The sequence below is a fragment of the Cryptosporangium arvum DSM 44712 genome (assembly GCF_000585375.1).
Taxonomy (GTDB): domain Bacteria; phylum Actinomycetota; class Actinomycetes; order Mycobacteriales; family Cryptosporangiaceae; genus Cryptosporangium; species Cryptosporangium arvum.
Genome location: NZ_KK073874.1, coordinates 8,374,397 through 8,605,082 on the forward strand (window position 1 = coordinate 8,374,397; position 230,686 = coordinate 8,605,082).

The following is a 230,686-nucleotide window of genomic DNA, read 5'->3' on the forward strand; positions in this document are numbered from 1 at the left end:
GCGGCGGCGACCCGGTCCAGGTGCACGGCGCCGACGACGCCGTAGAGCAGCCCGATGCCGAGCAGCGTGAACGTCGTCGCGACCACCGAGGTCACGAAGAACGTCACCGCCGCCTCCGCCGACGCCGGGCGGCGCACCAGCCCGACCAGGACGTACACCGGAAGCGTCAGCGTCTCCACGGCGACGAGCAGGGTCAGCAGGTCACGGGCCGAGGCGAGGACGACGAGCCCGGTCAGCGAGCACAGCAGCAGGAACACGTACTCCCCGGGCGGCACGACCGCTTCGCGCACGACCGGCACCGAGAGCCCGAGCACCACGAGCGCGAGTGCGCACCCGAGAACGGTGACGGCGACCGACGCCGAATCCACTGCGAACGAGCACGACGGCCCGACGGTCACCCCTCCTGGCAGCTCACCACCGGGCGTGCAGAACGTCCCCCGGTGCCCGGTTCCCACGGCGAGCGCGGCCACGATCGCGGCGACCGGCCCGAGCGCCCCGACCCCGAGCAACAGCAGCCGCGGCTTGCCGGGGGCGAGCGCCAGATCGACGAGCAGGGCCAGCACCGCCGCCGCCACCACCGCGTACACCGGGGCGAGCGCCGCATGGTCGACACTTTGGACGGTCATCGCCCGACCACCGCAACGAGTGCCTCGACCGGCGCCGCGGTGAGCGAGAGCAACAGGTCCGGCGCCAACCCGAACGCCAGCGCGAGCACGATCAGCGGAGTCCAGGCGACCGCCTCGGCGGCGTCCACGCCCCGGGCGTCGGCCACCACGGCCGACCCCGGCGGGCCCACCGTCGTGCGCCGGAGCAGGCGGAGGAAGTACGCGGCGGCCAGTGCGGCACCCAGCGCGGCCACGACGCCGAGCGCGGTGAAGAAGCCACCCCGATCCACGGCGGCGACGACCGCGAACGCCTCACCCCAGAAGCCGGCGAGCCCCGGCAGGCCGAGGCTGCCGACGGCCGCGAACCCGAGCAGGCCGGCGAGTAGCGGCGAGACGGTCGCGATGCCGCCCAGCCGGTCGAGGTCACCGGTTCCGTACCGGTCCTTCACCGCCCCGACCAGGAAGAACAACAAGCCGGTGAGGACGCCGTGCGCGACGTTGCCGAACAGCGCGGCCTGGATGCCCGGGACGCTCAACGTGGCGATCCCGAGCAGCACGAACCCCATGTGCCCCACCGACGAGTACGCGATCAGGCGCTTGAGCTCCACCGACGCGAGGCAGACGAGCCCGGCGACGACGATCGCCGCCACCGCGAGCGCACCCAGCACCGGGGCGAGCGCCCGCGCACCCTCCGGCGCGGCCGGCAACGCGACCCGGATCAGGCCGTACGTGCCCATCTTGAGCAGGACGGCAGCCAGGACCACCGAGCCGACCGTGGGTGCCTCGGTGTGGGCGTCGGGCAGCCAGCTGTGCAGCGGCCAGAGCGGGCTCTTCACCGCGAACGCGATCAGCAGGACGACGAACACCGCGATCTGACCGCGCTCGGACCACTCGGCCGGGGCCGCGGCCCACTCGAGCAGGTCGGCCGACCCCCGGCTGATCGTCGCCGCGATGACGCCGACCAGCAGCAGGACCGAGCCGAACAGTGTGTACAGCAGGAATTGACGCGCGGCGGCCCGCCGACCCGCCCCACCCCAGACCGCGATCACCGCGAACATGGGCAACAGCGTGACCTCGAAGAATACGAAGAATACGACTGCATCCAGCGCCATGAATACGCCGAATACACCGCATTCCAGGATGCTGAGCAGGGCCAGAAGTTTGCGCGGATTTCCCGGCTCTGGGGTGTGCCGGAGTGAATACAGAGCGCACAGCAGGAAAGTCAGGCCGGTCAGCGCGATCAGCGGCCAGGAAATGCCGTCCGCACCCAGGTGCAGGCGTACATCCAGGCTCGGTATCCAGGCGACGTCCACCACGTGCCACGGCCCGTCGGCCCGTCGGCCGCTCAGCAGCACCAGCGTCAGCGTGAACACGACCCCGCTGAGCGCCACCGCGAACCAGCACGCGGCCCGCTCGGCCCGCGCCGGCCAGAGCGCCAGCGCCACCGCGCCCAGCGCGGGCAGCACGAGTACCGCGATCAGCACGGCGTTCACCAGCGGCTCCCCAGCACCGCGAGTACCGCCAGCACCACTCCCCCGGCGAGCGTGGTGGTGACGTAGCCACCCAGGCCGCGGGCGTGCCCGCCGGCCAGCACCCGCCCGAGCACGAGCGCGCCCCGGCCGGTGCCCAGCACCGCGCCGCCGATCGCGCGGGCGTCGAATGCGCGCACCACGCCGGCCAGCACCGTCACCGGTCGCACCACGAGCGCCCGCTGGACGGCGTCCAGACCGAAGCCGGTCGCGTACAGATCGGCCCCGGGCATTGCCGGGTCTTTGCGACGCCACCGCCACCACGTCACGGCCGCGCCGAACAGTGTGAGAGCGGTGGCCCCGAGCGCCAGGACCGGGTGGAGCGTGAACCGGCCCGGCGACTCGAACTGGGCCAACTGGTCGCTGCTGACGTAACCGAACCAGCCCGCCCCCTCCTGGGGCACCGTCCAGAGCACGATCACCCCGCCCAGCGCCGCCGGCACCGCGAGCAGCACGACGGGCCAGCGCATCAGCGGAGGTGGGTCGTGCGGCGGAGCGCTGCCCTGGTACAGGCCGAAGAACGTGCGCAGCCACAGGCGCATCGCGTACGCGCCGGTCAGCGCGGTGGTGAGGAGACCGGCCACGAGCACGACACCACCCACCCAGGGCTCGACCCCGCCGTGCCCCGACGCGGCCTCCTCCGCCGCGCCGAGCACGCCCTCCTTCGTCCAGAAGCCGGAGAACGGCGGGACGCCGGTCAGCGCGGCCAACCCGACCGTCATCGACCAGAACGTGACCGGCATCGAGCGACGCAGGCCGCCCATCGAGCCCATCGAGTTCGACACCACCGCGTGGATCACCGCTCCGGCCGCCAGGAACAGCAGCGCCTTGAACGCCGCGTGCGTGAGCAGGTGGTGCAGCGCCGCGCCGGAGCTCCCGACGGCCAGCGCGCCCGTCATGTACGCGAGCTGGCTCACCGTCGACCAGGCCAGCACCCGCTTGAGGTCGTCCTGGGCCAGCGCGGCGAACGCGGCGAGCACCATCGTCACCGCCGCGACCACGCCCAGCACCGCGAGCGCGGCCGGTGCCGCCGTATACAGCGGGTACAGCCGGAACACGACGTAGACGCCGGCCGCGACCATCGTCGCCGCGTGGATCAGCGCGCTGATCGGCGTCGGGCCGGCCATCGCGTCGGGCAGCCAGGTGTGCAGCGGGAACTGGGCCGACTTGCCGGCCACCCCCGCCAGCAGGAGCAGGCACGCGGCGAGCAGCGGCCCGTGCCCGATGTCGTCCGCGCCGGCCAGCACGTCGACGATGCGGAACGACCCGACGTTCACGCCGAGGACGACGATGCCGAGCAGGAAGCCGACGTCACCGACCCGGGTGACCAGGAACGCCTTGACCGCGGCGCCGGGCGCTTCGGGCAGGCTCCGGTCGTGCCCGATCAGCAGGTACGAACACAGGCCCATCACCTCCCAGCCGACCAGCAGAAGGAACAGGTCGCCGCTGACCACCACGAGCAGCATCGCGGCGGTGAACAGCGACACCTGGGCGGCGTAGGGCCCGTACCGGTCGTCGTCGTGGAGGTAGGCGATCGAGTACACCTGCACCGCGAGCGCGACCAGGCAGACCATCACCGCGACCACCGCCGCCGCGATGTCGACCCGGACCGCGAGCTGCACCTGCAGCGGGCCGAAGTCGGCCAGCCGGGTGGCGGCGTCGACCGGCTGGCCCTGGTCGGGCAGGTAGTCGGCGTAGCGGCGCGGCATCGCGTCGTCGGCGGCCAGGCGCCACCAGAGGGCCAGCGCGGCGAGCAGGACGGCGCCGGCGGTGGTGACGCCGAGGGCGGCGGCCCAGCGGCGATCGGCCGGACGCAGCAGCAGGCCACCCAGCCCGGCGACGCCGGACAGCGCCGGCAGCGCCGCCGCGAGCACCACGTTCACGCTCACTCGCCGTCCTCCACCGGAGTGTCGACCCGATCGACCGCGACCGTCCGGCGCAGCCGGTAGAGCTGCAGGATCAACGCCAGGCCGACGCCGACCTCGGCGGCCGCGAGCACGATGACGAACAGCGCGAACACGGCACCGGAGCGCGGCACCCCGACCGTGGACACGTCGGCCGTGACCAGGACCAGGTTCACGGCGTTGAGCAGCAGCTCGACCGCCATCAGCAGCAGGATCAGGTTGCGCCGGACCAGCACCCCGTAGAGGCCGATGCCGAACAGGAGCGCCGCCAGCACGTACGGAACGACCGGATGCATCAGGCCCCCCTCGACGTCCGGACACGTGCCGACACCACGATCGCGCCGACCAGGGCGGCCAGCAGCAACACCGAGAGCAGCTCGAACGGCAACACCCACTGCCGGAAGATCTCGGCGCCCACCTGCTCGGCGGTGCCGGCCGGGACGTCGTCCAGCTCGATTGTGGACCAGCGGTAGGCGTGGACCAGCAGGATGGCCAGCGCGGCGGCGGAGCCGCCGCCGACCAGGAGCGCGGGCCAGCGGGCCCGGTCCAGGTCGGGGCTCGCCCCGATCGGCGCGCGGGTGAGCATCACCGCGAACAGCAGCAGCACGACGACCGCACCCACGTAGACGAGCATCTGCACCCACGCGACGAGCTCCGCGGTGAGCACCAGGTAGACGCCGGCCAGCCCGCCGAGCGCGACCACCAGCCACAGCCCGGCGCGAACCACGTGCGCGGTGGTGACCACCGCCAACGCGGCGCCGACCACGACGACGCCGAGCGCGGCAACGAGCCAGTCGGTCAAGGTCACGCGGGCATCCTGCCAGCCCCCACCGACAGGCGGGCGGTTAAAACTCCGGTCACTGCTCCTCGCGCAGTTCGGTGGCCTCGTCGCGGGCGGCGTCGGCGGCCCGCTGGGCGGCCAGCGCACGGTCGGCGGCAACGACCTCTTTGGCCGGTTCGCCGAGCGGGTCGTGCGCGGGGGGCGGCGGCACCGTCCACATCCACTCGCGGAGGCGATCGGACTCGTGCAGCAGGTCCTTGATGTCGTACTCGGAGAACTCGAACTCCGGGGACCAGTACAGCGCGTCGAACGGGCAGACCTCGATGCAGATCCCGCACCACATGCAGAGCGAGAAGTCGATCGCGAACCGGTCGAGCATGTTGCGCTGCCGGGACCGCGCCGCGCCGGGCGTCTCGACGGTCTCCTTGTGGCTGTCGATGTAGATGCACCAGTCGGGGCACTCCCGGGCGCAGAGCATGCACACCGTGCAGTTCTCCTCCAGCAGCGCGATCACACCGCGGCTGCGTGGCGGCAGGTCCGGTTTCACGTCGGGGTACTGATGGGTGTGCGCGCGCCGGGACAGCGTCCGCAGCGTCACCGCCAGCCCCTTGACCAATCCCGCACCCGGAACGCCCATGCGAGGCATGTTAGAGGTACGCCCCGGCTCCCCAGATACGCCACGGATCTTGATCGTCGTCGCGCACGAGCAGATAGAACGTCGAGGTCGGCTGCTGCGGGTCGTCGAGCCCCGGCCAGAAGCGGACGTGGAAGTTCAGCAGCAGGCGCACGGCGTGGTGATACGCGTTCAGCGCCGCGCCGTCCCACGGCCCCGCCCGGTAGGTCTCCTGCCGGACCACCCGCACGCCGGTGACGGCGGCCACGTCGTCGCTGTCGAGGCTCGGGAGCTGTCCGGGCGCCCACAGCGCGCGTTGGGCGGCGTGGTCGTTCGCTGCCACCGCCGCGAAGTATACGGTCACGACCTCGGCCGGCGGGGCACCGTCCGGCGGTAGCGCCACCGCGCCGCGCCTGACCGGGACGCCGACGTCCAGGTACAGCACCCCCAGGCCGAGGAGCACGATTGGGACCACGACGAGCGCCGCTACCCACCGCCATGCCTTCACCACGCCACGGTGGCACAGTCGGGCTAGGTCGCGACCCGGACCACCGCAGTGAGGACGAGCTGGGCCAGAGCCAGGGGCACCAGGACGAGCCAGCAGAAGCGCTGGAGCTGGTCCTCGCGCAGGCGTGGGAACGACACCCGCACCCAGATGACGACGAACGCGACCGCGAACACCTTGAGCAGCGTCCAGAGCCAGCCGAAGTGCGCGTCGTCGAACGGGCCGCGCCAGCCGCCGAGGAACAGCACGGTCGTCAGCCCGGAGATCACCACGATGCCCGCGTATTCGGCGAGCAGGAAGAACGCGAACCGCAGCCCGGTGTACTCGGTGAAGTAGCCGGCCACGAGCTCGGACTCGGCGATCGGCATGTCGAACGGCGGCCGGCGGATCTCGGCCAGACCGGCGACGAAGAACACGAACGCGGCCGGCGCCTGCCAGAGCAGCCACCAAGGGTTCCACGCGTCGACGATGCCCGGCAGGCTCAGCGTGCCCGCGGCCATCGCGACGCTCGCGGCCGACAGCACGAACGGCAGCTCGTAGCCGAGCAGCTGGGCGGCGCCGCGCACGCCGCCGAGCAGCGCGTATTTGTTCGCCGAGGCCCAGGCCGCCATCAGCACCCCGACCACACCGACGCCGACGATCGCGAGCACCAGGAACAGCCCGATCTCCAGCGGCTGCGCGACCAGCCCGTCGGGGCCGAGCGGCAGCACGAGGAAGACGAACAGGTACGGGAGCAGGCTGACGGCCGGCGCGAGCCGGAAGACCGGGCGATCGGCGTTCGCCGGCACGATCTCTTCTTTCTGGACGAACTTCACGCCGTCCGCGACGAGCTGCGCCCAGCCGTGGAAAGCACCGGCGTACATCGGGCCGAGCCGGCCCTGCATGTGGGCCATCGCCTTGTGCTCGAGCTGCCCGACGAGCAGCGGCAGCGTCAGGAACGCGGCGAGCGCTGCGACGACACGCAACAGCACTTCCAGCCAGGCCGGCATCACTCGCCCCCGCTCTCGGGCGTCGCGTCCGGCCTCGGACGGGCCGCCCGGGCGGCCCGGGCGGGACGTTCGCGGCGGGCCGGTTCGGGCGGCAGCTGGCCTTTCTCGGGGCCCCACTCGTTCGGGTCGGGGACACCGGGCGGCCGGGCGCGGCGACGGCTGGGCGCGCCGCTGTCGCTCTCCCCCGGCTCCTTCGCCCCGGGCCACGCCTTGGCCACCCGAGCCGCGAGCACGAAGTCCTTACGCAGCGGATGGCCCTCGAACTCGTCGGGGAGCAGCAGCTTTCCCGGGTTCGGATGACCGGTGAACGTGATGCCGAACATCTCCGCGGTCTCCCGCTCCGGCCACGAGGCCCCGGGGAACACGCCGGTGAGCGTGTCGAGCGTCGGCGCGTCCCGAGGCACGACCGTGCGCAGCAGGACGCCGTACCGCCCGCTCAGCGACCACAGGTGCACGGCGACCGCGAAGCCCGCATCACCCTCGTCGACGCCGCTCAGCCAGTCGAAGTACCGCAGGTCCAGCGAATCACGCGCGGTCCGCACCGACTCCACCCACGACGCCACCGGCACCGTGGCGCACGCCCGCGCGAACGCTCCCCCCGCCGACGGCGACACCTCGGCCGCCGCACCGAGCGCCTCGGCCAGCCTCGCCCCGACCTCCTCGACCGTCACGACGGCAGATCTTACGGCGACCTCCGTCCGGAAATGTTTTGGACCGACCGTTCCAGTTTGGTCTACGGTGGAGGCATGCCACGCCCGAAGGGCTTCGACCCCGCCGAGGCGCTCGACGCCGCGATGCAGGCGTTCTGCACCCGCGGTTACGAGGGGACCTCCGCCCAGGACCTGTGCGATTCCACCGGCCTGGGCCGCTCGAGCCTCTACAACACGTTCGACAGCAAGGACGCGCTCTACTCCCGGTGCCTCGACCGGTTCGCCGAGCTCCAGACCCTGGGCCAGACCGAGATCCTCGACGGCCCGGGCTCCGGCTACCAGCGCATCCGCACGCTCCTGCTGGCCACGGTGGACGACGAGGACCGCCCGGACGCCACCGGGTGCCTGATCACCCGCACCGCCGTGGAACGCGACGACGCGGTCGTCACCGAAACCGTCAGACGCCTGATGGACACGTTCGTCGCGCGGATCACCGGCACGATCGCCGAGGGCCAGGCCGACGGTTCGATCACCACCCGGCAGAGCGCCACGGCGCTGGCCCGGTTCGTCCACGGCGCGATCAGCGGTCTGCGTGTCCAGGGCCGGGCCGCCGCCCCGCGCGACCTGCTCACCGACGTCGTCGAGGTCACCTGCACCGCACTGCGCGCCTGAGGAGCATCCGTGCCCGTCGTCGTCTACGTACTGGGCCTGAGCATTTTCGGCCTCGGCACGACCGAGTTCATGATCGCCGGTCTGCTGCCGCTGATCGCCGACGATCTCGACGTGAGCGTCCCCGCCGTCGGCGGTCTGATCTCCGCGTTCGCGATCGGCATGGTGATCGGGGCGCCGGTGCTCACCGCCGCCAGCCTCCGCCTGCCCCGCAAGACGACGCTCGTCGCCGCGCTCAGCCTGTTCATCGCCGGGCAGGTGCTGGGTGCGCTGGCGCCGACCTACGCGCTGCTGATGGTCGCGCGGGTCGTCACGGCGCTCGCGACCGGCGCGTTCTGGGGCGTGGCCGCGGTGACGGCCGTCCGGGCGGCGGGCCCGGACCGCACCGCCCGCGCGCTCTCGGTCCTCCTCGGAGGGTTGACGGTGGCCAACGTGGTCGGCGTACCGGCCGGCACCTGGATCGGCCAGTGGCTGGGCTGGCGGGCCACGTTCTGGGCGGTGGCCGTGGTCGCGGTGGTGTCGCTGGCCGGGGTGGTGGCCGCCGTACCGCGCGACGCGCGAGAAACGAGCGTGCCGCGCCTGCGCGACGAGCTCCGGACGTTCCGCAGCGGCCGGCTCTGGGTCGCGCTGACGACGATCGTGCTCTACGGCGGGGCGATCTTCGGCATCTTCAGCTACGCGGCCCCGCTGATCACCGACGTCGCGGGGGCACGGGAGTCGCTGGTCCCGGCGATCCTGTTCCTGTTCGGACTGGGCGCGTTCGTCGGCAACGTCGTCGGCGGCCGGGTCGCCGACCGGGGAATCCTGCTCAACCAGCACATCTCGTTCACCGCGCTGCTGGTCACGATGATCGCGCTCGGCCTCGCCGCCGGGTCGGCGATCGCCGTCGTCGCGCTGCTGTTCACGATGGGTGTCACCGGCTACTCGGCGGCGGCCGCGCTCAACGGCCGGGTGTTCCGGCTGGCCGAAGAAGCGCCCACGCTGGCCAGCGCGGTGAACACGTCGGCGTTCAACGTGGGGAACACGATCGGGCCGTGGCTCGGTGGCGCCGCGATCAGCGCCGGTCTGGGTTTCCGGGCCCCGATCTGGGTCGGCGTGGCGCTCCTGCTCGGCGCGCTCACGCTCACGTTCGTCTCCCGCGCGATGGACGCCAGGCTCGTGGCGTCCGCCCGGAAAGAGCAGTTGCAGGCGGCTTAGGGGCGCACGAGCGGGGCGGTCAGCTCGCCCGCGCCCGGGCGGGCGCCGCCGCGCAGGGAGACGGTCTCGTCGGCGATCTTCTGCTGGAGCCGCAGGATCCCCTGCAGGAGCGCCTCCGGCCGCGGCGGGCAACCGGGCACGTAGACGTCGACCGGAATGATCTGGTCGACGCCCTTGGTGACGCTGTAGGAGTCCCAGTACGGCCCGCCGCAGTTCGCGCACGACCCGAACGAGATCACGTACTTCGGCTCCGGCATCTGGTCGTAGAGCCGCCGCACGGCCGGCGCCATCTTGTCGGTGACGGTGCCCGACACCACCATCAGGTCGGCCTGGCGCGGCCCGTTCGCGAACGGGATGACGCCGAACCGGATGAAGTCGTGGCGGGCCATCGACGTGGCGATGAACTCGATCGCGCAGCAGGCGAGCCCGAAGTTGAACACCCAGAGCGAGTACTTCCGACCCCAGTTCAGGACGAACTTGATCGGATCGGGCAGCGTTGGCCCCGCGCTCCGGTCCCGGTGGGCAGGCGTCGGCAGGTCGATGGCCACCCGCCGAGAGTACGACACGACCCGGCGGAGCCTTCGCTCGAACGTCCACTCCGTCGACGGCGTGCGCCCGGAGGCGGACGGCCTCCGGGCGCTGACGCGAGCTAGCGCGCCGTCCTCACCAGCGGTCGTGCACGTGCGGGCGGACGAGACGGTCGTAGACCTCGGCCACGGCGGTGTGCGCCTCGGCCGGGAGCGCCGGCAGTTCGCCCACCGCGGCGTTGCCGCGCGCCTGCTCGGGGTTCCGCGCGCCCGGGATCACGGTGCTGACCTGCGGCTGGTCGATGATCCACCGCAGCGCCAACTGGGCGGTGGTCCACCCCGAAGGGGCCACGCCGCGCAGTTCACGCACCGCGTCCAGCCCCACCTCGTAGGGGACGCCGGAGAACGTCTCGCCGACGTCGAACGCCGCGCCCTGCCGGTTGTAGTTGCGGTGGTCGTCGGCGCCGAACGTGGTGTGCTCGTCGTACTTGCCCGACAGCAGCCCGCTGGCCAGCGGCACCCGCGCGATGATGCCGACGCCCGCTTCGGCCGCCGCCGGAAGCACACGCTCCAGCGGCTTGAGCCGGAACGCGTTCAGGATGATCTGGACCGAGGCCACCCCCGGCCGCGCGATCGAGGTGAGGGCCTCGTCCACGGTCTCCACGCTGACGCCGTACGCGGCGATCGCCTTCTCGGCGACGAGCGTGTCGAGCACGTCGAACACCCGGTCGTCGGAGTAGACCGGCGTCGGCGGGCAGTGCAGCTGCACCAGGTCGAGCGTGTCGACGCCCAGGTTCTGCCGGGACCGGTCGATCCAGGCCCGCAGGTTCGCCTCGGTGTACTGCTCGGGCACGAACGGGTCGGCCCGGCGGCCGGCCTTCGTCGCCACCGTGATGCCCGGCACCGCGGCGCCGCTCTCGAGGTACGAGCGGATCAACCGCTCGCTGCGCCCGTCGCCGTAGACGTCGGCGGTGTCGAAGAACGTGACCCCCGCGTCGGCCGCGGCGGCGAGGACGCCTATCGCGTCCTGCTCGTCGACCTCACCCCAGTCGGCGCCCAGCTGCCAGCAGCCCAACCCGATCACGCTGACGTTCCGCCCGGTACGTCCCAGCTTTCGACTCTCCATACCAGTGAGCCTAGTCATGCCCCTAGCGCGCAACCGTCCAGGTAATGCACCATGCCTATCGATCAACTCGGCAATACCGGAATGGAGGGCACGTGGCGTTACTGGAGAGAGCGGCCCCGGCCGTCCGCTGGCGTCGCCCGACCTCCGTCGTGCTGTCGATCGTCGTGCTGCTCGCCGTGTGGTGGGCGCTGGCCGCCGCCGAGATCTGGGACCCGATCTTCCTGCCGTCACCAGGGCGCGTCGCCGACGCGTTCGTGTACTCGGTGAACTCGCACAACGGAACGCCCGGCTACCAGGGCTACTACCTGTGGGAACACCTCTGGGCCAGCCTCTGGCGCATCCTGCGCGGGCTGTTCTGGGCGATCGTGTTCGGCGTTCCGCTCGGCGTGGTGCTGGCGACCGTCGCGCCGATCCGCGCCGTGATCGAGCCGTACGTCGACTTCCTCCGGGCGCTGCCGCCGCTGGCGTACTTCAGCCTGCTCATCATCTGGTTCGGCATCGAGGACAGCTCGAAGGTCTGGCTGCTGTTCATCGCGTCGTTCCCGCCGATCACGCTCGCGACGCTGGCCGGGGTGCGCCGCATCCCCGGCGAGTACCTGGAGTCGGCGCGCTCGCTCGGTGCCGGCCGCCTGCAGCTGGTGCTGCACACCGTGTTGCCCTCCGCGGTCCCCGACGTGCTGACCGGCATCCGGATCGCGATGGGCTTCGCCTGGACGACGATCGTCGCCGCCGAGACGTCGAACGGCATCCCCGGCATCGGCGGCCTGGCCTGGGCCACGAAGAAAGAACTGCTCACCGACGTCGCGATCGTGTGCGTCATCACGATCGGCCTCACCGCCCTCGCTCTGGACGCGGTCCTCCGCCTCGTCGAGCGCGTTCTCGTGCCGTGGTCCGGCCGTCAGCCCTGAGAGGACACCCCGATGTTCAGACGCGTACTCGCCGCTGCGGCGGCCACCGCCCTGGTGCTCACCGCCGCCGCGTGCGGTGGGGACGACGACACCGCCGCCGCCGGAGGGAAGCCGGGCAAGATCGTCATCGGCTACCAGCAGATCCCGAACGGCGACTTGATCGTCAAGCACAACAAATGGCTCGAGCAGGCCTTCGGCGACGCCACCACGATCGAGTGGAAGCTCTTCGACTCCGGCGGCTCGGTCAACGAGGCCATCCAGGCCGGTTCGGTCGACCTGGGGCTCGTCGGCTCGAGCCCGGCGTCGCGCGGGATCTCGTCCGGTATCAAGTACCGGGTGCCGTGGATCTTCGACGTGATCGGCGAAGCCGAGGCGCTCGCCGTCAAGGGCGGCATCAGCGACGTCACCCAGCTCAAAGGCAAGACGATCGCGACACCGTTCGCGTCGACCGCGCACTACAGCCTGCTCGCCGCCCTCCAGAAGGCCGGCCTCGACGCCAAGTCGGTGAAGGTCATCGACTCCGAGCCGGACGCGATCCTGGCCGCGTGGAAGCGCGGGGACATCGACGGCGCCTACGTCTGGAACCCGGTGCTCGCCAAGCTGCTCGCCGACGGCGGCACCACGCTCGTGACCAGCGCGGAACTCGCCAAGGACGGCAAGACCACCTACGACCTCGCGGTCGTCACCGACGAGTTCGCCGAGAAGTACCCGGACGCGGTGAAGACCTGGGTCGCGCAGCAGGACAAGGCCGTCAAGCAGATCAAGGCCAGTCCCGACGATGCCGCCGCGGCCATCGCCGCCGAGCTCTCGATCACGCCGGCCGAGGCGAAGGCCCAGATGGACGACCTGATCTTCGTCGACGCCGCCGCTCAGGCCGGTGACGAATACCTGGGCCAGGGCCTGCCCGACAACCTCTTCGCCACCGCGAAGTTCAACCGGGACGTCGGCCAGATCACGACCGTCCGGGACGAGAAGACCTACGCCGACGCCGTGGACAGTTCCTTTGTCGAGTGACCCCCGGATCCGCCTGAGCGGCGTCGAGCACACCTTCGAGGGCCGCAGCGGCCCGGTCCGGGCGCTCGACCGCATCGACCTGACGATCCAGCCCGGCGAGTTCGTGTCGGTCGTCGGCGCGTCCGGGTGCGGCAAGACGACGCTGCTGCGGCTGATCGCCGGGTTCGTACGCCCGTCCACCGGCACCGTCGAGGTGGACGGGGAGTGCGGGGTGGTGTTCCAGCGGCCGAGCCTCTACCCCTGGCTCTCGGTCGCCGGGAACGTCGAGTTCGGCCTGAAGATGCGCCGGGTGCCGCGCAAGGAACGCCGGGAAACCGCCCGGCGTTACCTCGACCTGGTCGGGCTGGGCGAATTCGCCGACGCCGCTCCGTACGAGCTGTCCGGCGGCATGCAGCAGCGCTGTCAGATCGCCAGGGTGCTGGCCACCGAGCCGTCGACCGTGCTGATGGACGAACCGTTCGGCGCGCTCGACGCGCTCACCCGGGAGATGCTCCAGGCCGAGCTGCGCCGGATCGCGAAGGAACGCACGGTCCTGTTCGTCACGCACAGCGTCGAGGAAGCCGTGCTGCTCTCGACGCGCGTGCTCGTGCTGAGCCCGCGTCCGGGGAAGGTCGTGCTCGACCTGCCGGTCCGGACCGACCCGGACCAGGAGCTCGACGCGCTGCGCACCTCACCCGCGGTGCTGGCCGCGACCGAGGAGGTGCGCGGTCACGTCCAGCGCAGAACGCCCTTGCGCCAGGCGTAGAGCAGGCCGAGCGCCAGCAGCCCCACAAAAATGCCCATCTCGACGAGCGTCACGACGCCGAACCCTGGGCGGTCGAACACGACCGCCCAGGGGAAGAGAAACACGCTCTCCACCGCGAACAGCACGTACAGGTACGCGTAGACGTAGTACCGGATCTGAGCCTGGGCCCAGTCGCCGCCGACCGGGTCGACGCCGCACTCGTACGTGCTCAGCTTGGCGGCGCTGGGCCGTCGCGGCGCCAGCACCCGGTTCGCGCCGAACGAGACCGCGACGAACCCGATGCCGACGATCAGCAGCAGCCCGAGGCTGGCGTACTGGCCCAGGTACCCGTCCATCGGCTCAGATCACGGCCATCGCGGTGACCAGACCGATCGCGATGTTCGTGACGCCGAGCAGGACCGCGGCCGGCGAGACCGTCGGCTCGTGCACCAGCCGGCGCACGTCGATGCGCGCCAGGATGTTGAACACGAACGCGGCGACGACCTGCGAGACGATGCCGATCAGGCCGAACACCGCGGTCGAGATCAGACCTTCGACGAGCCGCCCGCCCGACGACCAGATCGCCGCGACGATGATCAGCGCGACGCTGAACACGCCGCACGCCGCGAGCACCGTCGCGTTGATGTTCCGCTCGTCCCGGATGATCACCGAGAGCCGGCCGGGCGTCGCCAGGTCGATCGCGTAGTAGCCGATGAGCAGCAGCACGAGCCCGAGAGCCGCGTACGCCACGATCGAGCCGGCTCCTCGACCGACCGCGTTCCAGTACGTGCTGTCGATCGCCATAACTACGTCGGTGGTCATGCTGCCTCTCACTTGATGATCCGGTGGGGAACGTACGAGGACGTGTCGTCGGTGATCAGGCCGGTCGTCTCGCGGATGCCCAGCCCCGCGGCCTCGTCCTCGACCACCCAGGCGCCCAGCACCGGGCGCTGGTCGTCGAACTCCGGCAACGGCCAGAACTCCTGGTAGACGAAGCCCTCGGCACCGTACTGCCCGTGGGTGGCCTGCGTGCCGGACGGCGTGACGATCTGCATGCTCGCGCCCTCACGCCCGAGCAGGGGCTTCTGAATGTAGTTGAGCAGCGGGCCCGGGGTGCGCAGATACGCGGGCAGCAGGTTGGGGTGGTTGGGGTACATCTCCCAGAGCACGGCCAGCAGCGCCTTGTTGGAGAGCAGCATCTTCCAGATCGGCTCGACCCAGGTCATCGTCGGCAGTGCGTCGACGACGTTCTTGCCGAACAGGTCGTCGACCGCCCACTCCCAGGGGTAGAGCTTGCAGATCGTGTTGATCTCCCGCTCTTCCAGGTCGACGAAACGCTTGCGCCCGTAGTGCCAGCCGATGTCCTCCACCGCGATCGAGATGCCGTCCAGGCCGGCCTGCTGCGCGGTCTCCTGGAGGTACGCGATCGTCATGACCTCTTCGCCGGACTCGTCCTCGTTGGTCCAGGTGAAGTGCACCGGGCCGGACGGCGCGCGGGCCGCGACCTTCCGCCAGCCCTCGACGAGGCTCTCGTGCAGCGAGTTCCACTGGTCGTCGTCGGGGTAGACGTCTTCTTTCCAGTACCACTGGATGATCGACGTCTCGACCAGGCTGGTGGGGGTGTCGGCGTTGTACTCCAGCATCTTCGCCGGGCCGGTGCCGTCGTAACGCAGGTCGAACCGGCCGAACAGGTGCGGGTCGCGGCGCTGCCAGGACGCCTCGATCGAGGGCACGACCCAGCCGGGGATGCCGAAGTCCGAGTACCGCTTGGTGCCGATCACGTGCTCGACGGCTTCCAGGCACATCTGGTGCAGCGTCTCGACGTCGGCCTCGATCGAGAGCACCTCGTCCATGGTGAACGTGTAGTGCACCGATTCGTCCCAGTAGGGACGCGTGAGGTGCTCCGGGTGGCTCGTGCGGTGGAACGCGAGGCCCTGCGTCTCGATCGTGTGCTCCCACCCCGGGCGCGGGGTGGACTTCTCTCGGCGCACGGCGTCAGCTTCCGCTGGAGGAGCGGCTACCGAACCCGCCGCGCTGGATCGTCTTGCCTTTGGTGGTGGTGATGTGGGCGTCCTTCGGCTTGACCGTGGTGCCCTTGTAGATGCGCGAGCCCCGGTGGGAGCCCCCGTAGTACCAGAAGTAGCCGCCGTGGCTGCCGTGGTAGCCGTCGTCGTCGCAGTAGTCGTCGTCGATGACCCGGTACGAGCCGTCGTTCTGGTAGCTGTTCCGGTCGACGCAGTACGCGGTGACGTCGTCGCTGCTGCCGCACGCGGCGACCGTCAGCGAGAGCGCACCGATCATGCCGATGCGGACCTTCGTCGACCTCATCCGGCGACCGGGGGGTTTCCGGGTCACGGTCGGGACCGGCCGGCTGGTGGGGATCTCGCGCGTGTCGTCTCGCTCGGTCGGGCCCGTGCCCACTGTCGGAACTCCATCCGTTTCACACGACCTGATCGGCGACCGAGTGTAAGCGCATGTAGCCAGTTCACACCCGTCTTGCGTCAACATCCGGACCCCGCGCCGCCGAGGTACTTCCGTCGGTACGGCTTCCACTGCACGGGGTTACTAAACTGACCCCCATTCCACCGGTCCGGAGGCCCCCTTGCCGGTCACCTTCCTCCTCAGCGCCGCCCCCGAGGACTCCGCCTGGGTCAGCCTGATCACCGACGTCCTCGACGAGCTCGGATACCGCTCGCAGCGCGTCACGAGCGTGGGCGAGCTGGCGCTGAACCCGGGCCTGGACGGAATCGGAGCCGCCGCCCCCGCGATTCTGGTACCGGTGCTCTCACCCGCGTTCTTCGCGGATCCACACACCCGGGACAGCTGGCCGGTGGCCGACGCGATGGCCGGTCGCGGCCGTCTCCGCCTGCTTCCGATGATGGTCACCCGGACGACGTTGCCGCCGCCGCTCCGTGACTACAAGTACGTCGACCTGACGATGCTCACTCCGTCGACGGCGCTCGAACCGCTGCGCGCGGCGCTGAGAGGGCTGGGTGACGACACGGCCGAGCCCGCGCGCCGAACCGGTCCCGTGCGGGTGGGGATCGTGCACGGCCGGATGGCGAATCGTCTCCGGTCGGCGATCCGCACCCTGCCCGAAGACCTGGTGCAGGTCGCGAGCGGGCATCCCGCGGGAGAGGTCGTGGTCGTGCCGCTCAGCCGCGACCTGGTCGCGTCCGGGTACCCGGGCTCCGCCGCGTTCGGCCGGGCCGCGGCGCGGCAGGCAGCGGGACTGACGATGATCGTCCCGGTCCTCTGCGAGCCGGTGGAGTGGGAGCACCTTCCGTTCACGCACGCGCCGGCGCTTCCGCGGGGCGGCAAGCCGTTGAGCCACTGGGACAGCCTCGACGACGGAATCCGGAGTGTCGTCGAGGGACTGCGGCTGATCTGTGAGGGGCTCCAGCGGAACCGGCAGTCGCTCCGGGCGTTCGACGGGCTTCTGGAGCAGGAGCGTGGGCCGGTCGAGTCGGCGGCGCCCGCCGGGCGGTACGGGTTGGACGAGGTGTTCAAGCGGAACGGCACCCCCACGTTGACGTTCGTGGAGCCGCCGGACTTCGCGCGGTTCGTCTCCGCGCTCCGGGCGCCCGGGCGGGGCATCGTGCTGGAGGGACCGTCCGGGATCGGCAAGACCACGCTCCTCCAGCGCGCGATCGAGAACCTGGACGCGAAGCGGCGTCCGCTCGTGCTCTCCGGCCGCCGCCGCGCCGACCGGCCGCGGATCGAGGAGCTCGCCGACGGCCACCACGGCACCGTCGCCGTGGACGACGTCCACCGCCTACCGGCGTCGCTGCGCGCCGACCTGGTCGACTACCTCAAGCTCCTCGCCGACGAGGAGTCCGAGCACAAGCTCGTGCTGATCGGCATCCCCGGCACCGGCGAGAGCCTGATCGAACTCGCCCACGACGTCGCCACCCGCGTCGACGTCTTCCGCCTCCCCGCCGTCCGCGACGCGACGATCGACGAGATGATCCGCAAGGGCGAGCAGGCGCTCAACGTCGAGTTCGCCCATCGCGCGCAGATCGCGCTCGCCGCCGCCGGGAGCCTGCTCACCGCGCAGATGCTGTGCTGGGAACTGGTCGCCGGCTACCGGATCGAACGCACGCGCGCGGTCCGCACGCCGATCGGCACCGACGTGGGGGCCGCCCTCACCGAGGTCCTGAGGGCCTGCGAGCTGAAGTACGGGCCGGCACTGCGGCGGTTCGCCGCGTTCGACGGGTCCACCGGCACCGGCTGCACGGAGCTGCTCGCCGCGCTCGGCGGCCGCGGACGGACCGGGGCGGACGGCGTCGTGCGGGTGGAGCGGAGCGACCGTTCGCTCTGGCCGGGCTTCGCCACGCTCGCCGACCGCTTCCCGCACGGCTTCGCCGACGACGAACCGGACGTCGCCAACCATCTGCACTACGAGCCGAACCCCGGCTACCTGACCGCCGAGGACCCCCAGCTGCTGTTCTACCTGCGGCGGCTGTCGGTCGAACGGCTCTACGAGACCGTGGGCAAGCGACGGCCGCGAGTGCGCGACCAGGTGTTCATCAGTTACAGCCACGCCGATCAGCCCTGGCTCGAACGGCTCGAGCGCCACCTCCGCCCGTTCGTCCGCGATCGCACGATCGACGTCTGGTCGGACCGGCGGATCGCGGCCGGGGACCGGTGGCGCGACGAGATCTCGACCGCGCTGGACCACGCCACGGTGGCGATCCTTCTGGTCAGCAGCTCGTTCCTCGCGTCCGAGTTCATCGCCGGGACCGAACTTCCGGCGCTGCTGAACTCGGCCGAAGCGGGTGGCTGCCGGATCATTCCGGTCATCGTCAACCCGTGCATGTACGAGTACGTCCCGGAACTGGCCGAATTCCAGGCGGTGAACACCGACGGGCGGCCACTCACCGGGATGAGCGAGCACGAGCAGGACGAGGTCCTCGTGCGTGTCGCGAAGCAACTGAAGGGTGCGTGAGCTGGCTCATCACGGTTTCGCGGCAACCGGGCGCCGCATGCGGACCCGGCTCGGCCGACGACGTACGCTTACGCCGCGTCAATCCCTACCGTTCGAGTCGGAGATCCGAATGACCCGCGCCTCTCGGGCACTTGCCCTGGTTCTTCTCGCCGCACTGGCCGCGGCCGGCTGCGCGCCGGCCGACGAGGACACGGAGACCACCGCGAGCGCCTCGACGTCGTCGGACGCCTGCGCCAAGGGCGCGCTGCCCACGCTCGCCTCGGGCACGCTGACGATCGGCACCGACAAGCCCGCCTACGAGCCCTGGTTCTCCGGCGACGACCCGACGAACGGCAAGGGCTACGAGTCCGCGACCGCCTACGCGGTGGCCGAGCAGCTCGGTTACCCGAAGGACAAGGTCAAGTGGGTGACGGTCCCGTTCAACAACGCGATCGCCCCGGGTAAGAAGACGTTCGACTTCGACGTGAACCAGGTGAGCATCTCCGACGAGCGGAAGAACGCCGTCGACTTCTCGTCCGGCTACTACGACGTCCGCCAGGCGATCATCGCGCTGAAGAGCTCGCCGGCGGCGAAGGCGACGTCGATCGCCGACCTCAAGAGCTACAAGATCGGCGCCCAGGTCGGCACCACCTCGCTCGACGTGATCCAGGACGTCATCAAGCCGACCGCCAAGCCGTCGATCTACCAGAAGAACGACCTGGCCAAGACCGCGCTGAAGAACGGCCAGGTCGACGCGATCGTCGTCGACCTGCCGACCGCGTTCTACATCACCGGGGCCGAGGTGACCGACGCGGCCGTCGTCGGCCAGTTCGAGAACACCGTCGGGACTCCGGAGCAGTTCGGTCTCGTGCTCGACAAGGGCTCGAAGCTGACGACCTGCGTCAGCGGCGCCGTCGACGTGCTCAAGAAGGACGGCAAGCTCGCGAGTATCGAGCAGGAGTGGCTCTCCAAGGCCACGAACGCGCCCGTACTTAAGTGACGTCCTACGTCAAGAGCGAGCGGCAACTCGCCCGGGAGCGCTACCGGCGGTCCCGGGCGTTCCGTTCGGCCGGTATCGCCGGGGCCAGCTCGCTGGTGGTCGTCGTCGCGCTCGTCGTCGGCATCGTCAGCTCACCCGGCTGGCAGCGCGTCCAGGACACGTTCTTCAGCTGGAAGGACGCCAAGGCCGCGTTCCCCGACGTGCTCGAGGGGCTGTGGCTCAACGTCCGCCTGCTGCTGTTCTGCGGCGTCGTCATCCTCGCGTTCGGGCTGCTCCTCGCCCTGCTGCGGACGCTGCGCGGGCCGGTGTTCTTCCCGCTGCGGGCGCTGGCGGGCGTCTACACCGACCTGTTCCGCGGCATGCCGGTCATCATCACGTTGCTGTTGATGATCTACGGCGTTCCGGCGCTGCGGCTGACCGGCGTCACGAACGATCCGATCTACCTCGGCGGCGCGGCGCTGGTGCTGACGTACTCGGCCTACGTCGCCGAGGTGTTCCGGGCCGGCATCGAGTCCGTGCATCCCTCGCAGCGGGCCGCGGCCCGGTCGCTCGGGCTGAACTGGCGGCAGACGATGCGGTTCGTCGTGTTGCCGCAGGCCGTGCGGCGGGTGGTTCCGCCGCTGCTCAACGACATGGTCTCACTGCAGAAGGACACCGGGCTGGTGTCGATCGCCGGCGCGGTGGACGCGGTGTACGCCGCGCAGATCTACACCGGCCAGACGTTCAACTACACCTCGTACGTGGTGGCCGGGTTGTTGTTCGTGGCGCTGACGATCCCGATGACGCGGTTCACCGACTGGGTGACCGCCCGGATGAACCGGCGCCAGTCGCAGGGAGGGACCGTATGACCTCGGTTCTGCGTGCCGAGAGCGTCCGGAAGGTGTTCGGGTCGCACGTCGTGCTCGACGACGTCGATCTGGACGTGCCCCAGCACACGGTGACGGTGCTGATCGGGGCGTCCGGATCGGGGAAGTCGACGCTGCTGCGCTGCGCCAACCTGCTGGAGACGATCGACGACGGAGCGATCTACCTGGACGACCGGGACATCACCGACCCGCGGGTCAACGCCGACCAGGTGCGGCAGCAGATCGGCGTGGTGTTCCAGGCCTACAACTTGTTCCCCCACCTGTCGGTGCTGGAGAACATCACGTTGGCGCCGCGCCGGGTGCACGGGGTGTCCCGGGCCGCCGCCGAGGACCGCGCGCGTGAGCTGCTCGATCGGCTCGGGTTGCTGGCCAAGGCCGACGACTACCCCGACCGGCTCTCCGGTGGGCAGCAGCAGCGGGTGGCGATCGTGCGCGCGCTGGCCACCGACCCGAAGCTCCTGCTACTCGACGAGATCACCGCGGCGCTCGACCCGGAACTGGTCGGCGAGGTGCTCGAGGTCGTGCGGTCGTTGAAGGACGACGGGATGACGATGGTGATCGCGACGCACGAGATGGGTTTCGCCCGCGAGGTCGCCGATCAGGTCTGCTTCCTCGCCGACGGCAAGGTCCACGAGCGCGGCACGTCCGCGGACATCTTCGGCTCACCGCGGGAGGAGCGCACCCAGCAGTTCCTCCGCCGGATCACCGAGGCGCACCGGCTCTGACCGATCAATCGCCGGTGATTCGCTCCTGCTTCAGCTGCGGCACCATCCGCGCGACGGTCTCGTAGTTCTTCGCGTCCGCAATGGTGAGCCAACTCTCGTCGACTTGACGACTGATGATGCGAACAAGCGCGCTCGTGTCGACGAGATAGTTCATCGGTCGAGCTCGCCGAGCCGATCGAAGTCGAACCCACCTTCATCGGCCACCTGCTGCAAGTCCGCCAAGGCGCGTTCGCGTCGCACCCGAGACTCTTCGACCGCGAGCCGCAGCGCGCTGTTCACCGTGTCTTTCTTGGTGGCGGTACCCAGCGCGGTCGTGGCCTCCGCGAGCAACTCTAAGCTGCCAGGTCAGCGCACGGACTTGATCGGCTGGACGGTCAGGGCCGCGATCAGCGCGGTCACCAGCGACAGCGCGTACAGCACCGGGTAGCCGAGGTCGTCGCGGCCGAAGAGCGAGAGGGCCGCCCCGCCCAGGGCGCCGGCGAAGACGTAGGGCAGGTTGTTCGCGATGTTGATCACGCCGAGGTCCTTGCCGCGGTCCTCGGCGCGCGGCAGCACCTGCGTGATCAGCGCCTGGTCGACGGCGGCGTAACAGCCGAACCCGATCCCGAGCAGCAGCGACCCGACGATCGCCGCCCACGTCGTCGGCGAGGCCAGGTAGAAGATCGCGGCGATCCCCTGCAGCACCGACGACACCACGACGAGCATCTTCCGGCGCCCGGTGCGGTCGGACCACCGCCCGCCCAGGATCGCCGCCACCACCGCACCCGCGGTGTAGAGCACCACCAGGTACAGCGTCCACTCGTCGGGGTCGACGCCGATCCGGTCACGCAGGTAGAACCACAGGTAGACCTGCGCCAGCGCGTTCGACAGCTGGATGAAGAACCGCCCGGTCCAGGCCCAGGCGAAGTCCGCGTGACGCAGCGGCGTCAGCGTTCCCGCGAGGATCGCCCGGAACGAGGTCGTGGGCCGCTCCGACACCTGAAGCGGCACCCCGCGGGTGAACAACGCGAACGGCAACACCATGAAGACGGTGAACACCGCGAGCGCGAGGTACGCCGAGACCACGCCGGCGAAGACCGTGCTGACCAGCGCGATCCCGATCAGCGGCCCGGCCGCCGACGCGATGCCCCACAGCGACGACGCCCGGGCCCGCTCGGTCACCGGTACCTCGTCGGGCAGCGCCGCCGTCAGCGCCGCGCTTATCGACGACAGCCCGACCTGCACCAGCGCCCAGATCACCACCATCCCGGCGACGGTGTGCTGGTAGCCCTGCGCGACCAACCCCACGATCGTCACGACGGCGCCGAGCAGCACCCAGATCTGCCGTCGCCCGCGGGCCGCCAGCGTGCGATCGGAGTATGCCCCGACCAGCACGTTCACCACGATCGTGACCAGCGCGGCCACCAGCGTGACGACGCTGACCACGGTCTCTTTGTGGTCGGGCGAGATCGACTCGGCCTGGCGCGGCAGCACCACCTGCGCCGCCGCGAACATCACCATGAAGAACGCGAAATGGCCGAGCGTCCAGGACGTCAGCCAGCGACCGCCGGGCGACCGGGTCGGCTCGTCCAGCGCCGAGGGACGAGCGACCTGATCAGGGGAGCCAACGGCCATTGACCGTCCTCATTCAGCCGGGCGGAACGCGAGTGCGACTCATATTCGGAGCACCGATCGGTCGTGTCAGCCGAATCCCAGAATTGACCTACTGAAACACCGCCAGCGCCTCGGACACCGCAACGTACCGCTCATAGCGTTCGTCCAGGTTTCGCCCGGGTTCGTGTCGCCGCACGACTCGCACGCACGCGTCCACGGCCTCCCCCAGATCGGCGTAGACGCCGACGCCGACACCGGCGAGCATCGCCGCGCCGCGCGCACCGGCCTCGGTCGCGTCGGTGACCTCCACCGGCAGCCCCAGCGCGTCCGCGAGCAGTTGCGACCACTCCGTGCTCCGCGCGCCGCCCCCGCACAACCGCGCCGCTCCCACCAGCGGGAACGACGATCCCAGCGCGGAGACGTGCCACCGGTGGTTGAGCACGACACCCTCGAGAACGGCGCGGAACACGTCGGCGCGGGAGTGCCAGCCCCGCAGCCCGACCAGCCCGGCCCCGGACGACGGCACCGGCGCCCCGTACAGGAACGGCAGGTAGAACGGGTCGTCGGCCTGCGGCACCAGCGCACCGCCGTCCCGGGCCGAGGCCTCCGCGATCGCCTCCCCGTACGTGGTCGAGAACTGCCGGACCGCCCACTCCAGGTTCGACGCCCCGCTCGGCGACGTCGACATGTGCAGCCACCGCGGTGACCCGCGATCGGGGAAGAACGTGCGTGCCTGCCAGCGGGCGTCGGCCACCGGGGCGTTGCCGACGACCTGGTTGATGCTGAACGTGCCGAGCACCAGGCTCAGCGCGCCGGTACCGACCGCGCCGATGCCGAGCGCGTTGGCGTCGACGTCGTGGCAGCCGGTCACCACCGGCGTGCCGATCCGCAGCCCGGTACGGGCCGAAGCCTCCGCCGTCACCCCTCCGACGACGGCGGAGGAGGCACGCATCGGCGGCAACAGTCGAGCGAACTCGTCCAGCCCGTACAACTCCAGTGCGGCGGTGGACCACTCCTGCGTCCACAGGTCGGTCGCGAACGCGCTCCCGTCGGTCGGGTCGGTGGCGATCTCGCCCACCAGCCGCAGCCGCAGCCAGTCCTTGCAGTACAGCAGCGCGTCCGCCGCTTCGAGCGACGCCGGTTCGTGTTCGCGTAGCCAGGCGAGCAGCCCGGCCGGGTTCCAGGGCCACGGCACCTGGCCGGTCAGCTCCAGCGCGTCGTCGCCGGCGGCCGCACGCAGCTGCGTGGCCTCGGCGACCGCGCGCGAATCCGTCGCGAGGATCGCCGGGCGCACCGGCCTCCCGGCGGCGTCGACGAGGTGCGCGCCGTCGTTGTGTCCGGCCAGTCCCACCGCGAGCACCGCGGTCGGGTCGACGTCGGCGGCCTGCAACGCCCGGTGCACCGCGTCGGCGGCCACGTCCCAGGCCGCGTCCATGTCCCGCTCCTGCCAGTGCGGGTGCGGCGAGGAGATCGCGGTGGCGCCCTGCGCGACCGCGATCTCCTTTCCCGAGAGGTCGAACAGCGCCGCCTTGATGACGGTCTGCCCGGCGTCGATTCCGAGGAGCACTACGGGATTACCTCGATCTTGCGGCCCTTTCCGGCCGCGAACTGATCCAGGGCGGCCGCGTAGGAGTCCAGCGGCAGGCGGTCGGAGATGAAGACGTCCGGGTCGAGCACTCCGGAGGCGAACAGCTCGGCGGCGCGCTCGAAGCTGTGCAGCACGGCCATCGAACCGGTGATCGTGATCTCCTGGTTGTAGATCTTGTACGGCTCGATCGTCGCGCGGGCGGCGTAGTCGGACACCCCGAACTGCAGGAACGTCCCGCCCTTGCCCACTCGGCCGAGGCCGTCCTGGATCGCCTTGGCGTTGCCGGTCGCGTCGATGACCAGCTCCCAGCCGCGCGGGCGGTCGAACTCGTCCGGGGTCGCGGCCGTTCCGGTGACGCCGAGCAGCGTCGCGGTCTTGAGCCGCTCCGGGTTGAGGTCGACGATCTCGACGCTGGCCGCGCCGACCCGCTTCGCCAGCTGCAGCATCATCAGGCCCATCGTGCCCGACCCGTAAATCAGGATGTGGGCGCCGAGCTGCGACTTCAGCACGTCGTACCCGCGGACCGCGCAGGACAGCGGCTCGATCAGCGCCGCGTCCTCGGTGCGGATGTGATCGGGCAGCTTCACGCAGTTGGCCACCGGCGCCACCGCGTACTCGGCCGCGCCGCCGGCCGTGGTGACGCCGATCGCCGCCCACCGCTCGCACATGTTGTTCTTGCCGAGCCGGCAGTAGTGGCACTCGTGGCAGTACAGCGACGGGTCCACCGCGACCCGGTCACCCACGGCCAGCTCGGTGACTTCCGAGCCGATCTCGACGATCACCCCCGCGAACTCGTGCCCGGGAACGACCGGCAGCGTCGGCGCGAACTCACCCTGCAGGATGTGCAGATCGGTCCCGCACAGACCACAGGCGGCGACGTCGACGACGACCTCACGTGGGCCGGGTGTCGGGTCGTCGACGGTCGTCACCTCGACTGCACCGACTCCGGTGATGACGGCGGCTTTCATGGAGCATCTCCCCGAAGAGTTATTTGACGGCGCCGAGCGAAAGACCCTGGACCAGCTTGTCCTGGGCGGCGAACCCGGCGGCCAGCACCGGCAGCGAGATCACGGTCGCGGCCGCGCAGACCTTGGCCAGGAACAGGCCCTGGCTGGTGACGAAGCTGGTCAGGAACACCGGAGCGGTCTGAGCCACGACGCCGGTGAGGACACGGGCGAACAGCATCTCGTTCCAGCTGAAGATGAAGCAGATCAGCGCGGTGGCGGCGATTCCCGGCATGGCGACCGGCACGATCACCCGCCGGAGCACGGTGATGAGCCCGGCGCCGTCGATCGCGGCGGCTTCCAGGATCTCGATCGGAACCTCGGCCAGGAACGAACGCATCATCCATACCGCGATCGGTAAATTCATCGAGGTGTAAAGGATGACGAGCGTCCAGACGTTGTCGAGCATCCCGGCCTGCTGCGCGATCAGGTAGATCGGGAGCAGACCGGCGACGGCCGGCAGCATCTTCGTCGACAGGAAGAAGAACAGAACGTCGGTCCACTTCCGCACCGGCCGGATCGCCAGCGCGTAGGCCGCCGGGATCGAGAGCGCCAGCACGATGAGCGTCGAGAGGATCGACGCGGTCGCCGAGTTGATGAGCGGCGGCCACGGGGACGCGCCGCTGGTGGCGCCGAAGAACTCCCGGAAGCCCTGGAGCGTCAGTTCGGCGGCGATCGACGGCGGGTTCGTGGCGGCGTCGGACTCGCTGTGGAACGCGGTGAGCACCATCCAGGCCACCGGCAGGAAGAACGTGATCCCGATGATCCAGGCCAGCAGCCCCAGCAGCGGAGCAGCCTTGCTGCGGCGCGGTCCCGCTTTGGTCGCCGTGCTCATGACCGGCCCTCCTCTTCCTTGAACAGGGACGACACGACGCGCAGCGCGAAGGTGGCGATCGCGATCGTTCCGATGACCACGACCACGCCCGCCGCGGACGCTCGTCCGTAGTCGTGGGCCTGGTAGAAGGTCTGGTAGATCGTGTACGGCAGGTTCGCCGTGCCCAGGCCGCCCGAGGTCAGCGTGAACACCGCGTCGAAGTTCTGGACGATGTAGATCGAGCCGAGCAGCGCGCCCAGCTCCAGATACCGGCGCATGTGCGGCAGCGTCAGGTGGGTGAACGTCTGCCACGCGGTGGCGCCGTCGACCTTGGCGGCCTCGAGCGCGTCCAGCGGCTGGCTCTGCAGGCCGGCCAGGAGGATCAGCATCATGAACGGCGTCCACTGCCACACCAGGGAGGCGATGACCGCCCAGAGCGGTGCCTCGGTGATCCAGTCCGGCTGCGGCGCGTCGTCGCCGAACAGCCAGGTGAGGACGCCGTTGAACAGGCCGTACTCCGGGTTGAACAGGGCGTGCTTCCAGAGAAGCGCGGCGGCGACCGGCACCACCAGGAACGGCGCGATCATCAGCGTCCGCACCGCGCCGCGGCCGCGGAACGACCGGTTGAGCAGCAGCGCGATGCACAGCCCGAGCACGAGGCTGATCAGCACGACCGCGACGGTCAGGAGGATCGTCGTGACGACCGAGTCGCGCAGGGTCGCGTCGGTGAAGACGTCGACGTAGTTGCCGACGCCGGCGAACCCGCGCTGGTCGGGGTAGAGCGAGTTCCAGTCCATGAACGAGATCACCAGCGTGGCCACGAACGGCAGCTGGGTGACGATGATCAGGAAGACCAGCGCGGGCAGGAGCGGCGCCCGGCGCGCCCAGTCCCCGGTGCGACGGATCGCGGTGGGCGTGCGCTCGGACCCGGCCGGAGCCGGCTTCTCTTCAGTAGCGATGGCGGTCATCAAGTAACCCCCTTCAGGGCGCCATCTTCGAGAGCCGGGCGCGCGATGACCGCGCGCCCGGCCGGGGGGCTTACTTGTACTTGTCGGCGACCTTCTGGGCCAGGTCCTGGCCCTTGTCGAGGGCCTCCTTGACCGTCTGCCTACCGGCGATCGCGGCGCTCACTTCCTGCGAGACCTGCGTTCCGAGGTCGGTGAACTCCGGGATCCCGACGAACTGGATGCCGGGCGCCGGCCGCGGCTGCAGACCGGGGTTCTCCGGGTCGGCATTGGTGATCGCCTGGTCCGTGACCTTGTAGAACGAGGCCGCGGCCTGCTGGTACTTCGGGTTGTCGTAGAGCGACTGACGCTTGCCCGAGGGCACCTTCGCCCAGCCGAGCTTGGTACCGACCAGCTCCTCGTACTTCTGGCTGGACGCCCAGGAGATGAACTTCCAGGCGTTGTCCTGGCGCTTGCTGGCCTTCTGGATCGCCCAGGCCCAGGTGTAGAGCCAGCCGGAGCTCTTGGTCTTGACGACCGGAGCCTCGACGTAGGCCAGCTTGCCCTTGACCGGCGAGTCGTCGGCCTCGAGCGAGCCGGCGGCCGAGGTGGCGTCGTACCACATCGCGGTCTTGCTCTGCTGCATGTTGTTCAGGCACTCGGTGAAGCCGGCCTGCGGGGCACCGGACTCGCCGTGCGACTTCACCAGGTTCACGTAGAACTCGGTGGCCTGCTGGAACTCCGGCGCGTTGACCTTCGGCGTCCAGTCCTTCTCGAACCAGGTGCCGCCGAACGTGTTCACGACGGTGGTCAGCGGGGCGAACACCTCACCCCAGCCGGGCAGACCGCGCAGGCAGATGCCGCGCATGCCGGGCTGGGCGTTGTCGACCTTCGCGGCCAGGTCGGCGACCTGCTGCCAGGTCGGCTTCTCCGGCATCTTCAGGCCCTTGGCCTCGAAGACGTCCTTGCGGTACATCAGGAACGACGACTCACCGTAGAACGGCTCGGCGTAGAGCTTGCCGTCCTCCGCGGTCAGCGACTTCGTCATCGAGCCGAGGACGTCGTCCTGCTTGAACGCGGTGTCCTTGGAGACGTAGTCGTCGAGCGGGGCGAGCCACTGGTTCTTCGCGTACGACGGCACCTCGAAGTTCGAGATCGTCGCGACGTCGTACTGACCGGCCTGGCTGGAGAACTCCTGGCTGATCTTGTCCCGGACGTCGTTCTCCGGCAGCACCGTGTAGTTGACCTTGATGCCGGTCTCTTTGGTGAAGTTGTCCGCGGTCAGCTTCTGGATGTCGAGCATCTGCGGGTTGTTGACCATCAGGACGTTGACCGTGTTGCTGTCACTCGACGTGCCACCGCCGCCGGCGCCGCTACAGGCGGACAGCGCCATCGACGCGAGGACAACAGCCGATACCGAAGCAACTACTCTGCGTAATGGCAATGCGCCTACGCGAGTCACGAGCGCCTCCGCTGGTGCAATAGGGGGTTGAGTACTACCTGGGAATTACAGGGAGTCAGGGCCCGGTTGCGGGAACCCCGAGATCGTGGATCTGTACCCGCTGCGGGTCCGCCGTCGCCGCGACGTCACCCGCCGTGGACGCCAGGAGGCACGCGGCGGTGCCCCACGCGACCGCGGTCCGGAGTCTCAGCGCCGGATCGGGTCCGCCGGCGAGCCAGCCCGCCAGGAGCGCGTCGCCGGCACCGGCCGTGTTCACCGGGGTCACCGGTGGGGCCGCGCCGTGCAGTGCGTTCTCGGCGTCCACCCAGACCGCGCCGTCCGGCCCGAGGCTGACCAGTACGCCACCGCCGATGTCGGCGGCCAGCGAGTGGGCGGCGTCGAGCGCGGCCCGGACGAGCGGCCGCCCGCCGGGCGGGAACGCGCGGCCGGTGAGCTCGGCGAGCTCCTCGACGTTCGGCGCGAGCAGGTCGGGCCCCTCCTCGGCCGCGGCGACCAGGGCCGCGCCGGACGCGTCCACCGCGGTCTGCGCCCCGGACCGGCGGCCCGCTTCGACGATGCGGCCGATCAGCTCCGCCGGGGTTCCCGGGGGGAGCGAGCCGCAGCAGACGACCCAGTCGGCGCCGAGCGCGAGGTTCTCGACGGCGGCGACGAGCGCGTCGGCGTCCGCGGGGGTGAGCGGATGGCCGGGCGCGTTGACCTTCGTGGTGCGGCCCGGTTCGAGCAGCGTCACGTTGGTGCGGACCGGGGTTCCGGTCGGGACGATCCGGTGGGTGAGCCCCTCGGCGTCGAGCAGCGTGTCGAGCTGCGCGCCTTCCGGCCCACCAGCTGGAAGCACGACGCCCGTGCGGACGCCGGCCGCCAACAGCGTCCGGGCGACGTTGACGCCCTTGCCGCTGGCTTCGAGCGTGTCGGTGTCGGCGCGGTTGAGTTCGCCGAACCGGATACCCGCCAGCGCGTAGGTGCGATCCAGGCTGGGGTTGGGCGTGACCGTGAGGATCATGCGCGGATCACCTGCGGCCCCAGCACGGAGTAGCGCTGCGCCTCCACCGCCGACAGCCCAGTGTCGGTGACGATCGTCTCGAAGTCCGCGACCGAGGCGAAGCGGCTGAAGCTGTTCACACCGAACTTCGTGTGGACGCCGGCGAAGACGCGGCGCCGGGACGCCCGGACGACCTGGGCCTTGACGTTCGCGACCGCGGGGTCGGGGGTGGTGAGGCCGTACCGGCGCGAGATGCCGTTGGCCCCGAGGTACGCCAGGTCGATGACGAACCCGGAGAGCATCTGGGTGGCCCAGTGGTCGACGGTCGCCAGCGTGCGGCCGCGAACCCGGCCGCCGAGCAGGTAGACGGTCGTCTCCGGCTTCGTCGCGAGGTGGCTGGCGACCGGGATGCTGGCCGTGATGACGGTGAGCGGACGCCCCGGCGGTAACGCCTCCGCGACCAGTTGCGGGCCGAAGCCCTCGTCGATGAACACGGTCTCGGCGTCGCCGAGGAGTTCGACGGCCGCCGCGGCGATCCGCCGCTTCTCGGGCACCCGCAGCGTCGCGCGGTTGGCGAGGTTGGTCTCGAAGCCCGCGCTCTCCACCGGGTAGGCGCCGCCGTGGGTGCGGCGGACGAGGCCGTGCTGCTCCAGCAGGCGCAGGTCGCGACGGACCGTCTCGGGCGCGACCGCCAGATCCGCGGCGATGTCGCTGACGTCGACCCGGCCGTCGCTCCGGGCACGGGCGAGGATGCGGTGTTGGCGTTCCTCAGCACGCATCCTCGGCCTCCTCCGGCACCGCCTGAGTCGCCGTCGACTCTGGCCTGTGACCTGTTTAACACCTCCATTTAATGGCTCCAACAGGTTGTGTGGGCGGAATGCCGCCCGTTCCTGCCCGGATAACAGGATGGTCTCTGTGCTGGCCGGACCGCGAGCAAGCGCTCTCAGGCGCGGGAGCGCTTGCCCGAGTCGTACGTTTGTGATGCCCGTATGACGCCCGTCCGACTAAAACGGGCACCAGGTCGCCCGGGCACGATCACTCCGCGGTGATCGTTCCGCTCGCCGGTCGCACCGTCGACGTGGGAGCCATTCCGACACCGGGTGACATTTCTCCGGGACCCTCCGCGAGTCCTTGCCGTAAGGTTTTCGGCAAGCACGTCAGGACGGTCGGTGTGATGGCGGTAACAAGGCTCTCGGCGCCGAACCGGAAGCCGAGAAGACTGACATACCGACGTAGCATCGGGAACAAAGTCCGGCAACAAGCCGCGCCGCTCCCCGAGGTGTGGCAGAGGAGGACAGCCGAGTGAGCAAGCAGGTCCAGCGGTTGGACCGTGTGGTGATCCGGTTTGCCGGTGATTCCGGTGATGGGATGCAGTTGACCGGTGATCGGTTCACGTCGGAGACCGCGTCGTTCGGGAATGATTTGTCGACGTTGCCGAATTTCCCGGCGGAGATCCGGGCGCCGCAGGGCACGTTGCCGGGGGTTTCGTCGTTCCAGGTGCATTTCGCCGATCACGACATCATGACGCCGGGGGATCGCCCGGATGTGCTGGTGGCGATGAACCCGGCGGCGTTGAAGGCGAACCTGGCGGATCTGCCGCGGGGCGCGACGGTCATCGTGGACACCCATGACTTCACCAAGCGGGCGTTGGCGAAGGTGGGGTACGGGGCGTCGCCGTTGGAGGACGGGTCGCTGGAGGCCTATCACGTGCATTCGCTCGGGTTGACCGAGTTGACGTTGCAGGCGGTGGACGGGCTCGGGCTCTCGCGTAAAGACGCCGGGCGGGCGAAGAACATGTTCGCGCTGGGGTTGGTGTCGTGGTTGTATTCGCGGCCGATCGAGGCGACGGTGGGGTTCCTGGAGAAGAAGTTCGCCACCAAGCCGCAGGTGGCGGCGGCGAACGTGGCGGCGTTGAAGGCGGGCTGGAACTACGGGGAGACCACGGAGGATTTCTCGGTCACCTATGAGGTGAAACCGGCGCCGATGCCCTCGGGTACTTACCGCAACATTTCCGGGAACCTGGCGTTGGCCTACGGGCTGCTGGCCGCCGGGCAGCGCGCCGGTCTGCCGTTGTTCCTGGGCGCGTATCCGATCACGCCGGCCTCGGACGTGCTGCACGAGTTGTCGAAGCACAAACGGTTCGGGGTGCGGGCGTTCCAGGCCGAGGACGAGATCGCCGCGATCGGCGCCGCCCTCGGCGCGTCCTTCGGCGGCGCGCTGGGCATCACGACCTCCTCGGGGCCGGGGATCGCGTTGAAGTCCGAGACCATCGGGTTGGCGGTGTCGCTGGAACTGCCGCTGGTGGTGGTCGACATTCAACGCGGTGGCCCGTCGACCGGGTTGCCGACCAAGACCGAGCAGTCGGATCTGTTGCAGGCCATGTTCGGGCGCAACGGCGAAGCCCCGGTACCGATCGTGGCGCCGCGCTCCCCGAACGATTGTTTCGACGCCGCGATCGAAGCGGCGCGCATCGCGGTCACCTACCGCACCCCGGTGTTCCTGCTCTCCGACGGGTATCTGGCCAACGGCTCCGAGCCGTGGCAGGTCCCGGCCGTGGACACCCTGCCGGATCTGCGGACCGAGTTCGCGTCGGAGAAAAACCATGGGGAGGAGTTCTGGCCGTATCTGCGGGACCCCGACACCCTGGCCCGGCCGTGGGCCATCCCCGGTACTCCCGGCCTGGAACACCGCATCGGCGGCATCGAGAAAGCCGACGGGTCGGGCAACATCTCCTACGACCCGGCCAACCACGACCTGATGGTGCGCACCCGCCAAGCCAAAATCGACGGCATCGCCCGGTCCATCCCCGCGTTGGAGGTCGACGACCCCTCCGGCGACGCCGACGTGCTGGTGCTGGGCTGGGGCTCCACCTACGGCCCCATCGGCGCCGCCGCCCGCCGGGTGCGCCGCGCCGGAATGAAAATCGCCCAGGCGCACCTGCGGCACCTCAACCCGTTCCCGGACAACCTCGGCGAGGTCCTCCACCGCTACCAGCGTGTGGTCGTGCCCGAGATGAACCTCGGCCAACTCGCCCTGCTCCTCCGCGCGAAATACCTGGTCGACGTCGTCTCCTACAACCAGGTCCGCGGCCTACCCTTCCGCGCCGAAGAACTCGAAGAAGTCCTCACCAACGTCATCACGCAGGCCGCCGGCACCACCGACACGGCCGATGAGATTGGGATCACCCGATGACCGAGCCGCAGCTTCCCTCCGAGCCGCAGCTTCCCTCCGAGCCGCAGCTTCCCTCCGAGCGGCAGCTTCCCTCCGAGCGGCAGCTTCCCTCCGAGCGGCAGGTGGACGAAGGCCGTGCCCCCGAGGCGCTGCAGCCCCCCGACCGCCGCAGCCCCGTCGCCGACTCCGCCGGCAGCCCCGCTGCTTCGAGCCCCGCCGCCGTGGGTGGCCCCGCTGCGCGGGGTGCCGCGGGCGGTGGCGCCGGGCGCGCCAAGGCCGGCACGGTGGCGCTGGACTTCCCGAGCATGCGGCTGGTGCCCAAGACCGACACCCCGCAGAAAGCCGGCGACTTCAAAACCGACCAAGAAGTCCGCTGGTGCCCCGGCTGCGGCGACTACGCCATCCTCGCCGCCGTCCAATCCTTCATGCCCCAACTCGGACTCAAACGCGAAAACATCGTGTTCGTCTCCGGAATCGGCTGCTCCAGCCGCTTCCCCTACTACATGAACACCTACGGGATGCACTCCATCCACGGACGCGCCCCCGCCATCGCCACCGGCCTGTCCACCAGCCGCCCCGACCTCTCCGTCTGGGTCGTCACCGGCGACGGCGACGCCCTCTCCATCGGCGGCAACCACCTCATCCACGCCCTGCGCCGCAACGTCAACCTCAAAATCCTGCTGTTCAACAACCGCATCTACGGGCTGACCAAAGGCCAGTACTCCCCCACCTCCGAAGTCGGCAAAATCACCAAATCCACCCCCATGGGATCCCTGGACCACCCCTTCAACCCCGTGTCCCTGGCCCTCGGCGCCGAAGCATCATTCGTCGGCCGGGCCATCGACTCCGACCGCAAACAACTCACCAGCGTGCTGCACGCCGCCGCCCAGCACGAAGGCTCCGCCCTGGTCGAGATCTACCAGAACTGCAACATCTTCAACGACGGCGCCTTCGAACTCCTCAAAGACAACGCCACCAAAGACGACTGGACCATCCGCCTCGAACACGGCCAGCCGCTGCGCTTCGGCAAAGACAACGAGAAAGGCGTCGTCCGCGACACCCACGGCAACTTCGAGATCGTCGACGTGACCCCCGACAACGAGAACACCCTCGTCGTCCACGACGCCCACATCGACAACCCCGCCTACGCCTTCGCGCTCTCCCGCATCTCCACCCAGGACCTGCGCTACACCCCCGTCGGCGTGTTCCGCTCGGTCAAACGCCCCACCTACGACGCCGAAATGGCGGCCCAACTCGACACCGCCCAAGCCCGCGGCGGCGCCGACCTCCAGCAGTTGCTCCACGGCAACGACACCTGGACAGTGGCTTGACCCACACGATCGGGCGGTCGCCGGAGCGGCCGCCCGATCGGCGTTGCCGCAGGTGACCGAACAGCGACGCGGACTGCTCTTCGGAGTAGCCGCCTATGGGGCGTGGGGCATCTTCCCGCTCTACTTCCAGCTGCTGAAGCCGGCGGGCGCGCTGGAGATCCTCGCCCACCGCATCATCTGGTCGCTCGTCACCGTCGGCGTCCTCATCGTCGTGCTGCGTCGCTGGCGCTGGTTCCGCACCGCGGGCGTGCGGACGATCGGCCTGCTGACGCTCAGCGCGGCGCTGATCGCGGCGAACTGGTACACGTACATCTACGGCGTCAACTCGTCCCGGGTCGTCGAGACCGCGCTCGGGTACTTCATCAACCCGCTGATCTCGGTGTTGCTCGGCGTCGCCGTGCTGCACGAGCGGCTCCGCCGGATGCAGTGGGTGGCGCTGGCGATCGGCGCGGTCGCGGTCGTGGTGCTCACCGTCGACTACGGACGACCTCCGTGGATCGCGATCACGCTCGCGTTCAGCTTCGGGCTGTACGGGCTGATCAAGAAGATCGTCGGTGCACCGGCCGTCGAAGGGCTGGCGACCGAATCGCTCGTGCTCCTGCTGCCCGCGCTCGGATACGTCACGTGGCTGACCTGGCAGGGCGACGCGGAGTTCGGGCACGTGTCCGCCGGGCACACCACGCTCATGGTGTTGTCCGGGGCGCTGACGGCCGCTCCGCTGCTGGCGTTCGCGGCGGCGGCGAACCTGGTGTCGCTCACGACCGTCGGGCTGCTCCAGTACCTGACGCCGACCCTGCAGTTCCTGCTCGGCGTCACGGTCCTTGGCGAGCACATGCCGTTGGCCCGCTGGGCGGGCTTCGCCCTGGTCTGGGTTGCACTGATCGTGTTCAGCGCGGAGACACTCGCCACCGCACACAAGGCGTCAGCGCGACGACGGGCCTCCGCGGCGAACGTCTAGGCCACCGTCTCGGCCATCACCAGCTCCAGGTTGAGGGCGGCCGCCACCGCCACTCCCTGCGCGGCCGCGGTGATCACCTGGGCCTGGAGGTCGGTGACGTTGCCGGCCAGCCACAGCCCGGGCACCGTTGTCGCACCGGTCGGCTCGGCCGGATAGGTCATTCCCACCGCCTCGCCCATCGGATGCGCCACCGGCTTCAGCCCCAGTTCATCGAGCACCGGCGACGAGGCCACCATCCGCGGGCCCACGACGATCGCGTCGCACCCGACCGACCGCCCGTCGGCCAGCCGCACGCCGCGCAGCCGGTCGTCGTGGACCTCCAGCCGGTCGACGACGCCCGCGACCACCGCGATCCCGCGCCCGGCGAGCAGCGCCGCCTGCTCGGGCGCCGGAGCCTCGGTGGTGTGCGTCAGCAGGACCAGGTCGTCGGTCCACTGCCGGAACAGGATCGCCTGGTGCACGCCCATCGGACCGCTGGCCAGCACCGCGATGCGCCGCCCGCGGATCTCCCAGCCGTGGCAGTACGGGCAGTGCACCACGTCCCGGCCGAACCGCTCACGCACTCCGGCGACGTCGGGCAGCTCGTCGGTGAGGCCGGTCGTGACCAGCAGACGCCGCGCCTCGACCACGTCCCCGTCGGCGAGCGTGACCTGGAACCCGTCCCCGCTGGTGCGTGCCGCCACGGCGCGGCCGGGCCGTACGGAACCGCCGTACCGGGTCAGCTCGTCGCGCCCGGCGGCGAGCAGGTCGGCGGGGCTCACGGCATCCCGGCTCAGGAAGTTGTGGACACCGTCCGCCGCAGCGTTGCGCGGGTGGCCGTCGTCGATCACGACCACCGAGCGCAGGGCCCGGGCGAGCGTGGTCGCCGCACTCAGACCCGCCGGCCCACCGCCGATCACCGCGACGTCGACTCGTCCATTGTGAAGCTGTGTCATGTAACCGATAGTGAGCGTGCTCTCGAGCGCCTTGCCAAGAATCTTGCGGATCGGGAAGGTGCAGAGGGTGAATGCGAACCCGGAGCCGGAGGTCGGCGCACGGCTACGGAGCCTGCGGCGGAAACGGCAGCTCACCCTCGCCCGGCTCGCCGAGCTGACCGGTATCGCCGAGAGCACCCTGTCCCGCCTGGAGAACGGCCGTCTCCAGCCGACCCTGGCGCAGTTGCTGCCGCTGGCCAGGGTGCACGGCCTCGGGCTGGACGAGCTGATCGGGCTGCACCGGCCGCGAGTCGAAGGGGTGATCCACCGCCACGGCGCGACGTTCGTGCCTCTCAGTCACCAGCGAGGCGGTATCCGCGCCTACAAGATGTTCTCCCCCGCCCGGGAGACGCTCGTCGAGCCCGATCCGCGGACCCACGATGGTTTCGCCTGGGTGCACGTTCTCACCGGCCGGTTGCGGTTCGTCCTGGGCAACCGGGACCTCGTTCTGACCGCGGGTGAGTCCGCCGAGTACGACACCAGCCTTCCGCACTGGATGGGGCACGCCGATCACGATCCCGTCGAGGCGCTGCTCCTGTTCGGCCCCCAGGGCGAGCGGACCCGTCTGCGCGCCCGCACCCGCGACCTGACTCCGCCACCCCCGTGACCGTGTCTTCCGACTAGGTGTTCTGTCCCGTGAGGTTGGTGACGCGGGTCGCGGGTGGTAGACCGCCGAGGGCGGTGTGGCCGCGGTGGTGATTGTAGAAGTGCAGCCAGGGCGCGAATGCGCCCTGGCGTTCTGCTTCTGACCGGTAGGGGCGGGCGTAGGCCCATTCCTCGGCCAGGGTGCGGTGGAATCGTTCGACTTTGCCGTTGGTTTGGGGCCGGTAGGGCCGGGTCCGTTTGTGGGCGATCCCGGCGTGGGTGAGGGTGTCGGCCCAGAGGCGGGACTTGTAGCAGGAGCCGTTGTCGGTCAGGACCCGGGCGACGGTGATCCCGCAGGAGGTGAAGTAGGCCAGGGCGCGGGTCCAGAAGCCGGTCGCGGTCTCTTTGCGTTCGTCGGTCAGGATTTCGGTGTAGGCCAGCCGGGAGTGGTCGTCGATCGCGGTGTGCAGATAGGCATAGCCGATCACCGGATGGCAGTTCTTGCGGGCGCCGGTGGTGGCCCGTTTGTTGCGGCTGCCGGCGGAGCGGCCGCGGGTGCGGTGGCCGCCGCCGTCGGGGATCCGGCCGAGTTTCTTGACGTCGACGTGGATCAGGTCGCCGGGCGCGTCGCGTTCGTAACGGCGGACCCGGACGCCGGTGGCGCGGTCGAGGTGAGCCAGACGCGGCAGCCGGTAGCGGGTCAGCACGCGGTGGACCGTGGCGGGGTTCAGGCCGAGACGGGCGGCGATGCGTGCTGGTCCGAGGCGTTTGGTGACCCGGATCTTCACGATCTTTCGTTCGGTCTGCCGGGCGGTGCGGGCCGGGGATCGGTACGGACGGCTGGACCGGTCGGTCATACCGTCCGCACCGTGCCGGCGGTAGCGGCCGGCCCAGCGCGCGGCTGTGGTGGGCGAGACCTGGAACCGGTCGGCGGCTCGCCGCAACGACCAGCGGTCATCGACGACGCAGCGGGCCAGCCGCAGGCGTCCGAGTTCGGTCAGCGGGGCATTACGGTGGGGCACTGGAGGACCTCCGTGGACCGACAGGCTGTGTGTGCTTGGCAGCTACACACCCGCCCGGAGGTCCTCCGCCACGTCAACCCCACCGTCACCAACGTCCGTGGACAGAACAACTAGGCCGTGTCCTGTGAATCTCGCTCGCCGCGAGGCACCGCTCAGGCGTCGTCAGGCAAGGCGGAGGACCATCCGGATACCGCTGTGTATCCGGATGGTCCGACAACGCGGCCTGGCGGCGCCTGAGCGGAGCCGCAGCCGAGCACGGATTCGCAGGACACGGCCTAGCGAGTGTCCTGTAAGTCATCGGAGCCAGAGCACGATCGCGGTGAGGACGAGTTCTGACTGGTAGTAGGCCATGCGTTTCGCGTAGCGGGTGGCCAGGTCGCGGAACTGTTTGAGCCGGTTGAAGCAGCGTTCGACGACGTTGCGCTGCTTGTAGCGGACCCGGTCGAAGGCCGGGGGCCGGCCACCGGCTCTGCCTTTGGCCTCCCGCCGGGCGGTCTGGTCTGATCGTTCGGGGCAGGTGAATCGGATTCTGCGGGTCCGCAGAGCAGCCCGGGTCGAGTCGTGGGAGTAGGCCTTGTCGGCGATCACCCCGTCCGGTCGGGTGCGGGGCCGTCCCGGTCCGATCCGGGCGACCCGGATCCCGTCGAGCAACGGCAGCAACTGCGGATTGTCACCAGCCTGACCGCCGGTGAGCAGGATCCGCATCGGCAGCCCGCGTCCGTCAACGGCGAGGTGGATCTTGGTGCTCAGCCCGCCGCGGGACCGTCCGAGTCCTTCGCCCTCCACGGCGAACGCTTCGACGTCGATCCCGCGGCCGGTCTCGGTTCCGCAGCCCCCTTTTGCGGGCTCCGGCCGCGTGCTGATGGGCCCGGACCACGGAGGAGTCGAGGCTGATGATCCATTCGATGTCGCCGACCGAGTCGTCTTTGACGATGACGTGATCGAGGATCCTCTGCCAGGTGCCATCAGCGGTCCACAGCCGCAGCCGCTCATGAGGGTCTTCCACGGCCCATAGCGTTCGGGCAGGTCACGCCACGGGGCGCCGGTCCGGCAGCTTCCACAGAATGGCGTTGATGACCTGCCGATGATCACGCCACCGTCGACCCCGACCGGAAGTCGGCAACAACGCCTCGATCTCAGCCCACGCCCGATCGGTTAACTCTCCGCGACCTACCACGCCACACGAATACCAGAAGTCACAGCTCAACCACTCACAGGACACGCGCTAGGCCACCGCGTCGGCGTGCAGGGCTCGCTCGCGCTCGGTCTGGCCGGCGACCAGCGGGCCGACGTCGAGGATGAGCGCGACCTCGCCGTTGCCGAGGATCGTCGCGCCGCTGATGTACTTCGCCCGGGCGAAGAGGGGGCCGAGCGGCTTGATCACGGTCTGGAACTCCCCCATCAGCGCGTCGACGACCAGCCCGGTGCGCTGACCGGACTGCTCGACCACGACGACGCTCTGCCGGCGTGCCGGCTGCCCGTCGATCTCGAACATCGACCGCAACCGGATGAACGGCAGCACTTCCCCACGCAGGTCCATGACGTTGCGGCCCGCCTCGGCGGCCGGCAGCTCGACGCACTCGGTGACTCGGTCCAGCGGCACGATGAAGAACCGCGACCCGACCCCGACCAGGAACCCGTCGATGATCGCGAGCGTCAGCGGTAGCCGGAGCCGCATCGTGGTGCCGACACCGACCTCGGTCTCTACCTCGATCGTGCCGCGCAGCGCGGTGACGTTCTTCCGCACGACGTCCATGCCGACGCCCCGGCCGGACAGGTTCGACACCGCCGCCGCCGTGGAGAACCCCGGCTCGAAGATCATCTCGTAGATCTCGGCGTCGGTGAGCACGGCACCCGGTTCGACCAGGCCCCGCTCGATCGCCCGCTCCAGGATGCGGTCCCGGTCGAGCCCTTTGCCGTCGTCGGCCACCTCGATCACGATGTTGCCGGCGTCGTGGAAGGCGTTGAGGCGTAGCGTCCCGCGGGCGGGTTTGCCCCGTCGGAGACGCTCGGCCGGCGACTCGATGCCGTGGTCGAGCGAGTTGCGGACCAGGTGGACGAGCGGGTCGCCGATGCGTTCGACGAGCGCCTTGTCGACCTCCGCGTCACCGCCGGTCACGACCAGGCCGACTTCCTTGCCCAACTCGTGGCTCACGTCCCGGACGACCCGCTCGAACCGGCGGAACGTCGTCCCGATCGGCACCATCCGCAGCGACAGCGCGCTGTCGCGGACCTCCTCGACCAGGCGCATGACCTCACTCTGCGCTTCCGCCATCCCCGCGCGGTCGTTGCCGTCGGTCAGGCAGACGACGCCGGCGCTGGCCTGGGCGATCACGAGTTCGCCGACCAGGTCGATGAGCCGGTCCAGCCGGGCGGCGTCCACCCGGAGCGTCTGGGTGTCCTGCTGGGCGCGGGTCTCGCCGCTGCGGCGCTGCTTGCGGAGGGCGGCGTCCACGACCTGGCGGGGGACGATGTTCAGCTCGACGAGGATCTCGCCGAGCGGCACCATCGTGTTGCTGCCCCGGGAACGCTCCTGCTGGAGGTTCATCGCGTCGGTGATCTCGCGTTCGGTCGCGGCACCGCTGCGGATCAGGATGTCGCCGATCCGATCGCTCTCCGGCAGCGTCCCGATGAGCCGCACGTACGACTCGACCTGGGCGTCGCCGGGCGTGATCCGGATGTCGCTGTCCTCGCGGACGAACTCGAAGACGTTCTCGATGTCGGCCTTGGGCACCGAGGTCTCGTAGTCGACCTCGAACCCGAGGTAACAGGTCTCCGGGTCCATCTCGTCGAGCGTCGGCAGGCCGTCGGCGACGACGCTCAGGTCCGTGATCGTGCCGACCGTGGACAGGTAGCGGATGAACGCGAGCGGGTCCATGCCGTTGCGGAGGCTGTCGGGGCCGAAGCTCAGGCTGAGGTGCCAGGCCTTCTCCTCGTCGGCCACCGGTTCCGGCTCCGGAGCCGACGCCGCCGCCTCGGGAGCGTTCCCGGGCGGGCTCGAGCTTCCGGGGAGAAACGGCTCGAGGCGGCTGAGCAGCACCGCTCCGGTGCTCAGTTCCTCCGGCGTCGCGTCGGCCCGGCCGTGCGCGATCGCCTCGACCAGGTTCAGGATGTGGTCGCCGCACGGGAGCAGGGCGCTGACCAGGTCGGGGGTGACCGACAGTTCACCCTGCCGCACCAGGTCGAGCAGCGTCTCGATGACGTGCGTGAACTGCACCATGTGGTCCAGGCCGAACAGGCCGGACGACCCCTTGAGCGTGTGGATCGCCCGGAACAGCGCGTTGACGCTCTCGGCCTCGACCGGCGTCTCCTCCAGGCGCAGGATGCCGTCCTCGACGTCCTGCACGAGCTCCCGCGCCTCGGTGATGAAGATGTCCAGGGATTCGTCTTCGAAGCTCATCGCAGCTCCGCGCTCAATCGGGTGAAGTCCAGCAGGTCACGGACGACCGGGCTCGGGTCGGTGAGCACCACGCCTTCGCGCCGGGCGGCCAGCAGCAACTGCAGGCCGGCGGTGTCGACGTCGGACACCGCGGACAGGTCGAGCTCCAGACCGGTCCCGGCTTTCCGGTACGGCACGAGCCGTTCCCGGGTCTCCGCGGCGGTGACGATCGTCAGTTCGTCACCCAGTTCGAGCCGGGTCATGGCGCGATCAGCTTCTGTACCGCCGCGAGCATCTGCGGCGGCTGGAACGGCTTGGTGACCCAGGCCTTGGCCCCCGCGGCCTGCGCGGCCTTCTTCTTGTCCTCCTGCGATTCGGTGGTCAGCATGATCACCGGTGTGAACTTGTACGCCGCGAGCTTCTTGACCTCCTGGACGAACGTAATGCCGTCCATGTTGGGCATGTTCACGTCGGAGATGATCAGGTGGACGCGCTGACCGGTCAGCTTGGCCAGCGCGTCCTTGCCGTCGACGCCGGCGATCACGTCGTACCCGGCGCCCTTCAGCGCGATCGTGACCACCTGCCGCACCGAAGCCGAGTCGTCGACTATCAGGATCGTCTTTGCCATGGCCTGTGCCTCCTGGAGCTGCGCCCCGTCAGAAGAACGTGATCTCGGATTCGCGCTGCACGACCGCACCGCCCGACTCGTGGGCCAGCCGCTCCTCCACCATCGTGTAGTCGGCGGCGAGGGCGTCGAGCAGGCGTTGGGCGTCCAGCGGCAGCGGCTCACCGGACTCCGTGGTCGGGACGTCGGCGACGACCGTCGGTAGCTGGGCGATGTTGTCACGCAGGTGTTCGAGCACCTGGCAGAGCCGATCCTGGAACTGGAGCTCGACGAGGGACGACGCGATCTGCCCACGGATGCCGACGGCCGCGGACTCGAGTTCGCCCGACGACTGCTGGAACCCGGTGACGACCGACTGCAGGTCCTCAAGCACCTCGTTGACGTCGCCGTTGGCCTGGTTGACGGCGAGATCCTCCCGCTCGGCGCCCTCCTGGGCGTTCGTGATCACCGAGTCGATCGCGGCGCCGATGCCGGCGACCTTGTCGGTGATGCGGCTGCTGGTGTTGAGCGACCGCTCGGCCAGGTGACGCACCTCGAGCGCGACGACCTCGAACGCGGCGCCGGCCTCGCCGACCCGCACGGCCTCGATCGCGGCGTTGAGCGCCAGCAGGTGGGTCTGGGACGCGATCGCGGTGACCTCGGCCGCCATCTGCTTGAGCTCGCCGGTCAGGTCGTTGAGCGTGCGGAGTTCCTCCAGCGCCTGCCGCTTCATCGCCACCGCGTTGTCGAGCGTGCTGACGACGTCGCCGAGCCGCTCCCGGCTGCGGTCGAACACGGCCGCGGAGTCACCGTGCAACACCCCGGCGGACGAGTCGAGCACCGTGTCGAGGTTGTCGACGATGCCCGCGAACTGTTCGGTGACACCGCTGATCGCGGTCTCCATCTGCGCGCGGGACGTGTCCACCTGGGCCGACCAGACCGGGGCCACCGCACCGGCGAAGTCGACGACGCTGCGGTGGAACTCGTTGGCGGTGGTAGTGGTGGCGGGTGTCTGCCGCGCGTCGAGCCGCTTTCCCACGACGACGCCGACGCCCAGCCCGACCAGGAGCGCCGCCAGCGCGATCAACCACTCAGCCATGTTTGTGGATCACCTCCGGGATCGCGGACAGCGGTGCCTCCCGGTCGGCCGCGCCCAGCAGCACCGCCTCGTGCGGCATGCCGTACACCAGGCTGGTTGCCTCGTCCTGCGCCACCGTGTGTGCTCCGGCGTGGCGCATCTCGAGCAGGCCGCGGGCGCCGTCGTCGCCCATTCCGGTCATGATGATGCCGAGCGCGTTGCGTCCGGCGGCCTTGGCCACCGACCGGAACAGCACGTCGACCGAGGGCCGGTGCCGGTTGACCAGCGGCCCGTCGAACACCCGGACGCGGTACTGCGCGCCGTCCCTGCGTAGCTCCATGTGCCGCCCGCCGGGAGCGACGAGCGCCCGCCCGGTCACCACGCGGTCCCCGTCGACGGCCTCGGTCACCTCGACGTCGCAGAGGCCGTTCAGGCGGGCCGAGAACGCGGCCGTGAACTTCTCCGGCATGTGCTGCACGATCACGATCCCCGGGCAGGTCACGCGGAGAGCGGTGAGCACCACCTCGAGCGCCTGCGTACCGCCGGTGGACGTGCCGATCGCCACGATCCGGTCCGTGGTCGTCGCGAGCGCGCCGGCCGGCGCCGACGGCGCTCCCACGGCGACCGGCTGGCGCACCGCACCACGGACGTTGCTCGCGGCCGCCGCACGCACCGCCGAGACGATGTCGCCACCCTCGTCCTGGATGAATTGCTTGAGCCCGGTCGTCGGCTTCGGGATCACGCTCACCGCACCGGCCGCGAGCGCGTCCATCGTCGTCTCCGCGCCACGGGTGGTCATCGTCGAGCAGATCACGACCGGCGTCGGACGCGTGGCCATGATCTTCTTGAGGAACGTGATGCCGTCCATCCGGGGCATCTCGAGATCCAGCACGACGACGTCGGGCCAGATCTTGTTCATCCGTTCCCAGGCGAAGATCGGGTCGGACGCGGCGCCGATGACGTCGATCTCGCCGCTGCCGGCCAGCCGCGCGGTCAGCGCCTGACGCACGACGGCCGAGTCGTCGACGATGAACACACCGATCCGGGGCTTGCTCATGCCATCGCCTGGTCGCCGACGGTGTGGGTCGAGTGCTTCATCCACACGCCGCCGTCGGTGAGGTCGAACAGGACGTGGCGCGCGCCGGTGCCGCCCAGGTGGGTCGCGGTGACCTCGAAGCCGTGGCGCTCGAGCAACTCCAGGCCGATGTCGATGTTCTGCCGGGGGATGTCCACCGCGCGGCTGCCCGGGAACTGGTTACCGCCGCCGAACATCTTGACCTGGTACTCGTGCGGCAACGTGTTGGTGCGGCGGAGCTCGCGCAGGAACAGCTCGATCGCCTCGTCGGCGTATCGGCCGGACAGCTCGTGCGGACCGGACGGACGCCGCCGCCGGGGGTTCATGTAGTGGCACATGCCGCCGATGCGCAGCCGCGGGTGCCACAGCGAGATCGAGACGCACGACCCGAGCAGCGTCCGGATCCTCGCGCCGTCGGACGCGAAGCAGAAGTCACCCGGGTTGAGGGTCACGTCATCCGCTCTAAACATCGGCGGGACGTCGGTAAATCGAGGGTTCGACCAGCTGCAGCCGGGACGTGACGCCCTTGAGCGTCTCGGACAGGCTGACGATCAGATGTCCGCCCGGCTGGAGCATCGTCTCCAGCCGCTCCAGCAGCGCGATCTTCGTCTCGACTCCGAAGTAGATCATCACGTTGCGCAGGAAGATCACGTCGAAGCGCCCCAGGCCCTCCAGGTTGTCCATGAGGTTGGCGCGCACGAACGTCACCCGGGCCCGCAGGTCGGGGGCGATCGCCAGCTGACCGGTGTACTCCTCCCGGCCCTTGCGGCAGTACTTACGCAGCAGCGGAAGCGGGATCCGCTCGGCGGCCGCGATCGGGTAGAGGCCCCGCTGCGCGCTGGCTACGACACGCGCCGACACGTCGGTGCCCACGACCTCCCACGGTGCGTTCGGCAGCGCGTCGGCCAGCACCATCGACGCGGTGTACGCCTCCTCGCCGCTGGAACTGGCCGCGCTCCACAGCCGGAACGGCCGGTTGGCCGGGTGCGCGGGCAGCACCTCCTCGCGCAGGAAGTCGAAGTGGCGCGGCTCGCGGAAGAAGAACGTCTCGTTCGTGGTGAGCAGGTCGATGGCCTGGTGGAGCTCCGGCTCCTCGGGGCGGGCGAGCAGGTCGAGGTACTCCCGGTACGAGGTGAGGCCGAGCTGGCGCAGCCGCTTGTCGAGCCGGCCCATGACCAGCGTCTCCTTGCCCGGTGACAGGCGGATGCCGGTACGGCGCAGCAGCAGGTCGCTGATCTCCGCGAACTCCGCGTGGGTGATCGGCTTCGGGTGGTGGGTGGTCACCGTCATGACGCTTCGGCCACCGCGTTCTGCAGGTTCACCATGTCGGCGATCGAAAGCACCCGGCTGACGTCGAGCACGATGACGAAGTCGTCGCCGGCGCCGTCGTCCCGCTTGGCCATGCCGCTGATGTAGTCGGCCCGGATGCCCGCGCCGAACGCGGGCGCCGGCTCGATCTCGTCGTCGGCGAGCCGGACGACCTTGTTGACGACGTCGACGAGCACACCGATGTCCTGGGTGGACCCGGTGACGCCCTCCTCGTCGGTGACCGTCGGTGTCGGGATCCGCACGATGATGATGCAGGTCCGGCGCGCGATCGCAGTCACCCCGCGTCCGAAGCGGATCGCCAGGTCGATGACCGGCACGACCCGCCCACGCAGGTTGATCACGCCGCGGATGAAGTCCGGCATCATCGGCACCGGCGTGAGCTGCCGGTGCTCGAGGATCTCGGTGACGTTGAAGATGTTCAGCGCGTACATCTCACCGTTGAGCGTGAACCTCAGGTAGCGGTCGGACCCGGCGGCGCTCGCGCCGGGCCGAGGTTCGGTCTGCGTGCTGCTCACCGCTACCTCCGCTCAGAACCGGTCGAATTTGCTGTCGTCGACGTCGGACGGCCCCGACCCGACCGGCAACGCGCCCGCGGGAGTGAGCCGGGCGCTGCCGGTGGTCCGTTTCGGGGTGCCGTAGGTGCCGCCGCCGTAGCTGACCGCCGGTGGGCGACGGCGTACGTTCGACGTCTGGAAGAAGCCCATGACCTCCTGCAGCTGCGAGGTCTGGGCCGACATCTGCTGCGCGGTCGCGGCCAGCTCCTCGCTGGAGGACGCGTTCGTCTGGGTGATCTTGCTGATCTGGCCCATCGCGGTGTCGATCTGGCGGATGCCGGAGGTCTGCTCGCTGCTGGCCGCGGCGATCTCTTGGACGAGGTCCGACGTCCGGGTGATGCCGGGCAGGATCTCCTGGAGCAGCTGGCCGGCGCGCTCGGCCGTGTGCACGCTGCCGGCCGCCAGCTCGCTGATCTCGGCCGCCGCGACCTGGCTGCGCTCGGCGAGCTTCCCCACTTCGGTCGCGACGACCGCGAAGCCCTTGCCGTGTTCACCGGCGCGGGCGGCTTCGATCGTCGCGTTGAGCGCCAGCATGTTCGTCTGGAACGCGATGTCGTCGATGATCGAGATCTTGCTGGCGATCTGCTTCATCGCGTCGACGGTCTGCAGCACCGCGCTGCCGCCCTCGGTCGCGTCGGCGGCGGCCTTGGTCGCGATGCCCTCGGTGACCCCGGCGTTCTCGCTGTTCTGGGAGATGCCCGCGCCCATCTGCTGGATGCTCGCGGTGGTCTCCTCGACGCTCGCGGCCTGCTCGGTGGCGGCCTGCGACAGCGACTGCGACGCGCCGCTGATCTGGCTGGACGCGCTGTTGAGCTGGTCGGTGGACTCGATGACGGTGCCGACGGTGTCGGAGAGCTTCTCCAGCGCCGTGTTGAGCGCACCGCCCATCTGCCCGACCTCGTCCCGGCTGTCGACCGCCAACCGCTGGTCGAGGCGCCCGTCGGCCAGACCGTCGAGCACGCGGACGGTCTCGCGCAGCGGGCGGGCGATCGACCGCGTGATCAGCTGCACGACGAGGAACGTGGCGAACAGCGCGACGACGATCAGCCCGATCGTCAGGATCCGGGCCTGGGAGTACGCGTCGGCGGAGGCGTCGAGCTTGGCCTTGGCGTCGGCGTCCTGCAGCGCGCCGAGCTGGTTCAGCGCCGAGATGAGCGTGTTCGCCAGCGGGGTCGTCGTCGCCTTCCGGTAGGCGAGGAACTCGGTGTACCGGTTCGCCACGGCGAGCGGGATGGCCCGATCGGTGAGCGCCTTCTGGTAGGCCTGCCACGCGGAGACGAAGGCCGCCCGCTCGTCGGCTCCGCTCCCGACCTCGGTCTCCGCGAACGCGGCCCAGGCGACATTGACCTCGTTGATCGTCTTCTCGGTCGTGGCCTTCTGCTCCTGGGTGTCCGCGGGCGTCTGGGCCAGGGCCAGGTTCAGGACGTCCCGGCGCACGTCGGCGACCTTCGAGTCGACCGTGTTGATCAGCTGGATGTTGTGCAGGTTCTTGTCGTAGAGCGACTTCAACCGGTCCTGGGTGCTGCCGAGTTGAACCAACCCGTACAGACCGACGGTCAGGAGCAACACGCACACGAGGGCCGCGAGGGACCGCAGTTTCCATGCCACCGGAAGGTGCCGGAATGCGAAACCGCCCGTGCGGCGCGCTTCGACAGACGTCTCGGCCATTGATGAGCTCCTCGGTCGTGATCACGCGTCGCATCCCCCCATCGGCTCGGGTGTCAATCGTCTGAGTCGTTCGGAGCGGTTCGGGAGTAATAACGTTGTCTTGTATCAGTAACGCTGTTACTGTCGACCGCATGGACACCTGGACCGTGCTCGACGGCACCGCCACCGCCACCCTTCGCGCCGCGGTCGACGACGCCGGCACACTGCGCGCCGACCCCGCCCAGGACGTGTTCGGCTGGCACCGCTCGGCTCCCGGCTGGTGCCGGGGGGACGCGTGCATTCCGAGCTTCCGCGCCGCCGGTTTCGAGACCGGTGACGGGCTCGACGTCGTTGCGTTCGCGGACCCGGCCGGGCTCGTGGTGGCCGTCGATCCGGAGGCACGGGCGCTGGCCACCGCACCGAACGGGGTGGCTCGCGGACAGGCGCTGACGGGCGCGTCCGCACCCGAGCTCACGCTCCCGACGGTCACCGGGGAGCGGGTGGCGCTGTCCTCGTTCCGGGGCCGGAAGGTCGCGCTCGTGTTCTGGGCGTCCTGGTGCGGGTGCCGGTACGACCTCGGCGCCTGGCAGGAACGGCACGCGGAGCTGGCGCCGTCCGGGTTCAGCGTCGTGACGATCGCGCTCGACACCGAGGTGGCGAGCGCGGCACCGTGGCACGCCGAGGCCGGGACGACCCACCCGGCGCTGGTGGACGTCGACGGGGCGGCGGCCGACGCGTTCGCCGTCGTCAACGTGCCGACGGCGGTGTGGCTGGACGAGGAGGGCCGGATCGTGCGGCCGCAGGACTCGCAGACCGCGACCGACACGTTCCGCGACTGGAACGGGCTGAGCGCGGACGCGTCCGGGGCGGCGCTGCGCCGCTGGGTGCGCGACGACGACGCCGGCCTGACTCCGGAGCAGGTCCGGGAGCACATGCGGCTGCCGTCACCGGCCGACCAGCTCGCCCGCGCGGAGACCCGGCTGGCCGGGTGGCTCGCCGCCAACGGGCACGCGGACGCGGCCGAGCGTCACTTCGCCCTCGCCGCCCAAGCGGCGCCGCACAACGTCGCGTTGCGCCGGGGTGCGATGCCGCAGCGGGGCCTGGACCCGTTCGGGGACGAGTACTTCCGGCTGGCGGCCTCACTGGCCGAGGCCGGTGTCCCCCTCCACCGACCCCTACCCTGATCGTGATGACCACGGAAACGCCGTACCGGCGGGCGCAGGCGGCCGGGCAGGAGGCGCTGCGTCGCACGGTGCTGGACGCCGCGAGCGCACTGCTCGTGGCCGAAGGGCCGCAGGCGTTGACCATGCGCCGGGTCTCCGGCGAGATCGGCTGCTCGACGACGGTGCTGTACACGATGTTCGGCGGAAAGGACGGCCTGGCCGAGGCGCTGTACCGGGAAGGGTTCGCCCGCCTCCGGCGCCGGTTGGCCGAGGCCGTCGAGGCCGCCGGCGACGACCCCGCGGATCGGCTCGCCGCCACCGGCCGGGCCTACCGGGAGAACGCGCTGGCCGAACGCGCCTACTACGGCGTGATGTTCGGCCAGGCGATCCCGGGCTTCACGCCGTCACCCGAGGCCGTCGCGGAGTCGAAACGTGCTTTCGACGTGCTCGCCGACGCGGTGACGGTCCTCCGCGAGCGAACGGGCGCGCCCGAACTCGCGCTCGTCGACGCGACCGACCTGCTCTGGGCCACCGCGCACGGCGTCGTCAGTTTCGAACTGGCCGGGCACTACGCCGACGAGGCGACCGCGGCGGCCACCTACGGCGCCGCGCTCACCGCGGTGAGCGCCCATCTCGGATTGCGGTGAGCCGGCGGACCTATCGGTCCACTTTCTCCGAACGACCCGATCGTTTCGCGTCCGGGCCTACCGTGTTCTGCGAAGGATGCCATCCACGGGAGGCGCATTGCGCGCGGGATCGGTGATGCGCCCAAGTTCGGAAAGCACCGGGCGCTCGGAGTTAGGGCGGCGCGGACGACGTCGCCGTCAGGTGACGATCGCGATCGTCGCCGTCGTGGTGCTGCTCGGCGGGATCGCCGTCGTCCTGGTCCGGACGCTCGGCGACGAGCCGACGCGGCCGGTCGAAGCCGCGTCGAAGCGGTACGGGTTCGCCACCGACGACGGCGCGGCCTGGGCGCCCGAGGCCGGGCAGCTCACGATGACCGAGCAGGGCCGGTCGCACCGGATCGGGATCAGTTTCCGGTTCCGGACGGCCGACGCGATCGAGCGACTGGACGGCCACGGCCTGGAGCTGCGGCTCACGGTTCGGACGGTCGGGCCGTGCGGGGCCGCGAAACGGTGGACCGGCGCGGACTCCCCGACGCGCAGCACCGGCCTGCCCGACGACACCCAGCCCTACCTGGCGATCGGCGAGGGACAGACCTGCACCGAGACGCTGGTGCGGATCGGCGCCCTGCGCCCGGAGCACTTCTCCCCCGGCCGCGACTACACGGTGACCGCGAAGCTCCCGGCCGGTCCGGCGGCGGCGAGCGGCGCGACGCTGGCGATCGCCCGGCGCGACCGCGTGGAGTGCGACACCTCCGCCGAGGGCGTGGCCCCGGCCAACTGCGCGGTCGGCACGGTCGCGTCCGGCGGCGAGAACGTCGAGGAACTGGTGAGCGCCGACCGCGGCTGGGCGTTCAGCGGCTCCGGCTGCCGTCGCTGGTACGCCGACGCCACGACGAGCTTCCCGTGCCTGCCCGACCAGGGCGCACGCATCATGACGCTCGGCGACAGCATCACCTCGGGCGCGATCGGCGACCACACCTGGCGGTACTGGGCCTGGCGGAAGCTCGACCCGGCGTCCCGGCCGACCTGGGTGGGGAGCAAGACCGAGACCTGGACCGGCGACTACGCGGTCCCGCACACCCAGTGGGGCAGCCGGCACGACTCGCAGGCCGGCGTCGCCGCGTCGACGGTCGTCGGCTGGGTGCCCGACCTGATGCGCTCGGAGCGGCCCGACCTCGTCCTGATCGACCTCGGCACGAACGACACATTGTCGATCCAGGGCTCCACCGCCGCCGACGCCGCGGCCAGCCTCGACCGGATCGTCGCCGAGGTGCAGGAGGCCAACCCGCGCGCCCAGATCCTGCTGGGACAGCCCGACGGGCACCGCGAGGTGGCGCCGAGCGTGATGGCGGAGCTCGCGGTGCGCCTGGCCGGCGTGGCCCAGGCCCGCACGACGAGCGACTCGCTGGTCAGCGTCGTCGACCTGCGCTCGGGCTGGAACCGCGAACTGCACACCTGGGACGGGACGCACCCGACGCAGGCCGGCGAGTTCTTCATCGCGAGCCGGTTCGTCAACCAGCTGGCGCACTCATACGCGTACGGCCGGGAGTTCGGCTCGATCCCCGGGCCGCCGGTGCCGGCGACGCCGAAGGACGTCAAGGCGCTGGCCCAGAACGGTGCGCTCCTGGTCGCCTGGCAGCGGGTTCCGCAGACCGCCGAGTACCGCATCTACCTGCGCGACTCCACCGCCGGCGGGGAGTTCGAGCTGGCCGGGCAGGGCTCGCGCGACCTGCAGTGGGGTCGTCAGGGGCTGATCCTGGGGCACCAGTACGACTACTACGTCACCGCGGTGTCGTCGGGGCGGGAGAGCCCGCCCTCCACCATCGGGTCGGTTCGGGCTGTGTGACCCAACACGTTGGTTAGCGCTTCAAACAATTCCGGTGTTCGCTGGGATCCGTGCCCGAACTGTCCCGTCGTCACCGACTCGCTGTCCTCGCGACGTGTTGCCTCGCCCTGTTCCTCGTGGGGCTGGACAACACGATCGTCAACGTCGCCCTGCCCTCGCTGGGCCGGGAGCTGGACGCACCGCTCTCCGGCCTGCAGTGGACCGTCGACGCCTACCTGGTGGTGCTCGCCTCGCTGCTGCTGCTCGCCGGCTCGATGGGTGACCGGTTCGGCCGTCGCCGGGTCTTCCAGACCGGCCTGGTGCTGTTCACGCTCGGCTCGCTGCTGTGCAGCCTGGCGCCGAGCCTCGGCTGGCTGATCGTGTTCCGAGGTCTGCAGGCGATCGGCGGGTCGATGCTCACACCGGTGGCGATGTCGATCATCACGAACACGTTCACCGACGCCCGCGAGCGCGCGCAGGCGATCGGCGCCTGGGGTTCGGTGGCGGGGATCAGCATGGCGCTCGGCCCGCTGGTGGGCGGGTTGCTCGTCGACACGATCGGCTGGCGGTCGATCTTCTGGATCAACGTGCCGGTGGGGCTGATCGGGGCACTGCTGACGCACCTGGTCGTGCCGGAGTCGAAAGCGGCCGTGGCCAGGCGGTTCGACCCGGTCGGCCAGGTGCTGGTCGTGCTGGCGCTGGCGTCGGCGACGTACGGGCTGATCGAGGGCCCGGCGACCGGGTGGGCGTCGCTGGAGATCCTCGGGCTGCTGTGCCTGGCCGCCGTCGCCGTCGCCGCCCTCGTCGTCTACGAGCGACGCCGGGAACAACCGCTCATCGACGTCCGGTTCTTCCGCAGCGTGCCGTTCGCCGGGGCGAGCGTGGTGGCCGTGCTGCACTTCGCCGCGCTGGCCGCGCTGCTGTTCCTGAACACGCTCTACCTGCAGCAGAACCGGGGCTACTCGGCGCTCGCGGCCGGCGCGCTGACGTTGCCGCTGGCACTCGCCGCCGTGGTGGCGTCACCGCTGGCCGGGCGGCTGGTCGGGCGGATCGGGGTGCGGGTGCCGATGATCCTGGCGGGGTCGGCGGTGCTGGTCGCCGGCGTGCTCCTCTCGTTCCTGAGCGGTTCGACGTCGCTGGTGCTCCTCGCGGTGGCCTATGCGGTGTTCGGCCTCGGGCACGGGCTGGTGAACACGCCGATCACGAACACCGCCGTCTCGTCGATGCCGAAAGCGCAGGCCGGGGTCGCCTCGGCGACGACGTCCGCGGCGCGCCAGATCGGCCAGGTGCTCGGCGTCGCCGTGGCCGGGACGCTGACCGCGGGGGCCGCCGCCCAGGACCCGGGGTTCGCCGAGGCGACCCACCCGGCCTGGTGGCTGGTCGCGGTGATCGGCGTGGTCGTGGCCGGCACCGGAGTGCTCACGACGACCCGGTGGGCGTCGCGGACGGCGGCGCCGGACGCTCCGGTCCCGGTTGCGGCCTGACGTGCACCACGTCGCCGGCGGCCACCGCGGTGGTGCCGACGACCAGACGGCCTTCGGCGTCGACGTCGGTGGCGACGCCTTCCAGCGTCTGCCCGGCCGGTAGCGAGACGCGGACCTCGCGCCCCAGCGTGTCGCAGTGCCCGCGGTAGGCGGCGCGCAGGTCCTCGTCCCCGGCCCGCCAGTCCGCGTACCGCGCGGCCAGTTCGTCGAGGATCGCGGCGAGGAGAACCTCGCGGTCGAGCACGGGGGCTCCGGCGAGCGCCAGCGACGTCGTGTCGGGGCGGTCGGGCGGTAGTTCGTCGGCGGTGAGCGTGACGTTGAGCCCGATGCCCAGCACCACGGCGTCCCCGGTGGCCTCCGCGAGGATGCCCGCCGCCTTCTTGCGGTCCGGCCCGACCAGCAGGTCGTTCGGCCATTTCAGGCGGGCGTCGACGCCGGGCAGGGCCGCGACGCACGCGACGCCGGCCAGCAGCGGCAGCCACCCCCACCGCTCCCGCGGGACCTCCATCGGCCGCAGCAGCACCGAGAACGTGAGCCCGGCGCCCGGCGGGGACGTCCAGGTGCGCCCGATCCGGCCGCGCCCGGCATCCTGCGCCTCGGCGACCAGCACCGTGCCCTCCGGAACCCCGCGGGCGGCGACCAGATCCGCGTTCGTCGATCCGGTGCGCTCGACGACCTGGACGTCGCGCCAGAACGGGTCCCGAATCCGTTCCCGCAACGTTGCACGATTCAGTGCGTTCCTACCGTTGTCCACACCACGCACCGTAAAGAGTGATCCACGCCTTACTTCACTCAACCACCGAAGAAACTGCTTTAGGCTCGCCAACGCGCCGCTGCGGAGGAGGGCAATCAACGATGACTCTCGAAGCCACCCAGTCGTCGGACCCGGTCGACGGTCCCGACATCCACACGACGGCCGGCAAACTCGCCGACCTCGAACGACGGGTGGACGAGGCGGTCCATTCCGGGTCCGCCCGGGCGGTCGAGAAGCAGCACGCCAAGGGGAAAAAAACCGCGCGCGAGCGGATCGACGCGCTCCTCGACGAGGGCTCTTTCGTCGAACTCGACGAGTTCGCCCGGCACCGCTCGACGCAATTCGGCCTGGAGAAGAATCGGCCCTACGGCGATGGCGTGATCACCGGCTACGGCACGATCGACGGCCGTCAGGTGTGCGTCTTCAGCCAGGACGTCACGGTGTACGGCGGCGCGCTCGGCGAGGTCTACGGCGAGAAGATCGTCAAGGTGCAGGATCTCGCGATGAAGATCGGCTGCCCGATCATCGGCATCAACGAGGGCGGCGGCGCACGCATCCAGGAAGGTGTCGTCTCGCTCGGCCTGTACGGCGAGATCTTCCAGCGGCACGTGCTGGCCTCCGGCGTCATCCCGCAGATCTCGCTGATCATGGGCGCGACCGCCGGCGGGCACGTCTACGGCCCGGCGCTCACCGACTTCGTGATCATGGTCGACCAGACCTCGCACATGTTCATCACCGGTCCCGACGTCATCAAGACCGTCACCGGCGAGGAGGTCTCGTTCGAGGACCTCGGCGGTGCGCGCACCCACAACACGAAGTCCGGCAACGCCCACCACATGGCCGCCGACGAGGACGACGCGCTCGAGTACGTCAAGACGCTGCTGTCGTACCTGCCGAGCAACAACCTCGACGAGGCGCCGCTGTACGAGAACGACGACGCGCCCGACGGCGATTTCCTGGACACGTTCATCCCGGACTCGGCGAACCAGCCGTACGACATGCACCGGGTGATCGAGGCGATCGTCGACGACTCCGAGTTCCTCGAGGTGCAGGCGCTGTTCGCACCGAACATCCTGGTCGGCTTCGGCCGGGTCGAGGGCCGCCCGGTCGGCATCGTCGCGAATCAGCCGATGCAGTTCGCGGGCACGCTCGACATCGACGCCTCCGAGAAGGCCGCACGCTTCGTGCGGTTCTGCGACGCGTTCAACGTCCCGGTGCTCACGCTCGTCGACGTGCCCGGGTTCCTGCCCGGCACCGGCCAGGAGTGGGACGGCATCATCCGGCGCGGCGCGAAGCTGATCTACGCCTACGCCGAGGCGACGGTCCCGAAGGTCACGCTGATCACCCGCAAGGCGTTCGGCGGCGCGTACGACGTCATGGGCTCAAAGCACCTGCGTGCCGATCTCAACCTGGCCTGGCCCACCGCCCAGATCGCGGTGATGGGCGCCCAGGGTGCGGCGAACATCGTCTACCGGCGGGAACTCACGTCGATCGACGATCCCGAGCAGCAGGCCGTCCGCCGCCAGGAGCTCATCGCGGAGTACGAGGACACGCTCTTCAACCCGTACATCGCGGCCGAACGGGGGTACGTCGACCAGATCATCCGGCCCTCGACGACCCGCGTCCAGATCGCGCGGGCACTGCGTATGCTGCGCGGGAAGCGGGAGACGCTGCCCCCGAAGAAGCACGGCAACATTCCGCTGTAACGCTGTGCGCGCAGAACTTGCCGCATGGTCGCTCCGCACCGGACGATGGGGACGTGATGACCACCCAGGACGACGAGCCGGTTATCCGGGTACTTCGAGGCGTGCCTACGGCTGAGGAACTCGCCGCGCTCGTCGGTGTACTCGCGGCCCGCTCGGCGGCGGCCGCCCCGGCGGCGCCGCGTCCACGTGAACTCTGGCGCCGGCAGGAAGCACGGATCGGTGCGCCGCTCGCCGCGGGTCCGGGGGCGTGGCGCGCCTCCGGGCTCCCGCGATGAGCCTTTCGATCCGACCACTCCGGCGGGACGACGTCGAAGGCTGCCTTCGCGTCATCGCCTCCTTGCCGCGGTTCTTCGCGGTCAGCGACGCCGCCGCGGCCTCGGCCGAGCCGCTCGACCTCGAGCCGGAGAAGGTTGGCGCGCACCGTCCCAAGGTCGGCGCCGTGCGGAGCGCGTCCAGGGTCACCGCCTCCCATCCGGTCCGCCCGAGCCGCGGCCGGCACGGGATACCCGACGAGGACGACGAGCCGGCGCCCGGCGGCCGGAGCATCGCCCAGGCCGCGCGGGACCTCGGCACGCAGGGTGGCCTGGTCGCGCTCGGCCCCGGCGGCGACGTGATCGCGTTCCTCACCTGGAAGCGGCACGGCGACAAGGCCGCCGAGATCACCTGGATGGCCGTCCACGCGGCACTGCGGCACCGCGGGGTGGGCACGACGCTGCTGACCCGCCTCGAGCGTCTGCTGGCCGCTCAGGGCTTCCAGAACATCTCGGCGATCACGTCGGCGTCGTCGCACACCTACGAACCCACCCGGCGGTTCTGGCGTGGGCAGGGCTACGCGCCCGTGCTGCAGCTCGAGGACCTGTGGGAGACCGACGTGGCGCTCGTGCTCACGAAATCGCTGACGCCGTGACCCGCCGCCTCGTGCTGGCGTCGCAGTCGCCGGCCCGGCTCGCGTTGCTGCGCGCCGCCGGGTTCGCGCCCGACGTCGTGGTGTCCGGTGTGGACGAGTCGGGCGCCACCGGCACGCCGGCCGAGATCTGTCTCTCGCTGGCCCGGCTCAAGTGCCGCGCCGTCGTGGCGTCGCTGGCCGCTCCGGACGCGGTGGTCGTCGGATGTGACTCCGTCCTGGAGATCGACGGCGTGGCCTACGGCAAGCCGAAGGACGCCGCGGACGCGATCGCGCGCTGGCAGTTGATGGCCGGGCGCACGGGTGTGCTGCGCACCGGCCACTGTGTCGTCGTCGACGGCCGGGAAGTGTCCGCGGTGGCCTCGACGACGGTGCGGTTCGCCACCCCGAGCGGTGACGAGATCGCGGCGTACGTCGCGTCCGGCGAGCCGCTGTACGTCGCGGGGGCGTTCACGATCGACGGGCGGGGCTCGATCTTCGTCGACGGCATCGACGGGGACCACACGAACGTCGTCGGGCTGTCCCTGCCGCTGTTCCGCCGCCTACTGGCCGATCTGGACCTCAGCGCGGTCGACTTCTGGGTCTGACGAGTCAGGTGGCGGTGCGGCGGACGACCAGTACGCCGCCGCCCGCGACGAGGAACAGAGCCGGTACGACCAGGAAGGCGCCGTGGGGGCCGACCTGGTCGGCCAGCGCGCCGAGCGCGAACGGGCCGCTGCCGACCGCCAGACCGGCCGCGTAGGACGCGTACCCGGCGGCGCGGTCGGGCTGGCCGTCCGACGCCTGCATCGCGAGATCCATCGACAGCGGGTAGGTGGGGCCGAGCCCGAAACCCAGGATCGCGAGGCCGACGATCGCGACGACCGGTGACGTCGTGATCCAGAACACGGCCCCGCCGATCAGGGCGACGCCCAGCGCCGGCAGGAGCAGCACGGGGCCCGGGGCGCGGGCGGCCGACACTGCGCCGACGATCCGCCCACCGCACATCCCGCCGACCACCGCCGTGACCGCGGCCGTGGCGAGCGCCGCCGTCGAGCCGGTGCGGTGCCGCAGCACATCGGACGCCCACAGGGTGGTCGCGAACTCGGCCGCGATGCAGCACAGCATGATCACCCACGTCACCCAGAACCGCCTCGGCAGGCCCGGACGCCCCCGGGAGGCGATCTCGTGGCCGGCGGCGGGCGCGCGGCTGACGTCGGAATGCTGATCGGTGCCGGTGGGCAGACGGGTGGCGGTCGCGCGGGCGAGCACGAGGATCGCGGCCGCCAGCACGCTCGCCACCAGCAGGGCGGGTCGCCAACCGAAACCCTGGTCGAGGGAGAAGCCGATCGCCAGCGGAGCCACCAGCCCCACGCCGCAGGCGATCGCGTTGCCCTCGGTGAGCGCGGCTCCGGAGAACGCGGGCCCGTGGATGCCCAGCAGCGTGGGCGCGATGCTGTTGACCAGGATCGCGCCGACCGTACCGATGCCGAGCGTCGTCGCGATCGTCACCACCGGCACCGACGGCACCGCCGTCAGGGCGACGATGCCGAGCGCCAGTGCGACGACCGTCGTCCACAGCGTTCTCGCGCGTCCGATCCGGCGCGTCAGGAACGGATACAGTGCGCCCGCGGCGAGGGCGCCGACGGCGAGCGCGGTGCCGTGCAGGCTCGCCACCGCGCGGCTGGTGCCCTGCTCGTCACGCAGCAGCGGCACCACCGGCCCGAAGCCGTAGATGAACCAGCCGTAGAACCCGAGGACCGCGTAGACGAGATAAGTAGCCCGGGTTCGCGTCACCGCATCCAGCCTACGGTGGTTCGGTGACGCACCGAAACGAGTGGATGCCGGCAGAGTTGTACGACTACACGATCGCGATCGGCCCACCGCCCGACGACGTGGCCCGCGATCTGATCGCCGAGACCGCCGATCGGTTCCCCGGTCCCGCCGGGATGCAGATCCCTCCGGAACAGGCCGGGTTCCTGACGTTGATCACGCAGCTGGTCGGCGCCCGGTCGGCCGTCGAGGTCGGCACGTTCACGGGCTTCTCGTCGCTGGCCATCGCCCGCGGCCTGCCCGCCGACGGGCGACTGCTGTGCCTCGACGTCAACGACGAGTGGACGTCGGTGGCCCAGCGGTACTGGGACCGGGCCGGGGTCGCCGACCGCATCGACCTCCGGATCGGCCCCGCGCTCGAGGCCCTGCGCGCGCTTCCCGCCGAGCCGACGATCGACCTGGTGTTCATCGACGCCGACAAGCCGAACTACCTCGCGTACTGGGAGGAGCTGGTGCCGCGCGTACGTCCGGGAGGGGTGTTGTTGATCGACAACGTGTTCTTTCACCTGTCGGTGCTGTCGGAGAATCCGACCCGACCAGGCGGTGCGGCGATTCGCGCGTTCAACGCCCACGTGCGCGACGATCCCCGAGTGACCCACGCCGTTCTGCCGCTCGGGGACGGGGTCACGATCGCCCGTCGCGTGTCTTCGGAGTAAGTGTCGGTGCGTGTCGATACCGTAACTACATGCGGATCGCGCTGGGGTTGGTAGCGGCAGTCGCCGTCACGGTGGTCACGGGCAGCAGCGTGCCGTCCGCGCCCAGACCGGTGGCTGCCGCCGAGGCCCCGGTGACCGCGGGGGCCACCGTGGAGACCCAGCCGGTGGAGCACTCCGGCGACGCCGCGGACGACCCCGCGTTCTGGTTCGACCCGAACGATTCGTCGCGCTCGATGATCGTCGGCACCGACAAGAAGGGCGCGCTGGAGACGTACGACCTGACCGGCAAGCGGCTCCAGCGCATCCCGAACGTGTTCCCGAACAACGTCGACGTGCGCGGCAACGTCGTGGTGGCCGCCGACGACGACACCGGCGAGGGTGTGCTGCGCATCTACCTGGTCGATCCCGCGACCAGGCGCCTGTCGTCGGCCGCGGTCGTACCCACCACCGTGACCGCGCACGGCGTCTGCCTGTACCGCTCCCCCAAGACCGACAAGCTCTACGCGTTCCCGAACGCTGTGTCCGGCCGGGTCGAGCAGTGGGAGCTGACCGTCCGGGGCTCGAAGGTGACCGCGAAGTCCGTCCGGTTGTTCAACCTCGGCCGGGCCGTGGAGGGCTGCGTCGCCGACGAGGCGTCCGGCGCGCTCTACATCGGCCAGGAGAAGGTCGGCATCTGGCGCTACGGCGCCGAGCCCGACGCCGGCCGCACCCGTACCCTCGTCGACGGCGCCCGTCCCGAACGCGACGGCCACATCCAGGCCGACGTCGAGGGGCTGGCCATCGCCGGTGACCGCCTGTACGCGTCGTCCCAGGGCAGCAGCGACTTCACCGTGTACGGCCGGATGGACAACAAGTACCTCGGCCGCTTCCGCGTAGCGAACAGCGGCGGCGTCGACGGGTGCCAGGACACCGACGGCATCGACGCCACGTCACGCCCCTTGGGCCCGGCGTTCCCGACCGGCATGTTCGTCTGCCAGGACGGTTACAACGTGGAGGGCTCGTCGGTGCAGCGCCAGAACTTCAAGTTCGTCCCGCTGGACCGAATTGTGGAGTCGATCGGGGAACAACCGATCCCGTTTCCGTAGGTCCGGGGGACGAGCTCGATAGGGACGTGTTAGTTGGCCCCTCGGCCACCCGCTACGATTTCGCTCGCTTCGATGCAGCCAGCGGCACGGTAGGTATCCAATCCAACCGCAGCTCGAAGAGTCTACTCTCCGGTCATGTAGAAAATCCGCGTAAATTGTGATATATAGGCCCAATGACGCGCGAGCCGCAGCCCAACCTTCACTCTGAGTTGATAATGATTGACGGGGCTGACCTAGAAAACCTCGACACCATGGCGGATTCAGCACTCAAAGACGCAATGGTGCGACTGGTCCGAGAAGCCAGCACTCCGGACCAGACCACGGCGTCTTTCAGCGCGAGCCTCTAGTAATGCCATCGCACACAGTGGGCATATCGGCCCACCCGCGAGATGGCTACTGGGGAGAACGACAAGAATGGCCGTTCGACCGAACGAGTATTGACGAATTGGCTAGTGAGAACTGGCGGCCGGTACCGATCAGCCAGTTCATCCTCAAGTTGACATCGCGCTGCAACCTGAACTGCGATTACTGCTACATATTTAATAAAGCCGATAAAGCGTGGCAAGATCGTCCACATCGGATGTCCGATGCCACAGTGGACGCGATCGGCGCGCGCATCGGACAGCACGCGGACGCACACGGCCTAAGTCGGGTGGAAGCCATCATCCACGGCGGCGAACCGATGCTCTACGGCCCCGACGCACTGCTCCATGCCCTCGACTCGATCGAACAGCACCTCCCGGCCGGCACCGAACTAGACGCCTCCGTACAAACAAACGGCGTCCTCCTCGACGGCACAGTTCTCGACACGCTGCTGGCACACGGCATCCGCGTCGGCGTCAGCATGGACGGCACCCGGACCGCCCACGATCGCCATCGGCGGTTCCCCGACGGACGGCCGAGCTTCGGCATCGTCGAACGCAACCTGCGCCGACTCGGTGAGCCGAAGTACCGGTCGATCTACGCCGGGCTGCTGTGCGTCGTCGACCTGGAGCAGGACCCGATCGCCACCTACCAGCAGCTCGCCGAGTTCTCACCTCCGCGCATCGATTTCCTCTTGCCTCACGGTGACTGGAACTCTCGTCCACCCGGCCGACCCGACGATGACACCACCCCGTACGCGGACTGGCTCAGCGCGATCTTCGATCGATGGTTCACGCAGCCGGGCCCGCGTCCGGGCATACGTCTGTTCGAGGAGATTCTGCAACTGCTCCTGGGCGGACACAGCCGGTCGGAGAACATCGGCCTGTCCCCGGTCGCCACGCTGGTGATCGAAACCGACGGTTCGATCCAGCAGATCGATTCTCTCCGCAACGCGTACCCCGGCGCCGCGGAGACCGGGATGCACGTCGGAACTCACCTGATCGACGACGCGCTTCGGCACCCCGGCGTCGTCGCCCGTCAGCTCGGGATCGACGCGCTGGCCGACGCGTGCCGCTCCTGCCGGTTCGGGCGCACGTGTGGAGGTGGCGCCTACCCGACCCGCTATCGGGCGGGCGCCGGCTTCCAGAACCGGTCCGTGTACTGCCCCGACCTGTTCGCTCTGATCGAGCACGTCCGGGGCGCAGTTGTCCACCAGCTCCGTGACCACCAGGAACAGAACTGAGATGGAGTATTTCCGAGTACCCGCAGTCGTCTTCGCCTCCCTGGCCGCCGGCGGCGCCGACGAAACCGGCGTGCTCCGCGAAGGACAACTCAGCAAACGACGTCTTCTGCTCCATACCGTGCGACGTAGCATCGAGACGTCCAGCCCGACGGTGGCCGAGGATGCGCGGCTCGCCGCCGGGTGGGCTCTGCTGGCCGATGCGCTGAAGGCCGCGCCGCACGAGGTCGACCGGCTCCTGCTGCACCCCGCGGTCGGGGACTGGGGGATGCACGCTCTCCGTCGGCTGCACGGCGGCGCCTCTCCGGCCGAGGTCGCCGACGACGCCGGTTACCTGAACGGCATCGTGGCCGCGGCGGTGCTGCGGGCCGGGACGACGGGCGAGATCCCGGTCCGGGTTCGTGCCGACGGCTCCGTTCCCCTCCCTGGGGCTGGGCTGTTCGAGGGGCTCGGACAGCGACGCTGGCTGACCGTCCACGTGGAGAACGGTGTCGCTCGACTCCGCGATGCGGACGAGACGACCTGGCGGCCGCTCCGCGACCTCCAGTCGGTCGCCGAGGGCCACCGCATCGGTGTGACGATCGATGATCTCGACCCCCACCGCATACCGGAGGAGCTGCCGATCGGCGGCCGACTGTCCGACGCGGCCGCGACGCATTGGCAGGCTTGTCTCGACGACGCGTGGAGCCTGCTGGTCCGGCGGCATCCGGATCGAGCGTTGTCGATCGCTCGGGACATCACCTGTCTCGCTCCACTGCTCGTCACTCCGGGCGAGCCGAGCGTCAGCGCGTCATCGGGCGACAGCGTCGGGGGCATCGCGCTCACCGAACCGCTGGACGGTCAACACATGGCCGAAGCGCTGGTCCACGAACACGCGCACAACAAGCTGTGGAGCCTGCTGAGCCATTTCCGGCTGGTGGAGCCGAGCGATGCGGTCTTCTACGCGCCATGGCGAACCGATCCCCGACCGGCGCCCGGCCTTCTCCAAGGTGCCTATGCCCACCTCAACCTCGTCGCCTACTGGGAGATCGAACGCTGGCAAGCAAGTGGCGACGCGGCCCGGCTCGCCCACTTCGAGTTCGCGCGGTGGCGAGACGCGGTCGACGTCGTCCTCGGTTCGCTGCTCGAGTCCGGGGCGCTGACCGAACTCGGCGTCGAGTTCGTGCGTGGCATGCGTCGTGCGCTGGAACCGCTGTTGCGCGCGCCGGTGCCGGCGCTTGCTCTCGAACTCGCCGAGGACGCACAGCGCGAGAATTGCATCGGATGGCGGCTCCGTAACCTCCACACCGACCCGGACGACCTGCGGGCGGTGGCCAGCGCGTGGCGGGAGCATCGTCCCTACCCGGCCGGCACCGTGCCGAGGGCGCGCCCCGTTCCTGGCTCCCGCGCGTCCTGGACCAGCGGGCGTCGACGACTGGCCCGCGAGCGTCTCCTCGGCAACCCCGCGGCGACCGTCGAGCACGCGGACGGTCTCCGCCCGGCGGATCTGGCCTATGCGGACGGCAAGCACGCCGACGCCGCGGAGCTGTACGCGCAGGCGGTCGTCCGATCAGCCGCACCGGTGGACGCGTGGACCGGCCTTGCGCTGGCTCACCACCAGTTGGGAACTCCGGTAGCGGCGACGCTCATCGCCCACCCGGAGCTCATCCGCGAACTCCACGACACGCTGAGGAGCGACGGGGTACCCGACCCGCACCGACTCGCGGAATGGGTGTCGGACGGCCTCACCGCGCCGCCCGTCCATCTGGGTTAGATCGGAGGGGGATCGATCACCGACGACACTCGTCCCCGGCGTTCGGCTGTTTCGACGTCGTAGTGGCCCGAGCCCAGGATACGCGCGAACCCGGTCATCGCTTCGCGGCGAAGCGCCTCACCGCTCGCCCGATCGCCGTCGGCGATGCGATCCAGCCCCAGATTGAGCTCGGCGCCGAGCGTATGGGGATGTTCCGGGCCCAACACTGCGCGCAGCTGCGGAGTGGTCGCCTCTCCGAGCGCGCGAGCCTCCTCCACCTGGCCCAGTTCGGCCAGCGCCGTCGCCAGGTTCGCCGCGCAGACCAGCGTGTAGTGGTGACCGGAACCGAGCGAGACCTCGAGGCCGGCACGCGCTTCCTCGAGGTAACGACGAGCCTCTTCGTACCCGTCCCGGGCGAGCTGCACGACCGCGAGATTGATCGTGGCGGCTTGCGCGAACGGATGCGTAGACTGCCACACGTTTCCGTACCGGGCGACCGTGTCGTTCAGAAGGTCGACGGCTTCGCCCAGGTAGTCCCCGCCCGGTAGCCGGAGCGAGCCCGCGAGCCGGAGTGCGTTGCCCAAGCTGATCCCGGCCGCGAGCGCGTCCGGGTGGTCACCACCGAGAATCGAGCTCTGGAACCGCTGGTAGGCGTCACGAGCCTGCTTGAGCGCCGGTTCGACTTCGCCGGCCAGCCGCTGGACGATGCCCATGTCGCGATACTGGGTGAGCACCCAGAGGTGGTCTTTGGCCAGGGTCTTGTTCGTGACCAGACGCTCGTAGCGCTCGTAGGCGAGGCGCGCGCGATCCAACGCCTCGCTGTAGCGGCCCAGGTGCCGGAGGTCCCGCGAGATCCCGGCGAGGGACAGCACCACGTTCGGGTCGTCGTCCTGCCCGAAGAACGCCAGCTGTTCCTCGTAGTTGTGCTGGTCGAGCTCCAACGCGATCGTGTAGTCGCCGATCAGCTCGTTGTCGAGGGACAGGTTGTTGCGGGCGCGGAACGTCTCGAGGCTCTCGTCGCCGAACGTCTCCCGGTGTCGCCGCAGGGAATCCTCGTCCAGCTCGAGGGCCGCCACGAACTCCCCTCTCACGCGCAGGTCGGCGGCGTGGTCGTTGGTGACGGTGAGGGTCTCCGGATTGTCCTCACCCAGCACCGCGCGCATGAGCGTCAGCGTCGGCCGCCGGAGCTCGTAGGCCTCCGCATAACGCGCTCGTCCCCACAGGAGATTCGCCTTCTGCCCGCGCAGGATCAGGACGTTCTGGTCCTCCGGACCGGAGTCGGACTCCCAGGCGGCCAGGGCCTGATCGATGAGCGTGTTGCACGCGGCGTACTCGCCGCTCAGATAGAGGTAGAGGGTGACGTTACGGATCAGACGCCGAACCACCGGGTCGGTCGACTCCGGCGCACCCGACGGGAACAGGTGCGGATAGATCTCTTGATAACGCGGCCAGTTCTGGATGTCGCTCGGGTTGTCCGGGTCCCGCTCGGCGAGCAGCAGGTGGACCTCGCTCCGGATCTGGATCGTCTGCTCGTGGTCCAGGCCGTCGCGCACCAGACGCTGAATGAGCCGGTGAACCTGAACCGTCCGACGGTTGTTGTCGATTCGTGCGAGCGCGTACCGGCCCAGCTCCCTCATCGCCCGACCCACGATGATCGGATCCTGCAGGTTCTCGCCGAACGAACCCGGAAGCCTCCGGGCACCACGGACGAGAAGGTCGCGGGGGATGGGTTCCGGACCGAGCAGAGCACACCGCTGGAGCAGCTCCAGCGCGAACGGCATCTGCTGGCTCACGTGGCCCATCGAGATGCTCCAGGCTGCGGCCACCGGCACCGGATAGTCCGTCGGCGGATTCTCCGTGAGCACCTTCCCCGCTTCGTCCTGGAGTGCCTTCAGATAGTCGCCGCTGGGGATGCCGGTCTCCACCATCAGTGCGCCTGCCTGCTCGAGCGCGAGCGGAAGGTCACCGAGTTCCTCGGCGAGCCGGTCGGCGTCCTCCGCAGCGATCCCGGCCACCCGACGCTGCAGGAACTCCAGGCTCTCGGCCCGGGAGAACACGTCGACCTCGACCGTCTCGGCGACGCTCTGCCAGCGGTGATTTCGTGACGTCACGAGGACGTGGCCTTCGATCTGTCCCTGCGGAAGGAGTTCGCGAAGATCTTCGGGCTGATCCGCATTGTCGAAGACGAGCAGCCATCGACTGTAGGGCGTCCCCCGTCTCAACGAGTCGAGCACGGCCGCGACGGCTTCTTCGGTGCGACCGGGCGTCAGTTCCTGCAGACCGAGCCGGGGAGCGAGGGCAGCCAGTCCGGACCGGGCAATCGACAACTGGTCTGCCGATACCCACCAAACGACTTGATAGTGCGCGCTGTTGCGGTAGGCGTACTCCGCCGCGAGTTGAGTCTTACCGACGCCACCGAGACCGTGGATGGCATAGGGCAGTAGCGCCGCCTTCTGCTCTCGCCTGAGCTGTGCCCGGAGTTCCTCGAGGAGGGTCGCGCGACCGGTGAAGTTCTTGTTTCTCTGGGGGACATTGCCCCACACCACCGGAATTTCTCGGGCCGGGCCACTGATCTCCGTCACCGAACCACCTCAGCCTCGTAACTCGAGCAGAGTCGAGCAACCACCGGGAGGGCACAAGAATGTAGAGCGGAAGCCGTATTGCGGCCCCCCTGGAAGACTAGCGTGAACCATGGAACTCGGAACGCGGTTCGACGCCGTCGATCTTCTGTCACACTAGGACGGCGGCAGTTGCGGCGCTACCGCAGCTGTGTCGCACCTGTCCCGGCAGCCGCTTGAGGGGAGTCGCCGCCGGTGCAAGAGAGTGACTGGAATCGACTAATCCGGCAGTTGAGCGAAGGCGAGTGCATACCGTTCATCGGTGCCGGAGCGTGCGCAGGCGCTATCCCAGGGGGTGGGGAACTCGCCGAGATGTATGCCGACGAGTACGGCTATCCGTTCCGTGACCGCGACGATCTGTCGCGCGTGATGCAGTACGCCGCATTCCAGGTCGGCGATGCCGTGGATCTGAAGTCGCTGGTCGCTCAGCGCCTGACCCGATACGTCTCGCCCAATTTTCGCGCGAGCACCTCGCCGCACGGATTACTCGCTCGCTTCCCGATTCCGCTCTACCTCACCACGAATTACGACCCGTACATGACGCAGGCCCTGGTCGCTCACGGGCGCCCGCCGAACACCGCCATCTGCCATTGGGACCGCACCAACACCGGAGATCCGGTGGACCCCCGACCCGAGGCTCCGGTCGTCTTCCACCTGCACGGCGCGGCCACCGACCCGCACTCCATGGTGCTGACCCAGGACGACTACCTGAACTTCCTGCTGGCACTGGCGATCGACAAGGGGTTCGACGAGAAGAGCATCATCCCCAACGAACTGCTACCGCTGATGACCCTCCGGCCGCTCCTGTTCATCGGCTACAGCCTGAAAGACTGGTCTTTTCAAGTCCTCTCGAAAGGGCTCACTCGGCTGCTTCCCCGGGAGGAGCGACGACGGCACGTCAGCATCCAGCTGATCGACCCGTTACAAGACACCGATCGGGTGACCTTCGAACGTGCGATGTCATTTCTGAATCACCACTTCGAACGGCAGGACATCTCGGTTTACTGGGGCACCGCAGAGAACTTCTGCACCGAGTTGAACCGTCGCTTGGGGTACGGCCATGTCAGGTGAGCAGGTATCTCCCTATGTGGGCTCGCGCCCTTTCGAGGCATCCGACCGGCCGCTCTTCTTCGGGCGCACCCGAGAATCCGACGATGTGCGAAACCTCTGGCTGAGCAACCGCCTGCTGGTTCTTTACGGCCGCACCGGAGTGGGAAAGACGTCGCTCGTCCAGGCCGGCGTTTTACCGGACATCACCGCATCCGGAGCCCGCTATCGCACCGACTTCCTACCTATCGGTCGGCTTCCGGCCCCCAACGCCACGCTCCGGCCCGATCCGGACGGACCGAACCCGTACGTCTTTCGGCTGCTCTCTTTCTGGCGCCCGGGGGCCACCCCCGCGCAGCTGGCGCAGATGACGCTGCCGGAATTCCTTTCCGAAGTCCCGGCCACCGTCGACGGGGACGGTTTGCCGCTGCCGCTTCTGGTGGCGATCGACCAGTTCGAGCGGGTCTTCAGCGACGATCCGGGGAACGCGGAACATGTCGAGCAGTTTCTCGATCAACTCGCCCGGGCAACCGAACGCGTCAAGCGACTCCGGGTGCTCATCTCCATCCGCTCGGATCACGTCTCGTCGCTGCTGCGGCACGAGGCCCGGATCGGCTCGCATTATCGGGCCCGGTACGAACTGCACTCCCTCGACGCGCCCTCGGCCCTGGCCGCCGTCGCCGCGCCGGTTCGCCGAGTCGGACGGGAATTCGCCCCCGGGGTCGCCGAGCGGATGGTCACCCACCTCCGCACCACGCGGGTGACCAGTTCCGTCGGTGAGGTGACCGACATCAGCGCCAGCAGGATCGAGCCCGTCCACCTGCAAGTAGCCTGCGCGGGCCTGTGGCGCTCGCTGCCGTCCGGCACGACCGTGATCACGGCCGAGTTCCTCCGGAACCGGGGCACCGTCGAGGAGTCGCTGCGTCGGTTCTGCACGGAATCCGTCGACGAGGTGGCGGCCCGATTCCACTATCGTCCGATCGACGTCTGGGCCTGGCTGGCGCGAACCTTTCTCCACCACCAAGGGCGTTCCAGCGCGGCTTATCAGGGCGTCGCGCTCACCGGCGGCCTCCCGAATGCGGTCGCCCTCGCATTCGAGTCACGTCGGGTACTGCGCTCGGAGGTCCGATTCGGGTCCCGCTGGTTCGAGCTGGCGCACGAGGCCTTGGCGCGCGCCATTCACGACACCGCTCGACAGTGGACCGATCCGACCGAGCCGGACGTGGACAGCACGGCCTTCGGCTATCTACGCCAAGCACAGGCCGCCTTCGCCGAGGGGCGCGAAGACCTGATGAAGGCCTACGCTCTCGAGGCGGTTCGACTGAGCCTGGTCTCGTTGCCCGAGATCCGCCGCGAGGCCATCTCCTTCCTCGCTCAAACCGGACACCGTCGGGCCAAGACCGGCCGGCGTCGAACCGGCGCGCTGGACGAACTGACGCTCGCCGTCCGCCTGCTTCCGGCCGACATCGCCGCGAAGGTCGATCTGGCCCGCGCTCTCCGCGAACTCGGCCAGGCCCAAGGCGCGCTCGCGATGCTCAGCGCCGCCCTGATCGTCGCCCCCGACAACGTCGAGGCCCTGCTCGAACGCGGCCTGCTCCACGCGTCCCGGGGAGCTGATCGCGAAGCCAGGGCCGATCTGCACGCGGCCATCCGGCTCGATCCGGAGGTGGCCGAGCGAGCGGATGTCCGAGGGGCGTTGGCGCGGACCGACCGCCCGGCCTGATCGCACGAACACGACGACGACGGTGCCCACCGCAGGTCGCGGGATCGCCAGCAGGGGGAAACAACATGCGTGGGGTGGCTCGGCGGGTTTCGGCGGACATCGCTGCGCTTCGGCACCTCGACGCGTATGTCGTCTCCGCGCTCGCGCTGGTCTTCGCCGTCGTCACCGTGCTCAGCGACGCCATCTCGGTCGACCTCCGGTGGGCCGTGGCGCTGGCCGGCCTGGGGGTGCTCGTCTACCGCACCACTGCTCCCAAGCCCGACGTCACCATCGACCAGTTGCTGCAGGACCGCCAAGGGTTCGAGGCGGCGCCGGCCGCGGCCCGGCTCCGGAAGGCGCGCGAAGTCTGGCTCTTCGCGCCGACCGGGATCAACTTCCTGTCCGAGGAGAACCTGGCCGCGCTCCGGGCCGGGCCGATGTCCCGCCCCGACGGCAGCCTGCGTGTCATGGTGCTCGACCCCGCGAACGAGGCCGCGATGACGCTCGCGGTGCGCCAGTTGGACGACTCGATCACGTACCCGCTGCAGGAGTTCGGCGCGTGCCACCGCCAGGTGGTCCAGCGGTTGGAGGCGATCGCGAACACCTGGCCGAAGACCGGCACGTTCGAGTACCGGTACCTCGACTACAACCCCGGCTTCAGTCTCGTGGCGATCGATCCGACCGGCAAACAAGGCCGGGTCATCGTCGAATTCCATGGTTTTCGGAACGAGGCGACGTCGTCCCGGATGCATTTCGAGCTGGGCACCTCCGACAGCCGCAGATGGTTCCTGTACTGGACCAATCAGTTCGAACAGATGTGGGCGGCGGCCCGCTCACCTGACTGAACCGAATCAGACAAACGCGAGGAACGTCACCCTTATTCTCGTCCGCTCGTGCGCCATGATTACCAGCGGGTACAACTATTCGGCTACCACACAGCCGCCACCGCAGGCGTCGACGAGGGAGACGAGCGTGCACAAGGTTCTCATCGCCAACCGGGGTGAGATCGCGGTTCGCGTGGTTCGCGCCTGCCGTGATGCGGGGTTGGTCAGCGTGGCCGTCTACGCCGACTCCGACCGGGACGCGCTGCACGCGCGGCTGGCCGACGAAGCGTACGCGCTGGGCGGCGACACCCCGGGCGACTCGTACCTGCGCATCGACAAGCTGATCGACGTCGCGAAGCAGTCCGGCGCGGACGCGGTCCACCCGGGCTACGGATTCCTGTCGGAGAACGCCGAGTTCGCGCAGGCCGTGATCGACGCCGACCTCACCTGGATCGGCCCCACGCCGGACGCGATCCGGGCCCTCGGCGACAAGGTCGAGGCCCGGCACATCGCCACCGCGGCCGGCGCCCCGCTGGTCCCCGGCACGAAGGACCCGGTCGCCGGCGCCGACGAGGTCGTGGCGTTCGCCGAGGAGCACGGGCTTCCGGTCGCGATCAAAGCCGCGTTCGGCGGTGGCGGGCGTGGCCTGAAGGTCGCGCGGACGCTGGAGGAGATCCCGGAGCTGTTCGCCTCCGCCGTGCGCGAGGCGGAGGCCGCGTTCGGCCGCGGCGAATGCTTCGTCGAGCGCTACCTGGACCACCCGCGGCACGTCGAGGCCCAGGTGCTGGCCGATCAGCACGGCACGGTGGTGGTCGTCGGCACCCGCGACTGCTCGCTGCAGCGGCGTCACCAGAAGCTGGTGGAAGAGGCCCCGGCGCCGTTCCTGAACGACACCCAGCGCAAGAACATCCACGACGCCGCCAAAGCCATCTGCAAGGCGGCCGGGTACCACGGCGCCGGCACGGTCGAGTTCCTCGTCGGTGTCGACGGCACGATCAGCTTCCTCGAGGTCAACACGCGGTTGCAGGTCGAGCACCCGGTCAGCGAGGAGACCGCGGGCGTCGACCTGGTCCGTGAGCAGTTCCGGATCGCCGACGGCGAGCCGCTGCGGTTCACCGAGGACCCCACGCCGCGCGGCCACTCGTTCGAGTTCCGCATCAACGGCGAGGACCCCGGCCGCAACTTCCTGCCCGCCCCCGGCGCGGTCAACTCGTTCGTGCTGCCCACCGGGCCGGGCGTCCGGGTCGACACCGGCGTCGAGCCGGGCTCGGTGATCGGCGGGAACTTCGACTCGCTGCTGGCCAAGCTGATCGTCACCGGCTCCAGCCGGCAGGAGGCGCTCGAGCGCTCCCGGCGGGCCCTGGACGAGATGCAGGTCGACGGCATCGCGACCGTGCTGCCGTTCCACCGCGTCGTGGTTCGCGACCCGGCGTTCGCTCCCGCCGACGCCGACGAGGCGTTCAGCGTCCACACGCGATGGATCGAGACCGAGTTCGACAACCAGATCCCGCCGTACTCCGGAAGCGCCCCCGAGGCCGCCGAAGAGGCCGAGCGCGAGATCGTCGTCGTCGAGGTCGGAGGGAAGCGGCTGGAGGTGTCGCTCCCCGCGGGCCTGGCCACCAGCGCACCGGCGCAGGCCACCAAGAAGCCGAAGAAGCGGGCCGGCGGCACCAAGGCCGGCGCGGGGGCGAGCGGCGACTCGGTGGTCTCCCCGATGCAGGGCACGATCGTGAAGATCGCGGTCGCCGACGGGGACGAGGTCGCCGAGGGTGACCTGGTCGTCGTTCTCGAGGCGATGAAGATGGAGCAGCCGCTCACCGCGCACAAGGCCGGCACCGTCTCCGACCTGTCGGCCGCGGTCGGCGACGTCATCGCCTCCGGCGCGGCCGTCTGCGAGATCAAATAACCATCAATCGGTGTACTCGGTGATGCTCTCGACGAGCGTCGCGAGAAACTCCTTCGGCTTCTCGATGTGCGGTGCGTGGCCGGTGTCGGTGATCACGAGTTCCTCGTACCGACCACCGGCCAGCACGTACCGGTCGAGCACGTGCCGGGTCTGCGACACCATCGGCTGCGCCGGCGCGACCTGCTCGCCGGGCCACCCCGGCACGGCGCCGATCTGTCCCAGGTACGCCAGGTCGAACAGCGACGTGTCGGAGACGATCACGTCCGAGTCGCCGCGGATCCAGTAGATCGGCGGCTTCGGCTCGATCACGTCCAGGTCGTCGACCCGGAAGAACGTCGGCGCCATCGTGTTGAGCACACCGCGCGTGCCCGGCAGCGCGCCCGGCCACTCGGGCGTGACCTCGGCCGTACCCGGGTAGTTGTCGTCGCCGGTGCGGGTGCTGAGCATCGAGCTCACCCAGCGGTCGGCGTCGTCGGGCTCGGGGGTGAAACCCGACTTCACGTAGCTGCTGAGCAGCACCGAACGCGGGGAGACCGCCGCGTCCGCGGCGCGGTCGCCGGTGGCGAGACGCTGCACGAACTCACCGTTCGCGCTGCCGGCCCCGGAGCCCAGCCCCGGCGGGTCGAGATGTACCCCGTCGACGCCCTTGGTGCCGCCGAACCCGTACGGCGAGACGGGGTTGACGAGCGTCGCCGTGCGGACGATCTCCGGGTGTTCACGCAGGATGTGCAGCACCACGCCGCCGCCCATGCTCCACCCGACCAGGTGCACGCGGTCCAGTTCGAGCGTGGCCAGCAGCCCGAGCACGTCGTCGCTGAAGTCACGCAGGCCGCGGGTCGCGTCGACCGGTAGCTGGTCGGTGTCGCCGAAACCACGCAGGTCGACGGCGATCGGCCGGAACGTCGCCGGGAGGTCGCGCATCGCGTACTGCCAGAACAGCGACGACGACACATTCCCGTGGACGAAGACGACCGGCTCGCCGTCGGTACGGTGCTCGACCTCGAGGACGTTCACGGTCAATCGTTCGGTCGGAACCCGACGGGTGGTGATCCCGGGCAGCAACAAGTCCATCACTGCGCTCCGTTCTGGATGGCGACGGCGACCGCTTTCACACTCACACCACCAGTCCGGCCCGTCAACGGGGCGGAAGTCCTACTCGAACTCGTGTTGCATGAGTTGGCGCGCCGCCTCGGTGAGCGAGCCGGAGAGCGACGGGTAGATCGAGATCGTCTGGGCGATCTGGTCGACCGTGAGGTGGTTCTGGACCGCCATCGCGACCGGCAGGATGAGCTCGCTCGCCCGCGGCGCGACGACGACCCCACCGATCACCAGCCCGGACGCCGGGCGGCAGAAGAGCTTCACGAAGCCGTCGGTGAGGCCCTGCATCTTCGCCCGCGGGTTGGTGCCGAGCGGCAGCGTGACCGTGCGCGCGGGCACCTCCCCCGCCTCCATCGTCGTCTGCCCGAACCCGACCGTGGAGATCTCCGGGTCGGTGAACACGTTCGCGGCGACCGTACGCAGCCGCAGCGGCTGCACCGCCTCGCCGAGCGCGTGCGCCATCGCGATCCGGCCCTGGGCGGCGGCCACCGACGCGAGCATCAGCACGCCGGTGACGTCACCGGCGGCGTAGATGCCGGGCACGTTGGTGCGCGACACCCGGTCGACGGTGACGAACCCGCCGCCGCCGGTCTCGACGCCGCTCTCCTTGAGCCCGAGGTCCTCGGTGTTCGGCACCGAACCGATGGTCATCAGCGCGTGGCTGCCCTCGACCGTGCGGCCGTCGGTGAGCCGCACCACGATGCCGTCGCCCGTGCGCTCGACCCGCTCGGCGCGAGCCTTGTACAGGATCGTCATCCCCCGCCGGGCGAACACCTGCTCGATCAGGTTCGCGGCGTCGGAGTCCTCGTGCGGCATCACCCGGTCGCGGCTGGAGACGAGCGTGACCTGAACGCCCATCGCCAGGTACGCGCTGGCGAACTCGGCCCCGGTGACGCCGGAGCCGACCACCACCAGGTGGGTCGGCAGCTCCGGCAGGTCGTAGACGTCACGCCAGGTCAGGATGCGCTCGCCGTCGGGCTCGGCGCCCGCGATGACGCGCGGCGCGGCGCCGGTGGCCAGCAGGACGTTGTCGGCCTCGACCCGGTACGGCGTTCCGCCGGCCGGCTCGATCGTGACGACGTGGCGCAACTCGACGCGGCCGTCGAGCCGGGCGGCCCCGGTGATCACCTCGACGCCGGCCGCGGCGACCGTGCTGCGGATGTCGGCCGACTGCGCCAGCGCGAGGCCCTTGACCCGGCCGTGCACGGCGGCGGCGTTGACCTTCACGTCCTCGGGCTCGCAGGCCATGACGCCGACCGAATCGCCGTGCCGGAACGCGTTCGCGGCGTCCGACGAGGCGATGAACGTCTTGCTCGGCACGCAGTCGTAGAGCACGCACGCGCCGCCGAGCCCGTCGCGTTCGACGAGCGTCACCTCGGCACCCAGCCGGGCAGCGACGAGCGCCGCCTCATATCCGGCGGGACCGCCACCAATGATCACGATGCGCGAGGACACGACAAAAACCTTAGTCGACGTCAGTCGGGGAACAGGCGCCCCACCGTCCCGGTTAGAGTGCCCACCCATGGGCCTCTACGCCGCCTACGGGACGAACATGCACCCGAGCCAGATGCAGGAGCGCTGCCCGCGCTCCCCGAGCGCCGGTATCGGCTGGCTCGAGGGATGGCGGCTGACGTTCGGCGGTGAGGAACTCGGCTGGGACGGAGCGCTCGCCACGATCGTCGAGGCGCCGGACGAGCGGGTGTTCGTCGCGCTGTACGACGTCAGCGAGTTCGACGAGCCGACGCTCGACGCCTGGGAGGGCGCCGACCGCGGCCTCTACCGCAAGCTCAAGGTGCGCGTGCACACGCTCGAGGGCGAGGCGCTGGCCTGGCTGCACGTGCTCGACTCGTTCGAGGGCGGCCTCCCGTCGGCGCGCTACCTCGGCCTGATCGCCGAAGCCGCCCAGGCCGCCGGCGCGCCCGACGACTACGTCAGCGAGCTCCGCAGGCGTCCCTGCAACTCAACCGAGCTGTAGCGACCAGTGCTCGGCCCGCCCGTTCGGGTCGAGTGAGTCGGCCGAGCTGGTGCGGTCGAGGGTGAAGCCCGCCTTCGCGTAGATGGCGCGAGCCGCGGACAACGCGTCCTGGGTGTGGAGCACGATCCGCCGGTACCCCTCGGCCCGCGCGTACGCCACGCACTCGTCCACCAGGCGGACGCCGAGCCGCTGACCGCGGGCGGCCGGCTCGACCAGGAGTAGGCGCAGCCGCGCGGTGTCGGCGTCCTCGGGCGCGCACGCGATCGACCCCAGCAGGCGTCCGGCGCGTTCGGCCACCCACACCCGTGACCGGGCCCGCGGTTCGAGCAGGTCGGCGACGATCCGCGCGACCGCGGCCTCGAAGCCCGGCCAGCCGTACTCCGCCTGGTAGACCTCGGCGTGCCGGGTCAGCACCCAGCCGAGCTCGCCGATGCGTGCCGGCCGGATCGAGACGTCCGGCCCGGGCTCGGGGAAGAGCAGGCCGGCCACGGTGTCCAACGCCGTCACCAGCGCGCCCCGATCGTCCGGGCGCAGCGGACCGAGCAGTTCCGCGACCCGGGCGTCGGCCCTCGACGCCAGTTGCGCGGCCACCGCGAGCCCGGCATCGGTGACGGCGACGAGCTGCCGTCGCCGGTCGTCCGGATCGACCGTCCGAGTGAGCAACCCTCGCTCCGCGAGCCGGTCGAGCAGACGGGTCGTGTATCCGGGATCGAGCTGCAGCCGGCCGCGGAGCTCCACCACCGGCTGCGGTGAGCGCTGCGTGAGCTCGTAGACCAGCCGGGCCTCCGGAAGGGTCAGACCGGAGTGGAGGTAGCTGTCGTCGAGCAGCGCGGTGACTTCGGTCCAGGCCCGGTTGAACCGCCGCACGGAGGCGATCTGGGTTGCCGTCATACGAGGGATCATCGCGCATTCTTTGACGGAGTCAAAGGATATCGGTGATAAAGAAGAGCCGTGGCCGAGAAGGACCGGCTGGCGCGCTACCGGGCGATGCGCTCCGCCGACCGCACGCCCGAGCCCGTTCCGGACGATGCACCGGAGACCGACGACGCCCTCGGGAACTCCTTCGTCATCCAGGAGCACCACGCCCGCTCCCTGCACTGGGACTTCCGTCTCGAACGGGACGGCGTCCTCGTCTCGTGGGCGATCCCGAAGGGCCTGCCGCCCGACCCGAAGCAGAACCATCTCGCGGTCCACACCGAAGACCATCCGCTCGACTACGCGGGCTTCGAGGGCGCGATCCCGGCCGGCGAGTACGGCGGCGGCAACGTCTCGGTCTGGGACCACGGCACGTACGACCTGGAGAAGTGGACCGAGCGGGAGGTGAAGGTCGTTCTCCACGGGACACGCTCGAATGGGCGATATGTCCTGTTCAAGACCGGGAAAGACTGGATGATCCACCGCATGGATCCGGTTCCGGAAGGCTGGCGGCCGCTCCCCGAGCTGGTGCCACCGATGCTCGCCACGCTCGGCGCACTGCCCGGCGACGACGCCGAGTGGGCGTACGAGATGAAGTGGGACGGCGTCCGGCTCGTGCTCTACATCTCCGGCGGCCGGGTCAAAGCCCTCACCCGCAGCAACCGCGACGTCACGAGCAACTACCCGGAGCTGCACCAGCTCGCCGCGTCGGTCGGCACCCGGCAACTGGTGGTGGACGGCGAGGTCGTCGCCACCGACGCGAACGGGCGGATCAGCTTCGGCGCGCTGCAGAACCGCATGCACGTGTCCCGGCCGGGCAAGAAGCTGCTGGCGAGCTCACCGGTCACGTTCCTGGCGTTCGACCTGCTCCACCTCGACGGTGAGCCCCTCCTCGAGCGGCCGTACGCCGAGCGGCGGCAACTGCTCACCGAACAGGGGCTGAAAGGCCCACACTGGTCGACGCCACCGCACTTCGCCGGCGGCGGCGCCGACGCGGTGGCCACCAGCCGCGCCCAGGGGCTCGAAGGCATCGTCGCCAAGCGGCTCACGAGCAGGTACCTGCCGGGGAAGCGCACGCGGGACTGGGTGAAGGTCAAGAACATCCGCACGCAGGAGGTCGTCGTCGGCGGCTGGCGTCCGGGCGCGGGACGCCGGGAGGGGCGGATCGGGTCGCTGCTGCTCGGCATCCCCGGCCCGGACGGGCTGGAGTACGTGGGGCACGTCGGCACCGGTTTCACCGACGCGGTGCTCGACGACCTGACCCGGCGCCTGCTGCGCACCGAACGCAAGGCGAGCCCATTCGCGAACCCGCTCCCCCGCCCGCACGCGAAGGACGCCCGCTGGGTGACGCCGAACCTGGTGGGCGAGGTGGCGTTCGGCGAGTGGACCGGCGAGGGGCTGCTCCGGCACCCGGCCTGGCGCGGGCTCCGCTCGGACAAGAAGCCCGGCGACGTCCGGCTAGAGGGCCCGCTCCCGGAGCGCGATCAGCGCGGTGTTGGCGAGTAGGCGAACCCCGATACCTATCGCTTTCTCGTCGATGTCGAACGACCCCTGGTGCAGATCCAGGGCTTCGCCCGGCCGCCCGACGCCGAGCCGCGCCATCGCACCCCAGCAGTGCTCGAGGTACCAGGAGAAGTCCTCGCCGCCCATGCTCTGCTGGGTGTCGACGAGCGCTTCCGGGCCGAGCGTCTCGAGCGCCGCCTCGCTCAGCACACCGGCCGAGTGCGGATGGTTGACCACCGGCGGCATGCCGCGGTTGTACTCGACGTGCGCGACCGCTCCCGTGGGCGCGACGACCTGGTGCACGAGCTGCTCGATCAGCTTCGGCGCCAGCTCCCACGCCGCGTGGTCGAGGCAGCGCACCGAGCCGCTCACGGTGCCGCTCTGCGGGATCGCGTTCGGTGCGACCCCGCTGTGCACGGCCCCGAACACCAACGACAACGCCGATCGGACGTCGACCCGGCGGGCCAGCAACGCCGGCACGTCGGTGACCACCCGGGCCAGCGCGGTGACCAGGTCGACGGTCAGGTGCGGGCGGGCGGTGTGCCCACCGGGCCCGGACAGGTCGACCTTCACGAAGTCGGCCGCGGCGGTGATCGCGCCGCTGCGCAGTCCGACCTGGCCGGTCAGGGTCCGCGGATCGCAGTGCAGCGCGAAGATCTCCTCGACGCCCGCCAGCCGCCCGGCGTTGATCACGTCGAGCGACCCGGACGGCAACGCCTCCTCCGCCGGCTGGAACAGCAGCCGGACTCGCCCCGGCAGCGCGTCGCCGAGCGACGCCAGTGCCAGCCCGGCACCGAGCACGACCGTGGTGTGGACGTCGTGCCCGCACGCGTGGCAGACACCCTCCACCGTCGAGCGGTACGGCACGTCCTTCACGTCGGGCAGCGGCAACGCGTCGAGATCAGCACGGAGAGCGACCATGTGCTCACCGGAGCCGATGTCGCAGGAGAGCCCGTTGCCCTTGGGCAACATCACCGGGCGCAGGCCCGCCTCGACGAGCCGTTCAGCCACGAGCGCGGCGGTGGGCTGCTCGGTGTTCGACAGGTCAGGATGTGCGTGCACATGCCGCCGGAAGCGGATGAGCTCGTCTTCGTGCGCTGCGACCCAGGCGTCCAGGTTCACCGGGAAAAGCCGTCTGCAGTCGCCGTTGGGCCGCTTGGCATCGGCAGAGTGTACCTCCCCCTTCCAACACGGGGTGTGACCGGTCGGTTCCGACTTGATCACCCGACTGATACTGGTTCTGAACTGCGCGAACGGTGCTTTCGTGTAGGTAAGCGACGCCGACTGCGCCACACCGCACTTGCCCGACGCCGTCTGGTCCGAGACCCTTCAAGGACGGTGATCGAGTGCGGGCTGGCACGATTGGACCCGAGCGCTAGGACGGGCGAGTAGAAAAGGTGAGCGTGGACGCACCCACCCCGGTAGACGGCACCTCGGCCGCGAACGCGCCCGACGGCCGAACCGTCGGCAGACGGTATACCCTGCGATCTTCCGTGGGGTCCGGCGGCATGGGTACGGTCTGGCGCGCCTTCGACGAGTTGCTGCGCCGCGAGGTCGCGGTCAAGGAAGTGCTGCTCCCGGCCGGTATCCCGGCCCCGGAGCGCGCGGTCCTGTGCGAGCGGACGCTGCGCGAGGCACGTGCCGCCGCGGCCCTCAACCACCCCGCGGTGATCCGGGTCTACGACGTCGTCAACGACGGCGACCGGCCGTGGATCGTCATGGAGCTGCTCGACGCCGCGAGCCTGGCCGACACCCTGCGCGACGAAGGGCCGCTGCCCTACGACCGGGTCGCCGAGATCGGACTGGCCGTGCTCGGCGCGCTGGAGGCCGCGCACCGGGTCGGCGTCCTGCACCGCGACGTGAAGCCGGGCAACGTGCTGCTCGGCATCGACGGCCGGGTCACGCTCACCGACTTCGGCGTCGCGCGGTCGCCGAACGAGTCGCCGCTCACCAGCACCGGCCTGCTGCTCGGCTCACCCCAGTACATCGCGCCGGAGCGGGCCCGCGGGCGCCCGTTCGGCCCGCCGAGCGACCTGTTCTCGCTCGGCGCCACGCTCTACACCGCGGTCGAGGGCCGCCCGCCGTTCGACCGCGGTGATCCGCTGCCGACGATGACCGCTGTCGTCGTCGAACCGCCCGACCAGATGGCGTTCGCCGGGCCGCTGGCGCCGGTGCTGCTCGGCCTGCTCGAGAAGGACCCCGAGCAGCGCTGGGACTCGATCAAGACCCGTAACGCGCTGCGTACCGTGCTGTCCGGCGGCCGGATCACGTCGCTCGACGGCGGCGGCGGTGGACGCGCGCCCCGGCAGCCGGCCGGCCCCGCCGACCGCGCGCAGCAGCAACAGCAGCCCGCGCGGCGGCGCCCCGATGCTCCGGGCCCGAACGGGGCGATGCCGGCCGGCGGCCCCGGGATGCCGCCTCCGCCGCCGCCCGGTGGCGCGGGCTCGAACCGGCCGTCGCCCCCGGCGCCTCCGGGTGCCCCGCCCACCCCTCCCGGCGCGACGCCGGCCGCCGCCGCGGACGGGACTCCGGGTCAGCGTGGTACCGCCGAGGGCACCGCGGCGATGGCCGTCAACCCGTTCACGACCGACGGGGTCCCTTCGCTTCCCCCGCCCAAGCCAGACGCCAAGCCGGGCGACGCCGCCGCGAACGCGCCGGACCAGCCCGGATCCCACCGCCCGTCGCCCCATGGGCCGGGCGGACAGGGTGCGGCGCGGCCCGGCGCCGGGCGCGCGACCGTCCGCGGCAGCGTGTCCGTTCCGGGGCAGCAGGCACCGGGCCAGCAGGCGCAAGGGCAGCCACCCATCTCCGGGTACGCCCGCGTTCCCGGAGTCGCGCCCGCGCCGCCGCACGGCCAGCCCCCGGGTTCGCACCCGCAGGGCGCCGGCTACGGACCGTCGACGTACGGCGGCGGTTACGGCGGTTCGACCGGCTACGGCGAGCAACCGCAGCCGACCGGATACGGCGAGCAGCCGCCGCAGAACTCCACGGCTCCGCTCCCGTCGGCACCGCCCTCGGCGAACCCGCGGCGCTCGGCGTACATGGGTGGGCACACGATGGTGTCGCCCTCACCGGCCATCCCCGATCACCACGGCCAGGACGGCCGGCGCCGCACAATGCTCATCGTCGCCGCGATCGTCGTCGCGGTGATCCTGATCGGCCTGATCAGCTACCTGGTGAGCGTGCTGGCCTCGGGCGACGACAACGCCTCCCCGAGCCGGTCGACGACGTCGGCCGCGACCGGCAGCGGTGTGCAGCTCACGTCCTACGACTACCCCGACCGCGGTTTCACGCTGAAAGCTCCGGCCGACTGGTCGGAGAAGAAGGCCGAGACCTACGTCGACTACGACGGTCCGCAGGGCGACAAGCTGCGCGCGCTCATCGAGAGCGGCTCCTCACCGGAGCAGCACCTCAAGAGCGCGGAGAACTACCAGAAGCAGCGGCTGACCAAGGGCCAGATCACCGCCTTCGAGACCGTCCACCAGCGGGAGAGCGCCAAGAAGCTCGGTGGCCGGGACACCTGGGAGTGGGAGTTCACCTACACCGAGAGCAACGTCCGCAAACACCGGGTCTGGCGCGTCGCCGTCGTCGACGGCAAGGCGTACAACCTGTACCTGACCACGGCGGACGGCGACTTCGCCGAGCGGTTGCCGCTGTACGACGAGATCACCGCGTCGTTCACGTTCGACCGCCCCTGAGGTGCGCCGACTTCGCAGCGGGTAGCGTGCTCTGGCGTGACGATGACGACCGACCCTTCCAGCCCCGAGTTCCTCGCGACCTCCGCAGCGACCGCGCTCGGTGAGGCCACCGGCGTGCGCAAGCACGACGTCGCGCTGGTGCTCGGTTCGGGCTGGGCCCCCGCCGCCGACCAGATCGGCGCGGCCGACTCCGAGGTCCCGCTCGATTACCTCGTCGGGTTCGCCCCGCCGACCGCTCTCGGACACGTCGGCTCGGTGCGTTCGCTGACCGTCGGCGAGAAGAAGGTGCTGATCTTCCTCGGCCGCACCCACCTGTACGAGGGGCGCGGGGTGGAGCCGGTCGTGCACGGTGTGCGGGTGGCCGCCGCGGCGGGCTGCCGGACGGTCGTGCTCACCAACGCCGCCGGTGGGCTGCGTGCCGGGATGTCGGTCGGCCAGCCGGTGCTGATCAGCGACCACATCAACCTGACCAGCCGGTCGCCGCTGGTCGGGGCCACCTTCGTGGACCTCACCGACCTGTACTCGCCGCGTCTGCGCGCGCTGGCCAAGGAGATCGACCCGTCGCTGGAGGAGGGCGTCTACGCCGCGCTCCCCGGGCCGCACTACGAGACGCCGGCCGAGATCCGGATGCTGGGCACGATCGGCGCCGACCTGGTCGGCATGTCGACCGCCCTGGAGGCCATCGCGGCCCGCGCGGCCGGCGTCGAGGTGTTCGGCCTGTCCCTGGTGACGAACCTGGCGGCCGGGCTGGCCGGTAAGCCGCTCTCGCACACCGAGGTCATCGAGGCCGGCCAGGCGTCCGCCACCCGGATGGGCAAACTCCTGGGCGAACTCATCGCCAGGGCCTAGGGCCTAGTCGAGGTCGGGGAAGTCTTCCTCGCGGTACTCGTGGGGGCGGCGGTGGTCGCCGCGTTCGCGTTTGCGGAGTTCGATCCGGCGGACCTTGCCGGAGAGGGTGCGCGGTAGCGGGCCGAACTCCACGCGGCGGACGCGCTGGTAGGGCGGCAGGTGCGAGCGGGCGTAGCGCAGGATCTCCCGCGCGGTCTCGGGGCCGGGGCGGTACCCGTCGGCGAGGTCGATGTACGCCTTCGGCGAGGTGCCCGCGGCCTCGGGGGTCGGCACCACCGCGGCCTCGCCGACCGCTTCGTGCTCGGCCAGCACCCCTTCGAGCTCGACCGGCGAGATCCGGTGCCGCCCGTGCGTGAAGACGTCCTCGACCCGACCGAGATAGCGCAGGTAACCGCACTCGTCGGCGACCGCGACGTCGCCGGTGCGGTAGTACCGCCCCCGGGTGACCGGCGCGCGGCCGGCGACGGCCGGCTCCACGGCGTCGAAATAGTGGGACATCAGGCCCAGCGGACGCCGGGTGAGGTCGAGGCAGATCTCACCCTCCTCGCCCGGCGCAGCCGGGTAGCCGCTCAGCGGATCGACGAGCACCACCGGGCAGCCGGGCAGCGGGCGGCCCATCGCGCCGAGCGTGACCGGCTGCCCGGGCGTGTGGGCCACCAGCGCGGTCGCCTCGGACTGCCCGTAGCCCTCCCGGATCGTGAGCTTCCAGGCCTGCCGGACCCGGTCGACGACCCCGACCCCGACCGGCTCACTGATCGTGACCAGCTCACGCAGGTGAGGCAGCCGGTCGCGCCACTCGGCCAGGTCCGCGGCGGCGGCCAGCGTCCGCCAGACTTTCGGCGGCGCGCACATCGTCGTCACCCGGCAGCGCGCCAGCAGCGCGAACAGCACTTGCGGTGCGGGCGGCGGCGCCGCGTGGACCAGGACGCAGGCACCGGCGTTCCACGGGGCGAACACGTTCCCGCACAGGTGCTTGGTCCAGCCGGGCGACGAGACGCTCAAGTGGACGTCGCCGGGGCGCAGGCCGGCCCAGTACATCGTCGTCAGGTGCCCCACCGGGTACGAGACGTGGGTGTGGACGATCGCTTTCGCCCACCCGGTCGTGCCCGGGGTGAACAGGATCAGCAGCGGATCGTCGGCGCGGGTCGGCCCGTCCGGGGTGAAGCGGCCGGTCTCCGTGCGGAAGTCGTCGTAGCCGAGCCAGCCGTCCACCGGCTCCCCCACCGCGATCCTGGTGCCGGCGCCGGGTAGCCCGGCGGTTCGGTCGGAGCGCACGATCAGGTGGGCGACGTCCGCCCTGGCCATGCGTCCGGCGACTTCGGACGGCGCCAGCAGCGGCGAAGTGGGCACCGCGACCGCGCCGAGCTTCATCAGCGCGAGCAGCGATTCCCACAGCTCCACCTGGTTACCGAGCTGCACCAGCACCCGGTCGCCCCGGCGCACACCGCGGCGGCGCAGCCAGCAGGCGAGCCGGCCGGAGCGGTGGCTCAGCTCGCCGAACGTCAAGCACCCCTCGTTCCCGTCGCCGTCGACGATCCACAGCGCCCGGTCGTCGGCGTGCCGGGTGGCCAGGTATCCGTCGAACCAATCCAACGCCCAGTTGAACTCGCTGAAATCCGGCCACTCGAACCGGCGGATCGCCGCCGGGTAGTCGTTGGCGGTCTCCAGGAGCAGATCTCGGGCAGCCCGGAACGCCCAGCCCGGATCGGTCGGTGTCACTGGCCGCTGCCTGACCTTTCTGGCCTCTGAACAGGGGTCAACCTCGGTCAGGGTAAACGTCGGCAGGTCTCCTCGCGGCCCCGCGACACCGGCGTGCATCGGGGCATCTCAATGAGCAACGATGGGCGCATGACCGAAACGTCCGGCTGGACCGGCCCCGAAGTGGCGGCGCTGCGTCATCGCACCGAAGAGTGGATCGCCGACGACCCCGATCCGGTGACGCGCGCCGAGCTCCAAGCCGTGCTGGCCGGGCTCCCGGGCAGCCTGGACGACCTCGCCGACCGGTTCGCCGGACCGCTCACGTTCGGCACCGCCGGTCTGCGCGGGCCGGTGCGGGCCGGCCCGAACGGCATGAACCGGGCCGTGGTCCGGGCGGCCGCCGCGGGCCTCTGCGCCTATCTGGACGACCACGGCTCCGGCGGACCGGTGGTCATCGGGTACGACGCCCGGCGCGGGAGTGCCGACTTCGCGGCCGAGACCGCCGCGGTGGTGACCGGCACCGGCCGGGCCGCGCTGCTGCTGCCCCGGCCGCTGCCGACGCCCGTGCTGGCCTACGCCGTGCGCAGGCTCGACGCCGCCGCCGGCGTGATGGTGACCGCGAGCCACAACCCGCCCGCCGACAACGGCTACAAGGTCTACCTCGGCGACGGTGCGCAGATCGTCCCGCCCGCCGACCGGGAGATCGAGGCGCGGATCCGGGCGGTCTCGCAGCTGGCCGCGGTCCCGCTCGGCACCGCGGCCCAGTCGGTCGACGAGCACGTCGTCGAGGAGTACGTCGCGACGACCGTGCAGGCCGTGGTCCGCACCGACCCCGGCGCCGACGCCCGGCGCGCGGCGCTGCGGGTGGCGTACACACCGCTGCACGGCGTCGGGCGGGTGCTGGCCGAGCAGGCGTTCGCCGTCGCGGGGTTCGCGGCGCCGCACGTCGTGGCCTCACAGGCCGAGCCGGACCCGGCGTTCCCGACGGTCGCGTTCCCGAACCCGGAAGAGCCCGGCGCGGTCGACGAGCTGCTCGCGCTGGCGTCGTCGGTCGACGCGGACATCGCGATCGCGAACGACCCGGACGCCGACCGGTGCGCGGTCGCGGTGCCCGGCCCGGGAGGGTGGCGCCTGCTGCACGGTGACGAGGTGGGAGTGCTGCTGGCCGACGCGCTGCTGCGCAACGGCGTCAAAGGCACGTATGCGACGACGATCGTGTCGTCGTCGCTGCTCTCGACGCTGGCCGCGGCCCGGGGCGCGCGGGCGGCCGAGACGCTCACCGGGTTCAAGTGGATCGTCCGGGCCGCCGACGACCTGGCCTACGGGTACGAGGAGGCGCTCGGGTACGCGGTCGCGCCGGGCGTCGTCCGGGACAAGGACGGGATCTCCGCGGCGCTCGCGATCGCCGACCTGGCCGCCGCGCTGAAAGCGGACGGCAAGACGCTCGACGACCGGCTGGACGAGCTCGCGGTGGAGTTCGGGCTGCACGCGACGTCGCAGCTGTCGGTGCGGGTGTCCGACCTCCGGGAGATCGGGGCGCTGATGGCCAGGGTCCGATCCGCCCCCCCGGCCTCGTTGCTCGGGCGGCCGGTGACCCAGGTGCACGACCGGCTGCCGGACGCGGACGTGCTGACGGTGCGCGCGCCCGGAGTGCGTGTCGTGGTGCGTCCGTCCGGTACCGAGCCCAAGCTCAAGGCGTACCTGGAGGTCGTGGTGCCGGTCTCGGCCGGGGTGGCCACCGCTCGGGAGCTCGTGGCCGAGCAGCTGGGCACCCTGCGTGGCGAGGTGGCGGAGGCGCTCGGGGTCTGACCCGCGACTTTCGGGCCCATCCCGGGCCGCGAAGGCCCGGGAAGGCCCGGGAAGGCCCGGGAAGGCGTCGTCGCCCCGGTTACACGGAGCCGAACTGGCGGTCGCCGGCGTCGCCCAGGCCGGGGACGATGTAGGCGCTGTCGTTGAGGCGCTCGTCGATGCTGGCCGTCACCACCCGGATCGGGAGGTCGGCCTCCTCCAGGTGACGGATCCCCTCGGGGGCGGCGAGCGCGCAGATCACGGTCACGTCGGTGGCTCCGCGCTGGGTGAGCAGGCCCACGCAGTGCTGCAGGGAGCCGCCGGTGGCCAGCATCGGGTCGAGCACGAACACCGGGCGGCCGGTGAGGTCCGCAGGCAGCGACTCCATGTAGGCGCGGGGCTGGAAGGTCTCCTCGTCGCGCGCGAGGCCGACGAAGCCCATCGACGCCTCCGGGAGCAGCCCGAACGCGGCCTCGGCCATGCCCAGGCCGGCCCGCAGCACCGGAACGAGCAGCGGCGGGTTGCCGAGGCGGATGCCGGTGGTCCGTGCGACCGGCGTGTGGATCGGGTACCGCTCGACCTCGATCTCACGAGTGGCCTCGTAGACGAGCATGAGCGTCAGCTCACGCAGCGCGGCACGGAAGACGGCCGGCTCGGTGCGCGCGTCGCGCATCGTGGTGAGACGGGCACTGGCGAGCGGGTGATCCACAACTAGCGTCTGCACGCCGCGACGGTACCTCCCCTGGTCAGGCGATGGCTCGCAGGGGCGAGGAGGTGTGCTTGCCGGCCCGGGCGCGGTGGTAGACGGCTTCGATCGCGGCGCCGTACGCGTCGGGGGTGTGCCGGAGCGCGGCGGCGCGGCAGGCCGCGGCCGTGACCGCGGCCAGGTCGGGGTCGGTGAGCAACCCGGCGATGGCGACCGCGAAGCCGTCGCCGGACGCGCAGACCGCGGCGCCGGCGAGCGGGCCGTGCGCGTGCAGCACGGTGTCGCTGAGCACGACCGGCAGCCCCGCCAGCGCGGCCTCCTGCAGCACCAGGCCCTGGGTGTCGGTGAGCGAAGGGAACGCGAACACGTCGGCGGCGGCGTAGGCCTCGGCCACCGCGCCCGCCGGGAGCTGCCCGGTGGTCACCACCCGGTCGCCGACACCGTGCCGGCGCAGCAGCGCACCGAGCCACCGGGGCTCGTACACCGCCCCGACCAGCGCGACCCGCACGGCCGGGAGCGACGAGGCCAGCGTCGCGGTCGCCGCGAGCAGCGCGTCGACGTTCTTCTCCCGGTTCACCCGGCCGACGAACAGCACCAGCGGGGCGTCGGCCGGGATGCCGTACCGGTCGCGGAACGCGACCCTCGCCCCCGCCGACGCCGGCCGTTCACGCACGCCGGTCGGCACCTGGACGACCCGGGCCGGGTCGACCGGCAGCGCCGAGCGCCGGAGCACGGCCGCGGTCGGCACGACGACGACGTCGGTTCCGCCGAAGAACGCCGCGTTCGCGGCGTCGAGCAGGCCGCACCGCGTGGCCGACCGGCGCTCGGACCGCCAGGCTCCCGCGGCCCCGCGCACCACCCGCAACGCCGCCCGCCGCCGCGCCGGCGTCCGCCCGTCCCGCCCCGCGCCCGGGCCGAACGCCCCCGGCCCTACTGCGGACGCCGTCCCGGCCGGGAGCAGGTCGGACTCGTCGAACGGCGACGGCGCGGCCAGGCGGCGGGCGTAGGCGGCGCGGATCAGCCGCAGCGCGGTGGTGGGGATCTTGTACGCCTCCAGGTAAGCGTGCAGATCGGTGTGGTAGGTCTGCACCAGCGGCAACCCCAGCTTCGCCGCCGCCAGCACGCCGAGCAGACCCGCGGGGCCCGGCGTGTGGACGTGCACGACGTCGGGGGCCTCGGCCGCCACCCGCGCCACCTGACGCGACCGCGGCCACGTGGCCAGCCGCAGGTCGGCGACCCCGCACGGCACCGAGGGAAGCCCGACGACGGGGAACCCGACCGGGGACCGCGACGGGTACCCGGGCGCGAACAGCACGCTCTCGTGCCCCCGCTCGGCCAGCGCGCCCGCCAGCGTGCGGATCGACGTGATGACGCCGTCCCGCCGGGGTAGGAACGTGTCCGAGAAGTGCGCGATGCGCAGGCCCGTCATGGCGACCGAACGTAGGGGCCGCGGGCGGCTAACGGCAGAAGTTGCCGTGACCGGGGCGGTAACGCGCTGCGTAGGATCGTCGTCATGTCAGTCACCCCGGTGCTGGATACAGGCCAGTCCGAAGCGTCGTTGCGCCGGTTCCTGCACGGCCTGCCCGGCGTCGACGAGGTCGGCGCGAAGGCCAGGGCCGCGCGCCTGGGAACCCGCTCGATCAAGACGTCGGCCAAGGCCTACGCCCTCGACCTGACGATCCGCATGATCGACCTCACCACCCTCGAAGGCGCGGACACGCCGGGCAAGGTCAGGGCGCTCTGCGCCAAGGGCCGCCACCCGGGCGACGACGCCCCGCCGGTCGCGGCGATCTGCGTCTACGGGGACCGGGTCCCGGAGGCCGTGGACGCGCTGAAGGGCTCGGACGTCCACGTCGCGGCCGTCGCCACCGCGTTCCCGTCCGGCCGGGCGCCGCGCGAGATCAAGCTGGCCGACACCCGGGCGGCGGTAGCCGCCGGTGCCGACGAGATCGACATGGTGATCGACCGGGGCGCGTTCCTCTCCGGGCGCTACGGCCAGGTGTTCGAGGAAATCGTCGCGGTCAAGGAGGCCTGCGGCGACGCCCACCTCAAGGTGATCCTGGAGACCGGCGAGCTGGTCACGTTCGACAACGTGCGCCGGGCGTCCTGGCTGGCGATGCTGGCCGGCGCCGACTTCATCAAGACCTCCACCGGCAAGGTCTCCCCCGCCGCGACGCTGCCGGTGACGCTGGTGATGCTGGAGGCCTGCCGCGACTTCCGCGACGCCCACGGCCGTCAGGTCGGCATGAAGCCCGCCGGTGGCATCCGCACCGCCAAGGACGCGATCAAGTACCTGGTGATGGTCAACGAGATCACCGGCCCCGACTGGCTCGACCCGGACTGGTTCCGGTTCGGCGCGTCCAGCCTGCTCAACGACGTCCTGCTGCAGCGCCGGAAGATGGCCACCGGCCACTACGCCGGCTCCGACCACGTGACCCTGGACTGACTGATGGTGTTCGAATACGCACCCGCACCCGAGTCGCGCGGCGTCGTCGCGCTCCGGGACTCCTACGGCCTGTTCATCAACGGCGAGTTCACCGACGGTGGCGGCGTCTTCAAGACCGTGAACCCGGCCGACGAGGAGGTGCTGGCCGAGGTCGCTTCGGCCGACGCCGCCGACGTCGACCGCGCGGTGGCCGCGGCCCGGGCCGCGTTCGAGAAGGTCTGGGGTCCGATGCCCGGCCGCGAACGCGGCAAGTACCTGTTCCGGATCGCCCGCATCCTGCAGGAACGCGCCCGTGAGTTCGCGGTGCTGGAGTCGCTCGACAACGGCAAGCCGATCCGCGAGACCCGCGACATCGACCTGCCGCTGGTCGCCGCGCACTTCTTCTACTACGCGGGCTGGGCCGACAAGCTGTCGTACGCGGGCCTCGGGTCCGCCCGGCCGCTGGGGGTGGCGGGCCAGGTCATCCCCTGGAACTTCCCGCTGCTGATGCTGGCCTGGAAGATCGCACCGGCGCTGGCCACCGGCAACACCGTCGTGCTCAAGCCGGCCGAGACGACGCCGCTGAGCGCCCTGCTGTTCGCCGAGGTGTGCCAGCAGGCCGAGCTGCCGCCCGGCGTCGTCAACATCGTGACCGGCGCGGGCGAGACGGGGCGCGCGCTCGTCGCGCACCCGGGGATCGACAAGGTGGCGTTCACCGGCTCGACCGACGTCGGCCGGGAGATCGCCCGCGCGGTGGCCGGCTCGGGCAAACGGCTCACGCTGGAGCTCGGCGGCAAGGCCGCGAACATCGTGTTCGACGACGCCCCGGTGGACCAGGCGGTCGAGGGCATCGTCGACGGGATCTTCTTCAACCAGGGGCACGTGTGCTGCGCCGGGTCCCGGCTGCTCGTCCAGGAGTCGGTGGCCGACGAGGTGCTCACCGCTCTGCGCCGGCGGATGGCGACGCTGCGCGTCGGCGATCCGCTGGACAAGAACACCGACGTGGGCGCGATCAACTCGGCCGAGCAGCTCGCGAAGATCCGGGAGCTGTCCGCGGCCGGTGAGGAAGAGGGCGCGGAGCGCTGGTCCCCGCCGTGCGAACTGCCGTCGCGCGGGTTCTGGTTCGTGCCGACGCTGTTCACCGGCGTCTCGCAGGCGCACCGCATCGCCCAGGAGGAGATCTTCGGGCCGGTGCTGTCGGTGCTGACGTTCCGGACGCCCGCGGAGGCCGTCGAGAAGGCCAACAACACGCCGTACGGCCTGTCCGCCGGTATCTGGACGGAGAAGGGCTCGCGGATCCTCTGGATGGCCGAGAAGCTGCGCGCGGGCGTGGTCTGGGCCAACACGTTCAACCAGTTCGACCCGGCGTCGCCGTTCGGCGGGTACAAGGAGTCCGGTTACGGCCGCGAGGGCGGCCGCCACGGCTTGGAGGCCTACGTCCGATGAGCCGGCTCTCGGTCCGCAAGACCTACAAGCTGTACATCGGGGGCGCGTTCCCCCGGAGCGAGTCCGGGCGCACGTACCCGGTGACCGACTCAGGAGGAGCGTTCGTGGCGAACGTGGCGCGCGCATCCCGGAAGGACGTGCGTGACGCGGTCGTCGCGGCTTCCAAGGCTTCGCCCGGGTGGGCGGCCCGGACGGGTTACAACCGCGGCCAGATCCTCTACCGGGCCGCGGAGATGCTCGAGGCGCGCCGGTCGGAGTTCGGCGCCGACGTGGACGCCGCGATCGACCGCTGGGTCTTCTACGCCGGCTGGGCCGACAAGTACGCCCAGGTCGTCGGCGCGACGAACCCCGTTTCCGGCCCGTACCTGAACCTGTCGACGCCGGAGCCGACCGGCGTGGTCGGGGTGTTCGCACCGGGCGGCTCGCCGCTGCTCGGGCTGGTGAGCGTCATCGCGCCGGTGATCACGACCGGCAACACGTGCGTGGTCGTGGCCACCGACCCGGTCGCGGCGATCACGCTCGCGGAGGTGCTGGCCACGTCCGACCTGCCCGGCGGCGTGGTGAACGTGCTGACCGGTGAAGCGGCCGAGCTGGGCTCGTGGCTGGCGGCGCACGAGGAGGTGCGTGGCCTCGACCTGGCCGGGGCGTCCCCCGAGCAGGCCGCGGAGTGGGAGGGCCTGGCCGCGGGCACCCTCAAGCGCGTGCGCCGGCCGGACCCGGCGGAGGACTGGACCGCCGACCCGGCGATCTCCCGCCTGACCATTTTCACCGAAACGAAGACGGTCTGGCACCCGGTCGGCATCTGACGCGCGCGCTCCCCACAGGGCCGCGTCCACCATGCTGACCGGTATCGGTTTCCTGCGCGCGACGGCGATGGACATTGGGATTCCGTCGCCCCACGCGGCCTCCGGAGATAAGAATGCGCCGTTTCACTGAGTGGTCACCGCGTATGCGCACGCTTCCACTGAGTGAACCCGCACCGCACAGTCGTCTGCACGTGCATCCCGAAGCCGGAAGCCCCCCGAATACCTGACTTCCCCACCATCCGAACGTCCGCCCAAATTGGCACGGCAAATGCGAAAAACATTCGCCTCAGAAGCAAGGGCGAAGCCCGAGCCGATATCCAAAGCGCGAAGCGCGAGGCGCCCTAACCTGGAGCCCGTTCAGGGCGGCGCTGCCGCGCGGGCGCGAATCCGCCGCGTATAGGTGATACTCAAGGGTTCGCGCCCGCGCGGCAGCGTCGTCCTGAACGGGCCGCCCCCCAAAAAAGCCTTACGCGGTGGGGCAGAGGGCTTGAGCCTGCTCTGCTCCACCGCGCTTCAGCTGCGTCCGGCGCCCGGGGGGTCGGCGTCGGTTCGCATGGTGTCTGACAAGTGAAACGTTACGTTGGCGGATTGATCGCCGGGAAGTCCCTTGAGGTTTCGTTAAGGTCTGTCTGAACGCGAGTTAACCCGCGTCTTGCGTATGGCGCGCAATGCGCCGACAGCGCGATGCAGGGGCCGGTAATCACCAGCACCACGAGGCACATCAGGCCACGCCCGATCGGAATCATCACGTTCCGGCATCGGTTCGCCGCCGCCCCGCGCCATGTTCCGGAAGACCGCCGGATCGAGCATTGCGAGATCGACCCGAATTCGTGCGCCGCCCATCGGACTCGTGTCGATTCGAATCGAGCCGCCCGCGGTCTCCGCGACCTTTCGAACGATGTCGAGCCCGAGCCCGGTCGAGCCGCCGCCGCTGTTCCCGCGCCGCACGGCCATCCGGGGGTGCCGGATGCCGGTGCCCGCGTCCTCGATGACGAGCGCGGCCACCGGACCGCGCAGCACGAGCACGCTCACCGCGAACGCCACCCCCGGCGCGGTGTGCCGGAACACGTTGCCCAGCAGGACGTCGACGCACGAGACCAGTTCGGTGCGGGAGACCGAGACCGGGACCCGCCGCCCGACGCCGGCCAACCGGCAGTCGCGGTGTTCGTCCTCGGCGAGCGCGCCCCAGAACTCGACCCGCTCGGAGACGACCTCGGCCAGGTCGCACCATTCCGGGCCGCGCTCGGAGAGCGGGCGGCGCGCGGTCTGGATGATGACGTCGACCTCGCGCTCGAGCGTCGCGACGGCGTCGCGGATGCGGGCGGCGTCCACGCCGTCGTCGAGCGCCTCGGCGTCCAGCCGCAGCGCGGTCAGCGGGGTGCGGAGGCGGTGCGAGAGGTCGGCGGCCAGTTCGCGCTCGGCGTCGAGGGTCGCGACGACACGGTCGGCCATGGTGTTGAACGAGGCGCCCGCTTCGGACAGCTCACGCGGGCCGGAGGGCTCCACCCGGGCTTCCAGGTTGCCGTCGCCGAACGCGCGCGCGACGGCCGCGAGGTTGCGGGTCGCGCCGACGACTTTCGCGGCCAGCCGGTCCGCGACGACCACCGACCCGATGACCAGCCCCAACGCCACCGCGAGAAGCGCCGCGGACGCGCCGGCGACGCCCCGGGACAGGGCGTCCGAGGGGACGAAGACCTCGATGACCGCGACCTGGCCGGTCGAGATCTTCGTCGGCTGCAGGTAGACGACCCCGCCGTCGACGTCGGAGGTGATCGACTTGTCCTCGCTGGCGCGGACCGTCTTGATGTCGGTGGGTTTCGCGCGCGTGGTGCCGATCACCGGGGTCTGCCCGTCGGGCAGGTAGATCGCCAGGCCGTCGGAGTTCCAGGCCGGGATCGTGCTGATCGCGTCTTCGATGACCTTGACGTCGTTCGTCGCGGCCAGCAGGGAGACGGCCTGGTTCGCCTGACGCTGCGCGTCGCCGAGAGCCCGTTCGCGCGCGATCTGGTGCACGACGAGCAACAACGGCACGACGAAGGCGAGCGAGACCATCGCCGTCGTCGCGAGCGCAACCAGCGCCAGAGCACGCCTCATCGGTGACCCGACCTCATGTGGTGGGATCCACGAGCTTCACACCTACCCCACGAACCGTCCGGAGGTACCGCGGAGCAGCCGCGGTCTCTCCTAGCTTGCGGCGTAACCAGGACAGGTGGACATCGATCGTCTGGTCACCTCCGACCGCGGGCTGGCGCCACACGGCCTCGACGAGCTCGCGGCGGCTCACCACCGTGCCGGGCCGGGCCGCGAGGTAGGCGAGCAGGTCGAACTCGCGCCGCGCGAGGTCGAGCGGGGCGCCGTCGAGCACGGCTTCGCGGCGGTTCAGGTCGATCCGGAGGCCACCGACGGTGAGCGTGGGGTCACGCCGCACCTCGCCCGGGCTGCTGCGCCGGAGCACCGCGGTCATCCGCGCGGTGAGGTGCTCGAACGAGAACGGCTTGACGAGGTAGTCGTCGGCGCCGGAGTTCAGCAGGCGAACAATTTCCCGCTCGTTGTCACGGGCGGTAGCAACCACCACGGGAACATCACAAACGCCACGCAACATGCGCAAAGCGTCTGCTCCGTCCAAATCGGGTAGTCCTAGGTCGAGGATTACTACGTCGGGACGCGCAGAGGTGACTTCCCGCAGTGCGTCCAGCGCGGTTCCCACAGCACGGACCACGTGGCCCGCCTTTGACAGAGAACGTACAAGGGCACTACGGATCGTGGGGTCGTCCTCGACGAGCAACACGGTCGGCATGTCCGGCACGGTAGCCGGATGAAAGGATGGACGGTATGCCTCGTGCGGTACGGCTCACCTTGCTGTGGCTCGGTACCACCGCCTTAGCCGTGACCGTTTCGTGGTTTGGCGTTCGACTCGTCCTTTATGCAGCCGTCCCAGATCGGTCGAAACTACTCTCGGTATCGGATTTAAAAAGTGCGTCACCGAGAGCGACCAGGCCGCCGCCGGCTGCAGGCGTGACACGGAGTCCGTCACCCACCGTCGAGACCAGCAACGACCCCGCGCCGGTGCCGCAGCGGTGGGAGGACGCCGACGGGCTGGTCAACTACACGAGCACGGTGCCGACGGACGGCGGCTGGGCCAAGCTTCAGTGGAATGCCGACAAAGTACTCGTCATCGACATCCTGGCTGAATCTGGTTACAAGTACGCGGTTAAGCAAGAAAGTGACACGAGACTTAGCGTCTCGTTCGAGTCGGCCGCGAAGACCACCCAGATCACGGCCTGGTGGGACGACGACCGGCCCAAGCTCGACGTCGACAACGGCAACGGGTGAGTCGCGGGGGTGGCGCCCGCCACTCCGATGCGGGACAGCCCTAAGGTAGACGCGACGAAACGTCCTTACCCAGGAGGAGCTGTGGCGGGCAGGCACCCGGAAGACGTCGAGCCGCTCGAGGACGAGCTGTCCGACGATGCCGAGTCCGCCGAGGAGGACTCCTCCGACGAGGTCGAGGACGGCGAACGCTCGGAGCGCGTGGTCGAGTACTGGGCTGAGCTCGGTATCGATCCGGTCGAGATCGCGCTGCCGCGCGGCGGCGTCGGCCTGACGCTGCGTCAGTACCGCGTGGTCGAAGAAGAGATCGTCGAGGACGAGCCCGTCGAGGACGACGACGAGCCCGAGGCGCTCGAGACCGTCACCGCGGACGACGAGGACGACGAGACTCGCCCGACCGAGGCCGACACGAAGGCCGACACGAAGGCCGACACGAAGGCCGACGCAGAGGCCGACGAAACGGCCGACGCGGACGAGGACGACGAGGACAGCGACGGGGACGACTCGAAGCGGTCCACGCGGAGCCGGGCCCAGAAGTACAGCGACGAGGCGCTCGCCGAGCGCTTCAACCGCGAGTACGAGGACGACTCGGACGACGAACCCGAGGACGAGGACGTCGACGAGCCGGAGACCGGCCGGGGCCGCCTCGCCGCCGGCGAAGAGGAAGCCGTCTTCCTCGCCACCGACGGCAAGCTGCACCTCTTCCGCGACGCCGCCTCGCTCGTCGCGTTCGTGAAATCGCCGGCCGTCCACGACCTACTCGGCGGCGACACCTGGTCCGAACTGGTCGAGACCATCACCCCCGACCTGGTCGTCCCCGACGACGAGGACCGCTACGAGCTCGACCTGGTCGTCGAGAACCTGCGTGGCGGCCGCGACGTCTGGGAGGGCGACCTCATCGTCGGGGCCGGCGAGCTCGCCCGCGACCTGGCCTACGCGCTCGACCTGACCGAGGTCGACGCCAGCCTCTCGCCCGGCTCCCCGCTCGACGACCTGGACGAGGCCTTGCGCGCGAAGGGCTTCTTCGGCCGCCGGAAGCTCCGCCGCATCGGCGCCGAGCAGGCCGCGCTGGCCTGGCGCAGCGTCATCGGTCGGATCTCGTCGTCGGTCGAGTGGCACGACTGACCCCAGCATGAGCCGGATGGGCCGGGACGCGGAGCTGATCGACGCGGACGATCCGGCGGCCCTCCGCGCGGAGATCGTGCGGAGGGCGTTGCCCGGCGTCGAGGACGTGGTGCCGGGCGCACGGACCGTGCTGGTGCGGTTCCGCCCGGGAACCCGGCCCGATCTGGGCTGGGCCGGGTCCTGGCGTCCGGCGGAAGCCGCTGAGCGGGCCGGACGCGAGGTGGAAATCCCCGTCCACTACGACGGACCCGATCTCGACGATGTGGCCGCCTACGCCGATCTCACGCCCGGTGACGTCGTGGCCCGGCACTCGGGTGTGGTCTATACGGTCGCGTTCACCGGGTTCGCGCCCGGTTTTGGATATTTGACCGGTTTGCCGAGTGAGCTGCACGTTCCGCGCCGGAGCTCACCGCGGACCCGGGTGCCGACCGGTGCGGTGGGGTTGGCCGGGGAGTTCACCGGCGTGTACCCGCGGCCGTCACCGGGCGGCTGGCAGTTGATCGGGCACACCGAGCGGACGCTGTGGGACCTCGCCACCGACCCGCCCGCGCTGCTCACCCCCGGTGACCGCGTGCGGTTCGTGCCGTGCTGAGCGTTCGCGCGGCCGGGCCGCTGACCACCGTCCAGGATCTGGGCCGGGTCGGCTGGGCACACCTCGGTGTCCCCCGGTCGGGTGCGCTCGACGTGCCCGCGCTCGCACGGGCGAACACCCTCGTCGGCAACACCGTGTCGGCGGCGGCGCTGGAGATCACGCTCGGCGGTCTGGTGGCCGCCTTCTCCACCGACGCCGTGGTGGCGCTGACCGGAGCCCGGTGCCCGCTCACCGTGGACGGAGTTCCGGCCGCGCACGCGGCCGCGGTGGGAGTGCCGGCCGGCGCGGAGCTCCGGGTGGACGCCGCGAGCACGGGGGTACGCGCCTACCTGGCCGTCGCGGGCGGCCTCGCCGCCGAGGAAGTGCTCGGCAGCCGCAGCACCGACATCCTCTCCGGTCTCGGCCCGCCCCGCCTCCGCGACGGCGACACGCTCCCGATCGGCCACCAGGTTCCGATCCGGGGCCCGGCCCCGGTGGGTCCGTGGTCCGCGGCCGCGGAACTCGACCTGGACGCCGTCCGAGCCGGGTTCGCGGCCCGGAGCGTCGTCGAGCCGGAGATCGTCGTCGAGCCGGCGTTGCGGGTGGTTCCCGGCCCCCGGGAGAGCTGGTTCACCGCGGACGCCGTCGAGGCGCTCTACTCGGCGCCATGGACCGTCACGTCCGAGAGCGACCGGGTCGGCGCCCGGCTCGACGGACCGGCGCTGGACCGCGCGATCACCGGCGAACTCCCGAGCGAGGGCATGGTCGCCGGTGCGCTGCAGGTGCCGCCGTCCGGCCCGGTGCTGTTCCTCGCCGATCACCCGGTCACCGGCGGGTATCCGGTGATCGGCGTCGTCCATCCGGACGATCTCTGGCTGGCCGCGCAGGCCGCTCCGGGCACCATGGTTCACTTTCGACGCGACGACATGTGAGCCGAAGCTCCATTCCGTACGTGAGTCAGCCGAGGAGCCAGGGATTTCACGGCGCTTCATGGGACTCACGGGCGACACCACGTGGTAAAAGGGCACACTTACGGGTGTCGGGTCCGAAAACGACGGTTACGGAGCAGCGATGCCCACTTTGGCCAACGGCAAGCTCGCCTATCTCGAGATCCCGGCCGTCGACGTGCGTCAGTCCGCCGACTTCTACAGCCGGGTGTTCGGGTGGGCGCTACGTCGGCGTGGTGACGGCGCGCTGGCCTTCGACGACGCGGTGGGCGAGGTGAGCGGCGTCTGGGTGACCGGCCGGCCACCGGCCTCCGAGCCCGGCCTGCTGATCTACATCATGGTCGACGACGTCGAGAAGACGATCACGTCGCTGGTGCAGCACGGCGGCGAGCTGATCCAACCGGTGGGAGGCGAGCCGCCGGAGGTCACCGCCCGGTTCCGCGATCCGGCCGGCAACGTGTTCGGCATCTTCGAGCAGTAACCCTGAGACGAGAGGTCAGGGCGAGTCCCGATGGTGGCGACGCGGATCGGGGCGCACCGTTGATATCGACCCAGTCGAGCAAACGAAAGGTGCTCCCGATGTCCTCGGTGTCCTACGGCCGTCGCCTCGCCCGCCCGCGCAACGACCGGTGGATCGCCGGTGTCTGTGCGGCCATCGGCCGACGCTTCGGTCTCTCCGCGAACACCGTCCGCCTGCTCTTCGTGCTGTCGTGCCTGCTTCCCGGCCCGCAGTTCCTGATCTACCTGATCGCCTGGTTCATGATCCCGGGCGAGTGACCGTCAGCGGACGACCCTCACCGGATGACGAGGTCGGCGACGATCGCGCGGTGGTCGGAACCCGCGATCGTGTAGGCGTCGAACCGGGACGCGTCGGCGCGGGAGTCGACGAGCACGTGGTCGAGCGTCACCGGTGGCGCTTTGGTCCCGTTCATCGGCCAGGTCGGTACGAGCCCCTTACCGACCTGGGCCGCCGCGTCCACGTAGCCGGTGTCGACGAGCGTGCGGAACGGCGAATGGTCGAGCGAGGCGTTGAAGTCGCCGGCCATCACCCGCACCGGGCCGACCTTCGACGCCGACGGCAGCCGCGAGAGGTCCCTGACCCAGCGTGCGGGCGACCCGAACTCGGCGGCCTGGAAGATCGGCGGGCGCGGGTGCGCGCTCACCACCTCGTACACCCGGCCGTCGGAGACCCGCAGCTGCGCGGCCGTCTGGTCGAACCCCGACTTCGGGTCGACGGTGCGGTTGTCGGTGAGCGGGTAGCGCGCCCAAATCCCGGTGCCGGACGCGCCGGGCAGCGCCCGCAGCGCCGAGTACGGGAACAGCCGCAGCGCCGCGAACTCGGCCGCCCACTCCGGCGTCAGCTCCTGCACGGTCAGCACGTCCGGCTTCTCCCGCCGGATCAGCGCAGCCAGTTCGGGCACCGAGCCGGCCCCGATCTTCGTGTTGAACGCCATCACCCGCAGCCGATCACCGTCGGACGGCGCGCCCGACGGGATCGCCCGCGGCACCACGAACGCGCCGAACACCGCCACGACGACACCGGCCACCACCGCGGCACGCCAGCGCCGGGTGACGAGCGCGGCCACCAGCGGCACGAGCGAGACCGCGGCGACGTACGGCGTGAACGAGACCAGCTGCGCGAACGGCGTCCGGTGGTCGTAGCCGGCGGCCCGGACCAGCAGCCACGCCACCAGCCCGGCCACCGTCAGCCACAGGGCCGTGCCGAACGCCCGCACCGCGGGCCGGCGGGCCACCCCCGCCGGAGCGGTCATGCGGAGAGCAGCCGCTCGTAGCCGGGTTTGATGACGTCCTCGATCAGCCGCAGCCGCTCGTCGAACGGCAGGAACGCGCTCTTCATCGCGTTGACCGTGAACCAGCGCAGGTCCGCCCAGCCGTAACCGAACGCCTCCGACAGCAGCGCGAACTCCTTCGACATCGACGTGCCGCTCATCAAGCGGTTGTCGGTGTTGACCGTGACCCGGAACCGCAGGTCACGCAGGAGCCCGATCGGGTGCTCGGCGATGGACGCCGCCGCACCCGTCTGCACGTTCGACGACGGGCACATCTCCAGCGGGATGCGCTTGTCGCGCACGTACGCCGCCAGCCGTCCCAGCCGGGCTTCGCTCGGCTCCGAATCGCCCGGCTCGATGTCGTCCACGATCCGCACGCCGTGCCCCAGCCGGTCGGCACCGCACCACTGCAGCGCCTCCCAGATGCTCGGCAGGCCGAACGCCTCACCGGCGTGGATCGTGAAGTGCCCGTTCTCACGCTTGATGTACTGGAACGCGTCCAGGTGGCGGGTGGGCGGGAACCCGGCCTCGGCGCCCGCGATGTCGAACCCGGCGACGCCGGCGTCCCGGTAGGCCACGGCCAGCTCCGCGATCTCGCGCGAGCGCGCGGCGTGACGCATCGCGGTGAGCAGCGTGCCCATCCGGATCGAGTGCCCCTCGGCCGCGGCCTCGGCGGCACCGGCCTCGAAACCGTGCAGGACGCTGTCGACGACCTCGGTGAGCGCGAGCCCCTGCTCGATGTGCAGCTCCGGCGCGAAGCGCACCTCGGCGTAGACCACGCCGTCGAGCGCGAGGTCGTAGGCGCACTCGGCGGCGACGCGGGTCAGCGCGTCCTTCGTCTGCATGACGCCGACGGTGTGACGGAAAGTCTCCAGGTACCGCACCAGGGAGCCGGAGTCGGCCTGCACGCGGAACCACTCGCCGAGCTCGTCGACGTCGGTGGTGGGCAGGTCGCGGTACCCGGTCTCGGCGGCCAGCTCGACGACGGTGCGTGGCCGGAGCCCGCCGTCGAGGTGATCGTGCAGCAGAACCTTCGGGGCCCGAACGATGTCGGGGTAGGCCAACGGATCACTCATGCCCGCAGAGGCTATCCCAGTCCGACATCGGGATTTTCATCGCATTGACCAGCAACGATGTCGTTGTGGGTTTGTTGCGCAACACACCGTAGGAGTTCACCCCGCCGATACCTAGGTATTAGGGGTCGCCCCAGGGGCGAATCAGGGGCGGTACCTGATGCCGATGCCAGGCCTACTCGGAGAAGGTGAGCCCCGTCATCGCGCCCGACGGGGGTGCGGGCGCACGGAGGGGTACACAGATGTTCGGTCGATTGAGCCGATTCTGTTTCCGGCACCGCTTGCTAGTGGTGGCCGTGTGGGTCGTGGCGATCGCCGGTGGTGTCTTCGCCAGCGGCCCGGTGTTCGATTCCCTGGACAAGAAGTCGAACGACGTGAAGTTCGAGTCGGTCACCGGTGACGACGTCCTCGATGCCGCTCAGACCGAGGGCGGTTCGGTCATCGCGGTGATCGACCGCGTCGACCCGGACGCCGCGGCGACCAGAACCGCTGTCGACGCCGCCGCGGCCGACCTGCGGAGCGAGGCCGGCGTGGTCGGGGTCGACACCCCGTACTCGGCCGGGCCCGCGCTGGTGTCCCAGGACAAGCGCGCGCTGATGATCGTCGTCCACTACGAGAAAGACCTCGCCGACGACGTCGAGGACAGCTCGGTGGAGGCGGCGCAGAAGCGGCTCGACGCGATCGATCTCCCGGGCGCGAAGATCGAGCTCGGCGGCGACCAACTGCTGGGCCGTGAGATCAACGGCGCGGTGCAGAACGACCTGTCGACGGCCGAGATGGTCTCGCTGCCGCTGACCCTGCTGTTCATGGTGCTCGTGTTCGGCGGGTTCATCGCCGCCGGGCTGCCGGTGCTCGGCGCGGTCGCGTCGGTGGCGACCGCGATGGTGACGCTATGGGGCTTCTCGAAGTTCGTCGGGTTGGGCAGCGACACGGTCACCGTCGTCACGCTGCTCGGGCTCGGGCTCTCGATCGACTACGGGCTGCTCGTCGTCTCCCGCTACCGCGAGGAGCTGGCCGTCCTGGTGGCCGCGGCCGGCCCGGAGCTGATGCCGAAGAAGGTGCGGGTCGGCAAACCGATCCTCCCGCTCGCGCTGCGCGAGGAGGCCGTGCGCCGCGCCGGAGCGACCTCCGGGCGGACGGTCGCGTTCTCCGCGCTCACGGTCGTGGCGTCGTTCGCCGGGCTGGTCGTCGTCCAGATGCCGTTCCTGCAGGCCATCGGTGCGGCCGGTATCTCGATCGCGCTGGTCACGATGCTCACCGCGGTCACGCTGATCCCGGCGCTCCTGCGCCTGGTCGGCCGCCGGATCACGCCGGCGGGGACCAAGCGGTTCCGGAAGGCGCGTCACGTGGACCCGAACCGAGGGCTGTTCGCCGGGATCGCCCGCGGTGTTCAGCGGCGTCCGGTCGTGGTGCTCCTCGGCTCGCTCGCGGTGCTGCTCGTCGCCGCGGTCCCGGTGCTGTCCACGACGATCAGTTCGCCGGGGATCGGCGAGATCCCGACGTCGATCGAGTCGCGCCGGGTGCTGGACACGCTGGACAACCGGTTCGGTCGCCAGGAGGCGCCGGCGATCTCGGTGGTGGCGCGGACGGACGCCGCCGACCTCGACCGGTGGGCCGCGGGCTTCACCGACGACCCCGAGGTCCGTCGGATCGGCGCCGCCGAGCAGGTGCGACCGGGCACGTCGGTGGTCGCGATCGACGTCAGGGGCGACGCCAACGGCTCCGAGGCGCGCGAACTCGTCGAACGGTTGCGTGCCGACCGCCCGGACGGCGGCGAGTCCTGGGTGACCGGCCAGGCCGCGTTCTTCCACGACGAACTGACGCTCTACAAGCGGGACCTGCCGCTCGCCGCCGGCGTCATCGCGATCGCGATGTTCGTGCTCCTGTTCCTGATGACCGGTTCGGTGGTCGTGCCGATCAAGGCGCTGCTGATGAACCTGGTCTCGATGGGCGCGACGTTCGGCGCGATGGTCGCGGCGTTCAAGTGGGGATGGGGCGCCGGTCCGCTGGACCTGCTGGTCAACCCCGGTCTCGACCCCGCCGTGCTGATGGTGATCTTCGTGTTCGCGTTCGGGCTCTCGATGGACTACGAGACGTTCCTCCTGGCCCGGGTGAAAGAGGAGTACGACAAGGGGCTGTCGAACGACGCGGCGGTGCGGACGGGACTGCAGCGCACCGGGCGGATCATCACGTCGGCGGCGATCGCGATGGTGATCGTGTTCTCCTGCTTCGTGCTGGGTGACATCGGCACCGTCGAGCAGATCGGCTTCGGGCTGGTGGTGGCGGTGCTCGTCGACGCGACGATCGTCCGCTGCCTGCTGGTGCCGGCCACGATGACGCTGCTCGGCCGGGCGAACTGGTGGGCACCGCGTCCGCTGAAGCGGGTGTACGACCGGTTCGGCCTCAAGGAGGCCCCCTCGGCGCCGGAGCCGGTGTCCACTCCGGAGAAATCGGTTCTGGCCTCCAAATAGGGGCATGAACTCCTGGGTCGGCTCGTCAGTCGACCCAGGAGTTCGACCGTTCGGCGCGAATCGGGTTAACGGTCCTGCACGGAGAGTCCCGCCCAGGGCAGGATGTGCCGGGTGACAACGTCGACGTACGATCTCCCCGCCGCCGTCGCGAACGTCCCCCTGGCTCAGGATCGGCTCGCCAACACGGTCAGCACGCTCACCGACGCCGAGATCCGGGAGCCTTCGGTGCTCCCCGGCTGGACCAGGGGACACGTCATCGCCCATCTGGCGCGCAGCGCCGAGGCGATGATCCGGCTCGTCGACGGCGTGCTGACCCAGCGGCCGGCCCAGGCCTACCCGGGTGGCCCGGCCGGCCGGGAGGCCGAGATCGAGCTCGGTGCCCGCAGCAGCGCGGACGAGCTGGCCGACGAGGTCTACTCGACGAACATCGCGATCGTGCACGCGTTCGCCCGGATGACCACGCCCACCTGGGGCCGTCAGGTGCAGTTCCCGAGCGGCTCGTTCCCGGCGTCCCGGTGCGCGTGGGGCCGCTGGCGCGAGGTCGAGATCCACCATGTCGACTTGGGCCTCGACGTCTACACGATCGAGTCGTGGCCGGAGGAGTTCGTCTCCTGCCACCTGCCGCACGAGCTGGCGAAGCTGCCGAACCGGCTGGCGCCCGGCACGGCCGTGCAGGTGGGGCCGAGCCGGTTCGGCTCCGGCGAGGTCGTCGCGTCGATCGACGGCCCGGACGAGGCGATCCTGGCCTGGCTGTTCGGCCGCGTCGGCCTGGCCGCACCGTCCCTGACGATCACCGGCTCGGTGGAACTTCCCCCGTGGAGCTAGGCCTTGGGCAGCGGTGACCAGGTCTTGCCGTCGGCGCTCACCCAGCTGCCCTTGGGCCCGTAGACGAGCACCCGGGCTCCCAGGTCGTAGACGGCGCCGCTCACCTGGGTGACCGGCGTCAGCTCGCCGCCGGGCGACACCACGGCGACCCGGCCCTCGGACGCGATCACCGCGTCGCCGGAGTCGGTGACCGCGACGCCGCTGCCGGTGTTGACGCGGTACTCCTCCGGCAGCTTGACGCTGTCGAACGAACTCCCGGAGTTCGTGCTGTGGAGCAACGACTGGCGGGTGCGGCGGGTGTTCTCGGACGGCGCCGTGCCCCCGGTGCCCCCGGAGACGTCGGGGTCGGCGAGTGAGAGCGCCCACGCCACCTCACCGGCGCCCGCGAGGTCGACCGAGGACGCCGACGGCGCGGGCACCCGGTTGACCGTCCAGTTCCGGCCCTCGTTGCGGCTCACCGCCAGCACGATGCGCCCGACGCCGTCGCGACCCTGGATCCAGAGCGAGCCCTCGGCCACGCGCGTGGCGCTGATCGTCTCGGTGAGCTGGGGCGGCGGCGGGCCGAACGACTTCGAGGAACCGTTGGGGCCGATCACCCGGAGGAACGGTTCGGCGCAGTCGACGTCCTGAGAGCACCAGCCGACGAGCGCCGAGTTGGCCGGCACCACCTTCGTGACGCCGAGCGGCTGCGCGCTGTGCGCCGGCCAAGTCTTGCCGTCGGTGGTGAGTCGGGCCGGGCGGTCGGCGTCGACCTGGATCTCGGTGACGACCTGCCCGCCCGGAAGCACCACGGCGTACGCGTCGTCGAGCGGCGTGCTCGTCACCGGGTCACCCGGCACTGTGGACGCCACCCAGCTCCGACCTCCGTCGGAGGTCCGAAGTAGCTGGTAGGAGCAGCTGTCCGCGCCGCAGTGGGCCCGGACCAGCGCGCCGTCGTCGGCGTCGAGGAACCGGCCACCGATCGGCAGCCCGTCGTAGGCCACCAGGCTGGAGCTCAGCGTGTCGTCGTTGCCGGTCGGCGACGCGGTGCTCTCGCTGTCGGCGGCGGAACGGTCACCACAGGCGCCCAGCAGGAGCGTGGTGGCGGCGAGTAAAGCCAGGAACGCGTGGCGCTCCGTCACGGTCGAATCCCTCCGTCAACTTCCGGCACGGAGGTCCCGGGAGCATCCCGCGCCGCTTTGCCACTCTAGAGAGGCATGGTCACGCTTCGGAGGGTTTTTCAACTGGCGAGATCAACCTCATCCCAGCGCGGCGGGCCCTGATGGTACGGCCCGCGGAAGGTGACCGCCCATTCCAGAGCCCAGCGTCGCTGGCCGATCACGTACGGTAGCGTCACCCCGGGTGGTGGCTCGTCGTTCATCAACGCTTGGACGTGACCCCAGTCGAGGCAGTAGTGGAGGTCGAGCAGCGCCGCCACCTCCGCGGCCGGGCGCGGGTGCACGCCGGCCCGCTGCTGCCAGTCCGCGAACGGCTCGCCGGAGCCGAGGTCGGGCAGCCAGGCGGCGAGGCCTTCGCCGCAGTAGCGGCCCGGGTCGAGGTCCTCGCCCACTCCGAGCACCCACGCGAACGCCCAGAGCGCCTCGACGTGCAGCCCGTACAGGTCGCCGGAGCCCTTGCGCTCGGACAGGAACGCCCACTCCGGCTCGGTGACGGCGTCGACCAGGCCGTTGCGCTCCAGCCAGCCGCAGGTGAGCTCGGACGGGGCACCGAAGACGCCGGCGAGCACCGCGTTGAGCACGGCGCACCGGCCGAGGATCTCCACCGTCGGGCGTAGCGCGACCGCGTCGCCGGGCTCCCAGACCAGCGGATAGCCGTCCGGTGGTGGCGGGAAGCCGAGCTCTTCCAGGTCGGCCAGCGTGCCGTTGCGGATCATCACCGGGTCGGGCGCCGGGGTCTCCTCGCCCGGTGCGGGCTCGTCCGGCTCGGCCCCGGCCCGCCGCCCCGCCCGCGACGGCCCGCCGCCACCGTCGGCACGCAACGGCGCCGCGACCGGCGGAGCGGTACGCACACCGGCCGAAGCCGTGCCGCTAGAGCCCTTCCCGGCCGGAGCCGCAGCAGCCGGAGCACCCGCGGCCGAAGCACCCGGAGCACCCGCGGCCGAAGCGCCCACGGCCGAGGCACCAGTGGCCGGAGCCGCGGTGGCCGGGGCCGGGGCCGCGGTGGCCGGAGCGCTCGGGGTTTTGCCGCGGCGAGGCGCGGCGCTCGGGGCCAGATCGGGTGGGGTCACCACCCCGGCCTCCGGGTCGGGATCGTTCGCCATGGTCACCCCCGTCCGGGGCGGCACGGGGGCACGATCAGCCGCCGATCCGGCCGAGTACGAGCGGTCCGCCGGTCACGGCCGAACCGGCCGGACCCACGACGACGCCGCCGGAGAGCGCGTCGAGCGCGGACGGAACGCGGTCGGCGTCCTCGGTGCGCAGTTCGAGGATCGGGTCGCCCGCGGCGACCGGGTCACCTTCCCGGCGGTGCAGCAGGATGCCCGCCGACGCCGAGACCGCGTCCTCCTTGCGCGCGCGCCCGGCCCCCAGCCGCCAGGCCGCGACACCGATCGCGAACGCGTCCAGCCGCGTGACGACACCGGACTGCTCGGCCCGCACGACCTCGGTGACCGGCGCGGCCGGCAGCGGCGCGGACGGATCGCCGCCCTGGGCGCTGATCATCGCGCGCCACGTGTCCATCGCCTTCCCGGACGCGAGCACATCGGCCGGATCGACGTCCAGCCCCGCCGCCGACACCATCTCGCGGGCCAGCGCGATCGTCAGCTCGACGACGTCGGCCGGGCCTCCACCGGCCAGCACCGCGACGCTCTCCTCGACCTCCACGGCGTTCCCGACCGCGTAGCCGAGCGGCGTGTCCATCGCGGTGAGCAGCGCGACGGTGCGCACGCCCCGGTCGGTGCCGATCGCGACCATGGTCTCGGCCAGCTCCCGGGCCTGCGCTTCGGTCTTCATGAAGGCACCGGTACCCACCTTGACGTCGAGTACGAGCGCCGACGCCCCTTCGGCGAGTTTCTTGCTCATGATCGACGAGGCGATCAGCGGGATCGACTCCACCGTGCCGGTGACGTCACGCAGCGCGTACAGCTTCCGGTCGGCCGGCGCGAGCGTGTCGTTGGCGGCGCAGACGACGGCGCCGACGCTCTCGAGCTGGGCCAGGTACTCGGCGGTGGTGAGACGGGCGCGCCAGCCGGGGATCGACTCGAGCTTGTCGAGCGTGCCGCCGGTGTGGCCGAGCCCGCGCCCGGACAGCTGCGGCACGGCGGCACCGCACGCGGCCACCAGCGGAGCCAGCGGGAGCGTGATCTTGTCACCGACGCCGCCGGTGGAGTGCTTGTCGACGGTGGGGCGCGGGACGGCGCTCAGGTCCATCTGCTCGCCGCTGTCGATCATCGCCGCGGTCCAGCGGGTGATCTCCCGCCGCTCCATCCCCCGCAGCAGGATCGCCATCGCGAGCGCCGCCATCTGTTCCTCGGCGACCCGGCCGTGGGTGTAGGCGTCGACCACCCAGTCGATCTGGGCATCGGTGAGGGCAGCACCGTCTCGCTTCGCCCGGATCACATCGACTGCCGTGAAGTGCACGCCTACCTCCTGCTCAAGACCCGGCCCACGATCGTACGCGTGAGTTGTCGCCCGATTTCCGCCCAGGAGCGTCGCGCCACATCTGCACAGCGTTTACCGGGTGACGAGATCCTCCGGCCCGAACGCGTCCGGCAGGACCTCACGCATCGGCTTGACGCCCGACACCGTGTCCAGCAGGCAATCGGGGCCGCCGAATTCCCAGAGCAGCTGCCGGCACCGCCCGCAGGGCATCAACCGGTTCCCGGACCGGTCGACGCACGCCACCGCGACCAGGCGGCCCCCACCGGAGGCCGCCAGCGCCGACACCATGCCGCACTCGGCGCAGAGCCCGAGGCCGTAGGACGCGTTCTCGACGTTGCACCCGACGACGATCCGCCCGTCGTCGACGAGCCCGGCGACGCCCACCGGGAACTTGGAGTACGGCGCGTACGCCTTCTCCATCGCGGCGGTGGCCGCCGCCCGGAGCGCGTCCCAGTCCGGCGTCATCCTTCACCTCGGCGATAGGGCAGGCCGTCGGCCGCGGGCATCCGCAATCGCTGGGTGGCGAACGCGAGCACCAGCAGCGTGGCGATGTTGGGGGTGACGCCGACGAACTGATTCGGCACTTCGAACCCGGTGAGCGTCAGGACGCCGAGCACCACCGCGGCCGGGAGGTAGAGCGTCAGCGGACCGGCTTCCGCGCGCCGGCCCAGCCGTGCGCCGAGGAACCCGATCGCGCCCGCGACCAGCAGGCCGAGCGTCACGATGCCGGTGGTGCCCCAGCCGTCGGCGGCCGAGACGCCGAGCGCGACGAACCCGGCGAACACGCCGACCGCCACGAGCCAGACCCCGCTCGGGGCCAGCCGGCGCACGAACCCGCTCGGCCCGTCGGTCTGGTAGATCCGCCACATCTGGCGCACGGCCAGGAAGATGAGCGCGACCGCGGCGAACGCGAGCAGCGCAGGCACCGACGAGTTGTCGGAGCGCAGGCGCAGTGCGTCGGTGTAGCCGAAGAGCAGCGCACCGGCGAACGTGCCGCCGGGCGTCCAGTTGCCGAAGATCATCGCGGCGAGGCCGATGAAGCCGCGGCCACCGGTCTGGCCCTCGAGGTACGTGCCGCTGGAGACCGTGACCAGATAGACGCCGCCGAGGCCGGCGAACGCACCCGAGATCACGACCGCCAGGAACTTCGTCCGGTAGACGTTGACGCCGAGCGTCTCGGCCGCGGTGGGGTTCTCACCGCAGGAGCGCAGACGCAGGCCGAAGCTGGTGCGCCACAGGATGAGCCAGCTCAGCGGAACCAGCGCGATCGCGAGCACGGTGAGGGGTGAGAGTCCGACGAACACGCCCCGCAGGATGCCCGCGAGGTCCGACAGAATCACCCAGTGCTTGGCCTCGAGATCGCCGAGCGGACCGTCGATGCCGGGGATCGACCAGGTGCCCATGTCGGGGATCGGCGGGGACTGCCGCTCGCTGGCGGACTCCTTGCCCTCGAAGAACACCTTGCCGAGCACACCGCCGACGCCGAGCGCGAGGATGTTGATCGCGACACCGGAGACGATCTGGTCGACCGCGAACACGACGGTGGCGATCGCGTGCAGCGCGCCGACGACCGCACCGGCGATCAGGCCGGCCAGCACGCCGGTCCAGGGGCCCCACTGGTAACCGGCCCAGGCGCCGAACAGCGTGCCGACGATGAGCATGCCCTCGAGGCCGATGTTCGTGACGCCGGCCCGCTCGGTCCAGACACCACCCAGTCCGGCCAGGCCGATCGGCACGGCGAGCTGAAGGGCCGCCCGGATCGCGCCGGCGGACGTGAGGTCGTCGGCGCCGAGCAGCGCGCGGACCACGAAGAACGCGACGAGCACGGCGGCCAGGACGTAGTACAGCCGCACCCGGCTCACCCGGGACGTCCGCCCCGGTTCGGCGGGCGCCGGAGCGGTCCCCGCATCGATCAGGCTCATCGCTCCCCCTCCCGCTGGTCACGGTCGTCGCCGGCACCGTCCGGGCGCCCACCGGCGTCCGGCGGTGCGCTCCCGGAGTCCGCGGCGCCCGGCGGCTCCGCACCGCCCGCGGTGCCCGGCTGGTCCGCACCGCCCGCGGTGGTTCGCGGATCGGCGTCGGCATCGTTCTTCGACGTGGTCGCGCCGACCGCGGCGGGAACCGGCGCGGTCTCCGCGGACAGGTCGTGGCCGGAGGCCAGTTCGCGGGCGACCTGGCGCGCTTCCTGCGCCTTGGTCCAGCGGTTGACGACCACGTACGCGATGACGACGCAGAACACGATGAGCGCCTGGACGATGTACGCGACCTTGTCCGACGTGTCGTTCGGCGGGTCCAGGATCGCCAGCGAACGGGTCGTGACGTCGACCCAGCCCCAGAGCAGCGCGGCCAGCGCCATCCCGATCGGGTTGTTGCGTCCGAGCAGCGCCACCGCGATACCGGTGAACCCGATCCCGCTCGGGAAGTTCAACGAGTAGTTGTGCCCGCGGCCTTCGAGCAGCTCCGGCATGCCGATCAGGCCGGCCACCGCGCCCGAGAGCAGCATGCTGATCAGGATCATCTTCTTGGTGCTCACACCGCTGGCCACCGCCGCCGTCGGCGACTTCCCGCTGGCCCGCAGGTCGAACCCGAACCGGGTGCGGTCGACGAGCACCGCGTACAGGATGCCCAGCAGCACCGCGACGAGCAGGAACCCGTAGACCTCCTTGGAGGCCGGCAGCTTCGGGCTCTTCACGGTGTCGGTGTCGAGGATCCCGGAGCTGCTCAGCGCCTCGATGATCGGCCGGGCGATCGGGTCGAGCGAGGGGAACCAGCCCGACTCCGGGATCGGCTTGGTGCTGACCTCGTTGCCGCTGTCCGACAGCACCCCGAGGATGCCGTCACGCAGCAGGAACGCGATCACCGCGGTGGCGATCGCGTTCAGCATGATCGTGGAGAGCACCTCGCTGACGCCCCGGGTCACCTTGAGGATCGCCGCGATCCCGGCCCAGGCCGCGCCGACCGCCATGCCGACGATCAGGATCAGGCCGATGTGCAACGGCCCCGGCAGCGCGACCGCCCCGCCGACCGCGGCCGCGAGGAACGCCGCCAGCCGGTACTGACCGTCGACGCCGATGTTGAACAGGTTCATCCGGAACCCGATCGCGACCGCGAGCGCCGCGATGTAGAGGAACGTCGCCCGGTTGACGATGTCGACGATGTTCGCGGGCCGCTTGCCCGACTGCACCATCGCGTCAAGGACGACGCCCGGCTCCTTGCCGAGCGCCAGCAACAGCACGGTGACCAGCAGCGAGGCGAGCACCAGCGCGAGCACCGGCGCGGCGAGCATCAGGCCGACGCGCCGCAGCCGCAACGCGAGAGTCATGCTGCTTCTCCCGCGCCGGTCATCGCGGCACCGAGTTCCTCGGGGGTCACGTTGTGGGGGTCGACCTGGGCCACGATGCGGCCGCGGAGGATCACGTAGAGGGTGTCGGACATACCGATCAGTTCGTCGAGGTCGGCCGAGATCAGGAGCGTGGCGAGGCCGGCCGCGCGGGCCCGGCGCAACTCGTCCCAGATCGCGGCCTGGGCGCCGACGTCGACGCCTCGGGTGGGGTGGGCCGCGATCAGGGCGAGCGGTTGATGGCTCATCTCCCGGCCGATGATCAGCTTCTGCTGGTTGCCGCCGGAGAGCGAGGACGCGGTGACGTCGACGCTGGGGGTGCGGACGTCGTACTCGCGGACGATGCGCTCGGTGTCCTCGCGGGCGCCCTTGCGGTTGATGAACGCGCCCCGGACGTTCGGCGCCTGCGTCTGGTGGCCGAGGATCCGGTTCTCCCAGAGCGGCGCGTCGAGCAGCAGCCCGTGGCGGTGCCGGTCCTCCGGGATGTAGCCGATACCGGCCTCGCGGCGCCGGCGGGTGCCCCAGTCGCTGATGTCCTGCTCACCGAGCCGCACGCGGCCGGTGGACTCGCGCATGCCCATGATCGCCTCGACCAGCTCGGCCTGCCCGTTGCCCTCGACGCCGGCCAGGCCGACGACCTCGCCGGCGTGCAGCGCGAGGTCGACACCGTCGACGACCGGCCGACCGGCGGCGGTGAGCACGGTCAGCTGCGAGACGCCGAGCACGACCCGGTCGGTGACCGTCGACCCGCGCAGCTCCGGCTCGGGCAGCTCGCTGCCGACCATGAGCTGGGCCAGGTCGCGGGCGGTGACGTCGGTCGGGAGGACGGTGCGGACGGTGGTGCCGCGCCGGATGACCGTGATCCGGTCGGCGACCGCGCGCACCTCGTCGAGCTTGTGGGAGATGAACAGCACCGTCAGACCCTCGGCCTTGAGCTCGCGCAGGTTGCCGAACAGCTCGTCGACCTCCTGCGGCACGAGCACGGCGGTCGGCTCGTCGAGGATGAGGATCCGGGCACCGCGGTAGAGGACCTTGAGGATCTCGACCCGCTGCCGGTCGCCGACCCCGAGTTCCTCGACCAGCGCGTCCGGGTCGACGTCCAGGTGGTAGGCCGAGGCGAGCTCTTTCACCTTCGTGCGGGCGCGCCGCCGGTCGAGCAGACCGAACCGGGTGGGCTCGCTGCCGAGCACGATGTTCTCGAGCACGGTGAGGTTGTCGGCCAGCATGAAGTGCTGGTGCACCATGCCGACGCCGGCCTTGATCGCGTCCGACGGGGAGGAGAATCCGATTGGTTGTCCGTCTATCCGGATCTCGCCCTCGTCGGGTTTGTGCAGGCCGTACAGGGTCTTCATCAGCGTCGACTTGCCGGCGCCGTTCTCCCCGACGATCGCGTGCACCTCACCGCGGTTGGCCGAGAGGTTGACGTCGGAGTTGGCGACGACGCCGGGAAAGCGCTTGGTGATGCCACGCAATTCGACGGCGGGGGCGGGCGTCTCGGAGATGGCCGTCTCCTGTTCTGGGTCGTGCGGGGTTGCCGAAACATGACCCGGCCGGTCTCACCCCCGCGTGGGGGTGAGACCGGCCGGGAGGAGATCACAGCTTGTCAGGCACCGTGATCGTGCCGGCGATGATGTCGGCCTTGAACTTGTCGATCTGCGTCGCGTACGTCTTGAACTGCTCGTTGTTGATGACGTACCCGACGCCGTTCTCCTTGAGACCCAGCACCGTGTTACCGGACTTGAACTTGTCGTCCTCGACCGACTTGATGAAGTCGTACACGGCGGTGTCGACGCCCTTGAGCGCGGAACCGATGATGTACGGCTTCACCGCGGCGTCGGCGCTCTGGAACTGGTCGGAGTCGGTACCGATGGCCCACTTCTTGCCGGCCGCGGCCGCCTCGAAGACACCGTTGTTCGAGAGACCGGCGGCGGCGTAGATGACGTCGGCGCCCCGCTCGTAGAGACCGGTGGCGGCCACCTTGCCCTTGTCGGGCGCGGCGAAGCCACTGAAGTCCGGCGGCTGCGAGATGTAGGTCGACAGCACCTTGATGCCCGGCTTGGCGGCCGTGGCACCGGCCTTGAAGCCCGCCTCGAACTTCTGGATCAGCGGGTTGTTCACGCCACCGACGAAGCCGACGGTGCCGGTCTTGCTGCCCAGCGCGGCGAGCGCGCCGACGAGGTAGGCGGCCTCGTTCTCCTTGAACGTGTACGAGGACACGTTGTCGGCGGTGACGCTGCTGTCGTCGATGATCTGGAACTTCACGTCCGGGTAGTCCGGCGCGACGGTCTTCAGGGCGTTCGCGTACGCGAAGCCGACGGCGACGATCGAGTTGTAGCCGGCGTCGGCGAGCTCCTTGAGCCGCGCCTCCTTGTCGGCGTCGACCTCGTCGGCCTTGGCCGCGAGCTCCTTGTTCTCGAGCTTGAACTCCTTGGCGGCCTTGTCGAAGCCCGCCGCGGCGGCGTCGTTGAAGGACTTGTCGCCCCGCCCGCCGATGTCGTAAGCGAGCCCGATCTTCAGCGTCTGGGCGGACGCGGACGAGTCGGAGCTCGCCGAGTCACCGTCGTCGCTCCCGCCGCAGGCGGTGAGCGCCATCGCCAAGACCGCGGCCATCGCCGCGAATTTCATCCCACGCGGGTAGCGCAAGACAGTCTCCTTCCCCTGTGCACAGGCCCCGGTCTGCATCCGTAGGTGCAGAACAGAGGGAGCGTAGGCGCAGGTAGACGTGGATTGAAGTGGAGCGGGCAGTCGTCACCGGAACGTGACTGAACTGGGATCACCGCAGCGGGACCTTAACGGGCGTTACGTAACCGCTCGATGAAACATGTGTTGCGTCAGCGTCACCCGAGAATTAGTCGGCAAGAATTGCCGTTTAAAACGGTCTATTCTGGTAGTTTTGACACTGGCTTTCTGTATCGTTCCGGGACCCGGATCCCATGTGAGAGTGGCCACTCACCAGGTCGGACACATCACACCCTCATGGGGGTGTCCGGATCCTGGGAATAGCATGCGAAGACGCGGGGATGTCTGCTTCCTGACAGTCCCGTCAACCGGAAACAGCCAGCACGCTGCTTCCGGACCCCACCTGTCACCACGGAGGCGTGTGTCGGATGCCCAGCGCCGCACCCACCGCCCGCCGCCTTCCGGCGGGCACGCTCTACCGGGGTCGTGAGGGGATGTGGTCGTGGGTTGCCCACCGGGTGACCGGCGTCCTGATCTTCTTCTTCCTCTTCGTCCACGTACTCGACACCGCGTTGATCCGGGTGTCGCCCGACGCTTACAACGACGTCATCGCGTCGTACAAGCACCCGATCATGAGCGTGATGGAACTCGGCCTGACGGCCGCGATCGCGTTCCACGCCCTGAACGGGATCCGGATCGTGCTTGTCGACTTCTGGTCGAAGGGCACCAAGTACCAGGCTGTGATGCTTCGAGTGATCGTCGTGCTGTGGGTGGCCCTCATGGTTCCCAGCGCGTACTACCTGCTCAAGCACGCGTTCCTCGAAGTGTTCGGGAGCTGAGCGATGGTCACCATTGAGGCCCCCCGGTCTCCGCGGCGCCGCGCCGCGAACCGCACGAACTTCGAGATGTACGCCTGGGTGTTCATGCGCCTCTCGGGCCTGCTGCTCGTCGTGCTGGTCTTCACGCACCTGTTCGTGAACGCGTTCATCGACGGCGGTGTGCAGCGGATCAGCTTCGCGTTCGTGGCCGGCAAGTACGCCAGCCCGTTCTGGCAGGTGTTCGACCTCGCGCTGCTCTGGCTCGCGCAGCTGCACGGCACCAACGGTCTGCGCGTGATCATCAACGACTACGCGGAGCGCGACGGCACCCGGTTCTGGCTGAAGATGCTGCTCTACGTGACGACGACGCTGATCATCGCGCTCGGCACGCTCGTCATCTTCACCTTCGACCCGAACCTCAGCTGACCAGGAGACCGAGATGCAGTTCCACCGGTACGACACGGTCATCGTCGGGGCGGGCGGTGCCGGTATGCGGGCCGCCCTCGAAGCCGGCCAGCGATGCCGGACCGCCGTGCTGACCAAGCTCTACCCCACCCGCTCCCACACCGGCGCGGCGCAGGGCGGCATGTGCGCCGCGCTGGCCAACGTCGAAGAGGACAACTGGGAGTGGCACACCTTCGACACGATCAAGGGCGGCGACTACCTGGTCGACCAGGACGCCGCCGAGATCATGGCGAAGGAAGCGATCGACGCGGTCCTCGACCTGGAGAAGATGGGGCTGCCGTTCAACCGCACCCCCGAGGGCCGGATCGACCAGCGCCGCTTCGGCGGGCACACCCGTAACCACGGCGAGGCCGCGGTGCGCCGGGCCTGCTACGCGGCCGACCGCACCGGCCACATGATCCTGCAGACGCTCTACCAGCAGTGCGTCAAGCACGGCATCGAGTTCTACAACGAGTTCTACGTACTCGACGTCGTCATGACCGAGACGCCCGAGGGCCCGGTCTGCACCGGCGCGGTCGCGTACGAGCTCGCCACCGGCGAGATCCACGTCTTCCACGCCAAGGCGGTCGTCTTCGCCACCGGCGGCTTCGGCAAGGTCTTCAAGACGACGTCGAACGCGCACACGCTCACCGGCGACGGCATGGGCATCGTCTGGCGCAAGGGCCTCCCGCTGGAGGACATGGAGTTCTACCAGTTCCACCCGACCGGCCTGGCCGGCCTGGGCATCCTGCTCACCGAGGGCGCGCGGGCCGAGGGCGGCATCCTGCGCAACGACGCCGGCGAGCGGTTCATGGAGCGCTACGCGCCGACGATCAAGGACCTCGCGCCGCGTGACATCGTCGCCCGCGCGATGGCCACCGAGGTGCGCGAAGGTCGCGGCGCCGGTCCGCACAAGGACTACGTCTACCTGGACCTCACGCACCTGCCGCCGGAGCAGCTCGACGCGAAGCTCCCCGACATCACCGAGTTCGCCCGCACCTACCTGGGTGTCGAGCCCTACACCGACCCGGTGCCGGTGTACCCGACCGCGCACTACGCGATGGGCGGCATCCCGACCAACATCCACGGCGAGGCGCTGCGCGACTCCGAGCACGTCATCCCCGGTCTCTACGCCGCCGGCGAGGTCGCATGCGTGTCGGTGCACGGCGCGAACCGGCTCGGCACGAACTCGCTGCTCGACATCAACGTGTTCGGCCGCCGCGCGGGTATCTCGGCCGCCGAGTACGCGTTGGCGCACGAGCACGTCGAGATGCCGGGGTCGCCGGAGACCGTCGTGGTGGAGCTGGTCGAAGGCCTGCGTAAGTCCACCGGTGACGAGCGGGTCGCCGACATCCGCCGCGAGCTGCAGAACACGATGGACCTCAACGCGGCCGTGTACCGCACCGAGGGCTCGCTGAAGCAGGCGCTCGACGACATCGCCGGGCTCAAGGAGCGCTACGCCCGGATCTCGATCATGGACAAGGGCCAGCGGTACAACTCCGACCTGCTGGAGGCGGTCGAGCTGGGCTTCCTGCTCGACCTGGCCGAGGTGCTCGTCTACTGCGCCGAGGCCCGCAAGGAGTCGCGCGGCGGCCACTCCCGTGAGGACTACACCACGCGGGACGACGAGAACTACATGAAGCACACGATGGCGTACCGGCAGCCGAACGGCGACATCAAGCTCGGCACGAAGCCCGTCGTCGTCACCCGCTACCAGCCGATGGAGCGCAAGTACTGATGGCTTCCACGATGGAGATCACCCGCGAAGCGACCGACGAGGAACTGGTCGAGAAGACCGCCTCGGGCACGGTCATCCGCACCGTCAACCTCAAGATCCGGCGGTACAACCCGGAGACCGACACCGAGCCGCACTGGGAGACCTACGAGGTTCCGGTCACCCCGGGCGACCGGCTGCTCAACTCGCTCGGTCACGTCAAGGGGTACCTGGACGGCACGCTGACCTACCGCCGGTCGTGCGCGCACGGCATCTGCGGTTCGGACGCGATGCGCATCAACGGCGTCAACCGGCTCGCGTGCAAGGTGCTGCTCAAGGACCTGCTGACGCGCGACGGCGAGGAGGTCACGATCGAGCCCATCAAGGGGCTGGCGGTCCTCAAGGACCTGATCGTCGACATGGAGCCGTTCTTCGCCGCGTACCGCGCGGTGCAGCCGTTCCTCATCTCCTACGGCAACGAGCCCACCAAGGAGCGCCTGCAGTCGGCGGAGGACCGGGCCCGGTTCGACGACACGACCAAGTGCATCCTGTGCGCGGCGTGCACGAGCTCGTGCCCGGTGTTCTGGAACGACGGCCAGTACTTCGGGCCGGCGGCGATCGTCAACGCGCACCGCTTCATCTTCGACTCGCGGGACGAGGGGGCGGAGGAGCGGCTGGAGATCCTCAACGACGCCGAGGGCGTCTGGCGCTGCCGGACGACGTTCAACTGCACCGACGCGTGCCCCCGCGGCATCGAGGTCACCAAGGCGATCCAGGAAGTCAAGCGCGCCCTGCTGTTCCGCCGTGTCTGACGTCCCGCCCTAACGCGACAGCCCCGCCTCGTCCAGGCGGGGCTTTCGCGTTTTCCGCAGGCCCTTGACGCCCAGCACGGCGATGACGGTGCCGATGACGAGCGCCGTCACTATGAGTACGGCGTGGACGATGAGGAACGACGTCGGCGCGCCGTCGTTCCAAGCCCGCGGATCATCCCAAATCGCTTTGGCGAAGCGCGGCCAGATAAGCCAGTTCCACCCACCGGCTACCAAAAGGAATGCCGCCCAGCGACGAGTTAGGACCACGCCGTTTAGTATGCACGGCTACTCTGGGTTTGCCCCGTGGCCGGATGAGGTACGGCCCGGGAGGTACCCGAAGTCGACCCGGAGGCGCCAACCGTGTCCGAGCCACTGCCGGGTGATGTCGTGCCCTCCGATCCGGAGGAGGTCCACACCGAGGCTGAACTCGAGGCGTTAGCCGAGATCATGCCCTCGCTCGAGGACACTCTGGAACCGACAGCGGACGCATCGTCCTGGCCCCGCGAGATCCTCGATCCGGAGGAACCGTTCTCCGGGCAGATCTCTCCACCCACTATCCAAGCCGCCCGTCCGGGCGCGGCCACCGCCACGGTGGTGAGAGCCGCAGGCATCCGCAACGGCGGCTCGGTGATCCGCCCCTCCAACGGGGCGAACGTCCGCTGGACGCCGATCGAGGCCGTGGCGGACGAGTACGACGACGTCCAGCGCCTGGCGAACCGCGGCTACCGCTGTCTCGGCGTCATCGGCAACGCCTCCCACCTACGCGGCTCCGGCGGCCACACGCCCTGGTGCTCCGAGGGCTGGAACGGGCGCGCGTGCCGCTTCGGCAAGGTGTACGCGATCGACATCACGGCCCCCAACATGTCGGGGCTCGAGCGCTGGCTGATCCCACGGCTGCGCAACGGCGCGTACAAGTGGGTCTACTACCTGAACATCAACGGGCACCAGTACACCCGTAAGGACTCGTTCCGCGGCACGTACTCGTCGTCCGACCATCATCTGCACCTGTCCGGCCTCGCCGGTCACGAGTCCGACAACTCGTCGATCATGCGGGACTGGGAGAACTTTCGGACCAGCGGAGGAGAAGACATGGCCCAGGTGCCGCAGGCGCAGTGGGATCGCGTGCGCAAGCAGCTCGACGCGATCGACGACACCGTCCACGGCGGCCGGGGTGGCGCCTACCGCGAGTCGGTGCTGCGCAAGGACCACTCCGACCAGGTCACCGAGCTCAAGGAATACGTCGACCAGCGGTTCGACGCGATCGAGAAGAAGCTCGACGCGTTACTGGAGAGCACCTCCACCACGCCACCGGTGGTCTGAGGCGTCGGCCTGCCGGGCGGCGCGCCCGGACCCGGGTAGCGTTCGCCCGGTGAAGCCGGTTCGACTCGCAGCAGCGGCGCTCGCGTTGGTGTGCTCCGTCAGCTTTCCCGGAGCGCGGCCGGCGGCCGCGGCCGACGATCCGCCCTGCCCGATCGCCAAGGCGTCCCCGCCGGTCAGCGCTCCGCCACGGCCGACGCCGCCGGAGTCGGACAACACCGAGGACCCGGTCGGCGGCGAGCGGATGGGCAGCACCGGGCTGGTGCTGCCCGACGGCGTGGCGGCCCGCCTTCCGAAGGGCCTGAACGCCCACTCATGGGTGCTGGCCGACCTCGACAGCGGCGAGGTGCTCGCGGCCTGCTCCCCGCACGCGCTGCACCAGCCGGCCAGCACGCTCAAGCTGCTCACCGCGCTCACCGCGCTCCCCCGCGTGAAGCCCGAACAGGTCGTCACGGTCACGTCGGCCGACCTGGCGTTCGAGTCCGGCAGTTCGGCGGTCGGGCTGGTCGAGGGGGGCCGGTACAAGGTGGAGACGATCCTGCTGGGGCTCATGCTCGTCTCCGGCAACGACGCCGCGAACGTGCTGGCGCGCCTGGCCGGAGGTGAGAACGGCGTCAAGGGCGGGCTGGCCGCGATGAACGAGACCGCCGAGAAGCTCGGCGCCCGGGACACCAAAGCGGTGACCCCGTCCGGGCTCGACGGGCCGGGTCAGTGGACCAGCGCGTACGACCTGGCGCTGATCGCGAAGGCCGACTTCGCCCGCGCCGACTTCCGCAGGTACACGGCGACGAAGTCGGCGCAGATCCCCGGCCAGAAACCGAACGTGCAGCCGCCGCGCACCTACGCCGGCTTCCAGATCCAGAACGACAACAAACTGCTCTACAACTACGACGGCGCGATCGGCGGCAAGACCGGGTACACCGACACCGCTCGGCACACCTACATGGGCGCGGCGAGCCGGAACGGGCGCCGCCTGGTCGTCACGATGCTCGACGGCGAGCACCGCCCGCAGCCGCTCTGGCAGCAGGCCGCCGGGCTGCTCGACTGGGGCTTCGCGCTGCCGTCGGGCACCGAGCCGGTGGGCCGCCTGGTCGCGGACGCCGACGACGCGAAGGCCACCGCGCCGGAGAAGGCCCCGGAGGCGTCCCGGACGGACGCCGTGGTCCCCGACGGCACCGCAGAGGGGCCGTCGCCGTACTTCGTGGGCGTCGGAGTGACCGGGGTCAGCCTGCTGGTGCTCGGGATCGGGTTGCTCAGGGCTCGACAGGTGCGTGCCCGGGCACGACGACGTCGGTCGGCTCGGCTACCCCATCCGGTCGGTCCCGGCGGGGCTCCCCGGACTCAGCGCCGGGAGCCGGATCGGGGTCCGTCCGGTCCACGACCGTCGAGCCGTCCGCCGCAGCGATATAACGGACCGTCGGCACGTCCGGATCGTCCCCGGCGTCCGACCGACCCCCGCCGGCAGGAGGGGCCTCGATGACGGCGACCACTTCCACGCAGTCGGCCTCCCCCGGAGACGCGTTGCGGTCGATGACCACGCCGCCGCGGGTGGCGACCGCGGTAAGCGCGGCACAGTAGAGCAGCAGCTGGGCGAACAGGTTGAGGAAGACGAGGAGACCGACGGTTCCGGCCACCACGGTGTAGGCCGGATTGGACTCCGTCGTCCTGATGTAGACCCGGCCGACGGTCTTGAGCAGCTCCAACCCCACCGCGCCGAGCAGCGCCGGGCCGATGATCCGCCGGAACGACATGCGCAGCCGGGGCAGCCCGGACAGGAACCCGACGAACGCGACGACGTTCACGACCAGCCCGGCGACGAACGCCAGGACACCCAGCGAGTTGTCACCGAGGCCGGCGCCGTCCTGACCGGCCGCACCGAGCAGCCACTCCGCGCCGCTGGAGAGCACGATCGTGACTCCGACCGAGAGCAGCAGGGCGGCACCGAGGCCGAGCAGCGCCACCAGGTCGCTCAACGTCCGCAGGAACCAGTTGCCCGGGTACTCGTTGCGCCGCCAGATGGCACGCACGGACGTGCGGATGCAGTCGACCCAGCGCCAGCCGGCGAAGAGGAACCCCACCACGCCGATGACACCGGCGGTGTTACGCGCGTCGGCGATCGCGGTGACAGGTAGCCCCGGAATGTTCTGCCGCAGGAACGACTCGACGCGCAGCGTCAGCACGGCGTCGTCGGAGAGCAGGAACCCGAGCACGGAGAACGACAGCAACAGGAGCGGGAAAACCGCCAGGAACGCGTAGTAGCTCATCGCCGCCGCGAGGCGACCGCCGTTGATCTGGTCGAACCGGACGGCGGCCCGAATCATCGTGTCGAACCACCGGAGGCGCTGCCGGGCACGGCGCACCGGCCCGACGATCCGCGCCGGTATCCCCGGGAACGCGACGAACCGATCGGCCATGCCGCGCCCCCCATCGCCCCTTACGTGGAGAAGGGGAAATCCTGCTGCGGGCGCCACCGCCCGTCGACACCGTGCTCGAACAACGTAAATCCCGATACCCGAAACCGCGCTTCGAAATGCGCGAGCTGCGCATAGACGCGGTCCAGGGTGTCGTCGTCGAGGTCGTGCGCGACGGTCACGTGCGGGTGGTACGGGTAGAGCCGTTCGCGGTCGAGCGGACCGGTGCGGATGTCCTTCTCCAGCATCTCGCACTCGCTGATACCGGTCGCGACGGCCACGAACACCACCGCGGTGATCGGGCGGAACGTCCCGCTCCCCCGCAGGTGCAGGTCGAAGGACGTGTGCCGGGTGGCCGCCACGCGCAGGTGCTCGACGGCGGCCGGCACCTCGTCGTCGGCCAGCGGGGTCGGCCCGAGCAGCGTGACGTGCGCCGGGATGAACTCGGCCATCGGGTCACCGGCGGCCCGCCGGAACTCGTCCAGCTGGCCGCCGTACGGAGCGGGGATCGACAGCGCGACGCCGATGGTGCGGGTCACGGGAGCGCCGGGAGGAATCCGATGCGGTCGTACGCGGCGGCCAGCGTCGCGCTCGCGACCTCGCGGGCCTTCCCGGCTCCGATCGCGAGCACGCGGTCTAGCTCGGCCGGGTCGTCGAGGTAGCCCTGGGTGGCCTTCTGGATCGGCGCGAGCGCGTCCGACACCACCACCGCGAGGTCCTTCTTCAGGTCGCCGTAGCCCTTGCCCTCGTAGGCGCCGGTCAGCTCGTCGATCGTGCGGCCGGAGAGCGCGGAGTAGATCGTCAGCAGGTTGCTGACGCCGGGCTTGTTCTCCGGGTCGAACACGATCTCCCGGCCGGTGTCGGTCACCGCGGAACGGATCTTCTTCGCCGTGCGGTTCGGCTCGTCGAGCAGGTCGATGATGCCGGCCGGCGACGACGCCGACTTGCTCATCTTCGCCGTCGGGTCCTGCAGGTCGTAGATCTTCGCGGTCTCCTTGACGATGAACGGCTTGGGCACCGTGAAGACCGGCCCGTACGTGTTGTTGAACCGCTGCGAGAGGTCCCGGGACAGCTCGACGTGCTGCCGCTGGTCCTCGCCCACCGGTACCGCGTCGGCCTGGTAGAGGACGATGTCGGCGACCTGCAGGATCGGGTACGTGAACAGGCCGACGCTCGACCGGTCGACGCCACCCTTCGACGACTTGTCCTTGAACTGGGTCATCCGGCTGGCCTCACCGAACCCGGTGATGCAGCTGAACACCCAGGCCAGCTGTGCGTGCTCGGGCACGTGGCTCTGCACGAACAGGGTCGACTCCTGCGGGTCGATGCCGACCGCGAGCAGCTGCGCCGCGCTCACCCGGGTGCGACGCCGGAGCGTCTCCGGGTCATGACCAGCCGTGATCGCATGCAGGTCGACGACGCAGTAGAAGCAGTCGTGGGTCTGCTGCATCGACACCCAGTTGCGCAGGGCCCCGAGATAGTTGCCGAGATGGAACGAGTCGCTGGTGGGCTGAATGCCGGACAGCACCCGGGGACGTGTCTCACCCATGGCCCGCATTCTGTCAGGGTTGACCGCCCGGATGCTCCCCAGGCTTGATCGCTACGATCTGTGACATCCGGGGCAGTGACGAGGAGCTGAAATGAAACTGCTGGTGACGGGCGGCGCGGGCTACATCGGCGGGGTGGTGGTGCGACTGCTTGTCGACGCCGGTCACGACGTCACAGTGCTCGACGACCTCTCCACCGGCCACGCCGACGTCGTTCCGGACGGGGTGACGCTGCACGAGATGTCGGTGCACGACGTCGCCTCCGTCCTGACCCCCTCGACCGGCTTCGACGGGGTGCTGCACTTCGCGGCCAAGATCGCCGCCGGAGAGTCGGTGCAGTTCCCGGAGCGGCACTACCACACGAACGTCATCGGCTCGCTCGCTCTGCTCGACGCCGTGCGCGCGGCGCGCGTCCCCCGACTGGTGTTCAGCTCGACCGCGGCGGTCTACGGCAACCCGCAGGAGGTGCCGATCACCGAGGACGCGGTGAAGGCGCCCACCAACCCGTACGGCTGGACGAAGCTCTCGGTCGACGCCGCGATCGGGGCCGAGTGCACCGCGCACGGGCTCGGAGCGATCAGCCTGCGGTACTTCAACGTGGCCGGCGCGTACCTCCCGGAGTCCGGCCCGGCCCTGGGCGAGCGGCACGACCCCGAGACCCACTTGATCCCGATCGCGCTCGACGTCGCGGCCGGCAAGCGCGAGAAGCTCCAACTCTTCGGCGACGACTACCCGACGCCCGACGGAACCTGCGTGCGCGACTACATCCATGTCGCCGACCTGGCCACCGCGCACCTGCTGGCCCTCGAAGCGATCGAGCCCTCGCGGCACAAGGTCTACAACCTGGGCAACGGCAACGGCTTCAGCAACCGGCAGGTCGTCGACGTCGTCCGCGAGGTCACCGGGCGCACGCTGCCGGTCGAGATGGCGGCGCGCCGCGCCGGTGACCCGGCCGAGCTGGTCGCCTCCAGCGCCCGGGCCGCCGCCGAGCTCGGCTGGGTGCCGCAGCGCCCTGACCTGCACTCGATCGTGTCCGACGCGTGGACGTTTTATCAGTCCCGGTCATGATGTGAACTTTTTCGTTCCCCACAAACGTGTGGGAACGGTGTGACAGCCGACAGTGTGGTCGGCGTCGCGAACGGGGAGACCGATATCCGACTGACCCGCGGCGGCCGGTAGCGAACGATGCCGTCAACGGGGTGTGCAGACCAGTTGGTTGGCACACAGAACGGCTGGCATCGGGCGTGTACGGTCAGGCGGGAGTCAATGGGACAGGGCGGGAACCTCGAAGTGGAAGACCAGGCGGCACCTGTGGCACCTCCGGTACCTCCGGCTCCCCGGCATCGCCGGCCGCAGCGGATCGGCACACCGCTGATCATCGGGCTCGCGGTCGTCGTCGCTCTCGTGGCGTGTGGTCTGACGATCATGCTCACGTCGGGCGGTTCCGACGAGGAGCCGCAGACGTCGAAGCCCACGGCCAGGATCGACCCGGACAACCCGTTGTCCGGAAAGAAGTTCTACGTCAACCCCGAGAACCCGGCGTCGCAGAACGTCGCCCAGCTCGAGGCCGACGGGAACAAGGCCGACGCGGCGCAGATCAAGAAGATCGCGTCCCGTCCGGTCGCGACCTGGCTGGCCGCGGGGCACGGCGGCACGACCGAAGAGGTGTCGGCGCTCGTCGACGCCGCGCACAAGGTCGGCCAGGAGGCGGTCATGACCGTCTACAACGTGCCACACCGTGACTGCGGACAGTACTCGTCCGGTGGCGCCTCCGACGCCGAGGACTACAAGGCCTACATCGACGAGATCGCAGCCGGCCTCAAGAGCCACGGCGGCGTGGTCATCCTCGAGCCGGACGCGATCGCGCACACCCTCGACAACTGCATCTCCGACGAGGGACAGATCGCCGAACGGTACGAGCTGCTGGCGTACGCGATCACCACGCTGAAGACCAACCCGCAGACGCACGTCTACGTGGACGCCGGGAACGCCTCCTGGATCAAGGACTTCTCCCGGATGGTCGAAGCCCTGAAGAAGGTCGGCGTCAACAAGGCCGACGGCTTCGCGCTCAACGTGTCGAACTTCGAGACGACGGACGCGAGCGTGGCGTACGGCAACAAACTGTCGGAGGCGCTCGAGGGCGAGCATTTCGTCATCGACACGAGCCGGAACGGCAACGGTCCGTACACCGATAATTCGGACGATCTGAAGTGGTGCAACCCGCCGGGGCGGGCTCTCGGTACGCCTCCGACGAGCGACACGGGGATCCCCGGGGTGGACGCGTTCCTCTGGGTGAAGCAGCCCGGGGATTCGGACGGCGCGTGCCGCGACGGAGCGCCGCAGGCGGGTCAGTGGTGGACGGAGTATGCGTTGGAGCTTGCGAAGGCTTCTTCGTAGGGCTGAGAGCGGTTTAAGGCGTACTGCGTTCAGTTTGGTGAGCCCCGGCCGGGTGGTCGGGGCTCACTGCGTTGAGGTGAATGCTGGTCGGCGGGGCGGGTCTCTGCGGATCACTGGGCGACAGTGAGTGCGGTTCGAGCGCGGGATGCAGTTCGAGCGCGGGATGCAGTTCGAGCGCGGGATGCAGTTCGAGCGCGGGATGCAGTTCGAGCGCGGGATGCGGTTCGAGCGCGGGGTGCAGTTCGCGCGGGCGGCGGGCACGGGAAACGCGGGTTCTGTGCGTAAGCGCGGGGAAGCGCAGTTTGTGTGTGGGCGTAGGGGCATCCGGTTCAGCGCGCGGACACAGGCTCGGCGCGGAGAGCGGCTCGGCGCGGGAAGCAGCACAGCGCGGGGAGCCGCTCGGCGCGGGGAGCCGCTCGGCGCGGGGAGCCGCTCGGCGCGGGGAGCCGCTCGGCGCGGGGAGCCGCTCGGCGCGAGCGTAGGTGGCGGGGCTCAGCTCGGGGCATGCATGGGCGAATGCGGGCGTGTGGGCAGCCGCGGAGCGCGATCTTCTATTCGGAGGCGGCGCGAGATGGAGCAATGTGGGCGCCCGGACGTGCAGCTTTCCGCAGCGCATGGGGCAGAGGGCTAGGAGCAAAATCGCGGGCTTACTCGCCGCCGAGGGGGAAGGCGCTCGCTCGCAAGGCTGCGATGGATCGTGCTGGGTTCGCGGCGAGCCCGGCCAGGTTCCGCTAGGTGAGCGACCGCTTCCCGACGGACACCCGAGCATCGCTCCCCAGCCGAACAGGTTGGCGGCCCATGGGCTGCAGCAGGGTGCGCGGCTCGGAACTCGCGACGCAGACACCGCGCCATACCGGGCGGGGCGCTCCAGACATGGCCCTGCAGACATGGCCCTGCAGACATGGCCCTGCAGACATGGCCCTGCAGACATGGCACTCCAGGCGCGGCACTCCACGCGCGGCACTCCACACGCGGCACTCCAGGCGTGGCGCTCCAGGCGCAGGCGTACCAAGCGTGGCGTTCCAAAGCGCAGGCGCACCAGGGGTGTTGGCGCACCACGCATGTGCACAGCAGTCGCGAAACATCATGTGTATGCGCACCAGTCGCAGGCGCATCACGCGTGTACGCACCAGTCCAGCTGGCAGCTCCCGATACGGCAGCGCGGAGCAACACCGCGTGGAGCAACACCGCGCGGAGCGGCGCGGGACGGCCTCGAAACCGAACGGCGCAGGGCGGCGTGGGACCAAGCGGCGCAGCGGCACCAGCAGCGCGGAGCGAAACCAGCGGAGCGAAACCAGCGGAGCGAAACCAGCGGAGCGAAACCAGCGGAGCGAAACCAGCGGAGCGGAGATGCGGCCGCACGGAGCCGAGCGGCCCAGAGCGTGCAGACAACGTGAGCACACGGGCGCGCGAAGCTGACCGCTGCGAAGCGAGGCCCCATCGAGCAGCACAAGACGAAACCGATTAACGCAGCTCGACGCGACGTCACACGACTTGGCGCGAACAGCGCGAAGGCACGGAATCACGGCACCAAGCCGCACCGACACCGACACCTGACCCCCTAGAAACACGAAAACGGCGGGCCACCCTCGAAAGGATGGCCCGCCGTTCTCAACCGCTTACTGCACCTGCACGAACTTCGCCTCCGACGGCGTTCCATCGGAGTTGGTCACGAACAGCATGTACCAACCCGACGGCACCAGCCCGCGCTCCTTCGGGATCGTCACGCCGATCCCGTCCGCGGTCTTGGTCAGGTCCAGCGCGATCGAGCGCTGCTCGACGTCGGTGGAGTGGGTGACCGTGCTCGGGCGCATCAGGCGCGCGGTCGCGATGTTGCCTGCGTCCGGCGTCGTGAACGAGTAGCTGCCGCCGCGCTTCACCGACTTGGGTCCGTCGGTGATCTTCGGCCGGTCGCCGTGGTACAGGTACGCCGGCGTGAAGATCTCGATCCGCTTCTCGAACGTGCCCGGGTTCTTGTCGGACTTGTCGTACAGCGGGTCGGAACCCAGCGTGATGACGCGGCCGTCGGGCAGCAGCATCGACTCGGCGTGGTAGTTCCGGCCGACGGTGGGGTCGGCCGCCTTGGTGAACTTGTTCGTGTCGGGGTGGTAGATCTGCGCGGTCAGGTGATCGCTGTTGCCCTTACCGCGGTACCCCGACGAACCGTGCCCGGTGTAGAGCGTGTCGTCCGGCAGCAGCACCGTGCCCAGGTAGCGGGTCGGCGCCGGCAGGTCCGGGCCCGGCTTGAAGGTCGGCGTGGCTTCCTTCAGGTCGATGATGTCGGTGCGTGCCGTCGACTTCGGGTCCTCACCGACGCCGCCGCCACCGAGGACCATGACCTTCTGGTCCTGCGCCGGTGCGAGCATCACCGAGGCGCTGGTCTCGTTCATCTCCGGCTCGCGGAGACCGGTGACTTCCTGGAACTTGTTGGTCTTGAGGTCCCAGATACCGGGGGTGCGGCCCTTCTCGGCGTTTCCGTAGCCGGCGTTCGAGCCCGAGTAGAACAGCTTCTCGTTCTGCATCAGGAACACCGACGGGTACGTCGGGAAGTACCGGTTGAGCTTGGGCTGGAACTCCCACTTCTTGGTGGCCTCGTTGTAGACCTCGGTCTTGCCGGTGTCGATCCGGCCGAACTGGTCGAGACCCGAGAGCGCCAGCACCTTGTTGTCAGCGGTCGGAATGAGCGTCGGGTACCACCGCGGCTCGTTCAGGTTGCCGGTCCGCTCGTACTTCTCGGTGAACGGGTTGAACTCGTAGGAGTACTCCGCGCCGGTGTACTCCTGCTTCTCCATCGTCAGCTTCTCGGCGATGCCGTACATCGTGGTCTTGTCGTCACCGGTCAGACCCTCGATGTCGAACTGGGTCAGCTTCGGGATGACCGAACCCTTGCCCTTTTCGACGGCCTCGATCCAGACCTCGACCTCGCTCGGCGTGACCGTGGTCTCGGTGTGGACGCTCACCTTCTTGGCGGGCGGAACCTTGACGTCGGTCGTGAGCTTGTACTTCACGCCGGTCTTGGACGTGACGATCGTGCCCTTGTCGAGTTCGGTGACGCCGCTGTCCGGCGACTCCTGCTTGATCTTCAGGACGCCGGCGGCGTGCGTGACCTTGTTCTCGAGCAGCTCGTACTTCTTCGTGCCGCCGGCGACCAGCAGGTTGCCGTTGGTGAGGAAGGCGTGGCCGGCGCAGAAGATGTCGGTCGGCGTCGTGATGATCTTGAAGTGGTTCGTGGCCGGGTCCCAGATCAAGGTCTTGAACGAGCCCGCCTTGAACTCGTCTTCCTTGTTGCCCGAGCCCGCGATGATCAGCACCTTGCCGGTCGGCAGCAAGGCCGCGTGGATCGCGTTGACCTTGAAGTTCGACGGCACGGGAAGCATGTCCCAGTGGCCGTACTCGGACTTGTACGACGCCCGGTTGATCTGGAACTGGTGGTACTGCTCCTGGCCGAAGGCCACCATCGGCCGGTTGACGATCGCGAGGATCGCGATCACTCCGGCAGAGGTCACGAGCGTGACGAGACGACGGCCTAACGACGGCCTTTTCCGGGGACTCATGCAGCGGTCTCCAGGTGCTGGTTGCGTGCGGACTGCGGATGGGCGGCGGCGGCCTTACGCGCCTGACGGCGACGCAGCGGGGTCTCGTAGCGCCAGATGATCACGGGCAGCAGACAGACGAAGCAGTTCAGCAACGGCCAGATCCAGAGCGGACCCCAGGCATGCCCGAGTGGGATGGAAACGAGGACCAGGGCGGCGAAGAACGCGGCCCAGGTGAGGTGGAGGCTGAACGTCCGGAAGCGGTCGGGGCTCGCCGAGTCGCCCTTGGGCGTGACGACGAAACCGCTCTTCCGGCCCAGCAGGGCACCGACGAACGACGAGACGTAGATCGGCGCCGACATCGTGGACATCAGCATGCCCACCGCACCGGACGAACCGGCGCTCTCGTGCGGGCTGACGTTGTGCCTCCGGTTCCACAGGTACAGCCCGACCTGGAGCACCGCGGCGTCCACGTAGAGCATCAGCCAGACCTGCAGCGGTACCTGCACGCCCTTCGTCCCCAGGATGACCGAGAGAGCACAGGTGGCCGCGCCGAGCATCCAGGCGACCGCGGTCAGCGGGTAGAACGACATCAGGAGCATGTAGTGCAGCATCCGACGCGGGCCGAGCTTCCAGCCGCGCTTCCAGAACGACCGCATGAGCACCTCGTCGGTGCCGCGCGACCAGCGGTGCTGCTGGGTGAAGAAGTCGGTCCAGGACGCGGGGCCCTCACCGACGGCGAGGACGTCGGGCGTGTAGACCGAACGCCACTTCTTGCCGGTCGCCGGGTTCTTCGTGGTGTGGGCGACGATGCTCGTCGCCATGTCCTCGGTGATCGAGTCCTGCAGACCGCGGATCGACAGCAGCGCGTCGATGCGGACCGCGTTGTTGGTACCGACGAGCATCGGGATACCGAGCCGGTTGCCGGCCCGCTGCAGCACCGAGTGGAACAGGTACTGCTGGGACTCGGCCCATCGGGTCACGAAGTTGTCGTAGTTGCCGTAGACCTGGGGACCGATCACGAAGCCGACGTTCGGGTCGCGGAAGTACCCGAGCATCCGCTCGCAGTAGTTCGGCAGCGGCGCGTGGTCGGGGTCGACCGAGACGAACGCGTCGTACTCGCGCGCGTGGCTGATGATCCAGGCGTTGTAGTTGCCGTGCTTGGTACGCGCCTTGTGCGGACCGTGCTTGGTGTTCCACTGCGGCACGTGACGGCGGGTGAAGTGCCGGACTCCGAGCTCGGCGCACATCGCCTTGACCTCGTCGTCGTCGCCCTCGTCGAGCAGCCAGACGTCGAACGGACCGTCGTGGCGGATGTGCTTCGCGGCGATGAGCGTGCGCCGGACGACGTCCACCGGCTCGCGGCCGGGGACGATCGTGGTGAGGAACGCGACCCGCATGCCCGAGGGCGGTGCGACCGGGATCGGGTCCCGGACGCTCAGCGTCATGATGCAGAGCGTCAGGACGTTGATCAGGCGGAACAGCTCCACCAGCGCCGTGCAGACGATCACGAAGATCGTGGCCGCGTAGAGCGCCTGGTGTCCCTCGACCTTCGGCATCTTGCCGGCGATCAACAGCCAGGCGAAGAACGTCACCTCGACGATGAGCGCGAGCATCGTCACGAGCGCGGTGCGCAGCGGGCGGCGGCGGAACAGCCGACGCATCTGCACCCGGTACTCGCCCTGCGGCGCGGCCTGGATCGGGCCGGCCAGCGTGCTGTAGCCCTCGTAGTCGTAGGTCTCGCGCGGGCCGTGGATGCGCTCGATGCCGAACTGGCCGGTCTTGTCCAGTTCGAACGCCGCGTCCAGGCCCGTCTCGGGAACCTCTTCGCGGGCGTCCGGCCGGGAGAAGACCGGGACCGTCGCACGGCCGATCGCGACCATCCGCGGGGCGGGGCCGAACGGTTCGTGGACGATGTTGAGCAGCGCCGTCTCTTCCGCGCTCGGCGCCGGCATCGGCGGAGCGTCGATGAAGATCGGGCGGATGTACTCGCCGCTGTCCTCGTAGCCGTGGCCGCCGCGGGTCGCGGGCTGCCGGTACTGGCCGTCGGGCTGCGGACGGGTGTCGTACTGCTGCGGGGGCGGACCGCTCGGCTGCTGCGGTGCCTGGGGGGCCGACTGCTGCGGCGGCGCCGACTGCGGTCGGGCCGTGCCGTAGGCGGAGGGCTGGTCGTAGCCCTGGTCGTAACCCCGCTGGTCGTAGTTCTGGTCGTAGCCGGGCTGACCCGAGTAGCCCTGGTCGGCGTCCGGCTCGGGGCGGGACACCGGGATCCGGGCCCGGCCCGACGCCTCGGGCGGTGGCCCGGTCGGGCCACCGGCCGGCGGACCGGCCCAGTCGCGGGGCTCGGGCGGAGGCGGCACGGAGGCACGGCCCGGCTGAGCCGGAACCGACGCGCGGCCACGTCCGTCGTCGTCACGGCCGGCCGGGGGCTGGACCGGGACGCTCGCGCGCCCGGACGAGCCCGGCACCGACGCCGCACCGCTGACGGGAGCACCACTCACCGAAGCGGATCCGGAGGCCGGGCCCCCGTACGACGGCGCACCGCTCACGGACGCGGAGCCGCTGACCGAGGCAGAGCCACTCACCGACGCACGACCGGACGCCTCGGGCTGCCTGCCCCCGGCGTCGTTTCGGTCATCGGCGCGATCGGAACCGCCTGCCGATCCCTCGGAATCGGCGGCCGGGCGCGCCGAGGGGACGCGCACCCGGCCAACTGCCGAGTTTTGGGCTGACGAGTCATCTTCGCTCGTCGCAGCCCGGTTCGGCGCGGTCATTGCAGCCCTCCTCCGACAGGGGCGTGCCCCTGACTGACACGGACGTGGAAATTTCCGGTGTGGTGATGGGTGACGATGGCCGACCGCTCCGTCAGCGGGCCGTAAATCTCGGATGTAACGACCACGGCGTTATTCACGCACCGTGACTCGGCAGGTCCCCTCCATGCCGTCCATCCAAGAATCGCCCTGCATTGCACGCATCTACCCTTATGTCCAACTTGCTTACCTTGACTCGGAGGCCCCTCTTCAGACTGCAAACGGTGCCTCCGAAGGACCGATCATAAGCAACATGCGCACTCTCATGTGAAGGTGCAGTCAAAACTTCATGTCGCTTTGTTCACCGCCGCCCAAAGCGTAGAGCAATTTCGGAAAGATGACCGGAAGTCCGTTTGGTCGGACGCCCGCATTCAGTTGAACTTGCAACGATTGGTCATTAAGTCGTTTAGGTCCGAGTTGTCACGAAGCACTTATGTCCATTTTTGGGGGTTCTGTAAAAGTTCTCAGGAACAGTCTCTCCCCTAGGCTGCGTGAGCGTTGTCAACCTTGCGACGGAATGGCCGCCGCCTAGAGTGTCAGAAACCTGACACCGATAAAACGCCGGGCCCCCGTAACACTCGCCACGATTTTCTCGGGACAGCCGCCCGAAACACCAATCCGTACCTAATAAATAACGCAGAGTTAATTCATCGCTTGGTGTCCGCGGAGTCGGAAAAGCGACGGCCCGCCCGGATCATCCAGGCGGGCCGTCGCTTTCGGTAAGCGATTTCTAACCGATCGTCATCATTCGGCAAATCGCTCGGCGGTTTCGACCACGTTTGCCAGCAGCATCGCTCGCGTCATCGGGCCTACGCCGCCCGGCATCGGAGCGAGAAAACCCGCGACCTCGGCGACCGCCGGGTCGACGTCGCCGGCGAGGCCGAGCTCGGTCCGCGTGATGCCGACGTCGAGCACCGCGGCGCCCGGCTTGACCATCTCCGGCGTCAGCATGTGTGCGTGGCCGGTCGCGACCACGACGATGTCCGCCGCCTGGGTGTGCTCGGTCAGGTTGCGGGTGCCGGTGTGGCACAACGTCACGGTGGAGTTCTCGGTGCGCCGCGTGAGCAGCAGACCCAGCGGCCGGCCGACCGTCAGGCCGCGGCCGACGACGACCACCTCCGCCCCGTCGAGCTTCACGCCGTACCGCCGCAGCAGCTCGACGATTCCCCGCGGCGTGCAGGGCAGCGGCGCGGGCACGCCGAGCACCAGCCGGCCGAGGTTCGTCGGGTGCAGGCCGTCGGCGTCCTTGTCCGGGTCCATCAGTTCGAGCACCCGGTTGGCGTCGAGCCCGCGGGGCAGCGGCAGCTGGACGATGTACCCGGTGCAGGCCGGATCCGCGTTCAACCGCGCCACCGCGCCTTCGACGTCCTGCTGGGTGGCGTCGGCGGGCAAGTCGACCCGGATGCTCTCGATGCCGACCTCGGCGCAGTCGCGGTGCTTTCCGGCCACGTAGGCGCGCGACCCCGGGTCGTCGCCGACGAGCACCGTCCCCAGCCCCGGCGCCACGCCGCGCTTGCGCAGCGCGGCCACCCGGTCGCGGAGCTCGGCCCGAACCAGAGCCGCCGTTGCCTTGCCGTCCAGGAGAGTCGCCGTCACGCCCTCATCTAACCCGAAGTGATTCAGACCGGCAGGACCCGGCTGATCACGTGAGTGAGCTGGTCGGCGTTGCGGCACTCGTACATGTTCACGAGCGTCCGGTAGGCCTCGGTGGCCGAGTCGCCGCTCCCCCACGACGCCCGCGGCTCGGGGTTGAGCCAGTAGGTCCGCTTCGCGCGGTCGACGATCTGGCGCAGGTCTCCCAGGTTCGGGTCGCCGCCGTTCGTCCGGGCGTCGCCGAGGATGAGCACCGACGTACGCGGACCGATCGCGTCGAGCGAGTCGGTGGCGAAGTCGCGCAGCGCCCGCCCGTAGTTGCTGTGTCCGTCCCACCGCACCACGCCGGACTCGGAGAGGATGCGCTCCACCAGCCGCGCCGGATCGGCGTCGTTGTCGGCGACCAGCTCGGTCACCTCCGCCGTCGAGTCGACGAACGCGAACGCCCGTACGCGGCTGAACTGGTCGTGCATCGCTTCGACGAGCATGAGCGTGAAGTGGGCGAACCCGGCCACCGAGCCGGAGACGTCGCAGAGCAGCACGATCTCCGGCCGCCCCGGGCGCGGCTTGCGGAACGCCGGGCGCATCGCGACGCCGCCGGTCGAGAGCGACCGGCGGAACGTCCTCCGCAGGTCCAGCGCGCCTTTCCGGGTGTGACGCCGCCGCGCGGCGAGCCGTGTCGCGAGCCGCCGGGACAGCGGCTGGACCGTGCGGCGCAGCGCCGCGAGCTGTTCGCGGTTCGCGGTGACGAAGTCGCGGTGGTCGGCGGCCTTCGGGATCGAGTAGCGGGCGATCCGGTCGCGGCCGCGCAGCTCGGCGACCCGGCGGCGGGCCTCGGCCGCGACCAGCTTCTCGAACTCGGCCACCCGCTGCCGCGCCTCGTCGCGCGCCAGCCGATCGGCGAACTCGCCCGCCGCCATGCGCTCGGCCACCGACGCGATGAGCGTCTGCGGGCGGAGCCGCTCCAGCGCCTGGTGGGCGGACCAGCCGCCGGCCCCGGGTGCGCCCTCGCCGCCCTGACCGACCTGACCGTACGCGCCGAGCTGCGCGACGGCCTCGGCCGCGAGCTGAGCCAGCAGCGCCTGGTCCCCGCTGACCAGCGCGTCGGCGAGGCGCGCGCGGAGCTCGTCCAGGCTCTGGGGCTCCCCGTCGGCGCGGGCGGCCTCCGGCGCTCCGGTCGCGACCGGGAAGTAGAGGTCGAACACCGCGTCGAACACCGCTTCGTGGCCGGAGCGGCGCAGCAGCGTGGCGGCCAGGCCGTGGCGGAGCTGCTCGCGATCGGCGAGCCCGAGCGCGTCGACGGCGCCGGCCGCGTCGATCGTCTCCCCCGGCCCGATCTGCAACCCGTGCTCACGCAGGGCCTGCACGAACTCGACGAGCCGGCCCGGCACCGTCATCGGAGGACCGTGTCCAGCCGGAGTCGCTTGGTCGCGTGCACGACGTCGGCCTGGTGCTTGAGCAGTACACCGAGGCTGTCGGCGACCACCTGCTCGTCGAGCGTGTCCGCCCCGAGCGCGAGCAGCGTGCGGGCCCAGTCGATGGTCTCGGCGACCGAGGGGGCCTTGCGCAGCTCCATCGAGCGCAGCGCGTTCACGACGCGGACGACGGAGTTCGCCAGGGTCTCGTCCAGACCGGAGACGCGCAGCCGGACGATCCGCTCCTCGAGCGCGGCGTCCGGGAAGTCGATGTGCAGGAACAGACACCGGCGGCGCAGGGCTTCGGAGAGTTCGCGGGTCGCGTTCGAGGTGAGGACGACGAACGGGGCGCGGGTCGCGGTGATCGTGCCGAGCTCCGGCACCGTGATCTGGAAGTCGCCGAGCACCTCGAGCAGCAGGCCCTCGATCTCGACGTCGGCTTTGTCGGTCTCGTCGATGAGCAGGACGGTCGGCTCGTCGCCCTGGATCGCGGTCAGCAGCGGACGCGGGAGCAGGAACTCCTCGCTGAAGACGTCCGCCTTCGTCTCTTCCCAGCTCTCGTCCTGCCCGGCGGTGATGCGCAGGAGCTGCTTGGCGTGGTTCCACTCGTAGAGCGCGCGCGACTCGTCGACGCCCTCGTAGCACTGGAGCCGCACCAGTCGCGCGCCGCTCGCGGCCGCGACCGCCTTGGAGAGTTCGGTCTTACCGACTCCCGCCGGCCCTTCGACGAGTAACGGCTTCTCGAGCCGGTCGGCCAGGAACACGGTCGTGGCCACGGCCGGGGACGCGAGGTACCCGGCCGCGGCCAACTTCTCGGTGACGTCGGCGACCGACGTGAAGAACCCCATACTTACTGACGATATCCGTCAGTGGTAGAAGTGCCGGGTTCCGGTGAAGTAAAGCGCGATTCCGGCTTTCTGGGCCGCGGCGATGACCTCGTCGTCCCGGACACTGCCACCGGGCTCGACGATGGCCTTGATACCGGCCTCGGTGAGCACCTCGAGCCCGTCCGCGAACGGGAAGAACGCGTCCGAGGCCGCGACCGAGCCGGTCGCCCGCTCCCCGGCCCGGGAGACGGCCAGGCGGGCGGAGTCGACCCGGTTCACCTGCCCCATGCCGACGCCGACCGTCGCGGTGTCGGCGGCGAGCAGGATCGCGTTGCTCTTCACGGCACGCACGGCCCGCCACGCGAACTGCAGATCGGCGAGCGTCGCGGCGTCCGCGGGCTCGCCGGTGACCAGCTTCCAGCCGCTCACGTCGTCGCCCGGGGCGTCCACGCCGTCCACGGTCTGCACCAGGCCGCCGCCGGAGACCTGCCGGAACTCGACCCCGCCGCGGGCACGCGCCGGCGCGGTCAACAACCGGATCGACGGCTTCTTCGACAGGATCTCGACCGCGCCGTCCTCGTAGGATGGCGCGACCACGACCTCGGTGAAGATCTCCGCGACCTGCTCCGCCATCGCCACGCTCACCGGCCGGTTCACGGCGATGACCCCACCGAACGCGCTCACCGGGTCGCACGCGTGGGCCTTGCGGTGCGCCTCGGCGATGTCGCCGGCCGACGCGATGCCGCACGGGTTCGCGTGCTTGATGATCGCCACCGTCGGCTCGGTGAAGTCGTAGGCCGCGCGGTAGGCCGCGTCGGCGTCGACGTAGTTGTTGTAGGACATCGGCTTGCCGTGCAACTGCTCGGCCTGCGCGATGCCGGCGACGGCGTCGTGGTCGACGTAGAGCGCCGCGGCCTGGTGCGGGTTCTCGCCGTAGCGCAGCACCTCGGCGCGCTCGAGCGCGATGCCGGCGAACGCCGGCCAGGCGACGTCACCGGCCTCGTCGACCAGCTCGCGGGCGGTCCAACCGGCCACCGCGACGTCGTAGGCGGCGGTGTGGGCGAACGCGCGCGCGGCCAGCTGGCGACGCGTCGCCAGGTCGAATCCGCCGGCTTTCGCCGCTTCCAGCACCAGCGGGTACGCCCCGGGCTCGACCACGATCGCGACGTTCGCGTGGTTCTTCGCCGCCGCGCGGACCATCGAGGGGCCACCGATGTCGATCTGCTCGACGACCTCGTCGTGCCCGGCCCCCGACGCGACCGTCTCGCGGAACGGGTAGAGGTTGGAGATGACCAGCTCGAACGGAGCGATCTCGAGCTCGGCGAGCTGCTGCACGTGCGCCGGGTTGCGCAGGTCGGCCAGCAGACCGGCGTGGATGTGCGGGTGCAGCGTCTTGACCCGGCCGTCCAGCGTCTCCGGGAAGCCGGTGACCTCGGCGACCTGGGTGACCGCGACCCCGGCCGCGGCGATACGGGCCGCGGTCGAGCCGGTGGAGACGATCTCGACGCCGAGCTCGGCCAGACCGACGGCGAGCTCTTCGATCCCGGACTTGTCGTACACGCTGATCAACGCGCGCCGGATGGGCTTCCGGTCGGTCACAGCAGCACCTCGCTACGCTCGGCGCCACCGTGACCGGCGGCGGACTGTGCTAGCTGCTGCGTCATGGGATCGAGACCTTCCTTCCAGTGACGGTCCAGCCCTCGCGGGCCAGCCGGCCGATCGAGTCGACGAGCATCTCCCGCTCGGCGACCTTGATGCGTTCGTGCAGCTGACCGACGTCGTCGGTGGTGAGCACCGGGACGACGCGCTGATCGATGATCGGGCCGGAGTCCACGCCGGCGTCGACGAAGAACAGCGTGCAGCCGGTGACCTTGACGCCGTACTCGAGCGCGTCGCGGGGGCCGTGCATGCCCGGGAACGAGGGCAGCAGGGCCGGGTGGCTGTTGACCATCCGGCCGCCGAAGCGCTCGAGGAAAGTGCGACCGACCAGCTTCATGAAGCCCGCCGAGACGACGAGGTCGGGCTCGTGGCCGGCGACCTCCGCGGTGAGCGCCGTGTCCCACGCGTCCCGGCTGCCGAACTCGCCGACCGGGAGCACGAACGTGGGTACGCCGACCTTCTCGGCACGGGTGAGGCCCTCGATGGCGGGCCGATCGGCCCCGACGGCGACGACGTCAGCGCCGTACGACGGATCCGCGGCGGCGTCCAACAACGCCTGCAGCGTGGTGCCTGACCCCGATACGAGGACCACGACTCGGGCGGTCACGACGCTCCTCACCTCCGGCTGACGCCCCGAGCCTAACCCGTCGCCCGGTGCCGCCGGGCACCGCGCCCGCCGCCCCTCGCACCGGGTGTGAGTCGCCGCACGGCGCCTCCGTCGACGCCGGATGACGCGTCCGACGCGGCGGATCACCCTTCGCTAGCGCGGCGGATCAACCTTCGCCGACGCGGCGGTGGGGCTGCGGGGCGGTGTCGGCGGTGGGCTCGGATTCGCGGGGCTCACGCGGGGGCGGGGCGGCCCGGTCGGCGGCGGCCGACCCGGAGAAGAGGCCGACCACGAGGCGGCGGGGGCCGGACGGCAGGCGGCCGGCCCACGGCGACGTGCCCGACCCGGGAGCGTCCGGGGACCAGCGGCGGGTGGCCGACCAGGCGGCCCAGGACGCCGCGGTGCGGGCGACGGTGGCGCCGACCAGCGCGGCCACCGCCACCTCGACGGCGAGCACGATGCCGACGTGCCAGGGCGACGGGCCGAGTTCGGAGAGCCGCCCGTCGCCGAGCGGACCCCGGGACGCCGCCGCGGCCAGCGCGACGAGCACACCGGCCACCGGCCCGGCGATCAACGCGCCGCCGAGCGCGATGCGCCAGCGCGGTAGAGCGGCGTCCTCCGTGCGGGTCGGACGGGCGGTGACGACACCCGCGAGCAACCCGGCGATCAGCGGCGCGGCCAGCGTCAGGCTGACCATCCCGGACGCCGGCCCGGTCGGGACGGCCGCCAACAAGGGGAACGAGGGCAGCGGCGCGAGCTGCACGGTGCTGGCGTCCACCGCGGTGCCCGCACCGACCGCGAAGCCGGGCCCGACCAGGTAGGCGGTCGCCCAGACCGCCGCGGTCGGCGCGTAGAGGACACACAGCGCGGTGATCGCGACCCCGCCCACCACGCCGGCGTGCAACGAGCCGAAGACGGCGCGGAACTCCTCGTGGGTGACCGCGATCTGCGCCCCGGCCGCGAGCACACCCGCGGTGAGCACGGCCGCGGCCGCGACACCACCGGCCGACGCACCGCGGCGGACGACGTCGGGCAGCCCGAACGCCATCGCCGCTCCGAGACCGATCGCCCTGGCCGCACCCCAGCCCGCGCCGAACCCGGCGACCAGGCCGGTGACGACCCCGGCCGAAGCCGGGTCCGCCCGGACCCCGGACGTGGCCCCGAGCAGCGCGGCGACCATGCCGAAGAACGCGTACGCGAGCCCGACCGCCACCGCGACCCGGATCACCCCGAGCCAGGACGCCGCTCCGGTGGCCAGCGCGCTGTTGCGCCCGGCCCGGTAGAGCTGGCGCAGCACCACGACGCTCAGCAGCAGGGGCGTCAGGCCGAACGGCCCGCTCGGCGTCTGCATCCGGACGCCGTGCGCCAGCAACCATCCGTCCGCGGCGAGCCGGAGCGCGTCACCCGCCGGCGCACCGGACCGGTTCTCCGCCACCCACACGACGAGCGCCACCGCGGCCATCGGCACCAGCACCACCAGAGCGGCCCAGCCGGCCGTGGTCACCGCCGCTGCGGGCAGGGCCACCCGGGCAGGCGATGAGGGAGGAGCGCCGGGGGACACCGCCTTACTGTGACAGGCGAGTACCAAGCGGCATGCGCCCATCCCCCGGCGTGTCGCCACGCACACGACGGAGCCGGGCCCCGCTGCTGCGGGGCCCGGCTCCGTATTCCGACGTCAGGCGGTGACGATCTCGCGCATCAGGCGCGCGGTCTCGGACGGCGTCTTGCCGACCTTGACGCCGACGGCCTCGAGCGCTTCCTTCTTGGCCTGCGCGGTGCCGGCCGAGCCGGAGATGATCGCGCCGGCGTGACCCATCGTCTTGCCCTCGGGGGCGGTGAAGCCCGCGACGTACGCGACGACCGGCTTCGTGACGTGCTCGGAGATGTAGGCCGCGGCCCGCTCCTCGGCGTCGCCACCGATCTCGCCGATCATCACGATCGCGGTCGTCTCCGGGTCGGCTTCGAAGGCCTCCAGGCAGTCGATGTGGGTGGTCCCGATGACCGGGTCACCGCCGATGCCCACCGCGGTGGAGAAACCGATGTCACGCAGCTCGTACATCATCTGGTAGGTCAGCGTGCCCGACTTGCTGACCAGACCGATCCTGCCGGCCTTGGTGATGTCGGCCGGGATGATGCCCGCGTTCGACGCCCCGGGAGAGATCAGGCCCGGGCAGTTCGGGCCGATGATCCGGGTCTGGCCGCCCTCGGCGCGCTTCTTCTCCGCGTAGTCCCAGGCCCAGGTGGTGTCGTGCACCGGGATGCCCTCGGTGATGACGACCGCGAGGCCGATGTTGGCGTCGACGGCCTCGATGATCGCGGCCTTCGCACCCGCCGGCGGCACGAAGATGACGCTGACGTCGGCGCCGGTCTCCTTGATCGCCTCCGCGACGCTGCCGAACACCGGTACGGACACGTCGTCCTCGAAGTCGACCGACGTGCCGGCCTTCTTCGGGTTGACCCCGCCCACGATCTGGGTGCCCGAGCGGAGCATGCGCTGCGTGTGCTTGCGCCCCTCCGACCCGGTCATGCCCTGGACGATGACCTTGCTCTTCTCGGTCAGGAAGATCGACATCTCTCCGGGTCCCTTACTTCGCAGCCAGCTCGGCGGCGCGACGGGCGGCGCCATCCATCGTGTCCACCTGCTCGACCAGCGGGTGGTTCGCGTCGGTGAGGATCTGCCGACCGAGCTCGGCGTTGTTGCCGTCCAGGCGGACGACAAGCGGCTTGCTGACCTCGTCACCGCGCTCGGCGAGCAGCTTGAGCGCCTGCACGATGCCGTTGGCGACCGCGTCGCAGGCGGTGATGCCGCCGAAGACGTTGACGAAGACACTCTTGACCGACGGGTCGGAGAGGATGATCTCCAGCCCGTTCGCCATCACCTCGGCGGAGGCGCCGCCACCGATGTCGAGGAAGTTGGCCGGCTTCTTGCCGCCGAACTCCTCACCGGCGTAGGCGACGACGTCGAGCGTCGACATGACCAGGCCCGCGCCGTTGCCGATGATGCCGACCTCGCCGTCGAGCTTGACGTAGTTGAGGTTCTTGGCCTTGGCCGCCTGCTCCAGCGGGTCGACCGCGGAGACGTCCTCGAGCTCGTCGTGGCCGGGCTGCCGGAAACCGGCGTTGCCGTCGAACGTGACCTTGCCGTCGAGCGCGATGATCCGGCCACCCGGGGCCTTGACCAGCGGGTTCACCTCGACGAGCGTCGCGTCCTCGCCCACGAAGACGTCCCAGAGCGCGACGACGGCCTTGGCCGCCTCGTCGAGCGTGTCCTCGGGGAACTTGCCGGCGACCAGGATCTCGCGGGCCTTCGCCTCGTCGATACCGTCGACGGCGCTGACCGGGATCTTCGCGAGCGCGTCGGGGTTCTCGACCGCGACCTGCTCGATCTCGACGCCACCCTCCCGGCTGGCCATCGCGAGGAACGTGCGGTTCGCGCGGTCGAGCAGGAAGGAGAAGTAGTACTCCTCCTCGATGTCGCTCGCCTCGGCGACGAGCACCCGGTGGGCGATGTGGCCCTTGATGTCCATGCCCAGGATGTCGGTGGCGCGGGCCTCGGCCTCGTCCGGGTTCTCGGCGAGCTTGACGCCGCCGGCCTTGCCGCGACCGCCGACCTTCACCTGCGCCTTGACGACCACCTGCTTGCCGACCTTCTCGGCAATGCTGCGCGCCTCGGCCGGGGTGTCGGCCACCGAGCCGGCCAGCACGGGTACCCCGTGCTTGGCGAAGATGTCCCTCGCCTGATATTCGAACAGGTCCACTGCCGCGTCCGTCCTCGCTCGTTTCGACGCGGGTCGAAGCCGCCGCTCGGCCCGCTGTCGCTGCCTCGTCGCATGGTGCCGGAGGAGCATCCGTCGTCGCGGGCGGCCAGGCCTGTCGGGCTGGTGGGCGCGACGATGACGGGTATCCGACACCTCTTGCGGCAGGTTATCGGGGCCGACACGGGCCGTGCGTGTCCACGCCGGTGTGTTACCTCACAAGCACGACGATACGAACATCACGTGTCCGGTCGGACACCGGGATGACACCAGGTCACAGGCGCATCACCGCCCTCTCCCGCCCCGGATGTGACATCCGCCCCCGTGGCCCCGTTACTGCGGGCGCGGCCACGCGTTGTTCACTGCGACCGCCTACCGGCCACGGTTGGCGGGCGGTCGGGGTCGGGCGTTCGAGGGGTGCGCCCGACCCCTCCGCTCGATCTCACCCTCCGTAAGCGTGAGCAGGTCCCACCTGGGCCGCCGGACGCCGCTCGGCCGTTCGGGGGATCAGCCTTACCCAACCCGCTACGTGTGACCCAGACCGTCTTTAGGTAGGTTTAAGACTTCGATTCTCGTCCGATACAAGTGAGTATCGCCCGAATCGACCCGATGTACAGAAGAGCACCAGCGAAACTCGCGATAACGAATGGTGCGCTTTCGACTACCGGTAGCGCTGATTTTTCGGTGCGCAAAAGGGATTTGACGGCGGGAAAGCCACCAGTTCCTCGGTCGTTCTTGCTCCGGCCGCCCATGGCTGGCATCGTGACGCCTTGTGTCGGAAACCGGTCTGCCGTTTCCGACCGACTCCGGACTCGATCCGAATGTGAACGCACTCGCGTCGGCACACGTGGATCGAACAGGGAGCAGGTAGGCCGTCGAAAGGCAGTTAGTGCAAGAGAGCGGGAATGTCCGGCACGTCGGACGCCATCGCGCACCGACAGCACCACGCGCCGGATACGCCATGGCCGTCACGACCGCAGTGGTTGGCGTCAGCGTCGCCGCCCTGGCGGTCGGCTCGGCACTCCCAGCCGCCGACACCGCGTCCGCCTCCGCGGCTCTCGGCCAGCAGGTCGACGCGAGCAAGCTCTCGTCCCAGTCGAGCGATGCCGGCAACACCACCCAGAAAGAAGTCCGCAGCGGCGATTCGCGCGCCTCGCGATCACTCAAGCGCAGCGGCGTCGGTGAGCCGGAACAGCTCCCGGTCTGGATCAAGCCGGCCAGCGGGCCGCTCAGCTCGCTCTACGCCGCCCGCTGGGGCACGTTCCACTACGGCATCGACTTCGCGGCCGCGTACGGCTCCACCGTTAAGGCGGCCAGTGCGGGCACCGTGATCCGCGCGGGTTGGTACGGCGGGTACGGCCAGATCGTCATCATCGATCACGGCGACGGGGTGACGACCCGGTACGGGCACAACTCGGAGCTGCTCGTCTCGGTGGGAGACCACGTCGAGGCCGGCGACGGGATCGCCAAGGTGGGCAGCACCGGCCAATCAACCGGGCCGCACTGCCACTTCGAGGTGCGCATCGACGACGTGCCGGAGGACCCCCTCGGCTGGCTCGAGGACCACGACGTCTCGGTGACGGGCGTCAACACCGGCCTCTGAGAAGCCGGGACGATACGCCTCCAGCACGACCCGGCCGGAGGACGGCCGCGCCGAAGCCGCCGAACGAACCGTCGGCCCCGCGCAGTACCGCGCCCGACGAACCATCACGACCGCGCCACTCGTGGTCTCGCTCATCCCCGCACCACCCTCACCCGTTCGACTCATCGTTCGAACATATGTTCGATTCTATCGGTAGAACGACCGTATAGCCAGCCGTTCGGTGGATCAGTTTGCGCCTGCGGACCACATCGGACTGTGGACCACTTCGGACTGTTGTGACGGACGCGCTCTAGAGCTTCTCGAGCGGTGCGTAGCGAAGAAGGAACCAGCGGGCCTTGCCGTCTCCGAAGTCGACGGCCGCCTGAGCCCGATCGCCGTCGCCGCGCTTCTCCACGACGCGCCCCAGCCCGTGCGCGTCGTGGGTGACCCGATCGCCGACCTCCAGCGAGATCGCCGGGCGGTTGCCCGCTCCGGCCGCCCGGGACGCGGGGCGCGCAGCCGCCGCGTACTGCTGGGCGAGCCGCTCCTGCGCCGACCCGGTGCCGCTCCACTTGGAGAGCGTCTCCTTCGGCGCCGGAGCCTGACGCTCCCAGCTGAGCAACCCGGTGGGCACCTCGTCGAGGAAGCGCGACGGCGGGTTGTACTGGGGCTGGCCCCAGGCGCTCCGCGTGATCGCTCGCGACAGGTACAGCCGCTCCCGCGCCCGCGTGATGCCGACGTACGCCAACCGGCGCTCCTCCTCCAGCTCCTTGGGGTCGCCGAGCGACCGCAGGTGCGGGAAGACGCCATCTTCCAGACCGGTCAGGAACACGACCGGGAACTCCAGGCCCTTCGCGGTGTGCAGTGTCATCAGCGTGACCTGGCCCTGCTGGGCGGCCTGGTCGGCGCCCTCGGCGTCGTCGGGGGCCGGCGGGATGCTGTCGGCGTCGGCGACCAGCGCGACCTGCTCGAGGAACTCGACGAGCCCGGCCTCGGTCTCGGCCGCGGCGGCCCGCTCCTCGAACTCGCGGGCGACGCTCACCAGCTCCTGCAGGTTCTCGACCCGCCCCTCGTCCTGCGGGTCGGTGCTCTCCTCCAACTCGGCCAGGTAGCCCGTGCGCGAGAGCACCTCCTCCAGGACGATGCTCGGCGGCTCGGTCTCGGCCAGCTGGCGCAGCCCGGCCATCAGCGCGGTGAACTCGCCGATCTGTTTGACCGCGCGGCTGCCGATTCCCGGGGCCTCCCCCGCGCGTTCCAGCGCCGCGCCGAAGCCGATGCGCTCCCGCGAGGACAGCGCCTCGACGCAGGCCTCGGCCCGGTCCCCGATGCCGCGCCGGGGTGTGTTCAGAATCCTCCGGACGCTCACGGTGTCGTCGGGGTTCGCGATCGCACGCAGGTAACCGAGCGCGTCACGCACCTCTTTGCGCTCGTAGAACCGCACGCCACCGACGACCTTGTAGGGCAGGCCGACCCGGATGAAGATCTCCTCGAACACCCGGGACTGGGCGTTCGTGCGGTAGAACACCGCGACCTCGCCCGGCTTGTTGGTGCCCGAGTCGGTGAGCCGATCGACCTCGGCGGCGACCCAGGCCGCCTCGTCGTGCTCGTTGTCGGCCACGTACGCGGTGAGCGGAGCCCCGTCGCCGGCCTGCGACCACAGGTTCTTCGGCCGCCGGTCGGGGTTGCGGGAGATCACCGCGTTGGCGGCGTTGAGGATCGTCTGCGTCGAGCGGTAGTTCTGTTCGAGCAGGATCGTGGTGGCCTGCGGGTAGTCGCGCTCGAACTCGAGGATGTTGCGGATGCTGGCGCCGCGGAACGCGTAGATCGACTGGTCGGCGTCACCGACGACGCACAGCTCGCCCGGCGGCGGCTCGCCCTCGGCGTCGGTGCCGACGATCTCCCGGACCAGCGCGTACTGGGCGTGGTTGGTGTCCTGGTACTCGTCGACCATCACGTGGCGGAAACGCCGGCGGTAGTGCTCGGCCACGGCCGGGAACGCCCGGAGGAGGTTGACCGTGGTCATGATGATGTCGTCGAAGTCGAGCGCCTGGGCCTCGCGCAGCCGCCGCTGGTAGAGCGTGTACGCCTCGGCCAGCATGCGCTCGGCCGTTCCGGACGCCCGGGAGGAGAACTCCTCCTCGTCGACCAGTTCGTTCTTGAGGTTGCTGACCTGGGCCAGCAGCGAGCGGGCCGGGTACCGCTTGGGGTCCAGGTCGAGCTCGCGGGCGACGAGCGTCATCAGGCGCCGGGAGTCGTCGGCGTCGTAGATCGAGAACTGCGACTTGAGCCCCGCGGTCTTCGCCTCGGCCCGCAGGATGCGGATGCAGGCGGAGTGGAACGTGGACACCCACATCGACCGCGCGCGGTTGCCGATGAGCTCGGTGACCCGCTCCTTCATCTCCCCGGCGGCCTTGTTGGTGAACGTGATCGCGAGGATCTCGCCGGGCTGGGCGCCGCGCTTCGCGAGGATCCACGCGACCCGATGGGTGAGCACCCTGGTCTTTCCGGAGCCGGCGCCGGCGACGATCAGCAGTGGCGTGCCCTCGTGGACCACGGCCGCCCGCTGCTGGTCGTTGAGCCCCTCGAGCAGCGCGGACGGGTCGACCTTGAGGTTGACGGGCCGACGGGCGTTGGGGATGTCGAAGAGGGTGCTCATCGCCTCGCGACATTACTCCGGAGCACCGACAGTTCCGTGCCCAGATAGTGAGCACCGTTGGCACGAACGGCGGCACCCGTGCAACACTCTTCCCATGGTTCGACTGACGGCACGATTTTTTTACGGCTCCGGGCATCCGGCAGCCGTCTTCGTCGTCTGAACCCAGACCACTTCGACGCCCCGGGGCCCGGCCCCGGGGCGTTTTTTGTGCGCCCCGAAGGCCGGGTGCCCACCCGAAACCCTTGGAGCACGCCATGACCGCACCGACCACCACCGAGCAGGCCAACGAAGAGATCGCCGAGCTCCGAGAACGCATCAACGCGGCGGACGACGAGCTGATCCGCATCTGGCGCGAGCGGGCCGAGCTCAGCCGGCAGGTGGGCGCCGCCCGGATGGCCGCCGGTGGCACCCGGCTCGTCCTCTCCCGGGAGCAGGCGATCGTCGACAAGTTCCGCCGCGAGCTCGGCACCGACGGCGCCCAGTTGGCCATGCTGGTCCTCCGGGCCGGCCGCGGACCGCTGTAGTCTCGGCGGAGTGAGTTTTCCGCCTTCGGTGAGCCCTCTCGACGACGTCCAGCGCGTTCTGGTCGTCACCGCGCATCCCGACGACGTCGATTTCGGTGCCGGTGGCACGGTCGCCACCTGGACCAAGGCCGGGATCGAGGTCGCCTACGTGATCGCCACCAGCGGTGACGCCGGCGGCTTCGACGAAACCACCCCGCGGGAGTCGATGGCCGCCATCCGCGAGGCCGAGCAGCGCGCGGCGGCCGCGGTCGTCGGCGTCACCGACGTGACGTTCCTCGGCTACCCCGACGGGGCGCTGTACGTCACGAACGAGCTGCGCCGGGACATCGCCCGTCAGATCCGCCGGGTCCGGCCCGACCGGTTGCTCACCACGTCGCCGGTGCGCGACTGGGCGCGTCCCCCGGCGGCCCACGGCGACCACGTCCGGATCGGCGAAGCGGCGTTCGACGCGGTCTACCCCGACGCACGCAACCCGTTCGCCCACCCGGCGCTGCTGCGCGACGAGGGCCTGGAGCCGTGGACGGTCCGGGAGATGTGGTTCTCCGGCACGCCGACGGCCGACCACGCGGTCGACATCACCGACGTCTTCGAGCAGAAGATCTCCGCCCTGCGCGAGCACGTCAGCCAGCTGCCCGGTGAGCTCGACGCGATGCGGGAGCGGATCGTGCAGTGGAACGGCGCCAACGCGCGGAAGGCCGGCCTGCCGGAGGGGCGCCTGGCCGAGCTGTATTCGGTGATCAGCACGGCGTAGGCCGAACACCGACCGGGCCGGTCGGCGACGACCTGCCTCCACCCCCGCGGCTGAACCGCAGTGAGGGCCACCCTTCCGGGTGGCCCCACTCGTTTCTCAGCGGCCCGACTGGCTCGGGCCGAGCAGGAACTCGGTGTAGCGGACGCTCATCCGCGCCATGCCCTTGGTGACCCACCCGGACACCCACAGCAGCACGACCCCGACGCCGACCCACGGCATCGCCGACGCGAAGCTGTCGACGACGAACGGGTTGCTGCCGTCCCAGACGCCGAACAGGTAGATCTTGTCGTCCGGCATGGCCCAATACCAGGTCCACAGCGTCATCGAGCCCAGCGACGCGGCCCAGAACGCGAGCGAGACCGCCGCCGCCGTCAGCGTCACCGGGAAGACCAGCAGGTGGTGCAGCAGGTCCCGCCAGGTCGACGGGACGGCCAGCCACTGCCGGATCCGCTGCAGCAGCGTGCCGCTGACCACCGGGTAGGGCAGCGGAACCGGGGTGCCGAGCAGGATCGCGGCCCGACGGCGTTCGACCTCGGCCATCCCCCGGCTGACCGCGAGCGCGGCCAACAGCACCGGCACCCCGACGATGAGCGCGGAGAACGTGACGCCGAACGCGACGACGAGGATGAACGTGATCAGGCCGAGGATTCCGGTGAGGAATCCGACGGCGAGGTACCCGGCCGAACGCGCGGTCTCCGCGTCGAACGCACGGGCAATCGGGTTGGAGACTGGCCGGGCAACGGCGGTCGCGGTCATCGGAGGGTCCTCTCTCGGTTTCGACACCTCTGAACCTAGGGATCCGGGACGTCCGGCGAATCACCGTCATTAGCCACACCCGATCTAGCTCTCAGGTACTACTGGCCGGATGAGGTTCACGGTGAGCACCCCGGCGTCGCCGCCCCTGCCGCCCGAGAACGCGCTGCTGGCCGGCGCGGCCGAGGTCGATCTCACCCCGCCGCCGGGCCTTCCGAAAGCCGGCTACTCACGCAACGCGCGCACCGGCGTCGGCTTCCGGGGCCGGTTACGCGCCCGCGTGCTGCACCTGCGTGCCGGTACGGCGTCGGTGGCGATCGTCGCTTGCGACCTGCTCGGCGGGTCCGCGGTGGTGCAGCGACAGGTGGCCGCCCGCACCGGGGTGCCGCTGGCCGGCTTGTTCCTGGGGGCGACCCACACCCACGGCGCCCCGGGCCAGTTCCTCGGCACCGACCTCTACAACGGGTTCGCCTCCAACCGGCCGGGCTTCGACCCGGTCTGGACCGAGTTCCTGGTCGACCAGATCAGCACCGGGGTGAAGCGGGCCGTGGCCTCGCGGCGGCCCGCGCTCGCCGCCTGGGGCTCGACCGAGGTGTGGGGGCTGACCCGGAACCGGTCGCTCGCGGCCCACGTCCGCAACCGCGGGCACGCGGACACCCGCGTCGCGCCCCAGCGCGCCTACGCCGCGGTGGATCCCCGGCTGCGGGTGCTGCGGGTGGACGGCGCGGACGGCGACCCGATCGCGGCGCTCGTGGTGTTCGGCGTCCACGGCACCGGCATCCCGATGCGCAACAGCGTCTACAACGCCGACCTGTGGGCGTACGTCTACGAGGAGATGCGTGGCTGCGCTCCGGTGGTGGGCGCACTGCAGGGAACGCACGCCGACGTCGCTCCCGCGCTGCGTCCGGGGCGGGCCGGCGACGTCGAGGCCGCACGGGTGGGGCGGGGCATCGGAGCGGCCGCCGCGTCCCTGTTCGCGTCGCTGACGCCCACCACCGACTTCCCGCTCGGCGCCGGTCTGCGTGAGGTCGACCTGTCGGTGTCGCGCTCGGTGGACGGCGTCACGCTGCCGGAGCGTCCGGCGCTCGGCGCCGCGCTGATCGCCGGCGCCCACGAGAACGTGACGCCGATCGTGCACCGCATCCCGCCGTTCCGCGCCGGCGTGCCGAAACCGCACGCGCCCGGCGACCCGCACGGGGCGAAGTGGGTGATCGGCTCCCGCTGGCTGCAACCGGCGGTCGTGCCGCTGCGTCACTTCCCGCGGGTCGTCCCGGTGCACGTCCTGCGACTCGGTTCCGCCGTGCTGGTCGGAGCGCCGTTCGAGATCACCGTCGACGCCGGGCGCCGGGTCGCCGCCGCGGTGGGCGAGGACGACGTGATCGTGTCGTCGGTGGCGAACGAGTACGCCGGCTACTGCACCACCGCCGAGGAGTACACCCGGCAGCACTACGAGGGCGGCCACACGCTCTACGGGCCGAACACGGCCGCGTTCCTCGCCGCCCACGCGGCCTCGCTGGCCGCCTCCGTGGCGCCGGGCGCGATGGTGACCGAGGCGCCCACCGAGCGCACGTTCGACCTGCGAGCCCACCGGTACTGGCCACCGCGCTCCGGCGCCCCGGCGACGCCGAGGCCCGCCGGGAGGGCTCGCTTCGTCGACGTGACCGCCGAACAGGACGCCTACTGGGAGCAGGGCTGGTTCGACGCCGCCCCGGGCGACCTGGTCTGGAACGAACCGATCGTCCACGTAGAGTGGCGATCGACCGGGACCTGGCAGACGCTCGTCGACGACTCGTCGTGCGCGCTCGAGGTGCGGCACGCCGGTGCGGACCGCTACCTCACGCGGTGGCACGACCCCGAGCTGCGCGACGGACGCGAATACCGGTTCGTGGTCCGCGGGCTGCCGCTGAAGCCCTTCAGCTAGTGCGGTCGACCACGTAGTACGTGAGGGACTCGAGCGCGTTCCGGGCCGGCACGTCGGGCAGCGTCGCCAGCAGGTCGCGGGCGCGCTGGGCGTAGGCCGCCAGCGTGTCGCGGGCACTGGACATCGCCGGCGACCCACGCAGCAGCCCGAGCGCCTCCGCCACCTCGTCGTCGTCGGTGATCGGCCGGGCGATCAGCTCGCGCATCCGCGCCTCGGCCGGGTCGTTCCCGGCCAGCGCGTGCAGCACGGCCAGCGTCGGGACGCCCTCACGCAGGTCGGTGCCGGGCGTCTTACCCGACTCCGCCGACGTCGACGCGATGTCCAGCAGGTCGTCGGAGAGCTGGAACGCCACCCCGATCTCCTCGCCGTACGCGGTGAGCGTCTCGGTGATCGCCGGCCCGCAGCCGGAGAACATCGCCCCGAACCGGGCCGACGTCGCGATCAGCGACCCGGTCTTCTCGGCCAGCACGTGGAGGTGGAACTCCACCGCGTCGGCGCCGTCGGCCGGCCCGGCGGTCTCCCGGATCTGGCCGGTGACCAGCCGGGCGAACGTGCGGGCCTGCAGCCGCACCGCGTCCGGGCCGAGGTCCGCGACCAGGTCCGACGCCCGCGCGAACAGGTAGTCGCCGGTGAGGATCGCGATCGTGTTCGTCCAGCGCGCGTTCGCACTCGGTGCGCCGCGCCGCACGGGCGCCTCGTCCATGACGTCGTCGTGGTAGAGCGTCGCCAGGTGGGTCAGCTCGGCCACCACTGCCGCCTGCACGACGGCGTCCGCCCCGGCGTCGCCGAAGTGTGCCGCCGACAAGGCCAGCAGCGGCCGGAACCGCTTGCCGCCGGCCTCGACCAGGTGGCGGGCCGCGCTGTGCACCAACGGGTCGGCGTCCGACACCGCGGTGCGTAGCGCGTCTTCCACCTGGGCCAGGCCGGCGCGGACGGAAGCGGCGAACTCAGGCTCGATGACCTCGATGCCGAGCAGACCAGTGCCGGTAGGTGCCACGTCCATCCCTGCTATGCGCGTGTTCATCGAACAAATTGTGCCGCCTGCCCTGCGAGGTCCAGCAGTTGAGTCGGCACCACTCCCAGGGCAAGTGTGGCGAGCACCCCGATCGTGAGGGCAGCAGCGGTGAAACCACCCGGAACCGAAACGGTCGGACCATCCTCAGCAGGGTCAGACAGGTACATGAGCACAATTACCCGAAGATACGGGAAAGCGAGCACCATACTCGCGATGACACCGACGATCACGAGTGACACCGCGTCACCGTCGATCGCCGCCGCGAAGACCGCGAACTTCGAGATGAACCCGCTGGTCAGCGGCAGACCCGCGAACGCCAGCAGGAACAGCGTCATCACGCCGGCGTAGAGCGGCGAGCGGCGCCCGAGCCCGGCCCAGCGGGAGAGGTGCGTCGCCTCCCCGTCGGCGTCGCGGACGAGCATCACGACCGCGAACGCACCGATCGTCGTGAAGCCGTAGGCCGCCAGGTAGAACAGCGTCGACGACACGCCCCGGTCGTTGAGCGCGACCACACCGGTGAGGATGAAGCCCGCGTTCGCGATCGAGGAGTAGGCCAGCAGGCGCTTGATGTCGGTCTGGGTCACCGCGAGCACGGCGCCGACCACCATCGTCAGCATCGCGATGCCGATCAGCACCGGCCGCCAGTCCCACTTGGTCGACTGGAACGCCACGTAGAACACCCGCAGGATCGCGCCGAACGCCGCGACCTTGGTGCAGGCGGCCATCAGCGCGGTCACCGGCGTCGGAGCGCCCTGGTACACGTCGGGCGTCCAGGAGTGGAACGGCACCACACCGGCCTTGAACAGCAGGCCGATCAGCAGCATCGCCAGGCCGATGAAGAGCAGCGCGTCGTTGGCCGCCGAGCCGTTCACCGCGTCGTGGATCGCGGCCAGGTCGACCGCACCCGCGTACCCGTAGATCAGCGCGACGCCGTACAGGAAGAACGCCGAGGCGAACGCGCCGAGCAGGAAGTACTTGACCGCGGCCTCCTGGCTGAGCAGCCGCCGGCGACGAGCCAGCGCGCACAGCAGGTAGAGCGGCAGCGAGAGCACTTCCAGGCCGATGAACATGATCAGCAGGTCGTTGGACGAGACGAAGATCAGCATGCCCGCGAGCGCGAACATCGCCAGCGGGAACGCCTCGGTGTGCGACGTCGGCTCGCTGGCCAGACGCCGGTCGGGCGGTGAGCCCGCGACGACCGCGGCCTGCGCCACGAACGAACCACCGGCGTCGAGCGAGCGCTCGGCCATCAGCAGGATGCTGATCGCGCCCAGCACGATGATGCTGCCCGACAGGAACAGCGCCGGACCGTCGATGACGATCGCGCCGCCGGCCGTGATCACCTCGCGCTCGGCGACCAGCACGACCGCCACGAACGCGGCCGCCAGCCCGGCCAGCGAGAGCACCACCTGGGAAAGGTGCCGGGCCCGGCGGGGCACGAACGCCTCGACGAGGATGCCCACGCAGGCCACGCCGAGCAGGATCAGCATCGGCGAGAGCGCCGCGTAGTCGAGCTTCGGCGCCTGGATGTCGGCGGCCAGCACGTCAACCGTGCTCATCGGTTCCCTCCGGCCACTTCACTGGGTTGCGGGTCGCTCTGGCCCACGTCGGTGAGCGTGGCCTTCACCGCCGGGTTGATGACGTCGAGCAACGGCTTCGGGTAGACGCCGAGTCCGATGATCAGCACCAGGAGCGGAGCGATCACCCAGGCCTCGCGGCGGCTGAGGTCACGCCACTTCGGGGTTGCCCCGTCAGCTTCGAGCAGCTTCGGGTTCGTCGGCCCGTGCATCGTGCGCTGGATCATCCAGAGCACGTACAGGGCCGCCACCACGATGCCGAGCGTCGCGACGACACCCGCGACCGGGTTGCGCGAGAAGACGCCGAGCAATACCAGGAACTCGCTGACGAACGAGTTGGTCATCGGCAGCGCCAGCGACGCCATACCGGTGACGAAGAACGCGCCGTAGATCCACGGGACGAACTTGCCGACGCCGCCGTAGTCGGCGATCAGAGCCGAGCCGCGCCGGGCGATCAGGAAGCCGACGACCAGGAACAGCGCGCCGGTGGCGATGCCGTGGTTGACCATGTAGAGCACGGCGCCGGAACCGCCCTGGGTGGTGAACGCGAAGACGCCGATCGCGATGAACCCGAAGTGGGCCACCGAGGTGTAGGACACCAGGCGCTTCATGTCGTTCTGGCCGATCGCCAGCAGCGCGGCGTACAGGATGCCGATGATGCCGAGCACGATGACCATCGGCGCGAAGAACCGCGACGCCTCCGGGAACAGCGGCAGGTTGTAGCGCAGGAACCCGAACGTCCCGACCTTGTCGAGGACGCCGACGAGAAGCACGGCCGCGCCGATCGGGGCCTGGCCACCGGCGTCCGGCAGCCAGGTGTGGAACGGGAACAGCGGCGCCTTCACCGCGAACGCGACGAAGAACCCGAGCCAGATCCAGCGCCCGGCCGTGGTCGACATGTCCATACCGGCGAGCTTGTCGAAGGCGAACGTGCCCTCGCCGAGCTCACGGAGGCTCACCACGTACAGCGCGATGACGCTGGCCAGCATGAACAGACCGCCGACCAGGGAGTACAGGAAGAACTTCACCGCCGCGTACTGCCGCTTCGGGCCGCCGTAGGACCCGATCAGGAAGTACATCGGGACGAGCATCGCCTCGAAGAAGACGTAGAAGAAGAACACGTCGGTGGCGACGAAGACGCCGATCATGCAGGTCTGCAGCGCGAGCATCAGCGCGTAGTACGTCTTGACCGAGCGGCGTCCCGCGCCGGACTCGTGCCACGACGCCAGCAGGACGATCGGCGTCAGCACCGCGATCAGCGCCAGCATCACCAGCGCGATGCCGTCCACACCGAACGCGAGCCGCGTGCCGAACTGCGGGATCCAGGTGTACGACGTGACGAACTGGAACCGGTCGCCGTCGGGGTCGAAGTTGGCGCAGACGACGATCGTCAGCACCAGCACCGCGAGCGACCAGCCGATGGCCAGCAGCTTCGCGAGCCGGTCGGCGCCCTTCGGCAGGAACGCCACGACGGCTGCGCCGACCAGCGGCAGCGCGGTCAGTACGGGGAGCCAGGGACCGTTCATCCGAGCCGCACCACCAGCAGCGACGCCAGCACCACGACCGCACCTCCGAGCATCGTCAGGGCATACGACCGGACGAACCCGGTCTGCAGGCGGCGGAGGCGGCCGGAGCCACCACCCACCGCGGCGGACAGGCCGTTGACCAAGCCGTCCACCCCTCGGCTGTCGACGTACACCAGCGCCCGGGTGAGCCACTGGCCGGGCCGCATGAAGACGGCCTCGTTGAACGCGTCCGCGTACAGGTTGCGCCGGGCCGCGACCACGAGCTGGTTGGCCGGCTGCTCGGCCTTGGCCGTGCCGCCGCGGAAGAGCAGGTAGGCAAGCCCTGCGCCGACGAGCGAGAACACGATCACCAGCGCGGTGATCACGATCGGCTCCAGCTTGTGCGCGGCCTCGGGCGCCTCCGCCCCCCGCACCAGCACCGGCTCGAGCCAGTGCGACGTGCGGTCTCCCTGGGTGAGCAGGAAACCACCGGCCACCGATCCGACCGCCAGCACCATCATCGGCACGGTCATCGAGAGCGGCGACTCGTGCGGGTGGGGCTTGCCACCCTCTTCCTCGGTGGTCCACCGCGGCTTGCCCAGGAACGTCAGCACGAACAACCGCGTCATGTAGAACGCGGTGAGGCCGGCACCGAGCAGGGCCGCGCCGCCGAACAGCCAGCCGGACCAGCCGGGCCGGTCGAAGGCGTGCTCGATGATCGGGTCCTTGGAGAAGAAGCCGGACAGCGGCGGGATGCCGATGATCGCCAGCCAGCCGAGCCCGAACGTGATCGTGGTGATCGGCATGTACTTCGCGAGCCCACCGAACCGCCGGATGTCGACCTGGTCGTTCATGCCGTGCATGACCGAACCGGCGCCGAGGAACAGCCCCGCCTTGAAGAACCCGTGGGCGAGCAGGTGGATGATGCCGAGCGCGTACGCCTCGCCACCGAGCCCGACGGCCAGGAACATGTAGCCGATCTGGCTGACCGTGGAGTACGCCAGCACCTTCTTGATGTCGTCCTTGGCGCAACCGATGACGCACCCGATCAGCAGCGTCAGCGCGCCGATGACGCACACCACGGTGCGGCCGGTCTCGGTCAGGTCGTAGATCGGCGCGGAGCGGGCGATCAGGTAGACGCCGGCGGTGACCATCGTCGCCGCGTGGATGAGCGCGGAGACCGGCGTGGGGCCGGCCATCGCGTCGGGGAGCCAGGCCTGCAGCGGGAACTGGCCGGACTTACCGCAGGCGCCCAACAGCAGGAGCAGCGCGACGATCGTGACCGTCGTCGACGAGAGCTGGTCGACGTTGCTGAACACACCCTCGAACGACGTGTCGCCGAGCGTCGCGAACAGCAGGAAGATGCCCAGCGCCAGGCCGACGTCGCCGACCCGGTTCATGATGAACGCCTTCTTCGCCGCGGTGGCGGCCTCCGGGCGCGTGTACCAGAACGCGATCAGCAGGTACGACGCCAGACCGACGCCCTCCCAGCCGACGTAGAGCGCGACGAAGCTGTTGCCGAGGACCAGCAGCAGCATCGCGGCCACGAACAGGTTCAGCATCGCGAAGAAGCGCCGCCGGCCCTCGTCGTGCGACATGTACCCGATCGAGTACACGTGGATGAGGAAACCGACGCCGGTGATCAGCAGCACGAAGACCGCTGACAGCGGGTCGTAGAGCAGCCCGGCGTCGACCTTCAGCCCGCCCACGTCGATGAACGTGAACAGGTGCTGGGAGATCTGCCGGCCCTCCTCACCCAGGCCGCGCAATTCGAGGAACTGGACGACACCCAGCACGAACGCGATACCGACCGTCGCGCACCCGAGCAGGTGCCCCCAGGCATTCGCGCGGCGCCCGAGCAGGAACAGCACGAGCGCTCCGGCCAGCGGCAGCGCGATCAGCAACCAGAGCAGGGAAAGAGACCCCGTCGGCTCTGCATACTCCACGGCGCTATATCCCCTCAGTACTTCAGCAGGTTCGCGTCGTCGACCGAGGCCGACTTACGGGTGCGGAAGATCGACATGATGATCGCGAGCCCGACGACGACCTCCGCGGCGGCGACCACCATGACGAAGAACGCCATGATCTGACCGTCGAGCGTGCCGTTGATCCGGGAGAACGTGACCAGCGTGAGGTTGGCCGCGTTGAGCATCAGCTCGATGCACATGAACACGACGATCGCGTTGCGCCGCACGAGCACGCCGACCGCGCCGATCGTGAACAGCGCCGCGGACAGCAGCAGATAGTAGGTAGGAGTCACGCCCTCAGCCCTTCGGGGTGGTCAGGCCACTGTCGAGTTCACGCCGCTCCACCGAGGCCGCGACGCTGCCTTCGGCGGGCGTGCCGTCGGGGAGCAGGCCCGGGGTGGCCACCGAGTCCGACAGCGCGTAGACGCCGGGACCGGGCTTGGGGGCCGGGTGGTTGCCCTTCCGGAACCGGGCGATCGACCGCTCGCGCTGCGTCGGGACGCCGCCCTTGTCGCGCTCGACGTGCGCCAGGATCATCGCGCCGACCGCGGCGGTGATCAGCAGTGCGCTGGTGGCCTCGAACGCGAACACGTACCGGGTGAACAGCACCGCCGCGAGCGAATCGACGTTGCCGCCGCCGGCCTCGTTGGTGCGGGCCAGGCCGACCGCCGACACCTCGCCGAGCGCCCGGTAGAGGCCGGTCGTGACCAGCGCCGCCAGCCCGATGCCGAGCAGCACCGCGGCGAGGCGCTGCCCGCGTAGCGTCTCGACGATCGAGTCCGACGAGTCGCGGCCGACGAGCATCAGCACGAACAGGAACAGGATCATGATCGCGCCGGTGTAGACGATGACCTGCACGACGCCGATGAACGGAGCGGCCTGCAGCACGTAGAACACGCCGAGGCTGAACATCGTGCACACCAGGAACAGCGCCGAGTGGATCGCGTTGCGGGCCAGCACCATCCCGAGCGCACCGCCCAGGGCGACCGGGGCGAGCACCCAGAACGCGACCTTCTCGCCGGTCGGCGGGTCGCCGGGTGCGGCGGCGGCCAGCACATCGAGAGCGACGCTCACCGGATGACCTCCTTGGTGTCCCGCTCCGGACGCTCGGCACCGGCCGAGGCACCCGGGTTGGTGGGACCCTGCACGTAGTAGTCGGTCTCGTTCTCGCCGAGCCGCATCGCGTGCGGCGGCAGCTCCATACCGGGCAGCAGCGGCGCGAGCAGCTGCTCCTTGGTGTAGATCAGGTCGGCGCGGCTGTCGCTGGCCAGCTCGTAGGTGTTCGACATGGTCAGCGACCGGGTCGGACAGGCCTCGATGCAGAGCCCGCAGAAGATGCAGCGCGCGTAGTTGATCTGGTAGACCGCGCCGTAGCGCTCACCGGGCGAGTAGCGCTCGTCCTCGGTGTTGTCGCCGCCCTCGACGTAGATCGCGTCGGCCGGGCAGGCCCAGGCGCACAGCTCGCAGCCGACGCACTTCTCCAGCCCGTCGGGGTGCCGGTTGAGCACGTGCCGACCGTGGTACCGGGGCGCCGCGGGGTGCGGCACGTCCGGGTACTTGATCGTCACCCGCTTCTTGAACATGGTCGAGAAGGTGAGCCCGAAGCCCTTGACCGAGTCGAGCACGTCAGTCCTCCTTCTCTTCGGTGGGCAGTTGTTCGTCGGCGCCCACCTTCGCGGGAACCTGCGGCTTCAGCCGTGGTGACGGTGGAACGACCAGGTCCATCGGCGGCACCGGGAAGTCGGACGCGGGGTTCGGGTCCCGGGCGTCGACTTCCTTCTTGGCCCGCTCCGGCACCAGCAGGCTGAGCGCGACGACCACCAGCAGGACGACCGCGAGGCCGATCAGGATGGTGCGCGTCGGCAGGTCGTACTCGCGGCTGATCGTGCGCATCGCGGCGACGAGCAGCAGCCAGACGAGGCTGATCGGGACCAGGACCTTCCAGCCGAAGTGCATGAACTGGTCGTAGCGGAGACGAGGCAGCGTGCCGCGCAGCCAGATGAACACGAACAGGCTCGCGACGACCTTGAGCAGGAACCAGAGCACCGGCCACCAGTTCTCGTTGGCGCCCGGCCAGATCGTGCCGAGGCCGAACGGCGCGCGCCAGCCACCCAGGAACAGCGTCGCGCAGAGCGCCGACACCGTGACCATGTTGATGTACTCGCCGAGGAAGAACATCGCGAACTTCAGCGAGGAGTACTCGGTGTGGAAACCACCGACCAGCTCGCTCTCGGCCTCGGGCAGGTCGAACGGGGCCCGGTTGGTCTCACCGACCGCCGAGATCGCGTAGACGACGAAGCTCGGCAGCAGCGTGAAGACGAACCAGGTGTTCTCCTGCGCCCCGATGATCTCGCTGGTGGAGAGCGACCCCGCGGTGAGCAGCACCGGCACGATCGAGAGGCCCATCGCGACCTCGTACGAGATCATCTGCGCCGCCGACCGCATACCGCCGAGCAGCGGGTAGGTGGAGCCGGACGCCCAGCCGGCCAGCACGATGCCGTACACGCCCAGCGACGAGCAGGCCAGGATGTACAGCACGCCGACCGGCAGGTCGGTGAGCTGCAGCGCGGTGGTGTGACCGAAGATCGAGACGTTCGGCCCCAGCGGGATCACCGCGAACGCGACGATCGCCACGATCGCCGAGATGATCGGCGCCAGGACGAAGACGACCTTGTCGGCCGCGGCCGGGATGATGTCTTCCTTGAACGCCAGCTTGATGCCGTCGGCGAGGCTCTGGAGCAGCCCCCACGGCCCGACGCGGTTCGGCCCCGGGCGCACCTGCATGTACCCGATGACCTTGCGCTCGCCCACGATCGTGAACAGGACGAGCAGCACCAGGATCCCGAAGATCGCGACGATCTTCGCGATGATCAGCCACCACGGGTCGTTGCCGACCGCGGCCGGTTCCGTGGCCGCCAGCACAGCGCCGGTGCTCATCAGGCCTCCCCCTCGGTGTCGACCGCCGGCCGGCCACCGTCGGCCGGGTCACCGCCGTCGCTGGTGGCGCGGGCCTCGACGTCGCCGAGGCCACCGTCGGCCGGAACACTTCCAGGGACCCCCGACGGTTTGCGGTCCGCCACACCGGCGGTGATCCGCACGAGATCCCCGGCGCCGACGCCGAGCGTCGGGCGCACCTGGGAGTCGACCGAGTTCGTCGGCACCCAGACCACACGGTCGGGCATCTCGGTGACCGCCACCGGCAGCTGGATCGCTCCCCGGTCGGTCGAGACCAGGATGTGCGCACCGGGCCGGACGCCGAGCTCGGCGGCCGTACCCGGCGAGAGGTGCGCGAACGCGGGCTTCGCGGTGCCGGCGAGGTGCTCCTCGCCGTCCTGCAGCGTGCCCAGGTCGAGCATGTGGTGCCAGGTGGCCAGCACGGCCTCGCCGTCGCCGGGGCTCACCCGCGGCGCGGCCGGCTCCATCGGGGACGGCGGCGGCTCCACGTCGACACCCGCGCCCGCGGTTCCGAGCGCGGTGAGCTCGGCCACGATCGCGTCCGGAGTGGCGGTGTTCAGGAACGCGCCCAGCTCCGAGGCGAGCGTGTCGAGCACCCGGGCGTCCGGAAGAGCGCCGGTGCCCTGGAGCGTCAGCCCGAACGGCCGGACCCGGCCCTCCCAGTTGAGGAAGCTGCCGGCCTTCTCGGCCACCGGTGCGACCGGGAACACGACGTCCGCGTACTCGGTGACGGCCGAGGTGCTCAGCTCCAGGCTGACCACGAACGGCGCCGCCGCCAGCGCGGCGCGCGCCGCCACCGGGTCGGGCAGGTCGTCGGGGTCGACACCGCCGACCACCAGGCCACCGAGCGTGCCGTCGGCCGCTGCCGCGAGGATCTCGGACGCCGAGCGCCCCGCCGCCTCGGGCAGCGACGCGCCCCAGGACGCCTCCACGGCCGACCGGCCCGCCGCCGACGTGACCTGACGACCACCGGGCAGCAGGTTCGGCAGCGCACCGGCCTCGACCGCACCGCGCTCACCGGCGCGCCGGGGCACCCAGCCGAGCTTCGCGCCGGTCGAGAGCGCCAGCAGCGACGCCGCCGAGTACGCGCCACGGATGCTCGCCGCGCGCTCACCGACCAGGATCACCGATCCCGACGCCCGCAGGCCCTCGGAGAGCGACGTGAGGTCGGGCAGTTCGCCGCCGCGCAGCGCGTCCAGCACCTTGGGCTCGGCGCCGGGGGTGGCCTGGATCAGCGTGCCGCCGAGCTTGTCGAGCCCGCGGGTGGCCAGCGGGGCCACCGACCAGACCTTCGTGCCGCGCTTGCGCCAGGCCTTGCGCAGGCGGAGGAAGAGAATCGACGACTCCTCCTCCGGCTCCAGGGCCACCAGCAGCACGTTCGGCGCGTTCTCGAGGTCGCGGTACGTGGTGGTGAGGCCCTGCCCGGCCACGTGCGCGCCGAGGAACAGCGACTCCTCGTCGGAGTGCGGGCGGGCCCGGAAGTCCACGTCGTTGGTGCCGAGGGCGACCCGCGCGAACTTCGAGTACGCGTAGGCGTCCTCGTAGGTCAGGCGGCCACCGGGCAGCACGCCGACGCCGCCGTTCTCCTTCGCGGCCTCGAGGCCGCGGGCCGCGGCCTCGAACGCCTCGGTCCAGGAGACGGGCTCCAGCGAACCCGACGCGTCACGCACCAGCGGCTGGGTGAGCCGCTTCTTGCCGGTCGCGTAGACGAACGCCCAGCGGCCCTTGTCGCAGTTCCACTCCTCGTTGACCTCGGGGTCCTCGCCGGCCAGCCGGCGCAGCACCTTGCCGCGACGCCAGTCGGTGCGCAGCGAACAGCCGCTCGCACAGTGCTCGCAGACGCTCGGCGTGCTGACCAGGTCGAACGGGCGGGCCCGGAACCGGTAGGCGGCGCCGGTGAGCGCGCCGACCGGGCAGATCTGGACCGTGTTGCCGGAGAAGTAGGACTGGAACGGTTCGTCGGACGCGATGCCGACCTGCTCCAGCGCGGACCGCTCGAGCAGCTCGATGAACGGGTCACCGGCGACCTGCTTGGAGAAGCGCGTGCAGCGGGCGCAGAGCACGCAGCGCTCGCGGTCGAGCAGCACCTGCGACGAGATCGCCAGCGGCTTCGGGTAGGTGCGCTTGACGTCACGGAACCGCGACTCGGCGGCGCCGTTGCTCATCGCCTGGTTCTGCAGCGGGCACTCGCCGCCCTTGTCGCAGACCGGGCAGTCCAGCGGGTGGTTGATCAGCAGCAGCTCGAGCGTGCCCCGCTGCGCCTTCTCCGCGACCGGGCTGGTGAGCTGGGTCTTGACCACCATGTCGGGCGTGACCGTGGCCGTGCAGCTCGCGACCGGCTTGCGCTGGCCGTCGACCTCCACGATGCACTGGCGGCAGGCGCCGACCGGCTCGAGCAGCGGGTGGTCGCAGAACCGGGGGATCTGGATACCCAGCTCCTCGGCGGCCCGGATGATCAACGTGCCCTTCGGCACGGTGACGCTCAGGCCGTCGATCGTCAGCGTGACGGTGTCGACTTGCTCAGGTGCAACGGTCATCAGTGCGCTCCGGCGAGTGCGGCCTGCTCGGCCGAGAAGTACGGCGCTTTGCGGCCCTCGATGTAGTCGAGGTAGTCGTCCCGGAAGTACTTCAGCGACGACGTCACCGGGCTGGTCGCGCCGTCGCCGAGCGCGCAGAACGACCGGCCGAAGATGTTGTCGCAGGTGTCGAGCAGCGTGTCGAGGTCGGCTTTGGTGCCCTGCCCGGACAGGATCCGGCGGAGCACCTGCACCATCCAGTAGTTGCCCTCGCGGCACGGCGTGCACTTGCCGCACGACTCGTGCGCGTAGAACGCGATCCACCGGTAGGTCGCGTAGACCACGTCGTCCTGATCGCTGAACACCTGCACGGCCGTCGTGCCGAGCATCGACCCGGCGGCCGCCGCGCCCTCGAAGTCCAGCGGCACGTCGAGGTGCTCGTCGGTGAAGAGCGGCGTGGAGGAGCCACCCGGCGTCCAGAACTTCAGCCGGTGACCTTCCTTCATGCCACCGGCCAGCTCCAGCAGCTCGCGCAGCGTGATGCCGAGGTGGCACTCGTACTGCCCCGGGCGGTTCACCCGGCCGGAGATCGAGAAGATCTTCGGGCCCGGCGACTTCTCGCTGCCCATCGTCTTCCACCACTCGGCGCCGCCGAGCACGATGTAGGGCACGCTCGCGATCGTCTCCACGTTGTTCACGACCGTGGGGCCGCCGTAGAGACCGGCCACCGCGGGGAACGGCGGCTTGAGACGCGGCTGGCCGCGGTAGCCCTCGAGCGAGTCGAGCAGCGCGGTTTCCTCGCCGCAGATGTAGGCGCCGGCCCCGGAGTGGACGACCAGCTCCAGGTCGAAGCCGCTGCCGAGGATGTTGCGGCCGAGGTAGCCCCGGGCGTAGGCCTCGTCCACCGCGTTGCGCAGGCGGCGCGCGGCGTGCACGGCCTCACCGCGGATGTAGATCGCGGCGAAGTTGGCCCGGATCGCGTAGGAGGCGATCACGATGCCCTCGATGAGGCCGTGCGGGTCGGCCATCATGTACGGCAGGTCCTTGCAGGTGCCGGGCTCGCCCTCGTCGGCGTTGACCACGAGGTAGTGCGGCTTGCCGTCGCCCTGCGGGATGAAGCCCCACTTCAGACCGGTCGGGAAGCCGGCGCCGCCGCGTCCGCGCAGGCCGGAGTCCTTGACCAGCTGGATCAGGTCGTCGGGGTGGGCCTTGATCGCCTTGCGCAGGCCCGAGTAGCCGTCGAGCCGCTCGTAGACCGAGATCTTCCAGGCCTCGGGCGAGAGCCAGCGCTTGGTGAGGACCGGGGTGAGAAGTTCGCGCTCGCTCATTTCTGCCCCTCGTTCTGGTTCCTGGGGTCGGCCGGCGGTGCGTCACCGGCCGGCTTGGAGTCGGCCGCCGGCTCGGGGACGGTCGAGGACGTCTCGGCCGGGTTCTCCGGCGTCTCGACGTCCTTCACCTGGGGGTCGGTGGTGGCCTGGGCCGGCTGCGCCGGAGCCTGCGCGACCGCCGGGGCCGAGCGCTCGGTCTCGGGGCTGCGGGCCGGGGTGCGCTTCGCCGGCCGACGCTTCGCCGGCTCCGCCGTCGCCGAGATCAGCGGGCCGCTGCTGCGGCGCCGCGGTGCCTTGGGCGCGGCCGCGTCACCGTCCGGTTCGGCCGTCTTCGGGCCTTCGTCCGCAGTGGTCGCAGCCGCCGTCTTCGCCGCCGGCGATGCCCCAGCGGCCGGGGCGGCCTTCTCAGCCGGGGCGGCCTTCTCGGCCGGCGCCGTGGCCGCCGGAGCAGCCGTGGCCGCCGGAGCCGCCGGAGCCGGAGCGGCCGCCGCCGGAGCGGCCTTCGCGGGGGCAGCCTTGGCGGGAGCGGACTTGGCGTCCGATTCGGCCTTCTTCGCGATCGGCGTGTTCGGGTAGAACCCCGGAACGCTCACCCCGCGCTCCTCCGCCAGCCGGTTACCGGCGACGGTCGGCTCGATCCCGTTCATCGGGTCCGCGACCGCGCTGCGGTCGTCGCTGAACCCCGCGAGCTCCCGCGACATCTGCTTGAACGAGCAGAGCCGCGCTCCGCGCGACGGCACCGGACGCTCGCCGCCCTGGAGCTGCTTCACGAGCGTCAGCGCCGAGTCGGCGTCGACCTGGTCGAAGTACTCGTAGTTGACGGTCATCACCGGGGCGTAGTCGCACGCCGCGAGGCACTCGGCGTGCTCGAGCGTGATCCGGCCGTCCTCGGTGGTCTGGTCGTGCCCCACCTCGAGGTACTCCGAGAGCGCCTCGTAGGCCTTGTCGCCGCCCAGCACCCCGCACATCGTGTTGGTGCAGACGCTCACCAGGTACTCTCCGGTGGGCCGGCGCTTGTACATCGTGTAGAACGTCGCGACCGCGGCGACCTCGGCCTTGGTGATGCCGAGCTGCTCGGCGCAGAACGCGATGCCCGCCGGGCTCACGTACCCGTCGACCGACTGCACCAGGTGCAGCATCGGCAGCAGCGCCGAGCGGGAACGCCCCTCGGGGTAGCGCGCGACGATCGTCGCGGCCTGCTCGACCAGGTCGGCCCTGACCGTCTCGTCGGTCAGCTCAGTCATCGATCCACTCCACCCATAACGGGATCCAGCGAGGCGCCGGACGCGATCGCGTCGGCGATCGGGGCACCCTCGACCATCGCGGGGAACGCCTGCAGATTCACGAAGCTGGGTTCGCGCACGTGGACGCGGTACGGCCGGGTGCCGCCGTCGCTGACGACGTGGAAGCCGAGCTCGCCGCGGGGCGACTCCACCGCCGTGTAGACCTGGCCGGGCGGAACCCGGAAGCCCTCGGTGACCAGCTTGAAGTGGTGGATCAGGGCCTCCATCGACTGGCCCATGATCTGCCGGACGTGCTCCAGCGAGTTGCCCATGCCGTCCTTGCCGAGCGCGAGCTGCGCCGGCCAGGCGATCTTCTTGTCGCCCACCATCACCGGGCCGGGCTGCAGCCGGTCGAGTGCCTGCTCGACGATCCGCAGCGACTCGCGCATCTCGTTGACCCGGACCAGGTAGCGGGCCCACACGTCACCGGTGGTCTCGGTGATCACGTCGAAGTCGTAGTTCTCGTAGCCGCAGTACGGCATCGTCTTGCGCAGGTCCCACGGGAGGCCGGCCGAGCGCAGCACCGGCCCGGTGACGCCGAGCGCGAGGCAGCCGGTGACGTCAAGGAAGCCGACGTTCTTCGTCCGGGCCTTCCAGACCGGCTGTCCGGTCAGGAGCTTCTCGTAGTCGTCGATCTTGGACCGCATGTAGGGGATGAACTCGCGGATCTTGTCGACGGCGCCGACCGGCAGATCCTGCGCCAGCCCACCCGGCCGGACGAACGCCATGTTCATCCGCAGGCCGGTGATCTCCTCGAACAGGTCGAGCACGTGCTCCCGCTCGCGGAAGCCGTAGATCATCATCGTCGTGGAGCCGAGCTCCATGCCGGTGGTGGCCAGCCAGACCAGGTGCGAGCTGATCCGGTTGAGCTCCATCAGCAGGACACGCAGGGTCGTGGCGCGCTCCGGCACCTCGACACCGAGCAGCTTCTCGACCGCCAGGCAGTAGCCGGTCTCGTTGAAGATCGGCGCGAGGTAGTCCATCCGGGTGACGAACGTGGTGCCCTGCGTCCACGTCCGGTACTCGGTGTTCTTCTCGATGCCGGTGTGGAGGTAACCGATGACCGAGCGCGCCTCGGTGATCGTCTCGCCCTCGAGCTCGAGGACGAGGCGCAGAACACCGTGCGTCGACGGGTGCTGCGGACCCATGTTGACGACGATGCGCTCGCTGGCCAGCGGGTCCTCGGCCTGGATGGAGTCCCAGTCGCCGCCGGTGACCGTGTAGACGCGTCCCTCGGTCGTCTGCCGGGAATCGGCGTAGGGGTCGGTTGCCTGTGTCATGTCACGACCTCCTCTACCGGTAGGCCCGGCGGGTGTCGGGCGGCGGGATCTCCGCGCCCTTGTACTCGACCGGCACGCCACCGAGCGGGTAGTCCTTGCGCTGCGGGTGGCCGTCCCAGTCGTCCGGCATGAGGATCCGGGTCAGGCCGGGGTGACCCTCGAAGATCACACCGAACATGTCCCAGGTCTCGCGCTCCTGCCAGTCGGCGGTCGGGTAGACCGAGGTGACCGACGGAACGCGCGCGTCCTCCACGCCGACCGCGACCTCGAGCCGGATCCGGCGCCGGTAGGTCATGCTCGTCAGCTGGTAGACGACGTGCAGGCGGGCGGCCTGCTCGTCGGGGTCGGTGCCCTGCGGGGCGTCCAGGTAGTCGACTCCGGACACCGAGCTGCAGAGCTCGAAGCGCAGGCCCTCGTCGTCGCGGAGCAGCCGGCAGACCTCGACGATGCGCTCGGGCCGCACGTGCAGCGTCAGCTCGCCGCGGTCGACCACTACCCGGGTGACCGCCTCTTCGAAGCCGACGTCGGTCCGGGCGAGCCCTTCACCGAGCAGGTCGGCGACCTCGTCGAAGTAGCCGCCGTACGGCCGCTGGGTGGAGCGGGGGTCGGCGACGTGACGGACCAGGCCACCGAACCCCGAGGTGTCGCCGGAGCCGGCGACCCCGAACATGCCTTTCTGGGCGGCGTCTTCAGTGCTCACTTGCGTGCCACTCCCGCTTCGGTCTGCTTCGCGGCGACCTCGAGCCGGAGCTGCTCGGTGCGGCCCTCGGCCTCGGCCTGCTCCCATTCCTTGCGGAGCGTCTTGTCGTACCGGAACGAGGACGGCATCGTGCCGTAGCGCTTGAGCGTGCCCTCTTCCCTGGCCTGCTCGAGCTCGGCCCGGCGCTTGGGCCCGAGCGGCTCCTGCATGACCTTCTCGTGCAGTTTGAGCACCGCGTCCAGCAGCATCTCCGGCCGCGGCGGACACCCGGGCAGGTACATGTCGACCGGCACCACGTGGTCGACACCCTGCACGATCGCGTAGTTGTTGAACATTCCGCCCGAGCTGGCGCAGACACCCATCGACAACACCCATTTGGGGTCGGGCATCTGGTCGTAGATCTGTCGCAGCACCGGCGCCATCTTCTGGCTCACCCGGCCGGCGACGATCATCAGGTCGGCCTGGCGCGGAGTGGCGGCGAACCGCTCCATTCCGAACCGAGCGAAGTCGTAACGCGCGGCGCCGGTCGTCATCATTTCGATGGCGCAGCAGGCCAGGCCGAACGTGGCCGGCCACATCGACGACTTCCGGCTCCAGTTGACGAGCTTCTCGACGGTGGTCACCAGAACCCCGCCGGGGAGTTTTTCTTCGAGCCCCATCGCACGGACCCCTTTCGAAAGAGAACGGGCTGGTCGGGGACGACTCAATCCCAGTCGAGGCCGCCGCGACGCCACACGTACGCGTAGGCGATGAACACGGTGAGGATGAACAGCACCATCTCCACCAGCCCGAACATGCCGAGCGCCTCGTTGGCGACGGCCCAGGGGTAGGTGAAGATGATCTCGATGTCGAAGATGATGAAGAGCATCGCGGTCAGGTAGAACTTGACCGGGAAACGCCCACCGCCGGATGCCTGCGGTGAGGGCTCGATGCCGCATTCGTAGGCTTCGAGCTTGGCTTTGTTGTAGCGCTTGGGCCCGACCACGGCCGCCGCACCCACGCTGCCCACCGCGAAGACAGCAGCGAGCACGAAAAGGCCGACGATCGGCGCGAAAAGCGCGAGTGAGCCACCGGTTTCCATCGGTTCCCTTCCCTGACGTCGGTGTGCAGCGAGGAGGTGCCGTAAAGCTTTATTACTGGGGGTTACGTTGTCTTCGAGGTAGCAGGACAGTTAACGGAAAGCTGCTGTCCACTGTTAAGTCGGACGTACTCAATCACACTGCGGGTGCGAGCTTGGACAGGCCATTGATGACTCGGTCCATCGCGTCCCCGCCGCGCGGATCGGTGAGGTTGGCGAGCAGCTTCAGCACGAATCGCATGAGGAGCGGGTGCGGCAGGCCGTGCCGCGTCGCGACCTTCATGATCTCGGGGTTGCTGATCAGCTTCACGAACACCCCGCCGAGGCGGTAGTAGCCGCCGTACCGCTCGGTGAGCAGCGTCGGGTAGGCGCGCAGCGCCCGCTCCCGGCTCGGGCCGGCGGAGCGCGCGAGTGCCTGCACGGCGACCTCGGCGGCGATCTCGCCGGACTCCATCGCGTACGCGATGCCCTCGCCGTTGAACGGGTTGACCATGCCGCCGGCGTCGCCGACGAGCATCAGGCCCCGGGTGTAGTGCGGCTTGCGGTTGAAGCCCATCGGGAGCGCCGCGCCACGGATCGGGCCGTCGGCGTTCTCCTCGCGGAAGCCCCACTCCTCCGGGGTGCCGTTCATCCAGGTCTTGAGCAGCTGGCGGTAGTTGACGTCCTTGAACGCCGCCGAGCTGTTGAGGATGCCGAGCCCGACGTTGGACCGCCCGTCACCGAGCCCGAAGATCCAGCCGTAGCCCGGGAGGAGCCGATCGCGACCGTCGACCTTGTCCCACAGCTCCAGCCACGACTCGAGGTAGTCGTCGTCGTGCCGGGGGCTCTGGTAGTAGCGGCGGACCGCGACCCCCATCGGCCGGGCCTCGTTGCGGGCCAGCCCCAGCGCCAGCGCGAACCGGCCGGAGACGCCGTCGGCGGCGATCACCAGCGGGGCGCGGTAGGTGGCCTTCGTCTTCTCCGGCCCGACCTCGGCCTCGACGCCGACCACCCGGCCGGCGGTGGAGAGCACCGGACCGGTCACCGTGGTGGACGTACGCAGCTGGGCACCGGCCTTCACGGCCGCCTTCGCGAGCATGTCGTCGAAGTCCATGCGGGTGCGCGTGAGGCCGTAGTTCGGGTAGGCCGCGAGCTCGGGCCAGGGCAGCTCCATGCGGACGCCGCCCCCGATGACCCGCAGACCCTTGTTGTGCAGCCAGCCGTTCTCAGTGGACACGTCGATGCCCATCGAGATCAGCGACCGGACCGCGCGCGGGGTCAGACCGTCGCCGCAGACCTTCTCGCGCGGGAACTCGGTCTTCTCCAGCAGGAGGACGTCGAGCCCGGCCGAGGCCAGGTGGTAGGCCGCCGCGGACCCGGCCGGGCCGGCGCCCACGACGATGACATCAGCGTCCAGCCCACCGGCGGCGGCGCCGGGCAGGCTCAGGGAACTGTTCTCGGCGGCGGTGTCGACCACGGGGGGCTCGGCACCGCGAGGAGCGGGCTCGGTGGTCACGGCAGCCTCTCGAAGGGGCCTGGGGGCAGGGCTTTCGTGCGCTTGTGAAAATGTTCACGAACTCACGTGCGGCAGTCTATGCCGCTCATCACATGCCTGGGTACTAAGGCTCACCTAACCCGGATCGCGCAGGCGCACGGGGTCACCGCGACCCACAGGTCACCATCCCGGGGACGACCACTGTTTACGTCGGTTTGCCCGCGTTCACTGCCGACTCGGCGATTGTTCCCGGGGTCACAAAAAATCGACGCACCGAGTAGCGTGCCCGCGGAGCGGTATCCGTACATATCTGTACTTAGCCTGATCATTGCCGCAGGGGGACACATGATGCACCGGACCGCAGGACTCGTCGCCGTAACCACCGCACTGCTCGCCGTCGCCGGCTGCGGCGGAGCGAACGGGGACGGCAGCGGATCGACCCCGGAGCGCTCGACGTCCGGGGCGATCGAGGCCACCGAGCCGACCGTCGCCGAGGGAACGTTCGCCCCGTACTCCCCCAGCGCCACGGCGATCGCCTACGACCCGAAGCTGATCCCGTCCGGCGCCTCGGCCCACCTCACGATCGCCGAGATCGCCGACACGACCACGGTGACGCTCGACGTCCGCGGGCTGCTCCCGAACCGGGTCTACGGCGCACACCTGCACACCCAGCCGTGCGGCTCCACCGGCACCGCCGCCGGCCCGCACTACCAGCACCGGCCCGACCCGGCCCTGTCGGCGTCGGCGCCGTCGGTGGACCAGCTCTACGCCAACCCGCAGAACGAGGTCTGGCTCGACGTGACGACCGACTCACAGGGCACCGGCATGAGCCGGAGCACCCAGCAGTGGCGCTTCATCACCCGGCCCAAGTCGCTGGTCATCCACGCCGAGAAGACCGAAACCGCCGACGGTAAGGCGGGCACGGCCGGCGACCGGCTGGGCTGCCTCAGCGTGAACCGCTGACACGTGTTGTCCGGCTAACAAAGTTCGACATTTCCGACCAGTACCGTCTCGGGACGTTGACACCTTCCCGAAAGGCGCGGAAATGTACCGATCAGCTGGATTACTCGTCGTCACCACCATCGCCACCGCCCTGTTGGTCGCCGGGTGCGCCGATCCGAAGCCGGACGCGTCCACTCCGGAAAGTTCCGCGTCGACCGCGGTGAAGCCGGCGACCGCGACCAAGGGGACGTTCGGCCCGTACTCGTCGAGCGCCCGGGCGGTCACGTACGACCCGGCGGTGGTCCCGCCGGGGGCCACCGCGGACGTGACGATCACCGAATCCGACGGCGCCACGGTCGTGACGCTGGCCACCCAGGGCCTGCTCCCCGATCGGGTGTACGGCGCGCACCTGCACACGAAGCCGTGCGGCGAGACGGGCAAGGCCGCCGGACCGCACTACCAGCACGAACACGACCCGGCCGCGAAGGCGTCACCACCGTCGGTGGACCCGAGCTACGCGAACCCGCGCAACGAGGTCTGGCTCGACCTGACGACGGACGCCCAGGGCGCGGGCACCAGTCGGAGCACCCAGGAGTGGACCTTCACCGCGAAGCCCCAGTCGCTCGTCATCCACGCCAAGAAGACCGAGACCGCGGCCGGGAAGGCCGGCACCGCAGGCGACCGCGTGGCGTGCCTGACGATCAGCTGATCAGCCCTTGATCGCGTGGTGCAGGGCGACGATTCCGCCGGTCAGATTGCGCCAGCGGACCGAGCCCCAGCCGTTCGCCGCGACCAGCCCGGCCAGCCCCGCCTGGTCGGGCCACGCGCGGATCGACTCGGCCAGGTACACGTAGGCGTCCGGCGCGCTGCTCACGGCCCGGGCGACCTGGGGCAGCGCCCGCATCAGGTACTCGGTGTAGACGGTGCGGAACGGCGTCCAGGTCGGGCTGCTGAACTCGAGCACGACCAGCCGGCCGCCCGGCTTGGTGACCCGTGCCATCTCGGCCAGCCCGGCCCCGGTGTCGGCCACGTTGCGCAGCCCGAACGAGATCGTCACCGCGTCGAACGTCGCGTCCGGGAACGGGAGGTGCATCGCGTCGCCGGCGACCAGTGGCACGCCCCGGCCCCGGCCCTCGCGCAGCATGCCCAGCGAGAAGTCGCAGGCGATCACGTCGGCGCCGGAGTGGGCCAGTTCGGCGGCGGACACCGCGGTGCCGGCCGCGAGGTCGAGGCAGCGCTCCCCGGGGCGCAGGTCGAGCACGTCCGCGGTCAGCGCACGCCACCGCCGGTCCTGCGCGAACGAGAGCACGGTGTTGGTGAGGTCGTACCGCGGTGCGACCTGGTCGAACATCGCCGCCACATCGCCGGGCCGCTTGTCGAGTGATGCGCGCGTCATGGTGGCAGCCTAATCGGGAACTTGCCCGAACCACTGGCCCGGCTGTTTAACTCGGGAGTAACCTACTTGCGCGTTAAATACTGACCCGAGGGAGCCCGCCGTGTCGTCCTTCGATCCCGGCCAGCTGGCCGCGACAGACCCCAGGAAGATCAGCACCGAGCAGTTCCAGGAGCTGCTCGCGGCGGCCGGCACCGCCGAAGGGCTGGACGACGTCGACCCGGCCGCGTTCGCCCGGCTGATCGGACGCGCCCGGCGCGACCAGCTCGAGGCCGTGATGAGCAGCCCGGCCCGCGCGGTCGTCCTGGACCAGATCCTCCGCCGCTTCGCCGCGCACTACCGGACCGGCGAGAAGCGCCCGCCGAAGGTCATCCACTGGAAGGTGACCGGGCGGCCCGACGGCGGCCAGGACGAGTTCGAGCTCGTCCTGCACGGCGACCGGTGCGAGGTCAACCTCGTGGCCGAGCACGGCGCCGACACCACGATCATCCTCGGCGGGCCCGAGTTCCTGCTGCTCACGTCGGGCAACGGCAAGCCGACGACGATGTTCATGACCGGCAAGCTCAAGGTCCGCGGCGACCTCGGCCTCGCCGCGGCGCTGGCCAAGATCTTCGCCATCCCTTCCAGCAGCTCGAGTCCGAGCTCCTGATGTACGCCGCGGAGCTGGCCACCACACTCGTCAAAGCGGGGATCGTCGCGCCGGGGCGGCCCGATCGGATCACCCGTCAGCTCGTCGCGCTGAAGAGCTGGGGCCTGAGCCTGGCCGGCGGCTACACCAGTGCCGCGGCCCGCGACCCCGAGCGGATCGCGCTCATCGACGAGCGTCGCCAGGTGACGTTCGCCGAGCTCGTCGACCGGGCCACCCGCATCTCGCAGGGCCTGGCCGCGCTGGGCGTGAAAGGCAAGAGCCGGGTCGCGGTGCTCGCCCGCAACCACGCCGGGCTGATCGAAGCGCTCGTGGCGTCCGCGTCACTCGGCGCCGACACCGTACTGCTGAACACCGGCCTGTCCGCGCCCCAGCTCGAGACCGTGCTGCGTGAACAGGGCGTCGAGCTCGTCATCGCCGACGAGGAGTTCCTGCCGCTGGTCGGCGAGCCGGGCGTCCCGGTGATCGTGGCCTGGGCCGACGGGCCGGGACGGACCACTCTCGACGACCTCGTCGCGCGGAACCCCGGTGGCAAGGCCGCCCCGCCGGAGGTCGTCGGGCGCACGATCGTCCTCACGTCCGGCACCACCGGGGCACCGAAGGGCGCCCGGCGGCCACCGCCGCACGGGCTCGGGGCACTGGCCTCGATCCTGTCGAAGATCCCGCTGAAGGTGCGGGACACGATCGCGATCCCGGCGCCGCTGTTCCACACCTGGGGATTCGCCGGGCTGCAGGTCGGGATGGGGCTGCGGGCCACGCTCGTGCTCCGGCGACGCTTCGAGCCCGAGGCCCTGCTGAGCGACGTCGCCACTCACCGGGCGAACGGGTTGTTCGTCGTCCCGATCATGATGCAGCGGATGTTGGAGCTGCCACCCGACGTCCGGGCGACGTACGACCTGAGCGCGGTCCGCGCGATCGCCAGCAGCGGGTCCGCGCTGATCGGCGACTTCGCGGTCCACTTCATGGACGCGTTCGGCGACGTCCTCTACAACCTCTACGGCACGACCGAAGTGTCGTGGGCGACGATCGCGACGCCCTCCGACCTCCGCCGGGAGCCCCGGACGGCCGGGCAGGCACCGCTGGGGACGCGGCTGGCCATCCTGGACGAGAACGGCGACGACGCCCCCGCCGGGATGCCCGGGCGCATCTTCGTCGCGAACGGCATGTTGTTCGAGGGGTACACGAACGGTGCCTCGAAGGAGGTCAGCCGGGGCTTCATGAGCACCGGCGACGTCGGCCACCTCGACCCGACCGGCCTGCTGTTCGTGGACGGGCGGGACGACGACATGATCGTGTCCGGCGGCGAGAACGTGTTCCCGCGCGAGGTGGAGAACATCCTCACCGAAGCCGCGTGCGTGCGCGAGGTGGCCGTGATCGGGGTACCGGACGCCGACTTCGGTCAGCGGCTGGCCGCGTACGTCGTACTCCACGACGGTCACCCCGCGGACGCGGACGTGATCCGCGACCTCGTGAAGGCGAAAGCCGCCCGCTACTCGATCCCCCGCGACGTCCACTTCCTGGAGGAACTTCCGCGGAACGCCACCGGCAAGGTGGTGCCCCGACTGCTGCGCGGTTAGGCCGCCCGGTCCACCGCGGCGACGGCGAGGGTGCGCAGGGCTTCGCGGCCCTCGTCCGTGAGCGGCGCGTGCTCCAGCACCGCGAGCGCGTGGGTGCGGCGTTCGGCGATCATCTTCTCGACCCGGTCGCGCGCCCCGCAGTCGACGATCAGCTCACGCAGCGCGGTGACCCCGGCTTCGTCCAGGCCGGGGTCTCCGAGGCGCTCCGCGAGCAGCGCACGGCCGGCGTCGGTGGCCCGCTCGCGGGTGGCCGCGATCAGCACGGTCTGCTTGCCCTCGCGTAGGTCCTCGCCGGAGGGCTTCCCGGTCACGTCGCTGTCGCCGAACACGCCGAGCAGGTCGTCACGCAGCTGGAACGCCTCGCCGATCGGGAGCGCGAACGCGGTGTAGGCGTCGACCACCGCGGCGGGTGCCCCCGCGACCGCCGCCCCGAGGTGCAGCGGCGCTTCCACCGTGTACTTGCCGCTCTTGTACTGCGCGATCCGCAGCGCCCGCTCCACCGGCACGCCGCCGCGGGTCGGGGCCGAGATGTCGAGGTACTGACCCGCCATGAGCTCGAGGCGCATCGTCGCGAACACGTCGCGCGTACGCAGCGCCGCGGGTGCGGACAGGCCGGCGGTGGCGAGCATCTGTTCCGAGAGCACCAGCAGCAGGTCCCCCAGCAGGATCGCGGCCGCGGAGCCGTACCGGTCCGGGTCGCCGTGCCGTCCGGCCGCCCGGTGCGCCGCGGCCAGCGCCCGGTGTGCCGACGGACGCCCGCGACGCAGGTCGGAGCCGTCCATCACGTCGTCGTGGATCAGCGCGAACGCGTGCAGGAGCTCCAGCGACGCGGCTGCCCGGATCAGCGCCTCGTCGTCCGACGCTCCGGCGGCCCTGGCACCCCAGTAGGCGAAGAGCGGCCGCAGCCGCTTGCCCCCGGCCAGCACCGACGCCTGCAGCGGCGCCTCCAGGTCGGAGAGCTCGTCCCCGACCCGGCCCAGCACCGCGGCGTAGTCGGCGAGGAAGGCCTCGAGCGCCAGACCGACGCGCGCGCGCACGTCGACGCTCGTGACTTTCAGCCGCGAAGCCGGTCGAGCTGTGCTCTGGACCTGCGTGCTCATCTCGACCTCGTCCTGTCGGCGGTGCATCGGTTGTGCATCGATTCCTACCGCGAGGCGCGGCGGCCCGCATCTCGAGATGACACCGGCCCGCCCAACGCGGCCAGTACCCCCTCTACGGCTTCCACCAGCGACGTCGGCAACGCGACCCCGGCCGGCATCTTCCGCCGGGCCGGACCCAGCCACCCCGGGCCGCCCGCGATCAGCCGGACCGGACGACCGAGCGCGGCCAGTTTCGTGAACACCGTCGGGTCGGCGGAATCGGGAATCTGGGACCACAGCACGACGACGGCCGGGCCGGTGCGACGCACCGCCTCCACCATCGCGTCGGTGGGTACCCGGGCGCCCAGGATGCGGGTTCCCCGGCGCGCCTCGCGCAGCGCGGCCGCGAGCGCCTCGAGCGGCAGCGTGTGCTGCTCCTCGTCCACCGACGCGAGCAACGTCCGCGACGGGGCCAGCGCGGGCACCGGCTCGTCGTCGGCGCGGGCGCGCCGCGGCCCGGCCGGACCGGGCACGACCATGCGCAGTTCGGTGGAGATGTGCCAGGACAGCAGATGCTCGATCTCGACGACGCTGTGGCCGGCCTGCCAGCGCTGGCCGAGCGCGCTGAGCACCGGAACCAGCACCTCGGTCCAGGTCAGCACCGTGCCGTACGTGCGCAGGCAACTCCGGATCTCCTCGGAGATCGCGTCGCCGTCCATGCTTCCGGCGGCGCGGGCGATGCCCCGGGCGGCGGCCTGGGCCTGACCGACCGGCATCACCCGGCGCCCGGTGGAGCGGACGGCGGCGACCCGCGGAGCCGGCTCGGCGAGCTCGCCCGGCTCGGCGGCCAGCGCGGTGCGGGCGGCGTCGGCCGGGGAGACCCCCTGGAACGTCAGCCGGCGCATCATCTCCAGGCGGCGGACGTCCTCGGTGGTGTAACGCCGATGACGCCCGGCTTCGTGCTCACTGGGGCCCAGCCCGTAGCGCTGGTCCCAGGTACGCAGCGTGGTGACCGCGACCCCGAGCCGCCGGGCTACCGCGCCCGCGGTCAGACGTGGTCCACCCCAGGCGGGGCGGACCACCTCGCGCTCGTCGTCACTTGCCACGTCTTGATCATCGCGCGCAACGGCCGAGCGCGCGCGTTGAAGTCAGCTGGCTTCCACCAGCGGAAGGTTGCGCCCGACTCCGCCGCCGGGCAGGGCGATCGACGCGAAGTGCGACACGATGTGGTCGTCGCTCGGGTCGTTCGCCGGGTCGTCGTGCACGAGGATGTGGTTGTAGAGCGTGTCGCGCTGAGCCGGCGTGCGGCCCGCGCTGCGCATCAGCGAGATGAGCTCGGTGCGGTTGGACCGGTGCTTCGCGCCCGCGCTCGAGACCACGTTCTCCTCGAGCATGACCGAGCCCAGGTCGTCGGCGCCGTAGTGCAGCGTCAGCTGGCCGATGTCCTTGCCGGTCGTCAGCCACGAGCCCTGCAGGTGCCTGACGTTGTCGAAGAACAGCCGGGCCACCGCGACCAGGCGCAAGTACTCCAGGCTGGTGGCCTGGGTGCGCCCCTTCAGGTGGTTGTTCTCCGGCTGGTAGGTCCACGGGATGAACGACCGGAACCCACCGGTGCGGTCCTGCACGTCGCGGACCATTCGCATGTGCTCGATGCGCTCGGCGTTGGTCTCGCCGGTGCCCATCATGAACGTCGCGGTGGACTCGACGCCCAGGTTGTGCGCGGTCTCCATCACCTCGAGCCAGCGCTCGCCGGACTCCTTCAGCGGCGCGATGGCCTTACGCGGGCGCTCGACCAGGATCTCCGCGCCGGCACCGGCGAACGAGTCGAGACCGGCCGCGTGGATGCGGGTGATCGACTCCTCGATGCTGACCTTCGAGACCTTCGACATGTGCATGACCTCGGACGCGCCGAGCGAGTGCAACGTCAGCGACGGGAACTCGCGCCGGATCGCGCCGAAAACCGTCTCGTAGTACTCGACGCCGTACTCCGGGTGGTGCCCACCCTGGAGCATGATCTGCGTCGCGCCGAGCTTCACCGCCTCGTCGCAGCGGCGCAGGATCTCCTCGAGATCGTGCGACCAGCCCTCCTTGTGCTTCGGCGCGCGGTAGAACGCGCAGAACTTGCACGCGGTGACGCAGACGTTCGTGTAGTTGATGTTGCGGTCGATGATGTAGGTCGCGACGTGGGCCACGTCGCCGTACAGCCGGCGCCGGACCGTGTCGGCGGCCTGACCGAGCGCGTGCAGTGGCGCCTCGGTGTAGAGCAGCAACGCCTCCTCCGGCGAGATCCGGCCGCCGTCGGCGGCGCGCTGGAGGATTTCGGCTGTGGCAGCGTTTCCGGTCACGAGGTCGAGCGTAACCCGGTTCGGCCGCACCCCGTTTGTGGTGTCCACAACCCTGGCGGCGTCAGCGCACTTCGACGTCGACGCGGTGGTAGCCCTCGGAGCCGTTCGGAGCGGGGGGCCGGGGCTCGGCGGACTGGGTCACACCGGTGGTGTCGGTGGCGCGTACCTCGAGCGCGTGGTCGCCGGGGCCCGCGGACGTGGTGTCCCACTGCCAGCTCCACTGGCGCCAGGTGTCGACCGAGTCCGACGCCGCGAGCGTGGCCTGCTGCCAGGGGCCGCCGTCGACCCGGACCTCGACCGCGGCGACGCCTCGGCGCTGCGCCCAGGCCACCCCGGCCACCGTGACCGTGCCGGAGACCTTCCCGGACCCGCGCGGCGTGTCGATGCGGGAGGCGGTCTTGATCGGCGCCTGCTGCGACCAGCCGCGCGGCACCCAGTACGCGTCGAAGTCGCTGAACCGGGAGAGCTCCAGGTCGACCAGCCACTTGGTGGCGCTCACGTAGCCGTACAGGCCCGGCACGACCATCCGCACCGGGAAGCCGTGCGCGATCGGCAGCGGTTCGCCGTTCATGCCGACGGCCAGGATCGCGTCCCGTCCGTCGCGGCAGGCCGCGGTCGGGGTGCCACAGGTCCAGCCGTCGGCGGAGCGACTGACGAGCTGGTCGGCGCCCGCCTCCGGCTCCACCCGGTCCAACAGGTCCTTCAGCCGGACGCCGAGCCAGCGGGCGTTCCCGGTGAGGTCGCCGCCGACCTCGTTGGAGACGCAGGCCAGCGTGATGTCGCGCTCGACGAGCGGCAGGCCGAGCAGGTCGTCGTAGGTGAGCGTGAGCTCGCGCCGGACGCGGCCGTGGATGCGTAGCCGGTAGGTGTCGGGGTTCACCTGGGGGAGCACGAACGCGGTGTCGACGCGGTAGAAGTCGGCGCTCGGCGTGGTCCAAGGGGTGACGCCGGGCACGTCCAGCTTCGCGCCGGCGGGAACCGGCGGGGCCGGTGACGCCGGGGCGGGCAGACGGATCGCGGCGCGCTGTTCGCTGACCCCGCGCCAGCGGGCGAGCAGTCGCCCGGCTCCGCCCGCGACGACGGCTGCTCCGGCCGTACCCCCGGCGAGCAGCAGGAACGTCCGCCGCGACGCGCTACCACCGCCCAGCCACGGAGCATCGGCGGCGCCGGGAGCGGAGCCGGCCGCACCCCCGACATCGGCCGGCCCCGCAGATCGCCGGGAGTCCAGGGGCGTGCTCGCCTCGATGGCCTTTCGGACCAGTGGAGACAGCGCCAGCATCGCGGCGCCCGCCCCCACCAGCGTCGGAATCACCGCGTAGCTGGTGGAGTCCGGGCGCTCGATCGCCGCGAGCGCCCCAACTACTGCAAATGCCGCAATTACTCCCAAACCGAAGACTATACGACGCTGAGCCAGGACGCCCGCCAGCGCGGCCGCACCCCCGACCACGAGGATCACGACCAGCGTGAGCAGCGGTTTGTCCCAGCTACCGAACGTCTGCACGCCGAACTGCTCGAGCGACCGCGGAACCCGGTCGACGACCGCGCCGGCCACCGCGGTCAGCGGCGACGACGACGGCCCGACGAACGCGGCGACCAGCTCCGCCACCCCGACGGCGATCGCCGCCGACACGATCCCGGCCAGCGCGGCCAGTTTCCACGGACGCCGGCGCCCGGTACCGACGCCGCCGGCTTCGACGTCGGTGTCAGTGGTGTTCACGTCGTCGCCTTCCTGCGCCACGGCACGACCTACAGCTCGACGAACTCCGGGCCGCTCGCGGGCAGCGGCGGCGCCTCCCCGGCCGCGGCCGCTTTCGCGGCGAACGCGCTGAGCCCCTGCACCTGCCGGGCCCCCAGCGAGAAGTCGAGCGTCCGGAAGTAGTTCGCGAGCGTGGCCGCGTCGAACACCTCCCAGCGGGCGGCGTCGGCCGCGACGTCGTCGATCTGCGTCAGGCACAGGTCGCGCGAGCGCAGGAACGCGTCGTGCACGTCCTTCACCTGGCCGGGGTGCCGCTCGGCGAAGTCGCGCCGCACCGCCCACACGGCGAACACCATCGGCAGGCCGCTCCACTCCCGCCAGGCCGCACCGAGGTCGGTCACGGTCAACCCCATCGCGGGGCCCTCGTAGAGCGCCCGGAGCGCGGCGTCGCCGATCAGCACGCCGGCCTCGGCCTCCTGCATCATCACGCCCAGGTCGGGCGGGCACACGTAGTAGTCCGGCCGGACGCCGTAACGCTCGGCCAGCAGCATCCGCGCCAGCAGCACGCTGGTGCGGCTGGTCGAGCCCAGCGCGACCCGCCGCCCGTCCAACTCGCCGAGCGGCCGCTGCGAGACGACGTTCACCGACAGCACCGGACCGTCCGACCCGACCGCGATGTCGGGCAGCAGTAACAGCTGGTCGGCGTTGCGCAGGTACTCGACCAGGCTGATCGGCCCGATGTCGAGGTCACCGCGCACCAGCGCGTCGTTCAGGTTGTCGGGGGTGTCCTTGGTCAGATCGACGTCGAGCAGGGCACCGGTCCGGACCAGCCCGTAGTAGATCGGCAGGCAGTTCAGGAACTGGATGTGTCCGACCCGGGGGCGTCGCGGCGCGTCCTGTCTCACCCTTCGACAGTACGTCGGCCTCAAACCACCAGGACGCTGCCCGTCGAGTCGATGCCGTCGGCCTCGGCGTCGTCGAGCCACAGCCCACCGGTGCCGAGGTACCGGAAATGGTGGGTGCCGGACGGCAGCGTGAGCGTCACGCTGCGGGTTCCGTTCCGGCGCGGGGTCAGCTCGTGCTTGCCGGGCTGCCACCCGTTGAAGTCGCCGACGACGCTCACCGACGGCGTCGTCTCGTCCATCGGCAAGGTGAACGTGATCTTGGTCTTGGAATCCTTCAGCGGTGTGCGCTTGAGCACGAACAGGCTCCTCTCCCTTGTCGAGGGGGGCCGAAATAGTATTTACCTGACATATTACCCATTCACCATGGGGTTTTGTCACCTCTGTTGGACGGCGGAGCCGCGGTACGCGGATCGGCGCGTTCGCTCGAAAGGGTTCGCCGCGTGGCGTGGTGAGGATTATGGTTCTGGGCTTGTGTCGTAACCCCGTCGAAGCCGGGCGTCCCGGGGCGTGAACCGCGCCGGGCCTAGGGCAGTGGGGACCCGTTCAACGGTCCCGGAGGCCCGTGATGACGTCGTTGGAAACCGAACTCGTACGGGAAGTCGCGCACCTGGAGACGTCGCGGGCGGCGCTCAAGGCCATGCGCGAGCGCACCGAGGCGCTGACCCGGTCGGACGTGGCCGGTGACGAGTTCTCCGCCGAGGCGCTCGCGCGTGCGCTCGCCCGCCGGATGGAGTCGCTGCTCGACGACGGGACGACCCCGCTGTTCTTCGGCCGGCTCGACTTCGACGGCGAGCCGTACGCGGGCGAAACGTTCCACGTGGGGCGTCGGCACATCACCGACGCGGCCGGCGACCCGCTCGTCGTGGACTGGCGCGCCCCCGTGTCGACCGCGTTCTACCGGGCGGGCGCGCACGATCCGCGCGGGGTGCGCCAGCGGCGGCGCTTCGGGTTCTCCGGCGGCCGGCTGACCTCGTTCGAGGACGAGCACCTGATCGCAGGCGAAGAGTCGGGGCTCGGGTCGCGGCTGCTCACCGAGGAGATCGAGCGGCCGCGGGTGGGGCCGATGCGTGACATCGTGGCGACGATCCAGCCCGACCAGGACGTGCTGGTCCGCGCCGACCTGGAGACCAGCCTTTGCGTGCAGGGTGCGCCGGGCACCGGCAAGACCGCGGTCGGGCTGCACCGTGCCGCGTACCTGCTCTACGCCTACCGGGAGCGGTTGAGCCGGGCCGGGGTGCTGGTGGTGGGCCCGAACGCGGCATTCCTGCGCTACATCGCGGAGGTGCTGCCCGCGCTCGGTGAGATCGACGTCTCGCAGCGCACGGTGGCCGACCTGGTGGCGCGGGTGCCGGTGAAGGCGGAGGACACGCCGGAGGCGCTGGCGGTGAAGGGCGACGCGCGGATGGCCGCGGTGCTCGCCGCGAGCCTGGCGGGCGCGTTGCGTGAGCCCGACGCGCCGCTGGTGCACGCCGAGCCGGGAGCGCGGCTGCGGCTGGGGCCGGGCGAGTTGGGCGAGATCGTCGCCGAAGCGCGTTCCTCGTACCTGGGTGGGGTGCCGTACTCGACGGCGCGGGAGCGGGTCGCGCACCGGGTGGCGGAACGGTTCCGGCGGCAGGTGGAGCGCCGGGGCGGGACGCCGACCGACGCGTGGGTCACCCGGGTGGCGCGGTCACGCGGGATGAAGACCTGGCTGGAGTCGGTGTGGCCGGCAGCGGACCCGTCGGCGATGGTCGCGCGCCTGCTCGGGGACCGGTCGCTGCTCGAGCGGGCCGCCGCCGACGTCCTGACGCCGGCCGAACAGGACACGATCGCGTGGCCGTCGGTGCCGCGCCGGCCCCGGTGGACCGCCGCGGACGCGGTGCTCATCGACGAGGCGGCCGGGCTGCTCGAGCGGGTGCCGGGATTCGGGCACGTGATCGTGGACGAGGCGCAGGACCTGACGCCGATGCAGGCGCGGGCGATCGCCAGGCGATCACCCCACGGTTCGCTCACCGTGCTCGGCGACCTCGCGCAGGGCACCGCGGTCGGCGGCGCCCACGACTGGCCGACGCTGCTGGAACACCTGGCCAAGCCGGCGACGGTCGTCACGCCCCTCACGACCGGGTACCGGATGCCGGCCGAGATCGTCGAGTTCGCGAACCGGCTGCTGCCGGTGCTGGGAGCCGACGTGGCACCGGCCCGATCGATCCGGCGCACCGTCGGGGCGCTGCACGTTCGTCCGGTGGCGGATCCGGTGGCGGAAGCCGTGGCGGAGGTCCGCGCCGCCGTCGCCGAGCCCGGCTCCGTAGCCGTGATTTCGGCCGACGCCACGAGCGCGCGCGTCGGCCGGGCCCTCGCCGCTCTCGCCGACGAGGACGCCGTCACGCTGCTGCCCGCGAGCCTGGCAAAAGGGCTGGAGTTCGACACGGTCGTGGTGATCGAACCGGCGGCGATCGTGGCCGCCGAGCCCCGCGGCCTCAACCGCCTCTACGTCGTGCTGACCCGGGCGGTGTCCCGGCTCACGATCCTGCACAGCGAGCCGCTACCGGCACCGCTGGCTTAGGGCTGGTCCTCGTCGCCGGCCAGGGCGGCGCGCAGCTTGGCCTTCTCGGTCTGACGCTTGCTCATCCGCCCCTCGACCCGCTGGGCGAAGGCTTCCCGCTGCTTGCGCAGCAGGAAGAACGACAGCGGGGCGGAGAGCAGCAGCGCTCCGAACACCAGCATCCAGGACCGGAACCCGATCACGAACAGCACGAGCGCGCACGCGGCGAACACCATGGCCCGCGCGGTCGTGTACAGAAAACCCGGGTGCAGGCGCATCCTCAGCTCCACATCGGCTGCGGCTCACGACGACGCTCGGCCAGCGGCGTCGGGCCCTCGTACTCGCGCACCACCTCGTAGCGGGTGTTCCGCTCCACCGGCGTGAACCCGGCGTCGCGGATGAGGTCGAGCAGGCCCTCGCGGTGCATCGTGTTCGGCGTGCCGTACCCGTCGGCGTCGTGAGTGATCTTGTACTCGACGACCGAGCCGTCCAGGTCGTCGACGCCGAAGTTCAGCGACAGCTGGGCCAGCGACAGCCCGTGCATCACCCAGAAGCACTTCACGTGCGGCACGTTGTCGAACAGCAGCCGGGAGACCGCGAACGTCTTCAACGACTCCGCGGGCGACGCCATCTGCGTGCGCTCCTCGAGCCGGTTGCGGATCTTGCCGTCGGCCGGCTTCGCGCCGTCGTGCTGGTAGCGCAGCGGGATGAAGACCTGGAACCCACCGGTCTCGTCCTGCAGCTCACGAAGGCGCAGCACGTGGTCGACGCGGTGGCGCGGCTCCTCGATGTGGCCGTAGAGCATCGTGCAGGGCGTCTTGAGGCCCTTGGAGTGCGCCAGCCGGTGGATCCGCGACCAGTCTTCCCAGTGGGTGTCGTGGTCGACGATCTGCCGGCGGATCTCCTCGTCGAAGATCTCCGCGCCGCCGCCGGTGAGCGACTCCAGGCCGGCGTCGATCAGCTCGTCGAGGATCTCGTCGGCCGAGAGCCCGGAGATCTTCTCGAACCAGTGGATCTCGGTCGCGGTGAACGCCTTCAGCGAGACGTCGGGCAGGACCTCTTTGAGCGCACGCAGCGAGCGCGGGTAGTAACGCCACGGCAGGTTCGGGTGCAGGCCGTTGACGATGTGCAGCTCGGTGAGGCCCTCGGACTCCATGTCCTTCGCGAGCCGCACCGCCTCCTCGATACGCATCGTGTAGGCGTCCTTCTCCCCCGGCTTGCGCTGGAAAGAGCAGTACGCGCACGAGGCGGAACAGACGTTCGTCATGTTCAGGTGGCGGTTGACGTTGAAGACGACGGTCTCGCCGTTCTTCGCGGTGCGGACCTCGTGCGCCAGACCGCCGAGCCAGGCGAGGTCATCGCAGGCGTAGAGCGCGACGCCGTCGTCGTAGGAGAGCCGCTCACCGGCTCGTACCTTCTGCTCGATCTCACGTTTGAGGCCGGAATCCATGTGCCCAGCATATGCGGGCCGCGGAGCGACTCAGGCACGTGACTGTTTACGCATATTTTGCTATACCCCCATAGTGGGCTCAAACGGACTTATCGGTTCAGGCCACCCGGCAAGCGGTGGGAACTCCGGCAACGGGATCCGCGACTGATGGGCGGCGCGCACCGGAAACCGACGCTGTTCACGTGTGATCACGCTCGTGCATCCCGCATGTCGATCGCGGTCGGGACCGCGTTGACGCTGTTGGCGGGCGGCGGGGCCGCTTGGGGTGACGTCCCGGCCGGAGTTCACGCGCTGAACCACCAGCTCGCGCCGGTCCGCCCCGCCGAACCGCGGGACGAGAAGCCGCTCCGCGTGCTCGGCGTCCCGACCGGCACCACGAACTCGGTGATGGCCAGGACCGGACGTCACCACGGCCCGAACGAGCCGATCACCACGCGGATCGCGCGGGCGTCGGCCGCGGCCGAGGCGGTCGCCGAACGGCTCACCGAGGCCCGCGCCGCGCTCGACACGCTCGTCCGTGCGCAGATCCAGGCCACGGTGACTCTCACGCTGGCCCGGACCTCGACCGAGCAGGCCGAATCCGCCGCCGCGACCTGGACGCGCGAATCGTTCATCGCCCAGGCGAGCCGCCCGGAAGGTCTGGTCGCCGACCCGCGCACCGGAATGCTCGGCCGGCCCACAGCCGTGCTCGACCTCGAAGCGGCCGAAGCGCAACAGCGCACCGCCACCGACGCCGCCGACCGGGCCACCGCCGCCGTGACCGCCCAGCGCGCCCACGTCGCCACGATCCAGCGTGACCTCGACGCCCGGGCCGCCGAACTCCACCGGCTGCGTGCCGCCCGGGCGTCGGCCCTGCTCGAAGCCGATCGTCAACGTGACGCCGTCGAGGCCGCGCTGGCGCGCAAATACCTGCGTGACGCCGACGGGGCCGCCGGAAAAGCCGCGGCCTCAGCGGTGAACTTCGCGCTCGCGCAACGCGGGAAGCCGTACGAGTGGGGCGCCGAAGGACCGGAACGGTTCGACTGCTCGGGCCTGGTGCAGACCGCCTACGCCACCGCGGACGTGACGCTGCCCCGCACCGCCCGGCCGCAGTACCGGATGACCAAGCCGGTCCCGGTGACCGCGCTGCTCCCCGGCGACCTGCTGTTCTTCGCTACCGACCACTCCGACTGGAACACGATCCACCATGTGGGGGTGTACCTCGGCCGTGGGTTGATGGTGCACGCCCCGACAACCGGAGACGTGGTGCGGGTGGCACCGGTCTGGTGGTCGGAGTTCTTCGCCGCGGGGCGCGTCGTGCCCGGGCGGCCCGGCCACTGGTCGCCGGCCGTGGATCTGCGCCCCGACGCCCCGGTGCGGGCCACCGCCCGTCGACCCCGGGTGGTGACTCCGAAAGAGCCGGCGCCGATCGACCCGGCGACGGCCACGCCGATGGTGGAGCAGCCCAAGTCGCCGAGTCCGTCGCCGTCGGAGGTCCCGGCTGACGCTGAGGGGCATACGGCTAGTTCGGGTCGTTCGAAGTTGGCTCGGGTGGATGCGGATGGGTCGGGGTCGGGTTCGGGTCGCACCGCCGCGCGTGGTGGTGCCACCGATCGATCCACGTCTCGACGTGCGACCGCTGACAAGCGGGTTCCGAGCCGGGCGATCCGCGATGCGCAGAAGTCGGAAGGGAACAAGACGCGCGCCACCAGGGCGGGTAATGCGCGGGCGGCAAAGAGCGGTAAGTCGCGGGCGGGCAAAGCTGTTGGGTCGAGCACGGGGAGAGCGGCCGGGCCACGCACGGGGAAAGCAGCCGAGCGGCGAGCGGGGAAAGCGGCCGAGCGGCGAGCGGCCGGGCCGCGTACGGGGAAGGCGGCCGGGCCGCGCACGGGGAAAGCGGCCGGGCCGCGCGCGGCCGGGCACCGCACCGCTCCGGCCGTCGCGGTGCGGGATGGTGAAGCGGGTACTGCAGGTGCCACCAAGGCCGTCGACGCCCGCCGCACCAAGGCAGCCGAGCCGCGCGCTGCTAGGAGGGGCGGGGTTCGTCTGGCTCGGTCCGGCGAGGTTCACGGTGTTCGAGCCGGCGGAGTTCGTGGGACTCGGGCGGGCGGACTCCGTGGCGTTCGAGCCGGCGAGGTTCGCGGTGTCCGAGCCGGTGAAGTTCGCGGCACGCGGGCCGGTGAAGTTCGCGGCACGCGGGTCGGTGAGGTTCGCGGTGTCCGACCCGGCGAGGTTCGAGGCACGCGGGCCGGCGAGGTTCGCGGCGCGCGGGCCGGCGAGGTTCGCGGCACGCGGGCCGGCGAGGTTCGCGGCACGCGGGCCGGCGAGGTTCGCGGCGATCGGGCCGGTGGGGTCGGGGGCGCGCGGGTCGGTACGACTCGGGCGAAGGGTGGCCGGGTGGCAGTGAAGACCTCGTCGACGATCGGGCCGAGCCCACCGGCAGAACCTCGCTCCCCGCAGGATCCGCAGTAGCCCTGAGTCCCACCAGCATCACTGCCCTCTTCAGCACTGACACCGGGAAACGATTCAGGCGCACACCGTGACCGTTACGCCATAATTTTCGGCACTGTCGCGAGATATCTGGGTTCTGTCGGCCGTCCAACGGAAATCATCACTCCCACATGGCACCGTTTGCGCGGGTCGCCCGTTCGAACCGGAAGGTGGGAGATAGTAATGGCCGAGGAGGAAGAGGGGCCCCGGACCGTACGGCTCGATCCGTCACAGCTCCCGGGTGGGTCTCGCTTCACACCGCCGGTCATCCCGGACCAGCCGCCGACCCCACCGGCCAAGGACGGTTCACCCACCGACCCGTCCTCCGGAGCCACCCCCACCGACGCCGGTTCCCCGGCACCGGCGCGCCCCGGCGCCGACTCACCGGCAGGGCCGAAGGATCCCGTCGGCACCATCGGTTCGGCCAAGGTTCCTGGCTCCGCGGAGTCCGACGATCCGGCGGCGCCGGCTGAGGCCTCGGAGATCGGGGCGGCCGAGGGGTCGCCGATCGTGGAGGACACCGATGATGTCGAGCGCAACGCCCGGACTCGGATCGCGCCCCTCCCCCCGGATCTGATCACCCGCCTCGCCGAAGCCCGCCCGACCACCGGCCCCGGCGCGCCCGCCGACAATTCCCCGTCGCCTGCCACCCCCGCTGAGGGCTCCGCCAAGCCCCAGTCCCCCACGAGCTCCGCCGCGCCCCTTGCCCCCGAAACGGGATCCGCCACACCCGCCCCGGCCGCGAAGGGCTCCGCCACACAACCCATCCCAGCCGCCCCAGTCGTGCAAGGCTCCGCGGCACCACCCGCGGCCGTTGCGACAGGCTCCGCCACACCAGCCACACCAGCCACACCCGCCGCGCGAGGTTCCGCCACACCACCCGCCCCCGTCGCGACAGGCTCCGCCGCCACACCCGCACCGGCAGCAACAGGCTCCGCCGCACCACCCGCACCGGCCTCAGCAGGTTCCGCCGCACCACCCGCACCGGCCTCAGCAGGTTCCGCCGCACCACCCGCACCACCCGCACCGGCCGCGACAGGCTCCGCCACACCGGCCAGCCCGGCCACACCGGCCAGCCCGGCCACACCGGCCACTCCGGCCGCGCGAGGTTCCGCCGCACCATCTGCGCCGATTGCGCGGGGATCGGCCACGCCGCCCGATCCGGTGGACGAAGGCTCTGCCGCGCCCGGGCGACCGGCGGCGAAAGGCTCCGCCACACCCGTCAGCCCGGCCGCGAAGGGCTCCGCCACGCCCGCCACGCCCCCCGCCGCACCTGCCAGCCCGGCCGCCAAGGGCTCCGCCACGTCTGCCGACTCGGCTGCGAAAGGCACGCCTGCCGACTCGGCTACGAAAGGCACGCCTGCCGGCTCGGCTACGAAAGGCACGCCTGCCGGCTCGGCTACGAAAGGCTCGGCTGCGAAAGGCTCGGCCACGCCCCCTTCTCCCCCCGCAACAGGCTCCGCACCATCGGGCACTTCCGCATCCAGCGCACCATCGGGCACTCCCGCCTCTGCGGTGGGATCTAGCGCGCCGGTGGCGAAAGGCTCTGCGGCACCGGTCTCCCCGACGGTCGTAGCGAGCGATTCAACAGAAGCTCCGGCGAGCGCCGAGGCCGCAGCTCCCGGCGCCGGGAGCGGAACCGCCCAGGGATCGAGTGAGAACGACACCGCTCCGGCGGCGACCGGGCAGGACGCCTCGCAGGAGACGGTCGTGCCGAAGTCGCCGGTCACGCCGGCGCCGTCTGCTCGGACGGACCAGACCGCTGTGCACCAGTCGCCGGCCGGGTCGGCGCGGGTCGACCAGACTCTGATCAGCCCACCCCCAGCCTCCGGCGCCCCGAACCCCAACCCTCCGGCCGCTTCCGCCGGCAAAGCCTCCGTGCCCGCACCGCCGACCCCCGCCGCCCCGAACGCCGGCAAAGCCTCCGTGCCCGCACCGCCGACCGCCGCCGCCCCGAACGCCGGCAAAGCGTCGGTCCCCGTCCGCCCCTCCGCGCCCCACGACGGCGACGTCCCGGCGCCTCCGAACTTCGTCGCTCCGACTGACCACGCCGACCCGGACATGCCTACCGTCTTCCGGCCCGGCTGGACCATCGAGCCGGGATGGTCCGCCTACCCGAACGGCGTCCCCCCGAAGTCCCCGGAAGAACAGACTCCGTCCTTCGACGACCCCGATCAGACACCCAACCCCGAGCACACCTCGTCGCTCGCCGGTGCGCTGCTCGGGCCCGCGTCCGCCCAGCAGAACGTTCCGCCCGAGCCCGAGTCGAACAACCGGCGCACGATGCTCGTCGTCGCGATCGTGCTCGTCGTCGCGGTGGCCGTGGGCGCCGGGATCGCGATCGTGGCCGGGGACACGATCATGTCCGTCCTGGACGGCGTCCTGTCGTGAGCAGGGCCCGGCCCAGGCGGTCCACCGCTTCGGCGAGGATCTCGGGTGCGGTCGCGAAGTTCAGACGCACGAAACCGGCGCCCTCCGGGCCGAAATCCAGGCCCCGGTAGAGCGCCACCCGGCCCCGCTCCAGCACCACCGGAGCGGGGTCGTCGCCGAGCCCGTGGTCGCGGAGGTCCAGCCACGCCAGGTACGTCGCGTCCGGCGTGTGGTAGCCCACGCCCAGTTCGGCCAGCGCCGACGCCAGCCACCGCCGGTTCACGTCCAGTTCGGCGCGGAGAGAGTCGAGCCACGCGTCGCCGGAGGTCAGCGCCGCGATCGACGCGATCACCCCGAGGTGCCCGGTCGAGGACACCGTGTCCTCCGGAATGCCCGCGAGCTCCCCTCCGACCAGCAGCGCGGCCTTCAGACCGGCCAGGTTCCACGCCTTCGACGTCGACACCGCGGCGTACGCGTCACCGGTGCCCTCCAACGACAGGTACGGGGTGAAGCGGGCCTCGCCGAGCGTCAGCGGCGCGTGGATCTCGTCCGAGATCACCGTGACGCCGAACTCGGCGGCCAGCGACGACACCTCGGTGAGCTCCTCACGCGTGTGCACGGTGCCGGTCGGGTTCTGCGGGTTGCACAGCAGGTACACGCGCGCGCCGCCGGCGAACGCCGCCTCCAGTCCGGACAGATCGAGCCGTCCCGACCGCAGCGGCACCGACACCAGGCGTCGCCCGGTCATCTCGAGCCACTCGAAGAACGGCGGGTACACCGGTGGGTTGATCACCACCGAGTCACCCGGTGACGACACCAGTTCGATCGCGGTCCGCGCCGCTCGGGCGACGTCGGGCATCAGCGCCATCGCGGCCGGGTCGGGATGCCAGCCCCACCGCCGCCCGGCAAAACCGGCGTAGGCCGCGGGCAGCGCATCCGGTTGCGCGTACCCGGTGTCGGAGACGTCCAAGGCCGCATCGAGAGCTGATCGGATCGACGAAGACAGCTTCGTGTCCATCTCCGCGACGAACAGCGGCAGCACGTCAGCCGGGTACCGCCGCCACTTCTCGCTCCGCCGCTGCCGGAGTTCGTCGAGATCAGCCCAGAGATCCATGGGCCCATGATCCGTGGCAGGGTGAGCACCATGGGCACCTTCGCATGGAACCGGGTGGGATTCGGAGCCGAACTCGCGGTCGTCCACACCGATCGTGGCCTACGCGCCCGCGGCTGGGCACTCGGCGCGGAGCCCGAGCCCTACACCAGCCATTACACGCTGGCCACCGACGAGAGCTGGGCCACGGTTTCGCTGGAGATCCAGACCGAGGGCGAGGGCTGGGCCCGTTCCCTGCGGATGACGCGGAAGTCCGCCCGCGACGAGTGGAAGGTCCGGGCGAGCGAGACCGGCACGCTGAACGGCTCCCCGGCCGGCTCCGAGTACCCGGAGCGGATCGTCGACGCGCTCGACGTCGACATCGCGTTTTCGCCGTTGACCAATACACTCCCGATCCGCCGCCTCGACCTGCTCAACCAGCCGGTCGGCGCGGAGTTCGAGCTGAACGTGGCGTTCGTGCAGCTGCCGTCGTTGTCGGTCATCAGCAACGAGCAGCGGTACGCGGTCGCGGGGGACGGCGAGATCGGGTACCGCTCCGGTGACTACCGCGTGCAGATCACCGTCGACCGGGAGGGCTTCGTGGTCGACTACCCAGGGCTGGCCACCCGCGATCAGAGGTGACGATCGCCGTCGACGGTCAGATCGAGCCGGCTCTGGTGGACGACCGCCGCCCGGTGACGCACGGCGAGGTGCACGCGGTAGACGTCCGGGCGGCGCGGCGCGACGAACGGCAGCTCGAGCCGTTCGGCCCGCTCGTGCGGAAGGCAGCTGTGCTCACCGTCGGGCGGGCAGGGACAGGTCCAGGCCGGCCCGTGCGGCGGGACGAACATCGGGTGCGGCCCGGGAGGCACCGTGACGGCCTCGGCGACGGCCGACACCTGCACCCAGCCCTCGACGTCACCGGGTGATCCCGTAGCGAGCATCGCGATCCGGATCAGGTAGTACCCGCCCGGCGCGAGGGCTCGGCTCACCGGCTCCCCCTCGGTGTCCACCACCGTCACGGACACGTCGAGCGCCGGTCCGGAAGCCAGCGGCTCGGACCGCCGCCACCACCGCCGACGCCCGGTCGTCGTCGGTGGCGGCTCCTCGGAAGGCTCCGACACCCCGACCCCCACGGGTTTCGCCAGCTCCGAAGCCGCCTCCGACCAGGCCCGGCGCGCCGGCGGCACTTCGGGGGCGGCCGGACCGAGCCGGGCGTCCGGTACGAGCTCGGTGACCGGCCGCACCCCGCGGATCGCCTGCTCGTCGACGCTCACCACCGCGCCGTGGCGTAACGCGAGCGCGCCGAACGCCTCCGCCTCGGCGAAGTCGTCGAGCACCAGCACGACCGTGCGCCCCGGCGTCACCAGCGCGCTGACCGTCTCCGCCGCACCCGCGCCGCCCAGCGCGGCGGAGAGACCCCGAAACGTGTCGACGAGCACGACCGCGGGCGGAGCCGCAACGGCGCCGATCGCGCCGGCGATCGCTTCCCAGCCCTTCCGCCCGGCCGCCGAGGGCGCGCCGTTGAGCCGCACGGTCCGGGGCCGGTCGGCCGGCGGGTCGACGGCCATCCAGAGCGCACCGAGGTCGATCATCGTGCCACCGGCGGCCGGGCCGGCCAGGATCGTCAGCGCGGCGCTGCGACCCGCACCGGCCGGCCCCACCACGAGCACCAGTGGCTGCCTGGCCACCAGCGAAAACACCAGGTCGGCGTGGCCGCCCCCCGCCGCACCCACCGGCGGCGGTCCTGGCACGTTTCCAGTCACCGTCGTCCCCGCTAGCTCAGGCCCGGCGCCCAACTACTGACCACTCCCCGACAATGCTGCCTTGCGCCCGGTGCCAAAGCCAGCGGTTCACGCGGTTGGGCTCACCCACTCACCGGTCTCGTCGAAGCGCTCGAGGGTCTCGGTGTACGGACCGAGGTCCAGTCCGGCGGCGCGCAGCCACTCGTCGTCGTAATAGGTGCGTGCGTAACGCTCGCCCCCGTCGCACAGCAGCGTGACGACGCTGCCGGTGCCGCCCCGCAGCGAGTCGAGCAGCGCGAACACGCCCCAGAGGTTCGTTCCGGTCGAGCCGCCCACCGGCCGGCCGAGCCGCCGCGTGGCGTAGCGGGCGGCGGCGATCGAGGCGGCGTCGGGCACGCTGATCATCCGGTCGACGACCCCGCCGACAAAACTCGGTTCGACCCGCTGCCGTCCGATTCCTTCGATCCGCGAACCCCGGGCGGTGGTCACGCTCGGGTCGGCGACCGACCAGCCCGGCAGAAAGGCCGAATTCTCCGGGTCGACGACGCACAAGCGCGTGTCGAACCGGCGGTACCGCAGGTAGCGGCCGATCGTGGCGCTGGTGCCGCCGGTTCCGGCGCCCACGACGATCCAGCGCGGTACCGGGTGCCGCTCGGCCGCGAGCTGGCCGAAGATCGACTCGGCGATGTTGTTGTTGCCCCGCCAGTCGGTGGCCCGTTCGGCGTAGGTGAACTGGTCCATGTAGTGGCCGTCGAGGTCGGCGGCCAGCCGGCGCGATTCGTCGTAGACGTGCGACGGGTCGTCGACGAGGTGACAGCGTCCACCCTGGAATTCGATGAGCGCGATCTTCTCCCGGCTGGTGCGGGCCGGCATCACGGCGACGAACGGCAGCCCGAGCATGCGGGCGAAGTACGCCTCGCTGACCGCGGTCGAGCCCGAGGACGCCTCGACCACGGTGGTGCCCTCGCGGATCCAGCCGTTGCAGAGCGCGTACAGGAACAGCGACCGCGCGAGCCGGTGCTTCAACGACCCGGTCGGGTGCGTCGACTCGTCCTTCACGTACAGGTCGAGCCCTTCGAACCCCGGCGGCAGCGGAAAGGTCAGCAGGTGCGTGTCGGCGGACCGGTTGGCATCGGCCTCCACCTTGCGCACGGCCTCGTCGATCCAGTCCCGGTCACTGCCCACCGAGGTACTCCAGGTACTTCGCCGGGTCGACGTTCCCACCGGAGACGACGGCGACCGTCCGCCCGGCCGGCAGCGCCGACGAACGGAACAGGTAGGCGGCGGTCGTCACCGCTCCGGACGGCTCGACGACCAGCCGCGACTTCTGTCCGAGCACCCGGGTCGCCTCGACGATCTCCTCCTCGGACACCGTGACCACGTCGTCGACGTAGCGGCGGATGTGTTCGAACGGCAGCACGCCCACCGACGTCGTCCGCAGTCCGTCGGCGATCGTGCGGTAGGTCTGCTCGGGTGTCCAGACGACCCGCTCGCCACTGCGGAAACTCTCGTAGGCGTCGGCGGCGAGTTCGGGCTCGACCGCGATCACCCGCGTCCGGGGGGAGAGCTCCTTGATCGCGGTCGCGACACCGGAGATCAGGCCGCCGCCGCTCACCGGCACCAGGACGAGGTCCGCTTCGAGGTCGGCGGCGATCTCCAGCCCCACCGTGCCCTGCCCCGCGATGATCCGCGCGTCGTCGTAGGGCGGGATGTGGGCGTAACCGTGTTCGGCCACGAGTTCCAGCGGCCGGATGTCCCGCTCGGCCGGCGGCACGATCACGACCTCGGCGCCGAACCCGCGTGTCGCCTCCAGCTTCACCGCCGGCGTGGTGTCGGGCATGACGATCGTCGCCCGTATACCGAGGCGCGCCGCGGCGTACGCCACGGCCTGGGCGTGGTTGCCGCTGGACTGGGCGACGACGCCGCGAGCGCGTTGGTCGGCGTCGAGTTGCGCGAGCGCGTTGCTGGCTCCGCGGAGCTTGAACGCGCCGGTCGCCTGCAGGCTTTCGGGCTTGAGCCAGAGCGGACGCCCGGCTTCTCCCCAGACGCACGGCAGCAGCGGTGTCCGCACCACCAAATCCCGAATCCGGGCAGCTGCTGCCTGAATGTCGCTCAGCGTCACCAATGCGGAGGATGCGGTAGGGATCGCGGTCATACGGTCACGATAGCCAGACGCGTGGGCGCGTTCCGGGCCGGAGACCTACCTGCTGCTCCCACCTCGTAATTTATCCGCTTTTAGGAGCATGCTATTTCGATCAAGAAAGCATCCACACGTATTTCGGCCATCCACCGACCCGCCGAATCCGACTCAGCCGTTCCCCCTATCCGTCGACCACGCTCGGTATCGGAAATTCATATGACGAATTTCGAACGCCGACATCATTCGATGCGAGGACGCGCTGAATTGTCGCCACCGCAGCAATTGTGGGGGCGCCCGGGCGTCAAACGAATTTTGTTGGCCGGGGCATTGAAACGGCGTCTCGCGAAGCGAGACAGACGAATACGGGGGTGCTAATTGGCTAGGCGTCGTCCAACGGACGCGCGCGGCCTTCCCATTTCGTTGAAAGCACAACGGTCGTACGGGTACGCGCCACTCCGTGGATACGGTTGAGCCGGCCGATCGTGTGCTCGAGCGCCGCCACGTCGGGAACGCGCACGAGGAGCAGAAACGACTCCTCACCGGCCACGAACCAGCAGGATTCCACTTCCGGCAAGCGATTGAGCGCGGCGGCGATCTCGTCCTGCTCGGAGCTTTCCGCCTGCAGCACCCCGATCAGCGCCGTCACCCCCAGGCCGACCGCGGTCGTGTCCACCGCGGCGTGATAGCCCGTGATGACCCCGGCCGCCTCCAGCTTGCCGACCCGGTCGTGCACCGCCGGCGCCGACAGCCCCACCCGTCGTGCCAACTCGGCGTACGTTTCCCGGCCGCTGTTCCGCAGCGTGTCCAGCAACCGCCGGTCGATCTCGTCCACGAGTTCTCCCCCCGGGGGTATCCGCCCTGGGCATCCTAAGCCGCTTGCGCATCCGACGCTGACCCGCCGCCACGGGGTGTCCGTTCGTTGTGGACCTGAGCTCACTCGCTGAACTCTGCTCAACAATTCGTGACCGCAGACACAGTGATCAGCAACGGTTTGAACGAAGGCACCTCGACACGTTCCGACGACAGCTGTCCCCCAGCCGAATTCATCTACATAATCCCAGGTCACGTGGGGCCGCGACTACGGCGGACACGTCCAATCCAGGTTTGGCCATACAATCGGTGACGCATCGACCTTCCGCGACCGAACAGATCAGTTTGGCCGTTTCCAGTCGCCGACCGTACCTCCGGTGCTTGAATGACTCGCGAACCAATAACGCCGCGCCGCTTTGGGCGCATCAACGTGCGATTACGCACCGGCGAGAAGAGAGGCGAAAGTGGAGGTTGGCGAGCGTCTACTCACCCCAGGTGAGGTCGCGGCGCTTTTCCGGGTTGACCCGAAGACGGTGACGCGGTGGGCGGCGGCTGGGCGAATCAGCAGCATCCGTACCCCCGGCGGTCATCGCCGATTCCGGGAATCCGAGGTCCGCGCGCTGCTCGCATCGGGGGACCCGGATGTCGAACTCGAGGATCGCAGGGCGTCCGGGCACTAGTGGGCGGACGGGGCTTGCGACCGGGCAGCACCCAATTCACCGCGCCACCGGGTGAACAGCGTGTGGGTCACGCCGAGAGTGTCGAGCACCTTTCCCGCGACGAAGTCGACCAGCTCCTGCACCGTCGAGGTGCCGGCGTAAAACCCCGGGCTGGCCGGCAGCACGACTGCACCGGCGTCGTGGAGCGCGAGCAGGTGGACGAGGTGCCCCCGGGAGAGCGGGGTTTCCCGGGGCACCACGACCAGCGGTCGCCGTTCCTTCAGGTTCACGTCCGCGGCGCGTTGCAGTAGATCCTTCGACAGGCCCAGCGCGATGCCGGCGACCGCCGCCGTGCTCGCGGGTACCACCACCATGCCGCGCACCGGGTACGACCCGCTGCTCGGCCCCGCCGCCAGGTCTCCGGCCGACCAGTAACGGACGTCCGTCGGAGTGCGGCCGAGCCAGGCCTCCAGGTCTTCTTCCCAGTGGGCGTCGCGAATCGTCCGGCCCACTTCGTCGAGCAGCGTCAGCCGGGCCGCGCGGCTCACCACCAGGTCGACCGTCTCACCGGCGTCGAGCAGGGCGTTGAGCACCGACTGCGCATACGGCGTCCCGCTGGCACCGGACACCCCGACGACCCACGGCGTCCTCACCAGCGCAGCCCCTGCAGGATCACCAGGTCGGCGAGCGCAAACAAAAACAAAACAATTCCAATGACGCCATTCGCGGTGAAAAACGCCCTATTGACGCGGGACAGGTCATTGGGACGAACAATTGCGTGCTCGTAGGCCAGCACCACCGCGGTGAACACCATTCCGGCCCACCAGAGCCAGCGGAAGCCGGTAAGAGCCCCGAACCAGACGAACAGCGCCACCGTGACCACATGCACGACCGTCGACGCGTGCAGGGACGCGGCGATGCCGAACCGCACCGGCACGCTGCGCACACCGATCCGCTTGTCCACCTCGACGTCCTGGCAGGCGTAGATGAGGTCGAAGCCGCCGATCCAGGTGCCGACGGCCAGGCCGAGCACGAACGCCTCCCACGACCACGACCCGGTGACGCCGATCCACGCGCCGAGCGGAGCGATGGCCTGAGCCAGGCCCAGGAACGCCTGCGGGAAGTCGGTGAAGCGTTTCGCGTAGGAGTAGATCGTCAGGAAGAACAGTGCGATCGGGGACAGCACCAGGCAGAGCCAGCCGAGCCAGGCCGCGGACGCCAGGAACACGGCGAGCGCGACGCCCAGCCCGATCCAGGCCGAACGCACCGACAGCGCACCGGTGACCAGCTCGCGCTGCGCGGTGCGTGGGTTCTGCGCGTCGATCCGCCGGTCGATGATGCGGTTCGCGGCCATCGCCACCGTGCGGGCCGCGACCATCGCGACCGTGATCACGAGCAGCGTCAGCCACTGGACCGACGGCCCCTCGGTGCGCATCGCGGTGAGCGCGGCCACGTAGGCGAACGGCAGCGCGAACACCGAGTGCTCGATCATGACCAGCCGCAGGAACGCCTTCACCTTGTTGGGCGCCTCGGCGGTGGTGCTCACAGCCCGAACTCCCGCCAACGTGCGTCAACGGCAGCGACTACCTCGGGGCTCATCCGCATCTCCTCCGGCCAGCCGCGGTGATAGCCCTCGGACGGGAGCTTGCGAGTGGCGTCCACCCCCAGCTTGCCACCCCAGAACTGCTGGTAGGAGGCGTGATCGAGGTGATCTACCGGACCATGGGTGAGCAGGATGTCGTGCGCGTAGTCGACGTTGCCGAAGGCCCGGAACGCGACCTCCTGGTAGTCGTGGACGTCACAGTCGGAATCGACGACGACGATCAGCTTGGAGAGCGAGAGCAGGCCGGCGCCCCAGACCGCGTTCATCACCTTCATCGCGTGCTTCGGGAACCGCTTGTCGATCGAGACGATGCAGCAGTTGTGGAAGACGCCGGCGTCGGGCAGGTCGAAGTCGACGATGTCGGGGATCATGAACTTGATCAGCGGCAGGAAGATCCGGTTGGTGGCCTTGCCGAGCGGGCCGTCCTCCTGGGGCGGCTGGCTGGTGACGATCGACTGGTAGATCGGCTTGCGCTGCGTCGTCATCACCTCGACGTGCAGCACCGGGAAATCCTCGACCGGCGTGTAGAACCCGGTGTGGTCGCCGAACGGGCCCTCCGGAGCACGCTCACCCGGCTCGAGGTAGCCCTCCAGCACCACCTGGGCGTGCGCGGGCACCTGCAGCGGCACGGTGAGACAGTCGACCATCTCGACCCGCTCACCGCGCAGGAAGCCCGCGAAGAGGTACTCGTCGATGTCACCGGGGAGTGGCGCGGTCGCGGAGTACGACACCGCCGGGTCGCAGCCGAAGGCGATCGCCACCGGGAGCCGCTGGCCGAGCCGCTCGGCGACCGCGTGGTGCGCGGTGGAGTCCTTGTGGATCTGCCAGTGCATGCCCAGCGTGTTGCGGCTGTGCTGCTGCAGGCGGTAGAGGCCGAGGTTGCGGGCGCCGGTCTCCGGGTGCTTCGTGTGGGTGAGACCCAGGTTGTGGTAGATCCCGCCATCGCCGGGCCAGACCTGCAGCCCGGGAAGCTTGTTCAGATCGACCTCGTCGCCCTTGTAGACGACCTCCTGGCTCGGCGCCGTCTTCACCCGCTTCGGGGGGACGTTCTTGAGCTGGGTGAGCTTGCCGAGCGCCTCGCGGAAGCCGCTGAACCCCTGCGGCAGCTCGGGCTTGAGCATGCTCGCGATGCGCTGCCCGATCTCGTCGAGCGAATCGACGCCGAGCGCCATCGCCATCCGGCGCTCGGTGCCGAACACGTTGATCGCCAGCGGCATGTCGCCGCGGGTGGGGTTCTCGAACAGCAGGGCCGGGCCACCGGCACGCACCACCCGCTGGGTGATCTCGCTGATCTCGAGCGTCGGATCGACCGGCGCGGTGATCCGCTTGAGCTCACCGGCCTTCTCCAGCCGCTTCAGGAACTCACGAAGATCGGTGTGGGCCATGAACACAAGTATTCATGGCCCACCGACAGTCGCGACCTACGGCCTGCCCGCCCCGGCGAACGGCATGTTGTTGATGCTCTCGACCTGGACGTTCTGGCCCTCGGTGGGTGCGTGCACCACCTGGTTGTTGCCGATGTAGATGCCGTCGTGGTGCAGGTCGCTGTAGAAGAAGACGATGTCGCCCGGCTGCAGGTTGGAGCGGGAGACCTTGGGGATCTGGTTGTACTGCTGGTGCGCCGAGTGCGGCAGGTTCACGCCGACCTGCTTCCAGGCCATCATCACCAGACCCGAGCAGTCCCACTGGTTGGGGCCGGAGCCGCCGAACACGTAGGGCTCACCCTGCTGCGCCATCGCGTACTGCACGACCACCGCGGCGTTACCGCTGGCCTGGCCGTTGTAGGTGACCGTGGCCGGCGAGCTGCCGTACTTCTTGACGTACGCCGACCGGCGGATCTCCTCCCACTTCGACTGGTCCTTCTTGATCTGCTTCTGCTGGGAGCCGAGCTGCGACTCCAGCCGCTGCGCCGCCTTGACCTGGTTGTCGACGCGGGTCTTGGTGGCGTCGTACTTGGCCTGGTAGGCCTTCGCCTCCTCGATCGTGTCGCGCTGACGCGAGGAGAGCCACTCCACGGCGGCGAGCTGATCGAGGTAGTTCTCCGGCGAGCCCTCGCGGACGATCGCGGAGGTGAGCGACATGCTGCCGTCGCGGTACGCGGTGGCGGCGATCTTGCCGACCTCGGCCTGGGCCTCGTCGAGCTTGGTCTGGGACGCGGCCAGCTGGCGGTTCAGCCCGGCCTGCTGCGTCTTGACCCGCTTGAGCTGGACCTTGGCGCTGTTCATCTGCTCGTTGACCTTGTCCATCTTGACGCCGAGAGCGTCGAGTTGCTTCTCGGCTTCGGACAAGGACGGGGCCGCATTGGCGCCGCCTCCGGGTAACAGCACCACGCACAGAAGGGTTGCGAGGACGCTGGCCAGAACGACGGGACGGCGAGCGTGAGTCCGAGAGGATCTCACCGGTGCGGCACTCCCTTACTCCCCCGTGAACAGCGGACACTCGAAAAGTACTGGGACACGGTATGACATCTGTTACTGAGCGGTCCAGCCTCGTGTGGGAATCCTAATGAAGGCCCTGGGGACCACCACAACGCGTAGTGGGTCCACTCCGGAACGGCTTCTTAAGTGCTCCTTAATGCGGTTTCGTCGCCGCATCCGCCGAACGGTGGACCCGATACACCACAGTAGACAGACGAATGGGCGATCACATCACCGGTACCCACGAGGCGGCTGATTAACCCGTCGTCTAACGTCCCTGAAAAGTCCTTTTTTGGTAATTTGTCGGAAACGACAGAGGGACCAGGGGGACGATTCGATGCCACAGCAGGCCGAACACGAGGACGTGGTGGTGGTCGGCTGGCTCCGGGGGGACGACTACGAGGCCGCGCTCGCCTATCGACGCCGCGACGACCTCACCCCGAAGGACGATCAGCCGAAGCGCCAGCCGTCACAACCGCCCGACCACTGATCCACGAACCCAAGAATTAAGGTTTCACGACCACCGGGACGTGGCCCGGAACACAAAAGTGCGCGCCACCCCGATACGGGTGACGCGCACTTTCTTAGGGCTCACAGACCCGAGTACGAGTGCAGCCCGCTCACCGCGAAGTTGATGACGTAGAGGTTGATCATCATCGTGACGAAGCCCAGCACCGCGATCGCGGCGGCCCGGGGGCCGCGCCAGCCGGTGGTGGCCCGCGCGTGCAGGTACGCGGCGTAGACGACCCAGGAGATGAACGCCCAGGTCTCCTTGGGGTCCCAACCCCAGTACCGGCTCCACGCCGCCTCGGCCCAGATCGCGCCGCAGATGATCGCGAACGTCCAGATCGGGAAACCGAACGCGTGCAGGCGGAACGTCATCCGCTCCAGCCCCTCGGCCGCGGGCAGGTGCCGCCCCACGCCGAAGCCGAACCCGGGCGCATTCGCCGGACGCCCCGCCGCGACCCGCCGGTCGTACCCCTCACGCAGCAGGTACAGCACCGACAGCACGCCGCCGATCAGGTAGATGCCGACCGAGATCGACGCGGTGGAGACGTGGATCCAGAGCCAGTACGAGTTGAGCGCGGGCATCAGCGGCCCGGCGTCGACGTAGAGCACGGTGCCGGCCAGCCCCAGCAGCAGCACGACCGGCAGCATCACGAACATGCCGAGGTAGCGCACCGGACGCCGGGCGGAGACCACCAGCCAGGTGATCGTGCCGACGACGCACGCCACCGAGACGAACTCGTACATGTTGCCCCACGGCACCCGACCCGCCGCGAAGCCGCGGGCGGCCAGGCAGCCGACCTGCGCGAGCGCACCGACGACCGCCGCCATGACCCCGAACCGCCCGAACCAGGCCGCGCGCCCGACGGTGGGAGCGGGAGGCGCCGGCGGGGACGGGGTCTCGTCCTGCTCGGGGCCTCCGGCGCCGACGAGCACCCGTTTCGCCGGAGCCTCGGCGCGGGAAGCCACCACCCCCTTGCGCCCGAACGCGAACTCGATGGCGTAGCCGAACATCGCCACCGTGTACGCCAGGATCGCGACGACGAGCAGCGTGTTCGAGAGGTCGGCGAGCTGGGCGTCCGTCATGACGCTCCTTCTTTCGCGGGTGCGGTGCGATCTTTCGCGGGCGCGGTGCGTTCGATCCGTTCGACGAGGCTCTGGAACTCGTCGGCGAAGCGGTCGGGGTCGGTGCGGGCCAGGCCGCCGACGGTGAGCTCACCGTCGCCGGTGACCCGGACGAAGATCCGGCGACGCCGGACGGTGAGCGAGGCGATCAGGCCGACGAGCATGAATCCGGCCGAGACCAGCACGAGCATCTCGCCGGGGTCGTGTCCGACCTGGACGGTCATGAACTCGCGGTAGCCGGCGAACTGCAGCGTCGTGCCGTCGTCGAGCTTCCAGACCTCGCCGACCGAGAGCTTCTTCGAGCCCACCGACTTGAGCGCGCCGCTGTCGACCTGGTTCTGGTCGATCGAGTAGACCGAGCGCGCGATGCCGGAGTCCAGACCGGTGTCGCCGCGGTAACCGACGAGCGTCACCGCCGGGTCCTTCGCTTCCGGGCTGATCGACCGGATCGGCGGGCCGGACAGCGAGGCGGTCGGCAGGAAGAACCCGGTGAACGCCATCTGGACGTCGCTGGTGCGGGCGGTCGACTTGGGATCCTGGTTGGCGTCCGGGAGCACGAACGCCCCCTCGCTGGTCAGCTGCACGTCCTGAGGCAGGAACGCCGGCGTCTCCTCGAACACCGTGCCGAACCGGTCGGTGTACTTGAGCACCGGCGCGTAGCCGTGGTTGATCAGGTAGACGTTCGCGCCGTCGAGCCGCAGCGGGTGGTTGACCTTCAGGTCGTACTCGGTGTCGGGGTCCTGCGTGAACGCGCGGTCGCCCTGGATGTACCGGACCTTGGCCAGGAAGTCCTCGGGCTGGCCGTTCTCCAGGTACGTGCCCTGGAAGTCGTCGAGCCGGACGCAGAACGACGGCAGCGCCGCGTCACGCATGCGGCTGCCGGGCGAGAACGAGTCGTAGGCCTGGACGGTGTCGCAGAACGCGTTGCCCTCGACCGTGAGCACGCTGGCCTTCCAGCCCCACAGCGAACCGGACGCGACGCCGACCAGGAGGCCGACGAGCGCGACGTGGAAGGCCAGGTTGCCGGTCTCGCGCAGGTAGCCCTTCTCGGCGCTGACCGTCACCGCGCCGGACGTCTCGGTACGCACCACCGTGCGCCAGCGGGCGCGGCGCAGCACGCCCCGGGCGGAGTCGGCGATCGCGGACGGGTCACCGGCCACCGCGGCCGCCCCGGAGACCGGCAGGCGGTCGAGGTGGCGGGGTGCGGCCGGGGGCCGCTTGACCATCGCGCGGGCGTGCACCCGGATGCGCGGCACGAGGCAGCCGACGAGCGAGATGAACAGCAGCAGGTAGATCGCCGCGAACCAGGGCGAGGCGAAGACGTCGAACGCGGACAGCTTGTCGAGGAACGGCGCCAGCTTCGGGTGCTCGGCGAAGTACTCGTCGACCTTGTTCTGGTTCAGGTCGCGCTGCGGGAACGTGCTGCCGGGGACGGCCGCGAGCGCCAGCAGGAACAGCAGCACCAGCGCGGTGCGCATGCTGGTGAGGATCCGCCACCAGCGGCGCGGTTCCTCCAGCAGCGCGTTCAGCCGGCCCGGTCCGCTCGGCCCGATCGGACCGCGGCCGGCGCGGCGGTCCTCGGGCTTGCTGGCGTCCTCCGGTGCGGTCGCGAGACCGGTGACCGCGTCCTGCTCGCCGAGCGTGGCCATCAGAGCACCACCGTGCCGACGCCGAAGATGCCGCGGATCCAGATCACCAGGTCGTCCCAGAACCCGAACAGCAGCGCGACGCCGACCGCGATCAGCAGCACACCACCGATCCGCACCACCCAGACGCTGTGCCTGCGCACGGCCGCGAACGCGCCGAGCAGGCGCCGGAACCCGAGCGCGAACAGCACGAACGGCACGCCGAGGCCGACGCAGTACGCGAGCGCCAGGAACGCGCCCCGCCCCGCTCCGCCCTGGACCGCGGCCAAGCCGAGCACCGCACCGAGCGTCGGGCCGACGCAGGGGATCCAGCCGAGGCCGAACACCGCACCGAGCAGCGGTGCCCCGGCCAGGCCGGAGGCGGGCAGCCACCGCACCCGGGCTTCACGCTGCAGGCCGGGCAGCACCCCGAGGTAGCCGAGCCCGAAGACGATGACGAGCGCGCCGATCACCCGCTGCAGGGTCGCCTGGTGTTCGAACAGGAACCCGCCGAGGCCACCGGTCGCGAACGCGATGAGCGTGAACACCGCGCTGAACCCGGCGACGAACAGCAAGCTCCCCGCGAGCATCCGCCCACGGACCTTCGTGCGAGAAGGACGGGTGGCCAACGCCACCCCACCCGAGGAGGGCACCGGTCGCCCCGAGGGGTCGGTGCCCAGCGCGGCGTCCAGGTCGGCTCCGGCGATCCCGGTGACATAGGAGACGTAACCCGGCACCAGCGGGAGCACGCACGGCGAGAGGAAGCTGACCAGCCCGGCCAGCACGCTGACTCCGGCCGCGACGATCAGCGGCCCGTCGGTGACCAGGCCCTCGACGCTCATCGCTTCTCCGCCGCGATCTTCTCGACCACCGGCTGCAGCTCGGTGTCGAGCAGCGCCTTGCGGAACACCGCGGCGATCCGGCCCTCGCGGTCGACGACGATCGTCGCCGGCACCGCGTTCGGCGGCGCCGCCTTGAGCTGCAGCGCCACCCGCTGCGACGGGTCGACCAGGCTGGGATAGGTGATGTTGAACTTGACGTCGAAGCCCTTGGCGCGCGACTCGGTGTCCTTGACGTTGATCCCGAGGAACCGCACGCCGCTGGCCTTGGTGGCCTGGTGGACGCGCTCCAGGTCGTCGGCCTCGGCCCGGCACGGCCCGCACCAGGACGCCCAGAAGTTCAGCACGACGACGTCACCGCGCGTCGACTCGAGCTCGAAGGAACCCCCGTCGAGCAGCTTGCCGGAGAGGTTCGGCGCGGCCTTGCGCTCGCCGGCCGCGTACACCTCCTGCGACCCCGACCCGGCGACGAACCGCTGCGAGGTGCCCGACGCCTGGTCCACGGCGTCCGTGCCCGTCGAGCAGGCCGCCAGTGCGGCCAGTGCGACGAGGGGTACACAACGGCGGAGCCAGGAGGGGGCATACATCGGATTCAGGCGCCTCGCTCGGTCTGGGCGGTCTTCGACTGGGCGATCAGGGCGGCGGCGGGATCGGCGTACTCGACGCCGACGACCTCGTCGTCCTCGAACTTCACCGACGTCACGCTGGCCAGCGCGCACTGCCGGCGACGGGGGTCGTGCCAGAGCGACTTCTTCTCCAGGAACCGGCGGAGGATGACGATCGGCGACTGGTGGGAGATGCAGACCACCTCGTGGCCCTCGGCGGCCTTCCGGAAGTCGGTGATGGCCGAGAACATCCGCTCGGCCTGCTCCTGGTACGGCTCCCCCCACGAGGGACGGAACGGGTTACGCAGGTAGTGCCAGTACTTCCGGTGCCGCCAGAGGCCGTCGCCCGGCCCGAACGGCTTGCCCTCGAACAGGTTCGTGGCCTCGATCAGCCGCTCGTCGACGACCGCCTCGACGCCGAACCGCTCGGCGAACGGCTCCATCGTCTGCTGCGCGCGCTCCATCGGGCTGACGAAGAGGTGCGTGACGTCGCGATCGGCCAGGTGCTTCGCGGTGACCACCGCCATCTGCTCGCCCAGCGGCGACAGTTTGTACCCGGGCAGACGTCCGTAGAGGATCCCGCCCGGGTTGTACACCTCGCCGTGGCGAATTACGTGCACGGTGGTCGTGACCGTCACTCTCAGGCCTCCGTAAGGGACGCTGCGGCGGCCCGGGCCGCCGTAGGCAACGCTGCCGCGATCCGACCCAGAGCCTCTTCGTCGTGTGCCGCCGACAGGAACCACGCCTCGTAGGCACTGGGCGGAAGGTAGACGCCCTCAGCCAACATGGCATGGAAGAACGCCGCGTACGCCGCGGTGTCCTGTCGCTGGGCACCGGCGAAGTCGACGACCTCCTCGGCGGCGAAGAACACCGAGAAGAGGTTGCCGGCCGCCTGCACCCGGTGCGGCACTCCGGCTCCAGTCAACGCCTCCGACGCCAGCCTGGCCACCTGACCGGCCGAAGCGTCGACGTTCGCGTAGACCTCCGGGGTGGCCGCTCGCAGCGTGGCCAGGCCGGCCGCGCAGGCCAGCGGGTTACCGGAGAGCGTTCCCGCCTGGTAGACCGGGCCGACCGGAGCCAGCGCGGCCATCACGTCGGCCTTGCCGCCGAACGCCGCGGCGGGCAGACCGCCGCCCATCACCTTGCCGAACGTGAAGAGGTCGGGGACGACCCGTCCGCCGGACGCGCCGAACCAGCCCGCCGCCGAGATCCGGAAGCCGGTCATCACCTCGTCGCTGATCAGCAGCGCGCCCGCGGCGGTGCACTGTTCGCGCAGCAGCAGGTCGAACCCGTCCACCGGCGGGACGACTCCCATGTTCGCCGGCACCGCCTCGACGATCACCGCGGCGATGTCGGGCCCCTGCTCGGCGAAGGCGGCCGTGAGCGCGGCGGAGTCGTTGTACGGCAGCACGATCGTGTCGGCCGCGCTGGCGCCGGTGACCCCGGGCGTGTCGGGCAGCCCGAACGTCACGACACCCGAGCCGGCCGCGGCCAGTAGGGCGTCGACGTGGCCGTGGTAGTTGCCGGCGAACTTGACGATCTTGCTGCGGCCGGTGACGCCCCGGGCGAGCCGGATCGCGCTCATCGTGGCTTCGGTGCCGGAGTTGACCAGGCGCACCTGCTCGACCGGCTCCACCCGGGCGACGATCTCCTCGGCCAGCTCGACCTCGCCGACGCTCGGCGTGCCGAAGCTCGTGCCCTTCGCGGCCGCCGCGGACAGCGCGGCGACGACGTCGGGGTGGGCGTGGCCCAGCAGCAACGGGCCCCAGGAGCAGACCAGGTCGACGTATCTGCGGCCGTCGACGTCGTAGAGGTAAGGGCCCTCACCGCGTGCCATGAACCGCGGCGTGCCGCCGACCGCCCGGAAAGCACGGACCGGAGAGTTGACCCCGCCGGGCACGACGGTGCTGGCACGCGCGAACCATTCGGCCGAGAGGGGCGCGTCCTGGGGATAGCTCACCGAGCCATTGTGACAACTACCGGCCGTAGACGTCCTGCCGGGTACCGTGGTGACACCCACATCCCCTGGCCCCAGAGCCCCGGGACGTCGTATACAGAATCCAGGGGCGCGCTCCCCGCAGCCCCGACGTCTCCCGAGGAGCCGCCGTGTCCGTCTCGCCGCTGCCCGTTGCGCCCGAACCGCCCGCCCGTCCCACCCCCGACGAGGCGTACGCGCTCATGGTCGCCGGCAACGCCCGGTTCGCCGCCGGCACGCCCGCCCGGCCCAACCAGGACGATGCCCGTCGCGTCCAGCTGGTGGCCGGGCAGGAGCCGTTCGCGGCGGTGCTGGGGTGTGCCGACTCGCGCGTTCCGGCCGAGATCGTGTTCGACCAGGGGCTGGGCGACCTGTTCGTGTGCCGCACCGCCGGGCCGATCGTCGACTTCGCCGTTCTCGGCAGCATCGAGTTCGCGATCACGCAGCTCAACGTGCCGCTCGTCGTCGTGATGGGGCACGAGTCCTGCGGCGCGCTGAAGGCCGCCGCCGAGACCGCCACCGGCAACCTCGACCCGACCGGCTCGGTACGCGACCTGGTCGAGCGGGTGCTGCCGATCACGCTGAAGGCCCAGCGCGAGGGCGGTTCGAGCGAAGAACAGCTCAACCGCGCGATCGCCTACAACGTCACCCGGGTCATCAACCTGCTGATCGAACGCTCCCCGGCGATCGCCGACGCCGTCTCCGACGGCTCGGTGAAGCTGGTCGGCGCGGTGTACGAGCTGGAGGACGGCCGAGCCCGGTTTTTGTGAACCTTAAAACTTGCCAATGGTCACTGGCGCACTGGAGTTACTCGTCAGTACGGTGACGGCTGCCACACCCCTGCCGTCAAGGAGGACCCGTGCGTCGTCGTCTGCTCGCAACCCTCACCGCCGTGCTGGCGGCGACCGCGACCGGTCTCGCGCTCGCGCAACCGGCCCAGGCCGCCCCGGTCGACCTGGTGTTCGCCAACACCACCGGGACGACGTTCATCGCCAAGCAGAAGGTCACCGCCGACATCCCGACGTCGGTCGTGAAGACGTCGATCGATCTGGACGCGAAGACACTCACCGGCACGGCCGAGATCCCCGACCTCACCGTGCGCCTCAAGCTCGCGAACCTGATCCCGACGACGTCGATCGTCCGGATCGTCCCGCAGGGCGGTCTGACCGGCACCGTCGATCTCGGCGCCAACAAGCTCGAGACCACGACCACGTTCAAGCTGCAGGTGCTGCGGGTCTTCCAGGACGCGCTGCCGAACCTGAACCTGGTCAGCCCCGGCTGCACGACGAAGACCGCGACCAGCGCGACGCTCACCAACACGACGCCGATCGACGTGTTCGGGACGACGACGGTGGCCGGCACCTACAAGATCCCCGGCTTCACCAAGTGCGGCCTGCTGACGCCGCTGCTCACCACGCTGCTCGCCGGGGACGGCAACACGCTGACGCTGAACCTCAAGGCCTGAGCGCGCGACGAGGGGGCCTCCGGGCCCCCTCGTCGTCTCAGCCGGCCGCCAACTCGCGGCGCAGGCGCACGAACGTCCGCGGTATCCGCGCCCCCAGCACCGCGACGAGCTTCCCGGCCCGGCGGTAGGCGGCCACGAAGCGGTACTCGGCCGGGTCGCCGTCCACCACCTCGACCTCGTCCCCCGGCCGCACGAACCCGGCGAACTGCACCATCACGCCGTACTGCTCGCTCCACACGTACGGCACCGGGTCGTACTCGGCCGGCTCACCGAGCAGACCGGCCGCCACCGCCGCCGCGTGCTCACGCGCGTGGGTCCAGTGCTCCACCCGGATCGGCCCACCGGCCCGCGCCGACGGGTAGCGCGCCACGTCACCGCAGGCCCAGACGCCGGGCACGGACGTCCGCCCGGCCGCGTCGACGACCACCCCGTTGTCCAGCGCGACCCCGGAGCCGTCGAGCCAGGAGACGGCGGGCACCACGCCGATGCCCACCACCACGACGTCGGCGGGCAGCGTCCGTCCGTCGGCCAGCGAGACCCCGGTGACGGCCCCGTCGGCCGAGGTGAGCCCGGCCACCGACACCCCGGTCAGCAACGGCACCCCGTTGGCCCCGTGCAACGCGGTGACCACCGCGGCCATCTCCGGACCGAACGCGTGCTCCATCGGAGCGGCCGCGGCGTCCAGCACCGTCGCCGAGGCCCCGAGCTTCGTCGCCGTGGAGGCCACCTCGGCGCCGATGAACCCGGCCCCGATCACGACGACCCGGGCGCCGGGCGCGAACGCCGCGCGCAGGGCGTCGGCATCGGCGCAGGTACGAAGCGTGTGCACGCCGCGCAGCCCGGCGGCGGACGGCAACGACCGCGGCGTGGTGCCGGTGGCGATCACGACCGCGTCACCGGTGACCGTGGACCCGTCGGCAAGTGCGACGGACGTGCCGTCGAGCCCGACCGCCGGCACGCCCAGCCGCCACGTCACCGGTACGTCCTCGTCGGCGACCAGCAGCGAGATGCCGTCCAGGTCGAGGTCACCGGCCAGATACGCCTTCGAGAGCGGCGGACGGTCGTAGGGGCGGTGCGGCTCCTCGCCGATCAACTCGATCGACCCACCGAACCCCCGCGACCGCAGCGAACGGGCCAGCGACCAGCCGGCCAGTGATGCCCCGACGATGACCACCCTGTCCACAGGCGCTCTCTCCGTAAGTAGGCTTCTGGAGAGGATCATCGTCCCGTAACAATCACCGCACGCGCCGGGGCGTCCCGCTCTCGGTGCACACGCGCGGGAAGGGGAGTCGCAGTGACGCAGGAGGTACGCGGAGTCATTTCCCGAGCTAAAGGCGCTCCGGTGGAGGTGACGACCATCCTGGTGCCCGATCCGGGCCCCGGCGAAGCGGTCGTGAAAGTCCAGGCGTGCGGCGTTTGTCACACCGACCTGCACTACCGCGAAGGCGGAATCAACGACGACTACCCGTTCCTACTCGGCCATGAGGCCGCCGGCATCGTCGAGGCGGTCGGCCCCGACGTCACGAACGTCGCCGTCGGCGACTACGTGATCCTGAACTGGCGCGCGGTCTGCGGCGATTGCCGCGCGTGCCTGCGTGGTCAGCCCTGGTACTGCTTCAACACGCACAACGCCAAGCAGAAGATGACGCTTGCCGACGGCACCGAGCTGTCCCCCGCGCTCGGCATCGGCGCGTTCGTCGAGAAGACCCTCGTCGCCGCCGGGCAGTGCACGAAGGTCGACGACGCGGCCAAGCCCGCGGTGGCCGGCCTGCTGGGCTGCGGTGTGATGGCCGGTATCGGCGCGGCGATCAACACCGGCGGCGTCGGCCGCGGGCACAGCGTCGCGGTGTGGGGAGCCGGCGGTGTCGGTGACGGGGCGATCGCCGGTGCGTACCTGGCCGGCGCGCGGCGGATCATCGCGATCGACGTCGACGAGAAGAAGTTGCAGTGGGCGCGCGAGTTCGGCGCGACGCACACGATCAACGCCGGCGAGGTCGACGACGTCGTGAAGGCCGTGCAGGACCTGACCGACGGTTTCGGCGTCGACGTCGCGATCGAGGCGGTCGGCCGCCCGGAGACGTACAAGCAGGCGTTCTACGCCCGTGACCTGGCCGGAACCGTCGTGCTCGTCGGCGTCCCGACGCCGGACATGACGCTCGAACTGCCGCTCATCGACGTGTTCGGCCGCGGTGGTGCGCTGAAGTCCTCCTGGTACGGCGACTGCCTGCCCTCGCGTGACTTCCCGATGCTCATCGACCTGTACCTGCAGGGGCGTCTCCCGCTCGACAAGTTCGTCACCGAGACGATTCCGCTGGACGGCGTCGAGGACGCGTTCGGGAAGATGCACCACGGCGAGGTCCTGCGCTCGGTCGTGGTGTTCGAGTGACCGCCCGCGTCGACCGCATCGTCACCTCCGGCATCTTCGCGCTCGACGGCGGGGAGTGGGAGGTCGACAACAACGTCTGGATCGTCGGCGACGACTCCGAGTGCCTGGTGATCGACGCTCCCCACGAGGCCGACGCGATCGCGGCCGCCGTCGGGGGTCGCACCGTCACCGCGATCGCGTGCACCCACGCGCACAACGACCACGTGAACGCCGCGGTGGAGCTGGCGTCCTACGTCGGGGCGCCGATCCTGCTGAACCCGGCCGACCGGGAGCTGTGGGAGATGGTCCACCCCGGCCGCGCCCCGGACGGCGCCCTCGCCGACGGTCAGGAGTTGTCGGTGGCCGGGGTGACGCTGGAGGTGCTGGCCACGCCCGGGCACGCCCCCGGAGCGGTGTGCTTCTACGCGCCGTCGCTCGGGGCGCTGTTCAGCGGTGACACGCTGTTCAACGGCGGGCCGGGCGCGACCGGACGGTCGTTCTCGGACTTCCCGACGATCATCGACTCGATCCGCGACCGGCTGCTGTCGCTGCCGCCGGAGACGGTCGTGCACACCGGCCACGGCGACACGACCACGATCGGCGCCGAGGCGCCGCACCTGCAGGAGTGGATCGACCGAGGTCACTGATCCTGGTTCACGCCCGGCGGCACACCGTCCGCCCGCACGTCCGGTGCGGGCGGACGGTCTCAATTCACGGGGAAGTTCGAGCGGAAGACGTTTGTCGGGTCGCGGTGCTGTTTGATCTCGCGCAACCGGGCCAGCTTTCCCGGGGCGAAGGCATCCGCCGCGGTCTCGGCCCGGCCGAGGAACGTGTACGGCTTGCGCCCGCTGATCGGTAGACCGGCGACCAGCTCACGCTGCTTGGCCGTCGATTCGTCGGTCAGGCCGAAGAGATAGAGCGCGTAGGGCTCGGTGAGCGGCCCGTGCGGACTGTCCGAGGGGCCGGCGATCGCCCCGCCCAGGTGCCGCACCTGAACGCTCAGCAGGGGCGCGATCGGCTCGGCCAGCAACCCCTTCACGACGCGATCGTCGAGCGCCGTCAACAGTTCGGCGTGCGAGACCCCCGCGGTCGGCTCCGTCGGCTCGGCCGTGATGCTCCCGAGTTCGTCGACCGACATCACGCGGCGGGAGTCGGAGAGCGGCGTGGGCAGCTCGCAGAACAGATCGCGTACCTCCGCGGGGTCGCCGAGGTAGGTGGTGTCGAGGGCCACCATGGGCTCGGCCCCGGGGAAGTGCAGCAGGTCGAGCCAGACGGTCAACTCGTCGGGCGCGCCGGCGGTGACCGTCCGGAAAGCTTCGAACACCTCGGCGGCGTGCTCGGCGCCCCACAGCACCCGCCCGCCGTAGAGGTCGGGTGCGGGATGCAACGCGAGTTCCAGCCCGGTGACCACCGCGAAGTCGCCGCCTCCCCCACGCAGCGCCCAAAACAGGTCGGGGTCGTCATCCGCGGTGACGTGGCACTGTCGCCCGTCGGCGTCCACGACGTCGAACGCGACCACGGCGTCGGCCACCCACCCGTGCGCGCGAGCGAACCAGCTGAGCCCTCCCCCGAGCGCGACCCCCGCGACGCTGACGATCGGCGAGCTACCGGGCAGGCCGGTGAGGTCGTGGCGGGCCGCCGCGCTCTGGAGGAGGCCGGACGAAACCCCGCCCCCGATGCGAGCGCGATGCGTCACCGGGTTGATGTCGATGGCGTCGAGCCGACCGGTACGCAACAGGATCGTGCCGTTGGTGTGGCTGGTCGCGCCGTGCCCGTTGGGTTGAGGCGAGATGGCCAGATCGTTCCGACGCGCGAAGTGAACGAGGTGAGAGACGTCGTCGGCGTCGGCGGCTTCGACCACCGCGACCGGGGTCTGGTCGACGGCCCGGTTCCAGGGCTGTCGGTTGTCGTCGAACATGGGATCGCCGGGGAGCCAGACGCGGCCCCGTAGATTCTGGATACTGAACATCTAGAATACCTCCCGGGAAAAGCCCCTCGGACGAGGGGCTTCTGGTCGTCTCGGATGCGACGCACCCGTTGATGGGTCGGACGGGATGGTGCCGTTCGTCAGGCGCGAAGTGCGGCGAATCGATTGACGGTGTTGTTCCCGGTGGCGGGGTAGGCGCGTTCGACATCGGCCCGCAGATCGGCGATGGTCTGGGCGGCCAGTTCCCGCCGCCAGGCCAGGTCGGCGCGTCGCATCCCCTGGGAGATCAGGCAGGACTGCCGGTAATCGGCGCGGGGATCGGCACCTGGCCCCCGCTTGAGCAACTGCTCGCACCGAAACGCCTCGTCGGGCCCTTCGATCGCGACGACGACATCGAGCAACGTGATCTGCTCCGGGCTACGGGCGAGCTGAAATCCACCCCGCGGCCCGGAGGTGGAGGACACGATGCCCGCCCGGGCCAGGGCCTGCAGCTGCTTGTTGAGATACGCCGCCGGAAGCCCGTAGAACTCCGCCAACTTGCCCGCCGGCACCGCCTGCCCGGCCGGCAACCAGGTCAAGTTCACGCAGGTGTGCAATGCCCACTCGACACCCTCGCCCATCCGCATATCTGGACTCTAAATATCCAGGATAAAAGTTGTCAAGGTAATCGCCGCCTGCACATGGGGGCTCGGCACCTGCGCACGGGGGCTCGGCGACGAAGACGGGTCAGGCGATGGTGGCGGGTGGGCGGCGGTGGAGCAGGGCCACCGCGCCGGCGATCAGGAGAGCCACGCCGACCAGAGCGACCGCGAAGCCGGCGGCCAGGAAACTGTCCAGGATCTGGGCCAGCGCGGTGGCCGGCACGACGAGTGCGATCAGCACCGCGGGCACCAGCGCCGGCCAGCGGCGGGTCGCCAGGTACAGGGCGAAGCAGCCGGCGGCGAAGGCCAGGCCGATCACGAGGCCGACGAGCGCGAACGCCTTGCCGTCGGTGGTGACAGCCTCCGCGGCTCCGAAGCCGGTCAGGCCGCCGAGCAGCACCGCGAGGCCCGGCTCTCGGACGGGATTGCCCCGCACCGGCAGGGCCAGCAGCATCCAGATCGCGCCGACGAGCGCGTACGCGATTCCCCACGGGAGGATGTCCTGCACGCCGGCGCGGTCGAGGATGTCTGCCACCAGGAGCGCGGACGCCAGCCACGCGGTGCCCAGCAGCGGCGCGCCGCGCACCAGCGCGTAACCGGGTAGGGCCACGACGAGCGCCGCTACCGAGGCGGCCAGCAGTTCCCACGAGTTGCTCGCCGGTACCGCCGCCGCCGTGGCCGCCGCGCCCGAGGCCAGCGCTCCGAGCGCCGACGCCAACCGCATCCGGGCTCCGAGCGTGTCGTCCCCGAGCCGCGCGAACCGGGCGGCGAGGGCGCCGCCGGCCAGCAGGACCGTGGCGACCACGGCCAGCGCGAACCGGGCCGCCGACGGGAACGAGTCCCAGGTCGGTACGACGATCGACGCCGCACCCCCGAGCACCATCGCCCCGCCGAGGTAACCGGCCACCTCGACGACGCGCGTGCGCATCCGGTGTTCGCCCGGAATCGGCGGGCTCGCCACCGTGGCGGCGGCGAGGCGGCGGTTCACCTGGTCGGCCTGGCCGGACGAGAGGACACCGTCGCTCACGAGTCCGGCGAGCGTGGTCCGCACGGTCGCGAGCGGAACCGAGGGTTCGGGGCTGGTCATGGGAACATCTTGACGTGTGCTCCGACCTGCGCACATGAGTTGAACTACCCGGTCGGCGAAGCGTGCACAGGGCGGCCCGAAAGGGCACCCTGAGAACGTGCGCAACAAAATGGGCAATGACGATGAAGACGGGTTGAACCAGACGCCCGGCTCCGACCCGGACGGGGCGCCGTCCGACGAGCCTCCTTCGCTGTCGGCCGAGCCCTGGCGGCAGGCCGCAGTGGCCTGGACCCAGCACGCCGAGGCCTGGGCCGCCCAGACCGAAGCCGCCCAGACCGAAGCCGCCCGGTCCGAGGCCGCCCGCTCGGAAGCCGCGGATTTTGCAGCCCGGTCCGAAGCCGCCCGATCGGAAGCCGTCCGCTCGGAAGCGGCGGAATTCGAAGCCCGGTCCGAGGCCGCCCGCATCGACGCCGCGCCCGATCGGCCAGCCCACCACGACACGCTGCCGGTCCCCGCCGAGCCGCACCACTGGGTCAGCCCGGCCGGCGACCCCGCCCGGACCCAACCCACCTCCACCGCCCCCACGCACCAGGCGGAGCCGACCCCAGCGCACCCCGTCCCCGTGCACCCCCTCCCCATTAACCCCGCCCCCGCCGAGGTCGACGACCTCGGCGAGATGCCCGAGGAGCCTCCGGTCAGCCCTTGGCCGGATCTCGCCCCGGACGAGCGTTCCGCGCACGCGCACGTCTGGCCGCCCAGCCGCTCCCGACGCTCCCTGGCCCCTCTCGCGGGCGCGGCCGCGTTCGTTCTCTGCCTGGCCACCGCCAGCGTCGCCGTCTGGAGCTGGACCCGCCCGGAGCCGCAGCAACTCTCCGCCCCTCCCCCGCCGCTGGCGTCCGCTCCGGCGGCCCCGTCAGCGGAGGCACCGGCCCTGGCGCCGTCGACGCTGCCGGAGGCGGGCGCCGCGAGCGCCCCGGTGAACCCGGCCCCGACCGGCGGTCGCCCGGAGCAGGACGGGGCCCGCCCCGCGGACGCGCTCGCCCACTGGGCCGACGCCCTGCGTCAGCTCGACATCCCGCCGACGGCGCTCCAGGCGTACGGGTACGCCGAAGCGGTGATCGCCCGGGCGAAGCCCCGCTGCCGCCTCTCCTGGACGCTGCTCGCCGCCATCGGCGCGGTCGAATCCAACCACGGCCGGTACGGGGGCGCCGCGCTCCAGCCCGACGGCACCAGCAGCCGCCCGATCATCGGCGTGCCCCTGGCCGGCATCGGGGTCGAGCGCGTCACCGACACCGACCAGGGGCTGCTCGACGGCGACGTCACGTTCGACCGGGCGATCGGCCCGATGCAGTTCCTGCCCGCGACCTGGAAGGCCTGGGCGGTCGACGCCGACGACAACGGCCGCGCGGACCCCTATGACATCGACGACGCGTCGCTCGCCGCCGGCTACTACCTGTGCGCGGGCGGGCAGAACCTCGCCTCGGGTTCCGGCTGGTCGTCGGCGGTGTTCAGCTACAACCGCGTCCCGGCATACGTCGAACGTGTCTACGAGTTCGCAGACGCCTACGGTCGCGCTTCTTGACCTCAGCAGCCACGATGGAGGTGTCAACCGGGGAAGGAGCCGCAGTCCGTGAGTGCACCGACCGTCGGACAGCTCGGCCAGTACAAGCTGGTCGGCGTGCTCGGATCCGGTGGGATGGGCACGGTCTACCTGGGGCGTTCGCCCGGTGGGCGCCCGGCCGCGGTGAAGGCCGTGCACGGGCACCTCGCGATCAACCCCGATTTCCGGACGCGCTTCCGCCGTGAGGTCGCGCTGGCGCAGCGGGTCGGCGGGCCCTACACGGCCGCGATGCTCGACGCCGATCCCGACGGCGACCCGCCGTGGCTCGCGACCGAGTACATCCGCGGTCAGTCGCTCTCCCAGGTGCTCACCGAGCACGGTGCGCTGCCGGAGCACACGGTCCGGGCGCTGGCCGCCGGGCTGGCCGAGGCGCTCCAGGTCATCCACGCGGCCGGGGTCGTGCACCGGGATCTGAAGCCGTCGAACGTGCTGCTCTCGGAGAACGGTCCGCGGGTGATCGACTTCGGCATCGCGAAGGCCGTCGAGGGCATCGACCTGACCGGTGACGGGCCGCTGCTCGGCACGCCGGGGTACATGTCGCCCGAGCACCTGGCCGGGTCGGCGCTGGCGCCGAGCAGCGACGTGTTCTCGCTGGGAGCGGTGCTGGCGCACGCGGCGACCGGGATGGCACCGTTCGGGGCCGGGCAGTCGTTCGCGGTCGCGAACCGGGTCTCCACCGCGCCGCCGGATCTGTCGGGGCTGCCGACGGGGCTCGCCGAGCTGATCGGGAAGTGCCTCGCGAAGGAGCCGGGCGAGCGGCCGTCGATGGACTGGATCGTTCGTCAGGTCGGGTCGTTCGCCGAGCAGGATTCGTGGCTGCCGTCGGAGGTCGGGAACGCGATCCGGCACCGGCCGGCGCCGACGCGTCCGTTCACGAGTGCCGACGCGCCGCCGCCGGGGATGCGCGACGCGGCCGACGACGCACCGCCGGACATCGTGGAGTACCTGGCCGACCGGTTCGCGCGTCGTTCCGGGGGCGCTCCGATCGTTCCGGTGCGTTCCTCCGAGCGCCCGGTCGCCCTGATCCGGCCGAAGCCCGCTGGTGCTCCCGCGCCCGACGTTCCCCCGGCCGAACTGGCCGTCGCCAAGCTCAAAGAGGGCGCCGCCCGTCTCCAGGGCGCCGCCGCGCGCCTGAAGTCCGCTGCCCGCCCCGCCGCCCCCGTACCGGCCGTCGACGTCCGCGGCCCGAGCCACGCTCCCGCCGGATACGCCCCCGGACGCCCAGCACCCGGCAACCCGCAGGCCGGCAACCCGGCCGCCCGTGGCGGGCCGGCCGCGCCCCACCAACGAGCCCCGTGGCAGCGGGGCCCGCTGCGGCCGGACGGCAACCCCGCCCCGCAGCGGGACGCCCGATCAGCAGCGGTGAAGGCACCCCGCCGGGTGCCGTGGCAGCGCCTCCAGTGCCCTCCGATCGGCACGCCGACCGGACGCCGGGCGTGGAGCCGCTGGATGCTCGTCCTGATCCTGATCGCCCTGCTCGACGCCGTCGCGCAGACCCCGGCGGTCCGGGAGCTCGTCGGCTCGCCCAGCTCCCCGCCGTGGCTCGCCGGCGCCTTCGAGGCCAGTTCGGCGATCGGCCGGGTGATGTCGGGCGTGCCCGACCCGATCACCGGGTGGATCAAGGAGGGCGGCGCCGCCACCAGGGCTGTCCGTCTGGCGGTGATCCCGCTCCTGCTGCTGGCCTTCGTCGCGCTGATCCGCCGCGGCGGCACGTCGTCACCGATGATGGTCGCCAAGACCGCCGCCGGGTGGCTGGGCACCGCGCTCGCGCTGCTCCTGGCCTGCCGCTACTTCGCGACCGGCTTCGCCAGCCTCGTCTGGGCCGTGGACACCCTCGGCTGGCTGCTGATCCCCACCGCGATCGCCCTGGCCGTGATCACCAGCCGCCTGGCCGGCAAAGCACGCTAGGGCTCGTGTCAAGGCTTGAACCTGGAGCCCGCTGAGCGCGACGCTGCCGAGCGGGCGGCAGGACGCCGCGTATAACTGATACTCAAGTCCGGCCGCCCGCTCGGCAGCGTCGTTCTCAGCGGGCCGCGCACAACCCGGCGGCCTCGGTGGCCCAGTAGGTGAGGACGAAGTCGGCGCCGGCTCGGCGGGCGCCGATGAGCGTCTCCATCATGACCTGCTCGCGGTTGATCCAGCCGTTGGCCGCCGCGGCCTCGACCATCGCGTACTCACCGGACACCTGGTAGGCCGCCACCGGCACGTCCACCGCGTCCGCGACCTGACGCAGTACGTCGAGGTAGGGCAGCGCGGGCTTCACCATGATGATGTCCGCGCCCTCGGCGACGTCCAGCGCCACCTCACGCAGCGCCTCGGCCGCGTTCGCCGGGTCCTGCTGGTAGGTGCGACGGTCGCCCTCGAGCTGGGACTCCACCGCCTCCCGGAACGGGCCGTAGAAGCCCGACGCGTACTTCGCCGCGTAGGCGAGGATCACGGCGTTCGTGTGCCCGGCCGCGTCCAGCGCCGCCCGAACGACCCCGACCTGGCCGTCCATCATCCCGGACAGCCCGAGCACGTGTGCTCCGGCGTCGGCCTGGGCGACCGCCATCTCGGCGTAACGCAGCAGCGTGGCGTCGTTGTCGACGGAGCCGTCCGCGGCCAGGATGCCGCAGTGGCCGTGGTCGGTGAACTCGTCGAGGCACAGGTCGCTCATCACGACCATGTCTTTCCCGACCTCGGCGATCACGTCGGCGATCGACTCGTTGAGCACCGCGTCGGTGGTGCCGCAGTGGTCGCGCTCGGACGGCACACCGAACAGCATCAGCCCACCGACGCCGGCCGAGACCGCCTCGTGCGCGGCCCGGCGCAGCGAATCACGGGAGTGCTGGAAGACGCCCGGCATCGAGCGGATCGGGCGCGCCTCGGGGATGTCTTGCTTCACGAACAGCGGGAGCACCATGTCGGCGGGGTGCAGCCGCACCTCGGAGACCAGGCGACGCATGGCCTGGCTCTGCCGGAGCCGCCGCGGACGCACGCTCGGGAAGCCGCCGCCACCGCCGCCGCTGCCCGGCGAGAGGCCGGGGCAGAGCTTCTCGAGTGACGGCGCACCGGCCGTGGCTCGCCGCAACGTCCCGCTCATCCGTATCTCCCTCTCCGGCCGCGTCCTGCCCTACTACTGTGCCGGACGCGGCCCTGCGTTCGCTGGTTCAGTTGACGTTCGGTGCGTCACCTGAACCGGTAAATCCTTACCGTGCGAGCCGTCCGGCCGTCGGGCCCTGCGCCTTCGCGCCCCGCCGGGGCTTGGTCGGCAGCGCCGCCAGCTTCTCCCGGAGCTCGAGCGCGTACTCGGCCAGCGACTCCACCAGCGACGGCACGTTCGCGGTCTCCGGCTGGACGTCGACGCGCAGGCCGAGCTCGCGCGCGGTGTCGGCGGTCTTCGGCCCGATGCAGGCCACGACCGTCCGCGCGTGCGGCTTGCCGGCGATGCCGACCAGGTTCCGCACGGTGGAGGACGACGTGAACAGCACCGCGTCGAACCCGCCGGACTTGATCGCGTCGCGGATCGGCGCGGGCGGCGGAGCAGCCCGGACGGTGCGGTAGGCGGTGACGTCGTCGACCTCCCACCCACGCTCGATCAGGCCGGCCGCAAGCGTCTCGGTGGCGATGTCGGCGCGCGGCAGCAGGATCCGGTCGATCGGGTCGAGCACCTCGTCGTACGGCGGGAAGTCGGCCAGCAGGCCGTCGCTCGACTGCTCACCGGTCGGCAGCAGCTCGGCCTTGACGCCGAACGCCTCCACGGCCTTCGCGGTGGCGTCGCCGACGCAGGCGATCTTGACGCCGGCGAACGCGCGGGCGTCGAGACCGAACTCGGCGAACTTCTCCCAGACCGCCTTCACCGCGTTGGTGGAGGTGAAGATGACCCACTCGTAGCGGCCGGTGACCAGGCCCTTGATCGCCCGCTCCATCTGGGCGGGGGTCCGGGGCGGCTCGACGGCGATCGTCGGCACCTCCTCGGGGATGGCACCCCAGCCGCGCAGCTGCGCGCTCATCGCGCCGGCCTGCTCCTTGGTGCGGGGCACCAGGACCTTCCAGCCGTAGAGCGGACGCGACTCCCACCAGGAGAGCTTGTCGCGCAGGCCCACCCCGGCCCCGATCGAGACGACGAGCGTGCCGTAGAGGCCGATCGCGGCGTCGACGATGCCGTCCAGCGTCGAGACCGACGTGGACTGGGTGTCGGTGGTGCCGTCGCCGGTCACCAGCACGGTGGCCTGGCCGCTCATGCCGGCCGCGAGCAGCCCGTCACGGACGGCGGGCAGGTCACCCGCGTCCATCGTGAGCGTCAGCGTTCCGGGGACCGCGACCATCGCGTCGAAGTCGAGCGCGGTGACGTCCCGGACCTCCACCGTCGTCCGCAGGCCACCGGCCGGCGCGCCGGCGTAACCGGTGACGCCCTCCGCGAGCGGAACGCCTGGCACGACCTCGAACGGCACCGACGTGCGGGCCACGGCCTGCACCTCGCGGACGATCGACTCCGCGGTCAGCGGGTCGCCGGCGACCAGACGGGCGACCGTGCGACCGGAGCGGGCTCCGGACAGCAGCACCTTGGCGACGTCGCCGGCAGCACCCTCGGCGACGCTGACCTCGACCTCGGCCGGCGCACCGGCGATCACCGCGGCCAGCAGGGTCGCCGGGAGCGACCGGTCGTGCAGGATGTGGTCGGCGTCGGCGACGGCATCGAGCGCACGCCGGGTGAGCAGCCCCGGGTCGCCGGGGCCAGCCCCGACGAACGTGATCCGGCCAGTCGTGGAGCGACGGGTCATGCGGTTCTCCCCATTAGGGTGTCGGCGCCGGCAGCGAGGAGGTCGACAGCGAGCTGCCGGCCGACCGCTTCGGCGTCGGTGTGCAAATCGTCATGCGGGCGGGAGACGGAGATCGTCCGTGCGTCGGTCAGCACCTTCGTGCCGTCCAGCGACGCGACCCGCGCCCGCAACGTGAGCTCAGTGGTGGTGGCCGTGGCCCAGGCCGCGACCGGTGCGCTGCACCCGGCTTCGAGTGTCGCGAGCAGCGAACGCTCGGCGATCACCTCGGCACGGGCATGTGCATCTTCGAGTGCGCCGAGCAGTTCGACCAAATCGACGTCGTCGGAGCGGCACTCGATGGCCAGCGCGCCCTGGGCCGGCGCGGGCACGAGCACGGCCGGATCGAGCGCCTCGGTGATCTCGTCGGCGCGCCCGAGCCGGGCCAGACCGGCCACGGCCAGCACGACCGCGTCCAGCTCGCCGCTGATGACCTTGCCCAGACGGGTGTCGACGTTGCCGCGGATCGGCACGCACTCCACGTCGGGCCGGGCGGCGAGGATCTGCGCGATGCGGCGCGGCGCGCCGGTGCCGATGCGGGCGCCGGCCGGCAGCTTGTCCAGCGTCAGGCCGTCGCGGGCGATCAGCGCGTCCCGGCTGTCGGCACGCACCGGCACCGCGGCGATCGTCAGGCCGTTGGCGGGCGCGGTCGGCAGGTCTTTGTAGGAGTGCACCGCGATGTCGATCTGACCGGCGAGCAGCGCGTCACGCAGCGCGGACACGAACACGCCGGTGCCGCCGATCTGGGTCAGCGGCGTCGTCCGGTCGCGGTCACCCTCGGTGCTGATGTGCACCAGCTCGACGGCGCGGCCGGTGGCCTCCGTGATCGCCTCGGCGACGTCGCCCGACTGGGCCAGCGCGAGCTTCGAAGCCCGCGTACCCAGGCGCAGCGCCCTGCTCATCGTTGTGCCTCGCTCTCGGCCGTACCGCTCTCGTTACTCAGCACCCAGGGGTTCCCGTCCGGCCCCGCCGGGTCGACCGTCACCGCGGCGGCCGGCCGCGCGTGGCCGTCGAGCAGGAACAGTTCGCGGACCGCCGCAGCGTAGCGGTCGCCGCCAGGGGCCGTGGCCAGCTCTTTCATCCGCACGGTGGGCGTGTGGAGCAGCGTCGACACGACCCGGCGGACGGTCTTCTCCACCTCGCGGCGGGAGGCCTCGTCCAGGTTCGGCAGCCGGCTGTGCAGCCGGTCGAGCTCGCCGGCGACGACTTGGTCGGCGCGGGCACGCAGCGCGACCACGGTGGGAGCGACCTCCCCGGCCCGCTGCCAGGCCGCGAACGCCTGCACCTCGGACTCGATGATCGCCTTCGCCTGATCGACCGAGGCCGAGGCCGGCGCGTCGGCCAGCGCGACGGTGAGCGCCTCGATGTCGAGCACGACGACGCCCGGCAGCATGTCGACCGCCCGCTCGGTGTCGCGGGGTACCGCCAGGTCGAGGACGACCAGGTCGGGCGCCGACGGGCCGCGGACCGTCATGGCCGCGGACACGTCCTGGTAGGTGAGCACGGGTTCGGTGGAGCCGGTGGCGCTGACGATGACGTCGGCCTCGGCGAGCGCGTCGCGCAGGCCGGTCAGGTCGCCGCCCCGTCCACCCACACCGGCGGCGACGCGGTGCGCGGTGTCGGCCGTGCGGTTGAGCACCGTGATCTGCCCGACGCCCTCACGCTGCAGCGTCGCGGCGGCCAGCGCCCCCAGCGAACCGGCGCCGACGACGAGCGCGCGGCGCCCGGCCAACGGGCCCACCCGCTCGGCGCCCAGCCGCAGCGCGGCGGTGACGACCGACTGCCCGGCGTGATCGATGTCGGTGTCGGTGTGGACGCGCTTGCCGACCCGCAGCGCCTGCTGCATCACCTCGTGCAGCACCCGGCCGGGGGCACCGTGGCCGTCGGCGGCGTTGTACGCGTCGCGGAGCTGGCCGAGGATCTGCGGCTCGCCGACCACGAGCGAATCGAGCCCGGAGACGACCGAGAAGACGTGGCGGACGGCGGCGTCGGAGTAGTGGACGTAGAGGTGGTCGGCCAACTCGGCGATGTGGACGCCGGTGCGGTTGGAGAGCACCTGACCGATCTCGTGGAGCGCGCCGTGGAACGTGTTGACCGCGGCGTACACCTCCACCCGGTTGCAGGTGGAGAGGAGGACGGCCTCGGCCACGTTGGCGCCGCCGATGAGCTCGGCGAGCACACCACCGAGCTGGGGCGACGGCACCGACGCCCGCTCCAGCAGGCGGACGGGTGCGGTGCGGTGGTTCAGACCGACGACGACGACGCTCATGCCTGGTGCACGCTCCGCTCGGTGCTCCCGGTTCGATACCCGTTCACTGGCCGACGACCTCCCGGGCGTCGACGTGTGAAGCCGGCAGTGGGGTAACCGTTCCGGCGCTGTCGGCCTTCCGCTGCTCGTGGAACGAGAGGATCTGCAGTTCCAGCGCGAGATCGACCTTGCGGACGTCGACACCGTCCGGAACCTGCAGGACGCACGGGGCGAAGTTGAGGATGCTCGTGACCCCGGCCTCGACCAGCCGATCGGCCACTTCCTGAGCCGCGTCGGCCGGCGTGGAGATCACCCCGATGGACACCTGCTCCTCGGCGACGACCCGGTCGAGGTCGTCGATGTGCCGGATGTCCTGGCCCGCGATGCGCTCGCCGACGCGCTCGGCGTCGGCGTCGAAGAGGGCGGCGATCCGGAACCCGCGGGACGCGAAGCCGGCATAACCGGCGAGCGCGTGACCGAGATTTCCGACGCCGACGAGTACCACGGCCCAGCGCTGGGTGAGACCGAGCGCCCGGGAGATCTGGTCGACGAGGAGCGCGACCTCGTACCCGACCCCGCGCGTGCCGTACGAGCCGAGGTGGGAGAGGTCCTTGCGCAGCTTGGCCGAGTTGACGCCGGCCGCCACCGCGAGTTCCTCGGAGGACACCGTGTCGTGACCGGCGTCGGCGAGGGCGTGCAGCGCGCGCAAGTAGACCGGTAGCCGGGCGACCGTCGCTTCGGGCACACCGCGGGGTCTCCCCGCGGCGCGGATGCGCGGACGATTTCCGGACGACATCGGTCTCCTCGACGGTGCGGACGCCGACTGAATGGTCGCGCTGTCTCGCCCCGCCGGGTACCGGGAAAACCCCTAGGGCCCTGTCCAGTGGCGTTCAGCGCTCGACGTTCACCGTAGCCGCTTGTGAACGCTTGCACAAAGTCGACACCGCAGGCCAGGGGCTCGGTGACGAGCGACACAAATACCGTTGGTGTTCTTCCCGTCACAACCCGCCCGTTAACCTGCCGGTCATCTCGATTCAGCGCGCGAGGTCGCGCCGCAGCCGCGATTCCTCCACCCGCCAGAACCCGTGCTCCTTGCCGTCGAGCAGAACGACCGGCACCCGGTCGCCGTACTCGTAGGCCAGCTCCGGGTCCGCGTCGACGTCCACCTCGTTCCAGGCGACGCCGGTGTCCGCGGCGATTCGCGCCATCACGTCCTTGGCGTCGTCGCAGAGATGACAGCCGACGCGCGTCAGCAATGTCACGGCGTGATCGGAGGCGGCCATGACAAAAGTTTGCCACCCCCGGAGTCCGACGCTTGTCCGTCACGAGAGGGATGGCTGAGTCCGATGCGTTCCGAGGGACGTTCGGGGGCCAATCACGGGCATGTTGGCGCGCCGCTGTCCCCAGTACGGGGGCGGTCACTACTTTTTGCAACTCTGAGTGGTGCGGCAGTGCCAGGATGTGCCGCAGTGCACGACAAGGGGGCCGGAATGGAAGAAATGTCGTGGTGTGTGCGTCCCCAACGCGGCGAGAGCCTGGGGGAAAGTATGATCTCTCCGTTACTAGATACGTACATTCAGTAATCGGTCCGCCCGGACACCGTCCAACCGCTCAACCGAAGCCGTTGCTCGCGGCTTCTCCGACGATCGCGGCGGGCCATTTGGGGGGACGGTCATGATCGGCGGGACGGTGGGGTACGGCGCGTTGCCGGGGGGCATCGAGCTGGACCTCGACCTATCCGACCTGCGGAAAGCGCTGGTCGACCTGCGCAACCGCACCACGCTGGCCAGCCGGGCCGGCTTGTCCGGGCTCGCGCCCGGCCTACGCTGCTTCACCGGCCGGCGGGAGGGCGCACGGATCCCGTGGGCTCGCGGTGCCATGTCGGTTCCGCGTGCGGACGGCGATGCCGACAGCACGCCGACCGCCGCGCTGCCGCTACCCGCGCTCCCGGCGAGCGGCACCGGCACCGGCACCGCACCGACGCTCCCGGCCCAGCCGGGCGCGGAACCCGACGTGCCCGGCGCCGAGCCGCACCGCGCCGACCCGCGCCCCACCCGGCCGGGCCGGCCGAGCTCGCGTGCGCTGCGCAACCCGGCTCCCCGCCGGCCGGTCGACGCGGAGACCACGGGTGGCGTCGCCATCGGTACCGGGCCGGGCCCGGAGGATCCCGAGCAGCGCAATCACGTCCCCCGCCCGACCCGTAGCACCGGCCGCGGCCAGGCCCCGGTCACCGCACCCGACCTCGACGGCGAGGACGTCTGGGAGCTGGTGCGGCAGGCGCAGGCCGGTGACCCCCAGGCGTTCGCCCGGATCTACGACAGGTACTTCGACACGGTCTACCGGTACATCTCGTACCGGATCGGTTCCCGCACCGTGGCCGAGGACCTGACCAGTGAGGTCTGGCTGCGCGCGCTGCGGCGCATCGGCAGCGTCACCTGGCAGGGACGCGATCTGGGCGCCTGGCTGGTCACCATCGCCCGCAATCTGATCGCCGACCACTACAAGTCCGCGCGCGCCCGCCTGGAAGTCACCACGGCGGACATGCTCGAGGCCGACGACGAGGCCCCGGGGCCCGAGGGCCGCCCGGAAGCCGAGGTGCTCACCCGGCTCGACAACGCCACGCTGCTCGACGCCGTCCGCCGCCTCAACCCCGAACAGCAGGAGTGCATCACCTTGCGTTTCCTCCAAGGGCTCTCGGTCACCGAGACCGCCCAGATCATGGGCAAGAACGACGGCGCCATCAAGGCACTCCAGTACCGGGCGGTGAGAACGCTCGGCCGCCTGCTCCCGGAGGGATTCACGCCGTGACCCCCGTCGCCCCCGTAACCCGCGGACGGCGCGCCGCGTTATCCGGGGTGCCGAGGCGATCGGTTCCTCGGTCCGGTGATGCCGGTTCGTGGGGGGCGGAGAGGAGGTGCCCACGGTGATGTTGAGCCCAGCGGAACGCCGTCGGGCGCGGGACTTCAACGCTCGGACGTCGACGCGCCGAGGCGCTCGGGCGATCGACCACCCCGGGCGCTCGCGACATACCGGTCAGCACGCGGCGCCTGCGCACTCAGTGGGGGCTCACCGCGCCGCCGAGGACGTCACCGACCTCGTGCGGCTGGCCGAGCGGCTCTCGAGCGCAGGCTCCCAGGTGCGGCCGGACGAGGAGTTCCGCGACCGGCTGCGCCAGCGGCTGATCGCCGTGGCGTCCGTCCACGGCATCAACGCCGAACCGGGCTTCCGCCCGCCTCCGCCGGTCGACGCCGAGCCCGCCCTGCTCCATCCGTTCCCCGGCGCCCGCCGCCGGGTTCCGCGCCGCGTGACGGTAATCAGCGGCACGCTCGCCGGGCTGGTCGCGCTCTCCGGGGTCGGGTTCGCCAGCTCGGCCGCCAACCCCGGTGACGCGCTCTACGGCGTCAAACGGAGCCGGGAGACCGCTCAGCTCACGTTGGCCCGCTCGGCCGTCGCTCGCGGCCAGCTCCACCTCGAGTTCGCGCGCAACCGCCTCGCCGAGGCCGCGGCCGCCACCCGTGACCAGCGCCAGCTCGACCTGCTGCTCAACGACATGGACAGCGACACCAGGCTCGGCATGAAAGACCTGGGCACCGCCGCCGCCACCCAGCACCACCCCGCGCCGCTCGACCTCGTCGACGACTTCGCGCGCGCCCAGCACCGCGAGCTCAGCGCGCTGGCCGGTACCGCCGGTACGCCGCCGCTGGCCCTGCAGCGCATCCGGACCTCGCTCGCGCTCGTCGACCAGGTCGGCAAACGCTCGACCGACCTGCGTGGCGTCCTGCGCTGCGCCGAGCCCTACCCCGGTGACGCGCTCGGCCCGGTCGCGCGGGAGTGTCCCGATCCGCCGGCCGAGGAGACGACGACGCCCTCGGACGAGCCGACGACGCCGTGGCCGACCCGGCCGCGCTCCGACAGCTCAAAGCGGACGTCGGAAGCACCCACCGCCGCCACCCCGACCGGCAGCGCCGCGGGCACCACCGCGGGCTCACCCAGCAGCACCGTTCGCCGGCCATCCGACTCCGACGAGGACTTCGACCCCACCAGCGCGGGTCAGCGGATGGTTCCGCAGTCCGGCACCACGGTCCCGACGCCGATGTCGGGCTCGCCGATCACTCCACTCGTCGGGTCCGCGGACGACACCTTCGGCAGCGTCGTCGTCAGCCCCTTCGTGAGCGAAGCCACGGACTAGCCGGTTCGCCCCGGGCGTTCACGCAGTGGGCGTACACGCCTCACGTTCTGTTGCCCCGGTCGGCACAGAGCGGGGTACGACGCCGCCTCTACACTGGGGTCGGCTGCCCCGTTCGCGCGCGCCCCGGGGTCGAACAAGCGCGTTTCTGCACGTCAGTGGAGGTAGCGAGTGATCACGCTCACCCGACGCGGCCGCGACCGCCAGGACGCTCTCGCCGTGGTGGCCGGTGCGGCGAGCGCAGCTGCCGCGGAGGTCGAAGCTCCGACGGAAGTCACACCCGATCTGAGCGCCGCCGCGTTCTTCGACGTGGACAACACGATGATCGCGGGTGCGTCGATCTACCACTTCGCCCGCGGCATGGCCGCACGCAAGTACTTCAGCAGCCGGGATCTGCTCGGGTTCGCCTTCCAGCAGGTGAAGTTCCGGATGTCCGGGGTCGAGGACGCGGCCAACATGGTGACCGCGCGCCAGGCCGCCCTCTCGTTCGTCGCCGGCCGGGAGGTCGACGAGATCGTCGGCCACGCGGAGGAGATCTACGACGAGGTGATGGCCAAGCGGATCTGGTCGGGCACGCGTGCGCTCGCCCAGATGCACCTGGACGCCGGTCAGCGGGTCTGGCTGGTCACCGCCACGCCGGTCGAGCTGGCGAACATCATCGCGCACCGGCTCGGGCTCACCGGGGCGCTGGGCACCGTCTCCGAGGTCGTCGACGGCAAGTACACCGGCCGGCTGGTCGGTGAGCCGCTGCACGGCCCGGCGAAGGCCGAGGCCGTGCTGTCGCTGGCTCGCCGCGAGGGCCTCGAGCTGCCCCGCTGCACCGCTTACAGCGACTCGGTGAACGACGTCCCGATGCTCAGCACCGTCGGTACCGGGGTCGCGATCAACCCCGACTCGGCGCTCCGGCGCGAGGCGCGTGAGCGCGGCTGGCAGGTGCGCGACTACCGCACGGCGCGCAAGGCCGCCAAGGTCGGTGCGCCCGCCGTGGCCGCCGCCGGCGTGATCGCCGGCGGCGTGGCGGGCACCCTGGCGGTCCGCCGCAAGATCGCCTAGAGGCCGGTCGGGCCCTGGTCGCCGGTGTCGGGCGTGGGACGCTCGTCGGCCGGGGCTCCCTCGGGTCGGTCGGCGCCCCGGGCCTGCCAGACCTCGGCCAGCGCGTCGCCGCCGGTCGCGTCGTCGCCCTGACCGTCGCCCGAATAGGTTGCCATGGCCTGGCGACGCTCTTCCTCGGTCACGTTCGTGTTCTCACTCATGCCGGTCCGGTTACCCAAAGACCGACGGCCGACGCATCAGCAACTGGTACAGCATCTGCTGGATTCGCTCGCGGACCTGATCGGTCAGGTTGAACACCTGCATCGGGTCGTCCGCCCCCGCGGCCAGGTCCGACGTCTCGATCGGCTCGCCGAACTCGATGTACCACTTCGACGGCAGCGGCACCGCGCCCAACGGCCCGAGCCACGGGAACGTCGGCGTGAGCGGGAAGTACGGCAGCCCGAACATCCGCGCGATGACCTTCGCGTCCCCGATCTTCGGGTAGATCTCCTCGGCACCGACGATCGCGCACGGGATGATCGGCGCCTTCGTCGCGAGCGCGGCCGACACGAACCCGCCACGCCCGAACCGCTGCAGCTTGTACCGCTCGCTGAACGGCTTCCCGACGCCCTTGAAGCCTTCCGGGAACACCCCCACGAGCTCACCCGACGACAGCAGCCGCTCGGCGTCGGGCTGGCAGGCCAGCGTGCTGCCGGATTTGCGCGCCAGCTCCCCCACGAACGGCATCTGGAAGACCAGATCGGCGGCGAGCAGCCGCAGTTTGCGCTGGGCCGGGTGGTGGTCGAGCAACCCGAGCTGGAGCATCGTCGCGTCCACCGGGATCGTGCCGGAGTGGTTCGCGACCACGAGCGCTCCGCCGGTGTCGCTGACGTGCTCGAGCCCGGAGATCTCCACCCGGAACCACTTCTCGTACAGCGGGCGGAGCGCCGGGGCGAGCACGGACTCGGAGAACTCCGGGTCGTACCCGAACTCGTCGGTCTCGTACTCGCCGGTCAGCCGGCGCCGGAAGAACGCGAGCGCCCCGGCCACCCGCCGGTCCCACACGTCCTCCGCGCCACCGCCGTCGGCCGCGCTCTTTCCCACTGCCTCGGCCGACGCCGGGCGAGCCGCGGCCGAGCGAGCCGCGGCCGAGCGAGCCGCGGCGGGGCCGCGGAGCTTCCCGGGCGCCGCGGGCTTCTCCGCAGGTGCGTTCGCAGCCTTCTTCACGGCTTTCTTCGCGACCTTCTTGGCCGCGACCTTCTTCGCCGGGGTCTTCTTCGCTGGGGTCTTCTTCGCCGGAGCCGTGGTGGCCGCGTCGGCCGGGGTGACCTCCACGGTCACCGTCTCGTCCGCCGACTCGCGGGCGGTGCCGGCCTCCGCGTTGGCGGTCACGCCCTGGTCCGTGGTGACCACGGGCTCAGCCTTGTTGCCGCCGTCGAAGGGGATGATCTGCGCGTCGGGCATGTTGCGGCACTCCTTGCCGAGCGGGGGTCTATCTACCGGGACGCGCGAACCGACTCGACCAGGCGCCGGGCCGCCGACCAGCGCGTCCTGATCGCGCGCTCGACCGCGTCGAGGTTGTCGGCCGACAGCACGGAGGCCAGATCACTGCCCCGGACGAAGTCGTCGAACGCGCCCTCGGTGGTGTAGGCGGGGGTCAGGCCGAACTCCTGCCGCAACCGGGTGATGTCCACGACCCGCCCGTAGGTGAGCAGACGGATCTGCTCGGGCGAGAAGTCGATCGAACCGGCCTGACGCACGACCAGGCCCAGGTAGGGGGCGGTGATCGACGGCACGGGCACCGGCACCCGCCCGGCCCGGCGGATCGCCTGCGAGAGCAGCAGCGACCCCGGACCGGCGACGTTGAACGTGCCCGGATGGTCCTCGCTCACGGCCGCGTACAGCGCGTCCAGGCCGTCCTCGACGTGCAGGAACTGCAGGCGGGCGTCGAAGCCCAGCACGGTGGGCACCACCGGCAGCGCGAAGTAGCGCGCCAGCGGCGTGTCGATCCGCGGGCTGAGCATGTTCGCCAGCCGCAGCGTGGTGACGATGACGTCGGGGCGACGCCGGGCGAAGCCGCGGACGTAGCCCTCGACCTCGGTGGCGTCCTTCGCGTACCCGCTCGGCGGGCTCTGCTTGGCCTGGATGCTCTCGGTGAACACCGCCGGGTCACGCGGAGAGGCCCCGTAGACCGCCGTGGACGAGCGCACGACCAGCTTGCGGACCGTCGGGGCCTTCTGGCACGCGGCGAGCAGCTGCATCGAGCCGATGACGTTCAGCTCTTTCATCGACGCCCGACCGCCCAGGCCGGCCGGGGTCGCGAGCACGCTCATATGGACGACGGTGTCGACACCGGCGTCCGCGATGACTTTCGCGATCAACGGGTTACGGATGTCGGCTCGCACGAATTCCGTGCGGCCGATCCGCTCGGCGGTGTCCGCATCGGGCGCCACCGTGTCGACCCCGAGTACCCGTTCGATACCCGGGTCGGCCGCGAGACGAGCGGCCAGCCGACTCCCGAAGTACCGGCTCACGCCGGTGACCAGGACAACCCGGGGCAGCCCCGGCGATTTTTCCTCGACCGGCATGCTGCCTCCCCGGGTGCGGCCTACTTCTTGTTGCGACGCTGGACGCGGGTCCGCTTCAGGAGCTTGCGGTGCTTCTTCTTCGCCATCCGCTTGCGGCGCTTCTTGATGACCGAACCCATACGACTTCCTCAGTTCACGACGACGACAGTAAGACGGACCCCCACCCTATCCCGACCCGCAGCACCAGGCCCGCCCGGGCTGGCTTGTCGAGCGCCGCCAGGCGCGAGCGCTTGAACCTGGAGCCCGCCCAGGGCGGCGCTGCCAGTCGAGCGCGGATCCGCCGCGTACAGGTGCGTACTCAAGGGTCCGCGCTCGCCTGGCAGCGTCGTCCTGGGCGGGCCGCCCACCGGAAAAACGAAAAAAGCCGGGCGGTTGAGGGAAAGGGGGTCCCTCGTACGCCACGGCTCTTCTCGTGGGTGGTGCGCACCACCACTGGTGGTGCACCTCACCCGGTCAGGTCAGGTCCTCTACCCGGAGCGGAGGAAGCAACGGACTCCCCGGCCGCTGCGTGCCCCTCTCCGGGCTGAAGCCGTCTCTAGGCGGTGTCGGTGAACGCGTCGCGAAGATACTCGTGAACAGCACGCTCGGGCACACGGAACGAGCGCCCGACCCGTACTGCGTTCAGCTCGCCGGAATGCACGAGCCGGTACACGGTCATCTTCGAGACTCGCATCAACGTCGCCACCTCAGCGACGGTGAGAAACCTGACGTCGGACAGATTGGACGGTCCTGCTACTGCCATACGACCCACCTCACCCGGGCACGTATCGGGTGCCGGCTTCCCCTCCGGCACGGTGGTCACGCACGTGCTCTTAGTAGAGTAACGGTGCAAGTGGGAGCGAGCGACACTCTCAGCAACTCTGTCCATGCTGATCGCAACATTGGACAGTCATTCGCCCGAGTATGCCCCACTTTAGACCGACGCGATTCATGTTTTGTCACGTCCCGGGCAGCTCAATCCGTCCCACCATTTGCACACGGCGCCCGCCAATCGGACCCCAGCGCCCCCGCGAACCCCACCAGAAACGGGTTGGCGTCAGTACAGCTGTCCAAGTTCGACCGACCGATCGCGGGCGGCTTCGATCGCGTCGAGCAGCGCCGCGCGCACACCGTGGCGCTCCAGTTCGCGGATCGCCGCGATCGTCGTTCCACCCGGCGACGTAACGGCTTCGCGCAACTGCACCGGATGTGTTCCGGCCTCGCTGAGCATCTTCGCGGCGCCGAGTGCACTCTGGACGATCAGGTCGGCCGCGACGTCACGCGGGATGCCGAGCAGGATCCCGGCGTCGATCATCGCCTCGACGAGGAAGAAGAAGTACGCCGGCCCCGACCCGGAGAGCGCGGTGACCGCGTCCTGTTGCGACTCCGGCAGCCTGCGCACCTTCCCGACCGGCTGCAGCAGCGCCTCGGCCGCGGCCAGGTGCTTCTCCTCGGCGTGCGCGCCACCCGAGACGACGCTCATCGCCTCGTCGACGAGCGCCGGAGTGTTCGGCATGACCCGGATGACCGGGACTCCGTCGGCCAGCCGGGCCTCGTAGTACTGCGTCGGGATACCCGCGGCCACCGACACCACCAGGTGGTCGGGGGTCACCAGCGGTGCCAGCGAATCCAGCAGCACCCCGACGTCCTGCGGCTTGACCGCAACGATGAGCGTGCCCGCGTGCGCCACGGCCTCGGCCGGCGTCACCGCACGCACCTGGTACTTCTCGAGCAGGAACGCCGCCCGTTCCTCGTACCGCTCGACGATGACGATCTCGTCCGGGGTGCGCCCGGCCCGCCGGAGACCGGAGAGCAGCGCTTCGCCCAGCTTGCCGGCGCCAAAGATCGCCAATGAATTCACGGGTACTGCCTTTCAGCGGGAAGAGACCAACGACCGGGCGAAGAGCGCCAGGTAGGCCGGGCGCTCGGCCAGGCGGCGCATCAGGTACGGGTACCAGTCGCGCCCGTACGGCAGGTAGATGCGAACCGTGTAACCGGCCTGCGCCAGGCGACGCTGCTCGTCGGGCCGCACCCCGTGCAGCATCTGGAACTCGAACGTGTCGGGCGTGCGGTCGTACCAGCGCGCCCGCTCCTCGCCGATCGCGACCAGGCGGGGGTCGTGCGTGGCCAGCATCGGGTAGCCGTCCCCGGCCATCAGGACGTTCAGGCACCGGACGTACGACCGATCGACGTCGAGCGCGGTCTCGAATCCGACCGACTCCGGCTCGGCGTACGCGCCCTTGCACAGCCGCACCCGCGAGCCCGCGTGCGCCAGGTCCCGGCAGTCGGTCTCGGTGCGCCGCAGGTAGGCCTGGAGGACGGCGCCGGTGTCGGGGTAGTCGCGGCGCAGCGAGGCCAGCGTGTCCAGCGTGTGGTCGGTGGTGGTGTGGTCCTCCATGTCGAGCGTCACGGTGGTGCCCACCGCCGCGGCCGACTGGCAGATCTTCCTGGCGTTCTCGGTCGCCAGCTGCGGGTCGAGACGCTGGCCCACCGCGGACAGCTTCACGCTGACCTCGGCCGGCGGCGCGAGCCCGGCCGCGGCGAGCGCGTCGAGCAGCGCGCAGTACGCGGCCGTCGTCTCCGCGGCCGCGGCCTCGTGCTCGACGTCCTCACCGAGGTGGTCGAGCGTGACGGCCAACCCGTCGGCGATCAGGTCCCGGCTGACCCGGACCGCATCGGCGACTTCATCACCCGCGACGTACCTCGCCACCAGGTTCCGGGCCACCGACGCGTTGGTGAGCAGGCGTTCGAGGGCCGGGGTGCGGGCCGCCGCGAGAATCGCCGTTCGAAGCATGGCTGGAGCCTAACGTGGGCCCGCCGTGGGGCACGGAAAGACCAACGCCCCCGGACGGGCGGGTTGTCCCGGTCCGGAGGCGAGGTTGGGGGCGCCTTGGTGAGGCTCCCCGAAAAGAGTACGAGCGTCCTACGTCACTCGCATCCGATCGGGGTTCATTGTCGCAATATGTGAGACGCGCTGACTCAAACCGCCCCGAGATGGGCAGCGGGCGCGGCCGGCGCGGCCAGATGGAGCCGCGCGAACGCCAGCGACTCGGCCAGGTCGGCCTCCCGGCCCTCCCGGTCGAGGCCCCGGGTCGTCACCTCGACCACCACCGAGCCGTCGAAGCCCCGGGCGGCCAAGCGCTCGAGCACCACCGCGCACGGCTGGTCGCCCCGGCCCGGCACCATGTGCTCGTCCTTGAACAACCCGCTGCCGTCGGCGAGGTGCAGGTGCGCGAGCCGATCGCCCATCCGGTCGAGCAGGGCCAGCGCGTCGGTGCGGGCGACCGCGGTGTGCGACGTGTCCAGCGTGAAGTGCCGGTAGTCCCCCGACGTCGGATCCCAGTGCGGCGCGTACGGGATGAACGCCCGGCCCCGCGCGCGCAGCGGGAACATGTTCTCGACCGCGAACTTCACCGCGGTGTCGTCACCCAGCTTCGCGATGCCGTCGACGAACGTGCGCGCGTACTCGCGCTGCCAGCGGAACGGCGGGTGGACGACGACGGTGTCCGCGCCCAGCCTCTCGGCGGCCTCCCGGGACCGCCGGAGCCGTTCCCACGGGTCAGGGCTCCAGACGCGCTGGGTGATGATGAGGCAGGGTGCGTGGACCGAGAGCACCGGCATGCCGTACTTCTGCTGCAGATCGCGGAGGGCGTCCACGTCCTGGCTGATCGGATCGTTCCAGACCATGACTTCGACACCGTCATAGCCCAGCGCGGCAGCGAGCTCGAACGCCGCCGGGGCAGTCTCTGGGTACACCGAGGCCGTGGAGAGCCCGACTTTCGCGGCCGGGACCCGAACCGTCTGCGGTGTGTCGCCTTCCCTGGTCACTCCATCCAGAGTAGCCCCCGGTCACGACGACCGACCGCCCCGTGCCGCTCAGGCGTTGGCGGCCTCCTGATCAGGTAGGACCTCCGGAAGCGACGGGTCCTGGATCCCGGAGTCGAGCCAGTCGAGACGTTGCAGGATCACGCCTTCGCGCAACGCCCAGGGACAGATCTCGACCTCGATCAGCCCGAGCCGGCGCATCGTCGCCTCGGCCACCACGGCACCGGCGAGCAACTGGTGCGCGCGGCCGGCGCTGACCCCTTCGAGCTCGGCGAGGTCGGTGGCCGGGATCCGGGAGATGAACTCGGTGATCTGACGCAGGCCGTCGATCGTCAACGTGCGGCGGACCCGCGACCCGGCCGCGGACGGCGCGGCCCCGGAGAGGCGGGCCAGCGTCCGGAACGTCTTGGACGTGGCCACCGCCCGGTCGATCTCCCCGGCCCGCTCCACGCCGTCGGCCACGCCGTCGAGC

Annotated in this window: 206 protein-coding genes and 4 pseudogenes (2 of these 210 cut by a window edge); 76 read left to right on the forward strand and 134 right to left on the reverse strand. The window is 70.6% G+C overall.

The genetic code is table 11. The features are described 5' to 3' along the window. The 9 genes in view from CRYAR_RS38240 to CRYAR_RS38275 are tightly spaced (at most 49 nt apart) and all read right to left on the reverse strand, a layout consistent with a single transcriptional unit that may run on beyond the window. Positions 1-626 carry the 5' end (the start) of an NADH-quinone oxidoreductase subunit N gene (locus tag CRYAR_RS38240; RefSeq protein WP_035858150.1) on the reverse strand. Its footprint begins 877 nt before the window's first position, so only the first 626 of its 1,503 coding nucleotides appear in the window; the start codon lies at positions 624-626; its stop codon lies beyond the left edge, outside the window. Then, complete coding sequence (locus tag CRYAR_RS38245) at positions 623-2,101, reverse strand: NADH-quinone oxidoreductase subunit M (RefSeq protein WP_035869508.1); 1,479 nt, start codon at positions 2,099-2,101, stop codon at positions 623-625. The genes CRYAR_RS38240 and CRYAR_RS38245 overlap by 4 nt, the downstream gene beginning before the upstream one ends. Beyond that, positions 2,095-4,023, reverse strand: a complete 1,929-nt coding sequence (locus CRYAR_RS38250) for an NADH-quinone oxidoreductase subunit 5 family protein (protein WP_035858152.1) — start codon at positions 4,021-4,023, stop codon at positions 2,095-2,097. The genes CRYAR_RS38245 and CRYAR_RS38250 overlap by 7 nt, the downstream gene beginning before the upstream one ends. After that, complete coding sequence (nuoK, locus tag CRYAR_RS38255) at positions 4,020-4,334, reverse strand: NADH-quinone oxidoreductase subunit NuoK (RefSeq protein WP_035858154.1); 315 nt, start codon at positions 4,332-4,334, stop codon at positions 4,020-4,022. Before nuoK (CRYAR_RS38255) ends, CRYAR_RS38250 begins: the two co-directional genes overlap by 4 nt. Continuing rightward, positions 4,334-4,846: an NADH-quinone oxidoreductase subunit J family protein gene (locus CRYAR_RS38260; protein ID WP_035869512.1), complete on the reverse strand. Its 513-nt coding sequence runs from the start codon at positions 4,844-4,846 to the stop codon at positions 4,334-4,336. The genes nuoK (CRYAR_RS38255) and CRYAR_RS38260 overlap by 1 nt, the downstream gene beginning before the upstream one ends. Before the next feature lie 49 nt (positions 4,847-4,895). Then, positions 4,896-5,456 carry a NuoI/complex I 23 kDa subunit family protein gene (locus tag CRYAR_RS38265; RefSeq protein ID WP_211247844.1) on the reverse strand — a complete coding sequence of 187 codons (561 nt, stop codon included), beginning with the start codon at positions 5,454-5,456 and terminating at the stop codon, positions 4,896-4,898. A gap of 10 nt (positions 5,457-5,466) precedes the next feature. Beyond that, positions 5,467-5,940 carry a hypothetical protein gene (locus CRYAR_RS44220; RefSeq protein ID WP_157018394.1) on the reverse strand — a complete coding sequence of 158 codons (474 nt, stop codon included), beginning with the start codon at positions 5,938-5,940 and terminating at the stop codon, positions 5,467-5,469. Positions 5,941-5,963: 23 nt separating this feature from the next. Then, positions 5,964-6,926 carry an NADH-quinone oxidoreductase subunit NuoH gene (gene nuoH / locus CRYAR_RS38270; RefSeq protein ID WP_035858156.1) on the reverse strand — a complete coding sequence of 321 codons (963 nt, stop codon included), beginning with the start codon at positions 6,924-6,926 and terminating at the stop codon, positions 5,964-5,966. Then, positions 6,926-7,597: an NADH-quinone oxidoreductase subunit C gene (locus tag CRYAR_RS38275; protein ID WP_051571480.1), complete on the reverse strand. Its 672-nt coding sequence runs from the start codon at positions 7,595-7,597 to the stop codon at positions 6,926-6,928. The genes nuoH (CRYAR_RS38270) and CRYAR_RS38275 overlap by 1 nt, the downstream gene beginning before the upstream one ends. Before the next feature lie 75 nt (positions 7,598-7,672). On the opposite strand from CRYAR_RS38275, the gene CRYAR_RS38280 reads away from it, so the two are divergent. Together CRYAR_RS38280 and CRYAR_RS38285 are read left to right on the forward strand one after the other, a co-directional pair. Next, entirely contained in the window at positions 7,673-8,248 is a 576-nt protein-coding gene (locus CRYAR_RS38280) for a TetR/AcrR family transcriptional regulator (protein WP_035858158.1), read from the forward strand. Between the two features lie 9 nt (positions 8,249-8,257). Next, positions 8,258-9,442 (forward strand): Cmx/CmrA family chloramphenicol efflux MFS transporter, encoded by a 1,185-nt coding sequence (locus tag CRYAR_RS38285; RefSeq protein ID WP_051571481.1) that lies wholly within the window; start codon positions 8,258-8,260, stop codon positions 9,440-9,442. Here CRYAR_RS38285 and CRYAR_RS38290 read toward each other — a convergent pair. Further along, positions 9,439-9,936, reverse strand: coding sequence for an NADH-quinone oxidoreductase subunit B (locus CRYAR_RS38290; RefSeq protein WP_157018807.1), 498 nt, complete (start codon positions 9,934-9,936; stop codon positions 9,439-9,441). The genes CRYAR_RS38285 and CRYAR_RS38290 overlap by 4 nt on opposite strands. Positions 9,937-10,105: 169 nt before the next feature. Then, positions 10,106-11,095 carry an aldo/keto reductase gene (locus CRYAR_RS38295; RefSeq protein ID WP_035858162.1) on the reverse strand — a complete coding sequence of 330 codons (990 nt, stop codon included), beginning with the start codon at positions 11,093-11,095 and terminating at the stop codon, positions 10,106-10,108. 92 nt (positions 11,096-11,187) lie between these two features. Here CRYAR_RS38295 and CRYAR_RS38300 point away from each other — a divergent pair, with 92 nt between their 5' ends. The 3 genes from CRYAR_RS38300 to CRYAR_RS38310 are packed head-to-tail and all read left to right on the forward strand — an operon-like array spanning position 11,188 to position 13,762. Next, positions 11,188-12,003 carry an ABC transporter permease gene (locus CRYAR_RS38300; protein ID WP_211247845.1) on the forward strand — a complete coding sequence of 272 codons (816 nt, stop codon included), beginning with the start codon at positions 11,188-11,190 and terminating at the stop codon, positions 12,001-12,003. A gap of 12 nt (positions 12,004-12,015) precedes the next feature. Next, complete coding sequence (locus CRYAR_RS38305; RefSeq protein ID WP_035858164.1) at positions 12,016-13,017, forward strand: taurine ABC transporter substrate-binding protein; 1,002 nt, start codon at positions 12,016-12,018, stop codon at positions 13,015-13,017. Next, positions 13,007-13,762, forward strand: a complete 756-nt coding sequence (locus CRYAR_RS38310; RefSeq protein WP_035858166.1) for an ABC transporter ATP-binding protein — start codon at positions 13,007-13,009, stop codon at positions 13,760-13,762. Before CRYAR_RS38305 ends, CRYAR_RS38310 begins: the two co-directional genes overlap by 11 nt. Here CRYAR_RS38310 and CRYAR_RS38315 read toward each other — a convergent pair. The 4 genes from CRYAR_RS38315 to CRYAR_RS38330 are packed head-to-tail and all read right to left on the reverse strand — an operon-like array spanning position 13,726 to position 16,069. Beyond that, positions 13,726-14,097: an NADH-quinone oxidoreductase subunit A gene (locus tag CRYAR_RS38315; RefSeq protein WP_035858168.1), complete on the reverse strand. Its 372-nt coding sequence runs from the start codon at positions 14,095-14,097 to the stop codon at positions 13,726-13,728. The genes CRYAR_RS38310 and CRYAR_RS38315 overlap by 37 nt on opposite strands. Before the next feature lie 4 nt (positions 14,098-14,101). Beyond that, positions 14,102-14,563, reverse strand: a complete 462-nt coding sequence (locus CRYAR_RS38320; protein WP_035858170.1) for a DUF350 domain-containing protein — start codon at positions 14,561-14,563, stop codon at positions 14,102-14,104. A gap of 8 nt (positions 14,564-14,571) precedes the next feature. Beyond that, entirely contained in the window at positions 14,572-15,732 is a 1,161-nt protein-coding gene (locus tag CRYAR_RS38325) for a glutathionylspermidine synthase family protein (protein ID WP_035858172.1), read from the reverse strand. A 4-nt stretch (positions 15,733-15,736) separates the two neighbouring features. Then, positions 15,737-16,069, reverse strand: a complete 333-nt coding sequence (locus CRYAR_RS38330) for a hypothetical protein (RefSeq protein ID WP_051572366.1) — start codon at positions 16,067-16,069, stop codon at positions 15,737-15,739. Between the two features lie 274 nt (positions 16,070-16,343). Between CRYAR_RS38330 and CRYAR_RS44225 the strand changes: the two genes are divergently transcribed. The 4 genes from CRYAR_RS44225 to CRYAR_RS38350 all read left to right on the forward strand — a co-directional run bounded on the left by CRYAR_RS44225 (position 16,344) and on the right by CRYAR_RS38350 (position 21,259). Continuing rightward, positions 16,344-18,689, forward strand: a complete 2,346-nt coding sequence (locus CRYAR_RS44225; protein WP_051571484.1) for a TIR domain-containing protein — start codon at positions 16,344-16,346, stop codon at positions 18,687-18,689. A 109-nt stretch (positions 18,690-18,798) separates the two neighbouring features. Next, positions 18,799-19,668: an ABC transporter substrate-binding protein gene (locus tag CRYAR_RS38340; RefSeq protein WP_035858174.1), complete on the forward strand. Its 870-nt coding sequence runs from the start codon at positions 18,799-18,801 to the stop codon at positions 19,666-19,668. Further along, on the forward strand, positions 19,665-20,516 hold the full coding sequence (locus CRYAR_RS38345) for an amino acid ABC transporter permease (RefSeq protein WP_035858176.1): 852 nt from the start codon (positions 19,665-19,667) through the stop codon (positions 20,514-20,516). The genes CRYAR_RS38340 and CRYAR_RS38345 overlap by 4 nt, the downstream gene beginning before the upstream one ends. Beyond that, a complete protein-coding gene (locus CRYAR_RS38350; RefSeq protein ID WP_035858178.1) occupies positions 20,513-21,259 on the forward strand; it encodes an amino acid ABC transporter ATP-binding protein in 747 nt (248 codons plus the stop codon). The genes CRYAR_RS38345 and CRYAR_RS38350 overlap by 4 nt, the downstream gene beginning before the upstream one ends. A gap of 4 nt (positions 21,260-21,263) precedes the next feature. Here the strand turns inward: CRYAR_RS38350 and CRYAR_RS47805 are convergent, their stop codons facing one another. The 10 genes from CRYAR_RS47805 to CRYAR_RS38395 all read right to left on the reverse strand — a co-directional run bounded on the left by CRYAR_RS47805 (position 21,264) and on the right by CRYAR_RS38395 (position 30,422). Then, the gene (locus CRYAR_RS47805) at positions 21,264-21,413 is read right to left on the reverse strand and encodes a hypothetical protein (protein ID WP_157018397.1); all 150 of its coding nucleotides are present in this window, start codon (positions 21,411-21,413) and stop codon (positions 21,264-21,266) included. Next, complete coding sequence (locus tag CRYAR_RS38355) at positions 21,410-21,589, reverse strand: hypothetical protein (RefSeq protein ID WP_035858180.1); 180 nt, start codon at positions 21,587-21,589, stop codon at positions 21,410-21,412. Before CRYAR_RS38355 ends, CRYAR_RS47805 begins: the two co-directional genes overlap by 4 nt. A gap of 15 nt (positions 21,590-21,604) precedes the next feature. Then, the gene (locus tag CRYAR_RS38360; protein ID WP_035858181.1) at positions 21,605-22,873 is read right to left on the reverse strand and encodes an MFS transporter; all 1,269 of its coding nucleotides are present in this window, start codon (positions 22,871-22,873) and stop codon (positions 21,605-21,607) included. A gap of 88 nt (positions 22,874-22,961) precedes the next feature. Next, on the reverse strand, positions 22,962-24,419 hold the full coding sequence (locus CRYAR_RS38365; RefSeq protein ID WP_035858183.1) for an FGGY-family carbohydrate kinase: 1,458 nt from the start codon (positions 24,417-24,419) through the stop codon (positions 22,962-22,964). After that, complete coding sequence (locus tag CRYAR_RS38370) at positions 24,419-25,408, reverse strand: zinc-dependent alcohol dehydrogenase family protein (protein WP_035858185.1); 990 nt, start codon at positions 25,406-25,408, stop codon at positions 24,419-24,421. Before CRYAR_RS38370 ends, CRYAR_RS38365 begins: the two co-directional genes overlap by 1 nt. Before the next feature lie 19 nt (positions 25,409-25,427). Then, on the reverse strand, positions 25,428-26,279 hold the full coding sequence (locus CRYAR_RS38375; protein ID WP_051571485.1) for a carbohydrate ABC transporter permease: 852 nt from the start codon (positions 26,277-26,279) through the stop codon (positions 25,428-25,430). Further along, positions 26,276-27,226 (reverse strand): carbohydrate ABC transporter permease, encoded by a 951-nt coding sequence (locus tag CRYAR_RS38380; protein ID WP_035858187.1) that lies wholly within the window; start codon positions 27,224-27,226, stop codon positions 26,276-26,278. The genes CRYAR_RS38375 and CRYAR_RS38380 overlap by 4 nt, the downstream gene beginning before the upstream one ends. A 70-nt stretch (positions 27,227-27,296) precedes the next feature. Beyond that, positions 27,297-28,595: an ABC transporter substrate-binding protein gene (locus CRYAR_RS38385; RefSeq protein ID WP_051571486.1), complete on the reverse strand. Its 1,299-nt coding sequence runs from the start codon at positions 28,593-28,595 to the stop codon at positions 27,297-27,299. Between the two features lie 124 nt (positions 28,596-28,719). Beyond that, positions 28,720-29,664, reverse strand: a complete 945-nt coding sequence (locus CRYAR_RS38390) for a 1-phosphofructokinase family hexose kinase (RefSeq protein WP_035858190.1) — start codon at positions 29,662-29,664, stop codon at positions 28,720-28,722. Further along, complete coding sequence (locus tag CRYAR_RS38395; RefSeq protein WP_035858192.1) at positions 29,661-30,422, reverse strand: DeoR/GlpR family DNA-binding transcription regulator; 762 nt, start codon at positions 30,420-30,422, stop codon at positions 29,661-29,663. Before CRYAR_RS38395 ends, CRYAR_RS38390 begins: the two co-directional genes overlap by 4 nt. Before the next feature lie 523 nt (positions 30,423-30,945). On the opposite strand from CRYAR_RS38395, the gene CRYAR_RS38400 reads away from it, so the two are divergent. The 3 genes from CRYAR_RS38400 to rarD all read left to right on the forward strand — a co-directional run bounded on the left by CRYAR_RS38400 (position 30,946) and on the right by rarD (position 35,103). Next, positions 30,946-32,835 carry a 2-oxoacid:acceptor oxidoreductase subunit alpha gene (locus CRYAR_RS38400; RefSeq protein ID WP_084701500.1) on the forward strand — a complete coding sequence of 630 codons (1,890 nt, stop codon included), beginning with the start codon at positions 30,946-30,948 and terminating at the stop codon, positions 32,833-32,835. Positions 32,836-33,119: 284 nt separating this feature from the next. Next, on the forward strand, positions 33,120-34,145 hold the full coding sequence (locus tag CRYAR_RS38405) for a thiamine pyrophosphate-dependent enzyme (RefSeq protein ID WP_035869525.1): 1,026 nt from the start codon (positions 33,120-33,122) through the stop codon (positions 34,143-34,145). A 52-nt stretch (positions 34,146-34,197) separates the two neighbouring features. Then, positions 34,198-35,103: an EamA family transporter RarD gene (gene rarD / locus CRYAR_RS38410; RefSeq protein ID WP_063725824.1), complete on the forward strand. Its 906-nt coding sequence runs from the start codon at positions 34,198-34,200 to the stop codon at positions 35,101-35,103. Here the strand turns inward: rarD and CRYAR_RS38415 are convergent. After that, positions 35,100-36,038 (reverse strand): NAD(P)/FAD-dependent oxidoreductase, encoded by a 939-nt coding sequence (locus CRYAR_RS38415; RefSeq protein ID WP_035858196.1) that lies wholly within the window; start codon positions 36,036-36,038, stop codon positions 35,100-35,102. The two genes, rarD and CRYAR_RS38415, sit on opposite strands and share 4 nt — an antisense overlap. 67 nt (positions 36,039-36,105) lie before the next feature. On the opposite strand from CRYAR_RS38415, the gene CRYAR_RS38420 reads away from it, so the two are divergent. Continuing rightward, the gene (locus CRYAR_RS38420) at positions 36,106-36,684 is read left to right on the forward strand and encodes a helix-turn-helix domain-containing protein (RefSeq protein ID WP_051572367.1); all 579 of its coding nucleotides are present in this window, start codon (positions 36,106-36,108) and stop codon (positions 36,682-36,684) included. Positions 36,685-36,697: 13 nt separating this feature from the next. On the opposite strand, the gene CRYAR_RS38425 is transcribed toward CRYAR_RS38420, so the two are convergent. The 11 genes and pseudogenes from CRYAR_RS38425 to CRYAR_RS38475 all read right to left on the reverse strand — a co-directional run bounded on the left by CRYAR_RS38425 (position 36,698) and on the right by CRYAR_RS38475 (position 47,371). Continuing rightward, positions 36,698-37,684: an IS481 family transposase gene (locus tag CRYAR_RS38425; protein ID WP_035856099.1), complete on the reverse strand. Its 987-nt coding sequence runs from the start codon at positions 37,682-37,684 to the stop codon at positions 36,698-36,700. A gap of 294 nt (positions 37,685-37,978) precedes the next feature. Next, positions 37,979-38,861 (reverse strand): annotated as a pseudogene (locus CRYAR_RS46455) (IS5 family transposase). Positions 38,862-38,909: 48 nt separating this feature from the next. After that, positions 38,910-41,084 (reverse strand): chemotaxis protein CheA, encoded by a 2,175-nt coding sequence (locus tag CRYAR_RS38435; RefSeq protein WP_035858197.1) that lies wholly within the window; start codon positions 41,082-41,084, stop codon positions 38,910-38,912. After that, positions 41,081-41,326: an STAS domain-containing protein gene (locus CRYAR_RS38440; RefSeq protein WP_035858199.1), complete on the reverse strand. Its 246-nt coding sequence runs from the start codon at positions 41,324-41,326 to the stop codon at positions 41,081-41,083. Before CRYAR_RS38440 ends, CRYAR_RS38435 begins: the two co-directional genes overlap by 4 nt. Next, complete coding sequence (locus tag CRYAR_RS38445; RefSeq protein ID WP_035858202.1) at positions 41,323-41,691, reverse strand: response regulator; 369 nt, start codon at positions 41,689-41,691, stop codon at positions 41,323-41,325. The genes CRYAR_RS38440 and CRYAR_RS38445 overlap by 4 nt, the downstream gene beginning before the upstream one ends. Before the next feature lie 28 nt (positions 41,692-41,719). After that, positions 41,720-42,766, reverse strand: a complete 1,047-nt coding sequence (locus CRYAR_RS38450) for a methyl-accepting chemotaxis protein (RefSeq protein ID WP_051571487.1) — start codon at positions 42,764-42,766, stop codon at positions 41,720-41,722. Continuing rightward, a complete protein-coding gene (locus CRYAR_RS38455) occupies positions 42,759-43,802 on the reverse strand; it encodes a protein-glutamate methylesterase/protein-glutamine glutaminase (RefSeq protein ID WP_035858204.1) in 1,044 nt (347 codons plus the stop codon). The genes CRYAR_RS38450 and CRYAR_RS38455 overlap by 8 nt, the downstream gene beginning before the upstream one ends. Beyond that, positions 43,799-44,272, reverse strand: a complete 474-nt coding sequence (locus CRYAR_RS38460; RefSeq protein ID WP_211247847.1) for a hypothetical protein — start codon at positions 44,270-44,272, stop codon at positions 43,799-43,801. Before CRYAR_RS38460 ends, CRYAR_RS38455 begins: the two co-directional genes overlap by 4 nt. 10 nt (positions 44,273-44,282) lie before the next feature. Then, entirely contained in the window at positions 44,283-45,110 is an 828-nt protein-coding gene (locus CRYAR_RS38465) for a CheR family methyltransferase (protein ID WP_035858207.1), read from the reverse strand. Next, complete coding sequence (locus CRYAR_RS38470; RefSeq protein WP_035858209.1) at positions 45,107-45,664, reverse strand: chemotaxis protein CheW; 558 nt, start codon at positions 45,662-45,664, stop codon at positions 45,107-45,109. The genes CRYAR_RS38465 and CRYAR_RS38470 overlap by 4 nt, the downstream gene beginning before the upstream one ends. Before the next feature lie 12 nt (positions 45,665-45,676). Further along, complete coding sequence (locus CRYAR_RS38475) at positions 45,677-47,371, reverse strand: methyl-accepting chemotaxis protein (RefSeq protein WP_051571488.1); 1,695 nt, start codon at positions 47,369-47,371, stop codon at positions 45,677-45,679. 131 nt (positions 47,372-47,502) lie between these two features. Here CRYAR_RS38475 and CRYAR_RS44230 point away from each other — a divergent pair, with 131 nt between their 5' ends. From CRYAR_RS44230 to CRYAR_RS38495, 4 genes are all read left to right on the forward strand, one after another. Then, complete coding sequence (locus CRYAR_RS44230) at positions 47,503-48,534, forward strand: TlpA disulfide reductase family protein (protein WP_051571489.1); 1,032 nt, start codon at positions 47,503-47,505, stop codon at positions 48,532-48,534. A gap of 5 nt (positions 48,535-48,539) precedes the next feature. Next, positions 48,540-49,160 carry a TetR/AcrR family transcriptional regulator gene (locus CRYAR_RS38485; RefSeq protein WP_035869545.1) on the forward strand — a complete coding sequence of 207 codons (621 nt, stop codon included), beginning with the start codon at positions 48,540-48,542 and terminating at the stop codon, positions 49,158-49,160. 181 nt (positions 49,161-49,341) lie between these two features. Next, positions 49,342-50,985, forward strand: coding sequence for a GDSL-type esterase/lipase family protein (locus CRYAR_RS38490; protein WP_035858211.1), 1,644 nt, complete (start codon positions 49,342-49,344; stop codon positions 50,983-50,985). A gap of 50 nt (positions 50,986-51,035) precedes the next feature. Further along, positions 51,036-52,448 (forward strand): MFS transporter, encoded by a 1,413-nt coding sequence (locus tag CRYAR_RS38495; RefSeq protein ID WP_035858213.1) that lies wholly within the window; start codon positions 51,036-51,038, stop codon positions 52,446-52,448. Here CRYAR_RS38495 and CRYAR_RS38500 read toward each other — a convergent pair. Then, complete coding sequence (locus CRYAR_RS38500; RefSeq protein ID WP_245620599.1) at positions 52,384-53,166, reverse strand: biotin--[acetyl-CoA-carboxylase] ligase; 783 nt, start codon at positions 53,164-53,166, stop codon at positions 52,384-52,386. The two genes, CRYAR_RS38495 and CRYAR_RS38500, sit on opposite strands and share 65 nt — an antisense overlap. 137 nt (positions 53,167-53,303) lie before the next feature. On the opposite strand from CRYAR_RS38500, the gene CRYAR_RS38505 reads away from it, so the two are divergent. From CRYAR_RS38505 to CRYAR_RS38510, 4 genes are read left to right on the forward strand one after another with little or no spacing between them, the layout of a single operon-like run. Further along, positions 53,304-54,908: an acyl-CoA carboxylase subunit beta gene (locus tag CRYAR_RS38505; protein ID WP_051571495.1), complete on the forward strand. Its 1,605-nt coding sequence runs from the start codon at positions 53,304-53,306 to the stop codon at positions 54,906-54,908. A 56-nt stretch (positions 54,909-54,964) separates the two neighbouring features. Beyond that, positions 54,965-55,183 carry an acyl-CoA carboxylase subunit epsilon gene (locus CRYAR_RS46460; protein WP_084701504.1) on the forward strand — a complete coding sequence of 73 codons (219 nt, stop codon included), beginning with the start codon at positions 54,965-54,967 and terminating at the stop codon, positions 55,181-55,183. Further along, on the forward strand, positions 55,180-55,815 hold the full coding sequence (locus tag CRYAR_RS46465) for a GNAT family N-acetyltransferase (RefSeq protein ID WP_157018399.1): 636 nt from the start codon (positions 55,180-55,182) through the stop codon (positions 55,813-55,815). Before CRYAR_RS46460 ends, CRYAR_RS46465 begins: the two co-directional genes overlap by 4 nt. Beyond that, on the forward strand, positions 55,800-56,399 hold the full coding sequence (locus tag CRYAR_RS38510; protein WP_035869559.1) for a Maf family protein: 600 nt from the start codon (positions 55,800-55,802) through the stop codon (positions 56,397-56,399). The genes CRYAR_RS46465 and CRYAR_RS38510 overlap by 16 nt, the downstream gene beginning before the upstream one ends. Positions 56,400-56,403: 4 nt before the next feature. Here the strand turns inward: CRYAR_RS38510 and CRYAR_RS38515 are convergent, their stop codons facing one another. Then, positions 56,404-57,588: an MFS transporter gene (locus tag CRYAR_RS38515; RefSeq protein ID WP_051571497.1), complete on the reverse strand. Its 1,185-nt coding sequence runs from the start codon at positions 57,586-57,588 to the stop codon at positions 56,404-56,406. Between the two features lie 23 nt (positions 57,589-57,611). Here CRYAR_RS38515 and CRYAR_RS38520 point away from each other — a divergent pair, with 23 nt between their 5' ends. From CRYAR_RS38520 to CRYAR_RS44235, 4 genes are all read left to right on the forward strand, one after another. Continuing rightward, positions 57,612-58,280 carry an O-methyltransferase gene (locus tag CRYAR_RS38520; RefSeq protein WP_035858215.1) on the forward strand — a complete coding sequence of 223 codons (669 nt, stop codon included), beginning with the start codon at positions 57,612-57,614 and terminating at the stop codon, positions 58,278-58,280. A gap of 29 nt (positions 58,281-58,309) precedes the next feature. Beyond that, positions 58,310-59,365, forward strand: a complete 1,056-nt coding sequence (locus CRYAR_RS38525; RefSeq protein ID WP_051571499.1) for a phytase — start codon at positions 58,310-58,312, stop codon at positions 59,363-59,365. Positions 59,366-59,810: 445 nt separating this feature from the next. After that, the gene (locus CRYAR_RS38530; RefSeq protein WP_211247849.1) at positions 59,811-60,971 is read left to right on the forward strand and encodes an FxsB family cyclophane-forming radical SAM/SPASM peptide maturase; all 1,161 of its coding nucleotides are present in this window, start codon (positions 59,811-59,813) and stop codon (positions 60,969-60,971) included. Position 60,972: 1 nt separating this feature from the next. Next, positions 60,973-62,721, forward strand: coding sequence for an HEXXH motif domain-containing protein (locus CRYAR_RS44235; protein ID WP_084701512.1), 1,749 nt, complete (start codon positions 60,973-60,975; stop codon positions 62,719-62,721). Here CRYAR_RS44235 and fxsT read toward each other — a convergent pair. Further along, entirely contained in the window at positions 62,718-65,282 is a 2,565-nt protein-coding gene (gene fxsT / locus CRYAR_RS38540) for an FxSxx-COOH system tetratricopeptide repeat protein (RefSeq protein ID WP_051571503.1), read from the reverse strand. The two genes, CRYAR_RS44235 and fxsT, sit on opposite strands and share 4 nt — an antisense overlap. A gap of 348 nt (positions 65,283-65,630) precedes the next feature. Here fxsT and CRYAR_RS38545 point away from each other — a divergent pair, with 348 nt between their 5' ends. From CRYAR_RS38545 to CRYAR_RS38560, 4 genes are all read left to right on the forward strand, one after another. Further along, positions 65,631-66,389 carry an SIR2 family NAD-dependent protein deacylase gene (locus CRYAR_RS38545; RefSeq protein ID WP_035858219.1) on the forward strand — a complete coding sequence of 253 codons (759 nt, stop codon included), beginning with the start codon at positions 65,631-65,633 and terminating at the stop codon, positions 66,387-66,389. Beyond that, the gene (locus CRYAR_RS38550) at positions 66,379-68,088 is read left to right on the forward strand and encodes a tetratricopeptide repeat protein (RefSeq protein WP_157018401.1); all 1,710 of its coding nucleotides are present in this window, start codon (positions 66,379-66,381) and stop codon (positions 68,086-68,088) included. Before CRYAR_RS38545 ends, CRYAR_RS38550 begins: the two co-directional genes overlap by 11 nt. A 74-nt stretch (positions 68,089-68,162) precedes the next feature. Beyond that, the gene (locus tag CRYAR_RS38555; RefSeq protein ID WP_035858223.1) at positions 68,163-68,912 is read left to right on the forward strand and encodes a hypothetical protein; all 750 of its coding nucleotides are present in this window, start codon (positions 68,163-68,165) and stop codon (positions 68,910-68,912) included. Between the two features lie 127 nt (positions 68,913-69,039). Next, entirely contained in the window at positions 69,040-70,797 is a 1,758-nt protein-coding gene (locus CRYAR_RS38560) for an acetyl/propionyl/methylcrotonyl-CoA carboxylase subunit alpha (protein WP_035858225.1), read from the forward strand. Between the two features lie 3 nt (positions 70,798-70,800). Here CRYAR_RS38560 and CRYAR_RS38565 read toward each other — a convergent pair whose 3' ends face one another. Beyond that, positions 70,801-71,868, reverse strand: a complete 1,068-nt coding sequence (locus CRYAR_RS38565; protein ID WP_035858227.1) for an alpha/beta fold hydrolase — start codon at positions 71,866-71,868, stop codon at positions 70,801-70,803. An 81-nt stretch (positions 71,869-71,949) separates the two neighbouring features. Continuing rightward, on the reverse strand, positions 71,950-73,350 hold the full coding sequence (locus CRYAR_RS38570) for an NAD(P)H-quinone dehydrogenase (protein ID WP_035858229.1): 1,401 nt from the start codon (positions 73,348-73,350) through the stop codon (positions 71,950-71,952). A gap of 67 nt (positions 73,351-73,417) precedes the next feature. Between CRYAR_RS38570 and CRYAR_RS38575 the strand changes: the two genes are divergently transcribed. Then, positions 73,418-73,870: a gamma-glutamylcyclotransferase family protein gene (locus tag CRYAR_RS38575; protein ID WP_035858230.1), complete on the forward strand. Its 453-nt coding sequence runs from the start codon at positions 73,418-73,420 to the stop codon at positions 73,868-73,870. Here the strand turns inward: CRYAR_RS38575 and CRYAR_RS38580 are convergent. Continuing rightward, complete coding sequence (locus CRYAR_RS38580; RefSeq protein ID WP_051571505.1) at positions 73,856-74,761, reverse strand: bifunctional helix-turn-helix transcriptional regulator/GNAT family N-acetyltransferase; 906 nt, start codon at positions 74,759-74,761, stop codon at positions 73,856-73,858. The genes CRYAR_RS38575 and CRYAR_RS38580 overlap by 15 nt on opposite strands. 60 nt (positions 74,762-74,821) lie before the next feature. Here CRYAR_RS38580 and ligD point away from each other — a divergent pair, with 60 nt between their 5' ends. Beyond that, a complete protein-coding gene (gene ligD / locus CRYAR_RS38585) occupies positions 74,822-76,291 on the forward strand; it encodes a non-homologous end-joining DNA ligase (RefSeq protein ID WP_084701516.1) in 1,470 nt (489 codons plus the stop codon). On the opposite strand, the gene CRYAR_RS38590 is transcribed toward ligD, so the two are convergent. Further along, a complete protein-coding gene (locus tag CRYAR_RS38590; protein ID WP_063725985.1) occupies positions 76,244-77,509 on the reverse strand; it encodes an amidohydrolase in 1,266 nt (421 codons plus the stop codon). The genes ligD and CRYAR_RS38590 overlap by 48 nt on opposite strands. A gap of 182 nt (positions 77,510-77,691) precedes the next feature. On the opposite strand from CRYAR_RS38590, the gene CRYAR_RS44240 reads away from it, so the two are divergent. Beyond that, a complete protein-coding gene (locus CRYAR_RS44240; RefSeq protein WP_281174661.1) occupies positions 77,692-79,986 on the forward strand; it encodes a serine/threonine-protein kinase in 2,295 nt (764 codons plus the stop codon). A 42-nt stretch (positions 79,987-80,028) separates the two neighbouring features. Continuing rightward, positions 80,029-80,835 (forward strand): purine-nucleoside phosphorylase, encoded by an 807-nt coding sequence (locus CRYAR_RS38600; protein ID WP_035869582.1) that lies wholly within the window; start codon positions 80,029-80,031, stop codon positions 80,833-80,835. Between the two features lie 3 nt (positions 80,836-80,838). Here CRYAR_RS38600 and CRYAR_RS38605 read toward each other — a convergent pair whose 3' ends face one another. Continuing rightward, complete coding sequence (locus tag CRYAR_RS38605; protein ID WP_245620602.1) at positions 80,839-82,554, reverse strand: AMP-binding protein; 1,716 nt, start codon at positions 82,552-82,554, stop codon at positions 80,839-80,841. A 129-nt stretch (positions 82,555-82,683) separates the two neighbouring features. Between CRYAR_RS38605 and CRYAR_RS38610 the strand changes: the two genes are divergently transcribed. Then, positions 82,684-84,342 (forward strand): phospho-sugar mutase, encoded by a 1,659-nt coding sequence (locus CRYAR_RS38610; RefSeq protein WP_051571509.1) that lies wholly within the window; start codon positions 82,684-82,686, stop codon positions 84,340-84,342. Positions 84,343-84,421: 79 nt separating this feature from the next. Here CRYAR_RS38610 and upp read toward each other — a convergent pair whose 3' ends face one another. Then, positions 84,422-85,045: a uracil phosphoribosyltransferase gene (upp, locus tag CRYAR_RS38615; RefSeq protein ID WP_035858233.1), complete on the reverse strand. Its 624-nt coding sequence runs from the start codon at positions 85,043-85,045 to the stop codon at positions 84,422-84,424. Positions 85,046-85,067: 22 nt separating this feature from the next. Beyond that, a complete protein-coding gene (locus CRYAR_RS44245) occupies positions 85,068-86,456 on the reverse strand; it encodes a glycosyltransferase (protein ID WP_051571511.1) in 1,389 nt (462 codons plus the stop codon). Between the two features lie 84 nt (positions 86,457-86,540). Here CRYAR_RS44245 and deoC point away from each other — a divergent pair, with 84 nt between their 5' ends. Genes deoC through CRYAR_RS38635 form a run of 3 tightly spaced genes read left to right on the forward strand, consistent with a single transcriptional unit; the run spans position 86,541 to position 89,704 of the window. Beyond that, a complete protein-coding gene (gene deoC, locus CRYAR_RS38625) occupies positions 86,541-87,473 on the forward strand; it encodes a deoxyribose-phosphate aldolase (protein ID WP_035858234.1) in 933 nt (310 codons plus the stop codon). Positions 87,474-87,479: 6 nt separating this feature from the next. Further along, positions 87,480-88,898, forward strand: a complete 1,419-nt coding sequence (locus CRYAR_RS38630) for an aldehyde dehydrogenase family protein (RefSeq protein ID WP_035869594.1) — start codon at positions 87,480-87,482, stop codon at positions 88,896-88,898. Next, complete coding sequence (locus tag CRYAR_RS38635; protein ID WP_035858235.1) at positions 88,895-89,704, forward strand: aldehyde dehydrogenase family protein; 810 nt, start codon at positions 88,895-88,897, stop codon at positions 89,702-89,704. Before CRYAR_RS38630 ends, CRYAR_RS38635 begins: the two co-directional genes overlap by 4 nt. A gap of 618 nt (positions 89,705-90,322) precedes the next feature. On the opposite strand, the gene CRYAR_RS38640 is transcribed toward CRYAR_RS38635, so the two are convergent. Further along, positions 90,323-91,798, reverse strand: a complete 1,476-nt coding sequence (locus tag CRYAR_RS38640) for an ATP-binding protein (protein WP_084701520.1) — start codon at positions 91,796-91,798, stop codon at positions 90,323-90,325. Between the two features lie 13 nt (positions 91,799-91,811). Continuing rightward, positions 91,812-92,501, reverse strand: coding sequence for a response regulator transcription factor (locus tag CRYAR_RS38645; protein WP_035869599.1), 690 nt, complete (start codon positions 92,499-92,501; stop codon positions 91,812-91,814). 218 nt (positions 92,502-92,719) lie between these two features. Between CRYAR_RS38645 and CRYAR_RS38650 the strand changes: the two genes are divergently transcribed. The 6 genes from CRYAR_RS38650 (at position 92,720) to CRYAR_RS38675 (ending at position 96,454) form a co-directional block, all read left to right on the forward strand. Then, positions 92,720-93,037 carry a hypothetical protein gene (locus CRYAR_RS38650; RefSeq protein ID WP_035858236.1) on the forward strand — a complete coding sequence of 106 codons (318 nt, stop codon included), beginning with the start codon at positions 92,720-92,722 and terminating at the stop codon, positions 93,035-93,037. A gap of 81 nt (positions 93,038-93,118) precedes the next feature. Then, positions 93,119-94,159 (forward strand): hypothetical protein, encoded by a 1,041-nt coding sequence (locus tag CRYAR_RS38655; protein ID WP_035858238.1) that lies wholly within the window; start codon positions 93,119-93,121, stop codon positions 94,157-94,159. A gap of 16 nt (positions 94,160-94,175) precedes the next feature. Then, on the forward strand, positions 94,176-94,751 hold the full coding sequence (gene pxpB, locus CRYAR_RS38660; protein ID WP_245620605.1) for a 5-oxoprolinase subunit PxpB: 576 nt from the start codon (positions 94,176-94,178) through the stop codon (positions 94,749-94,751). Then, positions 94,745-95,662 carry a 5-oxoprolinase subunit C family protein gene (locus CRYAR_RS38665; RefSeq protein ID WP_035858243.1) on the forward strand — a complete coding sequence of 306 codons (918 nt, stop codon included), beginning with the start codon at positions 94,745-94,747 and terminating at the stop codon, positions 95,660-95,662. Before pxpB ends, CRYAR_RS38665 begins: the two co-directional genes overlap by 7 nt. Positions 95,663-95,801: 139 nt before the next feature. After that, the gene (locus CRYAR_RS38670; RefSeq protein ID WP_035858245.1) at positions 95,802-96,158 is read left to right on the forward strand and encodes a VOC family protein; all 357 of its coding nucleotides are present in this window, start codon (positions 95,802-95,804) and stop codon (positions 96,156-96,158) included. 98 nt (positions 96,159-96,256) lie between these two features. Beyond that, on the forward strand, positions 96,257-96,454 hold the full coding sequence (locus CRYAR_RS38675; RefSeq protein WP_035858247.1) for a PspC domain-containing protein: 198 nt from the start codon (positions 96,257-96,259) through the stop codon (positions 96,452-96,454). A 17-nt stretch (positions 96,455-96,471) separates the two neighbouring features. On the opposite strand, the gene CRYAR_RS38680 is transcribed toward CRYAR_RS38675, so the two are convergent. Then, a complete protein-coding gene (locus CRYAR_RS38680; protein WP_051571516.1) occupies positions 96,472-97,449 on the reverse strand; it encodes an endonuclease/exonuclease/phosphatase family protein in 978 nt (325 codons plus the stop codon). After that, positions 97,446-98,543 carry an adenosine deaminase gene (locus CRYAR_RS38685; RefSeq protein ID WP_035858249.1) on the reverse strand — a complete coding sequence of 366 codons (1,098 nt, stop codon included), beginning with the start codon at positions 98,541-98,543 and terminating at the stop codon, positions 97,446-97,448. The genes CRYAR_RS38680 and CRYAR_RS38685 overlap by 4 nt, the downstream gene beginning before the upstream one ends. A 287-nt stretch (positions 98,544-98,830) precedes the next feature. Here CRYAR_RS38685 and CRYAR_RS38690 point away from each other — a divergent pair, with 287 nt between their 5' ends. Together CRYAR_RS38690 and CRYAR_RS44250 are read left to right on the forward strand one after the other, a co-directional pair. Then, on the forward strand, positions 98,831-101,011 hold the full coding sequence (locus CRYAR_RS38690) for an MMPL family transporter (RefSeq protein ID WP_169745146.1): 2,181 nt from the start codon (positions 98,831-98,833) through the stop codon (positions 101,009-101,011). A gap of 111 nt (positions 101,012-101,122) precedes the next feature. Then, positions 101,123-101,836, forward strand: coding sequence for a maleylpyruvate isomerase family mycothiol-dependent enzyme (locus CRYAR_RS44250; RefSeq protein WP_169745147.1), 714 nt, complete (start codon positions 101,123-101,125; stop codon positions 101,834-101,836). On the opposite strand, the gene CRYAR_RS38700 is transcribed toward CRYAR_RS44250, so the two are convergent. The 8 genes from CRYAR_RS38700 to CRYAR_RS38735 form a co-directional block, all read right to left on the reverse strand. Next, on the reverse strand, positions 101,833-102,957 hold the full coding sequence (locus CRYAR_RS38700; protein ID WP_035858253.1) for a hypothetical protein: 1,125 nt from the start codon (positions 102,955-102,957) through the stop codon (positions 101,833-101,835). The genes CRYAR_RS44250 and CRYAR_RS38700 overlap by 4 nt on opposite strands. A 98-nt stretch (positions 102,958-103,055) precedes the next feature. Continuing rightward, positions 103,056-104,096 (reverse strand): DUF4272 domain-containing protein, encoded by a 1,041-nt coding sequence (locus CRYAR_RS49290; RefSeq protein WP_211247851.1) that lies wholly within the window; start codon positions 104,094-104,096, stop codon positions 103,056-103,058. 34 nt (positions 104,097-104,130) lie between these two features. Continuing rightward, entirely contained in the window at positions 104,131-105,414 is a 1,284-nt protein-coding gene (locus CRYAR_RS38710; RefSeq protein ID WP_035858255.1) for a thymidine phosphorylase, read from the reverse strand. 93 nt (positions 105,415-105,507) lie between these two features. After that, positions 105,508-105,900, reverse strand: coding sequence for a cytidine deaminase (locus CRYAR_RS38715; RefSeq protein ID WP_035858257.1), 393 nt, complete (start codon positions 105,898-105,900; stop codon positions 105,508-105,510). Then, positions 105,897-107,357, reverse strand: coding sequence for an ABC transporter permease (locus CRYAR_RS38720; RefSeq protein ID WP_051571523.1), 1,461 nt, complete (start codon positions 107,355-107,357; stop codon positions 105,897-105,899). The genes CRYAR_RS38715 and CRYAR_RS38720 overlap by 4 nt, the downstream gene beginning before the upstream one ends. Beyond that, on the reverse strand, positions 107,354-108,757 hold the full coding sequence (locus tag CRYAR_RS38725) for an ABC transporter permease (protein WP_063725825.1): 1,404 nt from the start codon (positions 108,755-108,757) through the stop codon (positions 107,354-107,356). The genes CRYAR_RS38720 and CRYAR_RS38725 overlap by 4 nt, the downstream gene beginning before the upstream one ends. Then, positions 108,754-110,277 (reverse strand): ABC transporter ATP-binding protein, encoded by a 1,524-nt coding sequence (locus tag CRYAR_RS38730; RefSeq protein ID WP_035858259.1) that lies wholly within the window; start codon positions 110,275-110,277, stop codon positions 108,754-108,756. The genes CRYAR_RS38725 and CRYAR_RS38730 overlap by 4 nt, the downstream gene beginning before the upstream one ends. A gap of 91 nt (positions 110,278-110,368) precedes the next feature. Beyond that, on the reverse strand, positions 110,369-111,418 hold the full coding sequence (locus CRYAR_RS38735; protein WP_211247853.1) for a BMP family lipoprotein: 1,050 nt from the start codon (positions 111,416-111,418) through the stop codon (positions 110,369-110,371). A 464-nt stretch (positions 111,419-111,882) separates the two neighbouring features. Here CRYAR_RS38735 and sdhC point away from each other — a divergent pair, with 464 nt between their 5' ends. From sdhC to CRYAR_RS38755, 4 genes are read left to right on the forward strand one after another with little or no spacing between them, the layout of a single operon-like run. Further along, positions 111,883-112,293, forward strand: a complete 411-nt coding sequence (gene sdhC / locus CRYAR_RS38740; protein ID WP_035858262.1) for a succinate dehydrogenase, cytochrome b556 subunit — start codon at positions 111,883-111,885, stop codon at positions 112,291-112,293. A 3-nt stretch (positions 112,294-112,296) separates the two neighbouring features. Continuing rightward, positions 112,297-112,698, forward strand: coding sequence for a succinate dehydrogenase hydrophobic membrane anchor subunit (locus tag CRYAR_RS38745; RefSeq protein ID WP_035858264.1), 402 nt, complete (start codon positions 112,297-112,299; stop codon positions 112,696-112,698). A 13-nt stretch (positions 112,699-112,711) separates the two neighbouring features. Further along, complete coding sequence (gene sdhA, locus CRYAR_RS38750) at positions 112,712-114,454, forward strand: succinate dehydrogenase flavoprotein subunit (RefSeq protein ID WP_035858266.1); 1,743 nt, start codon at positions 112,712-112,714, stop codon at positions 114,452-114,454. Continuing rightward, positions 114,454-115,242: a succinate dehydrogenase iron-sulfur subunit gene (locus CRYAR_RS38755; RefSeq protein WP_084701522.1), complete on the forward strand. Its 789-nt coding sequence runs from the start codon at positions 114,454-114,456 to the stop codon at positions 115,240-115,242. The genes sdhA and CRYAR_RS38755 overlap by 1 nt, the downstream gene beginning before the upstream one ends. Positions 115,243-115,251: 9 nt before the next feature. On the opposite strand, the gene CRYAR_RS46470 is transcribed toward CRYAR_RS38755, so the two are convergent. Continuing rightward, positions 115,252-115,509: an SCO4848 family membrane protein gene (locus CRYAR_RS46470; RefSeq protein WP_084701524.1), complete on the reverse strand. Its 258-nt coding sequence runs from the start codon at positions 115,507-115,509 to the stop codon at positions 115,252-115,254. Positions 115,510-115,602: 93 nt separating this feature from the next. Here CRYAR_RS46470 and CRYAR_RS38760 point away from each other — a divergent pair, with 93 nt between their 5' ends. Then, a complete protein-coding gene (locus tag CRYAR_RS38760; protein ID WP_035858267.1) occupies positions 115,603-116,562 on the forward strand; it encodes a hypothetical protein in 960 nt (319 codons plus the stop codon). 49 nt (positions 116,563-116,611) lie between these two features. Next, positions 116,612-118,039: a serine hydrolase gene (locus CRYAR_RS51100; protein ID WP_084701526.1), complete on the forward strand. Its 1,428-nt coding sequence runs from the start codon at positions 116,612-116,614 to the stop codon at positions 118,037-118,039. 82 nt (positions 118,040-118,121) lie between these two features. On the opposite strand, the pseudogene CRYAR_RS49980 reads toward CRYAR_RS51100, so the two are convergent. From CRYAR_RS49980 to trpS, 3 genes and pseudogenes are all read right to left on the reverse strand, one after another. After that, positions 118,122-118,973: pseudogene (locus tag CRYAR_RS49980) on the reverse strand (YihY/virulence factor BrkB family protein); the annotation flags it as partial. 20 nt (positions 118,974-118,993) lie between these two features. After that, entirely contained in the window at positions 118,994-119,509 is a 516-nt protein-coding gene (locus tag CRYAR_RS38775; RefSeq protein ID WP_035858271.1) for a 2'-5' RNA ligase family protein, read from the reverse strand. Continuing rightward, positions 119,506-120,519, reverse strand: coding sequence for a tryptophan--tRNA ligase (gene trpS / locus CRYAR_RS38780; RefSeq protein ID WP_035858273.1), 1,014 nt, complete (start codon positions 120,517-120,519; stop codon positions 119,506-119,508). The genes CRYAR_RS38775 and trpS overlap by 4 nt, the downstream gene beginning before the upstream one ends. A gap of 91 nt (positions 120,520-120,610) precedes the next feature. Here trpS and galE point away from each other — a divergent pair, with 91 nt between their 5' ends. Further along, a complete protein-coding gene (gene galE, locus CRYAR_RS38785; RefSeq protein WP_035858275.1) occupies positions 120,611-121,585 on the forward strand; it encodes a UDP-glucose 4-epimerase GalE in 975 nt (324 codons plus the stop codon). A gap of 243 nt (positions 121,586-121,828) precedes the next feature. Further along, the gene (locus tag CRYAR_RS38790) at positions 121,829-122,914 is read left to right on the forward strand and encodes a glycoside hydrolase family 6 protein (RefSeq protein ID WP_051571542.1); all 1,086 of its coding nucleotides are present in this window, start codon (positions 121,829-121,831) and stop codon (positions 122,912-122,914) included. Positions 122,915-124,533: 1,619 nt separating this feature from the next. Here CRYAR_RS38790 and glxA read toward each other — a convergent pair. The 10 genes from glxA to sucC form a co-directional block, all read right to left on the reverse strand. After that, positions 124,534-126,468 (reverse strand): radical copper oxidase GlxA, encoded by a 1,935-nt coding sequence (gene glxA / locus CRYAR_RS38800; RefSeq protein WP_035858280.1) that lies wholly within the window; start codon positions 126,466-126,468, stop codon positions 124,534-124,536. Continuing rightward, positions 126,465-128,948 (reverse strand): glycosyltransferase family 2 protein, encoded by a 2,484-nt coding sequence (locus tag CRYAR_RS38805; RefSeq protein ID WP_211247856.1) that lies wholly within the window; start codon positions 128,946-128,948, stop codon positions 126,465-126,467. The genes glxA and CRYAR_RS38805 overlap by 4 nt, the downstream gene beginning before the upstream one ends. Positions 128,949-130,001: 1,053 nt before the next feature. Then, entirely contained in the window at positions 130,002-130,853 is an 852-nt protein-coding gene (locus CRYAR_RS38810; protein WP_035858281.1) for a bifunctional methylenetetrahydrofolate dehydrogenase/methenyltetrahydrofolate cyclohydrolase, read from the reverse strand. A 23-nt stretch (positions 130,854-130,876) separates the two neighbouring features. Continuing rightward, positions 130,877-132,247 carry a vWA domain-containing protein gene (locus CRYAR_RS38815; RefSeq protein ID WP_035858283.1) on the reverse strand — a complete coding sequence of 457 codons (1,371 nt, stop codon included), beginning with the start codon at positions 132,245-132,247 and terminating at the stop codon, positions 130,877-130,879. Then, positions 132,244-133,113 (reverse strand): AAA family ATPase, encoded by an 870-nt coding sequence (locus CRYAR_RS38820; RefSeq protein WP_035858284.1) that lies wholly within the window; start codon positions 133,111-133,113, stop codon positions 132,244-132,246. Before CRYAR_RS38820 ends, CRYAR_RS38815 begins: the two co-directional genes overlap by 4 nt. 18 nt (positions 133,114-133,131) lie before the next feature. Continuing rightward, the gene (gene purH / locus CRYAR_RS38825) at positions 133,132-134,691 is read right to left on the reverse strand and encodes a bifunctional phosphoribosylaminoimidazolecarboxamide formyltransferase/IMP cyclohydrolase (RefSeq protein ID WP_035858286.1); all 1,560 of its coding nucleotides are present in this window, start codon (positions 134,689-134,691) and stop codon (positions 133,132-133,134) included. 61 nt (positions 134,692-134,752) lie between these two features. Then, the gene (gene purN / locus CRYAR_RS38830) at positions 134,753-135,358 is read right to left on the reverse strand and encodes a phosphoribosylglycinamide formyltransferase (RefSeq protein ID WP_084701530.1); all 606 of its coding nucleotides are present in this window, start codon (positions 135,356-135,358) and stop codon (positions 134,753-134,755) included. 166 nt (positions 135,359-135,524) lie between these two features. Beyond that, the gene (locus CRYAR_RS38835; RefSeq protein ID WP_157018408.1) at positions 135,525-136,883 is read right to left on the reverse strand and encodes a cell division protein PerM; all 1,359 of its coding nucleotides are present in this window, start codon (positions 136,881-136,883) and stop codon (positions 135,525-135,527) included. Positions 136,884-137,033: 150 nt separating this feature from the next. After that, on the reverse strand, positions 137,034-137,930 hold the full coding sequence (sucD, locus tag CRYAR_RS38840; protein WP_035858297.1) for a succinate--CoA ligase subunit alpha: 897 nt from the start codon (positions 137,928-137,930) through the stop codon (positions 137,034-137,036). Positions 137,931-137,943: 13 nt separating this feature from the next. Beyond that, positions 137,944-139,116 carry an ADP-forming succinate--CoA ligase subunit beta gene (gene sucC / locus CRYAR_RS38845; RefSeq protein ID WP_035858298.1) on the reverse strand — a complete coding sequence of 391 codons (1,173 nt, stop codon included), beginning with the start codon at positions 139,114-139,116 and terminating at the stop codon, positions 137,944-137,946. A 958-nt stretch (positions 139,117-140,074) separates the two neighbouring features. Between sucC and CRYAR_RS38850 the strand changes: the two genes are divergently transcribed. Next, positions 140,075-140,716 carry a M23 family metallopeptidase gene (locus tag CRYAR_RS38850; RefSeq protein WP_051571547.1) on the forward strand — a complete coding sequence of 214 codons (642 nt, stop codon included), beginning with the start codon at positions 140,075-140,077 and terminating at the stop codon, positions 140,714-140,716. 289 nt (positions 140,717-141,005) lie between these two features. Here the strand turns inward: CRYAR_RS38850 and pcrA are convergent, their stop codons facing one another. After that, on the reverse strand, positions 141,006-143,351 hold the full coding sequence (gene pcrA, locus CRYAR_RS38855) for a DNA helicase PcrA (protein ID WP_035858300.1): 2,346 nt from the start codon (positions 143,349-143,351) through the stop codon (positions 141,006-141,008). Positions 143,352-143,605: 254 nt separating this feature from the next. Here pcrA and CRYAR_RS38860 point away from each other — a divergent pair, with 254 nt between their 5' ends. After that, positions 143,606-143,875, forward strand: coding sequence for a chorismate mutase (locus tag CRYAR_RS38860; protein ID WP_035858302.1), 270 nt, complete (start codon positions 143,606-143,608; stop codon positions 143,873-143,875). Between the two features lie 10 nt (positions 143,876-143,885). Then, the gene (locus CRYAR_RS38865) at positions 143,886-144,626 is read left to right on the forward strand and encodes a PIG-L deacetylase family protein (RefSeq protein ID WP_211247857.1); all 741 of its coding nucleotides are present in this window, start codon (positions 143,886-143,888) and stop codon (positions 144,624-144,626) included. 96 nt (positions 144,627-144,722) lie between these two features. On the opposite strand, the gene CRYAR_RS38870 is transcribed toward CRYAR_RS38865, so the two are convergent. Continuing rightward, positions 144,723-145,382 carry a sensor domain-containing protein gene (locus CRYAR_RS38870; RefSeq protein ID WP_035858305.1) on the reverse strand — a complete coding sequence of 220 codons (660 nt, stop codon included), beginning with the start codon at positions 145,380-145,382 and terminating at the stop codon, positions 144,723-144,725. Positions 145,383-145,491: 109 nt separating this feature from the next. Between CRYAR_RS38870 and CRYAR_RS38875 the strand changes: the two genes are divergently transcribed. Continuing rightward, positions 145,492-147,300 carry a neutral/alkaline non-lysosomal ceramidase N-terminal domain-containing protein gene (locus tag CRYAR_RS38875; protein WP_051571549.1) on the forward strand — a complete coding sequence of 603 codons (1,809 nt, stop codon included), beginning with the start codon at positions 145,492-145,494 and terminating at the stop codon, positions 147,298-147,300. Here CRYAR_RS38875 and CRYAR_RS38880 read toward each other — a convergent pair. From CRYAR_RS38880 to CRYAR_RS38955, 16 genes and pseudogenes are all read right to left on the reverse strand, one after another. Continuing rightward, a complete protein-coding gene (locus CRYAR_RS38880) occupies positions 147,293-148,324 on the reverse strand; it encodes a polyprenyl synthetase family protein (RefSeq protein ID WP_051571551.1) in 1,032 nt (343 codons plus the stop codon). The two genes, CRYAR_RS38875 and CRYAR_RS38880, sit on opposite strands and share 8 nt — an antisense overlap. Continuing rightward, complete coding sequence (nuoN, locus tag CRYAR_RS38885) at positions 148,321-149,874, reverse strand: NADH-quinone oxidoreductase subunit NuoN (RefSeq protein WP_035858308.1); 1,554 nt, start codon at positions 149,872-149,874, stop codon at positions 148,321-148,323. Before nuoN ends, CRYAR_RS38880 begins: the two co-directional genes overlap by 4 nt. Continuing rightward, positions 149,871-151,418: an NADH-quinone oxidoreductase subunit M gene (locus tag CRYAR_RS38890; protein WP_035858310.1), complete on the reverse strand. Its 1,548-nt coding sequence runs from the start codon at positions 151,416-151,418 to the stop codon at positions 149,871-149,873. Before CRYAR_RS38890 ends, nuoN begins: the two co-directional genes overlap by 4 nt. Beyond that, the gene (nuoL, locus tag CRYAR_RS38895) at positions 151,415-153,343 is read right to left on the reverse strand and encodes an NADH-quinone oxidoreductase subunit L (protein ID WP_245620607.1); all 1,929 of its coding nucleotides are present in this window, start codon (positions 153,341-153,343) and stop codon (positions 151,415-151,417) included. Before nuoL ends, CRYAR_RS38890 begins: the two co-directional genes overlap by 4 nt. Positions 153,344-153,357: 14 nt before the next feature. Then, a complete protein-coding gene (nuoK, locus tag CRYAR_RS38900; protein ID WP_035858315.1) occupies positions 153,358-153,657 on the reverse strand; it encodes an NADH-quinone oxidoreductase subunit NuoK in 300 nt (99 codons plus the stop codon). Between the two features lie 4 nt (positions 153,658-153,661). Continuing rightward, the gene (locus CRYAR_RS38905; RefSeq protein WP_245620609.1) at positions 153,662-154,438 is read right to left on the reverse strand and encodes an NADH-quinone oxidoreductase subunit J; all 777 of its coding nucleotides are present in this window, start codon (positions 154,436-154,438) and stop codon (positions 153,662-153,664) included. Continuing rightward, entirely contained in the window at positions 154,435-154,989 is a 555-nt protein-coding gene (gene nuoI / locus CRYAR_RS38910; protein ID WP_035858317.1) for an NADH-quinone oxidoreductase subunit NuoI, read from the reverse strand. Before nuoI ends, CRYAR_RS38905 begins: the two co-directional genes overlap by 4 nt. A gap of 1 nt (position 154,990) precedes the next feature. Beyond that, positions 154,991-156,301: an NADH-quinone oxidoreductase subunit NuoH gene (gene nuoH, locus CRYAR_RS38915; RefSeq protein WP_051571553.1), complete on the reverse strand. Its 1,311-nt coding sequence runs from the start codon at positions 156,299-156,301 to the stop codon at positions 154,991-154,993. Continuing rightward, the gene (locus CRYAR_RS38920; protein WP_063725827.1) at positions 156,301-158,856 is read right to left on the reverse strand and encodes an NADH-quinone oxidoreductase subunit G; all 2,556 of its coding nucleotides are present in this window, start codon (positions 158,854-158,856) and stop codon (positions 156,301-156,303) included. Before CRYAR_RS38920 ends, nuoH (CRYAR_RS38915) begins: the two co-directional genes overlap by 1 nt. Further along, a complete protein-coding gene (gene nuoF / locus CRYAR_RS38925; protein ID WP_035858319.1) occupies positions 158,856-160,163 on the reverse strand; it encodes an NADH-quinone oxidoreductase subunit NuoF in 1,308 nt (435 codons plus the stop codon). The genes CRYAR_RS38920 and nuoF overlap by 1 nt, the downstream gene beginning before the upstream one ends. Before the next feature lie 356 nt (positions 160,164-160,519). Further along, a pseudogene (gene nuoE / locus CRYAR_RS38930) lies at positions 160,520-161,407 on the reverse strand (NADH-quinone oxidoreductase subunit NuoE); the annotation flags it as partial. Further along, positions 161,404-162,726: an NADH-quinone oxidoreductase subunit D gene (locus tag CRYAR_RS38935; RefSeq protein WP_035858321.1), complete on the reverse strand. Its 1,323-nt coding sequence runs from the start codon at positions 162,724-162,726 to the stop codon at positions 161,404-161,406. The pseudogene nuoE and the gene CRYAR_RS38935, both read right to left, overlap by 4 nt. Before the next feature lie 13 nt (positions 162,727-162,739). Further along, positions 162,740-163,513, reverse strand: coding sequence for an NADH-quinone oxidoreductase subunit C (locus CRYAR_RS38940; protein ID WP_084701532.1), 774 nt, complete (start codon positions 163,511-163,513; stop codon positions 162,740-162,742). Continuing rightward, entirely contained in the window at positions 163,423-164,085 is a 663-nt protein-coding gene (locus CRYAR_RS38945; RefSeq protein WP_035858324.1) for an NADH-quinone oxidoreductase subunit NuoB, read from the reverse strand. Before CRYAR_RS38945 ends, CRYAR_RS38940 begins: the two co-directional genes overlap by 91 nt. 44 nt (positions 164,086-164,129) lie before the next feature. After that, positions 164,130-164,507 carry an NADH-quinone oxidoreductase subunit A gene (locus CRYAR_RS38950; RefSeq protein ID WP_035858325.1) on the reverse strand — a complete coding sequence of 126 codons (378 nt, stop codon included), beginning with the start codon at positions 164,505-164,507 and terminating at the stop codon, positions 164,130-164,132. A gap of 133 nt (positions 164,508-164,640) precedes the next feature. Next, positions 164,641-165,900 carry a geranylgeranyl reductase family protein gene (locus CRYAR_RS38955; protein WP_035869648.1) on the reverse strand — a complete coding sequence of 420 codons (1,260 nt, stop codon included), beginning with the start codon at positions 165,898-165,900 and terminating at the stop codon, positions 164,641-164,643. Between the two features lie 423 nt (positions 165,901-166,323). On the opposite strand from CRYAR_RS38955, the gene CRYAR_RS38960 reads away from it, so the two are divergent. Both CRYAR_RS38960 and CRYAR_RS38965 read left to right on the forward strand, forming a co-directional pair. Next, complete coding sequence (locus tag CRYAR_RS38960) at positions 166,324-166,941, forward strand: superoxide dismutase family protein (protein ID WP_035858327.1); 618 nt, start codon at positions 166,324-166,326, stop codon at positions 166,939-166,941. Between the two features lie 82 nt (positions 166,942-167,023). Next, positions 167,024-167,629, forward strand: a complete 606-nt coding sequence (locus CRYAR_RS38965; RefSeq protein WP_035858328.1) for a superoxide dismutase family protein — start codon at positions 167,024-167,026, stop codon at positions 167,627-167,629. On the opposite strand, the gene CRYAR_RS38970 is transcribed toward CRYAR_RS38965, so the two are convergent. Continuing rightward, positions 167,630-168,316 (reverse strand): demethylmenaquinone methyltransferase, encoded by a 687-nt coding sequence (locus tag CRYAR_RS38970; protein WP_035858330.1) that lies wholly within the window; start codon positions 168,314-168,316, stop codon positions 167,630-167,632. Positions 168,317-168,416: 100 nt separating this feature from the next. Between CRYAR_RS38970 and CRYAR_RS38975 the strand changes: the two genes are divergently transcribed. Next, the gene (locus tag CRYAR_RS38975) at positions 168,417-168,962 is read left to right on the forward strand and encodes an SCP2 sterol-binding domain-containing protein (RefSeq protein ID WP_051571556.1); all 546 of its coding nucleotides are present in this window, start codon (positions 168,417-168,419) and stop codon (positions 168,960-168,962) included. Then, positions 168,962-170,536, forward strand: coding sequence for an AMP-binding protein (locus CRYAR_RS38980; RefSeq protein WP_035858331.1), 1,575 nt, complete (start codon positions 168,962-168,964; stop codon positions 170,534-170,536). Before CRYAR_RS38975 ends, CRYAR_RS38980 begins: the two co-directional genes overlap by 1 nt. Here the strand turns inward: CRYAR_RS38980 and CRYAR_RS38985 are convergent. From CRYAR_RS38985 to CRYAR_RS39010, 6 genes are all read right to left on the reverse strand, one after another. Further along, entirely contained in the window at positions 170,533-171,636 is a 1,104-nt protein-coding gene (locus CRYAR_RS38985; protein ID WP_084702048.1) for a polyprenyl synthetase family protein, read from the reverse strand. The genes CRYAR_RS38980 and CRYAR_RS38985 overlap by 4 nt on opposite strands. A gap of 44 nt (positions 171,637-171,680) precedes the next feature. Beyond that, positions 171,681-172,721, reverse strand: a complete 1,041-nt coding sequence (locus tag CRYAR_RS38990) for a MerR family transcriptional regulator (protein WP_211247858.1) — start codon at positions 172,719-172,721, stop codon at positions 171,681-171,683. A gap of 42 nt (positions 172,722-172,763) precedes the next feature. Beyond that, positions 172,764-173,960 carry a cyclic dehypoxanthinyl futalosine synthase gene (gene mqnC, locus CRYAR_RS38995; RefSeq protein ID WP_035869654.1) on the reverse strand — a complete coding sequence of 399 codons (1,197 nt, stop codon included), beginning with the start codon at positions 173,958-173,960 and terminating at the stop codon, positions 172,764-172,766. A gap of 61 nt (positions 173,961-174,021) precedes the next feature. Then, on the reverse strand, positions 174,022-175,611 hold the full coding sequence (locus tag CRYAR_RS39000; RefSeq protein WP_035869655.1) for a molybdopterin-dependent oxidoreductase: 1,590 nt from the start codon (positions 175,609-175,611) through the stop codon (positions 174,022-174,024). A 95-nt stretch (positions 175,612-175,706) separates the two neighbouring features. Next, a complete protein-coding gene (locus CRYAR_RS39005; RefSeq protein ID WP_035858332.1) occupies positions 175,707-176,561 on the reverse strand; it encodes a menaquinone biosynthetic enzyme MqnA/MqnD family protein in 855 nt (284 codons plus the stop codon). Positions 176,562-176,581: 20 nt separating this feature from the next. Next, positions 176,582-176,857 carry an isoamylase early set domain-containing protein gene (locus CRYAR_RS39010; protein ID WP_035858334.1) on the reverse strand — a complete coding sequence of 92 codons (276 nt, stop codon included), beginning with the start codon at positions 176,855-176,857 and terminating at the stop codon, positions 176,582-176,584. A gap of 269 nt (positions 176,858-177,126) precedes the next feature. Between CRYAR_RS39010 and CRYAR_RS39015 the strand changes: the two genes are divergently transcribed. After that, a complete protein-coding gene (locus CRYAR_RS39015; protein ID WP_035858336.1) occupies positions 177,127-179,103 on the forward strand; it encodes a HelD family protein in 1,977 nt (658 codons plus the stop codon). On the opposite strand, the gene CRYAR_RS39020 is transcribed toward CRYAR_RS39015, so the two are convergent. Both CRYAR_RS39020 and mqnE read right to left on the reverse strand, forming a co-directional pair. Then, complete coding sequence (locus tag CRYAR_RS39020) at positions 179,100-179,360, reverse strand: DUF4229 domain-containing protein (RefSeq protein WP_035858338.1); 261 nt, start codon at positions 179,358-179,360, stop codon at positions 179,100-179,102. The two genes, CRYAR_RS39015 and CRYAR_RS39020, sit on opposite strands and share 4 nt — an antisense overlap. Positions 179,361-179,362: 2 nt before the next feature. Beyond that, a complete protein-coding gene (gene mqnE, locus CRYAR_RS39025) occupies positions 179,363-180,532 on the reverse strand; it encodes an aminofutalosine synthase MqnE (RefSeq protein ID WP_035858339.1) in 1,170 nt (389 codons plus the stop codon). A gap of 207 nt (positions 180,533-180,739) precedes the next feature. On the opposite strand from mqnE, the gene CRYAR_RS44265 reads away from it, so the two are divergent. Together CRYAR_RS44265 and CRYAR_RS47815 are read left to right on the forward strand one after the other, a co-directional pair. Then, a complete protein-coding gene (locus CRYAR_RS44265) occupies positions 180,740-182,983 on the forward strand; it encodes an NlpC/P60 family protein (RefSeq protein WP_051571558.1) in 2,244 nt (747 codons plus the stop codon). A gap of 2,079 nt (positions 182,984-185,062) precedes the next feature. Further along, positions 185,063-185,392, forward strand: coding sequence for a hypothetical protein (locus tag CRYAR_RS47815; RefSeq protein WP_157018412.1), 330 nt, complete (start codon positions 185,063-185,065; stop codon positions 185,390-185,392). On the opposite strand, the gene CRYAR_RS39040 is transcribed toward CRYAR_RS47815, so the two are convergent. Further along, positions 185,361-186,485: a MalY/PatB family protein gene (locus tag CRYAR_RS39040; protein ID WP_035858341.1), complete on the reverse strand. Its 1,125-nt coding sequence runs from the start codon at positions 186,483-186,485 to the stop codon at positions 185,361-185,363. The genes CRYAR_RS47815 and CRYAR_RS39040 overlap by 32 nt on opposite strands. Positions 186,486-186,515: 30 nt before the next feature. Here CRYAR_RS39040 and CRYAR_RS39045 point away from each other — a divergent pair, with 30 nt between their 5' ends. Then, positions 186,516-187,103, forward strand: a complete 588-nt coding sequence (locus CRYAR_RS39045; protein WP_035869663.1) for a putative glycolipid-binding domain-containing protein — start codon at positions 186,516-186,518, stop codon at positions 187,101-187,103. Here CRYAR_RS39045 and CRYAR_RS39050 read toward each other — a convergent pair. The 4 genes from CRYAR_RS39050 to CRYAR_RS39065 all read right to left on the reverse strand — a co-directional run bounded on the left by CRYAR_RS39050 (position 187,094) and on the right by CRYAR_RS39065 (position 191,178). Continuing rightward, on the reverse strand, positions 187,094-188,197 hold the full coding sequence (locus CRYAR_RS39050) for a P-loop NTPase family protein (protein ID WP_035858343.1): 1,104 nt from the start codon (positions 188,195-188,197) through the stop codon (positions 187,094-187,096). The genes CRYAR_RS39045 and CRYAR_RS39050 overlap by 10 nt on opposite strands. Positions 188,198-188,314: 117 nt before the next feature. Next, positions 188,315-189,391 (reverse strand): L-cysteine desulfhydrase Cds1, encoded by a 1,077-nt coding sequence (gene cds1, locus CRYAR_RS39055; RefSeq protein WP_035858345.1) that lies wholly within the window; start codon positions 189,389-189,391, stop codon positions 188,315-188,317. After that, positions 189,381-190,361: a threonine ammonia-lyase gene (locus tag CRYAR_RS39060; RefSeq protein WP_035858347.1), complete on the reverse strand. Its 981-nt coding sequence runs from the start codon at positions 190,359-190,361 to the stop codon at positions 189,381-189,383. Before CRYAR_RS39060 ends, cds1 begins: the two co-directional genes overlap by 11 nt. A gap of 364 nt (positions 190,362-190,725) precedes the next feature. After that, positions 190,726-191,178 carry an Lrp/AsnC family transcriptional regulator gene (locus CRYAR_RS39065; protein WP_035858349.1) on the reverse strand — a complete coding sequence of 151 codons (453 nt, stop codon included), beginning with the start codon at positions 191,176-191,178 and terminating at the stop codon, positions 190,726-190,728. A gap of 442 nt (positions 191,179-191,620) precedes the next feature. Between CRYAR_RS39065 and CRYAR_RS46480 the strand changes: the two genes are divergently transcribed. Further along, positions 191,621-191,836 (forward strand): BldC family transcriptional regulator, encoded by a 216-nt coding sequence (locus CRYAR_RS46480; RefSeq protein ID WP_035858356.1) that lies wholly within the window; start codon positions 191,621-191,623, stop codon positions 191,834-191,836. Here the strand turns inward: CRYAR_RS46480 and CRYAR_RS39075 are convergent. The 4 genes from CRYAR_RS39075 to CRYAR_RS44275 are packed head-to-tail and all read right to left on the reverse strand — an operon-like array spanning position 191,833 to position 195,748. Continuing rightward, positions 191,833-192,468 carry a UbiX family flavin prenyltransferase gene (locus CRYAR_RS39075; protein ID WP_035858358.1) on the reverse strand — a complete coding sequence of 212 codons (636 nt, stop codon included), beginning with the start codon at positions 192,466-192,468 and terminating at the stop codon, positions 191,833-191,835. The genes CRYAR_RS46480 and CRYAR_RS39075 overlap by 4 nt on opposite strands. After that, positions 192,465-193,361, reverse strand: a complete 897-nt coding sequence (mqnP, locus tag CRYAR_RS39080) for a menaquinone biosynthesis prenyltransferase MqnP (RefSeq protein WP_211247860.1) — start codon at positions 193,359-193,361, stop codon at positions 192,465-192,467. Before mqnP ends, CRYAR_RS39075 begins: the two co-directional genes overlap by 4 nt. Beyond that, a complete protein-coding gene (locus tag CRYAR_RS39085; RefSeq protein ID WP_035869666.1) occupies positions 193,358-194,803 on the reverse strand; it encodes a menaquinone biosynthesis decarboxylase in 1,446 nt (481 codons plus the stop codon). The genes mqnP and CRYAR_RS39085 overlap by 4 nt, the downstream gene beginning before the upstream one ends. A 36-nt stretch (positions 194,804-194,839) precedes the next feature. After that, positions 194,840-195,748, reverse strand: coding sequence for a C40 family peptidase (locus tag CRYAR_RS44275; RefSeq protein WP_157018416.1), 909 nt, complete (start codon positions 195,746-195,748; stop codon positions 194,840-194,842). Between the two features lie 424 nt (positions 195,749-196,172). Between CRYAR_RS44275 and CRYAR_RS47820 the strand changes: the two genes are divergently transcribed. After that, complete coding sequence (locus CRYAR_RS47820) at positions 196,173-196,325, forward strand: hypothetical protein (RefSeq protein ID WP_157018418.1); 153 nt, start codon at positions 196,173-196,175, stop codon at positions 196,323-196,325. Positions 196,326-196,426: 101 nt separating this feature from the next. On the opposite strand, the gene ccsB is transcribed toward CRYAR_RS47820, so the two are convergent. The 6 genes from ccsB to hemL are packed head-to-tail and all read right to left on the reverse strand — an operon-like array spanning position 196,427 to position 202,496. Next, on the reverse strand, positions 196,427-197,428 hold the full coding sequence (ccsB, locus tag CRYAR_RS39095) for a c-type cytochrome biogenesis protein CcsB (protein WP_035858362.1): 1,002 nt from the start codon (positions 197,426-197,428) through the stop codon (positions 196,427-196,429). Next, on the reverse strand, positions 197,425-199,116 hold the full coding sequence (resB, locus tag CRYAR_RS39100; RefSeq protein ID WP_084701534.1) for a cytochrome c biogenesis protein ResB: 1,692 nt from the start codon (positions 199,114-199,116) through the stop codon (positions 197,425-197,427). The genes ccsB and resB overlap by 4 nt, the downstream gene beginning before the upstream one ends. Beyond that, positions 199,116-199,934, reverse strand: a complete 819-nt coding sequence (locus CRYAR_RS39105) for a cytochrome c biogenesis CcdA family protein (RefSeq protein WP_035858364.1) — start codon at positions 199,932-199,934, stop codon at positions 199,116-199,118. Before CRYAR_RS39105 ends, resB begins: the two co-directional genes overlap by 1 nt. Further along, entirely contained in the window at positions 199,931-200,518 is a 588-nt protein-coding gene (locus CRYAR_RS39110) for a TlpA family protein disulfide reductase (protein WP_035858366.1), read from the reverse strand. The genes CRYAR_RS39105 and CRYAR_RS39110 overlap by 4 nt, the downstream gene beginning before the upstream one ends. Before the next feature lie 5 nt (positions 200,519-200,523). Beyond that, positions 200,524-201,174: a histidine phosphatase family protein gene (locus CRYAR_RS39115; RefSeq protein ID WP_035858368.1), complete on the reverse strand. Its 651-nt coding sequence runs from the start codon at positions 201,172-201,174 to the stop codon at positions 200,524-200,526. A 2-nt stretch (positions 201,175-201,176) separates the two neighbouring features. Beyond that, positions 201,177-202,496: a glutamate-1-semialdehyde 2,1-aminomutase gene (hemL, locus tag CRYAR_RS39120; protein ID WP_035858370.1), complete on the reverse strand. Its 1,320-nt coding sequence runs from the start codon at positions 202,494-202,496 to the stop codon at positions 201,177-201,179. Between the two features lie 146 nt (positions 202,497-202,642). On the opposite strand from hemL, the gene CRYAR_RS39125 reads away from it, so the two are divergent. Further along, positions 202,643-203,281: a carbonic anhydrase gene (locus CRYAR_RS39125; protein WP_245620612.1), complete on the forward strand. Its 639-nt coding sequence runs from the start codon at positions 202,643-202,645 to the stop codon at positions 203,279-203,281. Between the two features lie 89 nt (positions 203,282-203,370). Next, positions 203,371-203,976, forward strand: coding sequence for a hypothetical protein (locus tag CRYAR_RS39130; RefSeq protein ID WP_157018420.1), 606 nt, complete (start codon positions 203,371-203,373; stop codon positions 203,974-203,976). A 37-nt stretch (positions 203,977-204,013) separates the two neighbouring features. On the opposite strand, the gene CRYAR_RS39135 is transcribed toward CRYAR_RS39130, so the two are convergent. Continuing rightward, positions 204,014-205,159 (reverse strand): NAD(P)/FAD-dependent oxidoreductase, encoded by a 1,146-nt coding sequence (locus CRYAR_RS39135; protein ID WP_211247862.1) that lies wholly within the window; start codon positions 205,157-205,159, stop codon positions 204,014-204,016. A gap of 111 nt (positions 205,160-205,270) precedes the next feature. Between CRYAR_RS39135 and CRYAR_RS39140 the strand changes: the two genes are divergently transcribed. Both CRYAR_RS39140 and CRYAR_RS39145 read left to right on the forward strand, forming a co-directional pair. Next, positions 205,271-206,362, forward strand: a complete 1,092-nt coding sequence (locus CRYAR_RS39140; RefSeq protein ID WP_035858374.1) for an S-(hydroxymethyl)mycothiol dehydrogenase — start codon at positions 205,271-205,273, stop codon at positions 206,360-206,362. Further along, positions 206,359-206,988, forward strand: coding sequence for an MBL fold metallo-hydrolase (locus tag CRYAR_RS39145; RefSeq protein WP_035858376.1), 630 nt, complete (start codon positions 206,359-206,361; stop codon positions 206,986-206,988). Before CRYAR_RS39140 ends, CRYAR_RS39145 begins: the two co-directional genes overlap by 4 nt. A gap of 59 nt (positions 206,989-207,047) precedes the next feature. Here CRYAR_RS39145 and CRYAR_RS39150 read toward each other — a convergent pair whose 3' ends face one another. The 3 genes from CRYAR_RS39150 to CRYAR_RS39160 form a co-directional block, all read right to left on the reverse strand. Next, positions 207,048-208,310 (reverse strand): FAD-binding oxidoreductase, encoded by a 1,263-nt coding sequence (locus CRYAR_RS39150; protein WP_035858378.1) that lies wholly within the window; start codon positions 208,308-208,310, stop codon positions 207,048-207,050. 98 nt (positions 208,311-208,408) lie between these two features. After that, positions 208,409-208,894: an RrF2 family transcriptional regulator gene (locus tag CRYAR_RS39155; RefSeq protein WP_035858380.1), complete on the reverse strand. Its 486-nt coding sequence runs from the start codon at positions 208,892-208,894 to the stop codon at positions 208,409-208,411. Between the two features lie 100 nt (positions 208,895-208,994). Further along, positions 208,995-209,996 (reverse strand): hypothetical protein, encoded by a 1,002-nt coding sequence (locus tag CRYAR_RS39160; RefSeq protein WP_035858382.1) that lies wholly within the window; start codon positions 209,994-209,996, stop codon positions 208,995-208,997. A gap of 109 nt (positions 209,997-210,105) precedes the next feature. On the opposite strand from CRYAR_RS39160, the gene CRYAR_RS39165 reads away from it, so the two are divergent. Next, a complete protein-coding gene (locus tag CRYAR_RS39165) occupies positions 210,106-211,518 on the forward strand; it encodes a lytic transglycosylase domain-containing protein (RefSeq protein WP_157018424.1) in 1,413 nt (470 codons plus the stop codon). 48 nt (positions 211,519-211,566) lie between these two features. Continuing rightward, entirely contained in the window at positions 211,567-213,465 is a 1,899-nt protein-coding gene (locus CRYAR_RS44280) for a serine/threonine-protein kinase (RefSeq protein WP_051571571.1), read from the forward strand. Between the two features lie 115 nt (positions 213,466-213,580). Here the strand turns inward: CRYAR_RS44280 and hemB are convergent, their stop codons facing one another. The 6 genes from hemB to CRYAR_RS39200 form a co-directional block, all read right to left on the reverse strand. Next, positions 213,581-214,639 carry a porphobilinogen synthase gene (hemB, locus tag CRYAR_RS39175; RefSeq protein ID WP_084701536.1) on the reverse strand — a complete coding sequence of 353 codons (1,059 nt, stop codon included), beginning with the start codon at positions 214,637-214,639 and terminating at the stop codon, positions 213,581-213,583. Positions 214,640-214,745: 106 nt separating this feature from the next. Continuing rightward, entirely contained in the window at positions 214,746-216,320 is a 1,575-nt protein-coding gene (locus CRYAR_RS39180) for a bifunctional uroporphyrinogen-III C-methyltransferase/uroporphyrinogen-III synthase (RefSeq protein ID WP_035858385.1), read from the reverse strand. Beyond that, positions 216,317-217,258: a hydroxymethylbilane synthase gene (hemC, locus tag CRYAR_RS39185; RefSeq protein WP_035858387.1), complete on the reverse strand. Its 942-nt coding sequence runs from the start codon at positions 217,256-217,258 to the stop codon at positions 216,317-216,319. Before hemC ends, CRYAR_RS39180 begins: the two co-directional genes overlap by 4 nt. Then, positions 217,255-218,625, reverse strand: a complete 1,371-nt coding sequence (locus CRYAR_RS39190; RefSeq protein ID WP_063725829.1) for a glutamyl-tRNA reductase — start codon at positions 218,623-218,625, stop codon at positions 217,255-217,257. The genes hemC and CRYAR_RS39190 overlap by 4 nt, the downstream gene beginning before the upstream one ends. A 43-nt stretch (positions 218,626-218,668) precedes the next feature. After that, positions 218,669-219,400, reverse strand: coding sequence for a redox-sensing transcriptional repressor Rex (locus tag CRYAR_RS39195; protein WP_051571573.1), 732 nt, complete (start codon positions 219,398-219,400; stop codon positions 218,669-218,671). A gap of 238 nt (positions 219,401-219,638) precedes the next feature. Then, complete coding sequence (locus CRYAR_RS39200) at positions 219,639-219,887, reverse strand: glutaredoxin family protein (RefSeq protein WP_035858389.1); 249 nt, start codon at positions 219,885-219,887, stop codon at positions 219,639-219,641. Between the two features lie 391 nt (positions 219,888-220,278). Here CRYAR_RS39200 and CRYAR_RS44285 point away from each other — a divergent pair, with 391 nt between their 5' ends. The 3 genes from CRYAR_RS44285 (at position 220,279) to CRYAR_RS39215 (ending at position 223,843) form a co-directional block, all read left to right on the forward strand. Then, entirely contained in the window at positions 220,279-221,412 is a 1,134-nt protein-coding gene (locus CRYAR_RS44285) for an ECF subfamily RNA polymerase sigma factor, BldN family (RefSeq protein WP_245620615.1), read from the forward strand. Positions 221,413-221,662: 250 nt separating this feature from the next. After that, positions 221,663-222,793, forward strand: coding sequence for a DUF5667 domain-containing protein (locus CRYAR_RS44290; RefSeq protein WP_051571575.1), 1,131 nt, complete (start codon positions 221,663-221,665; stop codon positions 222,791-222,793). A gap of 168 nt (positions 222,794-222,961) precedes the next feature. Then, positions 222,962-223,843: an HAD family hydrolase gene (locus CRYAR_RS39215; protein WP_035858392.1), complete on the forward strand. Its 882-nt coding sequence runs from the start codon at positions 222,962-222,964 to the stop codon at positions 223,841-223,843. Here the strand turns inward: CRYAR_RS39215 and CRYAR_RS39220 are convergent. The 9 genes and pseudogenes from CRYAR_RS39220 to CRYAR_RS39255 form a co-directional block, all read right to left on the reverse strand. After that, positions 223,840-224,043: a hypothetical protein gene (locus CRYAR_RS39220; RefSeq protein WP_035858395.1), complete on the reverse strand. Its 204-nt coding sequence runs from the start codon at positions 224,041-224,043 to the stop codon at positions 223,840-223,842. The genes CRYAR_RS39215 and CRYAR_RS39220 overlap by 4 nt on opposite strands. A 10-nt stretch (positions 224,044-224,053) precedes the next feature. Further along, positions 224,054-225,163: a lysophospholipid acyltransferase family protein gene (locus tag CRYAR_RS39225; protein WP_425389408.1), complete on the reverse strand. Its 1,110-nt coding sequence runs from the start codon at positions 225,161-225,163 to the stop codon at positions 224,054-224,056. A gap of 155 nt (positions 225,164-225,318) precedes the next feature. Next, complete coding sequence (locus CRYAR_RS39230; RefSeq protein WP_211247863.1) at positions 225,319-226,410, reverse strand: NAD-dependent epimerase/dehydratase family protein; 1,092 nt, start codon at positions 226,408-226,410, stop codon at positions 225,319-225,321. Between the two features lie 20 nt (positions 226,411-226,430). Then, positions 226,431-226,529, reverse strand: a complete 99-nt coding sequence (locus CRYAR_RS46485) for a 30S ribosomal protein bS22 (protein WP_003948845.1) — start codon at positions 226,527-226,529, stop codon at positions 226,431-226,433. A 416-nt stretch (positions 226,530-226,945) separates the two neighbouring features. After that, positions 226,946-227,152 carry an excisionase family DNA-binding protein gene (locus CRYAR_RS39235; protein ID WP_035858397.1) on the reverse strand — a complete coding sequence of 69 codons (207 nt, stop codon included), beginning with the start codon at positions 227,150-227,152 and terminating at the stop codon, positions 226,946-226,948. 294 nt (positions 227,153-227,446) lie between these two features. Next, positions 227,447-228,250 carry a pyrroline-5-carboxylate reductase gene (gene proC / locus CRYAR_RS39240; RefSeq protein ID WP_035858400.1) on the reverse strand — a complete coding sequence of 268 codons (804 nt, stop codon included), beginning with the start codon at positions 228,248-228,250 and terminating at the stop codon, positions 227,447-227,449. A gap of 12 nt (positions 228,251-228,262) precedes the next feature. Further along, complete coding sequence (locus CRYAR_RS39245; RefSeq protein ID WP_035858402.1) at positions 228,263-229,183, reverse strand: proline dehydrogenase family protein; 921 nt, start codon at positions 229,181-229,183, stop codon at positions 228,263-228,265. 185 nt (positions 229,184-229,368) lie between these two features. Next, the gene (locus tag CRYAR_RS39250; protein ID WP_035858403.1) at positions 229,369-230,217 is read right to left on the reverse strand and encodes a sugar phosphate isomerase/epimerase family protein; all 849 of its coding nucleotides are present in this window, start codon (positions 230,215-230,217) and stop codon (positions 229,369-229,371) included. Positions 230,218-230,340: 123 nt separating this feature from the next. Then, positions 230,341-230,686: pseudogene (locus tag CRYAR_RS39255) on the reverse strand (Ppx/GppA family phosphatase); its annotated part runs 566 nt beyond the window's last position; the annotation flags it as partial.

Excerpts from the sequence above, each read along its gene's own strand:
- CRYAR_RS38445 (WP_035858202.1), bottom strand. The coding sequence starts at position 41,691 with ATGGCAAAGACGATCCTGATAGTCGACGACTCGGCTTCGGTGCGGCAG.
- CRYAR_RS39040 (WP_035858341.1), bottom strand. The coding sequence starts at position 186,485 with ATGGATCTCTGGGCTGATCTCGACGAACTCCGGCAGCGGCGGAGCGAG.
- CRYAR_RS38860 (WP_035858302.1), top strand. The coding sequence starts at position 143,606 with ATGACCGCACCGACCACCACCGAGCAGGCCAACGAAGAGATCGCCGAG.
- CRYAR_RS38315 (WP_035858168.1), bottom strand. The coding sequence starts at position 14,097 with ATGGACGGGTACCTGGGCCAGTACGCCAGCCTCGGGCTGCTGCTGATC.
- CRYAR_RS39015 (WP_035858336.1), top strand. The coding sequence starts at position 177,127 with ATGACGTCGTTGGAAACCGAACTCGTACGGGAAGTCGCGCACCTGGAG.
- CRYAR_RS38320 (WP_035858170.1), bottom strand. The coding sequence starts at position 14,563 with ATGACCACCGACGTAGTTATGGCGATCGACAGCACGTACTGGAACGCG.
- CRYAR_RS38715 (WP_035858257.1), bottom strand. The coding sequence starts at position 105,900 with ATGACGCCGGACTGGGACGCGCTCCGGGCGGCGGCCACCGCCGCGATG.
- resB (WP_084701534.1), bottom strand. The coding sequence starts at position 199,116 with ATGGCCACGCTCGGCGAGCAGGACGCGGTCACCGGTCTCGCGACCGCA.
- CRYAR_RS38960 (WP_035858327.1), top strand. The coding sequence starts at position 166,324 with ATGATGCACCGGACCGCAGGACTCGTCGCCGTAACCACCGCACTGCTC.
- pcrA (WP_035858300.1), bottom strand. The coding sequence starts at position 143,351 with ATGAGCACCCTCTTCGACATCCCCAACGCCCGTCGGCCCGTCAACCTC.
- CRYAR_RS38635 (WP_035858235.1), top strand. The coding sequence starts at position 88,895 with ATGAGCCGGCTCTCGGTCCGCAAGACCTACAAGCTGTACATCGGGGGC.
- glxA (WP_035858280.1), bottom strand. The coding sequence starts at position 126,468 with ATGAGTCCCCGGAAAAGGCCGTCGTTAGGCCGTCGTCTCGTCACGCTC.
- CRYAR_RS38330 (WP_051572366.1), bottom strand. The coding sequence starts at position 16,069 with ATGAGGTCGACGAAGGTCCGCATCGGCATGATCGGTGCGCTCTCGCTG.
- CRYAR_RS39230 (WP_211247863.1), bottom strand. The coding sequence starts at position 226,410 with ATGCCGGTCGAGGAAAAATCGCCGGGGCTGCCCCGGGTTGTCCTGGTC.
- nuoK (WP_035858154.1), bottom strand. The coding sequence starts at position 4,334 with ATGCATCCGGTCGTTCCGTACGTGCTGGCGGCGCTCCTGTTCGGCATC.
- CRYAR_RS38745 (WP_035858264.1), top strand. The coding sequence starts at position 112,297 with ATGGTCACCATTGAGGCCCCCCGGTCTCCGCGGCGCCGCGCCGCGAAC.
- CRYAR_RS39160 (WP_035858382.1), bottom strand. The coding sequence starts at position 209,996 with ATGACCAGCCCCGAACCCTCGGTTCCGCTCGCGACCGTGCGGACCACG.
- sdhA (WP_035858266.1), top strand. The coding sequence starts at position 112,712 with ATGCAGTTCCACCGGTACGACACGGTCATCGTCGGGGCGGGCGGTGCC.
- CRYAR_RS39060 (WP_035858347.1), bottom strand. The coding sequence starts at position 190,361 with ATGACCGCGATCCCTACCGCATCCTCCGCATTGGTGACGCTGAGCGAC.
- CRYAR_RS38465 (WP_035858207.1), bottom strand. The coding sequence starts at position 45,110 with ATGACGGTGACCACCCACCACCCGAAGCCGATCACCCACGCGGAGTTC.
- CRYAR_RS38305 (WP_035858164.1), top strand. The coding sequence starts at position 12,016 with ATGTTCAGACGCGTACTCGCCGCTGCGGCGGCCACCGCCCTGGTGCTC.
- deoC (WP_035858234.1), top strand. The coding sequence starts at position 86,541 with ATGTCAGTCACCCCGGTGCTGGATACAGGCCAGTCCGAAGCGTCGTTG.
- CRYAR_RS38935 (WP_035858321.1), bottom strand. The coding sequence starts at position 162,726 with ATGACACAGGCAACCGACCCCTACGCCGATTCCCGGCAGACGACCGAG.
- CRYAR_RS38415 (WP_035858196.1), bottom strand. The coding sequence starts at position 36,038 with ATGACACAGCTTCACAATGGACGAGTCGACGTCGCGGTGATCGGCGGT.
- CRYAR_RS38875 (WP_051571549.1), top strand. The coding sequence starts at position 145,492 with ATGAGGTTCACGGTGAGCACCCCGGCGTCGCCGCCCCTGCCGCCCGAG.
- CRYAR_RS38600 (WP_035869582.1), top strand. The coding sequence starts at position 80,029 with ATGACGACCGACCCTTCCAGCCCCGAGTTCCTCGCGACCTCCGCAGCG.
- CRYAR_RS39105 (WP_035858364.1), bottom strand. The coding sequence starts at position 199,934 with ATGAGCGTCGAGGGCCTGGTCACCGACGGGCCGCTGATCGTCGCGGCC.
- CRYAR_RS38755 (WP_084701522.1), top strand. The coding sequence starts at position 114,454 with ATGGCTTCCACGATGGAGATCACCCGCGAAGCGACCGACGAGGAACTG.
- CRYAR_RS38435 (WP_035858197.1), bottom strand. The coding sequence starts at position 41,084 with ATGAGCTTCGAAGACGAATCCCTGGACATCTTCATCACCGAGGCGCGG.
- CRYAR_RS46460 (WP_084701504.1), top strand. The coding sequence starts at position 54,965 with ATGACCACCCAGGACGACGAGCCGGTTATCCGGGTACTTCGAGGCGTG.
- CRYAR_RS38340 (WP_035858174.1), top strand. The coding sequence starts at position 18,799 with ATGACCCGCGCCTCTCGGGCACTTGCCCTGGTTCTTCTCGCCGCACTG.
- CRYAR_RS39085 (WP_035869666.1), bottom strand. The coding sequence starts at position 194,803 with ATGGCCCACACCGATCTTCGTGAGTTCCTGAAGCGGCTGGAGAAGGCC.
- CRYAR_RS38890 (WP_035858310.1), bottom strand. The coding sequence starts at position 151,418 with ATGAACGGTCCCTGGCTCCCCGTACTGACCGCGCTGCCGCTGGTCGGC.
- CRYAR_RS38815 (WP_035858283.1), bottom strand. The coding sequence starts at position 132,247 with ATGACGGTGCCGGGCCGGCTCGTCGAGTTCGTGCAGGCCCTGCGTGAG.
- CRYAR_RS39195 (WP_051571573.1), bottom strand. The coding sequence starts at position 219,400 with ATGTCGTCCGGAAATCGTCCGCGCATCCGCGCCGCGGGGAGACCCCGC.
- CRYAR_RS38385 (WP_051571486.1), bottom strand. The coding sequence starts at position 28,595 with ATGGCGCTGTCCGCCTGTAGCGGCGCCGGCGGCGGTGGCACGTCGAGT.
- hemC (WP_035858387.1), bottom strand. The coding sequence starts at position 217,258 with ATGAGCAGGGCGCTGCGCCTGGGTACGCGGGCTTCGAAGCTCGCGCTG.
- CRYAR_RS38645 (WP_035869599.1), bottom strand. The coding sequence starts at position 92,501 with ATGCCGACCGTGTTGCTCGTCGAGGACGACCCCACGATCCGTAGTGCC.
- nuoN (WP_035858308.1), bottom strand. The coding sequence starts at position 149,874 with ATGAGCACGGTTGACGTGCTGGCCGCCGACATCCAGGCGCCGAAGCTC.
- CRYAR_RS38575 (WP_035858230.1), top strand. The coding sequence starts at position 73,418 with ATGGGCCTCTACGCCGCCTACGGGACGAACATGCACCCGAGCCAGATG.
- CRYAR_RS38580 (WP_051571505.1), bottom strand. The coding sequence starts at position 74,761 with ATGACGGCAACCCAGATCGCCTCCGTGCGGCGGTTCAACCGGGCCTGG.
- CRYAR_RS38485 (WP_035869545.1), top strand. The coding sequence starts at position 48,540 with ATGACCACGGAAACGCCGTACCGGCGGGCGCAGGCGGCCGGGCAGGAG.
- CRYAR_RS38670 (WP_035858245.1), top strand. The coding sequence starts at position 95,802 with ATGCCCACTTTGGCCAACGGCAAGCTCGCCTATCTCGAGATCCCGGCC.
- CRYAR_RS38360 (WP_035858181.1), bottom strand. The coding sequence starts at position 22,873 with ATGGCCGTTGGCTCCCCTGATCAGGTCGCTCGTCCCTCGGCGCTGGAC.
- CRYAR_RS38920 (WP_063725827.1), bottom strand. The coding sequence starts at position 158,856 with ATGACCGTTGCACCTGAGCAAGTCGACACCGTCACGCTGACGATCGAC.
- sdhC (WP_035858262.1), top strand. The coding sequence starts at position 111,883 with ATGCCCAGCGCCGCACCCACCGCCCGCCGCCTTCCGGCGGGCACGCTC.
- CRYAR_RS39200 (WP_035858389.1), bottom strand. The coding sequence starts at position 219,887 with ATGGCCGCCTCCGATCACGCCGTGACATTGCTGACGCGCGTCGGCTGT.
- CRYAR_RS47805 (WP_157018397.1), bottom strand. The coding sequence starts at position 21,413 with ATGAACTATCTCGTCGACACGAGCGCGCTTGTTCGCATCATCAGTCGT.
- CRYAR_RS39020 (WP_035858338.1), bottom strand. The coding sequence starts at position 179,360 with ATGCGCCTGCACCCGGGTTTTCTGTACACGACCGCGCGGGCCATGGTG.
- CRYAR_RS38395 (WP_035858192.1), bottom strand. The coding sequence starts at position 30,422 with ATGCGTGCTGAGGAACGCCAACACCGCATCCTCGCCCGTGCCCGGAGC.
- sucD (WP_035858297.1), bottom strand. The coding sequence starts at position 137,930 with ATGTCGATCTTCCTGACCGAGAAGAGCAAGGTCATCGTCCAGGGCATG.
- CRYAR_RS38545 (WP_035858219.1), top strand. The coding sequence starts at position 65,631 with ATGTATGCCGACGAGTACGGCTATCCGTTCCGTGACCGCGACGATCTG.
- nuoH (WP_051571553.1), bottom strand. The coding sequence starts at position 156,301 with ATGAGCACCGGCGCTGTGCTGGCGGCCACGGAACCGGCCGCGGTCGGC.
- CRYAR_RS39045 (WP_035869663.1), top strand. The coding sequence starts at position 186,516 with ATGGGCACCTTCGCATGGAACCGGGTGGGATTCGGAGCCGAACTCGCG.
- CRYAR_RS44235 (WP_084701512.1), top strand. The coding sequence starts at position 60,973 with ATGGAGTATTTCCGAGTACCCGCAGTCGTCTTCGCCTCCCTGGCCGCC.
- CRYAR_RS38970 (WP_035858330.1), bottom strand. The coding sequence starts at position 168,316 with ATGACGCGCGCATCACTCGACAAGCGGCCCGGCGATGTGGCGGCGATG.
- CRYAR_RS38455 (WP_035858204.1), bottom strand. The coding sequence starts at position 43,802 with ATGAGCAAGCCCCGGATCGGTGTGTTCATCGTCGACGACTCGGCCGTC.
- CRYAR_RS38450 (WP_051571487.1), bottom strand. The coding sequence starts at position 42,766 with ATGGCTGAGTGGTTGATCGCGCTGGCGGCGCTCCTGGTCGGGCTGGGC.
- CRYAR_RS39180 (WP_035858385.1), bottom strand. The coding sequence starts at position 216,320 with ATGACCCGTCGCTCCACGACTGGCCGGATCACGTTCGTCGGGGCTGGC.
- CRYAR_RS38980 (WP_035858331.1), top strand. The coding sequence starts at position 168,962 with ATGTACGCCGCGGAGCTGGCCACCACACTCGTCAAAGCGGGGATCGTC.
- CRYAR_RS49290 (WP_211247851.1), bottom strand. The coding sequence starts at position 104,096 with ATGGCGAACGATCCCGACCCGGAGGCCGGGGTGGTGACCCCACCCGAT.
- CRYAR_RS44230 (WP_051571489.1), top strand. The coding sequence starts at position 47,503 with ATGGACACCTGGACCGTGCTCGACGGCACCGCCACCGCCACCCTTCGC.
- CRYAR_RS38720 (WP_051571523.1), bottom strand. The coding sequence starts at position 107,357 with ATGAGCCTGATCGATGCGGGGACCGCTCCGGCGCCCGCCGAACCGGGG.
- mqnE (WP_035858339.1), bottom strand. The coding sequence starts at position 180,532 with ATGGATTCCGGCCTCAAACGTGAGATCGAGCAGAAGGTACGAGCCGGT.
- CRYAR_RS44285 (WP_245620615.1), top strand. The coding sequence starts at position 220,279 with ATGATCGGCGGGACGGTGGGGTACGGCGCGTTGCCGGGGGGCATCGAG.
- CRYAR_RS38390 (WP_035858190.1), bottom strand. The coding sequence starts at position 29,664 with ATGATCCTCACGGTCACGCCCAACCCCAGCCTGGATCGCACCTACGCG.
- CRYAR_RS38965 (WP_035858328.1), top strand. The coding sequence starts at position 167,024 with ATGTACCGATCAGCTGGATTACTCGTCGTCACCACCATCGCCACCGCC.
- CRYAR_RS38265 (WP_211247844.1), bottom strand. The coding sequence starts at position 5,456 with ATGGGCGTTCCGGGTGCGGGATTGGTCAAGGGGCTGGCGGTGACGCTG.
- CRYAR_RS38370 (WP_035858185.1), bottom strand. The coding sequence starts at position 25,408 with ATGAAAGCCGCCGTCATCACCGGAGTCGGTGCAGTCGAGGTGACGACC.
- CRYAR_RS38685 (WP_035858249.1), bottom strand. The coding sequence starts at position 98,543 with ATGAGTGATCCGTTGGCCTACCCCGACATCGTTCGGGCCCCGAAGGTT.
- CRYAR_RS46485 (WP_003948845.1), bottom strand. The coding sequence starts at position 226,529 with ATGGGTTCGGTCATCAAGAAGCGCCGCAAGCGGATGGCGAAGAAGAAG.
- CRYAR_RS38525 (WP_051571499.1), top strand. The coding sequence starts at position 58,310 with ATGCGGATCGCGCTGGGGTTGGTAGCGGCAGTCGCCGTCACGGTGGTC.
- CRYAR_RS38610 (WP_051571509.1), top strand. The coding sequence starts at position 82,684 with ATGACCGAAACGTCCGGCTGGACCGGCCCCGAAGTGGCGGCGCTGCGT.
- CRYAR_RS38475 (WP_051571488.1), bottom strand. The coding sequence starts at position 47,371 with ATGGCCGAGACGTCTGTCGAAGCGCGCCGCACGGGCGGTTTCGCATTC.
- CRYAR_RS38565 (WP_035858227.1), bottom strand. The coding sequence starts at position 71,868 with ATGGACTTGTTGCTGCCCGGGATCACCACCCGTCGGGTTCCGACCGAA.
- trpS (WP_035858273.1), bottom strand. The coding sequence starts at position 120,519 with ATGGGTGAGACACGTCCCCGGGTGCTGTCCGGCATTCAGCCCACCAGC.
- nuoF (WP_035858319.1), bottom strand. The coding sequence starts at position 160,163 with ATGAGCGAGCGCGAACTTCTCACCCCGGTCCTCACCAAGCGCTGGCTC.
- CRYAR_RS38680 (WP_051571516.1), bottom strand. The coding sequence starts at position 97,449 with ATGACCGCTCCGGCGGGGGTGGCCCGCCGGCCCGCGGTGCGGGCGTTC.
- hemB (WP_084701536.1), bottom strand. The coding sequence starts at position 214,639 with ATGAGCGGGACGTTGCGGCGAGCCACGGCCGGTGCGCCGTCACTCGAG.
- CRYAR_RS39155 (WP_035858380.1), bottom strand. The coding sequence starts at position 208,894 with ATGCGGATGGGCGAGGGTGTCGAGTGGGCATTGCACACCTGCGTGAAC.
- pxpB (WP_245620605.1), top strand. The coding sequence starts at position 94,176 with ATGGGCCGGGACGCGGAGCTGATCGACGCGGACGATCCGGCGGCCCTC.
- CRYAR_RS38640 (WP_084701520.1), bottom strand. The coding sequence starts at position 91,798 with ATGAGGCGTGCTCTGGCGCTGGTTGCGCTCGCGACGACGGCGATGGTC.
- CRYAR_RS39150 (WP_035858378.1), bottom strand. The coding sequence starts at position 208,310 with ATGTTCAGTATCCAGAATCTACGGGGCCGCGTCTGGCTCCCCGGCGAT.
- nuoH (WP_035858156.1), bottom strand. The coding sequence starts at position 6,926 with ATGCCGGCCTGGCTGGAAGTGCTGTTGCGTGTCGTCGCAGCGCTCGCC.
- CRYAR_RS38550 (WP_157018401.1), top strand. The coding sequence starts at position 66,379 with ATGTCAGGTGAGCAGGTATCTCCCTATGTGGGCTCGCGCCCTTTCGAG.
- CRYAR_RS38725 (WP_063725825.1), bottom strand. The coding sequence starts at position 108,757 with ATGACTCTCGCGTTGCGGCTGCGGCGCGTCGGCCTGATGCTCGCCGCG.
- CRYAR_RS38880 (WP_051571551.1), bottom strand. The coding sequence starts at position 148,324 with ATGAACACGCGCATAGCAGGGATGGACGTGGCACCTACCGGCACTGGT.
- CRYAR_RS39245 (WP_035858402.1), bottom strand. The coding sequence starts at position 229,183 with ATGCTTCGAACGGCGATTCTCGCGGCGGCCCGCACCCCGGCCCTCGAA.
- CRYAR_RS38295 (WP_035858162.1), bottom strand. The coding sequence starts at position 11,095 with ATGGAGAGTCGAAAGCTGGGACGTACCGGGCGGAACGTCAGCGTGATC.
- CRYAR_RS38820 (WP_035858284.1), bottom strand. The coding sequence starts at position 133,113 with ATGGGGTTCTTCACGTCGGTCGCCGACGTCACCGAGAAGTTGGCCGCG.
- CRYAR_RS47815 (WP_157018412.1), top strand. The coding sequence starts at position 185,063 with ATGCCTACCGTCTTCCGGCCCGGCTGGACCATCGAGCCGGGATGGTCC.
- CRYAR_RS39190 (WP_063725829.1), bottom strand. The coding sequence starts at position 218,625 with ATGAGCGTCGTCGTCGTCGGTCTGAACCACCGCACCGCACCCGTCCGC.
- galE (WP_035858275.1), top strand. The coding sequence starts at position 120,611 with ATGAAACTGCTGGTGACGGGCGGCGCGGGCTACATCGGCGGGGTGGTG.
- CRYAR_RS38280 (WP_035858158.1), top strand. The coding sequence starts at position 7,673 with ATGCCACGCCCGAAGGGCTTCGACCCCGCCGAGGCGCTCGACGCCGCG.
- CRYAR_RS38850 (WP_051571547.1), top strand. The coding sequence starts at position 140,075 with ATGGCCGTCACGACCGCAGTGGTTGGCGTCAGCGTCGCCGCCCTGGCG.
- CRYAR_RS38950 (WP_035858325.1), bottom strand. The coding sequence starts at position 164,507 with ATGGAAACCGGTGGCTCACTCGCGCTTTTCGCGCCGATCGTCGGCCTT.
- CRYAR_RS38940 (WP_084701532.1), bottom strand. The coding sequence starts at position 163,513 with ATGGGAGCAGGCCGAGGCCGAGGGCCGCACCGAGCAGCTCCGGCTCGA.
- ccsB (WP_035858362.1), bottom strand. The coding sequence starts at position 197,428 with ATGACGGACGCCCAGCTCGCCGACCTCTCGAACACGCTGCTCGTCGTC.
- CRYAR_RS47820 (WP_157018418.1), top strand. The coding sequence starts at position 196,173 with ATGCCACAGCAGGCCGAACACGAGGACGTGGTGGTGGTCGGCTGGCTC.
- CRYAR_RS39220 (WP_035858395.1), bottom strand. The coding sequence starts at position 224,043 with ATGAGTGAGAACACGAACGTGACCGAGGAAGAGCGTCGCCAGGCCATG.
- CRYAR_RS38985 (WP_084702048.1), bottom strand. The coding sequence starts at position 171,636 with ATGAGCACGCAGGTCCAGAGCACAGCTCGACCGGCTTCGCGGCTGAAA.
- CRYAR_RS38440 (WP_035858199.1), bottom strand. The coding sequence starts at position 41,326 with ATGACCCGGCTCGAACTGGGTGACGAACTGACGATCGTCACCGCCGCG.
- CRYAR_RS39235 (WP_035858397.1), bottom strand. The coding sequence starts at position 227,152 with ATGGCAGTAGCAGGACCGTCCAATCTGTCCGACGTCAGGTTTCTCACC.
- CRYAR_RS44265 (WP_051571558.1), top strand. The coding sequence starts at position 180,740 with ATGTCGATCGCGGTCGGGACCGCGTTGACGCTGTTGGCGGGCGGCGGG.
- CRYAR_RS38405 (WP_035869525.1), top strand. The coding sequence starts at position 33,120 with ATGCGGCTGGTGCCCAAGACCGACACCCCGCAGAAAGCCGGCGACTTC.
- CRYAR_RS38945 (WP_035858324.1), bottom strand. The coding sequence starts at position 164,085 with ATGGGGCTCGAAGAAAAACTCCCCGGCGGGGTTCTGGTGACCACCGTC.
- CRYAR_RS46465 (WP_157018399.1), top strand. The coding sequence starts at position 55,180 with ATGAGCCTTTCGATCCGACCACTCCGGCGGGACGACGTCGAAGGCTGC.
- CRYAR_RS39110 (WP_035858366.1), bottom strand. The coding sequence starts at position 200,518 with ATGTATGCCCCCTCCTGGCTCCGCCGTTGTGTACCCCTCGTCGCACTG.
- CRYAR_RS38675 (WP_035858247.1), top strand. The coding sequence starts at position 96,257 with ATGTCCTCGGTGTCCTACGGCCGTCGCCTCGCCCGCCCGCGCAACGAC.
- CRYAR_RS38375 (WP_051571485.1), bottom strand. The coding sequence starts at position 26,279 with ATGAGCACGGCGACCAAAGCGGGACCGCGCCGCAGCAAGGCTGCTCCG.
- CRYAR_RS39165 (WP_157018424.1), top strand. The coding sequence starts at position 210,106 with ATGGGCAATGACGATGAAGACGGGTTGAACCAGACGCCCGGCTCCGAC.
- CRYAR_RS38870 (WP_035858305.1), bottom strand. The coding sequence starts at position 145,382 with ATGACCGCGACCGCCGTTGCCCGGCCAGTCTCCAACCCGATTGCCCGT.
- CRYAR_RS38350 (WP_035858178.1), top strand. The coding sequence starts at position 20,513 with ATGACCTCGGTTCTGCGTGCCGAGAGCGTCCGGAAGGTGTTCGGGTCG.
- CRYAR_RS38380 (WP_035858187.1), bottom strand. The coding sequence starts at position 27,226 with ATGACCGCCATCGCTACTGAAGAGAAGCCGGCTCCGGCCGGGTCCGAG.
- CRYAR_RS44245 (WP_051571511.1), bottom strand. The coding sequence starts at position 86,456 with ATGACGGGCCTGCGCATCGCGCACTTCTCGGACACGTTCCTACCCCGG.
- CRYAR_RS38505 (WP_051571495.1), top strand. The coding sequence starts at position 53,304 with ATGACTCTCGAAGCCACCCAGTCGTCGGACCCGGTCGACGGTCCCGAC.